The organism is Roseicyclus mahoneyensis (assembly GCF_003148775.1).
Taxonomy (GTDB): domain Bacteria; phylum Pseudomonadota; class Alphaproteobacteria; order Rhodobacterales; family Rhodobacteraceae; genus Roseicyclus; species Roseicyclus mahoneyensis.
In genome coordinates, this window is record NZ_QGGW01000007.1 from 55519 (window position 1) to 217247 (window position 161729).

Here is a 161729-nt window from a genome sequence, read left to right on the forward strand (position 1 = left end):
TGTCAGGTCTGGCCTGGCTGGTCTGGCCGGGTGGTGCTGTCGCGGCGCCCCTATGGTCGGTCGCGGCCATGGCGCTGGCGGCCGTCGGATGGGGCGTCTATTCGCTCATCGGTCGCGGGTCGGCTGACCCCTTGGGGGACACGGCGGCTGCCTTTGTCTGGGCGACGGTCGCGGGATTCGTGGCGGTCGTGATCCAGACCGGGGGCAGCACGGTGAACACCGCGAGCCTGCCCGGTCTGGCGTTGGCCGTCACCTCGGGGGCGGTCACATCCGGCCTTGGTTACGCGCTGTGGTATGGGGTCTTGCCGCGCATCGGGGCCTCTGTCGCGGGGCTGGTGCAACTGTCTGTGCCGGTGATCGCGGCGCTGGGCGGCGTGGTGTTTCTCGCCGAGGCACCCAGCCTGCGCATGCTGGGCGCGGCCGCGCTGGTGCTGGGCGGCATCGCGTGGGGTCTGTGGCCTCAGCGGACCAGAGGTTCAAGCGCGTCATAGTGAATGATATCCGACCACGCGACATCGGGCAGGCTGTCGGGCTTGTAGCGGTGCCGGTGCATGTCGGCGCGCGCGATCAGGTGGCGCTCGGTCACGATGCCTTCGGGGTCGGTCCAGGGGGCCAGCGGGTCGCCCGCCAGCAGCGTGACACGGAAATAGACGTCGACCTGGTGGAAATCATGCCCCGGCGCGTGAAACTCGTTCACCAGACAGGGCGCGCCCACGGCCACGGTCAGGCCGGTTTCCTCGTGGAATTCCCGGATCAGGTTGTCGGGCAGCGAACTGTGCATCTCGACCCCGCCACCGGGCGCGCACAAAAGGTCGCTTTTCCCGCCGCCCCAGGCGTTGACCAGCAAGAGCCGGTCGTCGATCAGCAACAGGCCGCGCACGGCCAGACGGGGGCGATTGGGTGACATGGGCAAAGAGTGGCCCGCCCCGCATCCGCGCGCAAGTGCCCCCTCGCCGCGCTGCCGCAAGATCCCTATGTAACCCCCCATGCGCCGCTTTCTTGCCCCGATCCTGATGTTGCTTGCCCTTGCGAGCCCCGTACGCGCCGGGGATTGCGTGATCTTGCTGCACGGGCTGGCGCGGAGCGAAACCTCGCTTTTCTTGATGCAAGAGGCGCTGGAGGCCGAAGGCTACCGCGTCGTCAATCAAGGCTACCCTTCGACCCGTGCCTCGATCTCGGAACTGGCGGCGGTCACGCTTGCCCCCGCGATCGAAGCCTGCGGGACAGAGCAGGTTCATTTCGTCACCCATTCGATGGGCGGCATCTTGCTGCGCTACTGGCTGGCGCGCCGGGCGCGGCCCGATGATCTGGGGCGGGTGGTCATGCTGGCCCCGCCCAATGCCGGATCGGAACTGGTCGATGTGCTGGGCCAGCTGGAGCCCTTCGAGTGGATCAACGGCCCCGCCGGTCTGCAGCTGGGCACGGGCGTCGGTGACATCCCCAACCGCCTGCCGGCGGTCGATTTCGAGCTGGGGGTGATTGCCGGAAACCAGTCGCTCAACCCGATCTATTCCGCGCTGATCCCCGGCGAGGATGACGGCAAGGTGGCCGTCGACAGCACAAGGGTGGAGGGCATGGCCGATCACATCGTGCTGCCGGTGACCCATACCTTCATGATGAACAACCCGCTGGTGATCGCGCAGACGCTGGCCTTTCTGCGTCAAGGTGCCTTTGTGGCGGACCTCAACTATCTCGGGGCGATCGAAACGATCATGGAGTGAGGGGGCGGTCGACCTCGGGCGGCCCTGCGGGCGCCGTCGGTCGACCGCATTGCCATGGACGGGCGCTGGGGTGTTTCCCTGCCCGGGTGTTGCATGGGCCCTGCGCGGCGGATTGTGCATATTTGGGGAAAGATGAAGGAGAGGTGTGGCGCTCAGGCCGGGCCGGTCACGCGGTTGACATGGCCCATCTTGCGGCCCGACCGCGCCTCGGCCTTGCCGTAGAGATGGACCTGTACGCCGGGTTCCGCCGCGAGGGCCGCAGCGCGCGCAATGTCGTCGCCGATCAGGTTTTCCATCACCACATTGGCGTGGCGCGCGCCATTGCCCAGCGGCCAGCCCGCGATGGCGCGGATATGCTGTTCGAACTGGTCGACGGCGCAGCCCGCCTGCGTCCAATGGCCGGAATTGTGCACGCGCGGGGCGATCTCGTTGACGATCAGGCCCTCGGGGGTGACGAACAGCTCGACCCCCATGACGCCGACATAATCGAGCGCGGTCAGGATGCGCGAGGCGATCAGCACCGCATCGGTGCGCAGTTTCAGCGGCAGCGCCGTGGGAACGGACGTGGTGGCGAGGATGCCATCTTGGTGGACGTTCTCGCCGGGGTCATAGGCGGCCACACGGCCATCGCGTCCACGCGCGGCGATGACGCTGATCTCGCGCGAGAAGCGCACGAAGCCCTCGGCTATGGCGGGGGCGCCTTTCAGGCTGGCAAGGGCTGCAGGTGCGCCCTCGGGGTCCATCACACGGGCCTGGCCCTTTCCGTCATAGCCGAAGCGGCGCGTCTTGAAGATCGCCGGCGTGCCCGTTGCCGTCAGCGCCGTCGCCAGATCGGCGGCTGTGTCGATGGGCGCGAAGGAGGCCGTGGCAAGGCCCAGACCGGCGAGGAAGGTCTTTTCGACCAGCCGGTCCTGGCTGGTTTCCAGCGCGCGGCGGTCGGGGAAAAGCGGCGTGGTCCTGGACAGAACGTCGAGGGCCGGGGCGGGGATGTTCTCGAACTCGAAGGTGATGAGATCGCAGCCTTGCGCAAAGCGGCGCAGCGCGTCGAGATCGTCATAGGGGGCCTGCGTCCAGCCATGGGACACATCGGCGGCAGGGGCCGCGCCGGGCTCGAAGATGTGGCAACGGTAGCCCAGCCGTGCGGCGGCCATCGCCAGCATCCGGCCCAGTTGCCCGCCGCCGAGGATGCCGATGGTGGCGCCGGGCGCGAGCGGGTCAGTCATCGGCGGGTGTCTCGGGGATCGATGCCGACAGGGCCGCGCGCCAGGCGTCAAGCCGGGCGGCCAGCGCGGCATCCGACAGGCTGAGGATGGCGGCCGCCATCAGGCCTGCGTTCGCGGCCCCGGCAGCACCTATGGCCATGGTGGCGACCGGGTAGCCTTTGGGCATCTGGACGATGGAGTAGAGCGAATCGACCCCCGACAGCGCCTTGGTCTGCACCGGCACACCGATCACCGGCACGCGTGTCTTGGAGGCCATCATGCCGGGCAGATGCGCGGCCCCGCCGGCACCCGCGATGATGACCTTGAGGCCGCGCTCGGCGGCGCTGCGGCCATAATCCCACAACCGGTCGGGGGTGCGGTGGGCCGACACGATCCGCGCCTCATGGGTCACCCCAAGTTCGTCGAGGATGCTGGCCGCCTCACGCATCGTGGGCCAGTCGGACTGGCTGCCCATGATGATTCCGACCTCGATCTTCGACATGCCTCGCACCCTCGCGGCCCCAGTTTGAGCGCCGCACTATAGCTGCGCTTGGCCGGGGCGCAATGAGGCCTCGCGCGGCCCTCAGGCGATGATGTCGGGGGTCAGTTCATCCTCGATCCGGGCGATCTTGTCCTTGAGCAAAAGCTTCTGCTTTTTCAGGCGCTTGAGGGCCAATTGATCCGGGTTCACGGCCCCGTGCAGCGCCTCGATCGCAAGGTCGAGATCGCGGTGTTCGCGCTTGAGCACCTCCAGCCGGATGCGCAGCACATCCTCGTGCGTCATTTCGCTGGGGCCTTTGGGGGCGTTCATGGCCGGGCGTGTCCGATCGCTGGGTCAGGCTGTTGCGGGCATTGCACTCTAGCGCGCCGCCTGACGCGCGCCAAGCCTTGCACGCGCGGCGGTGCGTCTCCATATCCTGATGGTGTGCGCGTTGCCGGAACCGGGATGCGCCGCGGATTGTGCAGATCGCTTAATCGCAAGGATGTGCCCCGGATGACGAAACTGACGCTTGGCTCGCACCCGTTCCTGTTGGGGTTCGATCAACTGGAACGGCTGGTGGAACGCACGGCGAAAGCCGGAAATGATGGCTACCCGCCCTACAACATCGAAAAAAAGGGCGACAACGCCTACCGCATCACGCTGGCCGTGGCGGGCTTTGCCGAAACCGATCTGACGATCACGCTCGAGGATCGGCAATTGGTGATCCGGGGTCGTCAGGGCGAGGATGGGGCCGACCGCGTGTTCCTGCACCGGGGGATCGCGGCGCGCCAGTTCCAGCGCAGCTTCGTGCTGGCCGACGGGGTCGAGGTGGCGGGGGCGTCGATGGCGCATGGCCTGCTGCACATCGACCTGAGGCGCAGCCTGCCCGACACTATCGTGCGCACGATCAAGATCACGCCCGCTGCGGCAGGGTGAGGGAAAGGGGACCACGATGACAAATAAGCATGATGCTGCGACCGTACGCGACCGGCCAATCGTCTATGTCCTGCCTGTGCCGGTCGCCGACCTGCCCGACGATATCCGCGAGCAGGCCCGCGGGCTCGACACGATTTACGCCATCCGCAGCGAAACGGGCGAGCGGCTGGCACTGGTGCGCGACCGCAAGCTTGCCTTTGTCGTCGCCCGCCAGCACGACATGACGCCGGTGAGCGTGCACTGAGGCGCGCGCGCCTCGCGATGAGGGCGCCCTTGGGCGCCCTTTTTCATTGGGGTGCGTCCTTTGTTGCCGCAAGGATGGGGCGCTCACCCAGCGCAGGGACATACCTTCGCGTTTCGCCCTAATTGAAGCCCGGCCCGTCGGGTGGGGTCATCACCATGCCTGCATCCGCGGCGCGGCGCACGAGTTCCCATGTGATCCAGCCGGTCCCGCGGTGAAGATCGATCCGCCGTATGTCCCGCGGTGGGGGCGAAACACTGCCCCGGCTCATCCTCACCCTCTCCAGCTTGCAGAAGGGACATGAAGGTGCGGTCGCGTGCGTGGAGCCGGACATGGGTGCACAGGGACACGCCATGATCGTCGACCCGCACGATCACCCGCTGCGAGGGACAGCCGCAGATCAAGACAGCCGTCGCACCGAGGACCAGCGCGGCCAGCAGGTAGACCGCGCTATCCGATCCGCTCAGAACGCCGCCACCTTGCTTGGGCCGGGCCGGCCGGAACAGACAGGCCAGCGAGAGCCAGAAAAAGACGTAAGCCCCGCGTTCATCGTTGCGCCCACGCCCCGGCCCGAAGATGCGGGGGTTGCCGGTGGGCGGGTAGGACAACGGCGTGTCCCGCAAAAGGGCGGTGCCGCCATAGGGGACCATAACGGGCGTGTCACACTACGCTCATGGCTTGCCCGCAGCGTGATAATCCGGCGGGTTTCGGGCTGAATGCGGTCAGGTCCCGCTTTCGTCGCGCCAGCGGTTCACGATCGGGTAACGCCGGTCGAGCCAGAAGGCGCGTTCGGTGAGCCGTGCGCCGGGCGCGGACTGGAAGCGCTTGTATTCGCTGATGTAGATCAGGCTTTCTATCTTCTTCACCGTGGCGCGGTCATGGCCCATGGCGACCAGATCGGCGACCGAGGCCTCCTTGTCGATCAGCATCTCGAGGATCTCGTCCAGCACCGGATAGGGCGGCAGGCTGTCCTCGTCCTTTTGGTTATCGCGCAACTCCGCCGTGGGCGGCTTGTCGATCACGGCGGGTGGGATCACCTCGCCGCCCGGGCCTTGCATCCAGTCGAAATGATGCGCGTTCCGCCAGCGGCAGGTCTGAAACACGCGCGTCTTGTAGAGATCCTTGATCGGGTTGTAGCCGCCCGCCATGTCGCCATAGATCGTGGCATAGCCAACCGCGACCTCGGATTTGTTGCCGGTGGTCAGCAGCATCTCGCCGAACTTGTTGCTGAGCGCCATCAACATCACGCCGCGTAGGCGGGATTGGATGTTCTCCTCGGTAAGGTCGGGGTTCGAGCCCTCGAACAGCGGCGCAAGCGTCTCCAGCACCGCCTCATGCGCCGCCCCGATCAGCACGGTATCGAGCCGCACACCCAACCGCTCCGCCACATCCGCCGCATCATCCAGCGAGGCCTGAGAGGTAAAGCGCGAGGGCAGCATGACGCAGCGCACGTTGCCTGCCCCCAGCGCATCCACCGCGATGGCGGCCACGATGGCCGAATCCACGCCGCCCGACAGGCCCAGCAGCACGCGTGAAAATCCCGCCTTGGCGACGTAATCGCGCAGGCCCGTGACCATCACGCGGTAATCTGCCTCCCACGCATCGGGCAGGGTGGCTTTGTCGCCCGGCACGGCCTGCCAGCCATCATCCCCACGCGCGAAATCCACGTGGTAGAGCCCCGTGTCAAACGCGGGCATCTGGCAGGCCAGCACCCCATGCGGGTTCAGCACGAAACTTGCGCCGTCGAACACCTGATCGTCCTGACCGCCAACAAGGTTCACATAGGCCAGCGGCAGCCCGGTCTCGATCACGCGGGACACCATGATCGCTTGCCGCGTGTCCATCTTGCCCCGGTGATAGGGCGAGCCGTTGGGCACCAGCAAGATCTCGGCGCCCGTCTCGGCCAGCGTCTCGGTCACGTCCTCGAACCACGCATCCTCGCAGATCGGGATGCCGATGCGCAGCGGGCCGACGCGGACCGGCCCCGCCGGATCGCCGGCGTGGTAATAACGCTTTTCGTCGAAGACCTTGTAATTCGGGAGGTGGTGCTTGAGCACCTGCGCCGCCACCTTGCCGCCCTGCAGCACGAAATAGGCGTTGAAGGGCTTGTCCCCTCCCGGAAGCGGTCCGCCGATGCCGATGGCGGGGCCGTCGGCGCAATCGGCCGCTAGGTCCGCCAATACCCGCTGCACATCCGCTGCAAAGGCCGGTTTGCGCACCAGATCCTGCAACTGGTAGCCGGTCAGGAACATCTCGGGGAACGCCACCATATCGGCGCCCGCGTCCTTGGCCTGCGACCATGCGGCGCGCGCCAACGCGGCATTGCCGCGCAGGTCGCCCACCGTGGGGTTCAGTTGTGCAAGGCTGAGGCGGAACCTGTCGGCCATGGCGAGCCCTTTCGCGGTCATGTCGCGGCAGATGTAACAGAAACAACCCCGAGGCCAAGGGCGCGCATCCTCCGTCCGAGCGTGCCAAACCCGTTGCGCAGCCGCGCTCGACCCCCTAGCTTGAGCGGCGCAGACTGACCGACAGGCCCCGGACAACAGGGGGGCAACAGAGGGGCGACAGCCGTGTCCAGCAAGACCCAGACCATGGCGATGCTCGCCATGCTTCTTTCCTCGACCGCCGTCATGGCGCAAGATGCAGCAGCGCCCGCCGATGCCGTGCCCCAAGCGCAGGCCGAGGTCGAGGCCGTGCCGCTGGTCACCGACATCCAGCAATACGACAACGGCGGCATCTACGAGGGCGAGTTTCGCAACGGCGTGCAGCACGGACAAGGCACCTACCGCCTGCCCAACGGCTACCAATACACGGGCGAATGGGTCGATGGCGAGATTCGCGGCCATGGTCGCGCGACCTTTCCCGACGGCTCGATCTATGAGGGCGCCTTTGTCGCGGGCCGACCCGAGGGGACTGGCCGCATCACCTTTTCCGATGGCTCCACCTACGAGGGCGACTGGGCAGAGGGACGCATCCACGGCAGCGGCACCGCCTCCTATTCCAACGGCGTCGCCTACACGGGCGAATTCCGCAACGCGCTGCACCACGGGCAGGGTGTCATGACCGGCCCGGGTGGCTACCGCTACGAAGGTCAGTGGCAAGACGGCATCAAGCAGGGGCAGGGCACGATCACCTATCCCGACGGCGCGACCTATGCGGGTGGTTTCGTCGCGGGCCAACGCTCCGGCACCGGCCGGCTGGTGATGCCCGATGGCGTCACCTTCGATGGCGAATGGGCCGAAGGGCAGATCAACGGCACGGGTGTGCTGACCCAGCCCAATGGCGATGTCTACGAGGGTACGCTGGCGGCTGGCCAGCGTCAGGGCACCGGCACCGTGCGCTACGCAAATGGCGACATATACGAGGGTGAGTTTGCCGACGACCAACGCCATGGCACCGGCACCTTCACCGCGACCGACGGCTACAGCTACACCGGGCAATGGGCCGAGGGTCGCATAGAGGGCCAGGGCCGCGTGACCTATCCCGACGGGGCGGTCTATGAGGGCGCCTTTGCGGGTGACCTCGCGCATGGCACGGGCACCATCACCTATCCAGATGGCTCAAGCTACACCGGCGACTGGGTCGAGGGCGTAATCCAGGGCACAGGCACCGCAACCTACGCCAATGGCCTGACCTATGTCGGCCAGTTCCTGAACGCGCGCCAGCACGGTCAGGGCGTGATGAGCCATCCCGACGGCTACCGCTACGAAGGCCAGTGGGAAGACGGGCTGCGCCACGGGCAGGGCCGCGCGACCTATACCGACGGGTCGCTCTATGACGGAACCTTCGTGCGGGGCGACCGTTCGGGGCAGGGGCGGCTCACCATGCCCGAGCCCAACGCCTTTTCCTATGTCGGCGAATGGGCGGACGGCGAAATCAACGCCTTCGGCATTGCCACGTATTCCAATGGCGATGTCTACGAGGGCCGCTTCGTCGATGGCCGCCGCGAGGGCGAAGGCACGATGCGCTACGCCACCGGCGAGGTGCTCCGCGGCACATGGGAGGGCGGGTTGCCCACCGAAGGCGCGGCGGTAGATGGCCCTGCACCCGCGGCGGACCCCGACACCACCGAGGCGACGACAGCCCCTGAGGCACCCGCGCAATAAGGGCCGGAGCCTGCGCTCCGACCCGTCCGTCATCAACCGCGCAACAGATCCGCATTGGCGGCGAGCCATGCCGAAAGCCGCTGCGGGGCACGACCCGACAGGCGCTCCACATGGCCGGTGACAGTGGCCATCCGCCCCTCGCGCGCGGCGCGGTCCGCGCCCACCAGCAGGGCCGCCAAGGGTGCGGGCACGCCTGCGCCGGTCAGCGTCGCCTCCAGTGCGGCATCCTCCATCGGCACGACAGCGATGTCGGTTCCCAGCGCTGCATTGATCGCGGCGAATTGCTCGGGCACGGTTTGCGCCTCGGGGCCGGACAGCTCGTAGGTGGCACTGTCTTTCTCTTCCAGCAGGGCTCCGGCGGCGGCGGAGGCGAAATCGGCGCGCGCGCCATGGGCGATGCGCCCCTCGGCCGCCGAGGTCAGATGCGCGCTATGGACCAGCGCCGAGGGCAGGCTGAGGGAAAGGTTCTCGAAATACCAATTGTTGCGCAGGATCGTGTAGCCCAAGCCGCTGGCCTTGATCGCCTGCTCCGTGGCCAGATGGTCGGGCGCGAAAAAGATCGGATGGTCGGCCGCAGGCGCTGGCATCGAGGTATAGACCACATGGCCCACGCCCGCGCGGGCGGCAGCGGCCACGGCGGCCAGATGCTGGCGCTGCCGCGTGCCCGCGCCGTCCAGCGCGTCCGTTGAGATGATCAACAGCCGCTCGACCCCGGCAAATGCGGCATCGAGGCTGGCGGGATCTTCGAAATCGACGCGAACGGGCGTCGCGCCGGCGATGGCCAGCGCTGCCGGACTGCGGCTGCCCGCGCGCAGGTCGGTCGCGCCGCGCGCCATCAGTTCGGCCAGCACGAGCCGGCCAAGCGCCCCGCCCGCGCCGGTGACGAGGATCGGGGAAGTGAGGTGGTCCGTCATCGTGGTCTCCGGTCTTGTTTTGGTTTCTGGTCTCAGTTAGAGACTGCAAGCGGAGACCGCCAGAAGGCACGTTCACCTGCCAAGGTAACATCGAAGGAACCGCCCATGACGACCAAGACATCGGCGGCCGTCTGCATCGACGGCTGGTCGGGCGATCTTGACACCTGCCCGGTCCGGCAGGTGCTCGATCGCATTGGGGATCGCTGGTCGCTCCTGCTTTTGCTGACGCTCAAGGACGCGCCGCATCGGTTCAACGCGCTGGGCCGTGCCATCCCCGACATTTCGCGCCGGATGCTGGCGGGGACGCTCAAGACGCTGGAGGCCGACGGGCTGATATGGCGGTCGGTCGAGGCGACGACGCCGCCATCGGTGACCTATGGCCTGACCGCGCGTGGTCTGTCACTGATCATGGCCCTCGGTCCGCTGGTCGAATGGGCTTTTGCGCAGGCACCTGCGATCCTTGCGGACCGCAGGCGTGCGGGCGGTGCGGTCAGTGGCGTAGCTATCGCACCCTAGCGTGACGACGATCCCTGCGCGGAGCGATTCGTCGACGGCCGGGGCCCGCCGCCGATCCCTCCGCACCGACAAAAGTGTCGGGTCCGATGCGGTTGCAACACTGGCCCAGCCGCGTGTTTCACGGCTGCGCCAGTCCTGCCGCTCAGTTCAGGCGGTCGACCACCGCTTGCGCGAAGGCGTCGACCAGCAGGTGATAGGTCACGCTGTCGTCGGCGTTCAGCATCATGGTCTGCCCGGCTGGGACCACCACGTTGGCGGTTTCCAGCGACACGCTCAACTCGTAGCCGTCGGCGTTGCTGTTGTCGGCGAGGTCCACGATATTCACCTGTCCGACCAGGACCGCATCCCCGAGGTTCAGAGCCCGCCCGAAAGAGTTGGTCAGCTCGACCTCGCGGATGTCGACGAGGATGGTCGATCCGTCCTTTGGCTCGGAGTTATTGGCGCTGGTGATGTTTTGCGTCGCCGCACGCTCCTCTTCGGTCATCAGGCCGCTGACCCGCGCAGCGATCGCGGCTTCGAGATCGGCCTCCAGGTTGCCCCAGTACAGGGCGGCCGCTTCGTTCTGGATCGCGGAGACGTCGGCCGTCACGTCGATTTCCCGGATCTGGTCGACAGCGGCAAAGGCCGCCGTGGACAGCAGGAGGGCAAGCGCGGAGGCGCCGAATTTCATGTGGGTTTTCATGTCATGTTCCATCGTAAGCGCGCGCGGACATGCTCGCCTTACGTGATCCAACCCGCCCGAACGCCGAAACGTTCCCCACCGCGTCGGGCTTTACGCAAAAGGGCGACCCGCAGGCCGCCCTTCGTGCAATCCGGGAAACGCGCGCGTCAGGCCGCGATCAGGCCCATCGATTCGAGCTTCAGCAGCACCTGCTGGGCGCAGTAATCCACGTCCATTCCCTCGGTATCGACCACCAGTTCGGCCGCTGTCGGCGCCTCGTAGGGGTCGGAGATCCCGGTAAACTCCTTGATCTTGCCTTCACGCGCCAGCTTGTAGAGTCCCTTGCGGTCGCGGCGTTCGCATTCCTCGAGACTGGTGGCCACATGCACTTCGATGAAGGCACCGAAGGCCTCGATCATCTCGCGCACGGCGCGGCGCGTGGCGGTATAGGGTGCGATCGGTGCGCAGATGGCGATGCCGCCGTTCTTGGTGATCTCGGAGGCGACATAACCGATGCGGCGGATGTTGATGTCGCGGTGTTCCTTGCTGAACCCCAACTCGCTCGACAGATGCTTGCGCACCACATCGCCATCGAGCAGCGTCACGGGGCGGCCGCCTTGTTCCATCAGCTTGACCATCATCGCGTTGGCGATGGTCGATTTGCCCGACCCGGACAGGCCGGTGAAGAACACCGTGAACCCTTGCTGGCTGCGCGGTGGTGAGGTGCGGCGCAGTTCCTTGACCACCTCGGGGAAGGAGAACCACTCGGGAATATCCAACCCCTCGCGCAGGCGGCGGCGCAACTCGGTGCCGGAAATGTCGAGGATCGTATCGCCCTCGGGCACCTCGTTGGCAGGGTAATATTGCGCCTTTTCCTGTACGTAGACCATGTGCTTGAAGTCGACCATCTCAAGCCCGATCTCGGCCTCGTGGGTCTTGAACAGCACTTGCGCGTCATAAGGGCCGTAAAAATCGACGCCTTGGCTGTTCTTGCCGGGGCCGGCATGGTCGCGGCCGACGATGAAATGGGTGCAGCCGTGGTTCTTGCGGATCAGGCCGTGCCAGACCGCCTCGCGCGGGCCGGCCATCCGCATGGCAAGGTTCAAAAGGCTCATCGTGGTGGTGGCCGAAGGATACTTGTCCAGCACCGCCTCGTAGCAGCGGACGCGGGTGAAATGGTCCACGTCACCCGGCTTGGTCATCCCCACGACGGGGTGGATCAACAGGTTCGCCTGCGCTTCCTTGGCGGCGCGGAAGGTCAGTTCCTGATGCGCGCGGTGCAGCGGGTTGCGGGTCTGGAAGGCCACGATCTTGCGCCAGCCCAGCTTGCGGAAATAGGCGCGCAACTCGTTGGGCGTGTCGCGGCGGGCGCGGAAATCGTAGTGCACCGGCTGCTGGATGCCGGTGATGGCGCCGCCCAGATAGACCGGGCCCGCGACATGGTGCAGGTAGTTGACGGCCGGATGCGCCACATCATCGGCGCCATAGACCATCAGCGCCTCGCGCGCCTTGTTGGGGATGTATTTGTCGCTGATCGACAGGATGGCAAGGATCACACCCTCGGCGTCGCGCAGCGCGATGTCCTGTCCCGGTTCGACCTTTCCTGCGAAATCCTCGGACACGTCCAGCGTGATCGGCATCGGCCAGAGTGCGCCATCGGCCAGCCGCATGGTTTCCACGACGCTTTCGTAGTCGTCTTTCCCGAGGAAGCCCTTGAGCGGGTTGAACCCGCCGTTCATCAGCAATTCCAGATCGCAGGTCTGGCGCGGCGTCAGGTCCCACGACACGAGGTCTGCCGCCTCGCGCTTGAGCTTTTGCGCGCTGTCGGCGGAGACATAGAGTTCCGGGATCGGGGCAAGGTGGTTCTGCATCATCAGGGTCCTGGTCTTGAGGGAAGGAAGGCCGCTGCCCGTGCCGGTCAGTTCGGCGTGAAGGGCATCGTATTCGGCTAGCTTTCGGGCAAGGAAACGGTCGGTCAGGCGCGCCTTTTCTGCGGCCCCGCGCGCGGTCAGTGCATAGGCCACGCGCGACCGGCGGTCGGCACTGTCGCGGTCGGAAAGACGCACCAGCCCGGCGTCGGTCACCGCGCGCAACAGCGCGTTGAGCCGCCCGAGGCTGATATCGAGCGCCTGTGCTGTCGCGCGCTGCGACGCCTCCGGCGCCAGATCGAGCTGGCGCAGGAGACGGAAGAGCAGGTCTTCCTCGGGCAGGGTGGTCGCGGCGGCGGGCATGGGGTGCTCAGAGTTTGTTCATGATTGAACATACATGCGAGGCGCAGCTATGAAAAGGGGTATGTTCAAACTTGAACAGATTGTTGCCGAATCCGCACGAAACGCTCTTGATCGCGCTGCTCAGCCCAGCCCATGCGCTGCGATCGCCGCCCAGATCCGGTCCATCACCGGATCGTCGCTGCGCGCGGTTGCGCCGCGTTTGACCTTTGGCAGGTCCAGCGGCGTGCCATTCCGGTCCAGCCGCCCGGTGCCCATATGGATATGCCCACCGGCTGCCAGCAGCAGCCAGCGCCCGCCGCACCGTGCCGCGGGGTGCGTCAGCTCCAGCAGGGCGCGCCGCATCGCAAGGCTCTGCGCCCCGGGCCAGAGAATGCGAAACGTGTCGGGGTGTGGAATGGGCGCGCTGTCGGCAAGGCCTGCGGCCCCGGTTCCTCGATCAGCCGCCGAAGGACCAGCCCTGCAAGATGGCCAAGCCGCGCGTGCCACCTTTGGCGGGGTGTCGTCCTCAGGCCCGGCACCTCCCGGAAGACATGATCGGGCGGCCTGCAGTCGATATTGACGGCCAGGCCCTTCAGCGCCACATCCGCTGCCGCGCCATCGAAGATCGGGGCGGTGCCGCGGCTGTCGGACAGCGGGCTTTCCAGCGCAAAAAGCACGGTGTGGAGCGCGCGGGGGATTTCACCGGGATTTCGCGCAAGGTGCGGGCCCCAGAGCGGCGCGAGCAGGCGCGCGCGGTCAAGGCCCGACAAATCGTCGACATGTGCCCGGATGGACGCCGGGTCGATATTGTCGCGAAGCGGGTCTGCGGTGACGCTGCGCAGCCACGCAACGGCCGCAGACGAAGGGAAGGGTTGTGGCGTCTCTGTCCTGTCGCGCACTCCTCCCGTTGCAGACGCGGATTATTCCGCAGCGGCGGCGGTCTGATCCGCCTCGTGCTCGGCCAGCCATTTCTCGGCATCGAGTGCCGCCATGCAGCCCATACCGGCACTCGTCACCGCCTGCCGGTAGACATGATCGGTCAGATCGCCCGCCGCGAAGACACCGGGGATCGAGGTGCGGGTCGTGCCCGGTTCCACCTTCACATAGCCGCCATTGTGCAATTCCAGCTGATCCTTGACCAGTTCCGTCGCGGGCGCGTGGCCGATGGCGACGAAAAAGCCCTTGCAAGGCACTTCGGTGATCTCGCCCGTCTCGACATGTTTCGCGCGCACGCCCTCGACGCCGCGCGGATTGTCGCCGCCGATCACCGCGTCGATCTCGTGGTTCCACAAGACCGCGACCTTGGGGTTCTTGAACAGGCGGTCTTGCATGATCTTTTCGGCCCGCAGGCTGTCGCGGCGGTGGATCAGCGTGACCTTGGAGGCGAAATTGGTCAGGAACAGCGCCTCCTCGACGGCCGTGTTGCCGCCGCCGACCACCACGATCTCCTGCCCGCGGTAGAAGAACCCGTCGCAGGTCGCGCAGGCCGACACGCCGAAGCCCTTGAAATGCTCCTCGGACGGCAGTCCGAGCCATTTCGCCTGTGCCCCCGTCGCCAGGATCACCGCATCCGCCGTATAGGTGGTGCCGCTGTCGCCCACGGCCCGGAACGGCCGCACCGACAGGTCAAGCGACATGATGTGGTCGGAAATGATCTCGGTCCCCATTTCCTTGGCGTGATGTTCCATGCGCACCATCAGGTCGGGGCCCATCACCGATGCGTCACCGGGCCAGTTTTCCACATCAGTGGTGATGGTCAACTGCCCGCCCGGCTGGATACCCTGCACGAGGATCGGGTTCAGCATCGCGCGGGATGCGTAGACGCCGGCGGTATAGCCCGCGGGCCCTGAGCCGATAATCAACAGGCGGGTGTGGCGGATGGCGTCGGTCATCTGTGGCTCCTCGGGCGGCACGGGGTCTGGTGCTTGGTCTGACTCGGATATATTTCCGTCCCGCGCCGGGCGAAAGCCCTGCGTCAGAGGGTTGCACGCCGGGCCGATATGCTCCATTTGTTGCGCGGGTGTGAAATAAAGTTGCGCGAGTGGCGATTTCTGCGTTCAGAATCGAAAATCGCTCGAGGGGACCGGACAAGATGCCACAGACCAAGCTCGACCCGATCGACCGGAAAATCCTGTCCGAACTGCAGGACGATGGCCGCATGACCAATGTCGAACTGGCCAAGCGTGTGGGCATTTCCGCCCCGCCCTGCCTGCGCCGCGTCCGCACTCTGGAAGAGGCTGGCTTCATCCGCGGTTATCACGCCGATGTCGATCCTCGCATGTTGGGATTCGAGGTGCAGGTCTTTGCCATGGTTGGTCTGCACAGCCAGGCCGAGGCCGATCTGATCGCCTTCGAGAACCGCTGCCGCGACTGGCCGCTGGTCCGCGAATGCCACATGCTGAACGGCGAGATCGATTTCATCCTGAAATGCGTTGCCCCGGACCTCTCCACCTTCCAGAGCTTTTTGACCGGTCAACTGACCGCTGCGCCCAATGTGGCCAGCGTCCGCACCTCGCTGGTGATCCGCGGCGCCAAGGATGCGCCGGGCGTGCCCTTCGATGTGCTGGAAGACCGTCTGGGCCAGACGGCATGAGCGCAAGCCAGACCCCGGTTCAGGCCCAACAGATACAGGCAGCCTATCAGCAGGCCGTGCGGTTGCAAAACGCAGGCCAGATCCAGCAGGCCGCCCAGATCTACACCGCCATCCTCAAGCAACGCGAACTGGCCGAGCCCTGTTTCCAGATGGGCCGCATCGCCGCCCGCGCGGGCCGCAAACCCGAGGCCGCGACCTGGTTCCGCCGGGCGCTCAAGCTCAAGCCGAGACAGATCGAGATCTGGGCCGCCCTGATCGAGGTCCTGACCGGGCGCGACAAGGCCGAAGCCGTGGCCGAGGCGCGGCGGCTGGGCGTGATCTTGTCCGAAAAGACGACCACGACGATCCAGAAAGCGTTGGCCGAGGTCAGGGCGGGCTGCGGGGCAAAGGCGGAAAAGCTCTTCTTGCAAGCGATCAAGGACGCCGCCGATCCCGTAGCGGTCTGGGAAGCCTGGTCGCGCGGTCTCTACGAAAGCCATCACGTCGACGCGGCGCTGGCCGTGATCGGGAAGGGGCTGGCTGCCCAGCCCGGCGAAGCAAGGCTGCTGGTCATGCGCGCCTCCATGCTTGAGACCTCGGGCAGGCTGGACGCGGCCGAGGCCGATCTGCGCGCCGTGCTCGACACCAAACCCTACCATCCGCGGGCTTGGCTTGCGCTGATGCGCCTGCGCAGGCAAGCCCCCGGCGCGCCCGAGGTGGACACACTGGAACGGCGGGTGGCCGAGGCCGGATCGGACCCCGAGGCGGTGCGCCACATGTCCTTTGCGCTGGCCAAGGCGTTGGAGGATCAGGGGCGCGACGACGAGGTGTTCCGCCACCTCGACCGGGCCAACAGCATGACGCGCAAGAGATTTCCCTGGGGGTTCGACGAAGACCACGGTTTCTTGCGCGACGCCATCGCGGCCTGGACCCCGCGCGAGGACGGCCATGCCGGGTCGGCGCCGATCTTCGTGACAGGTCTGCCGCGGTCGGGCACGACCTTGGTCGAGACGATCCTCGCCGCCCATCCGCAGATTGCGGCAGGTGGTGAGGCGGGCCTACTGTCGCCGATCCTGCATCCGGCCGTCCGCGACTGGTTCACCGCCAGAACGCCTTTCGACGCGGCGGCCATCGGGCGCACCTATGTCGAGGGCATGACCGCCAAGCTGGGTGATGACGCGCAGGGCAGACGCATCACGGACAAGTCGATCTCGACCTATGCGGCGCTGGGCTACACCCGAGACGTGTTGCCGGATGCCAAATTTGTCGTGCTGGAACGCGACCGGCGCGACGTGGGCCTGTCGATCTACAAGAACCTTTTCCGCGACGGCACGCATCGCTACGCCAATGACCTGACCGACATCGCGCGCCAGATCCGCCTGTTCGACGCCGCCATCGCCGCATGGCGCGCGCGGATGCCCGAGGCGATCCATGTCCTTGATTATGACGCACTGACCGCCGACCCTGAACCGCATGTCCGCGCCCTGCTGGAGTTCTGTGGCCTCTCGTGGGACCCGGCCTGCCTTGCGCCCGAGCGGACGGATCGCAAGGTCATGACGCTCAGTTCCGTACAGGTGCGCCAGCCGATCAATCGCGGGTCGGTGGGGGCATGGCGGCGCTTCGAAGGGTCGCTCACGCCTCTGATCGAGGCGTTGGAGACGACAAGGTACAGCTTCGGATAGGAAAAGGGCGGCCGTTCTGGCCGCCCTCTTGCAAGCATCCGCGCCGGGTTCGCGCGGGTTCCGGTCCGCCTTATCCGGCGGCCTTGACCTGGACGGGCTTCGCCGCCCGCCGCTTGGCACGCTTGGCGCGCGCCCAGGGCATTTCGATCTGCTCTTTCTGGGCCTGGGCCAGAACCGATTTCATCCAGCGCTGCGTTTTCATCTGCCTCGTCCTTTGCGTTCTTCGTGACCTTGCCCGTGGCCGGGCTTGAGACGAAACTGCACCGGGTTTCAGGCAGGGATAGGGCGAAAGCTTCAACGTGCGGTAAATTCTCGGGGCGATTTTGTGGCGAAGAGGGGTCGCATTCCGGCCTTGTTTTCTTGGATTTTCCGAGAACTTTACGGATCATCCGCGGCGCATTGCGGCAAGCGCAGGGCCTTTGCCGTCACGAAGCCGCCCAGATTGGCGACGGAGGGGGAACAATCGGGTTGGTGCGACCCGCTTTGCCGTCCTTCAAAGCCGAATCACAGAGATCAACCGCCCGTAATCGGCCTCGCCGCGATGGGTTGCGCGGCGATAGGAATAGAATCGCTCAGGGTCGGCATAGGTGCAATGGCGTGTCCATTCGGCGGCCGCCACGCCAGCCTCGCGTAGCCGTCCCAGACCATAGCCCGGCAGGTCGAACAGATATTTGCCATCCGCGCCATTGACGAAGAAGCGGGCGTTCGCCCGGTCGTCATCGATGAAGCGCTCGAAAAACTCCTGCCCGACCTCATAGGCGCGCTGGCTGATCGAGGGACCGATGACGGCATGGATGGCGCTGCGCCGGGCGCCCATGCCGACCATCGTGTCGATCGTGACCTCGAGCACGCCATCCTGCGCGCCGCGCCACCCGGCATGGGCCGCGCCGATCACGCCCGCCTCGCGGTCGGCAAAGAGCACCGGTTGGCAATCGGCGGTCAGCACTGCGATGGCAAGCCCCGGCGTCGCGGTCACGATCGCATCGGCGCGCGGCCGGTCGACGGGGGGGGCATCCAACGTCACGGCTTGCGCGGAATGGACCTGATGCACGGTGATCAGCCGGTCGGGCGAGACCCCCATCGCATCAGCCACCCGGTCGCGGTTCATCGCCACGATTTCCGATTGGTCCGACGATCCGCCGCCACAGTTCAACCCCTCGAATATCCCCGATGACGCCCCCCCGCGCCGGGCGAAAAACCCGTGCCGCACGCCATCCAGAAGCGGTGAGGTCAGGATGTCGAGGGTCACTGTCAGGGGCATGTGGGGCCGGGATCGAGGGCAAGGGGCAGCGGCGCGGTGGCAGACGTCAAGGCGAGCGCCCGGAAAAGGTGTCCCATCTCCGACGGGTGCGTCAACCGCCTGTGTGCGGCGACGTGGCTTTCGAGGCCTGCCCCGCGCAAGTTTCGGGCAAGTGCCTGCGCGCGCGCCGTGATGCCCAGCCGTTCCAGCATCACGCCCTGTGGCGTCAACCCGCTGGCGCGCGCCGGGTGTGCTGCCCGCGCAATGGGGCCAAAGGCGACATGGGCGGTCAGATCGGCCGTGCCGGGGCTGTCCAGCGGATCGACGGGGGCATGCGCTGCGAGCGCCTGAAACGTGTCGCCGATGCTGTCCCACCCGCCATAGTCGATGATGAGGGCTGCGCCGCCATGGCTCGCGACGCGCCGCCCGATCTCGCCCGCGATGGCCTCGGCCGGGGCGCAGGTCTCGACGATCTGGCCCTCGGTGACGGTCGCGGCCCGCCCAGACAGCGCGGCATGCGGGGCGGCAGGGGCCAGCCCCCAGATCAGGCGGTCACCTTCGGCGCCGATCATCCGCTCGTGCCATAGGGCGCCTTTGGCCTTGAGGAACTGGCGGATCGGCAGGGCGTCGAAGAACTCGTTGGCGATCAAAAGGAACGGCCCCTCAGGCAGGTCGGCGATACTGTCGTGGAACTGCGGAGCGTGACTCGCAAGCGTCGAGGCCTGAACGGCGCGAAGGGTGGGCGAGGCCTCGACCAGATGCAGGCGGGCCGCGTAAAGAAACCCCGGCACCGACCGCGCGGCCCGCAGGGCATCGGCCATCAGCGTACCGCGCCCCGGCCCAAGCTCGGCCAGCACGAAGGGGTCAGGCGCGCCCTGATCCAGCCAGACCTGCGCCAGCCACAGGCCGATCAATTCTCCGAACATCTGGCTGATTTCGGGCGCGGTGGTGAAATCACCCGCCACCCCGAGCGGATCGCGGGTGGCGTAATAGCCATGCTCGGGGTGGAGCAGACACTCGGCCATGTAATCGGCCACCGTGATCGGTCCGGTCCGCGCGATCCGCGCGATCAGCTTGTGTTTCAGCCCCGTCATGCGCCCCGCCGCGACCGCGCCACCAGCCACAGACCGGCCGCGATCATCGGCAAAGACAGGATCTGCCCCATGGTCAGCCCGACCGAGGGCGACAGGGCCAGCGCGAATCCGACGGGATTGTCGGGCGTCATGAATTGCGCGTCGGGCTGGCGGACGAATTCCACTGCAAAGCGCGCCACGCCGTAGATCGCAAAGAACATCCCCGTCAGCGCACCCGGCGTCCTCAGCCAGCCGCGTGACCACGCAAGCCACAACAAGACCGCGCCCATCACCAGTCCCTCGAGGCCCGCCTGATAGAGCTGCGAGGGGTGACGCGCGCACATCTCGCCCAATTCGGTCGCCACGATGCCCACCGGACCGCGGCAGGCTTGCGCAGCCTCGCCCGGAAAGATCACACCCCATGCCACATCGGTCGGGCGCCCCCAGAGCTCTGCGTTGATGAAATTGGCCAGCCGCCCGAGGCCCAGCCCGATGGCCACGACCATCGCCATCGCATCGGCCACCTGCAGCGGCGGTACCTTGTTAATCTTGCAAAAAAGATATCCCGCCAGCGCCACGCCGATCAACCCGCCGTGAAACGACATGCCGCCCTGCCAGACCTGCAGGATCTGGCCGGGGTTCTGCAGGTAGTAGCCGGGTTGGTAGAAGACCACAAAACCGATCCGCCCCCCAAGGATCACGCCCAGCACCACCGCCGTCAGCAATCCCTCGACCCGGTCGGGGCGCATCGGGGCCGTGTCGCCGGGCCACAGCGCGGGGCGTTTCACCGCCTGCACGATCAGCCACCAACCGGCCACAAGCCCCACGATATAGGCCAGCGCATACCAGCGCAGCGCAAACTGGAAACTGCCGATGGAGATCGTGAACAGATCGGGCGACAGGTCGGGAAAGGGGATGGCGAAGGGCATTGGGGGGATCACGCTCCAGTGTCTGGGTCGGCGCCATGGGTGGTCGGGGGCTGCGGCGAAGTCAACCTTGATCCGGGACGCGCGCGGGGCCATATCCGCATCGAAAGCCAAGGAGCGTGCGCATGCAGACCCGCAACAAGATCATGGAAGACATCAGCCAGCTGATGACCAACGCCATGGGCGTGGCCCAGGGCGCCAAGGAAGAGGCCGAGACGGCGATGAAGTCGCTGATCGACCGCTGGCTGGCCGACCGTGATTTCGTCACCCGCGACGAATTCGAAGCGGTGCGCGCCATGGCGCAGAAGGCGCGCGAAGAGAACGAGGCGCTGAAGGCCCGGATCGCGGCGCTTGAAGCGAAGGGTTAGTCTTCCCTGCGCCCCATCATTCGTCCTGATCTCTCCGCAACTCGACCACAGTTTTGGCGCAACAAACGTCGAACCTGCCGTCGTGTTTCCATGAGACGGGTCCGATGATAGAATTCTTCTTTCAATTCAATACGATCATGATCTTCGTCATGATCGGTCTATTTATTGCGCTGAGCGCGCTCATGAGCGGGCTCAAGGCACAACGCGACATGGCGCGGCGCGAGTGCGAACGTCTGTCGCAAGAACTGAGTAAAGCGAAGTCGGCCGGTGGCGAACTGGCACAGAAGGTCGGTTGGAGAAAGAAGCGCCTGATGAACAAGCCGGAATTCGCGCTGTATCGTGAATTGCACGGCCTTGTCGGTCAAAGCGGGGCCGGGCACCGCCTGTTTGCACAGGTCGCATTCGGTGCTTTCCTTGAAGCGACGGCGCGCGCCGATCTTGAAGAGATCAAATCTGCAGCTTTCTACGCCGTTCAGCGCAAAGTTGCAGACTTTCTGATCATTGATCGTTACGGGCAGCCTGTCGCCGTCATCGAATATCAAGGTAGCGGTCACTTTCTTGGCAACGCTCATGATAGGGATCACGCCAAGCGCATTGTTTGCAAGTTCTCTGGCCTCCCCTACATCGAAGTCCCTGCCAGCGGCCTCACCCACGGTCAGCGAGGCGATCTTCACCGCCTCCTCGGCATCCCCACACAGTTAGCGGCAGAATAACCCACACCCCGCAATATCTTGTGGATACCCCTGCCCATGGGGGAACTCTCCCTGTCCGTCACAAAAATACTGCTTTACAGACTGCCTCAACCGCCGCACCATATTTCGTAGGTGATGGGCAATCAGCCCCCACCGGTATGAAAGGCACCCAGCCATTAGCGGGCGTCTTGGACAGGAACCCAAGGCCTGCTCGGCTGCCACAACACGAGGCCTGGGCAATGTCGCATTCCGAGCAGTATCTGGACATCGAAGACCTGCATCCCATTGATATCGTGGAGACGCTGGCAAGCCATCACGAGTGGGATTTCGACCGCATCACCGATGACCAGATCGCCATGGCGATCGAAGGCCAGTGGCGCACCTATTCCGTGACGCTCGCCTGGTCGGCCTATGACGAGACGCTGCGCATGATCTGCACCTTCGAGATGGAACCGCCCGAGGATACGCTGCCCGCGCTCTACGAGACGCTGAACCTGACCAATGACCGGTGCTGGGCAGGCGCCTTTACCTACTGGGCCGGGCAAAAGCTGATGGTGTATCGCTACGGCCTTGTTCTGGCGGGCGAACAGCTGGCCTCGGCCGACCAGATCGCCTGCATGGTGGAAACTGCCGTCATGGCGTCGGAACGCTATTATCCGGCCTTCCAGCTTGCCTGCTGGGGCAATCGCACGCCCGAACAGGCGATGCAGGTCGCCATTGCGGAGACCTACGGCCGCGCCTAACCTCTGCCCCCGAACAAGACGGGGTACGGGATGGATTTCGCAGATATTTCAAGCCGCGGGCTGGTCATGCTGGGCTGCGGCAAGATGGGCTCGGCCATGTTGGAGGGCTGGCTGAACCGGGGGCTTCCGCAAGCTTCGGTGCATGTGATCGACCCGCACCCGTCCGACTGGCTGCGCGCGCAGGGCGTGAAGGTCAACGCGGACCTGCCTGCCGACCCGGCTGTGCTGATGGTGGCGGTCAAGCCGCAGATGATGGGCGATGCCCTGCCGCTGGTGGCCCGTTTTGGGGGCGGGGCCACGCTGGTTCTTTCGGTCGCGGCGGGAACATCCATCGCAGCCTATGAGTCCGCCTTCGGTCCCGCCACCCGCGTGATCCGCTCCATGCCCAACACGCCTGCCGCTGTGGGCAAAGGGATCACTGCCATCATCGGCAACACCGCCACAACGCCCGCCGATCTCGATCTGGCCGAGGCGCTGCTCAGCGCCATCGGGCAGGTCGTGCGGCTGGACCATGAGGACCAGATCGATGCGGTCACCGGCGTCTCGGGCTCCGGTCCTGCCTACATCTTCTACATGATCGACGCACTGGCCGCGGCGGGCGAGGCCGAGGGGTTGCCGCGCGATCTGGCCATGCAACTGGCCAAGGCCACCGTCGCGGGCGCGGGCGCTTTGGCCGAGGCCGCCGCCGAGACGCCCGAACAGCTGCGCATCAACGTGACCTCGCCCAATGGCACGACGCAGGCGGGGCTTGGCGTGTTGATGGACGCGGGCACGGGCCTGATGCCGCTGATGCGCGCCACTGTCGCCGCCGCAACCTATCGCAGCCGGGAGCTGAAGGGATGAGCGACACGATCACCTTCGACGATTTCCTCAAGGTCGACATCCGCGTGGGCACCGTGACCCGCGCGGAACCCTTCCCAGAGGCCAAGAAGCCCGCGATCAAGCTTTGGGTCGATTACGGGCCGGGGATCGGCGAGCGGAAAAGCTCCGCCCAGATCACAGCCCATTACACGCCCGAGGCGCTGATCGGGCGGCAGGTGCTGGGCGTGGTGAACTTTCCCCCGCGCCAGATCGGCCCCTTCATGTCCGAGGCGCTGGTGCTGGGCCTGCATGACGCGGCGGGCAATGTTGTCTTGATCGGCCCCGATCACGCCGTGCCGAACGGAGAAAAGATGTGCTGAAATTGCTGATCTCCCGCCGCCTTCCCGAAAGCGTCATGGCCGATGCGGCGGCGCGCTTCGACGTGACCTGCCGCCCCGTGACCACGCCGATGGATCATGCCGAATGTGTCGCCGCACTGCGGGATTACGACCTGATCCTGCCGACGCTGGGCGATGCCTTTCGCGCCGCGGCCTTTGCCGAGGTGCCCGCGCCCCGCGCCAAGCTGCTGGCCAATTTCGGCGTCGGCTACAACCACATCGACGTGCCCGCCGCTCGCGCCGCTGGCCTTGCCGTGACCAACACACCGGGCGCCGTGACGGAGGCCACCGCAGACATCGCCCTGACGCTGATCTTGTCGACCGCACGCCGCGCGGGGGAGGGCGAGCGGATGCTGCGGGCGGGCCAATGGACCGGCTGGCACCCGACCCAGATGCTGGGCATGCATGTCTCGGGCCGCACGGTCTGCGTCATCGGCATGGGGCGCATCGGGCAGGCCATCGCGCGGCGGTGTCATTTCGGGTTTGGCTGCAAGATCGTCCATGCCAACCGGTCGCCCAAAACGGTCGAGTTTCCGGCCACGCAGATGGCGCTTCCCGACGCGCTGGCTCGCGCCGATATCGTCGTCCTTGCCACGCCGGGCGGGGCCGCGACTCATCACCTGATGGGCGCGCCGGAATTCGCGGCGATGCAGCCCCACGCGATCTTCGTCAACATCTCGCGCGGCGACGTGGTGGACGAGGCGGCGCTTGTCGCGGCCCTTAAGGCGGGGACCATCGCGGGGGCGGGCCTTGACGTCTACGAATTTGAACCCGCCGTTCCGCCCGAACTGATGGCGATGGAGAATGTCACCCTCCTGCCGCATCTTGGCACCGCCGCGCTGGATGTGCGCGAGGATATGGGGCGGATGGCGCTCGACAACTGCATCGCCTTCGCCGAAGCGCGCGCGCTGCCCAATCCGGTCTAGCGATCCGGGCAGGTCGTGCCCGGACCGCTGGCATAGGTCCATGCGGCCATGCAGCCCTGCGCGTCAAAGCCGATATAGGCGGCGTTCTCGCCCTCGCTGGAAAACGGCAGCGGGGGCGAGATATCGACATGCAGCCAGCCCGACAGGCCCGCCGGTCGGATGCACCACGGGAAATCCTGTTGCGGGCCACGATACCAGCCGCGCGCCTCGGCGGCGGCGATCACCGCCTCGGGGCGCACGCAGCCCTCGTAGGCGAGATCGACGAAGAACGCGTTGCGTGCCGCCATATGGGCGTCGCTGGAGAGATCCCACCAACCGGACATGCTTTGGCTCAGGGTATGGTATCCCATCGCCAAAAGGCCCAACCAGGGCAGCGCGATCAGCGCCCACCTAAACCCGCGGCGCATCGCCCGTCGCCTCGCGGAAGTGACGGCGGCACAGCGAGATATAGCGGTCGTTGCCGCCGACCTCGACCTGCGCGCCTTCGGTCAGGGCGTTTCCGTCCGCGTCGACGCGGATCACCATCGTGGCCTTGCGTCCGCAATGGCAGATGGTGCGAACCTCGCGCATCTCGTCGGCCAAGGCCAGCAGGGCGGCGGAGCCGGGGAACAACTCGCCGCGGAAATCGACGCGGAGGCCGTAGCACATCACCGGCACGTCGAGGTCGTCGACAGCGCGGGCAAGTTGCCAGACCTGCGCGCGGGTCAGCCATTGCGCCTCGTCGATCAGGACGCAGGCGCAGGGGCCGGCGGCGAGACGGGTGGCGATCATGGCGAAAAGATCGCTCGACGTGGAATAGGTGTCGGCCGCGGCCTCGATCCCGATGCGGCTGCCTATCTTGCCGGTGCCGGCACGGTCATCGAAATTCGCGGTCATCAGGTAGGTCCGCATGCCGCGTTCGATGTAGTTGTAGGAGGCCTGCAACAGCAGGGTCGATTTCCCTGCGTTCATCGTCGAATAGTGGAAATAAAGCTTGGCCATGCCGGGTCTTCTGCCCCAAGGCGACGGGGCGGGCAAGATTGACCGCGGGGGCCAAGCGGGTTTCGTGGCCTGATGTCTGGGGCCGTGGACGAGGGCACAATGGGCGACAAGGCAAAGACCTATCTCAAGCGGCACACGGAACGCCTGATCAAGGACGTGGGGTTTGCGGCGGCCTGCGACCTGACGGGACGGTCAAAGGCCACGCTGGGGCGCTATTTCTCGGAGGCCGAGGAACATGCCGACCGCTTTATTCCGGTCGATGCGGTCGCGGCCCTTGAGGCGGCGGCGAGCTTTCCGCATGTGACGGCAGCCTTGGCGGAGCTGAACGGCGGGCAGATCGCCTATGGCTCGGCTCGGCGCAATTCGGTGCGGGCACCGGGTGAGCCGGGCGTCAACAGCCATGTGATCGCGCTGAGCCAGCGCTTTGCGATCTTGATGGCGGAATACCACCTGTCGATCGAGGACGGAGTGATTTCCGTCAACGAGGCCCGGAGGCTCTTGGAGGAGACGCTGGAATTGCAGCGGGTGCTGGTGGACATGAAGCTGCGGCTGGAGGCCGACAGCCGGGGGTGAGGGCCGGTTTCGCCGCCTTTGGCTGCGATCCGCCTTGGAGCTCTGCCCCGGTCGCCATTGTCGCTCGGACCGATGGCGCGTCAAAGGCGACCCACCGGGATAGTCTTGACACACAGAAGAGGGGCGATCAGAGCTTGCGAGCGACGATCACCGATCCCACCGAATAGCCCGCCCCGAAGGAACAGATCAGCCCCATCTGGCCATCGGACATGTCTGCCGAATGCTTGGCGAAGGCGATGATCGAGCCCGCCGAGGAGGTGTTGGCGTAATCTTGCAAGATATTGGGCTGTTCGCCGGGCAAAGGGTCGCGGCCCAGCACCTTTTTGCCGATATAGTCGTTCATTGTCTTGTTGGCCTGATGCAGCCACAGGCGCGACAGGTCAGCGGCGGTGATGCCGTCCGCGGCCATGTGGTCCGCGATATGGGCGGAGACCATGGGCAGCACTTCCTTGAAGACCTTGCGGCCGTTTTGCATGAACTGCATGTCGCGCCGGTCGTCCATGTGGCCCTTGCGGGTTCGGCGCAGAAAGCCGTTGTTGTTGCGGATGTTGTTGGAGAATTCGGTCGCACAGCGGGTGGAGCGGATGGTGAAGCGCGGGCCGCGCGCGTCTGCGTCGCGCTCGATCAGCACCGCGGTGGCGACGTCGCCGAAGATGAAATGGCAATCGCGGTCGCGCCATTCGAGATGGGCCGAACAGATCTCGGGCGAGATGACAAGGGCGCGGTTCGCGGAGCCCGACCGGATCATGTCTGCGGCGGCCTGTATGCCGAAGGTGGCGGAAGAACAGGCGACGTTCATGTCGAAGGCAAAGCCACCCGCCCCCAGAAGCGCCTGGATTTCCACGGCAATCGCCGGGTAGGCGCGTTCATGGTTGGAGGCGGCGCACAAGATCAGGTCTACCGCGCTTGCCTCTACACCCGCCATGGCGAGCGCGTCCTTTGCTGCGGCCAGTCCCATTTCGGCCATCACGCCTGGTTCCTCGTCGGCGCGTTCGCGCAGCCAGGGATGCATCACCTCCGGATCCAGCACGCCCGTCTTGTCGAGGACGAAGCGCTGTTCGATGCCCGAGGCGGCGAGGATGAACTCGGAGGAGGAATGGGCCTTGGCCTCCATCGTGCCCGCCGCGATGGCCTGCGCATTCTCGAGGTTCCAGCGGTCGGCATAGGCGTTGAAGGTCGCGACAAGTTCGTCGTTGGTGATGACGTGGCTTGGCGTGAAGACGCCGGTTCCGGTGATGGCGGGCTGGTGCATGGTGTCTCTCTGTACTCCCGGGCATCAAGGCGGCGAAAGGCGGCGGGGTCAAGACGCGCCGCAGCGGCACGGGTGGGGCAGCGCTTGACAGGGCGGCGAAAGACGGCAGGTTGCGCGGCAACCAGAAGGAGCGCCCCTTGCCCCAGACGCCACCGCCCTTTGCGCGTTTCGAGATGATGATCGCCTGGCGCTACCTGCGCGCCCGCCGCGCCGAGGGCGGCGTGAGCACGATGACGGTGATCAGCTTTCTGGGCGTCACGCTGGCCGTGGCGGCGCTGATCGCCACGCTCGCCGTGCGCACCGGGTTCCGGCACGAATTCGTCGGCACGATCCTAGGCGCGAACCCGCATATCAGCCTCTACGATCAGGTCGAGCTGGACCCCGACGGCCGTCAGAACCGCGTGTTCGAGGACTATGCCGAGGCGGCGGCTGCCGTGGCCGCCGTGCCGGGTGTCAGCCATGCGGCGGCCGTCATCCGGGGGCAGGTGTTGGCCGCGCATGACGGGCGCAACGCGGGCGTCGAGGTCACGGGGATCGCGGCGGCGGATCTGGCCACCGTGCCGCTGGTGGCCGAGCCGGAGCTGGCCATGGGCGATCTGGCGCGGTTCGGCGAGGGTCAGGGGGTGGCCATCGGCATCGGCGTCGCGCGCGAACTCGGGTTGCGGGTCGGCGACCGGGTGCGGCTTATCTCACCCGACGGGGCGCGCACGCCCTTTGGTACCAGCCCCCGCGTGTCGGCCTATGAGGTGGTCTACATCTTTCAGGTCGGGCGCTGGGACATCGACCGGGTCAGGGTCTACATGCCCTTTGCCGAGGCGCAGAGCTATTTCAACCGCGACGGCGTGGCGGACGAGATCGAGGTCTATCTGGACGACCCCGAGAATGTCGGCGCGATGATCCTGCCGGTGCTGCAGGCGGCGGGCGAGGTCTCTGTCTGGACATGGCGGGACAGTTCGGGGGCCTTCCTGCAAGCCTTGCAGATGGAAGACAACATCATGTTCATCATCCTCTCGATCCTTGTGCTGATCGCCACGATGAACATCGTCTCGGGCCTGATCATGCTGGTGAAGAACAAGTCGCGCGACATCGGCATCTTGCGCACCATGGGCCTGTCTGAAGGATCAGTGCTGCGGGTGTTCTTCTTGTGCGGCTCGGCCATCGGGGTGGCGGGGACGCTGGCGGGGGTGGCCTTGGGCTGCGCCTTCGCGATCTGGATCGACCCGATCTTCGATTTCGTGAACTGGGTCGCGGGGGGTGGCGTCTGGGACCCATCGGTGCGGATGATCTCGAGCCTGCCGGCAAGGCTGGAATGGGAGGATGTCGCCTCGGCCATGGCGCTGTCGCTGGGTCTGTCCTTTGTCGTTACGATCTTTCCGGCGCGCCGTGCCGCGCGGATGAACCCGGTCGAGGCGCTGCGCTATGAGTGACGCGGTCATGCGCCAAGACACGCAGGGTGCGATCCTCCGGCTCGACGGGATCGAGAAGGGCTACAACCTCGGTCGCCCGAACGAGGTGCGGGTGTTGCGCGGTGCAAGCGTTGAGATCACGCCGGGCGAGGTGGTAGCGCTGGTCGCGCCGTCGGGGGCGGGCAAGTCGACCCTGCTGCATATCGCAGGTCTGCTGGACAGCCCGGATGCCGGTGCCGTCGTGATCGGCGGGCAGGACCTGTCGCGGGCCGGTGACCGTTCGCGGACGGCGGCGCGGCGTGGCCTGGTGGGGTTCGTCTACCAGTTCCACCACCTGCTGCCGGAGTTCACGGCGCTTGAAAACATCGTACTGCCGCAGCTGGCCAATGCTGTGGCGAAACCGGAGGCGGAGGCGCGGGCGCGCGATCTTCTGTCCGCGGTCGGTCTGGCCGCAAGGCTCCATCACCGGCCCGCGGCGTTGTCGGGGGGCGAACAGCAGCGGGTGGCATTTTGCCGGGCGCTGGCCAATCAGCCGCGCCTGCTGCTGGCCGATGAGCCGACCGGCAACCTTGATCCGGCGACCTCGGATACGGTGTTCGACACGCTTATGGGGCTGGTGCGCGATACGGGCATGGGGGCGCTGATCGCAACGCATAACCCGGGCCTTGCCGCGCGCATGGATCGCACGCTCAGGCTTGAGGGCGGCGTTTTGCGTCCCGCCTAGGCGTGGGCGTCGAACAGCTCGACAATCGCCGCAAGGGTCATGGCGCGCTTTGCCGGTGCCTCCATCAAGACCTCATGCTCTGCCCCGTCGATGACACTGAACCGCCCCTTGGGCCAGCTGCGCATGCGGCGTTCTATGGCCTGCGGCTCGACGATCTTTTCGCGGCTGCCGACCACCGCGATGCAGGGCAGATCGGGGGCCGGCATGTCCATCAGCGCGGCGCTTTCCGTCAGCGCGGCCTTGAGCCAGCGGTTCGAAGGGCCCCCAAGCGCCAGATCGGGGTGTGTGGCTGTCTGGCGCGCCATATAGTCGAACTGGTTCCGATCGGTGGTCAGCTGGTTGTCCTCGAAAACCATCGGCTTGTAGGGGCCGGTGGTCAGAGCGAAGGATTTCTCGTAGCCCAAGGGTCCGGACAGTCCCAACACAAGGCCGCGTATCGCCTTGAGATGGGGTTTCATCTGGATGCCCCACATTGGCGCAGTGAAGGCGGCAGCGCGGACCGACAAGCCGTCATGCAGCGCCCGCAGGCCGATGGCCCCGCCCATGGAATGCCCGATCAGGAACCATGGCTTTGGCACCCCCAGCGCCTCAAGCGCGCCGTGAAAGGCTGCCACATCCTGCCGGTATTCGTCGAAATGGACGACATGGCCCATGTCGCGGCGGTGCTGCGGACGGTCGGCCAGACCCTGTCCGCGCCAGTCGAACGACGCCATGCCATAGCCAGCCGCGGCCAGATCGGCCGCGACGCGCCCATACTTCTCGCAATATTCCGTCCGGCCCGGAAACATCAAGACGCTGCCCTTTTGCCCTTTGGGCCAGACGGCCATGCGCAGGCGCGTGCCGTCGGCGCTGTTCACCCACCACGCGCCGACGCCGGTGGGCCCTTCGGCCACATCGGCAAGGAACGGGGCGGGGGGCAGGCCCATCGGGGACGCGCCGGTCAACATCAAGACAGCGCCGAGCCGAGCTTCATGGCCGTGCCCATGTCGCCGTCGAGCTTGAGCTTGCCCGACATGAAGGCCATCGTCGGGTTGAGGTTGCCCGCGAGAATGTCCTGAAACGTGTCGGCATTTGCCGTCATGGTCACATCGGCCTCTTCGCCGTCGAGGGCTGCACGCACGCCAGCGCCATCCACGATCACGGCGCCTTCCCCCTCGATGACGAATTTCGCAGACCCGTCAAAGCCGCCCCCAAGTTTTGCATCCAGCTGGCTCACCGCCTCGTCGATCACGCTCATCTCTTCCGGTCCTTTCGTCCATGTCCCGTGCGCTCGCACGGGATTGATATGGACCCCCCGCGCAAACATGCTAGCTTTTGATCATGCGAATGAAGCGCGCTTTTCACAATATTGCCCTTGCGGCACTCCTGTGCGGGGTTCCCTTACTTGCGGCCGCGCAAGACGGGAATCGCGTCGATACGCTGCTCGACCGGCTGGCGCAGCCAGACCTGCGCAACTGGTCGGTGATCGAGGAAGAAATCTACATGCTCTGGTTGCGGTCGGGCTCTGCCTCGGCCGATTATCTTCTGTCGCAGGGGCGCGCGGCGCTGGCAGCTGGGGATATGGAGGCGGCCTACAACCACCTGACCGCCCTGACCGACCATGCCCCCGAGTTCGCCGAGGGCTGGAACGCGCGGGCCACGATGTTCTTCGAGGCGAATCGCTACGGCCCTTCCATCGCCGACATCCAGCGCGTGCTGGCGTTGGAGCCGCGCCATTTCGGGGCACTGACGGGCCTTGGTTTCATGCTTGAGGACATGGGTCAGCTTGAGGATGCGCTGCGCGCTTTCCGCGCGGCGCAGGCTATACATCCCCACCGCGACGAAATAAACGAGGCGGTGAACCGGGTCGAACGCGCGCTTGGGGGTCAGACCCTCTGATCCGCCCCGCCCGCCGTCGGGGGCGCGAGGAAAGTCAGCCAGAATGATGGACGGCAGCACGACGGGCACCGGGCGGGATCGCGGCCGCATTGTCGCGGTTCTGGGCCCGACCAACACCGGCAAGACCCATTACGCCATCGAACGGATGCTGGCGCACAGGACCGGCGTGATCGGCCTGCCGCTACGGCTTCTCGCGCGCGAGGTCTATGACAAGATCGTGGGCCTGCGCGGCCCCTCGGTCGTGGCGCTGGTGACGGGCGAGGAACGGATCGTGCCCGACCGCGCGCAATACTGGGTCTGCACGGTCGAGGCGATGCCAGTGGGTCTTGGTCCCGAGTTTCTGGCCGTGGACGAGATCCAGCTTTGCGCCGACCCCGAGCGCGGCCATGTCTTCACCGACAGGCTGTTGCATGCCCGCGGCCATCACGAGACGCTGTTTCTGGGCGCTGCCACGATGCGCGGGGCGATCGCCGCTCTGGTGCCGCGCGCGCAGTTCGTGGGGCGCGAGCGGTTTTCACAGCTTGTGTATACGGGTTCGAAAAAGATAAGCCGGATGCCCACGCGCAGTGCCATCGTCGGGTTTTCGGTTGAAAACCTCTATGCCACAGCCGAGCTGCTGCGCCGGCAAAAGGGGGGCGCGGCGGTGGTCATGGGCGCGCTTTCCCCGCGCACGCGCAATGCGCAAGTGGAGCTGTATCAAAACGGTGACGTGGATTTCCTTGTGGCGACCGATGCCATCGGGATGGGCCTGAACCTCGACATCGGGCATGTCGCCTTTTCCGGCCTGCGCAAGTTCGATGGCCGGCGCATGCGCGACCTGATGCCTAACGAGCTCTCGCAGATCGCGGGACGCGCGGGGCGCTACACGCAAGACGGCACCTTCGGCGTCACTGGCGAGGCGCCACCGCTCGACGATGATCTGGCCGAGGCGATTCAGGACCACCGCTTTGCCCCGATCCGCAAGCTCTCCTGGCGGAACTCAAATCTGGAATTCGGATCGGTCGGTCGCCTGATCGGCTCGCTCGAGGAACATACCAGCGATGAATGGCTGACGCGCGCGCGGGAAGCCGACGACCTGATGGCGCTCAAGGCAATTGCCGAGCGCCCCGATCTGCAGCCCCGCCTGTGCGACGCGCGCGACGTGCGACTGCTCTGGGATGTCTGCCGTATCCCCGATTTCCGCGGGATCAGCCATACCGAGCACGCCGAGTTGCTGGGTCGCATCTTCGAGTTCCTGCACAGTCTGGGCCGCGTCCCCGACGATTGGCTGGCCGCGCAGGTCAAGCGCATCGACCGCACCGAAGGCGATATCGACACCTTGTCGAAACGCCTCGCGTTCATCCGCACATGGACTTATGTGGCGCAGCGGGATGGGTGGGTGGACGATGTTGCCCATTGGCGCGACGCCACGCGTGCCGTAGAAGACCGACTGTCCGACGCGCTGCACGGCGCGCTGACGCAAAGATTTGTCGACCGGCGGACGAGCGTGCTGCTCCGCCGGTTGAAACAGAAGGAGAGCCTTGTGGCCGATGTGAACGACAAGGGTGAAGTGACGATCGAGGGCCAGGTTCTGGGTCGGATCGAAGGGTTCCGCTTCCGGCAGGACCAAACCGCCAGCCCCGACGAGGCAAAGACCCTGCGTCAGGCTGCCATGGCCACGCTGCGCCCCGAGTTCCATCTGCGTGCCGACCGGTTCTACAACACGCCCGACACGGAATTCGACGTCACCGAACAGGGCGGGCTGATGTGGGGCGATCAGGCCATCGGCAAGCTGGTGAAAGGCGATGATCCGCTGAAACCCACCGCCGAGGCTTTTGTCGACGATGAAGCCGGGCCCGAGGTCATCACCAAGGTCCAGCGGCGGCTGCAGCACTTCATCGACCGCCGCATCGCCGCCCAGTTCGAGCCGCTGCTTGCGCTGTCGCGCGACGAGACGGTGACGGGTCTGGCGCGCGGCGTGGCGTTTCGGATGATGGAGGGGTTCGGGATCATCCCGCGCTCCGACATTGCTGATGACATCAAGTCGCTCGATCAAGATGCCCGCGGCATGTTGCGCAAGCATGGCGTGCGCTTTGGTCAGTTCACGATCTTTCAGCCATTGTTGCTGAAACCAGCGCCGACGCGGCTGCGCCTTGTGCTCTGGGGGCTGTGGCAGGGGCTGGATGTGTTCCCCGAAAGCCCGCCGCCGGGTCTGGTCACGATCCTGCACGACACCCAGCAGCCGCAAGGCTATTTCGCGATGTCGGGCTATCGTCCGGCGGGGGCGCGCGCGATCCGGATCGACATGCTGGAACGGCTGGCCGACATGCTGCGCGGACAGGATACGCGGGGCGGGTTCGAGGCCAAGCCAGACATGCTGTCGATCAGCGGCCTGACGCTGGAGCAATTCGCCGACCTGATGGGCGGCTTGGGCTACCGGGCCGAGCGGGGCGAGCGGGCCAAGGTCAAGGCGGCGCCTGCCGTTGCGTCTGCCCCCGAACCGGCGGCCACGGATGCGCCCGAGACCATCGACGAGACGGTTCTGGATGTGGCGCCACCGACCGGGCTGGAGGGTGCCGAAGCGCCCGCCGCAGCGGCCCCTGCGCCCGAAGCCGAGCGCGAGGCCACGGCGCAGGCTGCGCCGCAGGCCGAGGGTGCTGAAGATGGCGCCGCAGCGGCACAGGACGATGGCCCCGTGGAGGTTGTGACCGCGCCGGCCGAGATGGAGGTGTTCTACACCTTCACTTGGTCCCCGCGTCGACAGGCGGGCGGGCCGAAAGGTCCCCGCCGGTCGGAGGGTGGGCGTCAGACTGCCGAGGGTGGCCCGCGCGCCCCCCGCGAGGGCGGCGGCCGGTCAGAAGGCGGCAAGCCGCGCGGCGATGCGGGCCGACCCGAGGGGGGAAAGCCCCCCCGTGGCAAGGGTGGCAAGCCCCAGCGCGGCAAGGGCGGCAAGCCCCCGCGTGAGGATGATGGGCCCAAGACCTTCACCGCCCGCCCCGAGCGCAAGGCCGACCGGATCGACCCCGACAATCCCTTTGCGCAGGCACTGGCTGGCTTGAGGACCAAGACCTGAACGACCCCCGACCGACTGGCCGCATCGACAAGTGGCTGTGGCAAGCGCGGTTCTTCAAGACCCGTGGCCTTGCCACGCGGCTGGTGGGGGATGGCCATGTGCGGGTGAATGGCGCACGGGTGGTCAAGCCCGCCAGCGCCATAGGTGCGGGCGATGTGCTGACTTTCGTGCAGGGCGACCGCATTCGGGTGATCCGCGTGACCGCTCTGGGGATCCGTCGCGGTCCCGCGCCTGAGGCGCAAACCCTCTACGAGGACCTGACACCGCCCGAGACCGAGGCGGCGCCGGTGACGCGGACAGGGCCGCGCCCGACCAAGAAGGATCGCCGCGCGCTGGACGATCTGCGCGGCGAGGGCGGGGTCCATGACCCGGAGTGACCGCGCGCGAAATACCGCTTGAAACCTGTCAACTCAAGTTTACAGTCCTGCGACAGAAGCGCCGTCGCCGTGGTCTTGCAATGGTCAGACCCGTGGCGTAGCAGACGAACCAGCAGACCAGCCGAGGATGATCGATGACCTATGTCGTGACGGAAAATTGCATAGCCTGCAAATACACCGATTGCGTGGAGGTCTGCCCCGTGGATTGTTTCTACGAGGGCGAGAACATGCTGGTCATCCACCCCGACGAATGCATCGACTGCGGCGTGTGCGAGCCCGAATGCCCCGCCGATGCGATCCGGCCCGACACCGAGCCGGACATGGAGAAATGGGTAGAGTTCAACCGCAAGTATTCCGAGGCTTGGCCGGTCATCATCACCAAGAAGGACCCGCTGCCTGACGCCGAGGCGATGGACGGCAAGCCGGGCAAGATGGACTTGTTGTCTGAGGCTCCCGGCGAAGGGGGCTGAGGAACCGATTCGCTCCGATCACTCGGGGGCACCGGCCGCGCTTGGGCCGAAGACCGCCTGCATTAACAGGCGTTGGGCGTGGTATGCTGGCAGATATCTGGAAATGCGCTGCAAGATGTGTTATGTGTTGCGCAGGTAATCACCGTCTGTCCGTAACGCATCAGCAGGTCTGCCAACCTGCCCGGTTTTCATCGTGACATAAAACGACTTGTGGAAAACTCTCGTTTTCCTCGGGTCTTTTTGTCGCCTGTCGTCCGGGAAATTGGAAAAGGAATCACGAATGATCAAGACCCGGAAGTCGCAAGAGTTCAGCCCCAACGACTATGTCGTGTATCCCGCCCACGGGGTCGGCAAGATCGTGTCGATCGAAGAGCAGGAAATCGCTGGTCTGCGGCTGGAGCTTTTCGTGGTCTCCTTCGAGAAGGATAAGATGACGCTGCGCGTGCCCACCGCCAAGGCGGTCGAGGTCGGCATGCGGTCGCTGTCCTCGCCCGATGTCGTGTCCAAGGCCATGGACACGCTCAAGGGCAAGGCGCGGGTCAAACGCGCGATGTGGTCGCGTCGGGCGCAGGAATACGAGCAAAAGATCAACTCGGGCGATTTGATTTCGATCGCCGAAGTGGTGCGCGACCTGCACCGCGGCGACGACCAGCGCGAACAGTCTTATTCCGAGCGTCAGCTTTACGAGGCCGCGCTGGAGCGTCTGACCCGTGAACTTGCCGCCGTGAAGGGTGTGGACGAGGCCGGCGCACAGAAACAGGTCGATGACGTCCTGACCGCGCGCGCAGCGTAAACCCGCCGGATTTCCTTACCTTAAGGCCGTCGCACCTTTGGTGCGGCGGCCTTTGTGCTATATGATGCATGGGGACCTGTTCATTACAGGCGGCCGTACGCCGTCAAAGACGAAGGAAAGACCATGAAACTCAAGATTTCGGCAGCCGTGCTCTCCGCTGCCATTGCCGTGTCGGCCTGCCAGCCGACGCCGCAGAACCAAGCCGCCGTTGGCGCTGTCTTTGGCGGTGCCGCCGGGTTCGCGCTTTCGGAACTGGTCGATGCCAATCCGCAGTGGACGGCTGTCGCCGTTCTGGGCGGCGCAGCCGCCGGTGCCGTGGTCGCGCAGAATCAGGCCACCCGCGAATGCGCCTATGCCGACGGGCGTGGCGGCTACTACGTCGCGCGCTGCTGATCGCGCCTCTGCCCACGGTCCGGCGGCACATGCCGTCCGGGCCGATGGGGCGGGGCGTCTGACCCCTTGAGCTTGCCGCGACTTTCGGCCCAGATGCGGCGCAGTCTGGCACGGAAGGGCAGGTGGATGAAACGCTCCGAGATCAACGAGATCATGGCCGAAGCCGATGGCTTCATGCGCCGCTTCGGCTTTACCCTGCCGCCCTTCGCCTATTGGACCCCGGATGAGATGCGCGCCCGCAAGGATCAGGCCGCCGCCGTCATCGAGGGCCGGATGGGCTGGGACATCACCGATTACGGACAGGGCCGTTACGACGAAATGGGGCTGTTCCTGTTCACGCTGAGGAACGGAAGGCTGGCCGACCTGCAGCGCGGCGGCGGCATGTGCTACGCCGAGAAGCTTTTGATTTCAAAGCACGATCAGCTGTCGCCGATGCATAGCCATTACCTGAAGGCCGAGGATATCATCAACCGCGGCGGGGCGACGCTGGCCGTCGAGCTGTTCGGCTCGGCGCCCGACGGGTCCTTCGACGGCAAGGCCGGTGGCCGCGTGATGTGCGACGGCATTGCCCGCGATTTTGCCCCGGGCGAGGTGCTGATGCTGGCGCCGGGAGAAAGCGTGACGCTGATGCCCGGCGATTGGCACGCCTTCTGGGGCGAGGGGGGGGATGTTCTGATCGGCGAGGTTTCGACCGTCAACGATGACGAGACCGACAACTGGTTCCGCGAGCCGATCGGGCGCTTCGCCGAGATCGACGAAGATGTGGCGCCGACGCATCTGCTGGTGTCTGATTACGGCCGGTGGTTGGCGTGACGAGTCTGGGGTGGTGCGCCTGACGGCGCACTGCTCCCCTCACAACGCCCGCCACCCGATATCGCGGCGATGCACGCCCTCGGGCCAATCGATCCCCTTGATCATCCCATAGGCCCGGTCGCGTGCTTCTTGCAGGGTCGCACCGCGCGCGGTGACGTTGAGGACCCGACCACCGTTCGCGCGCCACAGCCCCTCGGCCCGCGCTGTGCCGGCGTGAAAGACCATGTGGTGCGAATCCTCCGGCAGGGCGTCGAGCCCACCGACAACGCTGCCCTTGCCGTAATCACCCGGATAGCCCGCGGCGGCCATCACCACCGTCAGCGCGTGATCCTCGGCCCAAGTCACCTGCATGTCGGCCAGTCGCCCCTCGGCGCAGGCCAGCATCAGGTCGAGCGCCTGCCCGCCCAGCCGCATCATCAGAACCTGACATTCCGGGTCCCCGAAGCGGACGTTGTATTCGACCAGCCGCGGCGCGCCGTTCTCGATCATCAGGCCGACATAAAGCACACCGCGGTAAGGCGTGCCGCGGCGCGCCATCTCGGCCACTGTGGGGCGCACGATCCGGTCGAGGGCTGCCTCGGTCACCGCCGCCGTCATCACCGGCGCGGGGCTGTAGGCCCCCATGCCGCCGGTGTTGGGGCCGGTGTCGCCCTCGCCGATGCGCTTGTGATCTTGTGCGGTCCCGATGGGCAGCACCGTTTCGCCGTCCGAGAGCACGAAGAACGATGCCTCCTCGCCCGCCATGAATTCCTCGATCACCACCTCGGCCCCTGCCGCGCCAAACGCCCCGCCGAACATCTCGTCGATGGCGGCGTGGGCTTGCGCGATGGTCTCGGCCACCACCACGCCCTTGCCGGCCGCCAGCCCGTCGGCCTTGACCACGATCGGCGCGCCCTGCGCGCTGACATGGGCGCGCGCCGCGGCCGCATCGGTAAAGCGCGCCCAGGCGGCCGTGGGCGCGCCGCAGGCATCGCAGACCTCCTTTGTGAAGGCCTTGGAGGCCTCGAGCCGGGCCGCCGCCGCAGAGGGCCCGAAGGCCGCGATGCCCGACGCCGCCAAGGCATCGGCCACGCCGGCGGCCAGCGGCGCCTCGGGGCCGATGATGACGAAATCGATCGACTCCTCCCCCGCGAAAACCACCACCGCTTCGGGGTCGGTCACATCCAGATCGGCGCAATCGGCGATCATGGCGATGCCGGCATTGCCCGGTGCCACGATCAACCGGTCGCATTTGGGGTTCTGCAGCACGGCCCACGCAAGGCTGTGTTCGCGCCCGCCGCTCCCAAGGATCAAGATGTTCACCTTTGCCGCCCCTCTTGCTAGTCTTGCCCTGCATTACAAAGCGTCGGGGGCGTGCACAACATGGCTGAGGGGAATTTCCGGTCGCGCGCCGTGCGCCTTGCCCGGTCCGAGGCGGGATCGGCGCGAATCTCGGCGGCACTCTTTGCCATCGCGCTGGTCTGCACCGGGGCCGTGGCTTTGCTGGGGGCGTTGGGCCTCATGCAGCCGCCGCCGCTGGTCTATCTCGTGTTCGCGGTGATTTTGCTGGCGGCGGGTTGGGACCTGTGGCGTGAGTGGCGCAAGGACGGGGGGCGTTAGGGTATGGACGACCTGATCGAGGATGCGGGCCCCGGCCCCGGTCCGGGCAACGCGCCGGAATTCACTGTCTCCGAGCTTTCGGGCGCGGTCAAACGCGCCATCGAGGGCGGGTTTTCCCATGTCCGCGTCCGGGGTGAGGTCGGGCGGCTGTCCTTGCCACGCTCGGGCCATGTCTACCTCGACCTCAAGGATGACCGCAGCGTTTTGGCCTCGGTGATCTGGAAGGGGACGGCCGCGCGCCTTGCCCATCCGCCCGAGGAAGGGATGGAGGTGATCGCCACCGGGCGGCTGACGACCTTCCCCGGCCAGTCGAAATACCAGCTGGTGATCGAGGATCTGCGCCCCGCAGGGGCGGGCGCGCTGATGGCGATGCTGGAAAAGCGCCGCGCGATTCTGGCGGCCGAAGGGCTCTTCGACGAGGGGCGCAAGCAGCCGCTGCCGTTTTTGCCCGAGGTGATTGGGGTCGTCACTTCGCCCTCCGGCGCGGTGATCCGCGATATCCTGCACCGGCTGCGCGACCGCTTTCCGCGCCATGTGCTGATCTGGCCGGTCGCGGTGCAAGGCGCCAATTGCGCGCCCGAGGTGGCGCGTGCGATCCGCGGGTTCAACGCCCTGCCCGAGGGCGGTAAGATCCCGCGACCCGATCTGATCATCGTGGCGCGGGGCGGCGGGTCGCTGGAAGACCTGTGGGGCTTCAACGAGGAAATCGTGGTCCGCGCGGCCGCCGAAAGTGTAATCCCGCTGATCTCGGCGGTGGGGCACGAGACCGACACGACGCTGATCGATTTTGCCTCGGACTACCGCGCGCCCACGCCCACGGCGGCAGCCGAACGCGCGGTGCCGGTGCGGATGGACCTGCTGGGCTGGTTGCGCACGCAAGACGGTATCCTGACTCGCGGCGTGACGCAGGCGCTCGCCCGTCGCAGCCAGCGGCTGGCCGACCTGTCCCGCGCGCTGCCCCGCCCCGACAGTCTGCTCGATGCGGCCCGCCAGCGGCTCGACCTGGCGGCGGCGGGCCTTGCGCCTGCGCTGCGCCACCGCGCGACGCTGGCCCGCGGTCGGCTGGACGGGGCCGGTGCCCGGCTGTCACCCGCGCTGGACCGGGCGGTCGCGCGCAAACGGCTGACGCTTGGCCAGACCGCCGCGCGTCTCAGCCCCGTGACGCTGCAGGGCCTGATCCGGCAGGGCCGCCGCGATCTGGCGGCCCTTGACCGCCGGCTCGATCCCGCGCGGCAAGCGCGCAGCCTGTCAGAGGCACACGACAGGCTCGACACCCTCTCGGCGCGTTTCGCGCGGGTGGCACAGACCGGGCTGGCCACGCGGCGCGACCGGCTTGCGGCGCTCGACCGGCTGCACCAGACGCTGGGTTATACCGAGACGCTCCGGCGCGGTTATGCGGTGGTGCGGGCGGGCGAGACGCTGGTGACCCGCAAGGGGCAGGCCGAGGGGCATGCGGCGCTGGAGGTGGAATTCGCCGATGGCAAGCTCGCGGTGACGCCCCTGGGCGCCACGACGAAACCGGCACCAAGGACAGTTCCACCGGGCAAACCGGGTCAGGGCAGTCTTTTCTGACGTCTTCTCTGTTTTCCAAATATCCCGGGGGTTCGGGGGCTGGCCCCCGAGCCGAATTTTCGTACGAAAATTCGCACCCCCTCAGACCACGAACCGCATACGCCGATTGAACGGCAGGTCGCGGATGCGCTCGCCCCTCAGATCATAGATCGCATTGCCAAGCGCTGGCGCGGCCGGGGGCGTCGACGGCTCGCCCACGCCGCCGATATGGCCGGACGTCTCGAGGAGTCGCACCTCGACCTGCGGCATCTGGCTGATCCGGAGCGCGTCGTAGTCGGTGTAGTTGCCCTGCTGCACCTCGCCACCTGCAAAACTGATCTCCTCCATCATCGCCGCCGACAGGCCGTAGACAAGGCCGCCCACCATCTGCGCCTCGATGATCGCGGGGTCGAGCGCCGTGCCCACGTCGCAGGCGATCCACGCGCGGGTGAGCGCAATGGCGCCGCCCCGGTCCGCGACCTCCACCACCACGGCCACCGGCGTGTGGAAGGAATGGGTCATGGCCACGCCCTTGCCCGTCCCTTCGGGGCGGGGCGCGGCCCAGGCCGACATCTCGGCCACGGCGCGCAGCACGCCCGCCGAAGGGGCGTGTTCCCGTTCCGCCAGATCCAGACGGAACGCCAGCGGGTCGCGGCCTGCCGCATGCGCCATCTCGTCCATGAAGCTTTCCATGAAGAAGCCGTTGAAGGAATTGCCGACCGACCGCCAGAAACCGATGGGCACATCAAGATCGGCCAGATGCCCGGTCACGCGGTAGTTGGGGATGGCATAGGGTTGGTTGAACATGCCCTCCACATGGCCCTTGTCGGGGCCGGGGGGCGCGGTGCCGGTCATGCGCAGCATGGATTGGCGAGTGACAGAGGGGGCGGCCACGCGTCCGTCAAGCGATTGCGCAAAGCCCGCGCGCAACACACCGCGCATCCGGGCCACGGCGGCGGGGCGGTAGAAATCATGGCGCATGTCCTCTTCGCGCGACCAGGTAACCTGCACGGGCGTGCCCTGCATGGCCTGCGCGATGCGGGCGGCCAGCACGACGAAATCGGTTTCGCCCCGTCGCCCGAACCCGCCGCCCATAAAGGTGACGTGGCAGGTGACCTGCGCGGGATCGAGGCCCACCGCCTCGGCCGCCGCCCGCTCGGCAAAACCCGGCGCCTGACTGCCTGCCCAGACCTCGAGCCGGTCGCCCATGTGATGCGCCGCGGCGCTCATCGGTTCCATTGTGGCATGCGCGAGCCAAGGCACAGTATACTCGGCCTCGATCACCCGGTCGGTGGGGTCGGCGGCGTTGTCCACATCGCCGTCGTCGCGCAGGCTGGAGTCCGCAGGCCCGTCCAGCGCGGCTCGGATGATGTCCAGCATCGTGTCGGATGTCTCGGGGTAGGGGGCGGGGCCCCAGGATATCTCCACCGCTTCGGCGGCCTGCATCGCGGCCCATGTGGTGTTGGCCACCACCGCGATGCCGGTGCCCAGATCGATCACCCGGTCCACGCCCGGCATCGCCTCGGCCGCGCCCGCGTCATAGGACAGCATCGCGCCGCCCAGACGCGGGGTCATCCGCACTGTCGCGAAACGCATGCCGGGCAGGCGGATATCGGTGGCAAAACTCGCTGTTCCCGTGGCCTTCGCCACCATGTCGAGACGCGGCATCGACCGGCCAAGGTATTTCCATTGCGACGCGGGGCGCAGATCAACGCGGCGGGGCGGGTCGATGGCTGCGGCCTCCTCGGCCAGATCCTGATAGCTCAGTTCGATGCCGTCCGGCGCGATCACGCGACCATCGCGGGTCAGCAGGCTGGACGTCGTCAGGCCAAGGCGAACGCTCGCGGCCTGCTTGAGGGTCTCGCGCGCCGTTGCACCCGCCATGCGCAACCGGTCATAGGCATCGAGCGTGGAGGTGGAGCCGCCGGTGACCTGGAGCCCGATCATCTTGGGAATGACGGACATCGCCTCCACCATCATCTCTTGCCAGGCGGTCCGGTCATAGTCGGTCGACGGCAGCGCGTGGCTCATCAGACCGGCGTTGTAATAGGCCTGCGCGGCGGGGCCGTGGATCACCCGGATCTGGTCCCAGGCGACATCCAGTTCCTCGGCGACCAGCGCGGGCAGCGTGGTGTAGACGCCTTGCCCCATCTCGGCGCGGGCAGCTACGAGCGTGACGCCTTGCTGGTCGATGATGATCCAAGGATTCAGCGTCACCTCACCCTCGCCCGGTCGCAGCGGGTTGGGCAGCTCGCGGCGGTATTGCCAGACGCCGAAGGCCACGCCGCCTGCCATGGCGGCCGAGCCGATCAGGAAGCTGCGACGCGCGATCTTGCCCCAGTCGGCCATGGCTTACGCCCCCCGCAAGGTTGCTGCGGCGGTGTGGATCGCGCTTCGGATCCGGGGATAGGTGCCGCAGCGGCACAGGTTGCCCGCCATGGCGTCGTCGATGTCGGCATCGGTCGGCGCAGGTGTCCGGTTCAACAGGTCGGCGGCCTGCATGATCTGGCCAGACTGGCAGTAGCCGCATTGCGCAACCTGATGCGCGACCCATGCCATCTGCACCGCGTGCAGCGTCTCGGGCTGGCCCAACCCCTCGATCGTCGTGACCGGCCCCCAGACATCGGCCAGCGCGACCTGGCACGACCGCACCGCCTCACCGTCTATATGCACGGTGCAGGCCCCGCAGGCCGCGACGCCGCAGCCGTATTTCGTACCGGTAAGGTTCAGTGCGTCGCGCAGCACCCACAGCAGCGGCACGTCGTCCGGCAGGTCGACGCTGTGGACAGTTCCGTTCACGGTGAGGGGGGTGGGCATGGCCTGCGCTCCTGCTTTGGTCACTTTGACACTTTCAGACGATTCTGTCAGAGATGTCAATTGACATTTTTGATGATTTTTGTCATTTCGTCCTATATGACTGTCGAGCCTTCACACTCCCTGACCGAGCGCCTTCTGACACTTGCCCCCGAACGCTCGCGGGGCGTTTTGGTTGCCGCCTACGAGACCTTCTTGCAATTCGGCGTGCGTCGCGCCTCGATGCAGGACATTGCAAAGCAGGCGGGCATCAGCCGCGCCGCGCTCTACCTGCACTACCGCAACAAGACCGACATCTTCCGGGCCTTGATGGCGCATTATTTCACCGCCTCCAGCGGGTTGGTGGCTGAGGCGTTGGAGGAGGGCGGCAGCGCGACGGAGGCCTTGCGCCGCGCCTTCGCCGTGCAGACCGGCGAGGCGGCGGCCGTGATGATGGCCTCGCCCCATGCCGAGGAACTGCTGTCGCTCAAGCAATCCGTTGCCCGTGACATCATCGCCGAGGGAACGCAAAGCCTTGCCCGGGTCTATGGCGCATGGCTGCGCAAGGGGGTAGCCGAGGGGTGGATTTCGAAGGTGGGGGCAGGCACCGACCCGGAAGCTACTGCGCAGGCCATGCTGGCGGCGCTTGACGGGTTGAAGCACGCGGGATTACCGCCCGCGGGGCATGTAGCTGCGCGCGACCGGTTGGCGGAATTGTTCGGGCGCGCCTTGACGCCGTGACGCTCAGTGCGCCGCCCCGGACCACAGGTTGAGCACCAGCACGCCTGCCACGATCAGGCCGATCCCGAGTATGGCGGGGCCGTCGAGGCGCTGCCCGTAGATCAGCCAGCCGATGATCGTGACGGCGGCGACACCTGCGCCCGACCAGATCGCATAGGTGATGCCCAATGGTATGGTGCGCAGGACCTGCGCCAGCAGGTAGAAGGCGATGGCGTAGCCCAGAACCACAAGCAGGCTGGGACCGAGGCGGGTGAATCCGTCAGAGGCCTTGAGCGCGGTTGTGCCGATGACTTCGCCCACGATGGCGAGGGTGAGGTAGAGCCAGGGCATGAGGCGCGCCTTTGTGGTGAGGGGGAAACCGCAGTTTTCCCGGACGAAAAACTGCAGTCTTTAGGGCCGGAAACCGCGCGGTTCCGGTGCCGTCTATCGCCCCCGGATGCGCGGGTCGAGCGCGTCGCGCAGGCCATCGCCGATGTAGTTGACCGACAGCACGGTGAGCGAGATGGCCAGCCCTGGCCAGATCACCCGTTCGGGGTTCTGCGTCAGCCAGTCGGTCGCGTCGAACAACAGCCGCCCCCAGGTCGGGAAGTCTGACGGGAAGCCCAGACCGAGGAAGGACAGCGCGGATTCCGTGATGATCGCATTGGCGATGCCCAGCGTGGCCGAAACCATGATCGGCGACATCACATTGGGCAAAAGGTGGCGCGTGATCATCCGGTGTGGCGGGGTGCCGATGGATCTCGCGGCCAGAACGAACTCCCGCTCCTTGATTGCCAGCACGTCGCCGCGCACCACGCGGGCTGTCTGCATCCACGAGGTTGCGCCGATCACGACGACGATCAGCACGAAGATGCCACCCTCGGGGCCAAAGGCTGCACGCAGGTTGTCGCGGTAGAGCATGATGATGACGAGCAGCAAGGGCAGCAGCGGCAGGGCGAGGAAGAGGTCGGTGGTGCGCATCAACAGGCCGTCGATCTTGCGGAAATAGCCCGCCAGAACACCGATCAGCGTGCCCAGAAACAGCGCCAGCAACATCGCCGTCAGCCCCACCGCAATGGATGTCTGGCCACCCGCCATCATGCGGGCAAGCGTGTCGCGGCCCAGCTGGTCGGTGCCCAGCGGATGCGCGAGGCTCGAGCCGGCATTGCGGGCGCGGATGTCGATGAACTGCGGGTCCATCGTCCAGATCAGCGGCCCGACGAAGACGAAGAGCAGCATGAAGATGAAGAAGCCCAATCCAAAGAGCGCCCCCTTGTGCGTCTTGAACTGGTCCCACACGTCCCACCACTGGTTGCGGGCGGCGCGGTAGGTTTGGAACTCCATCACCGGGGCTGAGGCCTTCTGGTCGGTGGTGTCAGTCATAGCGGATCCTCGGGTCGAGCACGCCGTAAAGCACATCGGCAAGAAGGTTGAAGAGCACGATCAGCACCGCGAAGATGAAGCTGACCGTCTGCACCACCGGAACGTCGCCACCCTGGATCGCGATGATCAGTAGCTGGCCGATGCCGTTCACCTTGAACACCTGTTCGGTGATGATGGCGCCGCCGAAGACGGCGGGAATGTTCAGCGCGATGACGGTGACGACCGGGATCATCGAGTTTCGCAGCACATGAACCAGCACCACGACCTTTTCGTTAAGCCCCTTCGCGCGCGCGGTCCGCACATAGTCCTGATTGAGGTTGTCGAGCATGGAGGCGCGCATGTAGCGGCTGATCTGGCTTGCGTTGTACAGACCCAGCACCATTACGGGCATGATGATCTGCTTGAGCTGGACCACGAAACTGTCCCAATCGGTCACCACATGCGTGGTGTTGTAGACGCTCGGGAACCAGCCGAGGTTCACGGCGAAGATCACGATGAAAAGCACGCCGGTGAAGAAGGTGGGCACCGAAAACCCGACCATCGAAATGAAGGTGCCGACCTGGTCGAAGATCGAGTACTGCTTGTAGGCCGAGATGATGCCCAGCGGCAACGCGATCAGGATGCCGACGATATAGGAGGTTCCGACGACCCACAGCGTCTGAGGCATGCGCTGAATGATGAGGTCCATCACCGGGCTGCGGGTCTGGTAGGAGATGATGCGCGCGCCCCCCTCGGGAGCAACGTTCCAGCCGGTCCAGCCCTCGATCAGATGCAGGGGCTCGTCCCACATCATCAGTTTGAGCCATTTGAAATACTGGATCAGGATCGGATCGTTCACGCCGAGGCTCTGGCGGATCTGTTCGCGGACCTCGGGCGGGATGGTCAGCGGAAGGCCCGCCGTCGGGTCGGATGGCGACAGCTTGACGATCAGGAAGATGATGAAACTGATGAACAGAAGCGTCGGGATCGCAAGGATCAGTCTGCGGATCGTGTAGGTCAGCATTGCCAACGCCTCGGGTCAGAAGTTTGGGTCCGTGAAATGGCCCGCGCCACGGGGGCGGCGCGGGCCGGTCTTTCAGGGCAACGGCTTATTCAGCGCGGCGCCAGTCCATGATGTTCCACAGTTCCGAATCCCAGTCGGACATGCGGATGCCCTCGAGGGTTGTGGCATGCGCGGAGACGCCGCCACGGTGCACCAGCGGGATGATCGAGTAGCGCACGAGCATGTCGTTCATCTCGCGCGCGAGGCGGCCACGCTCGTCCAGATCTGCGGTGCCGGCCATCTCGGCCACCAGCGCGTCATAGGCAGGATCGCAGAAGCGCTGGATGTTGGAACCCTGCCACTGGCTATCGGGGCTGGGCATGTCATCGCAGAGCCAGCTGGCCATGTAGGCCTGCGGGTCTACACCAGCGAAGTTGTTGGTGTACATCTCGATGTCGGCATAGAACTTCTGGAACGTGTCCGGGGATGCCGGATCGCCGCCGAAGAAGACCGAAGCGTCGATGTTGCGCAGTTCGGCGTCCACACCGATTTCCGCCCACCACTGCTTGATCAGCGCCTGTGCGTCCTGACGGACGGCGTTGGTCGAGGTCTGGAACAGCACGCGCATCGGGATGCCGTTGTATTCCCGGATGCCGTCGCCATCACTGTCGACGATGCCCGCCCCGTCCAGCAGCGCGATGGCGCCGGGGATGTCTTGGACAAGGCAGCCGTCATTGGCGGTGGAGGCATAAAGCTCGGGCGCGGGCAGCACGTTGCAAGTGGCCTGACCACCGGCACCATAGCCGATATCCACCAGCAGTTGGCGGTCGATCGACATGGACAAGGCCTGTCCCACGATCGGATCGGTCAGGAACGGGTGCGGACCGCCCGCGACGGTCGAACGCACGTCGCCCAGTGCCGGATCGGGGTTGGTCTGGTTCAGGTGCAGACGCTCGACCGAGGTGCCGAAGGCCACGACGACCTCGCAGTTGCCCTGCGCTTCCATGCCCGCAAGGATCGTCGGGTCGATCTGCAGGTTCCAGGCGTAGTCGAATTCGCCGGTCTCGCAGACGGAGCGCGCCGCCGCCGTTGCATCGCCGCCGCCCTTGAAGGTCACGGTCGCGAAATACGGCCGGTCGGGGAAGCGGAAGTTGGGGTTGGCCGAGAGTTCGATCACGTCGTTGGGCCGGAATTCATCGACCACGAAGGGGCCGGTACCGATCGGGCCGAAATTCGCACTGGTGCATTCGGGCGCGCGCGCACCGAGGCATTCGGCGAATTGCGCGGCCTGCAGCACCGGAGATTCCGAGCCGACGAAGGCGGTGTAGGGGAAGGGCGTGGAGTTTGCGAAGTTCACCCGCACGGTGCGATCATCCACGGCCTCGACCGAGCTCACGCCGTCGAAGAAACTGGCCTGCGCGCAGCCGCCTTCGGGATGGGTGCAGTATTCCCAGGTGAAGATGAAGTCGGCAGGCGTCAGCGCGCTGCCATCCGACCAGGTGACACCTTCAGCGATGGTCCAGGTGATCGAGGTCAGGTCCTCGGACACGCCGCCGTTCTCGACCGTGGGGATCGATTCAGCCAGCCACGGCACCATGGTGCCAGAGTCATCGAAACGCGCCATCGATTCGAGGATGAGCGAGGCGGATTCGACTTCCTTGGTGCCGCCCGAAAGGTACGGGTTCAGCGTCGAAGGCGCTTGCCAGTAGATGATGTTGAGATGGCCCGACGAGCCGCGTTCGGCCAGTGCCGCCGCGGGGGCAAGCACCAGCGCGGTCGCGCCGAGCAGAAGGGAAGTCCGTGTCATGTCTGTCTCTCTCTCCTTGTTGGATGCTCAGGCCCCAACGGTTTGTGCCGCGTTGGCCGCGGTCTGGCTTGTTGTCTCGGAATACAGATGGCAGGCGACGAAGCGGCCCGGCTTGACCTCGGCCACTTCGGGGTCGAGGCGGCGGCAGATGTCCATCGCCACCGGGCAGCGGGTCGAGAAGTTGCAACCCTTGGGCGGGTTCGCGGGGCTGGGGACGTCGCCTTGCAAGATCGTGCGGTTGGCATTGTCATGGCTGACGGGATCGGGTTCGGGAACGGCCGACAACAGGGCCTTGGTATAGGGGTGCAGCGGGTCCTCATACAGCCCGTCGCGCGGCCCGATCTCGGCCACCTTGCCCAGATACATCACCACCACGCGGTCCGCGATGTGGCGGACCATGGAAAGATCGTGGGAGATGAAGAGGTAGGTAAGCCCCAGCCGGTCCTGCAGGTCCTCAAGCAGGTTCACCACTTGCGCCTGAATCGACACGTCGAGCGCTGCGATGGGTTCGTCGCAGACGATGAACTTTGGGTTGAGCGCCAGCGCCCGGGCGATCCCGATGCGCTGCCGCTGGCCGCCGGAAAACTCATGCGGGTAGCGATTGGCGAAATCGCGGTTCAGGCCGACGGCATCCATCAGTTCGTAGATGCGTTCGGTGCGTTCCTTGGCGGACATCTTGCTGTGTTCCATCAAGGGCTCGCCGATGATGCCCGCGACCGTCATGCGCGGGTTGAGGCTGGCCTGCGGGTCCTGGAACACCATCTGCATCTTTGGACGCAGACGACGCAGCTTGTCGAACGGGGCATGGGCGATTTCCTCGCCGTCGAGCTTGATCGACCCACTTGTGGGCTCATACAGCCGCAAGACGGCGCGCCCGCAGGTGGATTTGCCGCAACCGCTTTCACCCACGAGGCCCAGCGTCTCACCCTCGTAGATGTCGAAGCTGACGTCATCGACGGCTTTCACCGCGCCGGTGACGCGGCGCAAGAGGCCCGAACGGATCGGGAAATGCATCTTGAGGTTCTTGACCTCGACCAGCTTCTTGGCACCGCGAATGTCAAACATGGCGCGGCGCCCCTGTCTTGAAGTCCCAGAAACAGGCCGCGTCGTGCGACGGGCCGACATCGAAGCGGGCGGGGTTCTGCGACGCGCAGCGGTCGAAGGCCTGCGGACAGCGGGCGCGGAAGGGGCAGCTTTCGGGCGCTTTCGACAGCATCGGCGGCTGGCCCTCGATCACGCGCAGCTTTTCGCTGCGCTCGCCGGTGATGCGGGGCACGGTTTCGAGCAGCATTCTTGTATAAGGATGCTGGGGGTTAGCGAACAATTCGCGCACCGGGGCCTGTTCCACCACCTGCCCGCCATACATCACCATCACCCGGTCGGCGATGCCCGCGATCACGCCAAGGTCATGGGTGATCCAGACGATGGCCATGCCGAGTTTCTGCCGCAGGTCCTTGATCAGCTCGAGGATCTGCGCCTGAATCGTCACGTCAAGCGCAGTGGTGGGCTCGTCCGCGATCAGCACCTTGGGGTCGCAGGCAAGGGCTATGGCGATCATCACGCGCTGGCGCATCCCGCCCGAGAACTGGTGCGGGTAGTCGTCCAGACGTCGGCGGGCGTCGTTGATGCCCACCAATTCCATCAGTTCGACCGCGCGGTTTGCGGCCTGCGCCTTGTTCAGGCCCATGTGGGTGCGCAGCGGCTCCATGATCTGGTAGCCGACGGTGAAGACCGGGTTGAGCGAGGTCATCGGGTCCTGGAACACCATGCCGATGCGGGCGCCGCGGATGGCGCGCATCGTGTCCTCGGGAACCTTTGCAAGATCCTGACCCTCGAACATCACGCTGCCGCCGCGGATTTCGGCGGGCGGCATCGGCAGCAAGCGGATCAGAGACATCATCGTCACCGACTTGCCCGAGCCGGATTCCCCCACCACACCCAGCAACTCGCCGGGCTTCAGCGTGAAACTCACGTCGTTTACGGCATGAACCTCGCCGCCGCGGGTGCGGAAAACGGTCTTCAGGTCCTTGACATCAAGGACAAAGGGCGTGGCCCCATCGGGCATCGGCAGATGCTCCCCAACCTGTTGGTGCGCCGCCTCTTGTCGAGACTTGGGCGGCTGAAAATCAGTGTGACGCTACCATGAAAATCGGGCCCCACAAGCGGCAATCGACCCCGCCCTGCGCGGGGTTTCGGCAAACGCCCAAGTGTTGGGCACCTTTGCGCGCCCGGGCTTGACGACCCGGCGGTGCTGGCACAGGGTCAGGTCGCAACCATCCGGAGCATATCATGACCGATGTCTTGAGCCCGCGGGCTCTGCTCGACAGGCTCGTGTCCTTTCCCACCGTCAGCCGCGACAGCAATCTGGCGCTGGTCGATTGGGTCGAGGACTACCTTGCAACCCATGGCATCGCCTGCCACCGCGATTATGACGAGACCGGCACCAAGGCGAGCCTTTACGCCCATGCTGGCCCCGAGGTGGCGGGCGGCGTGATCTTGTCGGGCCACACCGATGTCGTGCCGGTCGACGGGCAGGCCTGGGTCACGGACCCGTTCACCGTCGTCGAAAAGGACGGAAAGCTGTTCGGGCGCGGCACCTGCGACATGAAGGGCTTTGACGCGCTGGCGATCTGGGCTTTGGTCGAGGCTCACAAACGCGGCGTCAAGCGCCCGCTGCAACTGTGCCTGAGCCGTGACGAGGAAATCGGCTGCACCGGTGCGCCGCCGATGATCCAGGCGATGCAGGCCCACATGCCGCGCGCGGCGCTGGCCATCATCGGCGAGCCGACCGAATGGGGCATCGTGAACGGCCACAAGGGCGGCGTGGGGTTCGATCTGCATTTCCACGGTTTCGAGGTGCATTCCTCGATCGCCTACAAGGGCGTCTCCGCCATCATGGAGGGCGCGCGCCTGATCGATTGGGCCAACCGCGTGAACGCTGAGAATGCCGCCAAGGCCGATCCGTCCAACGATTACGACCCGCCCTATACCACGCTGCATGTCGGCATGATCCAAGGCGGCACGGCGCATAACATCACCGCCAAGGATTGCACCTTCGTGCTGTCGGCGCGCACGGTTCCGGCCGAGCCCAACGCCGAATGGGCCGAGCGCATTCTGGCCGAGGTGCGCCGGATCGAAGACGGCATGAAGGCGGTGCGGCCCGAGACCGGGATCACCGCCCTGCCACGCTGGGACGTGCCGGGGCTGAAGGCCGAAGAGGATGGTCAGGCCGAGGCGCTGATCCGACGGCTGACCGGCGAGAACGGAACGGGCGTGGTCAGCTACGGCACCGAGGCAGGCCAGTTTCAGGCGGCGGGCTATTCCGCCATCGTCTGCGGGCCGGGCAACATCGCGCAGGCCCACCAGCCCAACGAATACATGTACGTCGAGCAACTGACCAAGGGCCAAGGCTTCATGGAGCGGCTGCTGGGCGTGTTGAACGAAGGATAACGCCTATGCCCGTCAAGAACCGCCTCGCCGACCTGCATGCCGAGATCACCGAATGGCGGCGTGACCTGCATGAGAACCCGGAGATCCTCTATGACCTGCCGCGCACCTCGGCGCTGGTGGCGGAAAAGCTGAGGGCCTTTGGCTGCGACGAGGTCGTGCCGGGGATCGGGCGCTCGGGCGTGGTGGGCGTGATCCGGGGCAAGACGGACTCGCGCGGGGCCTGCGTGGGCTTGCGCGCCGACATGGACGCGCTGCCGATGAGCGAAAAGACAGGGCTGCCCCATGCCTCCAAGGTCGCGGACAAGATGCATGCCTGCGGCCATGACGGGCATACGGCGATGCTGCTGGGGGCGGCCAAATACCTCGCCGAGACGCGGAATTTCGACGGCACGGTGGTGCTGATCTTCCAGCCCGCCGAGGAAGGGGGCGCAGGGGCCGCCGCGATGATCGAGGATGGTTTGATGGAGCGTTGGGGCATCCGCGAGGTCTACGGGATGCACAACGAGCCGGGCCTGCCGGTGGGCGAGTTCGGCGTGGCGCCGGGACCCATCATGGCGGCGGCGGATGAGTTGCGCGTGGTGATCCGGGGGCGTGGCGGCCATGCGGCCCAGCCCCACAACGTGATCGACCCGGTGCCGGCGGCCTGCGCCACGGTCATGGCGCTGCAGACGGTGGCCAGCCGCAATGTCGACCCGATCCACTCGGTCGTGGTGTCGATCTGCGTGATGCAGACGGAATCTGCCGCGACCAATGTGATCGACGACACGGTGACGCTGGCGGGCACGGTGCGCACACTCGACGAGAAGGTGCGCGATCTGGCCGAGGTGCGGATCATCGAGATCGTGCAGGCGACCGCCACGGCCTATGGCTGCACCGCCGAGATCACCTACGAGCGCGGCTATCCGGTGACGGTGAACCACGAGGATAACGCCCGTCTCGCCGCAGATGTGGCCGAGGCCGTGGCCGGGCAGGGCAAGGTGCGCTACGGCCGCCCGCCGCGCATGGGGGCCGAGGATTTCAGCTACATGCTGCAAGCCCGCCCCGGCGCCTTCGTCAACATCGGGAACGGCGACACGAAAAAGGTGCATCACCCCGAATATGACTTCAACGACGCGGCGATCCCCTATGGCTGTTCCTTTTTTGCCGAGCTGATCGAACGCCGGATGCCTGCCGCCTGAAGGGACCCCAATGCCGATCAAGAACCGCTTCGCCGAGATGCTGCCGGAAATCACCGGCTGGCGGCACCACCTGCACCAGATGCCCGAACTGCTTTACGAGGTGCATGAGACGGCGGCCTTCGTCGCCGACCGCCTGCGCGAGTTTGGCGTGGACGAGGTGGTGACGGGCGTGGGGCGGACCGGCGTCGTCGGCATCATCCGGGGGCGGGGCGCCTCGGGTCGCGCCATCGGGCTCCGCGCCGACATGGATGCGCTGCCGATCGAGGAGGCGACGGGGTTGGAGTACGCCTCGAAGGTGCCGGGCAAGATGCATGCCTGCGGGCATGACGGGCACACCTCCATGCTGCTGGGGGCCGCGAAATACCTGTCGGAGACGCGGAATTTCGACGGCACGGTCGTCTTGATCTTTCAGCCCGCCGAGGAAGGGGGCGCAGGGGCCAAGGCGATGATCGACGATGGCTTGTTCGACCGCTTTCCGGTCGATGAGATTTACGGCATTCACAATGCGCCGGGCGTGCCCGTGGGGGTTTTTGCGACACGGCCCGGGCCCTTGCAGGCCAGTTCGGACGAATTCGAGATCATCGTGCAGGGCAAGGGCGGTCATGCCGCCGAACCGCACCGCGCCATCGACACCACGCTGGTTGCCGCCCATATCCTGATCGCGCTGCATTCCATCGTGTCGCGCAATGTCGATCCGCTGAAACGGGTGGTGCTGACGGTCGGCACGTTCGGAACGGATTCGGGTGCATCGAACATCATCCCCGACGAGGCGCGGATGGAGGGCACGGTGCGCACGCTTGACCCCGAATACCGCGCCATCGCCGAGGGTCGCATCCGCGATGTCGCCACCCATACGGCGGCGGCCTTTGGCGCCAGCGCGCAGGTGATCTGGCACCCCGGTTATCCCGTCACCGTCAACGACCCCGAAGGCGCCGCGCGCGCCGCCGATGCCGCCCGCGCGGTGGGGCGGGGTGTGATCGACAACGCCGACCCGATCATGCCGTCCGAGGATTTCAGCTACATGCTGGAAAAGGTGCCGGGCGCCTATGTCTTTCTCGGCAATGGCGACAGTGCCATGTGCCACCACCCGAAATATGTGTTCGACGACGAGGCCATCCCCTTTGGATGCAGCTTTTTCGCCGAACTGGTCGAGCGACGCCTGCCCGTCGCGTGAACCCCCAAGAAGGAGAGCCAAGATGCCCGTCAAGAACCGTTTCGCCGAACTGATGCCCGAGATTACCGAGTGGCGGCGCGACCTGCACGAACACCCCGAAATCCTGTTCGAGACGCATCGCACCAGCGCGATGGTCGCCGACAAGCTGCGCGCCTTTGGCTGCGACGAGGTGGCGACGGGCATCGGGCGCACGGGTGTGGTGGGGATCATCAAGGGCAAATCCAATACCTCGGGCCGCACCATCGGATTGCGCGCCGATATGGATGCGCTGCCGATCCTCGAGGATACCGGGCTGCCCTATGCGTCGAAAACGCCCGGCGCGATGCATGCCTGCGGGCATGACGGGCACACGGCGATGCTGCTTGGCGCCGCCAAATACCTGTCGGAGACGCGGAATTTCGACGGCACCGTCGCGGTCATCTTCCAGCCTGCCGAAGAGGGCGGCGGCGGTGGCAAGGAAATGGTCGATGACGGCATGATGGAGCGCTGGAAGATCGAAGAGGTCTACGGGATGCACAACTGGCCCGGTGTGCCGACAGGCAAGTTCGCCATCCGCTCGGGCCCGTTCTTTGCTGCCGCTGACCAGTTCGACATCTACGTCACCGGCAAGGGTGGCCATGCCGCCAAGCCGCAGGAGACGATCGACACCACGGTGGTCGCGTCCCAGATCGTGCTGGCGCTGCAGACCATCGCCAGCCGCAACGCTGACCCGGTGAAACAGGTGGTGGTCTCGGTGACGTCCTTCGAGACTGCGTCCAAGGCCTACAACGTCATCCCTGAAACCGTGCATCTCAAGGGCACGGTGCGCACGCTCGACCCCGCTATTCAGGACATGGCCGAGCAGCGGCTCAAGGAAATCGCCGAAGGGGCTGCGGCGATGATGGGTGGTGCGGCGCGCGTCGACTATCGGCGCGGCTATCCGGTGATGGTGAATTCCGACGCGCAGACGGAATTCGCGGCCGATGTCGCGCGCGCCGTCGCGGGCGATTGCGCCGAGGCACCGCTGGTCATGGGCGGCGAGGATTTCGCCTTCATGTCCAACGCCCGGCCCGGCGCTTATATTCTTGTGGGCAACGGCGATACGGCCAATGTCCACCACCCGAAATACAACTTCAACGACGAGGCGATCCCGGCGGGCTGTTCGTGGTGGGCCGAGATTGTCGAGCGGCGGTTGCCTGCCGCCTGACCCATGGCGCGCCCCATTGGCTAGGCACATCCGTCCATCCCCGCTATGCTGACGCCCGAATGCAGCACAGCGGGGAATACCATGCGCCTGCCGGTCAGCCTTGTCGCCGTTCTCGTCACCCTTGCGGGCGGACTTGGCGCGCAGGCGCAGGGTTGCCAGACCCTGTCGGGCAGCGTGACCTATCTTGATCGGATGGCCCTCCCCCCCGAGGCGGTGCTGCTTGTCGAGGTGACCGACCATGACCTGAGGATCGAGGCCGAGGCGCGCATCGTGACCGAGGGGCGGCAGGTGCCTGTTCCCTTCACCATCGAGATCCCCGAGGGTTCCGAGGGCACCTTGCGCGCCGGGATCGCCACAGGCGGCAGGGTCGTCTGGCTGGCAGCGCCCGTCGCCATTGATCTGGGCGATGACCTTGATCTGGGCGAGATCGTTCTGGCCCGCCATCAGCCGATGGGCTTTGTCGCAACCTATCGGTGCGGGGACATGCCGGTCCGGGTCGGCTTCACCGAAACGGCAGAGGCGGTGATGGATGTGGGCGACCAGCGTCACCTTCTTGCACCCGTGCCCGCCGCCTCCGGCGCGCGCTACGAGGCGGCGGTGGACCCCACCACCTTTTTCTGGTCACAAGGCGAGACCGCGCTGGTGTCCGTCGCGGGGGCCGAACGGCCCGAATGCCGGCTTGCCTTGCCGCTGGAGGACATGTCGTGGCACGCGGGCGGAAACGAGCCCTTCTGGTCGGTGACGGTCGAGGCTGGCATGTTGACGTTGACCCGCCTTGGCATGGAGGATCTTGTCCTTGCCTTGCAAGATCCGCTGATGACCGAGGCGGGCGAGATCCTTGTCCTCGCCGACCATGCCGATATGCCGCTGCGCGCGGTCATGCTTCGGCGGCCGGCGATGTGCCGCGACACCATGACGGGTCTGCCCCATCCCGAAACCGTGGAGCTGAGCATGGGCGACCAGACGATCTTCGGCTGTGGCGGCGCGCCGCTGTCGCTTCTGACCGGCCGCAACTGGGTGGTCGAGGATATCGCGGGAAGCGGGGTGATCGATACCTCCGAGGTGACGCTGAGCTTCGGCACGCACGGCAGGGTCGCAGGCTCGGGCGGCTGCAACCGCTGGTTCGCAAGTTACGAACTGACCGGCGAGGGGCTGTCGATCGGGCAGGCGGGATCGACGATGATGGCCTGCACCGAGGCGCTGATGACGCAGGAACGCGGGTTTTTCGCGGCCTTGGAACAGGTGACCGGTTTCGACATCGACGCGACCGGCAGGCTGGTCTTGCTTGGAGACGGCCCAACTGCGATCACGGCGCGCGCCGACATCGATGGCTGAGCCTCGATCGGGACTGTCGTGAAATCATGACCTTTCTGTCGCGCGCCGGTCTTCTGTCGCGCTTATCCGGTCGCCATGAAACACCTGAGCGTCAGCCCGAGACCGCAGTTTTCCATTCGCAGATGGAGGACGGGTTTCGATGTGGTGCCGGTCTGCCCGTCCTCAGCACGGCTGGCTCGCATCTACATGCGTTGGTTCGACCACGAGATCTTGCGCCATGTCTGGACCAATCAGGCCGAGATCGCGCCGGGTGTGTTTCGCTCGAACCAGCCCACCTTTGCCCGGCTCGAACAGCTTCAGCGCAAGGGGCTTGTCTCTGTGCTGTGCCTGCGGGCAGCGACGGCCGCGCCTTATGCGTGCATGAAGGCGCATTGCGACAGGCTGGGCCTTGGATTGAACGTCATTCCCTTGTCGGCCCGCCGTGCACCCGATCGCGACAGCCTGCTGGCCTTGATCGCCTATTTCCGCGCGGCGCAGCACCCGTTTTTGATGCATTGCAAATCGGGTGCTGACCGCGCCGGCCTTGCCTCTGCAGTCTATCTGTTGACGGCCGGAGGGCAGGATCTTGCCTCGGCAAAGCGCATGCTGAGCCTGCGGTACCTTCACCAGAGCTGGTCACGGGCTGGGGTGCTTGACCGCTTCCTCGAAGCCTATGGCAAAGACGGGGCCGGGCGCAGCTTCGAGGACTGGGTGCGCGGCGCCTACGACCCTGTGCGCCTCGGCTGACGCGCGAGCAACCGGTCGACCCCGAGAAACATCCCAAGCCCCACGATCAGAAGGGCAGGGGTCAGGACGGGGCGCCACAGCAGTTCAACCATGGGTTCCCACCAGCGCCATGTCGTCCCGAAATTCGACCGATACGCCGAGGCGATCCCGACAAGACCCCAAAGGTATTGCACGGCCCAGAGCGTCGCAGCAGCCCGCAGCCGGGCCGGACCCATCGGCAGCAGCGCGCCCAGCAGCCCGAGCGCCAGCCCCGCCCCGATGGATTTGGCCGCAAGCCCGGTCAGGACAGCCGCCATCTGTGGGCACAGCGACGGGGGGCAATTCGCCAGTCCGATGATGCCATATCCATGGATCCCGAAAACACTAATCTCATGGGCGGCGAAGGCGACGAAAAGCGACGTGGCCCCGGCCACCGTCAAGTTCACCGCCGAGCCGAAGCGTGCCCGCCCGTTCCCCAACCGCGTCAGCCGCCCGTATGGCTCATGTGGCGGGTCATCTGCCCGTCCACCGCCTGTCGGGAATAGTCGAAATCATGGCCCTTGGGCTTGCGCGCGATGGCGTGGCGGATCGCCTGATCCAGCACCGTGTCATCGCCCGAGGCGCGCAGCGGCGTGCGCAGGTCGGCCATATCCTCCTGCCCGAGGCACATGTAGAGCTCGCCCGTGCAGGTCAGCCGCACCCGGTTGCACGATTCGCAGAAGTTATGCGTCAGCGGGGTGATCAGCCCGATCTTTTGCCCCGTTTCCTCCAGCCGGATGTAGCGCGCTGGCCCGCCGCTGCGCTCGGTCAGATCGGTGAGCGTGAAGCGTTCGGCCAGCCGCGCGCGCAGGTCCTTGAGCGACCAGTACTGGTCCAGCCGGTCCTCGTTGCCCAGATCGCCCATCGGCATGACCTCGATAAAGGTCAGCTCCATGTCGCGGGACGCGCACCACGCCTGAAGGTCGAACAACTCGACCTCGTTGAAGCCCTTGAGCGCCACTGCATTGATCTTGACCCGCAAACCCGCCGCCTGCGCGGCATCGATCCCGTCAAGCACCTGCGCCAGCCGCCCCCAGCGGGTGATCGCCGCGAATTTGTCAGCATCGAGCGTGTCGAGCGAGACATTGACCCGTCGCACGCCTGCATCGAACAGATCGCGCGCGAATTTCGCCAGCTGACTGCCGTTGGTGGTCAGCGTCAGCTCCTTCAGCGCGCCACTGTCCAGATGTCGCGTCATGGCGCGGAAGAAGGTCATGATGTCCCGTCGGACCAGCGGTTCGCCCCCGGTGATGCGCAGCTTCGACACGCCCAAGCGGACAAAAGCTGAACACATCCTGTCCAGTTCCTCGAGGGTTAGCAGTTCCTTCTTGGGCAAGAAGGTCATGTTTTCGGACATGCAGTAGACGCAGCGGAAATCGCAGCGGTCGGTGACCGAGACGCGCAGGTAGCTGATCGCGCGCTGGAAAGGGTCGACAAGGGGTGCGGTCGTGTCCATGACGCGACACTAGGGGCGACGCGCCGCTCAGGCAAGGGATAGCCCGTCGTGCCGGTTGAAGCGGACGAAGTTTGATCCTAGGGTGCGCTGCATGAAACACGCGATTGCTTTCCTTTCCGTTCTTGCTCTGGGTGCCTGCGCCACAGCGCCCGAAGATCCCGCGCCGCAGATCACGGCGCTTGACCCCACCGAAACGGTCGAGGGCGGCACCGGCGCGGGCCTGCCCGATGGGGAGGGGCGGTTCATGGGCTTTACCGTGGCCAGCCTCGGCGATGCGGCCACCCCCGGCCTGTGGATCGAGACGCCGCTGGTGACGAGCGAACAGCCCGGCCGCGTGGTCTCGGAAAACGGAATGCAACTGTTCCTGACGCTGCGCCCCTCGGGCGGGGCGCGCAATTCCGGCTCGCGCCTGTCCTTGCAGGCGTTTCAGGAACTTGGCATCCCCCTGACCGCACTGCCGACCGTCACCGTCATCAGCGATGCCTGACACGGCCTCGCGCCGGCTGCTCGGGCGGATCACCGACTGGGACAGCCTGCGGGCGGGCTTTCGCTGGGATATCCCGGCGCGTATGAACATCGCCCATCTGTGCTGCGACAGCTGGGCGGCAGCCGAGCCTGACCGCACTGCCATCATCCACATCCCTGCCGATGGGGCGCGCGAGATCTGGACCTATAGCCAGCTCAAACGCGCTTCGGACGGGCTGGCCGTTGCGCTGGCCGCGTCCGGCGTCACGCGGGGCGACCGCGTGGCCGTGCTCTTGCCGCAGACACCAGCCGCCCTGATCACGCATGTCGCCGCGATGAAACTGGGGGCGGTGTCGCTGCCGCTTTTCACGCTCTTCGGGGCGGATGCGCTGCGCTACCGCTTGCAAGACGCAGGCGCACGCGCGGTCGTGACAGACCCCGCCACGCTCGACCGGGTGATGGCGCTGGCTACCGATCTGCCCGATCTCCGCACCATCATCACCACCGGCGAGGCGCGCGCGCCCGTCCTTGCCTTCGACGCGCTGATCGCAACCCCGGCCAGCGGCTTCACCCCCGCAGATACCACGGCCGAGGATCCGGCGGTGATGATCTATACCTCCGGCACCACGGGCGATCCCAAGGGCGTCTTGCACGCGCACCGCTTCTTGTTCGGGCATCTGCCGTGCCTTGAACTGGCGCTGGGCGATTTCCCCCAGCCGGGCGACACTGGCTGGACGCCCGCCGACTGGGCCTGGATCGGCGGGCTGATGGATATGGCGCTACCCTGTCTGTACTACGGCGTCCCGCTGGTCGCGCACCGCTTCGCCAAGTTCGACCCTGACGCGGCCTTTCGCCTGATGACCGCCGAGTGCGTGACCCGCGCCTTCATCCCGCCGACGGCCCTGCGCCTGATGCGTCAGGCCCCGACACCCAAAGGCCTTGGCCTGCGCGCCATCGGATCGGGCGGCGAGGCGCTGGGGGCGGATCTGCTTGACTGGGGACGAGAGGTGATGGGCTGTCCGATCAATGAATTTTACGGTCAGACCGAGGCCAATCTGGTCCTTGCCGCCTGCACCGGCCCGATGGCCCGTGTGCCCGGCGCGATGGGCCTGCCCGTGCCGGGCCATGACGTCAGTTTGCGCGATGCACGGGGCGAGGTCGGAACGGGGCAGGTGGGCGAGGTCTGCGTGCGCGCGCCTGACCCGGTGATGATGCTGCGCTACTGGAACAAGCCCGAGGCGACGGCGAAGAAGATCACCGATGGCTGGCTGCGCACCGGCGATCTGGCCACCCAAGGCGCCACGGGCCAGATCACCTTTCACGCCCGCGACGACGATGTCATCACTTCGGCCGGATACCGCATCGGCCCGGTCGAGATCGAACAGGCGCTGGCCACCCACCCCGATGTGGTGATGGCGGCTGTGGTGGGTGAACCTGACCCCGTCCGCACCGAGATCGTGGTGGCCCATATCGTCTTGCGCGACGGGGCCGATTGGTCGGGGATGGAGGAATCGCTGAAAACCCTCGTCCGCGACCGCGTCTCGGCTCATTGCGTGCCGCGAAGAATCATCCGCGCCGACAGTCTGCCGATGACGGCCACCGGCAAGATCCTGCGCCGCGCCCTGCGGACTTGAACCTGACCCCTTCTGTGTTTCAAAAATATCCTCGGGGGTCGCCGTTGGAACGCCATTGGTCCGAGTGACAATGGCGACCGATGGGGCAGACAGCCCCCTCGCACGGGTCGACCGCGTCAGCGGGCGAAACCGCTCACTTCTCCATCGACTGCCGGATCCTGCGGACCATCAACCAGACCGCACCCACCACCGGCACCACGGCCAGCGCCGTCAGCAGCGTCTTGGACACCCCCAGCGGATCGGCCAGCGGGCTGATCATGTAGACCACGAGGCTGACCGCGTAATAGCTGATCGCCACCACCGACAGCCCCTCCACCGTCTTTTGCAGCCGCAGCTGCATGTCGGCGCGCCGGTCCATGCTGGCCAGAAGGTCCTGATTCTGCGCTGAACGGTTCACATCCACTTGCGTGCGCAACAGATCGCCCGCCCGGATCGCGCGTTCCGACATCGACAACAGCCGCCGCTCGGTCGCCTTGATCGTGCGCATCGCCGGGTCGTAGCGGCGCATCATGAATTCGCCGAAGGTCTGCCGCCCGAGGAACCGCTCCTCGCGCAAGACCTCGATCCGCTGGTTGACCAGCGCCTCATAGGCCCCGGTCGCGCCGAAACGAAAGACGCTTTGCGTCTGCAGCTTTTCAAGTTCCGCCGAGATCGCCAGAAGCTGGCTCAGCGTCTCGTCGGGTTTCGCCAGATGGCCGGTCATGGCATTGACCAGTTCCGCAAGGCTTTCGTCCATCTCGCCCATGCGGGTCGAGATCTCGCGCGACATCGGCAAGCCCAGCATGGACATCGACTTGTAGGTCTCAATCTCGCAGATGCGCTGCACGATCCGGCCGACGCGGCGGCTGTCGGTCCCGGGCTGGCAGAACATGGCGAACCGCATATGGCCATGGCTGTCGATCCGGAAATCACCGGCAATCACGGCGGTTGCGTCCAGCACATGGCTGACCGCAAGGCTTTCGGGCACCATCCATTCTGCCAGCTTTTCGGCGATGTCTTCCTTGTCCTCGGGCGCGGTCTCGATCCGCAGCTGGGCCGAGGTGATACGCACGCCCGGTGCCTTGGCCAGCCAATCCTCGGGAAAGACCTCCCATGCGGCGGGGTCGAAGGGGCGCGCGTCATTGGCGGGCAGAAAAGCCGTGTAAGTCACGAATTCGGTGTGCTGTTCCCACTTGAGACGGAATTTGCCCAGATCGCCGAAGAAATGCGTGGCGTCAGGTGCCGGATGATCCGCCCCGAACCGGTCGAGCAGCGCCAGCAGATGCGCCCGGTCAAGGCCCCGGTCGCGCTTGGCGGCATCCTTGGGCTGCTTGATCGCCAGAAAGATCGCCTGCGCGGGCGAGGACACATTGGGAAAGGGGCGCGCATGAAGCTCGTTGGCGAGACGGTAGCGCAGCGGGTGGTCTTCGATGGGCATCACGCAGGGTCCTGAAGGTTTGCGTCAGCAGATAAGCACTTGGCCGCCAGAGTAAACCGAAAAAAAGCAACAAAATTGGGGGCTTGCCGGGATGCCACGGCATACGGGCCGCCAAGGTCCGGACAAGTCAGGGTTTTTTGCTGCGCTGCGGCATTGTGCGTTGCCCTTATGCCACCTGACCGCCCGCGATCTGGATCGACTGTCCGTTCACACTGCGCGCAGCATTGGAGCACAGCCACATCACCGCGCCCGTGACTTCATCGGTTTCAAGCAGGGTCTTGTGGCGATTGCCGCGCGCCAAATAGTCCCGCGCCTCGGCTTCCGATATGCCCTGCCGCTTTGCGATCTCGGTGGCGTTGCGGGTGACGATGGGGGTGTCCACATAGCCGGGGCAGACCGCGTTGAAGGTGACGGGGCCGCCGATGTATTCCTCGCTCAGGGCATGGACCAGTCCGATCACGCCGTGTTTGGAGGCCGTGTAGGCGCTGCCGCCTTTCAAGCCCCGCACACCCGCGATCGAGGAGATGGCGATCATCCGGCCCCAGTCGTCCGGGGCCAGTGTCGCCAGCGCGGCTTGCAGCGTCAGGAAAACGCCATCGAGGTTCGTGGTCATGATCTGGCGCCAATGCGCCAGCGTTTCCTTGGGAAACGGCATGGCTTCGGCGATGCCTGCGTTGGCGATGCAGATCGCTATGGGCCCGCGTTCCGCTGCGGCGGCCGAAATGCCACCCCGGACCGAGGCCTCGTCGTCGACGTTCATGTGCAGCGGATAGAGGCGCGGGGTCTCGTTTGCCACCGCTTCCAGCCGCGCCAGATCGCGCCCCGTGATCGTCACCTCGGCCCCGCTGGCGGCCAGCGCCCGCGCGATATCCAGCCCGATGCCGGTGCCGCCGCCCGTGACCAGCGCGTGCCGTCCTGCGTGTTCCATGTCCTGCCCTCCGGCCCTTGCCGGGTCAGCCTAACCTACGCAGGGCGCGGCGCAAGCCGACCTTGGGTCACGTAGGGGCATTGCCGAAAGTTTCACAAACTGTATGCCGTGGCATGCGCAATAAACTGTCGCGCCTTGCCCAGTTGTGGACGGCGGCTTGTGTTGCTATGGGGCTTCGGGACACGGCCATGTCGAAGAGGGGATGACAGTGAAAATAGGCGCTCCGAAGGAGATAGAGGCGGGCGAGGCACGGGTGGCGATGACCCCCGACAGCGCGCTGCAGCTGCAGAAGCTTGGATATGACTGCGTGATCGAGACTGGCGCCGGTCAGGCCGCGGGTTTCACCGATGCCGCCTACGAGGCCGCGGGCGTCGAAGTGGTCAAGACCGCCGCCGCCCTGTGGAAAGACGCCGACATCGTCGCCAAGGTGCGCCCGCCGACCACGGCCGAGGCCAAGAAATTCCGCGAGGGCCAGCTGGTCATCTCGTTCTTCTATCCGGGCCAGAACGAAAAGCTGATGGAAACGGCCAAGGCGGCCGGGACCAACATCATCGCCATGGACATGGTGCCGCGGATTTCACGCGCTCAGAAAATGGACGCGCTGTCGTCCATGGCCAATATCGCGGGCTACCGCGCGGTGATCGAGGCGGGCAACAATTTCGGCCGTTTCTTCACCGGTCAGGTGACCGCTGCCGGCAAGGTTCCGCCCGCCAAGGTGCTGGTCGTGGGCGCGGGCGTCGCGGGTCTGGCCGCCATCGGCACGGCCACCAGCCTCGGTGCCATCACCTATGCCTTCGACGTGCGGCCAGAAGTGGCCGAGCAGATCGAATCGATGGGCGCGGAATTCGTGTTCCTCGAGTTCTCGGCCGACGAACTGCCCGACGGGGCGGCGACGGGCGGCTATGCGCCGCCGCAAAGCCCGGAGTTCCAGGCCAAGCAGCTGGCCAAGTTCCGCGAGATCGCGCCGGAGATGGACATCGTCATCACCACCGCGCTGATACCCGGACGGCCCGCGCCCAAGCTTTGGACCAAGGACATGGTCGAGGCGATGAAGCCCGGTTCGGTCATCATCGACCTTGCGGCCGAGCGCGGCGGCAACTGCGAGTTGACCAAGGCGGATGAGCGGATCGTCACCGACAACGGCGTGGTGATCATCGGCTACACCGATTTCCCCAGCAAGATGGCGGCGCAATCCTCGACGCTCTATTCCACCAACATCCGCCACATGATGACCGACCTGACGCCCGGCAAGGACGGAACGGTCGTGCACAACATGGAAGATGACGTGATCCGTGGCGCAACGGCCGTTTTCGCGGGCGCGATCACCTTCCCGCCGCCGCCGCCCAAGGTCGCGGCTATCGCGGTGCAAAAGCGCGAGAAGCCCAAGGAGCTGACGCCCGAGGAAAAGCGCGCGGCCGAAGTGGCGGCCTTCAAGGCGCAGACCAAGAACCAGATCACGCTTCTGGCTGTGGGTGGCGCGTTGCTTTTGGGTGTGGGCCTGATCGCGCCCGCCTCTTTCATGCAGCATTTCATCGTCTTCGTGCTGTCGGTCTTCATCGGCTTCCAGGTGATCTGGAATGTCGCCCATTCGCTGCACACGCCGCTGATGGCGGTCACGAACGCGATTTCCTCGATCATCATCCTTGGTGCGTTGATGCAGGTGGGATCAAGCTCGGTGCTGATCACGGTGCTGGCGGCGCTGGGCATCTTCATGGCTTCCGTCAACATCTTTGGCGGCTTCCTCGTGACACGGCGCATGCTCGCCATGTTCCAGAAATCTTGAGCGGGCAGGGGTAGGACACATGGATTTCGGATTCACCATTGCGGCCTATGCGGTCGCGGGCGTGCTCTTCATCCTGTCGCTGGGCGGCCTCTCGGGGCAGGAAAGCGCAAAGCGTGCCGTGTGGTACGGTATCGCGGGCATGGCCATTGCCGTCGTGGCGACGCTGGTCGGGCCGGGCTCGGGCCTGTGGCTGATGTCGCTGATCCTGATCGCGGGCGGTGCGGCCGTCGGTTACCAGCTGGCGACCAAGGTGCAGATGACCCAGATGCCCGAGCTTGTGGCGATCATGCACAGCCTCGTGGGTCTGGCCGCCGTCTTCGTCGGCCTGAACGCCCATATCGAGATCGGCAATGTCGCCGCCGTCTTCGGCGAGACGGGGCTGCCCTTTCCGCAGCCGCAGGGGCCGCTGTCGACCGAGGCCTACGCCCTTCTGGGCACGCTGTCGAATTTCGCCGAACTGATCGGCAAGAAGACGGCGGTGGAAATCGGCATCCTGCGCGTCGAACTGGTGCTGGGCGTCTGGATCGGTGCCGTGACCTTCACCGGGTCGGTTGTCGCCTATGGCAAACTGTCGGGCGCATCGAGCATGCTGCCGTTCAAGATCGACACGGCTGCCAAGCAACTGCCCGGCGGTCACATGCTGAACGCCGCCGCTGCGGCCGGGTCTGCCTTGCTTTTGGTGCTCTACCTCACCGGAGCGGGCGGCTGGGCGCTGGTGCTGCTGGCGATCCTGGGCCTGTTCATCGGCTATCACCTGATCATGGGGATCGGCGGCGCGGACATGCCCGTGGTCGTCTCGATGCTGAACAGCTACTCGGGCTGGGCGGCGGCGGCGATCGGCTTCAGCCTAGGCAATGACCTGCTGATCGTGGTCGGCGCGCTGGTGGGCTCGTCGGGCGCGATCTTGTCCTACATCATGTGCAAAGCGATGAACCGCAGCTTTGTCTCCGTCATCCTCGGCGGGTTCGGCGGCGCGGCCAAGGGCGACCAGCTGGCGATCGAGGGTGAACAGATCGCCATCGACGCCGATGGTGTCGCAAGCGCGCTGAACGAGGCCGACAGCGTGGTGATCGTGCCGGGCTACGGCATGGCCGTGGCGCAGGCGCAGCAATCGGTCAGCGAACTGACCCGCAAGCTGCGGGCGCAGGGCAAGACCGTGCGCTTTGCCATCCACCCCGTCGCGGGCCGTCTGCCGGGGCACATGAACGTGCTTCTGGCCGAGGCCAAGGTGCCCTATGACATCGTGCTCGAGATGGACGAGATCAACGAAGATTTCCCCTCGACCGACGTGGTGATCGTCATCGGCTCGAACGACATCGTGAACCCCGCCGCACAAGACGACCCCAACAGCCCCATCGCCGGCATGCCGGTTCTGGAAGTGTGGAAAGCCAAGCAGGTCTTCGTGTCCAAGCGCGGGCAGGGCACCGGTTATTCGGGCATCGAGAACCCTTTGTTCTTCAAGGAGAACACGCGGATGTTCTACGGCGACGCCAAGAAATCGCTGGACGAGCTGCTGCCCAAGATCGGGTGAGCCAACCGGCTGCCGCAAATGCACAGGGCCCCCGTGGGGGCCCTGTTCCGTTTTTGCGGAGTGCCATGGTCTGTCAGGCGATCGTCGTCGCCGCTTCGCGGTTAAAGACATAGACCGACACCGCGGTGTTCTGTGTCATCTCGCGCAGCTTGAAGACATCTTGAATGCCCGCCAGCACCCGGCTTTGTTCCTGGGTGAAGCGGTTCATGTCCTCGAGGCTGTCGAAGCGCACGACCATCGTGACCTTGCCTTCCTTGTGCAGAAGGATGTTGAGGCTGGCGATATTGGCCTGCGCTATGGCCCCGCCGATTTCCGTCGACAGGTGCCCGACACCGATCTTGGCCGCGTCGAGGGACTGGAAGCAGAATGTGAAGATCCGCGAATACATTGTCAGCCCTCCGCCTCGGTGATCATGTCGAACATGGCATCCAGCATGTCCGTATCCCTCAGTGGGGAGGTTCTGGTCTTGTATTCGGCAGGGCCAAGTCCATGCCCGGTCTTGAGCGTGTTGCCCGCCGCACTCAGCAACAGTTGCCCATCGGATCTGGTGGCAAGGCCAGTGGCCAGCAGTTGGGCCTCCTGCTCCGGTGTGACCGGAAGCTCGCGACACAGGCTGAAGAAGCCGCGCGCCGCCGTCAGCCCCTGAACTCCTGCGCCCTGAAGCGATGCCAGCACCGCGTCGCATGCGCCCGCCACCCGTTCCTGATGGTCGGTCTGCAGTTGGATCGACAGGGTCAGATCGGCTGCGACACCGGTCAGCAGATCAAGCTGTTCGGCCGTCAGGTCACGGGCCACGAAATCCACCGCGCATATCGTGCCGAGGATGTAGCCCTCCTGCGTCACCAGCGGGAAACCGGCCCAGAACACCCAATGCGGGTCGGATGTGACCAGCGGATGCGCCTCGAAAGTGGGATGAAGGCGCATGTCGGGCACGACGAAGGGTTTTGTATCCAGCAGCGCATGCTGGCAAACGGTGTTTTCTCGCGCCACTTCGGTCGCGCCGGTCAGGCATCCGGTGAAATTCTCGGACAGGAAATACTGCCGCGCCTCGTCGAGAAGCCCGGTGTAGGAAACGGGCACGCCAGCGATGTGTCTGAAAAGCCGGGTGTAGATCTCAAAGCGCGCCAGCGCCTGACTGCCCATGAGGCCGGTACGCCGCACGGCGGACAGGCGGCTGTCCTCGTTCGTCGGCAAACGGGCTGGTTTGAAGTCTGGACGTTCCACAAAGGTCTCCTGTGATGCTCCGCCCGTTGAACGGTGCGAAACGAGAAGCCTTTAGCGCCTGCGTCGGAATGGCCCGGCCTTGTGGCGGGGTAGACATACCCCGCCACAAGGTCGTGCTATTTGGTCAAGATCAGTTTGCCCGCCCGCGTGATGCGCAGCTGGTAGGCCTTGTCGTCAAGCACGATGGTCGCGGTGCCGTCGCCGTCGGTCAGGCGGCGGGCGTCGTAGACCGGCAAGGTGCGTGCGGGGGCCGCCGTGCGATGGGCGTCGGCGGGGTCGGTGATCTGTCCGTGAAAGCTCATAGCGGGGCTCCGGGTTGCTGTTGCGCGGGGTGGTCTTACCCAGAAAGGTGACAAAAAGAATCGGATATGTCAATTCCAGAGTCTTTCACTCAGGAATAATGCCCCGCGCCGCGGGTCGTTGGGCGAGTAGTGCGAGGCGGTCCGCGACCTCGGTCCGGAGCTGCCCCGGACGGCGCGCGTCACGCAGCGTGGTGAACCAGTGCTCGGGTGGGATGCGCCCGGCCTGCGGCGGCCTTTCCCAGCGCAAGGATCGCAGCACGCCTTCGGCCGTGTCCGGCAGGCGATCTGGGATCTCGTGACCGTTCAGCGTGGCCCAGACCCCGGTCCAGAGGCGCCCGACCGACCACGGGTTGTAGCCGCCGCCGCCCAGCACCAGCAACCTCGGGCAGCCAAGCGCCATCAGCCCGCGCACCACGTCCCAATGCGCGTTGTTGGACAGCGTCAGCCGCGACAGCGGGTCCTCGGTCACGGCATCGGCGCCGCATTGCAAGACGATGGCGTCGGGGGCGAAGGCGGCAAGTGCAGGCAGGATCAGCCGGTCGCGGATCGCTGCCATTTCGGTATCGTTGAGCCCGCGCGGCACCGGCAGGTTCAGACAATTGCCGCCGCCGTCATCGTCGAGCGTGCCAGTGAAGGGCCAACGCTTTTCCTCATGCACCGAGATCAGCAGCGACTGCGGATCGCCCGCCAGCCCGTGCTGCACGCCGTCCATGTGATGCGCGTCGATGTCGACATAGGCGATGCGCGCGGCTCCCGCACGGCGCAGCGACAAGATCGCCAACACCGGATCGTTGAGGTAGCAAAACCCGCCCGCCCGGTCGGGAAAACCGTGATGCGTGCCCCCGCCGGGATGGTAGATCATGCCGCCCTGTGCCAGCAACTCCCCCGCCAGCAGCGAGGCGCCCGCGGCGGTGGCGGGGCGGCGGAACATCTCTGTGTAGATCGGATTGGCAACTGTTCCAAGGCCATGTCGCGCGCGCACGGCCTCGCTGACGGCCTGATCGGCCTCGGCCCGTTCCAGTGCCGCGACATAGTCGGGCGTGTGCCAGATCGTCAGGGCCTGCGGCTTGGCACGTGGGCTGGTCAGGTATTGCGCCGCCGGAAGCCAGCCCATGGCGCGGGCCAGATCCATCACGGTCGACACGCGCGGCACACGCAGAGGATGCCAGTCGCCATAGCTTGACCCGCGGTAGATCTCGGATCCGAGGAAGAGGGGCAGGCTCACGCGCCCAGCCGCGCCTCGATCTCGCGGCGGATGGTGCGGCTGTTGGGCCGGGTGTTCGACCCATATGTGCCCACCACGCGCCCGTCGCCGTCCAGCAGCACCTTGTTGAAATTCCAAGCGGGCGCAAAACCATGCGCCTCGCGCAGCCAGCGATAAAAGGGATGGGCATTCGTGCCGCGCACCGGCGTGATCGTGGTCATCGGCAGTGTGAGGTTGAAATTCACCTCGCAGAACTCTGCAACCGCGGCATCGCTGGCCAGTTCCTGCCGGAAGTCGTCGGACGGCACGGCCAGTACCACCAACCCGCGCGGCCCGTATTCTTCGTGCAGGGCCTGCAACTCGTCATATTGGGGCTTGTAGCCGCACAGCGACGCGGTGTTGACCACCAGAACCGGCCGCCCGCGCCACGCCGCCATGTCGTAGCGCCCGCCGTCAATCGAGTCGAAGCTGAAGGTTGTCTGCGCCATGGATGGTCGGGCAAGCATCGTCAGGGGCAGAGCGGCAAGGGCGGCGAACAGGCAGCGGCGGTGCATCGGACAGGCTCCATCGGTCGGGTGCCGCACAGGTATGGCCCGGGCACGCCCCGTCAAGCCGGGCTTGGCAAGGCAGGGTGCGGCATGGCATACCGCCACGTCATGGCCCGCAAACCCATCCTTCAGGCACCCCTGCGCATTCCCGCCGCAGCCAAGCGCGAGACGCGGACGCAATTCGCCGTGCTGCCGTTCCGTGTGAAGAAGAAGGGTGATGTCGAGATCTTGCTGATTTCCTCGCTCGACACCGGGCGCTGGATCATCCCCAAGGGCTGGCCGATGGACGGCCTGCGCCCGGCCGAGGCCGCGGCACAAGAGGCCTGGGAAGAGGCGGGGTTGCGCGGACGGGTGCATGACACGGTGCTGGGCCTCTATTCCTATTCCAAATGGCTGGACGAGGAATTGTCGATCCCCTGCGTGGTTCTGGTCTTTGCCATGGAAATCTCGCAGATCGACGAGGTGTTTCCCGAGGCGGGCCAACGCCGGACCAAGTGGATGAGCCGCAGGAAGGCCGCGCAGCGCGTCGATGAGGTGGAACTGAAACAGATGATCGAGACCTTCGATCCCGAACGCCTGCGATGACGGCACCGCTTGAACCCGGCCCGCGACCGCATAGTTTGGCACGACGATGATCCGTTACGCCCTCAGATGTTCGCAAGACCACAGCTTCGACAGCTGGTTCCAGTCTGCCGCCGCCTATGACGCGCTGGCGGCAAAGGGCCTTGTGTCCTGCGCCATCTGCGGCGGGAGCGAGGTGACCAAGGCGCTGATGGCGCCGCGCGTGGCGGGCACGGATGCGCCCGAGGCGCCGCTACCGGCCCGACCGCTGTCCGAGCCCGCCCATCCGGCCGAGCAGATGCTGCGGGTGCTGAAGGAGCATCTGGCGAAAAACTCCACCTATGTGGGCGGGCGCTTTGCCTCCGAGGCCCGCGCAATGCATCTGGGCGAGGCCGATGCCCGCCCGATCCACGGCGAGGCCGCCCCCGAGGAGGCGCGCGCCCTGATCGAGGAGGGCATTGCCATCGCCCCCTTGCCGATCCTGCCGCCCGACAAGACGAACTAGAAACCGTTTGCGGGCGTCACGCCCATGGCGCGCAGTTGTGCCGCCTCGCGGGCGTCGCGCTCGGCCTCCAGTGCCGCCACGCGGGCCGCGATCTGGCGGGCGATGACCGCGTCGGGCAGGCCGCGCGCGCGCATCTGGGCCACCAGCGCCTTGCCTGCCGGCGCGAGCGGCTGCACGAACAAGACGTCGTCAAGCGCGGATATCGGCGTGTCGGCGGCGCGGGCGAGTTGGTCCATCCGCGCTGCAAAGCCGGGGGTGGCGCGCAACTGGCCAAGCCGCGCGGCGTGCCAGTCGCGGCTGGCCTCGTGCAGACGGTTGAGGGTGTCGTCGGTCAGCCAGTCCGCGACCAGCGCCGCAACCCGCGCAGACCACGTGGACAGGCCCGGCAAGGCCACCTCGTTGCGGTCAAAGACGGCGAAATAGGTCGCGTCATACTTGTCTTGCTTGAGGTTCACGTTGCCCCGGTCGCCGCGCAAGAGGTACGCCTCGCGGCTTTGCACCGCGAAATGGGCGATTTCTGCTAGGGCATAGCCCACTGTCGCCGCAGACCCGCGCCAGCCATCCGCCATGAAACTGGGTGGCATCGGCTGGCCCGACCCGTTGACCCACGCCTGTGCCATGAACCCGGCCAGCCGCTCGGGGTTCTCCTTACCGCCCTTCACGCCGGGACGGTGAATGCCCAGTTTCACATGGCGGTAGGGCCGGAACAGCGTCTTGACCCCCCAGCCACGACGAAAATCCTCGGGTGCTGCGCGGGTGAACTGCGGCAAGACCGGGTCGGGGGACCACGACCCGATCCCGTTCGACCCCATCATGCGCCAATTGATCGCCACGCCCTCGGTTCCATTCGGGCAAGCGTCCAGCAAGGCGGCCAGCGTCTCGTCGCCGGTCTTCACATGCAAGAACTCGTCCGCGTCGCTCACCAAAAGCCAGTCTGTGTCGAACAGCGCCCGGTTCTTCTCGGCAAGGCTCAGCGCGTGTGGCTGAGGCTTCTTGCCCGGCGGCACGACGTTGCGCAGGTGCCGGCAGAGGCCAAGGGCGTCGAGCCGGTCGAGAATCGCATCGCTGCCGTCACGGCAATCGTTGGTGTAGACCCAGACCGCATCGAACCCGATCAGCCGATGGTAGGCCAGCCATTCCAGCAGGCGCGGCCCCTCGTCCTTCATCATCGACAAGATCGTGGCGCGGGCCATCAGTAATTGATGTAATGGCTCTGGATCACCGGTTTCGGCGGCCCGTCACGGTGTTTCTTCTGCACGACGTAAAACAGGAACTGCGGCACCTCGAAGCGTTTTTCGGCGCCCCGGCGCCGCTCGGTCGGGTCGGGCACGCGCGATGGCCGCTCCGTCCCCTTGCGCGAGAGTGTCCAGCAGCCCAGCACCTCATAGCCGAGCGAGGCATGCCAGTAGCGCCACGGGATATCGGGGCCGACCTGATAGAAGCCATGGCCATACCAGCCGTCCGTGCCGACGCAGGAGACGAAGATGCCGCCCTCTTTCAGCATCGCATCGACGTTGCGGAAACTTTGCGCGATGTCGAAGACATGTTCGGTCGTGCCGCCGTCATAGATCAGCTCGAAACGGTCCTTGAGGTCGTCGCCCACGGGGTCGGAGAGGTCATGGACATGTTCCGCCCCCTCGATCGCCGAGAAATCTAGGCTTTCGAGTTTCGGCCAGCCGATGGTCTTGAGATAGGCCTCGCAGAACCCGTCTTCCTGAAACAGGTCCTGGGGTGTTGCCTCTATCCCCAGCCGCGACAGTTTCTTGATCAGCCGGTCGGTCCAGCCGGGCGGGTTGAAATGCATCTTCTGGCGGCCCAGCATGATGCCGTTCCTGCACTCCTTCACCAGCGGTGCGATATAGGCCAGTTGCAGCGCGATGTTGATGCTGATGCCCATGGGTTGGTCCTCTCGAAGCTCAGAGCAGACCGGCGAAGCGGTCGGGCACCATCACCGGAAAGCCGCGGTCGGTCGCGGCGGGGTGACGTGGCGGTTTGGGGCGGGCGGCAGGGCGGCCCTGCTTGTCGACGGGAAATTCGGCCAGTGCAATGTCGCGCGCCGCGTCGAAGGGCAGGGCGGTCGCAGGGTCGATCTCGCCGATCATGCGCAAGCGGCCGAACTGGTGCTTGCGCATGGAGCGGTGCTGGTCGCGCCCGCCGCGCGCCATGATCCGGTCCTCGGCGACTTGCGTGTCCGCCAGCGCGAGGTGGAACAAGATGAAATTGCCCGTCATCTTGACCGGCAGGTTCAGCAGCCGATGTCCGCCATTGGCCCAGTTGGCGTGGCGCGAGATGACGAAAGGCTTGGAATAGGGCGGCGTCACATAGCCGTGCCGCCGCTGCGACAGGATCGGGGCGGTGCGGTCGATGGGAGAGCTTTCGTCCCCCGACTGGATCATGTCGACGCCCGTGGCAAAGAGGTATCCGGCCTCATCCACTTCGGCGAGCGCTGCTTGCCAATCCAGCCCCGTCGCGGGATCGACCACGACATATTCGTCGACATCCATCCGCATCACGTAGCGATACCGCTCGCGCAAAAGGTCATTGGCGCGGCTCGACATCTTGCGGGCCATGAAACTGTCGTTGTCGGCCCGTTCGCGTGGCGCGTCCGTCAGAACCTCGGTCTGTATGCCGGTCAGGTCAACGGACGGCTGCCAATCCTCGCCATCGATGACCACGAAGAGGTTCTCGCGTCCGACGATCGCGCCGTAATGGGCGATCCACTTTTCCAAAAAGAACCCCTCGTGCCGGACATGCGTCATGGCGGCGACGAGGGATTTGCCCATCGCGCTCATCCTTGGGTCGTATCGGTGGCAGCAATGCCGTCGGGCGGGGGCACGTCGAAGATGCGGCGGATGCGCTTGACGCCGACTTGCGCCTTCAGCCCGTCATAGCCGTCATTGGCCAGCCCCGCCTCTTCCAGCACCTCCCATTTGCGGTAGTGAACGGCGGTGATGGCCCGGTCGCGCGGAAAGGGTTTGCCGCGCAATCGCCCGCCGAGAATGTAGTGGTCGTTCTCTTCCAGTTCGTTCCACGCCATCCCCGCGCGCCGGATCGCCACCGGCAGGCTCATCTGGTCGAGGTAGGGGCGGCGGTGGGGTACGAGCTTTTCGACACGGTCGAGGCTCTGTGCCGTGTCCATCCAGACCCCGGCAAACCCGCTATCCTCTGGGAAAAGCACGAAACCAGAGGAAAAATAGGGCACCACCTGACGGCGGCGGTCGCGCATCAGGGTGATCCGCTCTTCCGGTACGGGCAGACCGAAATTGCCGTAGACGGTTTCCCAAAGATCGGCGGGCGCCCACAGGATCGAGGCGGCGGGCGAGCAGGTGACATGGCCGGGCTTGAGCAGGCGGGTGATGTCATGGGCGGCCATAACAAGGATATCGCTGTCCATGAACCCGGACCATTGGGTGTCGCGGGGCTGAAGGCAGGCGATGATCTTGTTGCCGTGCGGATAGGCCGGGTCGAACACGCCTTCGGTCACCATCGGCCGCACCTCGCAGCGCATCCGGCGCAGCGTTTCGGTGACGGCGGGGTCCAGCTCCTCCATCCGGTGGGCAGGGCAGTAGCCGACGAGTTGGACCTCAGCGTCGAGATGCTGACGGATCGAGGCGGCAAGGTAGCACGCGATATACTGGTAGGTCGGCGGTTCCACCACGAAGAAAAGCGTGAGCGAGGGCGTCATGATCCGCCCCCTCAGTCTTCCAGCGCGAGGCCGGGGTCGATGCCGACCTCCTGGCACATGCGCCACGCGTAGGAGTTTTCCAGCGGCACGTTGCGCCGCCACCAGGGCTTGGTGCCGTTCGTGTAGAGATGGACGGAGGTGGTGGCCTCCGTGAACCAACCCTCCACCCGGCCATGGGGGTCGTAGAAGATGTCATTGAGCTGGAAGGGCACGGGGTAGAGCACGTCAGGCGTCATCGCGCGCTCGTAGTCGCCGGTCTGCTGGGCGAAATAGGTAAAGGCCTGCGGGCCGAAGGCGGTGCGCTCGGTGCGGTAGATCTTGACCGCGTGGGGCGCATCCTTTTGCTTTTCAAGCTTCTTGCGCTGCTGCTTGTTCCACCATGGCGGGGCGTCGGGCAGATTGTCGTAATAGTCGAGCAGGCGGTCCATCAGTTCGCAGTGTTGCGGCAGGCCCACGACCCCGCAGTTCAGTGCGCCGCGCATACCGTGACCGGCAAAGATCCATTCCCATTCATCGGGGAAGGGCCTGTGGCAAAAAGCGTCGCAGTCGATCCAGATCGCACCGGTGGCACGGATCATCTTGTAGCGAAAGACGTTGGACAGGAAGCTGGCCGAGGTCTCCTCGACGATGTCCATGGGGATGTCCATGATCTCGGAGGCGGGGCGGACCACGACGCCCTCGGGCGCGTTCTGGACATTGTCGGTGCAATAAAGCGTCACCGGATGGCCGTGGCGCAGGTGGGATTTCAGGCAAAGCTGGTTGAGATACTGCAGCTTTTCCCCGATCCAGAGAGAGGCCACGGGTCGACGGTTCAGTTCCACTGGCATGCCCTTTTCCTGCTCGAAACAGCGCGGGTTGGTCCGCATCTTTCGTTGATCCGTTGTCGCCTGTTTCGAAGATCAAGGCAAAGGATTTCCGGGAACAGGCAAAGGGGGGTGTTGCGGGGGTGCACGGGTGTCAGCGGCGGATGCTTCGGGGGTGCGGGGTGTCGCGACCGGGCGCACGGCTGCATGCCGCAAAGGCCTGTGGCTGAGGTGTCTCCAAACCCTTGGCGTCCCCCCTCTGACCGTCATGGATGTGTCATGATGCCTTGATAGGCGACCCGGAGTGTTCAACCCGGGAGACACCGACACATGCGCAGACTTCACTTCACCGCAGCACCTCTTGCCGTCGCGGCCGTCCTTTTCGCTGGTGCAGCCACTGCGCAATCCGTGGCCGACGCTTGCCCTGCCACCCTGCGGATGGCGGATACCGGCATCGAGGGCATGGGTGATCTGACCGAAGCCTTCGGCCCTTTCGCCGAAACCTTCGAAGAGCTGACCGGCGTCGAGCTTGCGCTCTTCTCGCTGTCCAACCGGACCGCCGCAGGCACCGCCCTGCAGTTCGACGAGGTCGATTTCGTCTTTGCAGGCCCCTCTGAATTCGTGCTGTTCCAGCAACTGACCGAGATGGACATCTTGTTCTCCATCGTGCGTCCGCATTACGGCTCCAGCTTTGTCGTGCGGGCCGACAGTGACATCCAGACGCTGGCCGATCTGGCCGGTCGCCGCGTGGCGCTCAAGGATGTGGGCTCCACCTCGGGGCATATCTTCCCGATGATGCTGATGGCCGAAGCAGGGCTCGATCCGGAAAACGACGTCGAGATCATCATGGCAGGCGACGCGCGCGTCCAGGTGCTGATCAATGGCGATGTCGATGCGATGGGCGGCGGCAATTCTGACTGGGATGCCGTGCGCGAGCAAGATCCCGATACCGAATACCGCCTGCTGGCGCAGACCGACACCCTGCCGGGTGATCCGGTGGTGATGCGCGCCACCCTGCCGCAAGATTGCCGTGACGCCCTGCGCGCCACGCTGTCCGAAAACGCGGATGCGCTGTGGAACAGCCTGACCTCGACCGAGCGCAACGCCGACAAGTTCATCGAACGCGACGCCTACATGTCCTTCGACACCGACCCGGCCATCTACGACGTCGTGCGCAGAGCCTACGAGGTTGCAGGCATCGCGCTGGACGATTGATCCTCACCGATCCGTCACAGGCGGGCGGCCATCCATTGGGACAGGCCGCCCGTTTCCTATTTGCACCGGACGTTCACGCAAGGAGCCGACGATGAGTTCAGCCATTACCTGTGAGGACGTGCGGGTCAGCTACGGCGACCTGCAGGTCCTGCGCGGCGTGTCCTTCGATATCCCCGCCGGTCAAGGTGTGGTGTTGCTCGGGGCAAATGGCTGCGGGAAATCAACCCTTATGCGCAGCCTGAACGGGCTCGAGAAACTGCAGTCGGGCCGCATCCGCATCCATGGCGACAGCCTGGCGGATGCCTCGAGGGTCGATCTGCGCCGCATCCGGCGCTGCATGGGCTATGTGTTTCAGCAATTCAATCTGGTGCCGCAACTCAGCGCATTTCAAAACGTCCTTCTTGGGGCGATGGGGCGGCATCGTCTTGGGCTCCTGTCTTGCCTCGGATTGACGGCATCGACCGAGGAGCGCGCGCGCGCGATGGCCTGTCTCGAACGGGTCGGCATGGCCGACCGCGCGCAGCACCGCCCATCCCAGCTTTCGGGCGGCCAGCAGCAGCGCGTCGCCATCGCGCGCATGCTGATGCAGGCCCCCAAGGTCGTGATCGCCGACGAACCCATCGCAAGCCTTGATCCCAAGGCCGGGCGCGAGGTGCTGGACCTGTTGTGGCGGATCGTGCGCGAGGAAGGGTTGAGCATGCTTTGCACGTTGCACCAGCTTGATCTGGCGCGGGAATATGCGGACCGCATCATCGGAATGAAGGCCGGACGGGTCGAGATCGACGCCGCCATCGCCGACATCGATCCCCTGCACCTGAACACACTTTACGTCGGCATGACCCGCGTCGATGCCCAGCCACAGGAAGACGCCGCATGAGCGAGAGCAGCCGCATCCCCCCGCGTTTTCGCGCGCCCTCGGCGCTGGCTTGGGTGCTGGTCGTGGGCTTCGCGGCCTTTTTCATCCAGGGTCTCATCGCCTCGGAAATCTCGCTTGACCGGCTGGTGCGCGGGGCCAGCAACCTTGTGCGCTTCATCGGACAGGCTGTGCCGCCGGATTTCTCGCGCGCGCCCAACATCGCCGATGCCATGCTCGAGACGCTCAACATCGCCATCGTGGGCGTCACCTTCGGCTGCCTTTTTTCAATCCCTCTGGCGCTGCTATCGGCGCGCAACACCGCGCCGAACGCGGTCGTGCGCGTCCTTGCGCGGTTCGTCATCTCGGTCTCGCGGACCATTCCCGATCTGATCTGGGCGCTGATCTTCGTGGTGACCGTCGGGCTGGGGCCGCTTGCGGGGATTCTCGCCATCATCATGGACACGATCGGTTTTGCCGCGCGCTTTTATTCCGAACGCTTCGAAGAGGTTCAAAAGGGCCCGTCCGAGGCGCTGACCTCGACGGGGGCGGGCCGGTTATCGGTCATCTTCGGCGCCATCTTGCCCGAAAGCTTCGCCTCGATGACCGCGACATCGCTGTTCAGCGTGGAAAAGGCGATCCGCTCGGCGGTCACGCTCGGGCTGGTGGGCGCGGGCGGGATCGGGGTGGAACTGTCCACCGCGATGCGCTTGTTCCGCTACGATCAGGCCGCAGCGATCATCCTTGTCATACTGGTCGTGGTCATCGTGTTCGAACAGATCTCCTCGAGCATCCGCAAGCGGATCATCTGACACCCGCAAGGGGCGGGCAGGGGCGTCGCGCACCGTCGATCAAGGCGCACGGCCCCGGCCCGGCTTGCCCGCCGACCCGGCGCAAAAGGCTGTCATCAAACCGTCATCCCGTCCGGGTAACCGCAGGTCTGCAAGGGACGGGGACAGCCGTGAGACAGGACACACCATCGGCAGGCGAGGCGCAGCACGCCATCGCCACACGCGCCCTGTCGCTGAGCTACGGTCAGACACACGTGCTGCGCGGGATCGACCTCGGCTTGAACAGGGGTCAGACGCTGGCCCTTCTGGGTCCGTCCGGTTGCGGCAAGACGACCCTTTTGCGTCTGGTGGCCGGACTGCTCGCCCCGACCAGGGGCGACATATTCATCGACGGGCGGCAGGTGGCGGGGCAAGGCGTTCTTGTTCCGCCCGAGCGGCGCGGTCTGGGCATGGTGTTTCAGGATTACGCGCTCTGGCCGCATCTGAGTGTTGCGGGCAATGTCGCCTTCCCGCTCGAAATGGCGGGGGTGGGCCGCGCCGAGCGTGACCGCCGCGTCATGGCGGCGTTGAGCCGGGTGGGTCTGGCCGAGATGTCCGCACGCCGCCCCTCTGCGCTGTCGGGCGGCCAGCAGCAGCGGGTGGCGATCGCACGGGCCATCGTCGGCGAGCCGCGGATCGTGCTGTTCGACGAACCCCTGTCCAACCTCGACCGCGAGTTGCGGGAAACCATGGTGGCCGAACTGGGCGCCCTGATCCGCGATCTGGGGCTGACGGCGATCTATGTGACCCATGACCAGTCCGAGGCGCTGACGCTGGCCGACCGGGTCGCGGTGATGGACGCGGGCGAGATTGCCCAACTGGCGGCCCCCGAGGATCTTGTCGAGCATCCGGCCTCTCCGAAGGTTGCGGAATTCCTGCGGCTCGGGGCGGTGCTGACGCTGCGGCGCGTGGCCGAGGACTGGCATCTGGGCCAGCATCCGCTGGGCCTCACGGGGGGGCCCGCCTCCGCGATGGCGCATGTGCTTGTCACGCCCCGTGCCCTTGTGGTGGCGGATGCCGCGGGTGCCACCCTGACCGGCGATGTTATCGCCATTCAGTACCGCGACACCGCCTATGCGATCACCGTCAGGCTGGCCGATACCGCCCCGGTCCAGACTGTCCAGATCGCCAGCAATACCCGCATGCGGATCGGAGACCGCATCGGGTTGACCCTCCTCTCCGACCGGCTGCGTTGGTTTCCCGCGCAGTCCCCACACCCCTTGAAAGAGACAAGATCATGTTGAAGACCACGCTTCGTGCCAGCGTCGCCACCGTCAGCCTTCTGGCTGCCACCAGCGCTTTCGCTGATGTCACCGTCTACACCGCCGGCCCCGCCGGGCTGATCGAACAACTCGCGGCTGGCTTCACCGAAGAAACCGGCATCGCAATCGAGTTCTTCCAGGCCACCACCGGCAACATCATGGCCCGCATCGAGGCCGAGGCCGCCAACCCGGTGGTCGATGTGCTGATCTCCGCTTCGTGGGACACCGCGACCGACTTCGCGGAGCGTGGCTGGCTCGCGCCCTACACCAGCCCGAATGCGGCCACCGTGCCTGATTTCTTGCAGACCGACACCGCCGTCGCGCAGGGCGTGGCGGCACTGGCCATCGCCTGGAACCCGACCTCGGGCACGCCGCGTCCGACCGAATGGTCCGATCTGACCGCGCCCGAGTTTCAGGGTCTCGTGAACCTTCCCGATCCGGCGCAGTCGGGCTCGGCGTTCGAACTGGTCGCGGCGCTCATGGCCACCAGCGGCATCGAGCTGTTCGACAGCCTCGCCGCCAATGGCGCCATCGTCGCGGGTGCCAATGCCGAGGCGCTGAACCCCGTGCTTCAGGGGGCCAAGGCCGCCGTGTTCGGCGCGGTCGACTATATCGCGCTCAACAACATGGCTGCCGGTGAATCGATCGAGGTGATCTTTCCGGAAAGCGGCACGGTCATCGCGCCGCGCCCGATGATGATCCTGAACTGGTCCGACAACCAGACCGACGCGCAGGCCTTCATCGACTATGTGCTGTCGGATGCCGGTCAGGCCATCGTCGCCGCGCAGAACCTGATGCCTGCCCGCGCCGACGTGGCGGCGGATCGCGCGCTGATCGCTGACCTTACGATCCTGCCGATCGACGCCGAGGCCGTCTATGGCGCGCGCGCCGAGACGCTGGACGCCTTCGCCGGCGCCTTCGCGCAGTAAGGCGCCCCGCATGGCCAAAAGCCGTGCCGCGATCAGCCCCACCGTCGCGCTTGCGGCGGTGGGGCTTTCCATCGTCGTGGCTGTCCCGTTCCTTGCGATCGTGCTGCAGGCGATCTTTCCGACGCTTGGGCGCGGCTCCTTCGCCGCGCCGTTCTCGGCCTTTGCGGGCGCGCTCGGGGATGCGGCGCTGATCGGCATGGCGGGCAACACGCTGCTGCTGGGGTTTTGCGTGGTGGTGCTGTCGGCCGTGGTCTCCGTGCCGCTGGCCATCGCCCGCGCCCTGTTCCGTGTGCCCGGTGCGGCGATCTGGGACGTGATGTTCCTGATCCCCTTCATGATCCCACCCTATATCGCCGTGTTGGGCTGGATCATGACGCTGCAGCCGCGCGGCTATCTGTTCCAGCTTGCAGGTTTCGACCTTGGTTCGTTCCTGTTCTCGCTGCCCGGCATCGTCTTCGTGATGACGCTCAACACCTTTCCGGTGGTCTATTTCGCGGTCTCGCGCACGGTGGAAACCGTAGGCTCCCGCTATGCGGACGTCGCGCGCCTGTTCGGCGCCACCCCCGCCCGCGCGTTCTGGCGCGTGACCCTGCCGCTGTCGACGCCGGGCCTTGCCGCCAGCCTGCTGCTCGTCTTCGCCATGGCGATCGAGGAATACGGCACCCCCGCAGCCCTTGGCCGCCGCGCGGGCTTTGACGTTCTGGTGACCGCCATCGACCTGCGCGTGTCCGACTGGCCCATCGACCTGCCCGGTGCCGCCATCCTGTCGCTGATCCTCGTGATCTTGTCCTTCTGTGCGTTCCTGTTGCAACGCTGGGTTCTCAACCGTCGCTCCTACGAGGCGACGACGGGCAAGCCGCAAGACACGTCCAAGCGCGAGCTTGGCGTCTGGACCTTTCCCGTCCTCGCCCTGTTTGCTCTGGTGGCCTTCGTCGCGACGATCCTGCCGCTGCTGGCGATCCTTGCAACCGCCCTGTCGCGGACCATTTCCGGCGGGCTGGCGTGGTCGAACCTGAGCTTTCGGCATTTCGCCGCGATCCTCGGCGATACGACCGGGGCGCTCAAGGCGTTGAGCACCAGCCTGTCGCTCGGCGTCGGCGCGGCGCTCATCACCGGCCTTTTGGGGGCGCTGTCGGCCTATGCGGTGGTGAAATCGCGCGCGCGGGGTCGCGGGGTGCTCGATGTTCTGACGATCCTGCCCAACTCTCTGCCGGGCATCGTGGTCGCGGTCGGGCTGATCCTTGCGTGGAACCAGCCGTGGCTGCCGATCACGCCCTACAACACGTCGCTGATCTTGCTGCTGGCCTATTGCTGCATCCTTCTGCCCCAGCCGGTGCGCTATGCCACCGCCGCCTTCCACCAGATCGGCGACAACCTCGAGGCGGCGGCGCGCGTCTCGGGCGCGTCTTCGCTGACCGCCTTCCGGCGCATCTTGCTGCCGCTGATCGCGCCAAGCCTGCTGGCGGCGATGCTGCTGGTCTTTGCCGTGGCAACGCGGGAACTGGTCGCCTCGGTCGTGATCGCGCCGGTCGGGGTTTCCACCATCTCGACCTATATCTGGCGGCAGTTCGAACAGGGATCGGTGGGACTGGGCATGGCGATGGCCTTTGTGACCATCCTGATCACCACGGCGCTGCCGCTGATCGTGTTGAGCCTGATGGGGCGGCGGGGGTCCTTGCTATGAGCCTGATCGTCCAGATCACAGATCCCCATCTGCGCAGCGACGGGGCCGATCCGTGCCACGACCCGGCGCAGGCGATGCAGCGGGCCTTTGCGGCGATTTCCGCCATGGATATCCGCCCTGACGCCATCGTTCTGTCCGGCGACATCATCGACCGCAGCGCACGCGATTACGCCCATGCGCTGCCGCTGCTGCGTCAGGCCCCGGTCCGGCTTTTGCCGATGCCCGGCAATCATGACCGTATGGTGGAATTCCGGGCGGCCTTTGGCGGATGGGCGCCTTATGTGCCCGATCACCTCAGCTTTGTGGAACCAGTGGGCGAGGTGCTGCTGATCGGGCTGGACAGCAACTTGCCGGGTGGGGGCGGCGGCGTGGATGAGGCACGGCTCGACTGGTTGTCCGCGGTGCTGGCGGAGGCCCGCGCACCGGTGCTGCTGGCTCTCCACCATCCGCCCTTTCCGACGCATGCCCCGCATCTCGACGCCTCGGGCTTTGCCGGCGCCGACGCGCTCGCGTCCTGCCTGTCGGGCAGCCGCGTGTGCAAGATCATCGCCGGCCACAGCCACCGCGGGATGCAGACACTCTGGGCCGGCCTTCCCGCCAGCACATGCACGGCCATCGGCCATGGGCTCAGCCTGTCGCTGTCCGGCAAGACGCCGCATCGGCCTGTCGGCACGGGACCGGGCTACGAGCTTCACCAGCTGCGGTCAGGGGCGCTTGTGAGTCATCAGGTTGCCTTGGGATGATCCGGTGTCCCCTTGCGGCAAGGCACAGCTGAACGGCACAAGGGGCGAGGCAGACGCCGATCCGCAGCCGGGAACCGCGTCGGATGACGCTCGCGCTTGGCCTTGAGCCGAAGGGCCCCGGACGTGGCGCAACCGGTCGGCAGCGGGTCGGCGCCCTACAGGATCAGCCCATCGGACCCATGCGGCAGGTGCAAGACGCGTGAAACCTCCACGACGCCCGGGGAGGCTGCGGACGCCCGAGGGGCCAAGGCCACATCGTGGGCCACCGATGCCGCATCCAAGACGCGCGGCGACATGGCCGTCATCACGAGTGTGAGCGCTGCAATTCTCGTGAAGATCTTCCCCTGCCGTCTCTTTCTCGCGTGCCGCCCCATCAAGGGATGGCATCGCGACTGGCTCAAAATTGCCTTGCACCACGGAGCCAAGTCCAGCGCATCCGCCGATCATGAACCGGGCGCGGCGCGCCGTTCACCTGCCGTTCAAGGACGCGGCAGGACCGGCTCGGACAGAGGGGCAAATCTTGGGGTCATCGCAACCCGAACCCAAGATTGGTCCACAAATGAAATACTTCAAGCGGATCCAGACCGACATCCCGACCGCATTCCTGTTGGACGAAATCGCCCCAGCCAGCGACGCCTGGGCGCAGATAGCGGGCCGTCACGACAAGATCGCGATGCAGCGCGAGGCGCTGGAGCTACTGCTGCGCGGGCTGCGCAAGTCGATGATGCACGGGCGAAAGGACCGCGACAGACATGAAATCCGCTGGATGACCGTCTCCGAGGCCTTTTTGCGGGCGCGCGCCTTCATCATCGATGCGGCGGCGCGGTTCCCATCTTTCGGTCGGGTCTGCCCGGCCTGATCTCGGATGCCTGGATCCTTGGGTCTGACTTTGGCCAGGGGATACCTGCCCATGCATCGGGCAGGCCCCGGCAGGTCATCGCAGGGCCGGGCACAGGAACTGTTGGCGATGTGTCCGGATACGAGTCCGCAATCGCGGCGGGCGTGCCAGACGTCACCGATGCGGGCACGGGGTCCATCCAACGGCAATCGCCCGACCAGATCGGGCTTGCGCGGGAGCGTTTGGGCCGTCTGCACGGTCATCTGGCCTCGACCGGGGCGGCTGTGATCATGATTGCCTTGGATGCCAAGGCAATCTTGCGGCTGCGTCCATCCCTGATGGTGCAGATGATACATCCTGTTCCGGACAAACCTTGGTGCGACCTGTGACAAGCCGATCGGAGATGGTGCGCGCCGGTCGGGCGCGGTCTCGCCGGCGGCACATCCGACAGGCGGCGGTCACCGGTCGGATGGCAGCATTGAAAGTCGTCTTTATGAAACTGTTCCACGTTCCGGCGCATCGAGTGCCACACCACCGACACCCGCGAATCAACAGCTTTCCCACATGCCCGACCCGTGCCCTCACGGCACGGCGGCGGTGGGCTGATGGTCGGGTCAGGATGGTCTTGTGGCGTCGCAGGCGTGGTGGCGTCCGTCCCCCGTCAGAAGCTGCCGAATGCGATCCCCAAGGCCATGATCAGCGCGCAAGCCAGCGTCGGCCCTAGCACCGCTACCATGAAGATATCGGCATAGGCTTGTCGGTGGGTCATGCCGCAAATGCCCAGCAGCGTGATGACCGCCCCGTTATGGGGCAGTGTGTCGAGCCCGCCCGTCGCCACTGCAACGACCCGGTGCAACAGCGCGGGATCGACCGCTTGCGCCGTCGCCTGCGCCACCAGCGACGGCCCCAGCACGTCGAGCGCGATCGACATGCCGCCCGAAGCGGATCCGGTGATCCCCGCGAGCGCCCCAGAGGACAACGCCGCAGCGACGACGACATTGCCGCCCGACAGCCCATCGAGGCTGGCGCGGAGCATCTCGAACCCCGGCAAGGACGCGATGACCGCGCCGAACCCCACGAGGCTGGCGGTGTTGAAAAGCGGCAGCAGGGCGGATTCGGCGCCTTCGTTCAATACCGCCATCAGCCGGGGCGGACGGCTGAGCGCAAGGGCAAGGGCCAGCGCGACGCCCAGTGCCGCGATCACCGACCACAGGCCGCCCACGCGCGACAGGTCGGTCGCGCCGTAAAGGGGCAGGGCGAGGTATCCGGTCTCCAGCGCGGGCAGCACCAGCACCCCCATCGCCAGCGTGCCGATCCCCACCGACGCGATCGGCACCAGCGCCACCCAAAGCGGCAGGGGCCGGTCGCGCGGCGGGCCGTCGGGCGCCTCGGGCGGTGCCTCGCCGGCAAGGGCGCGCGCGCGGTATCGTAGCCAGCCCAATCCCAGCGCCAGCATCACCGCCCCGGCGATCACCCCCAGCCCCGGCGCGGCAAAGGGTGTGGTGCCGAAGGTGGCCATCGGGATGGCGTTCTGGATCGAGGGCGTTCCGGGCAGCGCGGTCATCGTGAAGGTGAAGGCGCCGAGCGCGATGGTCGCCGGGATCAGCCGCGCGGGCAATCCGGTCTGTGCAAACAGCGCGCGGGCCAGCGGCCATGCTGCAAAGGCGACCACGAAAAGCGACACCCCGCCATAGGTCAGCACCGCGCAGGCCAGCACCACCGCCAGCATGGCATTGGCGGGCCCAACCGCCGCCGCGATGGCCTGCGCCAGCCGCTCGGCCGCGCCCGAGGCCTCCATCACCTTCCCGAACAGCGCGCCCAGCAAAAACAGCGGGAAGAAGGCCACGACAAAGCCCCCCGCCGCCGCCATGAAGACCTGCGTGTAGCCCGCCAGCACCGGCATTCCCGAGGCAAATGCCGCGAGCGCCGCCAACAGGGGCGCAAGAACCAGCACCGACAGCCCGGCCCAGGCCCCTGCGATCAGCAGGACAAGCGCAATCAGGATCAGGATGACGGACATGGGGCCTCTCGTGCTGCGGCGCAGCATAAGCCCATGTCGCCGGGGTTCCAAGTCTACCTCCGCGCCTGCGGCGAATGGCCGGTCAGTCCTGTCGGGCCAGTTCCGCCATCACATGCGCACGGAGCGCCGTCTCGGGCGTCTCTGTGGCTTGCGCGACCATGCGGCGCAGCCGGTCAAGTCGTGGGGCCATCACCGGCGGATCGCCCGGACCCGGCGCATGGGCAAGGCTCAGAAGGTCCGGCCGGCCGGCCGTCTCGGCCACGATCCGGGCCAATGCGCCAAGGCTGCGGGGCTGGCCCGATCCGATGTCGCAAGGCCCTGACAGGGGGCTGTCCATGAGTGCAACCAGCAGGCGGGCGACATGCGGGGTGGAGGCGACATCGCGGATCAGCTCGGCCGCGCGCACCTCGGCCGGGCGTCCCGCGCGGCAGGCGGCGATCAGACCGGGGATCAGGCGGCGCGGGTCCTCGTTCGGGCCGTAAAGATGGAACAGCCGCGCCCAGACAAGCGCATCGCCACAGATCGCGGCAAGTTCGGCATGAAGCGCGGCCTTGGCCTGCCCGTAGGGGGTCGCGGGCGCGATGGCGCGTGCCTCGTCCCATGTGCCGGGGACCGCGGCGTCATATTCCGCGCAGGTGCCAAGTGCCACCACGCGCACCCCGCTCGCCGCCATGAAACGGCCCACCAGATCGGCGGAGGCCTCCCGCCAGAGCGCATTGGCCGGCGCCGTCCAGAAGGCGCCATGTTCCACCTCCCAGGCGCAATGGATCAGGCGCGGCGCAAGGCCCGCCACTTCGGCACGATCCTCCGCGACCAGCAGATCGGCGCGGTGCCATGTGACGCCGGGCATCGGCGCGCCGGGGCGGCGGCTGACGGCATGGACGGGGATACGGGCCGCGCAAAGTGCGGCCAGAAGCTGTCGCCCGACAAACCCCGTCGCCCCGGTCAGAAGGACGGCGTCAGGCATGGGGCAGGTCCGGCCGGTTTCGGTCACGCTTTGAGATGGCGGCGGGGCGCGCGGGCCGACCGGTGTCGAGCGCGGACCCATCCCGGCACGCGTGCCGCCAGAGCCTGTGCCTGCAGCGAAAAGCGAGGCTTTCTGCGCGCAGGTCCACTGTCACGTCCCATATCGCGCCCGCAACACAGCGCAGTGGCTTGGCCCCGCGATGCGGTTCGGCCCGCCGGTGGAGGAGCCCGCGCAGGTTGGTCGAAAGGCTGGCCTGAGCCGAGGGGAAATCGAGCCCGATGGCGACAAGACCTTCGGCCCAACAGCCGTGGCGCGTGCCGCCCCTCGCGTCGATCTGCGCCAGACCTTCGACCTCCAAGACGCCGGGGATGTGGGTGTGGGCCAGCTGCATCCATGCCGCTCCATGCGGGACACCGCCGTCCGGGGTCCACCGGTCAAGATTCTCGCGACGCCCGAAGGCTCGATCCCGAGGCATGGGATGCCGGCCTTGCCGAAATTTCCAAGCAGGTGGCCGTCGTTCGAGGCCACCACGATCACGCGCGAACCCGGCCCGGGCGACGGACAGGCGTTCGGCACCGGGTGCAGTCCCGGATCGCGCAAGCCCGCTGTCCACGGCGAGCTTCGGCGCCGCGGGCAGCAGCGTCTTGGCGGGGGCCTCGGCACGCAGTGCGCGGCCTGTGACCTCCTGCGAGAGGCGCAGGAGGTCACAGATCGACATCTTAGCTCCGACCGGGCCACGTTTGAGAGCTTCTTGGGTCAGTCCGGTGAGCCGATCGTCGACAGGGATCGGGTGGTCCACGCCCGCGTCCAGCGCATGCTGGAACGCACGGGTCGCGCCCGGGTTGCGCAGGGCCGGCGACAGGCCAGCCGTCCCGGGGCGGCCCGGTCCGGGCGCGCGGTAAACCTTGTCGGAGGCGACGGTTAACGCCGCCGCGCACGGGCAGCGCAGGGCTTGCAAGACGGTCTTGGTGCGGGTGGGGTTGCTCGAACATCCGCGGACCGGGTCGCAGACCCCCTCGGACAAGGTTGCTTGGGCGGCCACGCGCAAGACAATGGCGTCACCGCTGGGGTCCACCCATACCTTCGCATCCGGGTGGGCAAGACCTGCGCGCAGGTCGGGCGAAAGCTCGCGTCCCGCGCACAACAGGTCATGGACGCCCTGTCCCGGCTTGTGGGCGAGCGGCTTGCCCGTCACCCGCGCCCTTTGTTCGACCAGCCGCCGCCCGGCCCAGGCTCCGTTGAACCCGGTGGTTCCGGTCAGAGGCCCGGCCCGGAAGGTACGCAGGGGACGGATCACCAGATCTTCCACGGTGCCTGCCCCCCGTCCCACAGCGCCTGGAGCGTATCGCGGTCACGCAGCGTGTCCATAGGTTGCCAAAAGCCGCGATGCTCCCACGACATCAACTGCCCGTCGCGGGCGAGCCCGCGCAGGGTGTCTTGTTCCAGCACGGTCGCATCCCCGGCGATCCGGTCCAGCACGGACGGCGACAGCACGAAGAACCCCCCGTTGATCAACCCTCCATCGCCGGCAGGTTTCTCGACGAAGGCTGTGACTTCATGGCCGTCTCGTTTCAGCGCGCCGAAGCGGCCGGGCGGCACCACGGCCGTCACCGTGGCCTCGCGGCCATGGGCGCGATGAAACGCGATGCTGCCGGCAATATCCACATCGCCCAGCCCGTCGCCATAGGTCAGGCAAAACGCCTCTTCGCGCTGCAACAGGTGGCCCACGCGCACCAGCCGGCCGCCGGTCTGCGTATCGTCTCCGGTGTCGATCAGGGCCACGCGCCAAGGTTCGGCGGCGGGGCGCAGCACTTCGAACGTACTGGTGGCCACATCGACCACGATGTCGGACGACAGCCTCGCGTAGTTGAGAAAGAATTCCTTGATCTGCCAGCCGCGATAGCCAAGACAGATCACGAAATCGGTGATCCCGTGGGCCTGATAGAGCTTGAGGATATGCCACAAGATCGGCCGCCCGCCGATCTCGACCATGGGTTTGGGGCGCAGACCCGTTTCCTCGGACAGCCGTGTGCCGCGCCCGCCTGCAAGGATCACCGCTTTCACTCGGACGCCACCTTTCGTGCCAGACCGTAGAAATGCCGGGCGAAGCGGTCGGGCTGGCCCAGCGGGTTTGCCGCGATCTGCGCGCGCAACCCGTGGCGCAGCTGCAGTCGCCGGGCCGGATCAGCGGCAAGGTCCGCGGCGGCGGCAACGTAGTCCTCGGGGGTCGATGCAGCCAGATCACCCAAACCTGCATTCGTCAGGTTCGAGTAGGACAGCCGCTCGGGGAAACCGGGGCCCACGAGGGTGATGGTGGGCACGCCCATCCAAAGCGCCTCGCAGGTCGTGGTGCCGCCGACATGGGGCGCGGTATCCAGCGCGATGTCGATCTCGTTGTAGTGGCGCATGTGATCGCCGCGCACGCCGATATAGTCCAGCCGGTCCGGGTCGACGTCGCGCCGCGCGAAGGCGGTGCGGGTGTTGGCGACAAAGCTCGGCGCACCCGCCTCGGGGCGCAGGAACACGAAGCGCGACCCCGGCACCGCGCGCAGAACCATGGCCCACAGGTCAAGACAGAACGGCGTATACTTGTAGGGATTGTTGGCGGTGCCGAAGGTGAGATGGCCCTTGCGCGCCTCGGGTGTGGCGTCGGTGATGGGGGTGGGCGCGAACATGCGCGACAGCGCCACCCAGGTTTCGGGCATCGCGAAGGGCCGTTCGATCAGCAGGCGCGGATCGGCAGGGTGCAGCCAAGGGTCGGTCAAGATGAGATCGATCCGCGACAGACCTGCCGAATGCGGATAGCCCAGCCAGCTCGCCCCGAGGCGCGCGGGACGATAGGCCATCACCTCGAGCTTGTTCATCGCCGTTGATCCGCCCAGTTCGAACAGGATATCGAGCCCGTCCGCCGCGATGCCTTCGGCCACCTGTGGCGTGGGCCGGCCCGGCCAATGGCGAAAGGCGGTGACCTTGCTTGCGAGATGGGTCTGCACCTTGTCGGCGGGTTTCTCGCTGAAGGAATAGCAAAACACCTCGACCGCGTCGGGGTCGTAGCCTTCCAGCAGCGGCAGGGCGAAATAGGTCACCGGATGGTGGCGCAGGTCCGAGGACATGAAGCCAACGCGCAGCTTGCGCGCGCCATGGAGCGCCGGGGTCACAGGCGGCAGCGGCGTGATCGCCGCCTCGACCTTGCGTCCCCAGTCGCGGTGCCAGTCCACCAGTGCGATCCGGTCCTCGAGCGTGGTCACCTGCCCCAACTCGTAATGCACCGAGGAATGGCGCCCCTCGGCCAGCCAATGTGGCAGAAGGTCGGACAGATCGCCGGTGGCGGCCATCCGGTCCTCGTCCATTACCCGCATCAGCACCGTGCGCAGGGTCCGGGCGGCTGGAGGCAGCCGGTCGGGGAAACGCGCCATCATCTCGCAAGACAGGGTATAGGCCTGTTCGATATGGGCGGTCTCGTCGTCGTAGCGGCTGCGCACAAGGCTGTCGATCCGGCGGTCGAGCAACTCGAAGGAGGTCGGATCGCCCTCGGTGGCGCGTGCAAGTGCCGCATTCGCGCCCCGTCGATCCCCGTCGCCCAAGATATGCGCCAGAAGGAAATTCGCGTCGACATGGGTGCGGTTGCGCGCGATCACCCGCTCCAGCAAGGCCAGCGCGCGGGCGCGGTTGCCCCGGCGTGAGGCATGGCGGGCGACGGTGACGGTCAGGGCGTCATCGCCGGGGGCAGCCGCCAGCGCCGTTTCGAGGGTGTCATCAAGCTCGGCCGGGCGGCCCGCGCCATGCAATGCCTGCACCAAAAGCGCCAGCGCGCGGCGATCGGAGGGTGTGATCCGCAAGGCGGTGCGCAGGCTGCGCTCGGCCTCATTCCAACGCTGCAGGGCCAGTTCCTCGGCCCCGAGCAGGCGCCAAAGCTCGGCAGATTTCGGCGCGATCCGCAGCGCCCCGCGATAGGTTTCGGCGGCGCGTGCATGATCGCCCATCTGCGCCAGCACATTGCCCAGATTGTGCCACGGCGAGATGTCGGAGGGGCGCATCCGGCGCGCCTTTTCCAGCACCTCGGCCGACTTGGTCAGCCGCCCGGCCCGCTTGAGCAGCACACCCATCAGGTTCCAGACCGCGACATCCTTGCGGTTGCGTTCGAACCATGGGCGGTAGACGGCCACGGCTTCCTCCGCGCGGCCCAGTTCGGACAGCGCCAGCGCATGGCCCTGCGCCGTCAGTTTGGGCGATGCACCCGCCGCGCGCGCCCGCTCGAAGGCCGCGAGGGCGCGCGCGGCGTCGCCATCGCGTTGGGCGGCGGCCGCAGCGGCAAGCGCGAGGTCCGCTTCGGTCAGGCCGGGTCGAGTCATCGCCGGCTCAAGACTCAGGCCAAAGTGCGATGGGTCCGACCCGCTGTCCTTGCCTGTCTGCGCCACCTCGCCGTGCCATCGCCTCAGTCCCTTTTTGCGGTTTCTCGAAGAACATACGGTCCTCTACCAGCCCTGCATCCGCGCACGCAGCATTTTTTTCCCGATGGGCAGGATGCAGGCCCGTGTCGGCACCGTATGCAAAAAGCAGACAAAAAGGCCCTGACCCATGGCACTGACCGACCTTCCCCGTCACCCGGCAGCGGGCGACCCGGCACCCAGTTTCATCCAGCGCACACCGGTGACACCGCGATTTTCCTTTGACAGCGCTGCGGGGCGCTATCTGGTGCTGTGCTTTCTCGGCAGCGGCTCGGACCCGCGCGCGCAGACCGTGTTCGAGACCGCCTTGGCCCGCCGGGACCTCTTCGACGACGAAAGGGCCTGCTTCTTTGCTGTCACGCAAGACCCGCAGGACGAAACGCTGGGCGTGATCGGCAACCGTCCCCCGGGCGTCCGGGTGTTTTGGGATTTCGACCTGTCGGTCGCCCGGCGCTATGGGGCCATCGACGCGGAGGCGGGGCCCTTCGGGGGCTGGCAGGCGGTTGCCCGATGCTGGGTCGTGATCGACCCAACGATGCGGGTGATCGACCGCATCGCGTTTCGGGACGACGGGTCGGACACAGCCGAGGTGATGGCCCTACTGGAAGCGCTCCCACCGCCCGACATGCACGCGGGCTTTGCCGTTCCGGCCCCCGTTCTGGTGCTGCCGCGGGTCTTCGAGCCGGAGCTTTGCCGACATCTGATCGCGCTTTATGACGCGCAAGGGGGCGTGGAGAGCGGCTTCATGCGGCAGATCGACGGGCGGACCGTGGGCGTGATGGACGCGGGCTTCAAGGTGCGCCGGGACATCACCTTGTCCGATGCGAGCCTGATTGCGGCGATCCAGACGCGGTTCATCCGCCGCGTGGTGCCCGAAATCGCAAAGGTCCACCAGTTCCACGTCACCAGAATGGAACGCTACATCGTGTCGTGCTATGCGGCCGAGGACGGTGGACATTTCTCGGCCCATCGTGACAACACCACGGCGGGCACGGCACATCGCCGCTTTGCCGTTTCGGTCAACCTGAACGCGGATTTCGAGGGCGGCGAGGTGAGTTTCCCCGAATACGGTCCCCGCGGCTTCAAGGCGCCACCCGGCGGGGCGGTGGTCTTTTCGTGCTCGCTGCTGCACCGGGTCAGCCGCGTGACGCAAGGGCGACGCTACGCCTTTTTGCCCTTTCTCTACGATGACGCCGCTGCCCGCATCCGGGAACGCAACGCGGGCCTTGTGGACGCGAGCGGTGCGACGGCTGCGTTCGATGCCCGGCAGAGCCCGGCCGGGGCGGACGCGAAATGAGCGGTGCTGCGCGGCTCGACGTGACCGCGCATCTGGAGGCACTGCGCCGCTATGCCCGCGTGCTGACGCGCAATGGCAGCGAAGCTGACGATCTGGTGCAAGGCGCCCTTTTGCGGGCGTTGGAAAAGCGGGCGAGTTTTCGGGACGGCGCGGATCTGCGGGTCTGGCTGATGTCGATCTTGCATAACCACCATATCGACCGCCTGCGCAGCACCAGCGCGGCAACCGCGCGCGAGACCGCATGGGCCGACCTTGCGCCGGGTTTCGCGCCTCCCGCGGGCGAGCATGCGGTAAGGCTGGAGCAATTGCGCGCCGCCGTCCTGACCCTGCCCGAGGATCAGCGCGAGGCGCTGCATCTGGTCGCCATCGAGGGGCTTTCGGTGGCCGAGGCGGCGGATGTCCTGTCGGTGCCCCCGGGCACCGTCATGTCGCGCGTGGGACGGGCAAGGGCCGCGCTACGGCGTTGGGAAGATGGCGGTACAGCGCGGCTTTCGAGCATCAGACTTGTGGGAGGTGCGGATGACGCGACCTGAAGACGGCATCACCGAAACCGAACTCGATGCCTTCCTGACCGGCCAGCTCGAGGCCGGGCGGCGTTTTGCCGTCGCCGACCATCTGGCGCGCCACCCCGATCTGGCAGCGCGCGCGATGTCGGACCTGCGCCTGCGCGAAGGTCTGCATCTGGTGCTTTCACAAGTGGATGGGCCGCCACCGCCCGCTTTGCGGCAGGCCGCCGACACCTTGGCGCGCGGGCTCGTGCGGCCGCCCCGATGGCCTTTGCGTGCTGCCGCCGCTGCCGCGCTGATCGCGTTGGGCTGGGCGAGTGAGGCGCTGTGGTCGGGCTTTCAGGAAATGCGCACTATGGCGGAACTGCGTCCCTTGGCCGAGACGGCGCTCGATGCACGCGACGCCGTGGAACTGCGCCGGTCGTTGGCCTTGACCACGGTGCAGGTCGACGCCGCGCAGATTGCCGAGCGGCTGGGGCTAGATCTGCCGACGCTGCCCACCGAGTGGCAGGTGCGCGATGTTCAGGTGGTGGCGACCCCACAGGCGCCGGGCCTTGCCCTGGTGATCGACACCCCTGACATGGGCGAGGTCATGCTGCTCAGCTTTCTTCAAAACGATGGCGGAAGGATCAGCCCGCTCAGGGCCTTCGATCACCGGGGAAGCGCTGTTGCCGTCTTCGAACATGGTCCCACGGCCTTCGTCTTGCTGGATGCCAGTGCAGGTGTCCGCGCCGAGGTCTCGCGTGAGGCCGAGCGCTTGCTCAGTCGCATGAACTGACGGCCGCAACGACGCGGCTTGCGGCCTTTCGGGCAAGGTGGTCACGACGGGGCGAGCCGAGCGAGGCGGGCTTGCAGGAACATTGCCTCGGCCGGGGTCGCAGCGCGCGCGATGGCCTCGCGGTAGGCTGCCGCGGCCGCCTCTGGCGCCCCCGTCGCGGCCAGCAGGGCCGCGCGGGCGGCGTGCCAGGGCTGGTAGTCCCACAGACTGTCGCCAAGCGTCTCCACAATGGCCAGACCTTGCGCCTGCTCGCCCGCCTCTGCGAGGGCGACGGCGGCATTCAGCCGGATCACAGGCGTCGGCTCGTGGCGCAGGAGCGCACCGTAAAGCGCGGCGATCTGTGGCCAGTCGGGACCGGGGTCGGCCATCTGGCAATCGGCGATGGCGGCCTTGATCTGGAACGGTCCGGGGCGGCGGCGTTCCATCGCGCGGGCAAGAACCGCGCGCCCCTCGGCGATGCGGGCCGCGTCCCACAAGCGGCGGTCCTGGTCGCCCGGCGGCAGGCTCGCCCCATCCGGCCCGATCCGCGCGGCGCGCCGGGCACCCGTCAGCAGCATCATCGCCAACGCCCCCTCGATCTCGGCCTCACCGGGGCGCAGTCGGTCGACAAGACGGATCAGGTATTCGGCCTCGAGGCAGAGATCGCGCGGCTCTTGCGGACCCGCGACATAGCCGGTGGTGAAGATCAGGTAGATCGTGGTCAGCACGGTCTCCAGACGCTCGGGCCAATGCTCGGGCTCGGGCACGGCAAAGGGGATGCCGGCGGCGGCGATCTTGGCCTTGGCGCGGCTGATGCGCTGGCCCATCGTGGCCTCGGCATCGAGAAAGGCGCGCGCGATCTCGGGCGTGGTGAGCCCGCAAACGGTCCGCAAGGTCAGCGCCACGCGCGATTTCGGCTCCAGCGCGGGATGGCAGCAGGCAAAGATCAGGCGCAGACGTTCGTCGGGGATATCCCGGGCGTCCGGCGCTGCCTCGTCTGCGGTCAGCGCGGCCAGAGCCTGCGCCTTGCGGCCATCGCGCCCCGCCGCGCGCAGCCGGTCGATGGCCTTGCGCCGGGCGACCTGCAGCAGCCAAGCCTGAGGGGATGCGGGCAGCCCCGACCGGCCCCAATGCGCGAGCGCCGAGATCGCTGCGTCGTGCAACACCTCTTCGGCCAGTCCAAGGTCGCGCAAACCTGCTGCGAGGATGGCAAGCAACCGCCCCCGGTCTGCCCGCATCACGCGGTCAAGCTCTCTTGACACGGCGATGGCGCTGGACGGGCCGGGGGCGGTCATGGCGTCAACTGGCCGGGTTGTAATCCATCAGCGGCCTGACCTCGATCGTGCCGAAATGGGCCGAAGGGATCAGCGCCGCATAGGTCAAGGCCGCATCCAGATCGGGCACGTCGACGATGTAGTAGCCGCCCAGATGCTCGCGCGTTTCGGCGAAGGGGCCGTCCATCGTCTCGACCTTGCCCCCCTTGATGCGGAACGAGGTCGCGGTCTCCACGCCTTGCAACCCTTCGCCGCCGCGCAAGACGCCATCGGCCTTCATGCGCGCGCTCGCGGCGAAATAGCCGCCCATCATCTCTGTGAACGCGGGCGTGCCGTAGGCCGGTTCAAGGGACGGATCATTGTAGATCAGAAGCATGTATTGCATCGATTGGTCCCCTTCACTGTCCCAGGATCTGCAAGACGATGGCGGCCATCGCGGCAAGGGCCGCAATGAGGTTCGTGCCATTGCCGACATAGCGCAGCGGATGGCCCGCGTTGCCCGCGACCAGACCGAAGGGATGCGCGATGCGCCCCACCACCAGCAGCCCGCCCGAGACATGCAGCCACAGCGCGGGCGCGCCCATGCCTTCGGCCAGCATCATCAAGATCAGCACGAAGCCCGCCCATTCGGCGCAATTGCCGTGCTGGCGGATGCGGCACAGCAAGTCGGCATTGCCGCCGTCGCCGAAGGAGACGCCCGCCGCCGAGCGGACGGAGGACACCCTGAACCACAAGACCAGATAGATCGCCGCCACCGGCAGCGCATAGAGGGGTGTTACCGCGAAAACCATGTGTACTCCTTACCATTTGAGGTTTCGATACCCCAGTGACGCGGGAGGTTTGCAGATTTCGACATCGGGCCGAAGAAAATTTTCACAGACGCGGAGTTTGCCCGATCACGCAAGGCCGGGGCCCCTTTGGGGGACCCCGGTGCCGCAGGGTCTGTGGCGCGCGATCAGCCGCGCCAGCGGGCGACGTAGGTGGTGACGGTCAGGCAGCCCATGCCGGCTGCGACGCTGGCGGGGTTCATGCCCCCCGGTGCGTTCAGGTTGAAGGCGAAACGGCTTTCGCCGCGGATCACCGTTGGGCTGACCAGCCGTGCAGTAAAAGTCACGCGGGCGAAGGCGCCGTCGATTTCCTCGTCCACAACGATGCCACGCCAGGACAGATCGCCGGTGCGCGACCAGGCCACCATGCCTTGGGTTTCGGGAAAGATCCGCTCGGGGTGGAACCGCCCGCCCCAGCTGACGGACACCGTGTGGCTTTCCAGCCCGCCCATGGCCGCCATGCCGACCATCGGGCATTGCGAGGCGTCGGTGGCAACATCGGTGATGAACCAGCGGCCATCGCGCGGCGTGATCTCCTCGAACAGCTGCAGGGGGCAGCTGCCTTGCCCGCCGTAAAGCAGATCGAGGTTATCGGGGGACATGTCGGTCCAGAACAGGTTGCCGTCCGGGTCGCGCAGGAAGGTCTGGTTTTCGGCATCGTCGGGCACCTCCATGTTCGCGGTGGCGGCAATCTCGCCCACGGTCAGATCGGTGACGCGGCAGGTGCAGCCGGAGCTGGTGCAATCGGCCATCTGCACCCGCGGCCCGGTCTGGGCGAGGGCAGCGAGCGTGGACATGAGCAGGGCGGTGGCAGAGGCAAGGATGAGGCGCATCTTGAATTACTCCGTTCAATTCGGCGGAAAGAGAAGGTCGATGACCTCGTCGGCATCCCGACCGCCAAGGTCGATCGGGATGAACCGAGGCTCGCTGGTGGCAGGTGCACCGGCCGGTGCGGCGTTGGCGAAAAAGCCGGTCGTGGCGCGCAGCATCCCGGTATTGTCGATCACGCGGATCTCGTGCGGGCCGGGGTTCGGGGGAACCGGCAGGACGTAATCCTGCGCCGACAGCATCTGTGCGGCGTCCATACTGAACACCACGCCGCCGCTCGGATCATGCAGCGAGATCATGCCTGCAAAGCCCGGGGGGGCCGCGATGTCGATGGGAAAGAACCCGCCCGACCCGGCGGTGATGTCGGCCTCGAAAAGGCTCACGGTCACGGAACCCTCGACCGCCATGGAAGAAGGTGCGGGGGCGGTCATCGTGAGGCTGGATGCGATCATGGCGGCGGCGGTGATGGCGGGGGGCGGCGCGTCCGCGAACCAGCAGAGCGCGCCTGCCTGCGTGCTCAGGCAAGGGCCATTGGAGGTCAGCCATTGATGCGGGTTCAGTTGCAACAGCTCGCCCATGGCGGGGCCATAGAAGCTCGCCATCGGCCAGTCCGAGGGGATGGCATGGCCCACGGCGCGGAAAAACAGCGGTTCGGTCATCGCCCAGCCCTCGGGCAGGATCAGGGACACGGTGCCGATGGTGACCGCGCAGCCGCCGGGCGTATCGCAGCGAGCCACGATCTCTGCGTCGACCGGGATGTTGCCCTGCGGGACGACACTGCCCTGACGCTCGGGCGGGGGCGTGCCTTCGGGCAGAAGCGCGATGGGAAAGACGCCGGTGCGCGCGATCAACTGCCCCTCGAACCCCGCGCCGCCCAAGGGCTGCATCAGCGCAAGACGCAGGGTTTCGGGGCCGGCCCCAAGGGGCAGAACCATGATGATTTCCAGCAACCCGTCATTGTCGATCGTCACGCTTTGCAGATCGCCCGACTGCACGCCCCCCATGGCGGCGGTGGTCTGGAAGCTGCCGGTGTAATCCATGCCCTCTGCCGTGGGGCGCAGGCTGATGCGGGCAAAGTTCATCGGCGCATCGGCGATGCCTTCGGGCGGCAGCGCCCAGAGCGTCCAGTCGCCCGTCAGCGCGCCGTCGACCTGCATGCTCTCCATTTCGACGGTGAAATCGTTGGGCTGGCCGGGGAAGATTTCGACCTCGGCGGACAGGATCGTGTCGGCCATGCCTTCGGCGATGATGCGCCAGCGGCCGGGTTGCAGGGTCGCGGTCACCACGGGGCCGGTGCCGTCGATCCGCACCCGCTCGGGCGGCAGGTCGGGGTCAAGCGGCTCGGCCCGCCAGTTCGCGCTGTCGAAGGGCAGACCGGGCGGCAGGCGGAAGGTGGCGGTGACCAGCGCCAGATCGTCTTGCGACGCGTCGCCTTGCATTGCGGCAGCGGCGCGGGCGGCAAGTTCGGCGCTGGTGGTCAGGTCGCTGTCGGAAAAGGGGATGCCGACACCGAAGCGACGCGAGAACATGACCTCGGTGCGCTCGCGGTTCAGATAGCGCAGCTCGTATTCGCCGGGCACGTCCGGAACCCTGAGGGTGACCGTGCCGTTGCGGCTGAGTGAAAAGGCCCAGGAATGGCGCTGATGCTCGTTCACGGGCTGGTCGAGATCGGCGATCACGATCCGCTCCTCCCCGCGTTCGGGGGCGCGGAAGGTGAAGCGCACACGGCTGCCGGGTTCGACCGACCCGATGGGATCGAAGCCCATGCTGGGGGGCACGACCTCGATCTCCTGCCGCGCGATCACCTCGCCCGAGGTGCTGCGGATGATCAGGTCATACAGGCCGGGCGTCGCCGGTGCCGTGCGCGTGACCGGATTGCGCGCCACGCCCGGCCCGGAGGTGTTGATCGTCCCGAAGGAGGACGAGGCGGGCGCGCGGGTCTCGCCCTGCGGGACAAAGCCCAACTGGTCGGTCGGACCTGCCGTGCCGTTCCATGTGATGGTGTAGGTGAACCCCGCCTCGGCCCGGTCGCCGATGTCGAAGGCGGCCGTGGGGGGCGCGGGTTCCGGCGGTGCCTCGGGAGCGGGCACAACCGCGCTGACCTGTTGCAACGCCTGCGCCAGTTCGGCGCCCGAATTGGTCTGAAACAGCATGCCGCCCGTCTGGTCGGTGATGCACGACAACGCCGCGACCTCGGCGGCACTCAGGCCAAAGCCCACGACATGGGCGCGGATGTCGATGCCTTCGTTGGCAAGGCTCGCGGCCAGCGCGCAGGGGTCGCCCCCGCAGGTTTCAAGGCCATCGGTGACAAGGATGATGTCAGCGCCCTCGGCGGCGGGCGGGATCTGGTCGCGCGCGAGCGCAAGGCTGTCGGTCAAGGGCGTCATGCCCCGCGGCATCAGCCCGCGCAGGCGCGTCTCAAGCGTGCCGGGCGCGGTCTGGCCCATGGGCGCCACCACCTCGATATCGCGGCAATCGCCGCGCCGGTTGTGGCCATAGGCGATGACCGACAAGGGCACGGCCCCGTCCCGGCTGGCGAAATAATCGCCCATCACGTCGCGCGCGACCTCGATCCGGGTCAGGTCACCCTCGACCCGGTTCCACATCGAGCCCGAGGCGTCGAAGACCAGAACCGAGACGCGGTCTGCCATCGCGGGGGCGGTCGAGAGGAGAAGCGCGGCAAGGGTTGGGTAAAGACGGGGCATGCAAAATCTCCGGAAAGCAATGAAGGGGGGCTGTGCATCCTTGGGGTCTGGGCGGTGGGTCACGGGGGGCGGGACCTGCGGGTTTGACCGCAAACGCCTCCTCGATACTCCGGACACAGCTTGATACATGCAGGCACCCTAACGGAGGACGCCGGCGATGGGATGTAGGGAATACCTTATCTTGTCATAGTTTTAGCCGTGAGATCCGCTGTCGCCCTCCGGTGCCGCCCGGCCTTGTGGCAGGGCGCGCGTGCCTTGGGGCAGGGGCGTTGAGGGTGGGCTGTCGGAGCGGCGCGGAGAGGGCCGCGCCGGGGGCACCGGGCGTACACAAGCTGTACACAGGGCGTACACCGGCGGGGCGCGGGGCAGGGCGGCTCAGACCCCGTCGATCAGCATGTCGAGGGCGCGCGTGAGCGCGTCGCGCTGGGGGGCAGCGTGCCGATGGGGTTGAGCAGCGCCGCCTCGGGCACGGAGCCGATCTGGGGGATGACGACGACCCGGCGGGTTTCGGCGAAGAGGACGCGCGGCATGAGGGCGGGCATCTGCGGCAGCTCGGCCACGGGCAGCATGGGCGCGACAAGGCGGGTGCCGATGGCCGCGATCAGGTCGGTTTGCAGGTCGCAGACAGGTTGGCCCCCGGCCAGACGGGAGATGTCGACCTGCGTCGCGGGTCAGAAGGTTCGGTATGTCTCGAGCAGGAGGCCGTGTTCGGCCACATGGCGGTTATGGGCCTCGATCCCGTCGCGGTTGTCCGCGGTCCAGCGGCGGTTGCGCTCGGCCTTGGCGGCGGCGGCCAGCGCCTCCTCGGTCCTGCGGGAGAGGGTGAGGCCAGCGTCCTTGGCGGCGGCGAGGACGGTTTTGGCGGTGGAGAGGGTGACGCGGGTGGGCGTGGGTGCGTTCGGGGTGGGGGTGTTGGGTTCAGCAGATAGGATACTTGCGTCGTCTTTGGTCCCGTCGTTTACGAAGGCCGTGGTGTAGCTGTGGAGAGCATTGCAAATTCGCCTCACAGTAACAGTTTGTTAAGGAATGTTCTGTCAGCGTGTGGACAGTATGGGCACCCCTTCTAATATCGGTGCAACACGGAGGTGTGCAAATGGCAGAGAGCATGAAGACCGAAGAGCAAATCTTTACAATAGGTTACGAGAAGTCATCGATTGGCGATTTTGTTAGCCGGTTAGCTGACGCCGAGATTGAAATGCTCGTGGACGTGCGGGAACTTCCACTGTCGCGCAAGAAGGGCTTTTCGAAGAAGGGGCTGAACGCGGCGGTCACTGAGGCCGGTATTGACTATCTGCATGTCAAGGCTCTTGGGGATCCTAAGCCGGGGCGGGACGCTGCACGCGCTGGTAACCATGATCTGTTTGTTTCCATCTTTACTCGACATATGGAAAGTGACATAGCCCAATCTGCCCTTTCTGAACTTGCTGACATTGTACGTGGCAAGCGGGTTTGCCTCACTTGCTTTGAGCGCCACCACGAAGGGTGCCATCGGAAAATCGTTGCAGAGCGACTATCTGCTCTGCTCGGCACTCCAGTTGAACATATCGCAGTGAACTGAACTTGAGCGCTTGGCAGGAACCCGTTGAGGTTTGTGTGATCGTCAAGGCCGCGCCGGAGTCTGGACAGACGCATGGCGAGACTGTGTGTGTTGCTGGAATCGACCTTTACGGAAATTGGCACCGGCTCTATCCGATGCCGTTTAAACTGCTCCAGCCCGATCAGAGGTTCAATCGTTGGGATATCATTCGCACCAGATGGCGAAGCGCTGCGCCAAAGGACTCGCGGCCAGAGAGCAAAAGAATAGATCACGAATCAATTATCAAGGTGCGCGAAGTAAAGAAATCAGAGCGCCACGAGTTTGCACGACGTGCTATCGTAAAGAGTTTGTCGGAAGAAAAAGCAAAAGGGCGTTCTTTTGCGCTTATCCGCCCAGAAAATCCCGAGTTTATTATTCGACCTCTCAGTGAAGAGGCAAGATCAAAAAATCAAAAAAGGCGAAATGTTATTTTAAATCAATTAGATATTTTTTCAGGTGATAACACGGTTTTAGCCAAGGAGGTTGCTCCATATTCTTTCCACTATCGCTTCACCCATGAGGGAAAAATTCTAACGCACACCTGTATTGATTGGGAGACTGAGCAAACCTTTTTCAAGTGGCGCGGGTTGTACGGCGAGGCAGAAACTCTTCGAATGATGCGCCACAGATGGGGGCAAGAAATGCCTGAGCGCGGTATTGCTTTTGCTATGGGAACACATCGCGTCACTAAATTTAATAAATGGCTGCTCTCTGGGGTGGTCCGAGTAGATCATTCATCACAAGCCAATTTTTTGTAGTTGAGATTTAAGAAGCCCATAGCAGCGATTATGCGACGGTACTTTACGGTTCTGCAATCCCCCCCCCTCACACCACCTGCCCCCGCAAATCCACCCCCTCGGCCACACCCGTCACCTCCACGATCCCGAGGCCGAGCCTCAAGCGCCAGACGCCGCCGCCCAACTCCTGCACCTCAGGCGCCCCCGGCCAGCCGGACAGGTCATAGACCGCGCGCGCGTCCCAGCCCTCGATCACGCAGACGCCGCCCCAGCGGATGCGGTAGCGCTTGGCGCCGGGGGCGGCCTCGATCCGCGTGACGCCCGTGCCGACGAAGATCTCGTGGTCGCCCTCGGCCAGCCGGACCAGATTGCGGCCCGGGCCGGGGTCGATGGTGGAGGCGCCGGTCCCATCCTCGATCACGTCATTGCCGTGGCCGCCCCAGATGCGGTTGCTGTTGGTGTGGCCGAAGATCACGTCATCGCCCGTGCCGCCGTCGAGCGTGTCGCGCCCCGGGCCGCCATGGAGCGTGTCGTTGCCCGCCTCGCCATAGAAGGCGTGGCGGCGGTTGGCCTGTTTGGCTTTCGCGATCAGCAGGTCGTTGCCCGCGCCGCCGTAGAAGGTGGCCGCCCCGTGTTTGGGGCCGATCATCACGTCGTCGCCGTCACTGCCCCGCAGGTCGATCTCGACCCGTTCGGAGGTCTCGAACTCGATCGGGCTGTCGGGGTGGGCGACGATGCGGATCACCTTGCCGGTCTGGCCATCGGCCTCGGCCCGGCTGACGACGGTGGCGATGCGGATCTTTTCGACATTGGCGGGGAGGTGCAGGACGTAATCGTCGGGCCCGGCCATGTACCACAGCGTGTCGGTGCCGCCGTCACGCTCCTCGACGATCTTTTCGGCGTCGGCGCCGTAGGCCCAGTAGTCGGTGTCTCCGCGCCCGCCCGCAAGGATGACGGAGCCGTCGACGGCCATCATGGCGTTGACGCCATCGGCGGGGTTCTCATGCCCGCGCAGGTCGAGGCCGAGGTTGAGCGCGCCCTTGACGAGGTCCGCGCGGAGCTGGGCAAGGGGGGCGGTGGCGGCGATGTTCGTGGTCTCGCCGGGGTCGTTGGCGAGGTCGTAGACGTGTTCCTCGCCATTGGGGTAGCGGAAGTAGCGGTAGTGGGTGAGGCCCTCGGTCGAGGGGCGGACGGACAGCGTGCCGAAGACGCAGGTGACCGGCGACCATTGGCGGTCGTAGGTGCCGAAGGAGGGGTCGATCAGCGGCAGCAGCGATTGGCCCGAGGTCCAGTCGGGGCGGGGCGGCAGGCCCGCGATATCCATGATCGTCTTGGGGATGTTGTGGAGCGAGACGGGGAGGGGGATTTCCTGTTCGGCGGTCATGGACGGGTGGCGGATGCCCAAGGGGATATGGGCGGCGCTGTCCCATTGCGACATCTTGTGGAAGCTGTCGTGGGTGCCGAGGTTGAAGCCGTTGTCGGAGAAGAAGATGGTCGTGGTGTCAGGTCCGAGCGGCGAGGCGTCGAGCGCGGCGAGGAAGCGGCCAAGCTCGTGATCCATGTGCGAGATGGCGGCGAAATAGGCGCGCACGACCTGTCGCCATGCCTCGTCGCCCGCTTTCTCGGGGGTCCATTGGCCGTTGGCGATATAGGCGGCCTCGTAGACGGCGAAACCGGGTTGGGGGCCGTGGTAGTCGTCGGCATGCGCGATGGAGGGCCAGCGGATCTGGGCCGGGTCGTATTGGGCGTAGAAGCGGTCGGGCGTGATCAGGTTGTAATGCGGGTGCTTGAAGCCAAGCTGGATCAGGTGGCGGCGGTTCGGGTCGGCGCGCGTGACGAAGTCGATGGCGTTCTGGGCGACGCGGTGGTCGTAGAAGCGGTCGTCTTGCGACCCGTCGTCATCGGGGTGGTTGACGCCTTTGATGCCGGGGCCGTGGGCGAGATAGGTTTTCACGCCGGCGCGCTTGCCGATGTCATCGGCGGCCGGTTCCTCATGGAAGAGGATGCGGCGGTAGGCTTCGGGCATGGGCTGGTAGTTGCTGTCGACCTTGCCGGTGGTGAAGGTGTGCCAGCCCGCGCGGCGGAGGTCGTATTGCCACGCTTTTTCTGGCCGGTAGACGTCGCGCCAGAAGCGGTTGAGATCGACCAGACCCGAGCGGAAGGGGCTGATGCCGGTCGCCACCTCGGCGCGGCAGGGCGCGCAGAGCGGCACGGTGGCATAGGCGTTGGTGAAGCGGGCGGCCTGCCCCATGAAGCGGTCGAGGTTCGGGGTCTGGATCGGCAAGCCAAAGGCGTCGCGCCACGTGTAGACGTCGATCAGGTCGTCGACCCAGATCACCACGATATGGCCGCCGCCGAGGCTGTCCCGGGTGAAGGTCATCCCGCGTCGTCCGACCAGAGCACGAAACGGCGCAGTGCCATCAGGGCGGCGCGGTCGGCGGGGGCATCCGACATCAGCAGCGCGCGGCCGGGCCAGAGCCAGACATCGGCGATGAGCGCGCCGCCCAGCGTCTTGGTCAGGCCTGCACGCTGGTTGCGGCAGCCGATGAAGAGGTTGGCAGGACCGAAGAGGACAGGGGCGGAGGCTTGGGCCTCGGCCTTTGCCTCGCCCACCACCTCGATCGCCAGCCGGTCGCCCGAGAGCGATACGAGGATGACGCGGGGCAGGTCCGCATCGGGCGCGGGAAAGGTCAGGTCGACAAGGCCCTTGTCGTCCTTGACCGTGACGACGCCCGCGGTCTCCGACAGGAACAGGCAGTTTTCGAACTCTGATCGCTTGGCGACGCCGCCGCTGTTGAAGGCCATGACGGTTTTGGCGTCCTCGCCCCAGGGCGGCAGGTAGCGCGCGGCAAGGGTGGCGCTGGTGGCGTCTTTGGTCACTTTGCCGGCCATCAGCCCGCAATGCAGCCCGTCGCGGCATTGCAGGCCCACAAGGTCCCCGGCCGCCCCGGTCAATCCGTTGCCGGTACTGGGGCCGGTCGGGCGCGCCAGCGTGCCGCCGAGGCGGTCGGCCCAGCCCGTCACGGCGCCGGTGGCATCCGTGCTCAGGTCCGCACCCGCCCACCAATGTGCGCCCATGCCTGCAAGCGTCTCGGCCAGCAGGTCCGCGCCCCCATCGCAGAGCGCGCCGGGGGGAAGGTGGTCGGGCAACTCAAGCATGGCGGCCCTCATGAACCGGGAGGATCGCGGGCAGTGCCCAGCGGTGCAGCGGCGTGCCGGTGCGGCTGTCAAGGCTCCAGCCGTCGCGGAGCGCGCCGGGGATGCCTGCGGCATAGGTCAGGCGCAGGCCCTCGGCGCGCTGGCTCACGCGGACCAGCAGCGCCTGAGGGTCATCGGCGGCCAGCGTGACGGCCTCTACCACGATCCCCTCCGCCCCCGTGACGGCAAAGCCCGCCGTGCCGCCGCCGTCGATCACCAAAGGGCCATCGGCCTGCGCGGTGACGCGGATGACCGGCGCGCCCGGTTCCCATTCGGCCAGGAACAAGGTGGGGCAGCGCCAGCCCGCGCCGTCCGACAGGGCGGCGGCCGTCAACTCGGCCATGCGGCGGCGGGCGTCGTCAGACGGGCGGTCATAGGCGTCGCGGGCAAAAGGGTAGGAGGGGCTTGAGAAGATCAGCCGGTGATCGCCATGGTTCCACGCCAGTTCCCATTGGCCCTGCAAGACGGCCCCGGCGCTGGCCGGGTCGAGCCCGGCCTCGAACCGGGCGACAAAGAGCGGGCGGTCAAAGCCGAGCGCCCCAAGGCCCTGTTCCACGGCGCGCAGGGTGGCGAGCATCCCGTCGCGGTAGGCCACGGCATCGCCGGTGACATGTTCCAGCGCGTAATCGAGGCAGATGGCGAGGATCTTGGCGCGCTTGCCCATGCGGGCGGCGGCAGACTTGAGGTTGCCCGCCGCAATCAGCAGGTTCGTCACCGCGAGGCCCCGCGCCAGATCAGTGGCGCTGGCCGAGGCGTCGGTTTCCACGCGGGTGACGATCAGGGGCAGGGGGGCGAATTTCTCGATCTGCCAATGCAGGATCGTTTCGGCCACCAGCGCCTCATGCGTCGCCTCGCGCAAGCCTTCCAGCCGATCGGTCACGGGGGCGGGTTCGATCCCCGCCATGCCGACGGCGCCGATGTCATCCTCGGGTGCTGTGATGTGGTGGGGAAAGGCCGGGGCGCCGGGGGTTGCGAGCGCGGCGCGCGGGCCGCCGAGGCCGAGGATGCCCAGGACCGCGCCCGGCCCGTCGCCAAGCGTCGCGCCGCCGTCGATGTGGCGGCGAAAGCCACGCACGCCCTGCGCGCCGGGCAGGCGGGCGGTGAAGCGGAGCCAGTCGCCGTCTTGGGTGATGCCCCATGCGTCGATGCCGTCGAGCAGGTGGTCGATGTCGGTGGCGGGTTTTGGGGTGGCGGCTGCGGGGGGCGTCTGGCCGGGGGGCTGGCCGAGGCGCAGCGCGATGTCGGCGATGACCTTGTCAGACAGGCGCATGACGAGGCCGGTGGGGTCGTAGCGGATCACATCGCCATTCTGCGCGCGCACGATGACACCATGGCCCGCGATCGGCTGTTCGTCGTCCTGCGTGCTCACATGCTCCTCCGGCTTTTGCGTGCCACGTTAGGCGAGGCTGCGCCCAAGGTCACGCCCGGTCACGCCCCTGCGCGGTCGTATTGCAGGCTGCCGCCGCCCGCGCGCTCGACGTTCTCAGAGAAGCCCATGGCCGCCAGCACCCGGCCGTAGCCTTCGCGGAGTTTGCCCGCCTCTTCTTCGGTGACGAAGGGGACAAGGACGCGCCGCACGGTGCCGAGATCCTGGCCCGCCAGAACCTCGGGCGCGACATCGGCGGGGCGGTTGAGGCGCAGGGCTGCGGGGCGGAAATCGCGCAGGTAGGCGGCGAGGCCACTGGCCTGCGCGCCGCTGTCGGAGGGGAAGCGCAGCGGTCCGTCGGTCCATTTCAGCCGGGCCGAATTCTCCACGCCCGCGCGGCGCGCGACCTCTTGCCCAAGCGCCACCAGTTCCGGGCGGCTGTCTTGTGCCATGACCACGACGCCCTGCGAGATCTGCACCACACGGATGGGCAAGAAGCCCACGCCGGTCCCGATCTCCAGCACGCGGGCGCAGCCGTCGAGGTAGGCGGGGATGTTGCGGGCGTGGCGCCGCTCGAACCGGCCCGCGACGATGGCGCTGAGCGCCTCGGGGCGGAAGACGCGGGCATCCGCAGGCAGCGGGATCTCGTGGTTGGGGATCCAGTCGCAGGGGATGTCCAAGCTCAGGTCGATGGGGGCGGGCATATGGGGATCGCCCCCTTCGACGGCCCAGCCCGCGATGGTTTCGGTGCGCCGCTCATCCTTGGGGCGGGCTTGGGATTTCTGTTCCACCTCGCTCATCAGGGCGGCGATCTTGGCGGGGTCGCGGGCCTTGGGCGGTTTGGCCTCCACGTTCGTGATCGGCACCTTGGAGGCTTCGATCAGGCTGTTGCGAAGCTCCTGATAGGCGGGGGTCTTGCGGTAGTCTTCGAGCCGCGCCTCCACCCGTTCGAGGGCGGCATGGTGCAGCTTGTTCAGGACCGGGTCCTTGAGCAGTTCGGCCATGATCCGGGCGCGTTCGGGCGCGTGGCGCAAGATGGCGCGATCCTCGACCTCGTTGCGGTCCTGCAGCGACCAGTAGTCGGCGTTATATTTGTCGGCCTTGTTGTTCACGTTGCCGCGGAATTTGCGCACGGCGTAGCTGTCCACCGATTTCACCGCGTAATGGTTCATCTGCGCCCAGTTGTAGCCGATGGTGCGCCGGATCGACCGCCAGCCGCGGAACTTGAAGTAATCCTCCATCGGCAGGCCCGAGCCGTTGAGCCAGTGGACGGTGTCGGGAAAGCCGTCCTCGAGGTGCTTGTTCTTGATCGTCGGGCGGTGGATGCCGAGTTTCCAGTATTCGGGGTCGAACTTGAACAGCGTCTTGACGCCCCAGCCCTTGTTCCAGAGCGGGGGTGCCGCGCGGGTGTATTGCTCGGTCACGGGCGCGCGTGACCAGTCCACCACGCCGCCCGAGCCGAAGATGCGCCATGTTATGACGACGCCGGTGCCGCCGAGGGCCACGGTGTCATCGAGCATCCCCTCGAGATTGCCGGAGGGGTGATTGACGGACAGAAACTCGTCGGCGTCGAAGACCAGTACCCAGTCGGCGGCGCCCACCAGTGGCTCGTTCTGCGCGTGGTTCAGGGCGGAGGGCTGCGGCTTGATGCCTTCGGGGATCACATTGGGGCGGTGGTAGCCCAAGCCCAGTTCCTCGAGCCGCATCAGCATCGTGTCGGTGCCGTCGGAACAGTCGTTGGTGTAGACGAGGATGTCGGTGAAGCCCACGGCTAGATGGTGGGCGAACCATTCCAGAAGGAAGGGCGCCTCGTCCTTCATCATCGACACGGCCATGACTTTGCCGTGTTTCGACATGGGTTTGAGATGCTTCATGCCTGATCCCCGGGCCTTCTGACGGGCGTTGCAGCACGATCTATCACGGGCGCGGTCGGGTGGTCTACAGGGCCGCATTCCCAGAAATGACCGAAACGCTGCCGTGCGGGGGCCGCAATCTCCCCGCAGATCTGCACGCGACGGCGACAAGACCGACCCGAGGCACGGACCCAGAGATGAGCAACTTTACCTACGCATCCTACACCTCCTACCGCGAAGATCCCTTCTTTGGCGGCTTCATGCGGTTTCAATACAACGGCGCGGGCGGGACGATCACCGACCCGACGAACGGCAGCGCGTTGCGACCCGAGATGCGCAATGACGACACGTTTCAGGTCACCGAAAGCTTCACGCTTTATCCTGACCCCGACGATCCCTCCATCGAGGTCGCGCTGACCTATGTCGGCACAATCGAGGTGAACGGCGAGCTGATGCCGGTCTTCGAAAGCATCTTCTTCGGCGACCTCTACCTTTTCTCGCAAACCGCTGCCCCCTTGCCGCAGGCGCTGGATGTGACCACGATCAACGAGGGTGAGGAATTCAGCTTTGCCATGTGTTTCGCGGAAGGCACGCGGATCGCCACGCCTTCGGGCGAGATGGCGGTCGAGACGCTGGCGCCCGGGGATATGGTGCTGACGGCGGATGGCCGTGCGGTGCCTGTGCTGTGGGTGGGGATCCAGACGCTGCGGCGCGGCTTTGCCCATGAGGACCGCAGCCCGATCAAGATCGCGGCCGGTGCGCTGGGCGGGGGACTGCCGCTGCGCGATCTGGTGGTGACGGCCGATCACGGAATGATCTTGGACGGTGTGATCGTGACCGCCGGTGCGTTGGTCAATGGCGACACGATCCGCCCCGTCGCGCGTGAGGCCCTGCCGCCGCGCTACCGCGTCTGGCATATCGAGACAGAGGCGCATGAGGTTTTGCTGGCCGAAGGCGCGCCGACGGAAAGCTTCGTGTGTTACACAGGCCGCGCCGGGTATGACAATTTCGACGGCTATATGGCGTTGTTCGGGGTGGAACGGATGATCCCCGAGATGCGCTTGCCCCGGATCGCGGCCGCCCGGATGCTGCCGCCCGCCTTGCGTGCGCGGTTGTCTGGCTGTGTGGCGCAGATGGAAAACCGCGCGGCCTGAGGGGCCGCGCGGACGTTTTCTCAGGATCAGGCGGGTCAGGCGGTGCGCAGCGCGCCGCTTTGAGTGGCCCGGAAGTGGCGGCGGTGCAGGAAGATCACCAGCGCCACCGCGACGGCCTGAAGGGCAAGGGCCACGGCGGTCAGTGCCCAGTAGGCCACCCCGAATTTCTCGATCAGTCCGGCGGCCACCAGACCGTTGTTGACCCAGAATTGCGTCAGGACCGACATCGCCACGGGCGGGCAGACCAGTGCGTAGTTGCCGGGGCTGATCACCTCGCCGGTGAGAAAGCGGCGGGCGTAGCCGGTGGCGGCCAGAACCGTCAGGCCAAAGGCGGCGAAGAGAACCTCGACCGACAACAGGCGCGTCAGCATCATCATCCGGTCGGCGGCGGCCATTTCGGCCTCGAAGCTGACGCCAAGGCCATGGGCCTGACGCAGCATCAAGATGCCGAGGATCGTGGTGATCGGGACGACCATCATCAGCGTGGGCGCCTGTTCGGCGGCGACGCCGTTCTCCATGATCGAGCGCAACCCGAGGATCAGCCCGACGACGGTGATGAGGACGGCGGCGATGAAGAAGAAGCTCGAGAGGATCAGGGCGATGCCGGCGACGGTGACGTTCGCGCTCATGGCGGCGGGGGCGGACAGGCCGACGCCGGTCATGGCGAGCGCGAAGGCGGGCAGCATCTGGGCGAAGGAGTTGTTCTTGGCGCAGTCGAAGCCACCCGAGGCGGTGACCCGCGCGATGAACTGACCGAGTTGCTTGAAGGCGAGCCAGCCCACGGCGAGGAAGGCGACCATGGCCAGCGGAAAGAGGTATTCGACGACCGACCACAGGCCGGGGACAAAGACCATGCCGAGGATGAAGCCGCCATTGATCGACATGGCAAGCGCCAGCGGCAAGGCCATCATCTGGGTCTGGGCGTTGGAATTGGCCAGCGCCCGGCCTTTCTCGGAGGCGGCAAAGCCGCGCATCTTGCGCAGGTTCCAGATCAGGAGCGACAGGTTCAGCGCGCCGAAGATGGCGATGCCGGCCAGTGCGATTGCGATGGCCACTGTCAGCGCCGGGTTGCCCGAGGCGAGGGCGGCGGTGATGTCTTCGAACACGGCGACGGTTTTGCCAGGGTGCGGCACCCAGTGCATGAGATACATGTAGAAGGTGACGCTCAGGCCGCCTGCGCCGACGGAGGCGAGGAAGTAGAGCGGCGACCATTGGTCTGCGGGGCGTTTGAGGGTGTTGGGCATGGCATTTGTCTCCTTGATTGGAGACAGGGTTACGCCCTGCGGGTCGGTGGTGTCGGTGACTTTGTTACCAGCGTCAAACGAATTGAGGGGGGGAAACGCGCGTTTTCCGGCTGCCCCCCCGGTTACAGCAGCCCGTCGGGCATCTTCTGTTCGGCGGCGGTGTTGGCGCGGCGGAAGACCAGCGTGACCAGCGTGGAGACGATCACGATGAAGAGCGAGTAGAGCGCAGGCACCGCCATGTAGCTTTGCGCCTCGTCGCCCGAAAAGGTGAAGGCGATGATGGCGATGGCAAGCGGGCCGTTCTGGATGCCGGTCTCCAGCGCCACGGTGCGGGCATTGCGCGGATGCAATTTCAGCGCGCGTGCAAAGCCATAGCCGATGGCGATGCCCACAAGGCCCAGCGCGATGGCCGCTACATAGGTGGCGGGGGTGGTGGACAGCAGGAATTGCCAGTTCTGCGGCACCCATGTCACCATGATGAAGACGATGAAGAAGAGCGCGAGGATGGACCCGCCGAACTCGATCACCGCGCCGACATTGGCGTTGAGCTTGCGCAGCCCCATGCCGATGGCGACGGGCACGAGCAGGACGATCAGCACGCGGATGATGTCCTCGCGCGGGATCTCGAGGCCCAGGACATTGGCGTAAAGCACAAGGATGATCGGGATCAAGATCACGCCCGTCACGGTCGAGGTGACGGTCATCAGGACCGACAGCGCCAGATTGCCCTTGGAGAAGTAGGTGAAGATGTTCGAGGTCGTCCCCCCCGGCATGCAGGCCATGATCAAGACACCCACGGCGATGGCATCGGGCAGGGGCAGGAAGGTCACGAGCAAGAAGCCCAGAAACGGCATGATCCCGTATTGCGAGACCACGCCGATCATCAGGCCATAGGGGCGTTTGAGCGCAAGGTAGAAGTCGCGCGGCGTGAGCGAGGCACCCATGCCAAGCATGATGACGGCGACCATGATGCCCAGCAGGGTCTGGGTAAATTCATCGACCATCTACGTCACTCCGCCGCCACTTGCGTCAAGACCTCGGCGCGCAGGTCTTTTCTCAGGATCTTGCCGACGTTGGATTTCGGCAGCTCGTCGCGAAATTCCACGCGCTTGGGCACCTTGTAGGCGGTCAGGTGTTCCTTGGCATAGGCGCGCAGGGTTTCCGCCGTGATGCCGGGATCGGACTTCACGACATAGGCCGCGACGGCCTCGCCGGTGCCGGCATCGGGCACGCCGATCACGGCCACCTCCAGCACGCCGGGATGGGCGGCCAGCACATCCTCGACCTCGTTGGGATAGACGTTGAAGCCCGAGACCACGACCATGTCCTTTTTCCGATCGACGATGCGGATGTAGCCATCCGCGTCGATCACCCCGATGTCACCGGTCAGGAACCAGTCGCCGCGCATGGTCTTGGCGGTTTCCTCGGGCTTGCGCCAGTAGCCCTTCATGATCTGCGGCCCGCGCGCCGCGATCTCGCCCGGCTCGCCTTGCGGCACGGGTTGTCCGTCCTCGTCCATGCAGACGATCTCGGTCCCCGGCACGGGCACGCCGATGGACCCCGGACGCGCCTTGCCCAGAGGCTCGAAGGTCAGGACGGGCGAGGTCTCGGTCAGCCCGTAGCCCTGGATTACGGGCGCGCCGGTGATGCGTTGCCATTTTTCCGCGACCGAGGATTGCAGCGCCATGCCGCCCGCAGAGGCGAATTTCAGGTGGCGCGGCGGGGCGTCGGTGAACCAGATCTCGTTCGTCAGCCCGTTGAACAGCGTGTTCACCCCGCTCATCCAGGTGATCTTGTAATTCTCGAAGGCGCGCTTGAGCGACGTCAGCGGTCGCGGGTTCGGGATCAAGATGTTGCGCGCGCCCAACCACCAGAAGCCCAAGAGGTTCACGTTGAAGGCAAAGATGTGATACATCGGCAAGGCGGTCAGCGCGACCTCGCGCCCCTTGGCCAGATGGCCCGTCAGCAGCTCCATCACCTGCTCCATGTTCACGAGCAGGTTGGCATGCGTCAGCATCGCGCCCTTGGACACCCCCGTCGTACCGCCGGTATATTGCAGCACGGCCACGTCATCGCCGGTGACGGACTGGTGATAGGCATCGACCTCGATCCGCGCCTGTGCCGCCTTGGCGCGCCCGGCGGCCAGCGCCTCGGGCAGGCGGGTATGAGCGATGTCGATGGGTTTGACGGACTGGTCCCAGTATTTCTGCACCAGCCCCACAATGCCGCGCGGCAAGACGGGCAGAAATTCGGCCACGCGGGTGACGATGATGTTGGGGATCGGGTGGCCCAGTGTTGCCGCCGGGATCTTGTCGGCGAACATGTCGACGATGATCAGCGCATGCGGCTCGGCGTCGGCGAACTGCTTGGCCATTTCATCCGCGGTGTAAAGCGGGTTGACGTTGACCAGCACGCAGCCCGCCTTGAGCACGCCGAAGGCCGCCACCGGAAAGGACAAGCCGTTGGGCAATTGCACCGCCACCCGGTCGCCCTGTTTCAGCCCCGCCACCTCGCGCAGGTAGACGGCAAGCGCATCCGACATCTCGTCGACCTGCGCGAAGCTGAGCGTGCCGTTCATGCCGTTGGGCAGGCAGCAGGTGAAGGCGGGGTTGCTGCCATAGGTTTCGGCCACGGCACGGATCATGTCGGCGAGGTTGCGATAGGCGGTCGCCGCGATCTCGGCGCGCGCGCCCGCGGGGTAGAAGGCCGTCCACGGCCTGTCCGGATGTTGCATGAGCCTCCCCTCTCACCGCGTTCCTGACCGGGGACGCTAGCCTATGTTCCCGCCCCCGGGAAACGAATTCCGCAGGGACGTCACGTCAGGGGGGCCGCGCTGAGCCGGGCGCGCGTCAGCTGCCGCGATAGGTCGAATAACCATAGGGCGATAGCAGCAACGGCACATGGTAGTGATCCTCAAGCGCCATGCCGAAGCGGATCGGCACCTCGTCGAGAAACAGCGGCTCCACCCCCGACTGCCCGCTGGCGCGCAGGTAGTCGCCGGCAAAAAAGACCAGCTCGTACTGGCCTGTCCGGAACTGGTCATGGGGCAGGATCGGCGTGTCGGTGCGCCCGTCGCCATTGGTCACCATCTCGGCGATCTTGCGGTGCGATGTGCCCGCGACACGGTACAGCACGATGCGCACCCCCTCGGCTGGGCAACCGCGCGCCGTGTCGAGGACATGGGTCGTGAGAAATCCGGGCATCTGACACCTCCTGTGCACGGCGCGACAGTTCCGCAAGGCCATGCCCCTTGCAACCCCCCCTTGCAACATCCGGTGCGCTTGGCCAAAGCTGAGCCGCCAACACCGGAGACCCCATCCATGCAGCGATACCCCCGCGACCTGACCGGCCATGGTGCCACGCCCCCCGATCCGCAATGGCCGGGCGGGGCGAAGATCGCGGTCCAGATCGTGATGAATTACGAGGAAGGCGGCGAGAACAACATCTTGCACGGCGATGCCGCCTCCGAAGGCTTCCTGTCCGAGATCACCGGCGCGCAAGCATGGCCGGGGCAGCGGCACTGGAACATGGAATCGATCTACGAATACGGCGCGCGGGCGGGGTTCTGGCGGCTGCACCGGATGCTGGGGCACCTGCCGGTGACCGTCTATGGTGTCACCAGCGCGCTGGCCCGCGCCCCCGGACAGGTCGCCGCGATGCATGAGGCAGGCTGGGAAATCGCCTCTCACGGGCTGAAATGGGTCGAACACAAGGACATGTCCGAGGATCAGGAGCGCGCCCTGATGCACGAGGCGATCCGGCTCCACACCGAGGTCACGGGCAGCCCCCCGCGGGGCTGGTACACCGGACGCTGTTCGATGAACACCGTGCGGCTGGCGGCGGAAACCGGGCTGTTTGCCTATATTTCCGACGATTACGCCGATGACCTGCCCTATTGGCGGCGCTTCGGCGACCGCGACCAGCTGATGGTGCCCTATACGCTGGATGTGAACGACATGCGCTTTGCCATTCAGGCGGGCTATGCCGAGGGTGCGCAATTCGAACGCTACATCACCGACAGTTTCGACTGCCTCTTTGCCGAAGGGGCTGCGGGGCGTCCCGCCATGATGTCGATCGGCCTGCATTGCCGCCTTGCCGGGCGCCCCGGCCGGGCGCAGGGCCTCAAGCGCGCCATCGCCCATATGGCGGGCCACGCGGGCGTGTGGTTCGCCACCCGCCTCCAGATCGCGGAGCATTGGGCAAAGGTCCATCCGCCGGTTGCCCGCACCCGCCCCTCCGAGATGGACCGCGCCAGCTTTGTCGCGGAATTCGGGGCCATCTACGAGCATTCCCCCTGGATCGCCGAGCGCGCCCACGGGCTGGAACTGGGCCCGACACATGATACAGCCGCAGGCGTCCATTCCGCGCTGGCGCGGGTGTTTCGCAGCGCCTCGCCCGAGGAACAGCTGGCCGTTCTGAACGCCCATCCCGATCTGGCTGGCAAGCTGGCGGCGGCCAAGCGGCTGACGGCCGAAAGCACGGCCGAACAGGCGAGCGCGGGGCTGGATGCGCTGACCGACGCCGAGCGTGCCGAATTCACCGCCCTCAATACCGCCTACATGGAAAAATTCGGCTTCCCCTTCATCATCGCGGTGCGCGACAACACCAAGGCCTCGATCCTCGACGCCTTTCGCCGCCGCACCCTTCAGGACCGCGACACCGAATTCGCCGAGGCCTGCCGACAGGTCGAACGCATCGCAGAACTCCGCCTGAAGGAGAAGTTGGGATGAGCACCGATATTGTGATCGAACCGCTTACCGCCCGTGCCTTCGCGCCCTTCGGCGAGGTGCTGGAAACCGAAGGCGCACCCGACAAGATCATCAACGCGGGCCTCTGCGGCCGCTGGCACGACCGGGCGACCCTCGACATTCTCGACGGACAGCCGGGGATCAGCCTGTTTCGCTCGGAATCCCGCGCGCTGCCCTACCGGCTCGAGATGGTGGAGCGTCACCTGTTGGGCAGCCAGGCTTTCGTGCCGATGTCGCATGATCCGTTCCTCGTGATCGTCGCGCCCGACGCGGGCGGCAGCCCGGGCACCCCGCGCGCCTTCCGCACCGAACCGGGTCAGGCGATCAACATCGCGCGCAACACGTGGCACGGTGTCCTGACGCCACTTCACGCCCCCGGACTTTTCGCGGTGATCGACCGGATCGGCGAGGGTGCCAACCTCGAGGAATACTGGTTCGACCAGCCCTGGATGGTGCGGAACGCCTGAGCGGCCAGGCGCCCCCCGACTTCTCTGTTTCAAAAATATCCCCGCCGGAGGCTCCCGCAGTCGACGCCCCGCGCAGGCGTCGGATGTGGCGCGCGACCGCACCCGCGCCGTGGCGCGGGTGCAGGGCCCAAGTGGTGAGGCAGATCGCGCAGCGATGGCCAAACCCGCGGGAGCGCGCCTTCCTATGCTCAGAGCGGAACGAGCGTAGCCATGCCGCGTGCGACGGCCTCGGTCACGATGGCGTCGGCCACGGCCAGATCCTGCAAGCCCACGCCGGTGCCATCAAAAAGCGTGATCTCGTCGTCGGACGTCCGTCCCGGATGCGCGCCATTGATGACGGCGCCGATGGGCGTGACGGCCTCGGCCCCGATCAGTCCCGCCGCGACCGCGTGCTGCGCCTCGCCGATGGTGACGCTTTGCGCCACCTCGTCGCAAAACACCGTCGCGAGGGCCAGCAGGGCCGCCTCGACCTCCTGCTTGCCCTTGGTGTCGGTTCCCATGCAAGCCAGATGCGTGCCGGGGCTGACATGTGCGGCCATGAGCGAGGGGGCGAAGCTCGAGGTGATCGTGATGATCACATCCGCCTCGCGCAGGCCCGGCAGGTCGACCGCCTGAAACGGCACGCCCATTTCCTCGGCTACCGCACCAAGACCCGGAAGCATGTCGGGGTGGTAGTTCCAGCCGATGACCTTTTCGAAGGCGTGCGTTTCCAGCGCCGCGCGGAGCTGGAACTTTGCCTGATGGCCTGCGCCCACCATGCCCAGCACCTTTGCGTCTTTCCGCGCCAGATGCTTGATCGACACCGAGGACGCGGCCGCCGTGCGCAGCGCCGTCAACAGATTGCCGCCGACCATCGCCTTTACGCGACCACTGTCGGGGTCGAAGAGGAAGACGCTCGACTGGTGGTTGATCAGCCCGCGCCGCTCAAGGTTATGGGGCCAGTAGCCCCCCGCCTTGAGGCCCAGAACGCCACCCACAGCGTCGAAGCCGCCCTTGAAGCCGTAAAGCGCATCCTCGTGTCCCAAGGCTTCGCGCACCACGGGAAAGTTCACCGCATCGCCGGAGGCCATGGCGGCAAAGACCTTTTCCACCGCGTCGAAGGACGCCTTGCGGGTCAGCAGATCGGCGATCATCCCCTCGGGGACGATCGCCAGTTCATGGGCGGGGGATTTTCCGCCGTCCATCCTCAGTAGGCCTTGCCGCGGGCCGACACGGGCCAGACCACCTCGACCTTGCCGTTCCGCACGCCGACATACCAGTCGTGCACGTTGCAGGTCGGGTCGCAGTGGCCGGGGACAAGGCGCAGCTTGTCGTTGACCTTGAGCACGCCCTCGGGGTCGGCAACGACGCCGTGCTCATCCGAGCATTTGACATACTTCACGTCGTCGCGGCCGAAGATGACCGGCAGGCCAGAGTCGACCGATTGTGCCTTGAGGCCGGCATCGACGATGGCCTTGTCGGCCTTGGCGTGGGACATGACGCTGGTCAGGATGAACAGCGCGTTTTCCCATTCGCCGCGGTCGATGCGGTTGCCATCCTTGTCGAGGATGCGGCCGTAATCGGCATCCATGAAGGCGTAGCTGCCGCACTGAAGCTCGTTGTAGACGCCGGAATTTGACTCGAAGTAGTAGCTGCCGGTGCCGCCGCCGCCGACGATGTCGCACTCCAGCCCCTCGGCCTTCAGGCCTTCGACCGCATCGCGCACCATGTTGATGGCGATGGTGGTCTTGGCCATCCGCTCGTCATAGCTGTCGAGGTGCTGCATCGCGCCTTGATAGGCCTGGATGCCGGAAAACTTCAGACCCGGCGCCGCGTCGATCGCCTTGGCGATCTCGATCACGGCGGGCGTGGTGGTCACGCCACAGCGGCCCGCGCCGCAGTCGATTTCCACCAGACACTCGATGGTTGTGCCATGCTTGACGGCGGCAGCCGACAGGTCGGCCACGTTGGCGAGGTCGTCGACGCAGCAGATCGCGCGCGCGCCGAGCTTGGGGATGCGGGCAAGGCGGTCGATCTTGGCCGGGTCGCGCACCTGGTTGGAGACCAGAACATCCTTGATGCCGCCGCGGGCGAAGACCTCGGCCTCTGACACTTTCTGACAGCAGACGCCGACCGCGCCGCCAAGGCTTTCTTGCAGCTTGGCCACATCGACGGACTTGTGCATCTTGCCATGCACGCGGTGGCGCATGCCGTGCGAGGCCGCGTAATCGCCCATCTTCTTGATGTTGCGCTCCAGCGCATCGAGGTCGAGGATCAGGCAGGGCGTCTGGATATCCGCCTCGTCCATGCCGGGCAGGGCGGGGATGTCGTAGCCGACTTCCAGGGTTTCGATGTCGATGACGTCTTTCATGGGTTCTCTCCCGGTTTGCGTTTCCGGCCCGGTCAAGGTGGGCGGATCGCCCACCCTACGGGCGGTGTAGGGTGGGCGATCCGCCCACCGATGATGGTCTTGCCCTTACATCCAGGGCAGCTTGTCGAGGTCCACGTTGCCCCCCGTGACGATGACGCCGACGCGCTTGCCGCGGAAGACGTCGGGGTTCTTGATGATCGTGGCCAGCGGCACCGCGCAGGACGGTTCCATCACGATCTTCATCCGTTCCCAGGTCAGCTTCATCGCGTCGATGATTTCTTGCTCGCTTGCGGTCAGGATGTCGGTGACGTGGTGCGACACGAAATGCCAGGTGTTTTCCTTGAGCGGCACCTTGAGGCCATCGGCGATGGTGTTGGGCGCGTCATCCGCGATGATGTGACCGGCCTTGAAGGAGCGGTAGGCGTCATCGGCCTGTTCGGGCTCTGCGGCGTAGATCTTGACGTGCGGCGCGATGTTGGACAGCGTCAGGCAGCAGCCCGACACCATGCCGCCGCCGCCGATGGGGGCGATGACCGCCTCCAGACCCTCGACCTGTTCCATCAGCTCGCGCGAACAGGTGGCTTGTCCCGCGATCACGCGGGGGTCGTTGTAGGGATGCACGAAATCGGCACCCGTGCGAGCGTGAACCTCGGCAAATACCGCCTCGCGCGAGGTGGTCGAGGGCTCGCATTCGGTGATGATGCCGCCATAGCCGCGCACGGCGGCCTTTTTCGCCTCGGGTGCGGTGCGGGGCATCACGACATGGCAGGGGATGCCACGCCGGCCCGCCGCATAGGACAGGGACAGCGCATGGTTGCCCGAAGAATGGGTGGCCACCCCTTTGGCCGCCACATCGTCGGACAGGCCGAAGACCGCGTTGCACGCCCCGCGCACCTTGAAGGCACCGGCTTTTTGGAAGTTCTCGCATTTGAAGAACAGGTCCGCGCCGGTCAGCTCGTTCATGAATTGCGAGGTCAGGACCGGCGTGCGGTGGATGTAGGGCGCGATCCGCGCGTGGGCGGCCAGCACGTCGTCATAGGTCGGGATATGGGTCTCGATGGCGTCTTTCATGGCGTTCCCCTCACTCAGCGGCCAGCGCGACGGGCGCGGCGGTCCTGCGATACACCTCTTGCGCGGCGGCGACGCCGGAGCCGAGGCGGATGTCGAGGCCAAGATCGGCCATGGCCATTTCCGCCGTGGCCAGACCCGAGAGCATCAGCACATCGGTCAGGCTGCCCAGATGCCCGATGCGGAACACCTTGCCTGCGACCTGACCCAGACCCGCGCCGAAGGCCACTCCATACCGCTTGCTCGCGTGGCTGACGATGCGGCCGGCGTCGAAGCCCTCGGGCGTGCGGATCGCGCTGACCGTGTCGGAGTAAAGATCGGGGCGGATCGCACAAAGCTGCAGACCCCAGGCCTGCACTGCGGCGCGCACGCCGGTTGCGATGCGGGTATGGCGGGCGAAGACATTGTCGAGCCCTTCTTCCATAAGCATCTCCGACGCGGTCTTGAGTCCGTTCAGCAGGCCGACGGCGGGGGTGTAGGGGTAGCCATTGATGGCATAGCCCTTCACCATGTCGCGGATGTCGAAATAGGTGCGCGGCAGGCCGCCGGTTTCCACCGCCGCCATCGCCTTGGGCGAAAACGCCGCGATGCCGAGACCTGCGGGCAGCATGAAGCCCTTTTGCGACCCGGTGACGGCCACGTCGATCTTCCAGCCGTCGAATTCGAAGGGCATGGAGCCGATGGAGCTGACCCCGTCGACAAACAGAAGCGCGGGGTGCTTGGCCGCATCCATCGCGCGGCGGACGCCCGCAATGTCAGAGCGCACGCCGGTCGCAGTCTCGTTATGGGTGGCCAGAACCGCCTTGATCTTGTGCGCTGTGTCGGCGGTCAGGATCTCTTCGAACCGGGCGGTTGGAATGCCCTCGCCCCAAGGCGTTTCGATGATCTCGACCGTCAGGCCGTGACGTTGGCACATGTCGATCCACTTCTGGGAGAACATGCCGTTGCGCGCCGCCAGAACCGTGTCTCCGGGGGTGAGCGTGTTGGTGATGGCCGTTTCCCAGCCGCCCGTGCCGGTGGAGGGGAACACGAACACTTCGGCCACGGCCGATTTCAGCACGCGCTTCACGCCGTCACGGGCAGGGTGCAGGATATCCTTGAACAGGTCGGATCGGTGGTCGATCGTAGGCATGTCGCAGGCCCGGCGCAGGCTTTCGGGCATGTTCGTCGGGCCGGGAATGAAAACCGGGTTCTGCAGGCTCATCAGGGTCTCTCCTCATCTCTCGTCTCCACATTAGTCTTTGCGGCCGCCGCGCACAATTTTTTTGAAAAGGTTTTTCAGAAATGCTAGTATGCGTCGAAGTTGTTTAATATCAAACGCTTGTATTTTTTCACAGGGTGAAAGTGTTTTTCACTGCACTGCAGCGAGGCCAAAATGCGTGACGATCCAGAGGTCGAATCCCCCCGTCCCGGGGCGTCGCGCGCCCGGGGACGCCCCAAGGCTTGGGACGACAAGACCGACCAGAACACGATCAAATCACTCGACCGGGCGATGGCGGTATTCGAGCATCTGTCGACCATGCCGGGCGCCACCCTGTCGGAACTGGCCGCCGACACCGACCAATCGCCCGCCACGACCTACCGCATCCTGACGACGTTGGAATCGCGCGGGCTGGTGGAATTCGACGCGGGCGCGCAACTGTGGCACATCGGGCCGCGCGCCTTTCTGATCGGGGCGCGGTATCTGCGCCGCACCTCGGTCGTGGACCGGGCCCGGCCGATCCTGCGTCGGCTGATGGAGGCGACGGGGGAAACCGCCAACCTCGGCATCGCGCGCGAGGCGCATGTGCTGTTCGTCAGCCAGGTGGAAAGCCACGCCTCGATCCGGGCGTTCTTTCCGCCGGGCTCGCTGTCGCCCATGCATGCCTCGGGCATCGGCAAGGCGCTGCTGGCCCAGATGACCGACGACCGTCTTTCGCGCTACATTGCCACGGCACCGCTTGACCGTTTCACCGTGCGCACGCTGACAGATCCCGTCGATCTGCGCGCAAACCTGCAAGAAACCCGCGCGCGCGGCTATGCCATCGACGACGAGGAGAAGAACGAGGGGATGCGCTGCATCGCGGCCCCTGTCTTCGACCACCATGGCGAGGCGGTGGCGGGCCTGTCGGTGTCGGGTCCGGTCAGCCGCGTCTCGGTGCGCGAGACGCCCCGTCTGGCCGAGGCTGTCGCGCGGGCGGCCGCGGATCTTTCGGCGGCCTTGGGGGCCGAGGCGCGGGGATGATGCGCGGTCGGATGGCGGCGGGTGACCGACCCGCTGACGGTTTCCCGGATCACCGGCGGGCGTGACCCCACGCCTGCAAGCATGAGGTCTGTCCCGCGTGACTTGCCTCACCCCAAACGGCAGCTTATCAACCCGAAGCGATGTTCAGGTGGACACGCGATCCACGAGCGCCACGGCACAGGCTCACTGGCCATGGTCCGGGCGAGCCGAACGAGCATCAGCTGTCGGACTTTTTCCGGCTGCAGGGACGGCTGGTTCCTTCGCAAAGATGAGGCGAGAGCATGACGAAACGCGCGCTGATCACCGGGATAACCGGCCAGGACGGCTCCTACCTCGCGGAGCTGCTGCTCGGGAAGGGCTATGAGGTCCATGGCATCAAGCGCCGGGCGTCGATGTTCAACACGCAGCGGATCGATCACATCTATGAGGATCCGCATCAGACCGACCCCAAGCTGCGGCTGCATTACGGTGATCTGACCGATACGTCGAACCTGACCCGCCTCCTGGCCGAGGTGAGCCCGGACGAGGTCTACAACCTGGGCGCCCAGTCTCACGTCGCGGTCAGTTTCGAAGCGCCGGAATACACCACCGATGTCGATGCCATGGGCACCTTGCGGCTGCTGGAAGCCATTCGGTTTCTCGGCCTCGACAAGACGACGCGTTTCTATCAGGCGTCCACCTCCGAACTCTACGGTCTCGTTCGGGAAACCCCTCAGACCGAGACGACGCCCTTCCACCCGCGTTCGCCCTATGCCGTGGCCAAGATGTATGCGCACTGGATCACGGTGAACTACCGCGAGGCCTATGGGATGTATGCCTGCAACGGCATCTTGTTCAATCACGAGAGCCCGCGCAGGGGCGAGACCTTCGTCACCCGCAAGATCAGCCGGGGGCTGGCCAATATCGCCCAAGGGCTGGAACAGTGTCTTTACATGGGCAACATCGACGCATTGCGCGATTGGGGTCATGCGAAGGACTATGTCCGCATGCAGTGGATGATGCTGCAGCAAGATGCGGCCGAGGATTTCGTGATTGCCACCGGCGAACAGCATTCGGTGCGTGATTTCATTACTTGGGCGGCGGCCGATCTGGGCATTGCGCTGTCCTTCGAGGGTCACGGCGTTGACGAGGTGGCCCGGGTGAGCGCCGTGGCGGGGGACAATGCCCCCGCGGTTCGTCCGGGTGACGTCCTTTTGCGCATCGACCCCAAGTACTTCCGCCCTGCCGAGGTCCAGACGCTACTTGGCGATCCGTCCAAGGCCAAGGCCAAGCTCGGCTGGAAGCCCGAGATCACCGCCCGCGAGATGTGCAGCGAGATGGTGGCCGAGGACTTGAAGACGGCGAAACGCCATGCCTTTCTCAAGTCGCATGGCTACAATTTGCCGGTGGCCCTTGAAGGGTGAGGCCGCCTCATGACCAGGATTTTCGTAGCAGGGCATCGCGGCATGGTCGGCTCGGCCATCCTGCGTCGGTTGACGGCGCGACGGGCGGAAGGCGAGAAGATCGACCTTGTCACGCGGACGCATGCAGAGCTTGACCTGACCGACCAGGCCGCCGTGAGAAGGTTCATGCAATCCGAACGTCCGGATGTCGTGATCCTCGCCGCGGCGAAAGTGGGCGGCATCCATGCCAACAACAGCTATCCCGCCGATTTCATCTACGAGAACCTGATGATCGAGTGCAATGTGATCCATCAGGCTTTTGCCGCCGGGGTCAGACGCCTGCTGCAGCTGGGGTCGAGCTGCATCTATCCGCGCATGGCACCCCAGCCCATGGCCGAGGCGGCGCTCCTGACCGGGACGCTCGAGCCTACGAACGAGCCCTACGCCATCGCCAAGATCGCGGGCATCAAGCTGTGCGAGAGCTACAACCGTCAGCATGGCACCGACTACCGAAGTGTCATGCCGACCAACCTCTACGGGCCGGGCGACAATTTCCACCCCGACAACAGCCATGTTCTGCCCGCGCTCATCCGCCGATTCCACGAGGCGGTCCGCGATGGGCTGGGCGAGGTGGTGATCTGGGGCACCGGCACCCCGCGACGTGAATTCCTGCATGTCGACGACATGGCCGAGGCGTCGCTTTTCGTGCTGGATCTGGACCGAACCATCTATGACGCGAACACCGAGCCCATGCTGAGCCATATCAACGTAGGCTCAGGTTCGGATGTCAGCATCGGCGACCTTGCGGCCATGGTGGCGCAAGTGACGGGGTTTCAGGGCGAGATCCGCTGTGACACGACCAAGCCCGACGGCACCCCGCGAAAGCTCATGGATGTGAGCCGGCTTTCCGCGATGGGCTGGCGGGCGCGCATAGAGCTGCGCGACGGAATAGGCGGCACATATCGCTGGTTCCTTGAGAACGCTGCCGAAGCGCGCATGTGATGCCGTCCGCACTTTCCCGGCGTTTATGAAGTCCGGGGAAATCGGTGGCAAAGGTCCGCTTCAGGGCGTTACCCCGGGATCTTGATCCAGCTTGTCGGCCAGATGTCCGGGTTCTCGAATTCGGGATTGGCGAACCATCGCTCCGGCGCGGCGACGATCTTTTCCGGGTTCGGGTTCAGCCACGCCCCCCACCACGAGAACGAGGAATTGGCGATGATGTGATGGCGGCACGAACTCATGAGCCGGAGGTCCTCGTAGTTCCGGTCCGGCCCATTGTGCCCGACGACCCTGATCTCGGCTGGCAGGACAAGGTTTTCGCTGACCCAGGCGGGATCATCGGAAAAGGCAAAGACGACCGGCTCTTCGCCCATCTGCGCCGCGACATGATCGAGAGCGGCCGTGTAGTATGCCGGTGTGCAGGTGCCGTGGAGAGCTGCGAATTTCGCGTTTTGCACGTAATCGCCACGTCGCACGTGCAGGGAAACGGCCCGCGGCTCGTCCTTGATCCGGGAGAGCCAGCGGGCATTCTCGGGGTCCGGCGGCATCTTGACCGTCAACTCGTCCCGGATGACCGAGCGGTGCTTTGCGAAATACCGTTCAGACTGGAAATACCCCTCCAGCCAGACCGGCCCTGTGACTTGCGCCACGCGTGGGTCATAGCCGGGACCGGCTTCGCGCAGCCGCGCGGGTCCTCGTCGGGCCAGTCTCCAGAGCATGTGCGCAAGGGGGCGCTCGCGTGGGAATGGGGGCATCTCTGCATCCGGCACGGGCCGATCAGCAAGCTCGAACACATCCATCGCATAGCCGTGTTCGCGCGCGCGGCGATAATGACGGCGGTCGAGGACAAGATCCTGTCCCGTTGTGAGCGCCAAGGAGCGTCCGGCGGCATATTGGAACATCTGGTTTCCAAGGCCGCCAATCAGCGTCATCATGATCATTCGCGTTGCCCCTCTGAACGGCTGACGTCAACGGAGTGGCGAAAGCGCCGATGGCAAGCAGCGTCCCGACACCGATGCGATGGTGTTCCGGCTCGCTTGTCCCGTGTCACCGGTGGCCGACTGGTCGAGAGCGTGTTCACGGGGCGCGTTGAACCTGCATGGTCCTTGACAGTTTCGGGCAGGCGGCCGGCACCGGGCTTTCCGTTTACGCGGCGATTGCCTCTTGCTAAGACCGTCCTTCTAGGCGGGGTTGAACTGGTGATCAAGCAAATCGAAACCTATAGTTTCAGCCCCGCGCTTCTGGCGCCGGCCGAACGCTTGCCGGGCGTTTCGGCCTTCATGCGGATCCGCAACGGGGCCGATTTCCTCGAGGCGACGATCCGCAGCCATATCGACGCCTATGACGAGATCGTCGCGGTCTACAACCAGTGCACCGATGCCACGCCCGACATCCTTGACCGGCTGGCCGGCGAATACGGGCCGCGGCTCAGGGTTGTCCACTACCTGCCCCGCGTGCACCCCGCCGGCAGCGAGGGCCATGCGAGCACGCCGCCGTCCTCGCCGCAATCGCTTGTGACCTATTACAATTGCGCTTTGGCGATGACACGTCACCAATGGGCCGTGAAACTTGACGACGATCACCTCGCCATTCCCGAGGCGCTGGGCGGCATGGTCCGCCGCATTCGCACCGGCGAGGCCGATGATCGGCGTCTGCACTGTTTTTCGGGTCCGAACCTGATCCGTGACCGGGCAGGGCGGCTGGGCATCGCCTCGGCTGATCCGGTGTCGGGCGGCGGGGACATCGGGTATTTCCGGGTCCGGACCGACACCTATTTCACCCATGATCCGCGATTCGAACGCTTTGCCCGCGGGCCTCTCACCCGGGAGTTCGCGGGCTGGTTCTACTGGCATCTGAAGTTTCTCAAGCAGGGCGGTGGCTTTGCCAATTACGAACTTGATGCCAATCCCGGCTCTCGCTACGCGCGCAAACGCGACAAGATGGCGGGAGCTGGCATCTGGGACATGTCGCAGATGCGGCAGGCCCGCGCGCCGGGCCTGATCCGGCGGCTGCGCGCGCAGATCGATGGCAAGGAACGGCTGTCGGCGGCGCGCGACATGGCCCTTTCCCGGGCCTTTCCGCAAACGAGCGTCGAACAGGCGCTGGATGACAGCACACCGGGCTGGCGAGACTGGCTGGAGCGCGCAACATGAACGACTGGCCCATCTACGTGATCAACATGGCGGCCAACACGACCCGCATGACCCGCGTCACGGATGAGTTGGCGCGCCGGGGCCTGTCCTTTGACCGTTTCGAGGCGGTGGACGGGCGCGCCCTGACCGAGGCCGAGCGCGCCCGCGTCTACGACCCGCAGGCCAATGCCCGCCGCGCTCGGCACCCCATGATCGGCCCCGAACTGGGCTGCTACCTGAGCCATGTCGCCCTGTGGGAAAAGATCGCCCAAGGGCCTGCCGGTGGCGCGGTGATCCTCGAGGATGATTTCGCCGCGCAAGATGACCTGCCGCAGGTGATAAAGGCCCTTGCAGCGGATGGCGGCGATTGGGACATAGCCAAGCTTTTTTCGCTGAAACAGGCGCAAGGCGTTATGGCGCGCCGCCCCCTCAGCGCCGGGCGCGAGATCGTGACACCCTACAAGGTGCCGACCACGACCCTTGGCTATGCGATCCGCCGCAAGGCCGCCGCGCGGCTCGCGGCCCGCGCCCTGCCGGTGTCGCGCCCGATCGACGAGGATCACAAGCATTTCTGGGAACTGGACCTGCGTGTGGCCCTTGTCATGCCGCCGCCGCTGCGCTTTGGGGATGAAACGGCGGAAACCGGCTCGATCCAGAGCGCCCGACGCCGCGCCCGGGGCTTGCAGGGATGGGCCGCCTTGGCGCAGGGCTGGCGCAGCCTGCGCTACCGTCTGCGCTATGTCGCCGGGCTGCATTGGCACCGGCTTGTGCGGCGGGTGCGGTGAGCGGGCGCTAGCGCCGCGTCATCCGGCTGGCGATCCGCCTGAGCGGGATCAGCGTGGCCGCGACCGGAAAGGCCGCGATCAGGGCGGCCTGCTCGATGGGGGAGGACAGGGTCAGATAATCTGGCAGTTGCGTGCGTCTGAAGCGCATGCGGGTTGTTTCCGTCATCGCGGCGCTGGCCTGATGGTGCCGTTTGTAGATGTACGGGCCCTTGACCGAGACGAGCTCCGTTTGGCGCAGAAGGTGGTAGAGCGTCAGCATGTCGGCCCCCCGCCCGCCGCGCCGGAACGGCGCAAGCGCGTCGTCGGTCAAGAGATCGCGGGGAAAGATGCTGTAGAACGGGTTGGCTTTGCCCATGAAGGCGGGTTGCACGAAATAGCGCAACCGCCGCAAGGCGGCAGGCCCGGTAAAGGACAGGTTGCGCCCGTTGACCGCATGTGCGCGCGGCTGGCCATCGACCTCGGTCATCTGGACGCGTCCGAAGGCCATGCAGCGGCGCGATTGCGCGACGGGCAACAAGGTCTCGACCCAATCGGGCGACCATGTATCATCGGCGGCAGCCCACATGAAATGAGCGGCCTGCGCCGCGTTCAGCACGGCGATGAAGTTGCCGATTGCACCGAGGTTCTTGCTCTGGCGAATGACGCGCAGTCGGGGGTCTCGGGCCGCGTGCTCCGCGATGATCCGGGGCGTCTCGTCGGTCGAGGCGTTGTCGGACACGATCAGTTCGAAATCACCACGTGTCTGCGTCCGCAGGCTCGTCAAGGCCGCGTCAATATAGGCCGCTCCGTTGAAGACGGGCAGTCCGATCGAGAGGCTGTGTTGGCTCACAAGGCCACCGCAGCGTGGTCCAGCAATCGTTCTACGTCGACGACCCTGTACCCCTTGGGGAAGTGTCCCGGGCGCATTGCTTCCATGATCACCCTGAGTTCCGACACGGCCCAAGGAAAGGCCACTTCGAGGACTGGAACACTTCGCGCCACGTCGTTTCGGAAGTTCGCCTCGCGTCTTTGCGACAGTGGAACAGCACGCCTGATCCAGCTGCGAACGAGGCCCCAGCGCTTAAGAAAGGGGAAACCAGCGATCACTTTTCCTTTGGCCCTCCCCACACAGACGGCTGCGAGGACACCATCGTTTTCCAGCCCTTGCGACTGTATGGCCTGACGCATGAACTCTGTTCGAAAGAGCGAATACACAATGTTGCACTTGTGCGAAAAATGCAGCGCGAGGAAATGCAGCAGCCGTGCGCGGCTGTCACGGGACTCGACAAACGCAAATATCCCGGGGTCGTACTCATCAAGGAACCCAAAGATCTGATCCTTGATCGCAAAACTGGGAAAGGCGAAGCCGATCTCGGGCTCTGCATCCAGCGCCGCGACGGCACGTTCCAGCCAGAAGGGGCGCCACAGGTCGTCATGGGCAGCCCATTGAAAGAAGTCCCCGCGCGCTTCGCCCAAGACATAGGCGAAGTTTCCCGCCGCGCCGATATTGCGAGGCTGTCGCACGTAGCGGATGCGGGGATCGCGCGCGGCATAGCGTCGGGCGATGTCGCCCGTGCGGTCGGTCGAGGCATTGTCCGAAATGATCAGTTCGAAATCGGCAAACCCCTGCGCCAGAAACGAGTCGATGGCCCCCGGCAGATGTTTCGCGGCATTGTAGACCGGCATCCCGATGGACACCCGGGGCGTCGCACCTGCCGCGATATCCACCGACCCCGGCACGTCCCGCCCTCAGCCCTTGCGCCGCAGGTAGCCATCGGGCGCGACGGAGACCAGCAGTTTGGCATCCATGCTGCGGTCGATCTCGAAATCGGGGTTCCCGGGCAGCCAGTGATGCACGGCCGTCTTGGGATTGTCGCCCGGCCCCCAAGGGCGATCACCCGCCATCTCTGCCGGCAGATCCTCGACCACGGTGTCGAAAACGATGCAATAGCAACCCGGGGTGACAAGCTCGGCATAGGCCTCAAGCTCGGCCAGAACGTGATCATGGGTATGATTGCTGTCGAGGCAGACCATCACCCGCCCGGCGCCTTCGGCGCGCGCGCGGACCTGCGCCACGATGTCGGGCGCTATGGCGGAGCCTTCGATCATCTCGATGCGGCTTGCCATGGGATGTGCCTCGATCGCGGCGCGGTTATGGGGCCGGATGTCGATGTCGATGCCCAGAACCTTGCGGCGCGGCTGGCGCGGGTCGATCACCCCGCCTGCCTCGGCGGCATCGCAGTAGTCCAGCATCGCCAGAAGCGAGGCCGACAAGATCAGCGATCCACCATGGGCGATGCCCGTTTCGATGATCAGGTCGGGGCGCGTGGCCCAGACGATTTCCTGCAACGCGACCATGTCTTGCGGATACTGGATGATCGGCCGTCCAGCCCAAAAGAAGTTGTAGGAATACTGCGCCGGGATCGTCGCCTCGGCAAAGGCCTGACCGGCCGCGCGCAGGCCCTTGTCGGTCTGGGCCGCGGCAAGGCGGTCGGCCACCTCTTTTTCGAAAGGTGTCATGCGCTCACTCCCACATAGGTAAAGGCGTTGCCCGTCATCTGGCGGATCTCGTCGAGATAATTGGGGTTCATCACAAGGATCGTCGCCCCGGGTTCGATACCGCGCAGCCCCTCGTCGGGGGACAGCACGCGCAGGCCCGTCGCGGGCAGGTAGCGCCCCTGTTTGGCCGGGTTGATGTCGATCACCCTGCCCACGGGACGGCCCGCGCGTTCCCGCAAAAGCGAAAAGATCACGCCTTTGGAGGCGCCGCCCCAGACGATATCGTCAGGGCCACCCGTCTCGGTCTGGGCCTTCAGGCGTGCGGTGATGTCGTCGGGGAAGCGGACCGTGTCGCCGGCGTCGCGGCGTGGTGTGCGCAGGGTCGACAGATCGGCGACCACCCGAAGGTATTGCCCACCAAAGGCCCGGTCGGCATGCACCACACGCGCGAAGATCCGGTTGAAGTCCGTCAGCCGGAAGTAGTTCACATGCTCGAAGAAGATGTCGAACCAGGATTTGTGGGTGCAGATCCAGTCGAGGCAGGGCACCTCGATATAGATGAGGCCGCGTCCACCGTTCGCCTCGGCCAATTTGCGCAGGAACGCAACAGGGTCGGGGATGTGTTCCAGCACATGTCGCAAGATCAGCCCCTCGCCGCGCAGCCCGAGGCCGGGACTGAAATAGGCGCGCTTCACCAGCGGGCTGTCGCCCTCGTAGGTAGGATCGAAGCCGGTCACCTTTGCGCCCCGGTCCGATAGCAGTTCCAGAAAGGTGCCCTTGCCGCAGCCAACCTCGATCAGCCCGGTGCGTCCCATCTTGTCTTCGACCAGATCGGCCACGGCGTCCATATGTGCCCTGAACTGCGGCGAGCCGGCCTGTTCGTTTTGGTAGGCGGCGTCGTAATCGACAAACTCCGGGTTGAAGGCCGCGTTGTGCACCAGCCCCGTTTCCAGATCCTCGACCAACCGCATGTCGCCCTTGGGGCAATCGCGCCCCTCGGCTGCGCTGTCATACATCCGGTTCTGGAAAACGGGCAGCGCGTCCTGTGCATACAACAGACGGGTCTGAGGTGTCATGTTCTCTCCTCATCGGCGGGCAGGCAGGCGGGTATGCCCAGCTCGTGACCGGTCGCCACCAAAGTGTCGCCCCGCACCCCGAACCGCCACATGTCGCGCCGCGCGTATCCCTGCGCGATCCGTTTCGCAAGCTGGCGCGTGGCGATCAAGACGCCCGTGCGGACATTCGCCACGCCTTGGTCCGGCCTGATCATGCCCGTCCGGCAGTCACTGCTGCGGGGCGAGGTCAGACAGGCGCCGGGGCGCGCGCGCCATGTGCCATGGATCACCTTGGCGATACCGGTGCAGGCCGCCTGCCGCCTGCCCATGCCTTCGGTCAGCGCATCGGGCCTATGCCGAGCCAGGCATATCGCCCGACCATGACGGGCGGGATCGGCCAGAACCGGCCTCACGACGAAACCTGTCACCGCGGTCGGAAAGACCCGGTCCGTCATCTCACTCGCAACTCCGGCACTGCGGTCACGAAGCGCGTGCCTGAGGCGCGCAGCGGATCAAGCTGGGCCATCACCTCCTCGGCGATGTTCCAAGGCAAGATCAAGACGTAATCCGGCGCGGCCGCGCTCAACGCGGCGGGCGCAAGGATCGGGATACGCGAGCCGGGCAGGAACTTGCCCTGCTTGGCCGTTGCCGCATCGCACACGAAGTTGAGCAGGTCGGGTCGCACGCCGGCGAAATTCAAAAGCGTGTTGCCCTTGGCCGCCGCGCCGTAGCCCGCCACCGTCTTGCCGTCGGCGCGTGCCTTGAGCAAGAACCGCAACAGGTCGTCCTTGATCGTCTCGGCCCTGGTCTGGAACCCGCGGTAGAAGTCATCCCCCGCCATGCCGCGGGCGCGTTCCTCGGCCAAAAGCGCGGCCACTGCCCCACGTTCGACATGTGGCGCGCCGTCGAGACAGCCCCAGACGCGCAGGCTTCCGCCATGTGTCGGGATCTGCTCGACATCGAAAATTCGCAGACCGGCCTTGGCAAGGATGCGCGCGACGCTGAGCAGCGAGAGATAGGAAAAATGCTCGTGATAGACGGTGTCGAACTGACCGTGTTCCACCAGTTCCATCAGATGCGGAAATTCCAGCGTGACAACGCCTTCGGGCTTCAGCAGTGCCGCGATCCCCGCCGTGAAATCATTGATGTCGGGGACATGGGCAAAGACATTGTTGCCTGCGATCAGGTCGGCCTGCCGCCCCTCGGCGGCCAGTCGCGCGCCCACGGCCTCACCGAAGAATTCCTGCAGCACGGGGATGCCGAGCGCCTCGGCCGCCACGGCGGTGCTGTTGGTCGGTTCAATCCCCAGACAGGGGATGCCCGCTTCGACGAAATTGCGCAGAAGATAACCATCATTGCTCGCCAGTTCGACGACATGCGAGGCGGGCCCAAGCGCCAGCCGGTCGATCACCATCGCGGCATAGCGCGCGGCATGGGCGAGCCAGCCCTTGGAGGTCGAGGAAAAATAGGCGTAATCATCGCTGAACAGAGCGTCCGCCGTTGTGAAATCCTCTGTCTGGACCAGTCGGCAGGTGCCGCAAACGAACAGCCGCAAGGGATAATGCACCTCGGGCGCGCGCAATGCGTCGCGCGTCATGTAGGCGTTGGAGGGTGGGGCCGCACCCAGATCCAGAAAGACGTCTCTGAGCGGAGCCTGACAATGGCGGCAGTTCATGTTGCAAGAGGCTCCAGGTCGTGCAGCCGGGGCAGGGCAGCGTCCCGGGGCGAAAGATTTGCGACGGGCAAGGCCCAGTCGATGCCGAGTTCGGGATCGTCATGGGCGACGCCGCCTTCGTGAGCAGGGCTGTAGGCCGCCCCATGCAGGTACAACAACTCCGTATCGGGCAACAGTGTCTGGAACCCGTGAGCAAACCCCGGCGGCACATAGACCATGTCGCGGTTTTCTGCGGTCAGGTCCACAGCTTCCCATTGACCGAATTGCGGCGAGCGGGCGCGAAGGTCGACGATCACGTCCCGGATCGCGCCGCGCAGACACCGCACCACCTTGCTGTCCGCGGCCGGTGGCCGCTGGAAATGAAGCCCCCGCACCGTCCCCGCCGCGCGGCTGAAGGAGGTGTTGATCTGTGCGATTTCGGGCAGAAGCCCCTGCGCACGGAACTCCTCGGTGCAAAAGAACCGTGCAAAGAACCCGCGCGTGTCCTCCCTCGGGTTCAGCGCGATGCGGAACGCGCCATGCAGCTTGAGCGGGTGAAAGATCATCTGTCCGACGCCTCGAAGGCTGTGATCTGGGCATCGGTCAGCGCCACAGGGTCGGCGCCTTCATGAAGGCCGCGATACCATTCGATGCTGCGGGCCACCGCATCCTCGAGACCCCAGCGCGGGGCCCAGCCCAGCGTGGCGCGGGCCAGTTCGATCGACAGGGCCAGTTGCCCGGCCTCGTGCGGGGCGTCAGGGTCGGAGGCGTCGTGCCATGTGCCGGGCCAATGCCGAAGCGCGATCTCGACCAGTCGCCGGACGGGCGCCAGATCGGTCAATGCAGGGCCGAAATTGACGGCGTCAGGCACGGGGGTATCGGCCAGCATGCGTTCGGCCATGGTCATGTAGCCTGCCAGCGGGTCCAGCACATGCTGCCACGGCCGGATCGCGGCCGGGTTGCGCAGCGCCAGCGGCCGACCTGCGGCAAGCGCGCGCGCCAGATCGGGAAGAATGCGGTTTTCCGCCCAGTCGCCGCCTCCGATCACATTGCCTGCCCGGGCCGTGGCCAGCCGCACTGGCCCACCGCGCAAAAACGCGCGGGCATGGCTTGCCACCAAAAGTTCGGTTGCGGCCTTGCTGGCGGAATAGGGATCATGGCCTCCGAGGCGGTCTGGTTCCCGGTAGGGGTGGGGCCATTCGCGGTTCTCATAGACCTTGTCGGTTGTGATCACGACCAGCGCGCAAGGGCGCAACAGCCCACGCGCCGCCTCGAGCACATTGAGCGTGCCCATGACATTCGTGCTCCAGGTCTCGACCGGATCTGCGTAGGACCGAAGGACAAGCGGCTGAGCGGCGAGGTGAAAGATCGCATCGGGCTGCACTTCGGCGACGCGCTCGGCCACCAAGCCCGGCGTGCGGATATCGCCGATCCGGTGGTCCAGCCGGCCGGCAAGCCCAAGCTGGTCGAACAGCGCCGGCGTCGTGTCAGGCGAAAGCGACAGGCCGAACACCTCGGCCCCCCGGCGCAACAGCCAATGCGACAGCCAAGATCCCTTGAACCCGGTATGTCCCGTGATCACGACGCGCCGACCGTGCCAGTCTGCCGTCATCCCCAGACCCGCCACGGCGCCTTGTCCGATGCCCAGAGGGATTCGAGAAAATTCTTGTCACGCAGCGTGTCCATTGCCGCCCAGAACCCGGGATGACGGTACACGGCAAGCGCGCCGTCGGCGGCGAGACCTTCCAACGGGCCGCGCTCCCAGATTGTGTCATCGCCCTCGATCCGGTCGAAAACCGACGGTTCGCACACAAAGAACCCGCCCGAGATCCAGCGCCCGTCGCCTTGCGGCTTCTCGAGAAAACTGCGCACCCGCTCGCCCTGCAGCTCCAACGCGCCGAACCGGCCGGCGGGCTGGATCGCCGTGACGGTGGCCTGCGCGCCCTCGGCTCGGTGATGGGCCAGCAGCGTTGGGATGTGGACGTCGCTGACGCCGTCGCCATAGGTCAGGCAAAATGTGCCGTCGATATAGGGCCGCACACGCGCCAGACGACCACCGGTCTGGGTCTGTTCACCGGTATCGACCAGCGTCACCTTCCACGGCTCCGCGGAGCGGTGATGCACCTCCATTCGGTTCTCCGACATGTCGAAGGTCACATCGGACATGTGCAGGAAATAATTGGCGAAATATTCCTTGATCACGTACCCTTTGTAGCCACAGCAAATCACGAATTCCGTGATCCCGTGATATCCGTATAGCTTCATGATGTGCCATAAGATCGGCTTGCCCCCGATCTCGATCATCGGCTTGGGTCTCAGATGGCTTTCTTCGCTGATCCGAGTTCCCAGACCACCGGACAAGATAACGGCCTTCATGCAAGTCCTATTCTCGAACGATCAATCAGCTTTGCGAGTTCGCTGTCGCGTATAAAGGTCGAGAATGAAGCTGTCCATGGCTCCGCCGCACCAAACCCGGGAGGGACCGATGCGGGATTCATCTTGTGAGTCCAGCGTGGTAGCCGGCTTGCACGCGAAGACCTGCCCCCTGTTCCGCAGGTCGGGCAGCCGGGAGGTCCACACCCAAGCGCGGTCGCGCCGCGCTCGCCGATCCATGGGATCGACCTCGAGATGAGCAAGGATATACCGTGCCGAAAAGGGGGCGCTGTCGCCAGCAGATCTGCAGCGATGCCGCCATCCGGATATGAACTTCAGGGCAAGCACTGTGCGCAAGAGCCCTCAGGCCGACGGCCGTCCTCGTCGTGACGCTGTCGCGACAACCAGGTGCACGGCGCATCCGCGACCTTCAGGGGAAAGCGTGCTCACCGTCGTGCCAACGATGCTCCATCTCACCAAAGAGTTGGAGCCTTTCGCAAACTTCGCATGGGTCAGCCTGCCGGGCCGAAGGTATCTTGATGCACTTGGCTTAGCGGAACGCCCGAAGACACGAGACAGCGCTGAATGCCGGATTGAACGGCCACCGGGCCACACAGTAGGTAGCGCGCGTTTGGACCGGCCCCTAGGGCAAGAAGGAAACCTGCGTAAAGACGGCCCTGAAGGTCATCGTCTATGTCCGGTCGGTGGCCTTGGGCTGGCTGTAGAATACACGTTTGCGCAGCTTCGGGTTGGCTTGCACAAGGCCGTTCACCTCATCGCGGAGAGCGTGGGTCGCACCGTTTCGTGTGCCGTTGAAAAACCAGATATCCCGGTTTTTCTGGCCGACATTGGCCCAGAGCGCGGAAATCACGGGCGTGAGACCGACACCTGCGCTGACCAACACCAGCTGGCAGTCCCAGCCCGGCGCGACGAAGTCGCCCGCGCGCCCGCGCGCTGCGATAGCATCGCCCTCGTGGCTATCGTCATGCAGGAACCGCGATACCAGCCCCTTGTCTTTACGCTTTACGCTGATCCGATAGAAGCGGCGGTCCTGCGGCGGCCCGGACAGGGAATAGGAGCGCTTGGAGGTGCCGTGCTGGCGAGGACCCTGCACTTCGATCAGAAGATGCTGTCTGACCCTGAACGGGTCTGGCGGGCGGTCATCGACGGGGACCAAGTAGACGGACGTGATGTCCTGTCTCTCGTGCAGCTTCCCCGCAATCCTCAGCTGCCGCGACAGGTGATCTATCCGGAAGTGGCGGCAGATCTGCTTAAGGTCGACCGGATCTTGAACCTGGTCGAGGAGGGCATCGACGTCGCCCTGCGGATCGGTGATTTGCCGCCCTCGGACATGATGGCGGTGCGTGACGGCGAAACTGCGCTGCTTTCTCGACTTTGCCCGCGACAGGTTACGGGACTTGCCTGTTCTGCAGGATTGGCCGGTTTGGTCGGCCTCCCGACAGGGGGGAGCCGACCATTTTGTGTGAAGACCACGGAAGGTTTGCCACCGTGACCGCGATTACTTCCGAAAGAAGGTCATCCCGGCATGCTGCAGCACGTCGGGTTCGACGAATTCACCGTCGGCGGTAAAGCCGCTGTCGTCCCAGTAGTCGATATGCGTGCCAGTGATCTCGTAGCGGCCTTCGTAGGCGCGTTCCTGATTGCCGCGGGCCTCGACATAGCGGCCGTTGGGAAGCAGTTCGTGCCGGATGCGGTTGTCGGCGGTGACCCACAGCCCGGAATAGGGGTGCGGGTCGTCACGCCGGGCGAATTCCGCGACGGTGGCCAGAAGGGCGGCGGTAAGCATGGTCGATTTCTCCATTGTAAGCCTCAATTTGCGGATGCGGTGGGGCGGATGGTGATTTCGGTCGTGTCGACGGACGCGGGGGCGTCGATCAGCTGGCCGATGGCACGCGCGACATCGGCGGGTTTCAGCGCGATGGCGCGGTAACCGCCCATAAGCGCCTGCGTCTCCTCATGGGTGATGGAGGAGGCAAGCTCGCTTTCCACCACGCCGGGATTGACGCAGGTGACGCGTATGGCGCTGCTTTCCTGGCGCAACCCGTCCGAGATCGCGCGCACCGCGAATTTGGTGCCGCAATAGACCGCCGCCGTCGGCGAGGCCTGCAGGGCACCGATGGAGCCGATGTTGATGATCTGGCCTTCGCCCTGCCGCTCCATGATAGGCAGAACGGCGCCGATCCCCCACAGGACCCCTTTGATGTTCACGTCCACCATCCGCTCCCATTCGTCGAATTTGAGGGCGGACATGGGCGACAGGGGCATGACACCGGCATTGTTCACCAGCACGTCGATGCGGCCCCACAGGTTGAGGGCGGTCTGCGCGAAGTCCTGCATGGAAGCGATGTCGGTCACATCGAGTTGCCATGTGGCGACATCGGCGCCGTTCCAGCGCAACTCTTCGGCGATGGTCTCCAGCCGGTCCGAGCGGCGTGCGCCCATGAGGATCTTCGCGCCGCGGGCCGCAAGCTCGCGGGCGATGCCTTCGCCGATGCCGCTCGACGCTCCGGTGATCAGAATGACCTTGTCCATGACGTTCTCCTTTTCAGATTGATCGCACGGAGGAACATGGACCAAGGCGGCTGTAGAGAGTATTGAGCCAGTGCTGGACTGGATGGTTAGCGCTGCGCGACAACGGAGGTGTTGGATGGACCTGAACCTGCTGCCGCTCTTGCTCGCCGTCGCGGAGGAGCGGAACTTCCGCGCCGCCGCCGACCGGCTTGGCGTCACGCGGTCCGCTGTCAGCCAGGGGATACGCCGGCTCGAGGATACGGTTGGGGTGCAGCTGGTGATGCGGACGACCCGCGCCGTTCGCCTGACCGAGGCAGGGGAGCGTTTGGTCGAGAGCCTACGCGCGCCCATGGGGGCGGTTCACGACGCGCTGGAGGTGAACAGCGATGCCCCGAGCGGTCGGCTGCGGCTTGCGGTCACCTCCATCGCCGAGGAGTTCCTGTCCGGCCCCCTGCTGGCCCGTTTTGCAGAGGCGTATCCCAAGATCATTGTCGATGTGACGGTGACCGATGAAGAGCTGGATATCGTCGAGCATGGCTATGATGCAGGTGTTCGCCTGGGCGAAGTGATCGAGCAGGATATGATCGCCGTGCCCGTCAGCGGTCCGCAAAGGGAGGTCGCGGCGGCCTCCCCCGGCTATGTTGCGAAACATGGAGCGCCGGAGCATCCGGGCGATCTTCTGCATCATCGCTGCATCGGCTGGCGGCCCGGTCCCAACACGGCGCCCTGGCGATGGGAATTCGAGCGAGATGGCCAGCCCTTCGACGTGATGGTCGATCCGCAGCTCACGACCAATGACCTCCGGCTGATGCTGCGGGTTGCGCTGGCGGGGGGCGGCATCACCTTTGCCCCGCGGGATTGCATGAGGGAGCATTTCGACAGCGGCGCGCTTGTGCCGCTGCTGACGGACTACCTTCCGCCCTTCGCGGGGTTCTACCTGTATTTCCCGCAGCGCAAGCACATGGCGCCCAAACTGCGGGCGCTGGTCGATCACGTACGCCGCTGGCGGCTTGCGGATTGAGCGGCGCGGAGACTCTCGGCGCTTGCAGGCGCGGACAGGTCGGCGTAGCCGCCTGACGCTCGCTGTGTCTGGCCGGAACGCCCGCAGTCGAACAGACGCCGCTTCAGGCGTCACATCCAAATGTCCCGCACCCGATCCGCAAAGCTCCGGAAGGGGGTTGGGGGCTGCCCGCTCAGGTGTTCGACGTGATCCGTTGTGCGAGCTTCCGCGCCCGACCTGATGGCACTGTCCAGGTTCGTCAGAGCCTCGGCATAGTCCAGCGGGAGGCCCTGTGCCAAAAAGCGGGCCGTCAATTCGGCAGGCTCTAGCGGGATGTGCCGGACCGTCTGGCCGGTCACCGCAGAGAGGATCGCCGCAGTGTCGTCGTAGCCGAGGGATTCCGGTCCTGTCAGGACGAAATCACGGTTGAGGGGCGTTTGGGTCGTCAGGGCCGCAACGGCAGTGGCGGCGATGTCTTCGGCATCGATGAAGCCGACGCGGCCGGTGCCCGTGGCGCTGTAGAGGGCGCCTTCCTCCCGGATCGTCGATGCGTGTGGCCCTTCCGAGAAATTTTGCATGAACCACGAGGGGCGGAGGACCGTCCAATCGTTGGAATTGGTCGCCAACCAGGCGTGAACCTCCCCCATCATGGGGCCACCGGGGTGCAAAAGCGACGAACTGAGCAACACGAAACGCCGCACGCCCCGCGTCATCGCCGACTCGAGCATGGGTTGCATCACCGCCAGATGATCGGTCCGGTCGGTGGGGGCCACAACGTAAGCCGCCTTGCAGCCGTCGAAGGCCGTAGCGGTGGTGAGGTCCGACCAATCGAACCGCTTGTCCTGTGCGGAAGCGGGCGCACGGGTGCCGATGACCGTCTCGATCCCTGCCGCTGACAGCCGCGCCGCAATGCGACGGCCCGTCTTGCCCTTGCCCCCGATGACGAGAATTTTCCCGATCATGCCGGCACCTCTTCCGCATAAGCAGCGGCGGCCGCTTCTCGTCCGCCGAGTGCCGTCAGGACCACCGTTGGGTTCCAGTAATCGCGGTATCGCATGATGCGCCCGTCGCGCAGGGTCACGACCGAAATGTAGTCCTGATCGTAGGGGGCACCGGTCCGGACGCCTTTCCCGGTGCAGGAAAACTCAAAAATGATCGTGTCGCCCGCGGCGTGAACGGTGCCCAGAACCATAGGGCCGAAATCGATCAGCGGGCCAAGCTTCTGCAGATGGGCGTCCAGCGCCCCGACCCCGTCGAGGCGTTTGGGAAGGCCCTCCGGCGCATAGGGGAATTCGAAGACGACATCCTCGTCAAACATGCCCAGCAGGCTGTCCGAAGGCGCGAGCTTTTCGCCAAGCGCGGCACGAAGCAGGTCGGAAAAACTGTCGAACTTGTGGTCCATGGCGGAACCTCATATGGATGGAACGTTAGCGTATCGACCATATGGGGAGAATTTCGTTGGAACGCAACCGTTCCGTTGAAAAGAGCCGCCGGAAACCCTCCGGCGCGGCCGTGATGAGCGCCGACCTTACCATCGCGCTCTACCGCGCGTTCTTCGAGGAATGGGCCGAGCGCGGACTGGCCGCAGTCAGCCTGGAACGGGTTGCGGCGAAAGCCGGTGCCGGTAAGGCCGCGATCTATCGGCGGTTTTCGTCGCGCCAGGAGTTTGCGGCGGCGGCCCTGTCGGAGCTTGGCCTGACCCTTGCCATGCCCGAGGATCACGGCAGCCTGAACGCCGATGTTCTGGCCTTTCTGATCCGCCTACGGGCCGTGCTGCGCCACCCGGTGATCCGGCGCATCCTGCCCGATCTGCATGCCGAGGCGGCGCGATCCGCCGAGATGCGGGCCCTGAATGCGCAAGTGGCCGAAGCGCGGCGGGGACAGGGGCAGGTCATTCTCGACCGTGCGATTGCGCGGGGTGAACTGGACGGGGCCGTGGATCGCGACCTTGCGCTCGATCTGCTTCCGGCGCCGCTCTACTGGCGCATGGTGGTCTTGGGCCAGACGCCAACGCGCCGCCAGCTTGCGGTGGAAGCGGCCGCGATCACGGCCGGTTTGCAGGCCCTTGGCGACGGCCGTTGACGCTGGGTGAGGTCTCGGGGCAGCGCGCCCTGAAAGGCAGTAGTGCCGCAGCAAAAACCAGATTTTTATCCTGAAGATCCCGGCTGGACCTTACTGGGGGCATCCGAAGGGCACGAATGTGCTGGCCATGCCTTCGTTCATCGTCATCAACGTCAGGATGTCGACAAGCCGATATTCCTGCGCCGAGGTGGGACAGATCCGAAGGTATTCGGTGCAGCCGCCCGCGACGAAGGCCTCGTTCTGCGCAAGAAACGCGGCGCTCAGACCTTTGGCATCGACCTTTCCGACCGCATCGTCGAAGGCGCGGTCATAGAAGGCGCATTTCTGTTCTGTCCAGGTCATCCCCTCGAGATCAGCCCCCTGGGCGAGACCTTGGACCGGCAGCAGGGCAGCTGCGGCACAGGGAAGTAGCATGCGCCTAGTCATGGCTTGTCGCCTCCATCGGTTCTTGGATGTTGTCCGTCGCGATGCGGGCAAGCTCTGCGAAATAGCGATCCTGTGCGCCCGGGGCGCGTGGTGAACGCCCGAAATAAACGGCCATAAGCAGTGGTGTGCGATCCGGTGGAAAGATCGCGGCAAGTGCAGAGGTTTCGCCGTAAGCCCCCTGACCCGTCACGTCGGCCACAATCCACCCCTCGGGCGACCCCGCCCGCAGCCTGGACGCGCCGGTGGTGTTGGAGGTCTTCCAGTCCAGAAGTCGCGCCTTGCCATCTGCGGTCAGGCCATCGCCCAAAAGAAGCCGCTCGAGGTTCCGGAGCATCTGGCAGGGCGTCGTCGTGCCCCGGATGCTGCCTGGCGTGGCATCGTCGCCTTGCGCTGCGGTTGCGGCGACCTCAGTCTCCACATCGCCGATGTCCCGCAGGAAACTGGTGAGCCCATCCGATCCGCCGACGACACCCAGCACAAGGCTGGCCGCCGTGCTGTCGCCGCGGGTCATCATCGCGGCACAAAGGGCGTCCACGGTCATCTTCTGTCCGATCAGCCCTTCCGCTGCGGGAACGTCTCGGTCCAGAACATCGCGACCTTCGGCGACACGGCGAAGGACTGCGGCGGCCAGCAAGAGGCTGACCGTCCCGTCGAGGTTAATCCGCGCCGTGTCGTTCCATTGGACGCTGCGGGCGCTTGCCGTATCCAGAAGGGCGACGGAAATGTCGGTTCCCGCCGATATCTCGATCAGCTCGAGGGAAAAGTTCGGGATGATCCCGTCGTCGTAAGTGCGGGGATACAGGTCCCGAACCGCGTGACCCGATGGTTGTGCAGCAGCGCCCCGCGACAGGGCCGCGGCCATCAGGGCCAGAAAGATCCGTCTTTTCATATCCCTTCACCTCGGCGTTCGATGCTTGGTCACGATGCGCGCCCCAAGCGTCGTTTCCTTGCGTACGGGGCGGCCTTACCGGCTCGTCACGACCTGCATGACGGCGTCGGAGAGGGCGATCACGGCGGCGTTGCGGGTGTCGAAGTCGGCCTGCGCGTCCGAGAGGAAGATCGCGATGAAATAGGGCGCCCGATCCGGCGGTGTGACCATCGCCACGATGTTGCGGTTGAAATTGCCGCTGCCCGACCTGTCGGCGACATGCCAGCCCTCGGGCGTGCTCGCGCGGATCAGGGCGCCCGTGACGCCGCCTGCGCTCATCCAGTCGACCAGTTGCGCGCGCGATTGCGGGGACAGGGCGTCGCCCGCGAGCAAGACTTCCATGGTCGAGGCCATCGCCGCGGGCGTGGTCGTGTCGCGCGGATCGTCCGGGGCGAAGGTGTTCACCTCGGGCTCGCGGCGGTCCAGCCGGCTTACCGGATCGCCGATCTCGCGCAGGAAGGCGGTGACGCTCTGCGTGCCGCCGATCCGGTCGATCAGGAGGTTTGTCGCCGTATTGTCGCTCATGTCGAGCGCGGCGTGACACAGGGCGCCCACGCTCATCGTGTTTCCGACCATCGTTTCGGTGACAGGCGCATAGTCGAGGATATCCGCTGTCTCGATCGCGATCCGTTCCTCAAGGTCTATGTCGCCTGCGTCGACGCGATGCAGGACGGCGCCGCACAGCATCGTCTTGAACGTGCTGGTCATCAGGAAACGTTCGTCGGCCCGGTAGGTGGCGGACCAATCCGACCCGCTGTCGCGGATCAGAAGCCCAACGCGCGCATCGAGGTCCTGTTCGATGCGGTCGATGGTTGCGGCAAGGGTCTGCTCGGGGTCCTGCGCAAAGGCAGGGGTGCCAGCCAGCAATCCGAGGGCAAGGCCGGCGGCCAGCAGGAGCAGCTTGGCGGAATGGGTCAACATGGGGTCATCCTTGTCGGCATCGATGGCGCACGGCTCCGCTCCGCCGCCTGCACGAGGCGGGGAATGACGCGCGGCCATGATGGGTTGGAACATGCAAGACATCAGGTGATGTCACGCCGCACCCCTTAGCCTGCCGCTTTACGGCCATCAAACGACAAAGTATCACCATCAACATTAGCTGGAGTAATGCCTATGGATCGCCCGGACCTTCCCCTGAATGGGTTGCGCGTGTTCGAAGCGGCCTACCGGCAAGGCAGTTTCACGCGTGCCGCCATAGAGTTGCGCGTGACCCAGGCCGCGGTCAGCCATCAGATTGCGCGGCTTGAAGATCGGCTGGGCGTCGCGCTGTTCGTGCGTGCCTCCGGCGGATTGGTGCCGACGGATGAGGGGAGGGCGCTTTACCCAGTCCTCGAACATGGCTTCGACGCCATGGCGCGGACCCTCGACCGGATCACGGGGCATCGCAATATCGAGACGTTGAAGATCGGTGTCGTCACGACCTTTGCCGTCGCCTGGCTCTTGCCGCGCTTGCCCGCGTTCCGGCGGGACCATCCGTCGATCGACCTGCGCATCTCGACCAACAACAACCGCGTCGAGATCCTGCGCGAAGGGCTCGACATGGCGATCCGCTACGGTGCCGGTTCCTGGCCCGGGCTTGAGTCCGAGGTGCTGCTCGAGGCTCCGCTGGCACCGCTGTGTGCGCCGGAGGTTGCCGAATATCTGACGAAGCCCGAAAACCTCGGCCGTGAGGTCCTGCTGCGGAGCTATCGCAGCGATGAATGGCCTCGCTGGTTCGCAGAGGCGGGCGTACCCTGTCCACCGCTGACCGGTCCGATCTTCGACTCGTCGCTGGCCATGGCCGAGATCGCGGCGGAGGGCGGGGGCGTGGCGCTGCTTCCCGTCGACATGTTCACGCGCCACACCGCGGATGGGCGGCTGGTTCAGCCGTTTTCGACGGTGGTGACGGTTGGCAGCTACGCCCTCACATGGCCCGCGGACCGGCCGCCCACACCCGCGATGGTGGACTTCCGAAGATGGTTGCGGGCGGCATCAACAGGGCTGACGGCCAGCAGCGCTGGCTAGCGGCTGTATCGGTCAGGACGTCGGGCCGCCCGGTCTGACGGTCGCGCACCACACACTCATGTCCATGCCTTGGCTGTGCATCTTGTCGGGGCATCACAGGCGGAAAGGCTGGCTGTCCTCTTGCATCGTCTGTCACTAAGTGACATCTAACATGTGTGTCACTTAGTGACTCGATTGGTTGATGGGTCGATATCCCCCAAGAACCTGACGAACAGGACCCAGCACTGGTATCACCGTGCGTGAACGGAGGTCACAGAGTGTCAGACGGATCGAGACTGGAGGATGCGCGGCTCGACGTCTCCCGACATGCCGCAAGGCTGTTCTGGGAGAAGGGCTTCGATGCGACCAGCGGTGACGACATAGCCGCCGCGGCGGGCCTTTCGACGCGAACGGTCTGGCGATACTTCCGGTCCAAGGAAGCCTGCGTCGAGCCGGTGCTGAAAGTCAGCGAGCTGCGCTTTGCCGCTCTGCTTGGGCGATGGCCGAAGACGGATAGCATCGACGAGTTCCTGGCCCGGTCCATGACGGCCTTCGCTCTTGACGATGCCTTTATCCGGGACGGCATCGCCGCCGTCCGGATCCTAGCAGTTCTGGATCGCGAACCAGCCCTGCGCTCGGCCTGGCTCATGGCGTGCCACGCCGCCGAGATGGAGCTGCGCGGCGTCGTCGCCGACCGTGCGGCGCGGAGTGCGGAGGATCTTGAGGTCAAGCTCTGCGCAGCTGCAATCACGGCGGCCATGCGCCTCGTCGACGAAGAGATCAGCGCGGCCGTCATCAACGACGGCGTGAAGGTGAGTTCGGAGGAGGCGACCGCCCGCATCGTCGCGGCGATCCGGACGGCTGCGACACTCCCGATCTGCGACGCCGTCGCCTGACAGCGGCGGCCGACCCGGGACAGCGCTGGATGGCGCGCCCGAAAAAGAAGGAAACAACACCATGGCAGGACGAAAAAGCCGGCTCACCGGGCGCATATCCATCCGCCCATCGCGCCGAAAGATGACCGAACGACAGGGCCCGCTCTCGATGGCGATGCACCTTTCCGGCGCTGCCGCAACAGCGCTGCTCATGTCGATCGCCCCGGCAGTGGCACAGGAGACCCCGCCGATGACCTACCCGGAAACACGTCAGACCGATATCGAGGAGACGCATTTCGGCGTCACGGTCGCCGACCCGTTCCGCTGGCTGGAGAACGACCCGCGCCAGGACGCCGAGGTTGCGGAATGGATCGAGGCGCAGAATGCGGTTTCGGCGCCTTACCTCGAGGGTCTGGCTGGCCGGGATGTCTTCCAGCGCCGCCTGACGGCGATGTTCGACCACGAAACCCTGACCCCACCGTTCGAGCGCGGCGGTCTCTACTTCTTCACCCGCAGCGGCGGTCTCGACAACCAGGCGCAGCTTCTGGTGCGGGAAGGGGCAGATGGCGCGAACCGTGTCCTGATCGACCCGAACACCTGGTCGGAGGATGGCACTGTCGCCCTGGCCGAATGGGCCGTCTCTGGCGATGGCGCCTTCGTGGCCTTTGCCGTGCAGGACGGCGGGTCGGACTGGCGCACCATCCGGGTGATCGACGTGGCCACCGGCGAGATGCGGGAGGACAGCGTCGAATGGGCACGGTTCACCACAATCGCGTGGCATCCCGATGGTTCGGGCTTCTACTATTCCCGGTTCCCCGAGCCCGAAACGGGTGCCGCCTTCAGCGCCAGTGTCGAAGGCCACGCTGTCTATTTGCATCGACTGGGCACGAACCAGTCGGAAGATCGGCTGATCCATGCGCCGACGCCGGGTCAAGCGCTGTTGCACAATGTCGAGGTCACGCCGGATGGCCGCTATCTGATCGTCTATACCTCCGCGCTGACGGGGGGTGTTGCGGTCACGGTGACGGATCTGAGGGCAGCCGATCCCGCGCCAAGCGCCATCGTGGAAAGCCATGATGATCGATGGATCTTGTTGGGCAACGTCGGCACGCAGCTTGTCTTTGCGACGCAGATGGATGCTCCACGGGGTCGGGTCGTGACGATAGACTTGGCGGAGCAGGAGCCGGAGTTTTCCGAACTGATCCCGGAACGGCCCGATGCCGTTCTCCGCGAAGGCGGGTCTTTGTTGGTGGGCAACCGGATCCTGTTGTCCTACACCGTGGATGTCCAGTCGCATGCCGAGCTCTACCGGCTGGATGGAACCTTAGACGGCCCTGTCGCTTTGCCGGGGCCGGGCAGCACCGGGATCGTCCGCGGCCGCCCCGGCGAGAACGAGGCCTTTTTCGCCTTCACCAGCTATGACGCGCCGCTGACTGTGCTGCGCCTCGACGTCGCCGCACATGACACGACTGTCTGGGCGGATCCCGAGATCGCGGTCGATCTCGACACGATCCGTGTCGAGCCACATTTCTACATGTCCGAGGATGGCACGCGCGTGCCCTTGTTCGTCGTCCGGCGCACGGATGTCGACGGCCCGGCACCGACGATGCTCAATGCCTATGGCGGTTTCGGGATCAGCATGGTGCCGCATTTCTCGCCCGCCGCACTGGCCTGGGTCGAGCAGGGCGGCGTCTATGCCGTGGCGAACATTCGGGGCGGTGGCGAATACGGCCAAGCTTGGCACCGTGCCGGCAGACGCGCCAACAAGCAAAACGTCTTCGACGACTTTAATGCTGCCGGTGAATATCTGATCGAGCAAGGCATCACGCCCTCCGACGGGCTCGCGATCCACGGGGAGTCCAACGGCGGACTGTTGATCGGGGCCGTCGTCAACCAAAGGCCGGACCTGTTCGCGGCAGCCTTGCCGGGGGTAGGGGTGCTCGACATGCTGCGGTTCGACCGCTTTACCGGCGGCGCGACCTGGGTCCAGGAATTCGGCAGCCCCTCCGTTGAGGAAGAGTTTCACACGCTGCTGTCCTATTCGCCCTTGCACAGGATCCAGGACGGGGTGCGATACCCGGCTGTCCTCGTCACCACGGCGGATACCGACAACAGGGTCGTGCCGGCCCATTCGTTCAAATACGCGGCTGCATTGCAGGCGGCGGACATCGGGAACCGCCCGCATCTCTTGCGCGTAGAAGCCCGCGCCGGTCACGGGGCAGGCAAGCCGACCGCGATGGTCATCGACGAGTTCTCCGACATGTGGGCCTTTGCCGCCCATTGGACCGGGCTCGAGGTGACGGAAACCGAATGAGACGATCGGACCGGAAGGATGCCGCTGGCCGGGGCGGCGGAACATTTTGATTGACGTATAGGATCGATCGGACTTTCCCGAAGGATCACCAGGTCGACCAAGAGAAGAGGAGTGAGCCCGATATGGAAAGATCGGAAGAGATTATGCGCATGAATGGCGTAAGGCTCGCCGAGCGCGTCGTTCCGGTGCCGAAATCCATCAGCCATTCCGCACAATTGATGCTGCATGGATCGGTCAGCAAGGACGGGATCCCGATCAACGCTTCTTACGAGATGCCGATGCCGGACGATCATGATGCTTGGCGCCGCCTGAGGTCGGCGACAGACGCACATTACGCATCCATGCTGAAGGCACACCGCTCCGACGTTGCCGCACGGGCGACGGCCGCTCAGATCGGGTCCGCCACGGTTCATATTGCGACCCCCTCCGACCTGCGAAACAGCGAAATCGTCTATATCGACTTGCACGGTGGAGCCTTTGTGTTCGGTGGTGGGAACGCATGCCGGGAAAATGCGCGCAGTATTGCCGACCTTCACGGCATAAGGTGCTATGGGATCGACTACCGGATGCCCCCCGATCACCCCTTTCCGGCAGCGCTGGACGATTGTCTGAGTGTCTATCGGTACGCCGTTCAGAAATACGGTGCTGATCACGTCATCATTGGCGGTCGGTCTGCTGGTGGCAACCTTGCCCTCGCAACCGCGTTGCGCGCGCAGGACGAAGGCCTGACGCTGCCCGCCTGCCTCATCCTGCTCTCGCCCGAAATCGACCTGACGGAATCGGGCGACAGTTTTTCTGCGAACAGGACGCTGGATGTAAACCTACCGAACCCGCTGATATCAGCGAACCAGCTTTACGCGAATGGCGCGGACCTTGCGCATCCGTACCTGTCGCCTCTGTTTGGAACCTTCACTGCGACGTTTCCGCCGACCTTCATCCAGAGCGGCACCCGGGATCTGTTCTTGTCGAATGCTGTTCGCCTGCATCGGAAACTGTGCAAGGCGGCAGTTGTCACGGAATTGCATGTCTTCGAGGCAATGCCGCATGGCGGGTTCGGCGGAACGGAGGAGGATGAAGAAATCGCACAGGAAGTTGGCCGGTTCCTGCGAGCCAATGTTCGCGGCATGCCGGACAGTTCAGTTCGGTGATGCGGATATGGAACCGATACGTCCGGCGGAGGGTCGTGGGATCACGCACAGCACACGTACCCGGCGAAGCGAGCGACTGGTTTTCGCCAATTACCGATGAGAGGACACCACAATGACCGAGATCCATCCAGCCCATGGTTCCGAGGATGAAGTACGAGGACGCATCTTGGCGCTTCTCGATCACCATTCCAAGGCGGCCGGGAAATCATTCAGGTCTGAGATGGTGTTCCTCGAGGCGCGTGAAGGCGATCTTTACCTCGGTGGTCTTGCCGCCCGGTTTTCGCTGGATCTGAAATGGGTGTTCGTCGAGCTGTTGGCGGTGGCCGAGGAGGGGCGCGGCAAGGGGATCGGCGGCCAGCTGATGGCGCGCCTCGAGGAGGAAGCACGCTTGAGGGGGATGGGCGGGATATGGCTCGACACATTCTCGTTTCAGGCGCCCGGGTTCTACAGGCGTCTGGGCTACAGCGAATTTGGTCGGATCGACGATTATCCGGAGACCGAGGCGAGACTGTTTTTCGTCAAGCGGCTCTGAGGTTTCGTGGATCGGTTCTTGATACGTGGTGGGCGGACGCACCCGCGGAATTCTCTCCAAGTGTCATGGTGGGACGAATGAAAGAGAAAACGCGCCGGAAAGGCGAAAGCTGGCTCCTGGAACCGGACGATGATCTATGCCTACCTCGGGTTCCTGCCGACCGTGAATACCATCGCGCCTATGTCGGCGAAGACCGGAAGATTGTCCGAGGCGTCGCCGCGATTGTCCTGCTCTTTGCAGGTCTCATTGTCTTTGCGCAATTGTGCCTCGCTGTGGCCGCGACGATCGACACCCGGCTTCTTGGGCGGACAGGCTTCACGCCTTTGACGCACGCGGCAGGTGTCTTTTCCCTCGTTCTGCTCATTCCCTACAGCATGCTGCTGCAGCGCTGGCTTTATGGCCTTCCCGCCCGCTCCCTGCATTCGGTTGCCGGACGCTTCCGGTTCGGTGTGTTTGGCCGTGCATTGCTGGCCTTCGGCCCCTTCGTCCTCATCGTCATGTCGGTCGGATTTCTTCTGACGCCCGGTGACCCGGTCCCATGGAGCACGGCCGATCTGGTCGCGGTCTTCATCATCGGCATGACGCTCACCCCGCTGGCCGCCGCCGGGGAGGAATACGGGTTTCGCGGCCTGATGTTCCGAATTGTTGGCAGCTGGACTCGTGAATCCCTGTCCGGCGCAATGCTCGGTATCGGCGTCACGACCGTCCTCTTCTCGCTTTTTCACGGCACGATCGATCCTTACATCCTCGGCTCGTATCTCGTGCTGTTCGGCGCAATGGGCATCATCACATGGAGGGCCGGGGGGCTTGAGGTCGCCGTCGTGTTGCATGGGGCATACAACGTGAGCGCCCTTGTCCTTGCGACGACGCTCCACCTCGACCTGGGAGGCGACCTGAGCAGCCGTGGCGAGATCGCCGGAACGCCTGCCAACCTTGTGCCGAGCGCCGGGCTTTTGGTCATCACCGCGATTGTCTGGTGGACAACGCGAAAGTCTGGCCCCGCGCGGACGCCGAAGACATCGGGCACATGATTTGTATCAGGTGTTTTTCGATGCATCTGGCGATCAGAGATGTCCAATGATCGAGGCGAACCCGTTTTCGGGGACCCGCATCGTCCTGTCGTCAGATCACACGTCAAGAATGCACTTGCCCGCGCCAAATGACACGCTGGGCTTGGGTCTATTGCTGCTTGATGCCTTCAACGAAGTCCGTAACCGCATCGAGGACAGAGGGCGCAATCGGAATGTTCGGGTCGGCATAGGTCGCGAGGTTCGCCAAGGGGTCTTCAGATGCCACGGTCTTGAGGACGTGATTGACGTCTGGAAGCAAGGCGAGGGTGGCGTCGGGCGCCGCATCCGCCAGCATCCGTGCGTCCGCCACGCTGACTTGCAGGTCGCGCGTGCCTTGAACCACGAGCATGGGACGCTCGACCTGGGCCGCAAGCTCGGTCGGATCGTAGGACATGGCGTCGATCAGGAAGCCCTGAACCTCCTCGCCAAAAAGGGGCCGCAGGGCGGGGCTGATGGTGCCCGCATCGACACGCTCGCCGCGCCGCAGCGTGGCAAGGGCGGCCTCGGCCTCCTGCAGGAAAGGTGCATTCGCGGGGTTGGCGCGCAGCTGTTCGCGGATCACCTCGTCAAGGGGGCGGCCGATGCTGGCGATCAGGATCAACCCGCAAGCTTCGGGCATGCGCGCCATGGCGGCCAAGGCGACCAGTCCGCCCTCGCTGTGGCCAATGGGGATGATGCATCGCGTGCCGTCTTCCGCCGGCAGCCGGTCCCGGATGGCGGCGGTCCAGGTGAGAAGGTCGTCGCCATAGAGCGCGATCGTCACATCGTTCGGGTCCGAGGCGGCACCTGCGGAGCCGAACATGCCGCGCTTGTCGATGCGGACCGAAGGGTAGCCCCGTTCGGCTAGTGCCTCAGCCAGCAGCCTATAGGGCGCGGCCGTGATGCCGAGGGGCGAATTGCCGTCGCGGTCCGTGGGCCCGGAACCGGGCACGATGAGGAATACCGGCACCTCCGGCGGTAGCGCTGCACGCGCGTTCGGCAGGGTCAGTGTCCCCGCGAGCGGACCTGTGGGGCCCGACGCGGTGATGTCTTCCTCGATCAGCATGCTGTCTCCTGTCTCCAGATTACCGCCTGTTTGGGCGCTTGCGAGCGACGTCATGGTGAAGCCAAGGGACATCGCGATCAGATGGGCGATGATGATGCGCTTAGGTTGCATGGGGATGATGCTCCATCGAGTCTTTGGGTGGGAACAGGGCCAAGCGCGCCGCGGTCTGACCACGGGCCCGGATCGCTCAGCTGTGTGCCGCCGCCAGTTCGACGCCCGGCGCGTGCAGGCCTTGGGCCGAAAGCGTGAAGATCTCGAATCCGTCCGCGGTTACGCCGATCGAATGTTCGAACTGGGCCGACAAGGACCTGTCCCGCGTCACGGCGGTCCAGTTGTCGGTGAGCATCTTCACCTCGGGCCGACCGAGGTTGATCATCGGTTCCACGGTAAAGATCATCCCTTCGCGAAGCTCCGGTCCCGTGTTTCGCGTGCCGACATTCAGGATGTTCGGAGAGTCGTGAAAGACCTGCCCGATGCCGTGACCGCAGAAGTCGCGGACGACGGAGCACCGCTGGGACGTAGCATAACTCTGGATGGCATGTCCGATGTCGCCCAGCCGCGCGCCGGGACGGACAGCCCGGATGCCGCGCATCATCGCCTCATGCGCGATGCGGATCAGCCGCGCGGCGGCGATCTTGGGTTTGCCTACGGCGTACATCCGGCTGGCGTCGCCATACCAGCCGTCCAGGACAAGCGTCACATCCACGTTCACGATATCGCCCTCGCGCAGCTTTCGTGAGGTAGGGGCACCATGGCACACCACGTGATTGACCGACGTGCAGCAGGCGTATGCGTAGCCCTTGTAGCCCAAGGTGGCTGGTCTGGCGTCATGTGTTGCGGCGAAGTCGAGCACGAAGGTGTTGATCTCGGACAAGGGCGTGCCGTCCCTCACGAGGGCGGCGATCTCGTCGAGGCATCGGGCGGTCAGGGCCCCCGCGCGGCGCATCCCCGCGAAGGCGTCCGGTCCGTAGAGCTTGATGCGTTCCGTCCTTCGGGCGCTCGGGGCGGGTGGAGCGACAGGGACGTTGATATAGGTGGCCACCTGGTGCCCCTCTCTGGTTGGGATTTCCTCTTGCCGGTGACGCCCGATTGAAGGACGATCACATTGAATATGCGTTTCGTATATGATTCGTATAGCGACGAAAAGGAGAGATCCCGATGGGCATCGTGAAGATCGCCGAGGACCTGCATGAGGAGCTGCGCAAGTCGAGCGCCGTCATGTGCCGCTCGATAAACGCTCAGGCCGAGTTCTGGATGAAGGTCGGTATGCTGGCCGAGGCGAACCCTGGCCTGTCCTTCACCGAACTCATGGCCGAGCAACGCAAGCTTGCCGATGTGAGGGTGCCCGAGATCGACGCCGCCTGAGGGGCCTATTTTTCCGCCATGGTTGCCAGGTCCGAGGCGGCACCGCTCAAGGCCATTCGACCCTTCTCCCACGTGTCTGCGTCGATGCCGAAACGTCTCGACAGCCAGGCGAGCGTCAGACGCCGCGTCGCCTCGAGCGCGTCGGGGCTTTCCGCTTCCGTCTCCTTTGCATCCAGACCGGCGACACCGCCAAGTCCGTGGCCCACGCCTGCGATGGTCAGAAGGGCGTTTGCCCCCGGCGCATCGGTGAAGGCATCGGCATGCCATTCAGGACCGCGCTGCGTGAAATGGGGATTATCATCGGCCCCGCAAACCACGAGGATTGGCGTTCGGATCGCGGTGTAATCCACGTCGAAGAAGGGAAACCGCGCGGCGCTGTCCGGGGTCAGGTCGTCCCCACCGCGACCGGGCGCGGCCAACAGGATACCTGCGCCGATCCGCGGGTCCGAGAAATCCTCCCCCTGCAGCCGCGCGCCAAGCAATAGCGCCGAGGTGTGGCCGCCAAAGGAATGCCCGGCGACCGCGATCCGGTCATGGTCCAGACGGCCCGCCACGGCCGGGGCCTGACGTTCCACCTGCGCAAGCTGGTCGAGGATCGCGCGCATCTCGGCAACCCTCTCGCGCCAGTAGAAGGGTGCCCCCGGCCGATCGGGTCCCAACCCGCCGAGGCGGGAACTCGCGTGGGTCGGCTGGATGACGGCAAGGCCGCGTTCCGCCCAGAACTGGACAAGGGGGGCGTATCCGTCCTTGGAGGGAATGTAGTTTGACGGCCCGTGCCCGTGCGAGAAGAGCACGATGGGCAGGTCACGGCCCGCGACCGGCGCGGTCAGCCGTAGCTCGAGGGCAGGGCGGTCGGGCAAGGGCAACCGGATCGGTGTGTAGGCCACGGTTGGGGCGGGGTCGGGCGTCGGCAGATGCCGGGCGAGGTCGATCAGTCGGTTCATTCCTGAGGTCTCCATGAGGGATCTGGGCAGGGTGCTCCGGTCAAGGTGATGCAACGCGCTCGTCAGGCTGCGGAACGCGCCGTGTCCCGGAACATGGCCTCGGCATCGGCCCCCGCGGGCAGCATCATCGGGGCGTCGGGATCGGTGACGGCGCGCCAGACGGCCTGCGCCACGTTCAGGGCCGAGGTTTTCGCAGTCACGTTCCGCAGCGACTGGACATAGGCTTGGACAAAGGGGCCATAGGCTTCGGGCGTATCCATGCCCATGCGGGCCACGGCGTTCTTGCCGAACGATGTTTCCGGCGCGCTGCCGGGCAGGACGAGGCGGGCGCGCACGCCGAATCCGGCGGCCTCAAGCGCGAAGCTTTCCGTGAAGGCGTTCACCGCCGCCTTGCTGGCGGAATAGATCGACAATGCGGGCAAGGGGCGCAGCGTGACGCTGGAACTGATGTTGACGATCACACCGGCGCGCCGCTGGCGCATCGCCGGCAGCACGGCCCGCGTCATCGACATGGTGCCGAGCACGTTGACGTCGAAAAGCTCGCGCACCTTGTCGATCTCGGCACCTTCGAGGACGTTCAGCATCCCGACACCGGCATTGTTGACGAGGGCGTCGATCGGCCCGGCCTCATGCAGCGCCGCCGCGATGCTCTGCGGCTGAGTGACGTCGAGCGGGAGGATCCGGAGGCGGTCGGAGGCAGGCAAGCCCTCGGTGGCGGGCCTGCGCATTGTCGCGATCACCTCCCAGCCCTCGTCGAGGAAGCGTGCGGCGATGGCTTGTCCGAAGCCCGAGGAACAGCCGGTGATGAGGCTACGGGGCATAGGGTCTCTCGTTGTCTGAATGACCGGGAGATAGACACGGGTGGCCGGACTAAACATATTTTAAGTTCCTAGATGATATATCAAAAGTCCGGAAACATGCCCGACCTTGCACCAGACCCGCTGTCCAGCGTTGTCGCCCTTCTCAAACCCCGCCCGGACATCGCGAAGATGGTCGTGGCCCGGGGGCGCTGGCAGGTCGAACGGAGCGAGGTGGCGAGCCCGTTCTATGCCGCCATCATCGAGGGGCGCGCACGTCTGGTGGTGAAGGGGCAAGAACCGGTGCTGTTGGAAGCGGGGGATTTCGTGATGGTCCCGGCGATGGACAGTTTCACGATGACAAGCGAGGTCCCGCCGCCATCCGGCACGGCGCGGCTGCCGCTGGAGACCGGACCGGGCGTTTTCCGCCTTGGACCGGCTGACGGCCCGGTCGAGATGCGGGCCCTTGTCGGGCACTGCCGGTTCGGCGCACCCGACCGGGCTCTTCTGCTGTCGCTGCTGCCACGGATGATCCATATCTCCGGGCAAGATCGGCTGATGTCCCTCGTCACCATGATCCACGACGAGACAGGTGCAGACCGGCCCGCCCGCTCCATGATCCTCGAACGCTTGCTCGAAGTCCTGATGATCGAGGCGTTGCGCTCAAGCACCGGTCACGCGCTTCCGCCGGGCCTTTTGTGCGGATTGTCGGACCCGAGGCTCGCCGCTGCCCTGCATCGGATTCATGACGCCCCGGACAGCGCCCTGTCCGTGACAGGGCTGGCCCGCGACGCGGGCCTGTCCCGCTCGGCATTTTTCGACCGGTTCCGGTCTGCGCTCGGCTGCACGCCGATGGATTATGCGAGGATGTGGCGCATGGCGGTCGCGCGGGGCCTTCTGATGCGTGGTGGTCTGAGCAATGCCGAGATTGCGCATCGGGTCGGCTATGGCTCGGCCAGCGCCTTCGCCATGGCTTTCGTCCGCCAGGAAGGGATGTCGCCGGGTGTTTTTTCCGACCGCCAAGGCAAGGCGCAACGCGATCAGGATGCCTGATCCGACGCCATCACCACGGGCCGGCCCAGGGAACCCCAAGGGCTGACCGCACGCCCGGCGGGCCGACCACACCCACCTGACCAACCGTTGACGCGAGGTGAGCTTGGCGATGGCTGCCATTTTCCCAACCGCGCCATGTTCCCGCAATCTTCACCGGCATCTTGCGCGGCGACGGCGGTTCGCAGCGATGCGGACAGCCGCCGCAATCAGCCACACAGAACTCCGAAAGGAAACCAAGATGCGAGTTTATCCCTTGTCACACTGCCCTCAAGCGGCACGCTTTTGCTTCATGGCCGTAGCCGCCGCCCTGGTGGCCGGGTGCGTGTCGGAAAACAGCGCTGCCCTCGAAAGGGCCCAACGGCAGAACCTGACCAGCGAGACCGCGCTCAATGCCCAGATCATGTACGATCGGGGGCGCGAGCAGCGCTGCAGCCGCGACCCGAGCCGGTGGGAATGCTGACGCGGTCCGGTTCTTGGACGCAATCCGACAGGTTTGCCGCTCGACCGGCGACGACTGAGCATCCGGATGTCGCCGGGGCCAGCGTCGAGCGCCTCGGACTCACCCGGGACCACATGCGTGGAACGGGCAAGGCCAAATCGAGCCTTGTGGTTTGCCCGTTCCTCAAACCCCACCCAAGTCAACGCGAAAGACGGTGCCGCCCCCGGGCGCATCGCGGATCTCGACCTTGCCACCATGTTGGTCCATGACCTCCCGCACGAGGTTGAGGCCAAGGCCGGTTCCTGTGGCGCGTGGCCGAAGGCGGTGAAAGGGCTCGAACACGCGTTCACGTTCATGGGGCGGGATGCCCGGGCCGTCGTCCTCGACCTCGAAGGCCGTGCCAAGGACACGGACGACAATATTGGTCCCGCCGTGGTCCATCGCGTTTTGAACCAGGTTCATGAGCACCCGCTCCAACGCTGCCGCGTCGCCGGTGCAGGTTTCGCTGTCCACGACGTCAAGCGAGATGGACCCTCCGCTGGCGATGACGAGCGGCGCCAGATCCGCGACAACCCGCCGTCCGACGGCGGCAAGCTCGAAGGCCATTTCCTGGCGGTTGTTTTCGAGGCGGTGCAGGTCGAGCAGTTGTTCGGTCATGGTCGCCAGCCGCTGCACATCGAGCGCCAAGGCCCGGACGGCCCTGCTTTCGGCCGTATCAACCTTGCTCGCCAGAACGGCGATGGGCGTGCGCAGCTCGTGCGAGGCCGAGGCGATGAACCGCCTTTGGCGCTCATATCCGTCGTCAAGGCGGCTGAGGGCGTCGTTCACCGCCCGCACCAGTGGCGCGATCTCTTGCGGGACATAGGTTTCGCTCAGACGGCGCCCGCGGCTGTCCGCGTCGATCTCCTCCGCCTCCCGCGCGATGCGCGACACGCCTGCGAGCGATCGCCTGACGATCCAGGGTGTGACGAGGAGGGAGGTCAGCGTCAGAAGCGCGAAGATCGGAAGGATGATCGTGTTGGTCGCGAACACCACCATGAAGCCCAGTTCCGACAGCGCGCCATGGCCGAGGATGGTCAGGGTGCCGATCTCCGTGGTCTCCCTCCGGATCACGGCTGCCAGCTCGTAGGGCGCGACGCGGCCCCGCAGCTGTGCATAGGACAGGTCGCTCAGGCGGCCCAGCAGCGAGGCGTAGTGTTCGGGAACCGTGCCGAAGACCACCCTTTCCCCTTGGTCGTCCTCGGCCACGAACCAGAGGTCGGGCGCCTCGGTGCGCAGATCGGCCAAGTCCCACGTCATCACCACGGAAAGGCCGCCGGCGGCGTCGCGTTCCACCGCGTCTGCGATGATCGGGATGATCCGTTCATCCGTGTAGGGCCCGCCACTGTCGATGCGGAGTGCGACCGCGATCAGGATCGAGAAGGACACCAGAAGCGTGACGAAATGAAAGACCAGCGGATAGACGATCAGGGGTCGTTTCAGTGACGGCGACCGTGTCATGGGGCTTCGCGCAGCAGGTAGCCGACCCCCCGGATGGGGTGGATCTCGATCCTTGCCCCGGCGGCGGTCAATCTTCGCCGCAGACGGGAGATATGGCTGTCGAGCGTGTTGGACTGGATTTCGTCATCGAAGCCAAACACCGCGTTCTCCAGCGTCTCGCGCTGCACGGTTCGCCCGCGACGCCGGATCAGCGCCGCAAGGACCCGCAGCTCCCGCCGCGGCAGGTCGATCCGCGCGCCATCCACCTCCACGTCCTCGTGCGCGAGGTCGAAAACGAGCGATCCGGCCCGGATCGTCGCGCCGGCCAGTTCGACAGGACGGCGACGGACTGCCCGGATGCGTGCGAGCATCTCGTCGATGGAAAAAGGTTTGGTGAGATAGTCGTCCGCCCCGCAATCAAGCCCCGCGACACGGTCATCTACCCCGTTGCGGGCACTCAGCACGATGACATGGACCCCGGGGCTGCCAGCCCGCAGGGCGGGAAGCAGCGACAGGCCTTCGCCGTCGGGCAAAGACCGGTCGAGCAGGACGAGATCAAACGATCCGAGCCTGCTGGCGTCCCGGGCGGCCTCGACCCCGTCGGCGTGATCCACGACGAACCGTTCCCGTTCGAGGACCTTTCGCAACGAGTCTGCAAGCCGAAGCTCGTCTTCGACCAGAAGGATCCTCATGGCGCTGCCTCAAACTGTTCGGATTTTTTGAGTAGGGGGCATTTCCCCTGCTTTTTCGGGGGCGACCTAGGCCAAGTCGCCCAAGACCTGCAAGCGGCAACCGGCCAAGATCGAAAACACGCGGATTTTCTCCGATGGGTGGTTGCGGAGCTGGCTCTGCGCAGGGGCCGTGGTGCCGTCAGGTGGCTCGGTCAGCTTTCGTGGGCAGATGCGGCGCGCCGCCGCTCGACCTTGAGCAGGAAGATGAGGGATGCCGTCAGCAGGAGCGCCGCGTTGAAGGGGTGAAGGGCAAGGGCGCCCGGGCCGAACGATGCGAGCGCGAGTTGAAGCGCATAGAGAAGCCCGATCACACCGGCCCACCATCCGAAGCCCCGAAGACGCCGCATGGCTAGGGAATAGCCGAGGAGCGTGAAGACCGGGATCGCGATGAGGCCGCCAAGCGCGCCGTGCAGGTCCCAGGGCAGCCCGGCGAAGAGCGACTGTCCGGCGAGAAGGAACTGACAGGCGAGCAGCGCGGGCAGGGCGAACGCCGCGGCGGTGAACGGGGCGGGCGTGCCGAGGTCAAGATCGGCCAGCGTGTCGTGGGTCGCTTTTGTCATGGTTCAGGCCGCCGTCTGATCGAGAATGGTTGTTGCCGCGATGAAGTCCGTCAGGGCGCGGAGGTAGCTCTCTTGGGCCGCAGCCAGTTGCGCCGGCTCCAGCCTGTCGGCCCGGAACACCAGATGCGGCGGATGCCACGGCAGGCCGCAGCGTAGGGCTGTCGCCTTGAGCGGCGCCATGAGTTCCTCCATCGTGAAGTGGTTGGCGCCACCGGGGCCGTAGGCATCAGGTGTATTGCCCGCCGTCGCGGCGATCATGAGCGGCGTTCCGGCCAGCCTGTCACCCTCTGTCGCGGCGTGGATGTAGTACATCCGCGTCAGCACGACATCCTGCCATGCCTTAAGCAGAGCGGGGGTCGAATACCACTGGATCGGAAACTGGAGAACGATCCGGTCGGCTTCCAGAAGCGCGCGCGCCTCGGCTTCGCCATCGGCGTGCATGTCGACACGGCCGCCGGGATATCGGGCGTGCATGTCCACCACTTGCACACCGGCAACTGTCCGGGCGGCGGCTTGCAATGCGGCATTCGTCTTCGATTTCGCGAGGTCGGGGTGAAAGAGCAAGATGAGGGTCTGGGTCATTGGAGCCTCCTTAGGCTTGGAAATGCTCCGAAGATGGTCTCGTCAAAAAATTCTTCCAATGGATATAAAAGATATTATATTATTCTTTGGATGAATTTACGCAGCATCGACATGAACCTTCTCGTCGTCCTCGACGCGCTGCTCGACGAGGCGCATGTCAGCCGTGCCGCGCATCGGCTGAACATGTCTCAGCCGGCCGTCTCGAGCGCCCTGCAGAGGTGTCGGGACCTGTTCGGGGATCCCTTGCTCGAGCGCGGACGCGGCGGCATGACCCGCACGCTGTTGGCCGAGAGGCTGCGCGCGCCGCTCAGGTCGATCCTGTCGGAGGTGGAGGCGCTGCTCGATCGCGGGGACGTGCCGTTGGACCGGATCGAACGCGTTGTGCGCATCACGACAGCGGACGATCCCGCCGCGATGCTGGCCTGCCCCTTGATCGAGGAGATCTCAAGGACTGCACCGGGCATCACCATCGTGTTCAAGCCGTGGCAGGGCCAAGATGCCGTGATACGGGAAATTCTGGACGGGGCGACGGACCTTGCCATCGCTGTCCTGGATCGGGAGATCGAGAACGTCGAGATTCGGAAATTGCTCGACGTCGACTATGTGGTTGCCATGCGCCGGAATCATCCGGCTGCTGCCGACTTCACTCTCGATGCCTGGCTGGCCTGGCCGCATGTCGTCGTGTCCGGTCGCGGCGATCTTCGAACGCCCCTCGATGCGCAATTGGCGGCATCCGGACGACGGCGACGCGTCGGTCTTTCGGTTGCGTCATTCCAGCTTGTGCCGAAGGTTTTGGCCGAGACCGACCTGATCGCCATGCTTCCACAGCACAGCTTGGCGGCCCAGTCCGAATTCGATCTGGTCCTTCACCGACCGCCGGTCCCGGTCGAGGGCTTCCCGTTGCACATGGCCTGGCACGCCCGTCAGACGCGCGACACAGCCGTGCAACATGTGGCAAATGTCATCCGCGCCGTGTTTCAGCGGGCAGGCGGATGATCTTCAGCCAATCGCTAGGCTTGGACCGCTACCGTCACCGATGAGCGGGGTCAGCGCTGGATGGGGCCTGACGAGTGCCGGGGCGGCTGACCATTGAAGCGCTCGGGGAGCTTGCTTCCCTTGAACGCTGCATCGATCCAGTCGATGAACGCGCGCGTCTTGGCCGGGAGAAAGCTGCGAGAGGCGTAGTAGACCGAAATCCCGCCATCATCGGCATACCAGTCCGGCAGAAGGCGGATCAGTCGCCCCTCTTCGAGATCCGACAACACCTCGGCCACGGCCAGAAGGGCTACTCCGAGCCCAAGCTTAGCGGCCTCGCGGATTGCGATGGGCTCGCTCAGGACGATGGTCTCGTTGAGCGCGGGCACCATCTCGCGGCCGGCTGCGTCGCGCAGGGTGAAGTGCCGGATGCGTCCCGTCCGCAGCACGCGCATCGCAATCCCGTCAAGATCGGCAAGTTCCGCCGGATTGGTCGGACTGCGCCTGCCCGTCATGTAGGCAGGCGACGCGACGGCTATGATGTGGAGCGGCGCAAGCGTGCGGGCGACCGTACCCGGCGCACGCTCGATGGCCCCGCCGATGGCGGCATCATAGCCTTCGGCGACCAGATCGACGACGCGGTTTTCGAAATGCCACTCGGCCCGGATCAGCGGATAGCGCGCGAGAAACCCGGGCAGAAGCGGCAGCACATGCGCCGCACCGAAGGAAGGTGGCATGCTGAGCTTGAGCGTGCCTGCTGGCGCCGGTCCATCGGCGCCGACGGTGGCGATGGCGCCCTGCAGTTGGTCAAGCGGGCCGCCGATCGAGGCCAGAAAATTCTCTCCCGCCTCGGTCAGCCGCAACTTGCGGGTCGAGCGGTGGAACAGCCGGACGCCCAGATTACGCTCCAACATGGCGACGCTGCGGCTGACCGCGGCGGGTGTCAGGGCAAGCCTGCGGGCGGCAGCGGAAAAACTGCCCGCCTCGGCGCTGCGCACGAAGGCTTCAAGGTTCGAGAGCGTTTCCATCCCCAGACTTTCAACCATCCATTGAAAGAAAAGCAAGCCGCCTTGGACTAACGCGAATAGCCAACGCCGCAGATATTCCGGTCAATCGCGGCCTGCTGTGCCGCGGGACCGGACCCTGCCCGACAGGGGGGCAGGCGCGCTTTGCCAGTGTTCCACCTGTCGCCTGTCGTCGCGCCGTCCCGTCAAACGCCAATGGAGCAAGATCGTGCCTGACACACCCAAACCGAGCTTTCCGCTCAGCCGCCGCACCGCCCTCATCGCGACCTCGGCGCTCGCGGCCAGCGCCGGCCTTCCACTGAAGACCGCCCATGCCACCGAATTGACCACAACCGACCTTTCCCAAGGAGGAAAATCAATGGGTTATGTGACCACCGACGATCACGTTCAGATCTTCTACAAGGACTGGGGCCCGCGAGACGCCCAGCCCGTCGTCTTCCACCACGGCTGGCCGCTCAGCTCGGACGACTGGGATGCGCAGATGCTCTTCTTCCTCGCCCACGGGTATCGCGTCGTCGCGCATGACCGGCGGGGGCACGGACGCTCCGGTCAGGTGACCGAGGGCCATGATATCGACCACTACGCCGCCGATGCCTTTGCTGTTGCACAGGCGCTGGACCTGACCAACGCCGTCCATATCGGCCATTCCACCGGTGGCGGAGAGGTGGCGCGCTACGTGGCGCGGTATGGTGCCCCGGCGGGGCGGGTCGCGAAGGCCGTTCTGGTCGCCGCCATCCCGCCGCTGATGCTGCGGACCGAGGCCAATCCCGAGGGCACGCCGATGGAGGTCTTCGACGGGTTCCGCGCAGCGCTTTCCGGCAATCGCGCGCAATTCTTCCGCGACGTTCCCGCAGGGCCCTTCTACGGCTTCAACCGGGAAGGCGTTGAGGCGCAGGAGGGCGTGATTCAGAACTGGTGGCGTCAGGGCATGATGGGAAGTGCGAAGGCGCATTACGACGGCATCAAGGCCTTTTCCGAGACCGATCAGACCGAGGATCTGAGGGCGATGACGGTGCCCACCCTCGTGCTGCATGGCGAGGACGATCAGGTGGTGCCGATCGCCGCATCGGCCCTGAGGGCCGTCGATCTTTTGCCCGATGGCACGCTCAAGACCTATCCCGGGTTCTCGCACGGCATGCTGACGGTGAATGCCGATGTGCTGAACGCCGATCTGCTCGCCTTCATCACCGGTTAGGCGACCAACGGCGCGGCGTCGGCGCCGCGCCGTCCCCAACTTTGCCACCGCCAACAATCTTCCTCATCAAGGGATACGATCCATGTCCAAGCGAGAAGCTATCTTCCCCGCAAACCGGCACGCGCTTTACGAGGCGCATGGCTACTCCGCGGCAGTTCGCTCCGGCGATCTCCTCTTCATCTCCGGGCAGGTCGGCAGCCGCACTGACGGCTCTCCAGAGCCTGATTTCGCCAAGCAGGTCGAGTTGGCGTTCCAGAATCTCGACGCCGTGCTCACGGCGGCTGGATCGAGCTTCGACGACATCATCGACGTGACCACCTTCCACACCGACCCCGAAACGCAGTTCGGGACGATCATGCCGGTGAAGGATCGGTATTTTCCGGCGGCGCCACATCCGACATGGACGGCGGTCGGGGTGAACTGGCTTGCCGGTTTTGATTTCGAGATCAAGGTCGTGGCCCGCGTGCCTGAAGCTCATTGAAGCGGAACTGAGCCCCGCATCTTCCTCCAGTTTGAGGTAGAATCCGCTCCAAACGAGGAGACGGACAATGAAGCGATCGAGGTTCAGCGAGGAGCAGATCATCGCGATGCTGAAAGAGCAGGAGGCCGGAATGCTCACGGCTGATGTCTGCCGCAAGCACGGGGTGAGTTCTGCGACGTGAGCTACCCCCCGAAAATTGGACAGTGACGGAAGCTACGATCTGAGGTCTGCTGATCCCCAAGACGAGGAGATCAGAATATGTCGAAACGCAGG

General features: G+C 65.7%; 170 protein-coding genes and 1 pseudogene (1 of these 171 running past the window's edge). 77 read left to right on the forward strand and 94 right to left on the reverse strand.

Going from position 1 to position 161729, the window contains the following annotated elements; translation table 11 throughout:
* Positions 1-491, forward strand: the 3' portion of a protein-coding gene (locus tag C7455_RS14070) for a DMT family transporter (protein WP_109669277.1). Its footprint begins 376 nt before the window's first position; 491 of the gene's 867 nt are visible here — the last part of the coding sequence; the start codon falls outside the window, past its left edge; it ends in the stop codon at positions 489-491.
* Here the strand turns inward: C7455_RS14070 and C7455_RS14075 are convergent.
* A complete protein-coding gene (locus C7455_RS14075) occupies positions 461-907 on the reverse strand; it encodes an NUDIX domain-containing protein (RefSeq protein WP_109669278.1) in 447 nt (148 codons plus the stop codon). The genes C7455_RS14070 and C7455_RS14075 overlap by 31 nt on opposite strands.
* A 79-nt stretch (positions 908-986) precedes the next feature.
* On the opposite strand from C7455_RS14075, the gene C7455_RS14080 reads away from it, so the two are divergent.
* Positions 987-1721, forward strand: a complete 735-nt coding sequence (locus tag C7455_RS14080; protein WP_109669280.1) for an alpha/beta hydrolase — start codon at positions 987-989, stop codon at positions 1719-1721.
* Between the two features lie 152 nt (positions 1722-1873).
* On the opposite strand, the gene C7455_RS14085 is transcribed toward C7455_RS14080, so the two are convergent.
* The 3 genes from C7455_RS14085 to C7455_RS14095 all read right to left on the reverse strand — a co-directional run bounded on the left by C7455_RS14085 (position 1874) and on the right by C7455_RS14095 (position 3707).
* Positions 1874-2944 (reverse strand): 5-(carboxyamino)imidazole ribonucleotide synthase, encoded by a 1071-nt coding sequence (locus C7455_RS14085; RefSeq protein ID WP_109669281.1) that lies wholly within the window; start codon positions 2942-2944, stop codon positions 1874-1876.
* Complete coding sequence (purE, locus tag C7455_RS14090) at positions 2937-3425, reverse strand: 5-(carboxyamino)imidazole ribonucleotide mutase (protein WP_109669283.1); 489 nt, start codon at positions 3423-3425, stop codon at positions 2937-2939. The genes C7455_RS14085 and purE overlap by 8 nt, the downstream gene beginning before the upstream one ends.
* Before the next feature lie 81 nt (positions 3426-3506).
* Positions 3507-3707: a YdcH family protein gene (locus C7455_RS14095; protein ID WP_425450647.1), complete on the reverse strand. Its 201-nt coding sequence runs from the start codon at positions 3705-3707 to the stop codon at positions 3507-3509.
* Between the two features lie 210 nt (positions 3708-3917).
* On the opposite strand from C7455_RS14095, the gene C7455_RS14100 reads away from it, so the two are divergent.
* Both C7455_RS14100 and C7455_RS14105 read left to right on the forward strand, forming a co-directional pair.
* The gene (locus C7455_RS14100; protein ID WP_109669287.1) at positions 3918-4340 is read left to right on the forward strand and encodes an Hsp20 family protein; all 423 of its coding nucleotides are present in this window, start codon (positions 3918-3920) and stop codon (positions 4338-4340) included.
* Between the two features lie 16 nt (positions 4341-4356).
* Positions 4357-4584 carry a DUF1150 family protein gene (locus C7455_RS14105; RefSeq protein ID WP_109669289.1) on the forward strand — a complete coding sequence of 76 codons (228 nt, stop codon included), beginning with the start codon at positions 4357-4359 and terminating at the stop codon, positions 4582-4584.
* A 719-nt stretch (positions 4585-5303) separates the two neighbouring features.
* Here the strand turns inward: C7455_RS14105 and C7455_RS14110 are convergent.
* Positions 5304-6968 carry an NAD+ synthase gene (locus C7455_RS14110; RefSeq protein WP_109669518.1) on the reverse strand — a complete coding sequence of 555 codons (1665 nt, stop codon included), beginning with the start codon at positions 6966-6968 and terminating at the stop codon, positions 5304-5306.
* A 210-nt stretch (positions 6969-7178) separates the two neighbouring features.
* Between C7455_RS14110 and C7455_RS14115 the strand changes: the two genes are divergently transcribed.
* Positions 7179-8687, forward strand: coding sequence for an MORN repeat-containing protein (locus tag C7455_RS14115; protein WP_109669290.1), 1509 nt, complete (start codon positions 7179-7181; stop codon positions 8685-8687).
* 32 nt (positions 8688-8719) lie between these two features.
* Here the strand turns inward: C7455_RS14115 and C7455_RS14120 are convergent, their stop codons facing one another.
* Positions 8720-9601: an NAD(P)H-binding protein gene (locus C7455_RS14120; RefSeq protein ID WP_109669292.1), complete on the reverse strand. Its 882-nt coding sequence runs from the start codon at positions 9599-9601 to the stop codon at positions 8720-8722.
* Positions 9602-9706: 105 nt separating this feature from the next.
* Here C7455_RS14120 and C7455_RS14125 point away from each other — a divergent pair, with 105 nt between their 5' ends.
* A complete protein-coding gene (locus tag C7455_RS14125) occupies positions 9707-10117 on the forward strand; it encodes a winged helix-turn-helix transcriptional regulator (protein WP_109669294.1) in 411 nt (136 codons plus the stop codon).
* Between the two features lie 142 nt (positions 10118-10259).
* On the opposite strand, the gene C7455_RS14130 is transcribed toward C7455_RS14125, so the two are convergent.
* The 5 genes from C7455_RS14130 to trxB all read right to left on the reverse strand — a co-directional run bounded on the left by C7455_RS14130 (position 10260) and on the right by trxB (position 14880).
* Positions 10260-10799, reverse strand: a complete 540-nt coding sequence (locus tag C7455_RS14130) for a hypothetical protein (RefSeq protein WP_146200004.1) — start codon at positions 10797-10799, stop codon at positions 10260-10262.
* A 146-nt stretch (positions 10800-10945) separates the two neighbouring features.
* Positions 10946-13009: a bifunctional sulfate adenylyltransferase/adenylylsulfate kinase gene (locus C7455_RS14135; protein WP_109669297.1), complete on the reverse strand. Its 2064-nt coding sequence runs from the start codon at positions 13007-13009 to the stop codon at positions 10946-10948.
* A 120-nt stretch (positions 13010-13129) separates the two neighbouring features.
* The gene (locus C7455_RS14140; protein WP_109669299.1) at positions 13130-13351 is read right to left on the reverse strand and encodes a hypothetical protein; all 222 of its coding nucleotides are present in this window, start codon (positions 13349-13351) and stop codon (positions 13130-13132) included.
* Positions 13327-13887 (reverse strand): hypothetical protein, encoded by a 561-nt coding sequence (locus C7455_RS14145; protein ID WP_109669301.1) that lies wholly within the window; start codon positions 13885-13887, stop codon positions 13327-13329. The genes C7455_RS14140 and C7455_RS14145 overlap by 25 nt, the downstream gene beginning before the upstream one ends.
* A gap of 21 nt (positions 13888-13908) precedes the next feature.
* Positions 13909-14880 (reverse strand): thioredoxin-disulfide reductase, encoded by a 972-nt coding sequence (gene trxB / locus C7455_RS14150; protein ID WP_109669520.1) that lies wholly within the window; start codon positions 14878-14880, stop codon positions 13909-13911.
* A gap of 200 nt (positions 14881-15080) precedes the next feature.
* Between trxB and C7455_RS14155 the strand changes: the two genes are divergently transcribed.
* Together C7455_RS14155 and C7455_RS14160 are read left to right on the forward strand one after the other, a co-directional pair.
* A complete protein-coding gene (locus C7455_RS14155; RefSeq protein WP_109669302.1) occupies positions 15081-15581 on the forward strand; it encodes an Lrp/AsnC family transcriptional regulator in 501 nt (166 codons plus the stop codon).
* Positions 15578-17242: a tetratricopeptide repeat-containing sulfotransferase family protein gene (locus tag C7455_RS14160; RefSeq protein WP_109669304.1), complete on the forward strand. Its 1665-nt coding sequence runs from the start codon at positions 15578-15580 to the stop codon at positions 17240-17242. The genes C7455_RS14155 and C7455_RS14160 overlap by 4 nt, the downstream gene beginning before the upstream one ends.
* 70 nt (positions 17243-17312) lie before the next feature.
* On the opposite strand, the gene C7455_RS20615 is transcribed toward C7455_RS14160, so the two are convergent.
* The 4 genes from C7455_RS20615 to lgt form a co-directional block, all read right to left on the reverse strand.
* A complete protein-coding gene (locus C7455_RS20615; protein ID WP_281269416.1) occupies positions 17313-17444 on the reverse strand; it encodes a hypothetical protein in 132 nt (43 codons plus the stop codon).
* Between the two features lie 291 nt (positions 17445-17735).
* Positions 17736-18491 carry a peptidoglycan editing factor PgeF gene (pgeF, locus tag C7455_RS14165; RefSeq protein ID WP_109669522.1) on the reverse strand — a complete coding sequence of 252 codons (756 nt, stop codon included), beginning with the start codon at positions 18489-18491 and terminating at the stop codon, positions 17736-17738.
* Between the two features lie 2 nt (positions 18492-18493).
* Positions 18494-19576, reverse strand: coding sequence for a class I SAM-dependent methyltransferase (locus tag C7455_RS14170; RefSeq protein WP_109669524.1), 1083 nt, complete (start codon positions 19574-19576; stop codon positions 18494-18496).
* A complete protein-coding gene (gene lgt, locus C7455_RS14175) occupies positions 19573-20484 on the reverse strand; it encodes a prolipoprotein diacylglyceryl transferase (protein WP_109669306.1) in 912 nt (303 codons plus the stop codon). Before lgt ends, C7455_RS14170 begins: the two co-directional genes overlap by 4 nt.
* 122 nt (positions 20485-20606) lie before the next feature.
* Between lgt and C7455_RS14180 the strand changes: the two genes are divergently transcribed.
* From C7455_RS14180 to C7455_RS14205, 6 genes are all read left to right on the forward strand, one after another.
* Positions 20607-20849 (forward strand): accessory factor UbiK family protein, encoded by a 243-nt coding sequence (locus tag C7455_RS14180; RefSeq protein ID WP_109669308.1) that lies wholly within the window; start codon positions 20607-20609, stop codon positions 20847-20849.
* 104 nt (positions 20850-20953) lie between these two features.
* Positions 20954-21562, forward strand: coding sequence for a DUF2726 domain-containing protein (locus C7455_RS14185; RefSeq protein WP_109669310.1), 609 nt, complete (start codon positions 20954-20956; stop codon positions 21560-21562).
* Between the two features lie 218 nt (positions 21563-21780).
* On the forward strand, positions 21781-22284 hold the full coding sequence (locus C7455_RS14190; RefSeq protein WP_109669311.1) for a type III secretion system chaperone family protein: 504 nt from the start codon (positions 21781-21783) through the stop codon (positions 22282-22284).
* Between the two features lie 30 nt (positions 22285-22314).
* Positions 22315-23127 carry a pyrroline-5-carboxylate reductase gene (gene proC, locus C7455_RS14195; RefSeq protein WP_109669313.1) on the forward strand — a complete coding sequence of 271 codons (813 nt, stop codon included), beginning with the start codon at positions 22315-22317 and terminating at the stop codon, positions 23125-23127.
* Entirely contained in the window at positions 23124-23465 is a 342-nt protein-coding gene (locus C7455_RS14200) for a tRNA-binding protein (RefSeq protein ID WP_109669315.1), read from the forward strand. The genes proC and C7455_RS14200 overlap by 4 nt, the downstream gene beginning before the upstream one ends.
* On the forward strand, positions 23462-24409 hold the full coding sequence (locus C7455_RS14205; RefSeq protein ID WP_245904355.1) for a 2-hydroxyacid dehydrogenase: 948 nt from the start codon (positions 23462-23464) through the stop codon (positions 24407-24409). The genes C7455_RS14200 and C7455_RS14205 overlap by 4 nt, the downstream gene beginning before the upstream one ends.
* Here C7455_RS14205 and C7455_RS14210 read toward each other — a convergent pair.
* Together C7455_RS14210 and C7455_RS14215 are read right to left on the reverse strand one after the other, a co-directional pair.
* Complete coding sequence (locus tag C7455_RS14210) at positions 24406-24816, reverse strand: hypothetical protein (RefSeq protein WP_109669316.1); 411 nt, start codon at positions 24814-24816, stop codon at positions 24406-24408. The genes C7455_RS14205 and C7455_RS14210 overlap by 4 nt on opposite strands.
* Entirely contained in the window at positions 24800-25390 is a 591-nt protein-coding gene (locus C7455_RS14215; protein ID WP_109669318.1) for a thymidine kinase, read from the reverse strand. Before C7455_RS14215 ends, C7455_RS14210 begins: the two co-directional genes overlap by 17 nt.
* Positions 25391-25462: 72 nt before the next feature.
* Between C7455_RS14215 and C7455_RS14220 the strand changes: the two genes are divergently transcribed.
* Positions 25463-25963 (forward strand): hypothetical protein, encoded by a 501-nt coding sequence (locus tag C7455_RS14220; RefSeq protein ID WP_245904340.1) that lies wholly within the window; start codon positions 25463-25465, stop codon positions 25961-25963.
* A 127-nt stretch (positions 25964-26090) separates the two neighbouring features.
* On the opposite strand, the gene C7455_RS14225 is transcribed toward C7455_RS14220, so the two are convergent.
* Positions 26091-27215, reverse strand: coding sequence for a beta-ketoacyl-ACP synthase III (locus tag C7455_RS14225; RefSeq protein ID WP_109669322.1), 1125 nt, complete (start codon positions 27213-27215; stop codon positions 26091-26093).
* Between the two features lie 137 nt (positions 27216-27352).
* Between C7455_RS14225 and C7455_RS14230 the strand changes: the two genes are divergently transcribed.
* The gene (locus C7455_RS14230; RefSeq protein ID WP_109669528.1) at positions 27353-28642 is read left to right on the forward strand and encodes a lipoprotein-releasing ABC transporter permease subunit; all 1290 of its coding nucleotides are present in this window, start codon (positions 27353-27355) and stop codon (positions 28640-28642) included.
* A complete protein-coding gene (locus C7455_RS14235) occupies positions 28635-29345 on the forward strand; it encodes an ABC transporter ATP-binding protein (RefSeq protein ID WP_245904341.1) in 711 nt (236 codons plus the stop codon). Before C7455_RS14230 ends, C7455_RS14235 begins: the two co-directional genes overlap by 8 nt.
* On the opposite strand, the gene C7455_RS14240 is transcribed toward C7455_RS14235, so the two are convergent.
* Entirely contained in the window at positions 29342-30271 is a 930-nt protein-coding gene (locus tag C7455_RS14240; protein ID WP_109669531.1) for an alpha/beta fold hydrolase, read from the reverse strand. The genes C7455_RS14235 and C7455_RS14240 overlap by 4 nt on opposite strands.
* A 20-nt stretch (positions 30272-30291) precedes the next feature.
* Positions 30292-30582, reverse strand: coding sequence for an SCP2 sterol-binding domain-containing protein (locus C7455_RS14245; protein WP_109669324.1), 291 nt, complete (start codon positions 30580-30582; stop codon positions 30292-30294).
* A gap of 89 nt (positions 30583-30671) precedes the next feature.
* Between C7455_RS14245 and C7455_RS14250 the strand changes: the two genes are divergently transcribed.
* The 7 genes from C7455_RS14250 (at position 30672) to C7455_RS14280 (ending at position 37121) form a co-directional block, all read left to right on the forward strand.
* The gene (locus tag C7455_RS14250) at positions 30672-31223 is read left to right on the forward strand and encodes a tetratricopeptide repeat protein (protein ID WP_342767638.1); all 552 of its coding nucleotides are present in this window, start codon (positions 30672-30674) and stop codon (positions 31221-31223) included.
* Positions 31224-31266: 43 nt separating this feature from the next.
* The gene (locus tag C7455_RS14255) at positions 31267-34275 is read left to right on the forward strand and encodes a helicase-related protein (RefSeq protein ID WP_425450648.1); all 3009 of its coding nucleotides are present in this window, start codon (positions 31267-31269) and stop codon (positions 34273-34275) included.
* On the forward strand, positions 34272-34652 hold the full coding sequence (locus C7455_RS14260; RefSeq protein ID WP_109669328.1) for an RNA-binding S4 domain-containing protein: 381 nt from the start codon (positions 34272-34274) through the stop codon (positions 34650-34652). Before C7455_RS14255 ends, C7455_RS14260 begins: the two co-directional genes overlap by 4 nt.
* A 134-nt stretch (positions 34653-34786) precedes the next feature.
* Positions 34787-35122 carry a ferredoxin FdxA gene (gene fdxA, locus C7455_RS14265; protein ID WP_109669330.1) on the forward strand — a complete coding sequence of 112 codons (336 nt, stop codon included), beginning with the start codon at positions 34787-34789 and terminating at the stop codon, positions 35120-35122.
* A gap of 280 nt (positions 35123-35402) precedes the next feature.
* Complete coding sequence (locus C7455_RS14270; protein WP_109669332.1) at positions 35403-35915, forward strand: CarD family transcriptional regulator; 513 nt, start codon at positions 35403-35405, stop codon at positions 35913-35915.
* A 123-nt stretch (positions 35916-36038) separates the two neighbouring features.
* Positions 36039-36308: a glucose-6-phosphate isomerase gene (locus C7455_RS14275; RefSeq protein WP_109669334.1), complete on the forward strand. Its 270-nt coding sequence runs from the start codon at positions 36039-36041 to the stop codon at positions 36306-36308.
* Between the two features lie 126 nt (positions 36309-36434).
* Positions 36435-37121, forward strand: a complete 687-nt coding sequence (locus tag C7455_RS14280) for a D-lyxose/D-mannose family sugar isomerase (RefSeq protein ID WP_109669535.1) — start codon at positions 36435-36437, stop codon at positions 37119-37121.
* Between the two features lie 39 nt (positions 37122-37160).
* Here C7455_RS14280 and purD read toward each other — a convergent pair whose 3' ends face one another.
* Positions 37161-38423 (reverse strand): phosphoribosylamine--glycine ligase, encoded by a 1263-nt coding sequence (purD, locus tag C7455_RS14285; RefSeq protein ID WP_109669335.1) that lies wholly within the window; start codon positions 38421-38423, stop codon positions 37161-37163.
* Positions 38424-38483: 60 nt separating this feature from the next.
* On the opposite strand from purD, the gene C7455_RS14290 reads away from it, so the two are divergent.
* Positions 38484-38720, forward strand: a complete 237-nt coding sequence (locus C7455_RS14290) for a hypothetical protein (RefSeq protein ID WP_109669337.1) — start codon at positions 38484-38486, stop codon at positions 38718-38720.
* Positions 38721-38723: 3 nt separating this feature from the next.
* The gene (gene xseA / locus C7455_RS14295) at positions 38724-40292 is read left to right on the forward strand and encodes an exodeoxyribonuclease VII large subunit (protein ID WP_109669339.1); all 1569 of its coding nucleotides are present in this window, start codon (positions 38724-38726) and stop codon (positions 40290-40292) included.
* A gap of 81 nt (positions 40293-40373) precedes the next feature.
* Here xseA and C7455_RS14300 read toward each other — a convergent pair whose 3' ends face one another.
* Together C7455_RS14300 and C7455_RS14305 are read right to left on the reverse strand one after the other, a co-directional pair.
* Positions 40374-42620 (reverse strand): xanthine dehydrogenase family protein molybdopterin-binding subunit, encoded by a 2247-nt coding sequence (locus C7455_RS14300; RefSeq protein WP_109669341.1) that lies wholly within the window; start codon positions 42618-42620, stop codon positions 40374-40376.
* A gap of 3 nt (positions 42621-42623) precedes the next feature.
* Entirely contained in the window at positions 42624-43088 is a 465-nt protein-coding gene (locus tag C7455_RS14305; RefSeq protein WP_109669537.1) for a (2Fe-2S)-binding protein, read from the reverse strand.
* A 96-nt stretch (positions 43089-43184) separates the two neighbouring features.
* Here C7455_RS14305 and C7455_RS14310 point away from each other — a divergent pair, with 96 nt between their 5' ends.
* A complete protein-coding gene (locus C7455_RS14310; protein ID WP_170119088.1) occupies positions 43185-43805 on the forward strand; it encodes a TetR/AcrR family transcriptional regulator in 621 nt (206 codons plus the stop codon).
* Positions 43806-43808: 3 nt separating this feature from the next.
* On the opposite strand, the gene C7455_RS14315 is transcribed toward C7455_RS14310, so the two are convergent.
* From C7455_RS14315 to C7455_RS14340, 6 genes are all read right to left on the reverse strand, one after another.
* A complete protein-coding gene (locus tag C7455_RS14315; RefSeq protein ID WP_109669344.1) occupies positions 43809-44135 on the reverse strand; it encodes a DMT family transporter in 327 nt (108 codons plus the stop codon).
* 93 nt (positions 44136-44228) lie between these two features.
* A complete protein-coding gene (locus tag C7455_RS14320; RefSeq protein WP_245904356.1) occupies positions 44229-45128 on the reverse strand; it encodes an ABC transporter permease in 900 nt (299 codons plus the stop codon).
* Positions 45129-45159: 31 nt separating this feature from the next.
* Positions 45160-46170, reverse strand: coding sequence for an ABC transporter permease (locus tag C7455_RS14325; protein WP_109669348.1), 1011 nt, complete (start codon positions 46168-46170; stop codon positions 45160-45162).
* Between the two features lie 85 nt (positions 46171-46255).
* The gene (locus C7455_RS14330; RefSeq protein WP_109669350.1) at positions 46256-47956 is read right to left on the reverse strand and encodes a peptide ABC transporter substrate-binding protein; all 1701 of its coding nucleotides are present in this window, start codon (positions 47954-47956) and stop codon (positions 46256-46258) included.
* A gap of 27 nt (positions 47957-47983) precedes the next feature.
* The gene (locus C7455_RS14335; protein ID WP_109669351.1) at positions 47984-49021 is read right to left on the reverse strand and encodes an ABC transporter ATP-binding protein; all 1038 of its coding nucleotides are present in this window, start codon (positions 49019-49021) and stop codon (positions 47984-47986) included.
* A complete protein-coding gene (locus C7455_RS14340) occupies positions 49014-50021 on the reverse strand; it encodes an ABC transporter ATP-binding protein (protein ID WP_109669353.1) in 1008 nt (335 codons plus the stop codon). Before C7455_RS14340 ends, C7455_RS14335 begins: the two co-directional genes overlap by 8 nt.
* Positions 50022-50245: 224 nt before the next feature.
* Here C7455_RS14340 and argE point away from each other — a divergent pair, with 224 nt between their 5' ends.
* From argE to C7455_RS14370, 6 genes are all read left to right on the forward strand, one after another.
* Positions 50246-51406, forward strand: coding sequence for an acetylornithine deacetylase (argE, locus tag C7455_RS14345; protein WP_109669355.1), 1161 nt, complete (start codon positions 50246-50248; stop codon positions 51404-51406).
* Positions 51407-51411: 5 nt separating this feature from the next.
* A complete protein-coding gene (locus C7455_RS14350) occupies positions 51412-52584 on the forward strand; it encodes a M20 aminoacylase family protein (RefSeq protein WP_109669356.1) in 1173 nt (390 codons plus the stop codon).
* A 10-nt stretch (positions 52585-52594) separates the two neighbouring features.
* The gene (locus tag C7455_RS14355) at positions 52595-53758 is read left to right on the forward strand and encodes a M20 aminoacylase family protein (protein WP_109669358.1); all 1164 of its coding nucleotides are present in this window, start codon (positions 52595-52597) and stop codon (positions 53756-53758) included.
* A 22-nt stretch (positions 53759-53780) separates the two neighbouring features.
* A complete protein-coding gene (locus tag C7455_RS14360; protein ID WP_109669359.1) occupies positions 53781-54944 on the forward strand; it encodes a M20 aminoacylase family protein in 1164 nt (387 codons plus the stop codon).
* A gap of 81 nt (positions 54945-55025) precedes the next feature.
* A complete protein-coding gene (locus C7455_RS14365) occupies positions 55026-56279 on the forward strand; it encodes an META domain-containing protein (RefSeq protein ID WP_170119089.1) in 1254 nt (417 codons plus the stop codon).
* Between the two features lie 186 nt (positions 56280-56465).
* Positions 56466-57005, forward strand: coding sequence for a phosphatase domain-containing protein (locus C7455_RS14370; RefSeq protein ID WP_170119090.1), 540 nt, complete (start codon positions 56466-56468; stop codon positions 57003-57005).
* Here C7455_RS14370 and C7455_RS14375 read toward each other — a convergent pair.
* Complete coding sequence (locus tag C7455_RS14375) at positions 56981-57430, reverse strand: hypothetical protein (RefSeq protein ID WP_211315493.1); 450 nt, start codon at positions 57428-57430, stop codon at positions 56981-56983. The two genes, C7455_RS14370 and C7455_RS14375, sit on opposite strands and share 25 nt — an antisense overlap.
* 38 nt (positions 57431-57468) lie before the next feature.
* Positions 57469-58479 (reverse strand): GTP 3',8-cyclase MoaA, encoded by a 1011-nt coding sequence (gene moaA / locus C7455_RS14380; protein WP_109669366.1) that lies wholly within the window; start codon positions 58477-58479, stop codon positions 57469-57471.
* A 91-nt stretch (positions 58480-58570) separates the two neighbouring features.
* Here moaA and C7455_RS14385 point away from each other — a divergent pair, with 91 nt between their 5' ends.
* Positions 58571-58966 (forward strand): D-galactarate dehydratase, encoded by a 396-nt coding sequence (locus C7455_RS14385; RefSeq protein WP_109669368.1) that lies wholly within the window; start codon positions 58571-58573, stop codon positions 58964-58966.
* The gene (locus tag C7455_RS14390) at positions 58959-60578 is read left to right on the forward strand and encodes an AMP-binding protein (RefSeq protein ID WP_170119092.1); all 1620 of its coding nucleotides are present in this window, start codon (positions 58959-58961) and stop codon (positions 60576-60578) included. The genes C7455_RS14385 and C7455_RS14390 overlap by 8 nt, the downstream gene beginning before the upstream one ends.
* Before the next feature lie 133 nt (positions 60579-60711).
* On the opposite strand, the gene C7455_RS14395 is transcribed toward C7455_RS14390, so the two are convergent.
* Complete coding sequence (locus C7455_RS14395) at positions 60712-61998, reverse strand: DUF3422 family protein (RefSeq protein ID WP_109669370.1); 1287 nt, start codon at positions 61996-61998, stop codon at positions 60712-60714.
* 163 nt (positions 61999-62161) lie between these two features.
* Positions 62162-62923, reverse strand: coding sequence for an SDR family NAD(P)-dependent oxidoreductase (locus C7455_RS14400; RefSeq protein ID WP_109669372.1), 762 nt, complete (start codon positions 62921-62923; stop codon positions 62162-62164).
* A 208-nt stretch (positions 62924-63131) separates the two neighbouring features.
* Between C7455_RS14400 and C7455_RS14405 the strand changes: the two genes are divergently transcribed.
* On the forward strand, positions 63132-64706 hold the full coding sequence (locus tag C7455_RS14405) for a Re/Si-specific NAD(P)(+) transhydrogenase subunit alpha (protein WP_109669540.1): 1575 nt from the start codon (positions 63132-63134) through the stop codon (positions 64704-64706).
* Positions 64707-64725: 19 nt separating this feature from the next.
* Entirely contained in the window at positions 64726-66237 is a 1512-nt protein-coding gene (locus C7455_RS14410; protein WP_109669373.1) for an NAD(P)(+) transhydrogenase (Re/Si-specific) subunit beta, read from the forward strand.
* Between the two features lie 73 nt (positions 66238-66310).
* On the opposite strand, the gene C7455_RS14415 is transcribed toward C7455_RS14410, so the two are convergent.
* The 5 genes from C7455_RS14415 to C7455_RS14435 all read right to left on the reverse strand — a co-directional run bounded on the left by C7455_RS14415 (position 66311) and on the right by C7455_RS14435 (position 69455).
* Positions 66311-66625 (reverse strand): hypothetical protein, encoded by a 315-nt coding sequence (locus tag C7455_RS14415; RefSeq protein ID WP_109669375.1) that lies wholly within the window; start codon positions 66623-66625, stop codon positions 66311-66313.
* A 2-nt stretch (positions 66626-66627) separates the two neighbouring features.
* Complete coding sequence (locus C7455_RS14420; RefSeq protein ID WP_146200006.1) at positions 66628-67461, reverse strand: GAF domain-containing protein; 834 nt, start codon at positions 67459-67461, stop codon at positions 66628-66630.
* A gap of 116 nt (positions 67462-67577) precedes the next feature.
* Positions 67578-67763, reverse strand: a complete 186-nt coding sequence (gene hemP, locus C7455_RS14425; RefSeq protein WP_109669378.1) for a hemin uptake protein HemP — start codon at positions 67761-67763, stop codon at positions 67578-67580.
* An 85-nt stretch (positions 67764-67848) separates the two neighbouring features.
* Positions 67849-68988 (reverse strand): acetoin utilization protein AcuC, encoded by a 1140-nt coding sequence (locus C7455_RS14430; protein WP_109669380.1) that lies wholly within the window; start codon positions 68986-68988, stop codon positions 67849-67851.
* Positions 68985-69455, reverse strand: coding sequence for a glutathione peroxidase (locus tag C7455_RS14435; protein ID WP_342767639.1), 471 nt, complete (start codon positions 69453-69455; stop codon positions 68985-68987). Before C7455_RS14435 ends, C7455_RS14430 begins: the two co-directional genes overlap by 4 nt.
* A 150-nt stretch (positions 69456-69605) precedes the next feature.
* Between C7455_RS14435 and C7455_RS14440 the strand changes: the two genes are divergently transcribed.
* Together C7455_RS14440 and C7455_RS14445 are read left to right on the forward strand one after the other, a co-directional pair.
* Positions 69606-70100: an NUDIX hydrolase gene (locus C7455_RS14440; RefSeq protein ID WP_245904342.1), complete on the forward strand. Its 495-nt coding sequence runs from the start codon at positions 69606-69608 to the stop codon at positions 70098-70100.
* Between the two features lie 46 nt (positions 70101-70146).
* Positions 70147-70581: a DUF1178 family protein gene (locus C7455_RS14445; RefSeq protein WP_109669384.1), complete on the forward strand. Its 435-nt coding sequence runs from the start codon at positions 70147-70149 to the stop codon at positions 70579-70581.
* Here the strand turns inward: C7455_RS14445 and C7455_RS14450 are convergent.
* From C7455_RS14450 to C7455_RS14470, 5 genes are read right to left on the reverse strand one after another with little or no spacing between them, the layout of a single operon-like run.
* Positions 70578-71774: a glycosyltransferase family 2 protein gene (locus C7455_RS14450; protein ID WP_109669386.1), complete on the reverse strand. Its 1197-nt coding sequence runs from the start codon at positions 71772-71774 to the stop codon at positions 70578-70580. The two genes, C7455_RS14445 and C7455_RS14450, sit on opposite strands and share 4 nt — an antisense overlap.
* The gene (locus C7455_RS14455) at positions 71774-72478 is read right to left on the reverse strand and encodes a class I SAM-dependent methyltransferase (RefSeq protein WP_109669388.1); all 705 of its coding nucleotides are present in this window, start codon (positions 72476-72478) and stop codon (positions 71774-71776) included. Before C7455_RS14455 ends, C7455_RS14450 begins: the two co-directional genes overlap by 1 nt.
* A 19-nt stretch (positions 72479-72497) precedes the next feature.
* A complete protein-coding gene (locus tag C7455_RS14460; RefSeq protein ID WP_146200007.1) occupies positions 72498-73364 on the reverse strand; it encodes a glycosyltransferase family 2 protein in 867 nt (288 codons plus the stop codon).
* Between the two features lie 5 nt (positions 73365-73369).
* The gene (locus tag C7455_RS14465; protein ID WP_245904343.1) at positions 73370-74266 is read right to left on the reverse strand and encodes a hypothetical protein; all 897 of its coding nucleotides are present in this window, start codon (positions 74264-74266) and stop codon (positions 73370-73372) included.
* A gap of 11 nt (positions 74267-74277) precedes the next feature.
* Positions 74278-75132, reverse strand: coding sequence for a hypothetical protein (locus C7455_RS14470; RefSeq protein ID WP_245904344.1), 855 nt, complete (start codon positions 75130-75132; stop codon positions 74278-74280).
* A 267-nt stretch (positions 75133-75399) separates the two neighbouring features.
* Here C7455_RS14470 and C7455_RS14475 point away from each other — a divergent pair, with 267 nt between their 5' ends.
* The 9 genes from C7455_RS14475 (at position 75400) to C7455_RS14515 (ending at position 83812) form a co-directional block, all read left to right on the forward strand.
* Positions 75400-76284, forward strand: coding sequence for a phosphate/phosphite/phosphonate ABC transporter substrate-binding protein (locus tag C7455_RS14475; RefSeq protein ID WP_109669391.1), 885 nt, complete (start codon positions 75400-75402; stop codon positions 76282-76284).
* Between the two features lie 91 nt (positions 76285-76375).
* The gene (locus C7455_RS14480; RefSeq protein ID WP_109669392.1) at positions 76376-77161 is read left to right on the forward strand and encodes a phosphonate ABC transporter ATP-binding protein; all 786 of its coding nucleotides are present in this window, start codon (positions 76376-76378) and stop codon (positions 77159-77161) included.
* Positions 77158-77949: a phosphonate ABC transporter, permease protein PhnE gene (gene phnE, locus C7455_RS14485; protein WP_109669394.1), complete on the forward strand. Its 792-nt coding sequence runs from the start codon at positions 77158-77160 to the stop codon at positions 77947-77949. The genes C7455_RS14480 and phnE overlap by 4 nt, the downstream gene beginning before the upstream one ends.
* A 149-nt stretch (positions 77950-78098) precedes the next feature.
* Positions 78099-79211 (forward strand): ABC transporter ATP-binding protein, encoded by a 1113-nt coding sequence (locus C7455_RS14490; RefSeq protein WP_211315494.1) that lies wholly within the window; start codon positions 78099-78101, stop codon positions 79209-79211.
* Complete coding sequence (locus C7455_RS14495; protein WP_109669396.1) at positions 79205-80158, forward strand: ABC transporter substrate-binding protein; 954 nt, start codon at positions 79205-79207, stop codon at positions 80156-80158. Before C7455_RS14490 ends, C7455_RS14495 begins: the two co-directional genes overlap by 7 nt.
* Positions 80159-80168: 10 nt before the next feature.
* Positions 80169-81842 (forward strand): ABC transporter permease, encoded by a 1674-nt coding sequence (locus C7455_RS14500; RefSeq protein WP_109669397.1) that lies wholly within the window; start codon positions 80169-80171, stop codon positions 81840-81842.
* On the forward strand, positions 81839-82585 hold the full coding sequence (locus C7455_RS14505) for a metallophosphoesterase (protein WP_109669399.1): 747 nt from the start codon (positions 81839-81841) through the stop codon (positions 82583-82585). Before C7455_RS14500 ends, C7455_RS14505 begins: the two co-directional genes overlap by 4 nt.
* Before the next feature lie 559 nt (positions 82586-83144).
* Positions 83145-83444, forward strand: a complete 300-nt coding sequence (locus tag C7455_RS14510; protein ID WP_109669400.1) for a hypothetical protein — start codon at positions 83145-83147, stop codon at positions 83442-83444.
* A 110-nt stretch (positions 83445-83554) separates the two neighbouring features.
* Positions 83555-83812 (forward strand): hypothetical protein, encoded by a 258-nt coding sequence (locus C7455_RS14515; RefSeq protein WP_109669402.1) that lies wholly within the window; start codon positions 83555-83557, stop codon positions 83810-83812.
* 272 nt (positions 83813-84084) lie between these two features.
* On the opposite strand, the gene C7455_RS14520 is transcribed toward C7455_RS14515, so the two are convergent.
* From C7455_RS14520 to C7455_RS14540, 5 genes are all read right to left on the reverse strand, one after another.
* Complete coding sequence (locus C7455_RS14520; RefSeq protein WP_109669403.1) at positions 84085-85443, reverse strand: GntP family permease; 1359 nt, start codon at positions 85441-85443, stop codon at positions 84085-84087.
* Positions 85444-85525: 82 nt separating this feature from the next.
* The gene (locus tag C7455_RS14525) at positions 85526-86410 is read right to left on the reverse strand and encodes an NAD-dependent epimerase/dehydratase family protein (RefSeq protein WP_109669405.1); all 885 of its coding nucleotides are present in this window, start codon (positions 86408-86410) and stop codon (positions 85526-85528) included.
* A complete protein-coding gene (locus C7455_RS14530; protein WP_146200008.1) occupies positions 86403-87707 on the reverse strand; it encodes a dTDP-4-dehydrorhamnose 3,5-epimerase family protein in 1305 nt (434 codons plus the stop codon). Before C7455_RS14530 ends, C7455_RS14525 begins: the two co-directional genes overlap by 8 nt.
* Positions 87704-88474, reverse strand: a complete 771-nt coding sequence (gene rfbF, locus C7455_RS14535) for a glucose-1-phosphate cytidylyltransferase (RefSeq protein ID WP_109669408.1) — start codon at positions 88472-88474, stop codon at positions 87704-87706. Before rfbF (C7455_RS14535) ends, C7455_RS14530 begins: the two co-directional genes overlap by 4 nt.
* Positions 88471-90762, reverse strand: a complete 2292-nt coding sequence (locus tag C7455_RS14540; RefSeq protein WP_146200009.1) for an O-linked N-acetylglucosamine transferase, SPINDLY family protein — start codon at positions 90760-90762, stop codon at positions 88471-88473. Before C7455_RS14540 ends, rfbF (C7455_RS14535) begins: the two co-directional genes overlap by 4 nt.
* Before the next feature lie 226 nt (positions 90763-90988).
* Between C7455_RS14540 and C7455_RS14545 the strand changes: the two genes are divergently transcribed.
* From C7455_RS14545 to C7455_RS14555, 3 genes are read left to right on the forward strand one after another with little or no spacing between them, the layout of a single operon-like run.
* Positions 90989-92155, forward strand: a complete 1167-nt coding sequence (locus C7455_RS14545; RefSeq protein WP_109669411.1) for a 2OG-Fe(II) oxygenase family protein — start codon at positions 90989-90991, stop codon at positions 92153-92155.
* A complete protein-coding gene (locus C7455_RS14550) occupies positions 92152-92688 on the forward strand; it encodes a sigma-70 family RNA polymerase sigma factor (RefSeq protein ID WP_109669413.1) in 537 nt (178 codons plus the stop codon). Before C7455_RS14545 ends, C7455_RS14550 begins: the two co-directional genes overlap by 4 nt.
* Positions 92675-93439: an anti-sigma factor family protein gene (locus tag C7455_RS14555; protein WP_109669415.1), complete on the forward strand. Its 765-nt coding sequence runs from the start codon at positions 92675-92677 to the stop codon at positions 93437-93439. The genes C7455_RS14550 and C7455_RS14555 overlap by 14 nt, the downstream gene beginning before the upstream one ends.
* Positions 93440-93480: 41 nt before the next feature.
* Here C7455_RS14555 and C7455_RS14560 read toward each other — a convergent pair whose 3' ends face one another.
* The 7 genes from C7455_RS14560 to C7455_RS14590 form a co-directional block, all read right to left on the reverse strand.
* Positions 93481-94713: an RNA polymerase sigma factor gene (locus C7455_RS14560; RefSeq protein WP_109669417.1), complete on the reverse strand. Its 1233-nt coding sequence runs from the start codon at positions 94711-94713 to the stop codon at positions 93481-93483.
* A 4-nt stretch (positions 94714-94717) separates the two neighbouring features.
* Positions 94718-95077 carry a YciI family protein gene (locus tag C7455_RS14565; RefSeq protein ID WP_109669418.1) on the reverse strand — a complete coding sequence of 120 codons (360 nt, stop codon included), beginning with the start codon at positions 95075-95077 and terminating at the stop codon, positions 94718-94720.
* Positions 95078-95090: 13 nt separating this feature from the next.
* Positions 95091-95483 carry an MAPEG family protein gene (locus C7455_RS14570; protein WP_109669420.1) on the reverse strand — a complete coding sequence of 131 codons (393 nt, stop codon included), beginning with the start codon at positions 95481-95483 and terminating at the stop codon, positions 95091-95093.
* A gap of 164 nt (positions 95484-95647) precedes the next feature.
* Complete coding sequence (locus C7455_RS14575) at positions 95648-96352, reverse strand: hypothetical protein (RefSeq protein WP_109669421.1); 705 nt, start codon at positions 96350-96352, stop codon at positions 95648-95650.
* A gap of 15 nt (positions 96353-96367) precedes the next feature.
* Positions 96368-99052, reverse strand: a complete 2685-nt coding sequence (locus tag C7455_RS19940) for a vWA domain-containing protein (RefSeq protein ID WP_146200010.1) — start codon at positions 99050-99052, stop codon at positions 96368-96370.
* Between the two features lie 389 nt (positions 99053-99441).
* On the reverse strand, positions 99442-99705 hold the full coding sequence (locus C7455_RS14585) for a CcdB family protein (RefSeq protein ID WP_109669423.1): 264 nt from the start codon (positions 99703-99705) through the stop codon (positions 99442-99444).
* Positions 99706-99723: 18 nt separating this feature from the next.
* Positions 99724-100059, reverse strand: coding sequence for a type II toxin-antitoxin system CcdA family antitoxin (locus tag C7455_RS14590; RefSeq protein WP_245904346.1), 336 nt, complete (start codon positions 100057-100059; stop codon positions 99724-99726).
* Between the two features lie 86 nt (positions 100060-100145).
* Here C7455_RS14590 and C7455_RS14595 point away from each other — a divergent pair, with 86 nt between their 5' ends.
* Together C7455_RS14595 and C7455_RS19945 are read left to right on the forward strand one after the other, a co-directional pair.
* Positions 100146-100610, forward strand: a complete 465-nt coding sequence (locus C7455_RS14595) for a DUF488 domain-containing protein (protein ID WP_109669424.1) — start codon at positions 100146-100148, stop codon at positions 100608-100610.
* A 35-nt stretch (positions 100611-100645) separates the two neighbouring features.
* Positions 100646-101386 (forward strand): hypothetical protein, encoded by a 741-nt coding sequence (locus C7455_RS19945; protein ID WP_211315495.1) that lies wholly within the window; start codon positions 100646-100648, stop codon positions 101384-101386.
* A gap of 67 nt (positions 101387-101453) precedes the next feature.
* On the opposite strand, the gene C7455_RS14600 is transcribed toward C7455_RS19945, so the two are convergent.
* From C7455_RS14600 to C7455_RS14615, 4 genes are read right to left on the reverse strand one after another with little or no spacing between them, the layout of a single operon-like run.
* The gene (locus tag C7455_RS14600; protein ID WP_109669426.1) at positions 101454-103745 is read right to left on the reverse strand and encodes a sulfatase-like hydrolase/transferase; all 2292 of its coding nucleotides are present in this window, start codon (positions 103743-103745) and stop codon (positions 101454-101456) included.
* On the reverse strand, positions 103742-104524 hold the full coding sequence (locus C7455_RS14605; RefSeq protein ID WP_109669427.1) for a hypothetical protein: 783 nt from the start codon (positions 104522-104524) through the stop codon (positions 103742-103744). The genes C7455_RS14600 and C7455_RS14605 overlap by 4 nt, the downstream gene beginning before the upstream one ends.
* The gene (locus tag C7455_RS14610) at positions 104517-105932 is read right to left on the reverse strand and encodes a hypothetical protein (RefSeq protein ID WP_109669429.1); all 1416 of its coding nucleotides are present in this window, start codon (positions 105930-105932) and stop codon (positions 104517-104519) included. Before C7455_RS14610 ends, C7455_RS14605 begins: the two co-directional genes overlap by 8 nt.
* 59 nt (positions 105933-105991) lie before the next feature.
* Positions 105992-107803 (reverse strand): glycosyltransferase family 2 protein, encoded by a 1812-nt coding sequence (locus tag C7455_RS14615; RefSeq protein WP_245904347.1) that lies wholly within the window; start codon positions 107801-107803, stop codon positions 105992-105994.
* A gap of 176 nt (positions 107804-107979) precedes the next feature.
* Here C7455_RS14615 and C7455_RS14620 point away from each other — a divergent pair, with 176 nt between their 5' ends.
* On the forward strand, positions 107980-108936 hold the full coding sequence (locus C7455_RS14620; protein WP_170119093.1) for a Hint domain-containing protein: 957 nt from the start codon (positions 107980-107982) through the stop codon (positions 108934-108936).
* A 35-nt stretch (positions 108937-108971) separates the two neighbouring features.
* On the opposite strand, the gene C7455_RS14625 is transcribed toward C7455_RS14620, so the two are convergent.
* The 4 genes from C7455_RS14625 to uraH all read right to left on the reverse strand — a co-directional run bounded on the left by C7455_RS14625 (position 108972) and on the right by uraH (position 113383).
* Positions 108972-110180, reverse strand: coding sequence for a TsoY family (seleno)protein (locus C7455_RS14625; RefSeq protein WP_109669432.1), 1209 nt, complete (start codon positions 110178-110180; stop codon positions 108972-108974).
* Positions 110181-110302: 122 nt separating this feature from the next.
* The gene (locus tag C7455_RS14630) at positions 110303-111184 is read right to left on the reverse strand and encodes a bile acid:sodium symporter family protein (RefSeq protein ID WP_109669434.1); all 882 of its coding nucleotides are present in this window, start codon (positions 111182-111184) and stop codon (positions 110303-110305) included.
* A gap of 5 nt (positions 111185-111189) precedes the next feature.
* Positions 111190-112914 (reverse strand): AMP-binding protein, encoded by a 1725-nt coding sequence (locus C7455_RS14635; RefSeq protein ID WP_109669435.1) that lies wholly within the window; start codon positions 112912-112914, stop codon positions 111190-111192.
* A 115-nt stretch (positions 112915-113029) separates the two neighbouring features.
* Complete coding sequence (uraH, locus tag C7455_RS14640) at positions 113030-113383, reverse strand: hydroxyisourate hydrolase (protein ID WP_109669437.1); 354 nt, start codon at positions 113381-113383, stop codon at positions 113030-113032.
* 117 nt (positions 113384-113500) lie between these two features.
* On the opposite strand from uraH, the gene puuE reads away from it, so the two are divergent.
* On the forward strand, positions 113501-114910 hold the full coding sequence (puuE, locus tag C7455_RS14645; protein ID WP_109669439.1) for an allantoinase PuuE: 1410 nt from the start codon (positions 113501-113503) through the stop codon (positions 114908-114910).
* Positions 114907-115395, forward strand: a complete 489-nt coding sequence (locus tag C7455_RS14650; RefSeq protein ID WP_109669440.1) for an ureidoglycolate lyase — start codon at positions 114907-114909, stop codon at positions 115393-115395. Before puuE ends, C7455_RS14650 begins: the two co-directional genes overlap by 4 nt.
* A gap of 188 nt (positions 115396-115583) precedes the next feature.
* On the opposite strand, the gene bhcD is transcribed toward C7455_RS14650, so the two are convergent.
* The 4 genes from bhcD to bhcA form a co-directional block, all read right to left on the reverse strand.
* The gene (bhcD, locus tag C7455_RS14655) at positions 115584-116549 is read right to left on the reverse strand and encodes an iminosuccinate reductase BhcD (RefSeq protein WP_109669552.1); all 966 of its coding nucleotides are present in this window, start codon (positions 116547-116549) and stop codon (positions 115584-115586) included.
* Positions 116550-116581: 32 nt separating this feature from the next.
* Positions 116582-117745: a 3-hydroxy-D-aspartate aldolase BhcC gene (bhcC, locus tag C7455_RS14660; protein ID WP_109669442.1), complete on the reverse strand. Its 1164-nt coding sequence runs from the start codon at positions 117743-117745 to the stop codon at positions 116582-116584.
* 105 nt (positions 117746-117850) lie between these two features.
* Positions 117851-118816: a beta-hydroxyaspartate dehydratase BhcB gene (gene bhcB / locus C7455_RS14665; RefSeq protein WP_109669443.1), complete on the reverse strand. Its 966-nt coding sequence runs from the start codon at positions 118814-118816 to the stop codon at positions 117851-117853.
* A 10-nt stretch (positions 118817-118826) separates the two neighbouring features.
* On the reverse strand, positions 118827-120017 hold the full coding sequence (bhcA, locus tag C7455_RS14670) for an L-aspartate--glyoxylate aminotransferase BhcA (protein WP_109669445.1): 1191 nt from the start codon (positions 120015-120017) through the stop codon (positions 118827-118829).
* Positions 120018-120188: 171 nt separating this feature from the next.
* On the opposite strand from bhcA, the gene bhcR reads away from it, so the two are divergent.
* The 3 genes from bhcR to fcl all read left to right on the forward strand — a co-directional run bounded on the left by bhcR (position 120189) and on the right by fcl (position 123421).
* On the forward strand, positions 120189-121037 hold the full coding sequence (gene bhcR, locus C7455_RS14675) for an HTH-type transcriptional regulator BhcR (RefSeq protein ID WP_109669447.1): 849 nt from the start codon (positions 120189-120191) through the stop codon (positions 121035-121037).
* Positions 121038-121318: 281 nt separating this feature from the next.
* A complete protein-coding gene (gene gmd, locus C7455_RS14680; RefSeq protein WP_109669449.1) occupies positions 121319-122440 on the forward strand; it encodes a GDP-mannose 4,6-dehydratase in 1122 nt (373 codons plus the stop codon).
* Positions 122441-122449: 9 nt separating this feature from the next.
* On the forward strand, positions 122450-123421 hold the full coding sequence (gene fcl / locus C7455_RS14685) for a GDP-L-fucose synthase (RefSeq protein WP_109669450.1): 972 nt from the start codon (positions 122450-122452) through the stop codon (positions 123419-123421).
* Between the two features lie 68 nt (positions 123422-123489).
* Here fcl and C7455_RS14690 read toward each other — a convergent pair whose 3' ends face one another.
* A complete protein-coding gene (locus tag C7455_RS14690) occupies positions 123490-124353 on the reverse strand; it encodes an alpha-1,2-fucosyltransferase (protein WP_170119094.1) in 864 nt (287 codons plus the stop codon).
* 264 nt (positions 124354-124617) lie between these two features.
* Here C7455_RS14690 and C7455_RS14695 point away from each other — a divergent pair, with 264 nt between their 5' ends.
* A complete protein-coding gene (locus C7455_RS14695) occupies positions 124618-125571 on the forward strand; it encodes a glycosyltransferase family 2 protein (protein ID WP_170119095.1) in 954 nt (317 codons plus the stop codon).
* Positions 125568-126335, forward strand: coding sequence for a glycosyltransferase family 25 protein (locus C7455_RS14700; RefSeq protein ID WP_109669454.1), 768 nt, complete (start codon positions 125568-125570; stop codon positions 126333-126335). Before C7455_RS14695 ends, C7455_RS14700 begins: the two co-directional genes overlap by 4 nt.
* 7 nt (positions 126336-126342) lie before the next feature.
* On the opposite strand, the gene C7455_RS14705 is transcribed toward C7455_RS14700, so the two are convergent.
* From C7455_RS14705 to C7455_RS14750, 10 genes are all read right to left on the reverse strand, one after another.
* Positions 126343-127164 (reverse strand): glycosyltransferase family 2 protein, encoded by an 822-nt coding sequence (locus tag C7455_RS14705; protein WP_170119096.1) that lies wholly within the window; start codon positions 127162-127164, stop codon positions 126343-126345.
* The gene (locus C7455_RS14710; RefSeq protein WP_211315496.1) at positions 127161-128042 is read right to left on the reverse strand and encodes a glycosyltransferase family 2 protein; all 882 of its coding nucleotides are present in this window, start codon (positions 128040-128042) and stop codon (positions 127161-127163) included. Before C7455_RS14710 ends, C7455_RS14705 begins: the two co-directional genes overlap by 4 nt.
* 21 nt (positions 128043-128063) lie before the next feature.
* Positions 128064-128834, reverse strand: a complete 771-nt coding sequence (locus C7455_RS14715; RefSeq protein ID WP_109669457.1) for a cephalosporin hydroxylase family protein — start codon at positions 128832-128834, stop codon at positions 128064-128066.
* Entirely contained in the window at positions 128831-129889 is a 1059-nt protein-coding gene (locus C7455_RS14720; RefSeq protein ID WP_109669459.1) for a class I SAM-dependent methyltransferase, read from the reverse strand. The genes C7455_RS14715 and C7455_RS14720 overlap by 4 nt, the downstream gene beginning before the upstream one ends.
* A complete protein-coding gene (locus C7455_RS14725) occupies positions 129886-130323 on the reverse strand; it encodes a hypothetical protein (RefSeq protein WP_109669460.1) in 438 nt (145 codons plus the stop codon). The genes C7455_RS14720 and C7455_RS14725 overlap by 4 nt, the downstream gene beginning before the upstream one ends.
* Positions 130320-131543, reverse strand: a complete 1224-nt coding sequence (locus C7455_RS14730) for a class I SAM-dependent methyltransferase (protein WP_109669462.1) — start codon at positions 131541-131543, stop codon at positions 130320-130322. Before C7455_RS14730 ends, C7455_RS14725 begins: the two co-directional genes overlap by 4 nt.
* Entirely contained in the window at positions 131540-132088 is a 549-nt protein-coding gene (locus C7455_RS14735) for a dTDP-4-dehydrorhamnose 3,5-epimerase family protein (RefSeq protein ID WP_109669463.1), read from the reverse strand. Before C7455_RS14735 ends, C7455_RS14730 begins: the two co-directional genes overlap by 4 nt.
* Positions 132085-133134 carry a CDP-glucose 4,6-dehydratase gene (gene rfbG, locus C7455_RS14740; RefSeq protein WP_109669557.1) on the reverse strand — a complete coding sequence of 350 codons (1050 nt, stop codon included), beginning with the start codon at positions 133132-133134 and terminating at the stop codon, positions 132085-132087. Before rfbG ends, C7455_RS14735 begins: the two co-directional genes overlap by 4 nt.
* Positions 133131-133898 carry a glucose-1-phosphate cytidylyltransferase gene (gene rfbF, locus C7455_RS14745; protein WP_109669465.1) on the reverse strand — a complete coding sequence of 256 codons (768 nt, stop codon included), beginning with the start codon at positions 133896-133898 and terminating at the stop codon, positions 133131-133133. The genes rfbG and rfbF (C7455_RS14745) overlap by 4 nt, the downstream gene beginning before the upstream one ends.
* Before the next feature lie 688 nt (positions 133899-134586).
* On the reverse strand, positions 134587-135009 hold the full coding sequence (locus tag C7455_RS14750) for a ferredoxin reductase domain-containing protein (protein ID WP_146200014.1): 423 nt from the start codon (positions 135007-135009) through the stop codon (positions 134587-134589).
* Between the two features lie 12 nt (positions 135010-135021).
* Between C7455_RS14750 and C7455_RS19950 the strand changes: the two genes are divergently transcribed.
* Positions 135022-135408 carry a type 2 periplasmic-binding domain-containing protein gene (locus tag C7455_RS19950; RefSeq protein ID WP_146200015.1) on the forward strand — a complete coding sequence of 129 codons (387 nt, stop codon included), beginning with the start codon at positions 135022-135024 and terminating at the stop codon, positions 135406-135408.
* Positions 135409-135414: 6 nt separating this feature from the next.
* On the opposite strand, the gene C7455_RS14755 is transcribed toward C7455_RS19950, so the two are convergent.
* The gene (locus C7455_RS14755; RefSeq protein ID WP_245904348.1) at positions 135415-135702 is read right to left on the reverse strand and encodes an Atu4866 domain-containing protein; all 288 of its coding nucleotides are present in this window, start codon (positions 135700-135702) and stop codon (positions 135415-135417) included.
* A 23-nt stretch (positions 135703-135725) separates the two neighbouring features.
* Positions 135726-136448, reverse strand: a complete 723-nt coding sequence (locus C7455_RS14760; RefSeq protein ID WP_109669470.1) for an SDR family oxidoreductase — start codon at positions 136446-136448, stop codon at positions 135726-135728.
* Between the two features lie 115 nt (positions 136449-136563).
* Between C7455_RS14760 and C7455_RS14765 the strand changes: the two genes are divergently transcribed.
* Positions 136564-137448, forward strand: a complete 885-nt coding sequence (locus C7455_RS14765; protein WP_109669471.1) for a LysR family transcriptional regulator — start codon at positions 136564-136566, stop codon at positions 137446-137448.
* A 110-nt stretch (positions 137449-137558) separates the two neighbouring features.
* Here the strand turns inward: C7455_RS14765 and C7455_RS14770 are convergent, their stop codons facing one another.
* Both C7455_RS14770 and C7455_RS14775 read right to left on the reverse strand, forming a co-directional pair.
* Positions 137559-138389 (reverse strand): ergot alkaloid biosynthesis protein, encoded by an 831-nt coding sequence (locus C7455_RS14770; RefSeq protein ID WP_109669473.1) that lies wholly within the window; start codon positions 138387-138389, stop codon positions 137559-137561.
* Complete coding sequence (locus tag C7455_RS14775; protein ID WP_109669474.1) at positions 138386-138829, reverse strand: nuclear transport factor 2 family protein; 444 nt, start codon at positions 138827-138829, stop codon at positions 138386-138388. The genes C7455_RS14770 and C7455_RS14775 overlap by 4 nt, the downstream gene beginning before the upstream one ends.
* Before the next feature lie 113 nt (positions 138830-138942).
* Here C7455_RS14775 and C7455_RS14780 point away from each other — a divergent pair, with 113 nt between their 5' ends.
* Complete coding sequence (locus C7455_RS14780; protein ID WP_245904349.1) at positions 138943-139509, forward strand: TetR-like C-terminal domain-containing protein; 567 nt, start codon at positions 138943-138945, stop codon at positions 139507-139509.
* 90 nt (positions 139510-139599) lie between these two features.
* On the opposite strand, the gene C7455_RS14785 is transcribed toward C7455_RS14780, so the two are convergent.
* The 3 genes from C7455_RS14785 to bla all read right to left on the reverse strand — a co-directional run bounded on the left by C7455_RS14785 (position 139600) and on the right by bla (position 141784).
* On the reverse strand, positions 139600-139923 hold the full coding sequence (locus tag C7455_RS14785; protein ID WP_109669477.1) for a hypothetical protein: 324 nt from the start codon (positions 139921-139923) through the stop codon (positions 139600-139602).
* Positions 139924-139927: 4 nt separating this feature from the next.
* On the reverse strand, positions 139928-140824 hold the full coding sequence (locus C7455_RS14790) for a serine hydrolase (RefSeq protein WP_109669479.1): 897 nt from the start codon (positions 140822-140824) through the stop codon (positions 139928-139930).
* Positions 140825-140899: 75 nt separating this feature from the next.
* The gene (gene bla / locus C7455_RS14795) at positions 140900-141784 is read right to left on the reverse strand and encodes a class A beta-lactamase (RefSeq protein ID WP_109669559.1); all 885 of its coding nucleotides are present in this window, start codon (positions 141782-141784) and stop codon (positions 140900-140902) included.
* A 186-nt stretch (positions 141785-141970) separates the two neighbouring features.
* Here bla and C7455_RS14800 point away from each other — a divergent pair, with 186 nt between their 5' ends.
* The 6 genes from C7455_RS14800 to C7455_RS14825 all read left to right on the forward strand — a co-directional run bounded on the left by C7455_RS14800 (position 141971) and on the right by C7455_RS14825 (position 148746).
* Complete coding sequence (locus C7455_RS14800; protein ID WP_109669480.1) at positions 141971-142867, forward strand: LysR family transcriptional regulator; 897 nt, start codon at positions 141971-141973, stop codon at positions 142865-142867.
* A gap of 257 nt (positions 142868-143124) precedes the next feature.
* Positions 143125-143742 (forward strand): TetR family transcriptional regulator, encoded by a 618-nt coding sequence (locus C7455_RS14805; RefSeq protein WP_109669482.1) that lies wholly within the window; start codon positions 143125-143127, stop codon positions 143740-143742.
* 121 nt (positions 143743-143863) lie between these two features.
* On the forward strand, positions 143864-146035 hold the full coding sequence (locus C7455_RS14810) for a prolyl oligopeptidase family serine peptidase (protein ID WP_109669483.1): 2172 nt from the start codon (positions 143864-143866) through the stop codon (positions 146033-146035).
* A gap of 122 nt (positions 146036-146157) precedes the next feature.
* The gene (locus C7455_RS14815) at positions 146158-147183 is read left to right on the forward strand and encodes an alpha/beta hydrolase (RefSeq protein WP_211315498.1); all 1026 of its coding nucleotides are present in this window, start codon (positions 146158-146160) and stop codon (positions 147181-147183) included.
* A 112-nt stretch (positions 147184-147295) separates the two neighbouring features.
* Entirely contained in the window at positions 147296-147715 is a 420-nt protein-coding gene (locus tag C7455_RS14820) for a GNAT family N-acetyltransferase (protein WP_109669485.1), read from the forward strand.
* 77 nt (positions 147716-147792) lie between these two features.
* Positions 147793-148746: a CPBP family intramembrane glutamic endopeptidase gene (locus tag C7455_RS14825; protein ID WP_109669487.1), complete on the forward strand. Its 954-nt coding sequence runs from the start codon at positions 147793-147795 to the stop codon at positions 148744-148746.
* Positions 148747-148894: 148 nt separating this feature from the next.
* Here the strand turns inward: C7455_RS14825 and C7455_RS14830 are convergent, their stop codons facing one another.
* Positions 148895-149941 (reverse strand): alpha/beta hydrolase, encoded by a 1047-nt coding sequence (locus tag C7455_RS14830; RefSeq protein ID WP_245904350.1) that lies wholly within the window; start codon positions 149939-149941, stop codon positions 148895-148897.
* 76 nt (positions 149942-150017) lie between these two features.
* Positions 150018-150872: a type I methionyl aminopeptidase gene (map, locus tag C7455_RS14835; RefSeq protein ID WP_211315499.1), complete on the reverse strand. Its 855-nt coding sequence runs from the start codon at positions 150870-150872 to the stop codon at positions 150018-150020.
* 116 nt (positions 150873-150988) lie between these two features.
* Between map and C7455_RS14840 the strand changes: the two genes are divergently transcribed.
* Positions 150989-151195 (forward strand): ParD-like family protein, encoded by a 207-nt coding sequence (locus C7455_RS14840; RefSeq protein WP_109669488.1) that lies wholly within the window; start codon positions 150989-150991, stop codon positions 151193-151195.
* A gap of 5 nt (positions 151196-151200) precedes the next feature.
* On the opposite strand, the gene C7455_RS14845 is transcribed toward C7455_RS14840, so the two are convergent.
* Both C7455_RS14845 and C7455_RS14850 read right to left on the reverse strand, forming a co-directional pair.
* The gene (locus C7455_RS14845; protein WP_109669565.1) at positions 151201-152139 is read right to left on the reverse strand and encodes an alpha/beta hydrolase family protein; all 939 of its coding nucleotides are present in this window, start codon (positions 152137-152139) and stop codon (positions 151201-151203) included.
* 62 nt (positions 152140-152201) lie between these two features.
* Positions 152202-152960 (reverse strand): SDR family oxidoreductase, encoded by a 759-nt coding sequence (locus C7455_RS14850; protein ID WP_109669490.1) that lies wholly within the window; start codon positions 152958-152960, stop codon positions 152202-152204.
* A gap of 96 nt (positions 152961-153056) precedes the next feature.
* Between C7455_RS14850 and C7455_RS14855 the strand changes: the two genes are divergently transcribed.
* Positions 153057-153989, forward strand: coding sequence for an AraC family transcriptional regulator (locus tag C7455_RS14855; protein ID WP_109669491.1), 933 nt, complete (start codon positions 153057-153059; stop codon positions 153987-153989).
* A gap of 289 nt (positions 153990-154278) precedes the next feature.
* Positions 154279-154449 (forward strand): hypothetical protein, encoded by a 171-nt coding sequence (locus C7455_RS20175; protein WP_170119097.1) that lies wholly within the window; start codon positions 154279-154281, stop codon positions 154447-154449.
* A 162-nt stretch (positions 154450-154611) separates the two neighbouring features.
* Here the strand turns inward: C7455_RS20175 and C7455_RS14860 are convergent, their stop codons facing one another.
* The 4 genes from C7455_RS14860 to C7455_RS14875 form a co-directional block, all read right to left on the reverse strand.
* A complete protein-coding gene (locus tag C7455_RS14860; RefSeq protein WP_109669493.1) occupies positions 154612-155928 on the reverse strand; it encodes a sensor histidine kinase in 1317 nt (438 codons plus the stop codon).
* Positions 155925-156599, reverse strand: coding sequence for a response regulator transcription factor (locus tag C7455_RS14865; RefSeq protein WP_109669494.1), 675 nt, complete (start codon positions 156597-156599; stop codon positions 155925-155927). The genes C7455_RS14860 and C7455_RS14865 overlap by 4 nt, the downstream gene beginning before the upstream one ends.
* 191 nt (positions 156600-156790) lie before the next feature.
* Positions 156791-157198, reverse strand: a complete 408-nt coding sequence (locus C7455_RS14870; protein ID WP_109669496.1) for a DUF6220 domain-containing protein — start codon at positions 157196-157198, stop codon at positions 156791-156793.
* A 3-nt stretch (positions 157199-157201) separates the two neighbouring features.
* Positions 157202-157780, reverse strand: coding sequence for an NAD(P)H-dependent oxidoreductase (locus C7455_RS14875; protein WP_109669498.1), 579 nt, complete (start codon positions 157778-157780; stop codon positions 157202-157204).
* Between the two features lie 111 nt (positions 157781-157891).
* Here C7455_RS14875 and C7455_RS14880 point away from each other — a divergent pair, with 111 nt between their 5' ends.
* Positions 157892-158776, forward strand: coding sequence for a LysR family transcriptional regulator (locus C7455_RS14880; protein WP_245904351.1), 885 nt, complete (start codon positions 157892-157894; stop codon positions 158774-158776).
* A gap of 50 nt (positions 158777-158826) precedes the next feature.
* Here the strand turns inward: C7455_RS14880 and C7455_RS14885 are convergent, their stop codons facing one another.
* Positions 158827-159801, reverse strand: coding sequence for a LysR family transcriptional regulator (locus C7455_RS14885; protein WP_245904352.1), 975 nt, complete (start codon positions 159799-159801; stop codon positions 158827-158829).
* A gap of 187 nt (positions 159802-159988) precedes the next feature.
* Here C7455_RS14885 and C7455_RS14890 point away from each other — a divergent pair, with 187 nt between their 5' ends.
* From C7455_RS14890 to C7455_RS14900, 3 genes and pseudogenes are all read left to right on the forward strand, one after another.
* Positions 159989-160975 (forward strand): alpha/beta fold hydrolase, encoded by a 987-nt coding sequence (locus tag C7455_RS14890; protein ID WP_245904353.1) that lies wholly within the window; start codon positions 159989-159991, stop codon positions 160973-160975.
* Between the two features lie 82 nt (positions 160976-161057).
* Positions 161058-161456: a RidA family protein gene (locus tag C7455_RS14895; protein ID WP_109669502.1), complete on the forward strand. Its 399-nt coding sequence runs from the start codon at positions 161058-161060 to the stop codon at positions 161454-161456.
* A gap of 67 nt (positions 161457-161523) precedes the next feature.
* Positions 161524-161634, forward strand: a pseudogene (locus C7455_RS14900) (transposase); the annotation flags it as partial.
* Positions 161635-161729: the final 95 nt, after the last annotated feature.

Coding starts and splice junctions, on each gene's coding strand:
- C7455_RS14075 (WP_109669278.1), bottom strand. CDS start 907: ATGTCACCCAATCGCCCCCGTCTGGCCGTGCGCGGCCTGTTGCTGATC.
- C7455_RS14080 (WP_109669280.1), top strand. CDS start 987: ATGCGCCGCTTTCTTGCCCCGATCCTGATGTTGCTTGCCCTTGCGAGC.
- C7455_RS14085 (WP_109669281.1), bottom strand. CDS start 2,944: ATGACTGACCCGCTCGCGCCCGGCGCCACCATCGGCATCCTCGGCGGC.
- purE (WP_109669283.1), bottom strand. CDS start 3,425: ATGTCGAAGATCGAGGTCGGAATCATCATGGGCAGCCAGTCCGACTGG.
- C7455_RS14095 (WP_425450647.1), bottom strand. CDS start 3,707: ATGACGCACGAGGATGTGCTGCGCATCCGGCTGGAGGTGCTCAAGCGC.
- C7455_RS14100 (WP_109669287.1), top strand. CDS start 3,918: ATGACGAAACTGACGCTTGGCTCGCACCCGTTCCTGTTGGGGTTCGAT.
- C7455_RS14105 (WP_109669289.1), top strand. CDS start 4,357: ATGACAAATAAGCATGATGCTGCGACCGTACGCGACCGGCCAATCGTC.
- C7455_RS14110 (WP_109669518.1), bottom strand. CDS start 6,968: ATGGCCGACAGGTTCCGCCTCAGCCTTGCACAACTGAACCCCACGGTG.
- C7455_RS14115 (WP_109669290.1), top strand. CDS start 7,179: ATGCTCGCCATGCTTCTTTCCTCGACCGCCGTCATGGCGCAAGATGCA.
- C7455_RS14120 (WP_109669292.1), bottom strand. CDS start 9,601: ATGACGGACCACCTCACTTCCCCGATCCTCGTCACCGGCGCGGGCGGG.
- C7455_RS14125 (WP_109669294.1), top strand. CDS start 9,707: ATGACGACCAAGACATCGGCGGCCGTCTGCATCGACGGCTGGTCGGGC.
- C7455_RS14130 (WP_146200004.1), bottom strand. CDS start 10,799: ATGAAAACCCACATGAAATTCGGCGCCTCCGCGCTTGCCCTCCTGCTG.
- C7455_RS14135 (WP_109669297.1), bottom strand. CDS start 13,009: ATGCCCGCCGCCGCGACCACCCTGCCCGAGGAAGACCTGCTCTTCCGT.
- C7455_RS14140 (WP_109669299.1), bottom strand. CDS start 13,351: ATGCGGCGCGCCCTGCTGGAGCTGACGCACCCCGCGGCACGGTGCGGC.
- trxB (WP_109669520.1), bottom strand. CDS start 14,880: ATGACCGACGCCATCCGCCACACCCGCCTGTTGATTATCGGCTCAGGG.
- C7455_RS14155 (WP_109669302.1), top strand. CDS start 15,081: ATGCCACAGACCAAGCTCGACCCGATCGACCGGAAAATCCTGTCCGAA.
- C7455_RS14160 (WP_109669304.1), top strand. CDS start 15,578: ATGAGCGCAAGCCAGACCCCGGTTCAGGCCCAACAGATACAGGCAGCC.
- C7455_RS20615 (WP_281269416.1), bottom strand. CDS start 17,444: ATGAAAACGCAGCGCTGGATGAAATCGGTTCTGGCCCAGGCCCAGAAA.
- C7455_RS14170 (WP_109669524.1), bottom strand. CDS start 19,576: ATGACGGGGCTGAAACACAAGCTGATCGCGCGGATCGCGCGGACCGGA.
- lgt (WP_109669306.1), bottom strand. CDS start 20,484: ATGCCCTTCGCCATCCCCTTTCCCGACCTGTCGCCCGATCTGTTCACG.
- C7455_RS14180 (WP_109669308.1), top strand. CDS start 20,607: ATGCAGACCCGCAACAAGATCATGGAAGACATCAGCCAGCTGATGACC.
- C7455_RS14185 (WP_109669310.1), top strand. CDS start 20,954: ATGATAGAATTCTTCTTTCAATTCAATACGATCATGATCTTCGTCATG.
- C7455_RS14190 (WP_109669311.1), top strand. CDS start 21,781: ATGTCGCATTCCGAGCAGTATCTGGACATCGAAGACCTGCATCCCATT.
- proC (WP_109669313.1), top strand. CDS start 22,315: ATGGATTTCGCAGATATTTCAAGCCGCGGGCTGGTCATGCTGGGCTGC.
- C7455_RS14200 (WP_109669315.1), top strand. CDS start 23,124: ATGAGCGACACGATCACCTTCGACGATTTCCTCAAGGTCGACATCCGC.
- C7455_RS14210 (WP_109669316.1), bottom strand. CDS start 24,816: ATGCGCCGCGGGTTTAGGTGGGCGCTGATCGCGCTGCCCTGGTTGGGC.
- C7455_RS14215 (WP_109669318.1), bottom strand. CDS start 25,390: ATGGCCAAGCTTTATTTCCACTATTCGACGATGAACGCAGGGAAATCG.
- C7455_RS14220 (WP_245904340.1), top strand. CDS start 25,463: ATGTCTGGGGCCGTGGACGAGGGCACAATGGGCGACAAGGCAAAGACC.
- C7455_RS14225 (WP_109669322.1), bottom strand. CDS start 27,215: ATGCACCAGCCCGCCATCACCGGAACCGGCGTCTTCACGCCAAGCCAC.
- C7455_RS14235 (WP_245904341.1), top strand. CDS start 28,635: ATGAGTGACGCGGTCATGCGCCAAGACACGCAGGGTGCGATCCTCCGG.
- C7455_RS14240 (WP_109669531.1), bottom strand. CDS start 30,271: ATGGGCCTGCCCCCCGCCCCGTTCCTTGCCGATGTGGCCGAAGGGCCC.
- C7455_RS14245 (WP_109669324.1), bottom strand. CDS start 30,582: ATGAGCGTGATCGACGAGGCGGTGAGCCAGCTGGATGCAAAACTTGGG.
- C7455_RS14250 (WP_342767638.1), top strand. CDS start 30,672: ATGAAGCGCGCTTTTCACAATATTGCCCTTGCGGCACTCCTGTGCGGG.
- C7455_RS14255 (WP_425450648.1), top strand. CDS start 31,267: ATGATGGACGGCAGCACGACGGGCACCGGGCGGGATCGCGGCCGCATT.
- fdxA (WP_109669330.1), top strand. CDS start 34,787: ATGACCTATGTCGTGACGGAAAATTGCATAGCCTGCAAATACACCGAT.
- C7455_RS14270 (WP_109669332.1), top strand. CDS start 35,403: ATGATCAAGACCCGGAAGTCGCAAGAGTTCAGCCCCAACGACTATGTC.
- C7455_RS14275 (WP_109669334.1), top strand. CDS start 36,039: ATGAAACTCAAGATTTCGGCAGCCGTGCTCTCCGCTGCCATTGCCGTG.
- C7455_RS14280 (WP_109669535.1), top strand. CDS start 36,435: ATGAAACGCTCCGAGATCAACGAGATCATGGCCGAAGCCGATGGCTTC.
- C7455_RS14290 (WP_109669337.1), top strand. CDS start 38,484: ATGGCTGAGGGGAATTTCCGGTCGCGCGCCGTGCGCCTTGCCCGGTCC.
- xseA (WP_109669339.1), top strand. CDS start 38,724: ATGGACGACCTGATCGAGGATGCGGGCCCCGGCCCCGGTCCGGGCAAC.
- C7455_RS14300 (WP_109669341.1), bottom strand. CDS start 42,620: ATGGCCGACTGGGGCAAGATCGCGCGTCGCAGCTTCCTGATCGGCTCG.
- C7455_RS14305 (WP_109669537.1), bottom strand. CDS start 43,088: ATGCCCACCCCCCTCACCGTGAACGGAACTGTCCACAGCGTCGACCTG.
- C7455_RS14310 (WP_170119088.1), top strand. CDS start 43,185: ATGACTGTCGAGCCTTCACACTCCCTGACCGAGCGCCTTCTGACACTT.
- C7455_RS14315 (WP_109669344.1), bottom strand. CDS start 44,135: ATGCCCTGGCTCTACCTCACCCTCGCCATCGTGGGCGAAGTCATCGGC.
- C7455_RS14320 (WP_245904356.1), bottom strand. CDS start 45,128: ATGGAGTTCCAAACCTACCGCGCCGCCCGCAACCAGTGGTGGGACGTG.
- C7455_RS14325 (WP_109669348.1), bottom strand. CDS start 46,170: ATGCTGACCTACACGATCCGCAGACTGATCCTTGCGATCCCGACGCTT.
- C7455_RS14330 (WP_109669350.1), bottom strand. CDS start 47,956: ATGACACGGACTTCCCTTCTGCTCGGCGCGACCGCGCTGGTGCTTGCC.
- C7455_RS14335 (WP_109669351.1), bottom strand. CDS start 49,021: ATGTTTGACATTCGCGGTGCCAAGAAGCTGGTCGAGGTCAAGAACCTC.
- C7455_RS14340 (WP_109669353.1), bottom strand. CDS start 50,021: ATGCCCGATGGGGCCACGCCCTTTGTCCTTGATGTCAAGGACCTGAAG.
- argE (WP_109669355.1), top strand. CDS start 50,246: ATGACCGATGTCTTGAGCCCGCGGGCTCTGCTCGACAGGCTCGTGTCC.
- C7455_RS14350 (WP_109669356.1), top strand. CDS start 51,412: ATGCCCGTCAAGAACCGCCTCGCCGACCTGCATGCCGAGATCACCGAA.
- C7455_RS14355 (WP_109669358.1), top strand. CDS start 52,595: ATGCCGATCAAGAACCGCTTCGCCGAGATGCTGCCGGAAATCACCGGC.
- C7455_RS14360 (WP_109669359.1), top strand. CDS start 53,781: ATGCCCGTCAAGAACCGTTTCGCCGAACTGATGCCCGAGATTACCGAG.
- C7455_RS14365 (WP_170119089.1), top strand. CDS start 55,026: ATGCGCCTGCCGGTCAGCCTTGTCGCCGTTCTCGTCACCCTTGCGGGC.
- C7455_RS14370 (WP_170119090.1), top strand. CDS start 56,466: ATGCGTTGGTTCGACCACGAGATCTTGCGCCATGTCTGGACCAATCAG.
- moaA (WP_109669366.1), bottom strand. CDS start 58,479: ATGGACACGACCGCACCCCTTGTCGACCCTTTCCAGCGCGCGATCAGC.
- C7455_RS14385 (WP_109669368.1), top strand. CDS start 58,571: ATGAAACACGCGATTGCTTTCCTTTCCGTTCTTGCTCTGGGTGCCTGC.
- C7455_RS14390 (WP_170119092.1), top strand. CDS start 58,959: ATGCCTGACACGGCCTCGCGCCGGCTGCTCGGGCGGATCACCGACTGG.
- C7455_RS14400 (WP_109669372.1), bottom strand. CDS start 62,923: ATGGAACACGCAGGACGGCACGCGCTGGTCACGGGCGGCGGCACCGGC.
- C7455_RS14410 (WP_109669373.1), top strand. CDS start 64,726: ATGGATTTCGGATTCACCATTGCGGCCTATGCGGTCGCGGGCGTGCTC.
- C7455_RS14415 (WP_109669375.1), bottom strand. CDS start 66,625: ATGTATTCGCGGATCTTCACATTCTGCTTCCAGTCCCTCGACGCGGCC.
- hemP (WP_109669378.1), bottom strand. CDS start 67,763: ATGAGCTTTCACGGACAGATCACCGACCCCGCCGACGCCCATCGCACG.
- C7455_RS14435 (WP_342767639.1), bottom strand. CDS start 69,455: ATGGCGCAGACAACCTTCAGCTTCGACTCGATTGACGGCGGGCGCTAC.
- C7455_RS14440 (WP_245904342.1), top strand. CDS start 69,606: ATGGCATACCGCCACGTCATGGCCCGCAAACCCATCCTTCAGGCACCC.
- C7455_RS14445 (WP_109669384.1), top strand. CDS start 70,147: ATGATCCGTTACGCCCTCAGATGTTCGCAAGACCACAGCTTCGACAGC.
- C7455_RS14450 (WP_109669386.1), bottom strand. CDS start 71,774: ATGGCCCGCGCCACGATCTTGTCGATGATGAAGGACGAGGGGCCGCGC.
- C7455_RS14455 (WP_109669388.1), bottom strand. CDS start 72,478: ATGGGCATCAGCATCAACATCGCGCTGCAACTGGCCTATATCGCACCG.
- C7455_RS14460 (WP_146200007.1), bottom strand. CDS start 73,364: ATGGGCAAATCCCTCGTCGCCGCCATGACGCATGTCCGGCACGAGGGG.
- C7455_RS14465 (WP_245904343.1), bottom strand. CDS start 74,266: ATGACGCCCTCGCTCACGCTTTTCTTCGTGGTGGAACCGCCGACCTAC.
- C7455_RS14470 (WP_245904344.1), bottom strand. CDS start 75,132: ATGCGGACCAACCCGCGCTGTTTCGAGCAGGAAAAGGGCATGCCAGTG.
- C7455_RS14475 (WP_109669391.1), top strand. CDS start 75,400: ATGCGCAGACTTCACTTCACCGCAGCACCTCTTGCCGTCGCGGCCGTC.
- C7455_RS14480 (WP_109669392.1), top strand. CDS start 76,376: ATGAGTTCAGCCATTACCTGTGAGGACGTGCGGGTCAGCTACGGCGAC.
- phnE (WP_109669394.1), top strand. CDS start 77,158: ATGAGCGAGAGCAGCCGCATCCCCCCGCGTTTTCGCGCGCCCTCGGCG.
- C7455_RS14495 (WP_109669396.1), top strand. CDS start 79,205: ATGTTGAAGACCACGCTTCGTGCCAGCGTCGCCACCGTCAGCCTTCTG.
- C7455_RS14500 (WP_109669397.1), top strand. CDS start 80,169: ATGGCCAAAAGCCGTGCCGCGATCAGCCCCACCGTCGCGCTTGCGGCG.
- C7455_RS14505 (WP_109669399.1), top strand. CDS start 81,839: ATGAGCCTGATCGTCCAGATCACAGATCCCCATCTGCGCAGCGACGGG.
- C7455_RS14510 (WP_109669400.1), top strand. CDS start 83,145: ATGAAATACTTCAAGCGGATCCAGACCGACATCCCGACCGCATTCCTG.
- C7455_RS14520 (WP_109669403.1), bottom strand. CDS start 85,443: ATGTCCGTCATCCTGATCCTGATTGCGCTTGTCCTGCTGATCGCAGGG.
- C7455_RS14525 (WP_109669405.1), bottom strand. CDS start 86,410: ATGCCTGACGCCGTCCTTCTGACCGGGGCGACGGGGTTTGTCGGGCGA.
- C7455_RS14540 (WP_146200009.1), bottom strand. CDS start 90,762: ATGACTCGACCCGGCCTGACCGAAGCGGACCTCGCGCTTGCCGCTGCG.
- C7455_RS14545 (WP_109669411.1), top strand. CDS start 90,989: ATGGCACTGACCGACCTTCCCCGTCACCCGGCAGCGGGCGACCCGGCA.
- C7455_RS14550 (WP_109669413.1), top strand. CDS start 92,152: ATGAGCGGTGCTGCGCGGCTCGACGTGACCGCGCATCTGGAGGCACTG.
- C7455_RS14555 (WP_109669415.1), top strand. CDS start 92,675: ATGACGCGACCTGAAGACGGCATCACCGAAACCGAACTCGATGCCTTC.
- C7455_RS14560 (WP_109669417.1), bottom strand. CDS start 94,713: ATGACCGCCCCCGGCCCGTCCAGCGCCATCGCCGTGTCAAGAGAGCTT.
- C7455_RS14565 (WP_109669418.1), bottom strand. CDS start 95,077: ATGCAATACATGCTTCTGATCTACAATGATCCGTCCCTTGAACCGGCC.
- C7455_RS14570 (WP_109669420.1), bottom strand. CDS start 95,483: ATGGTTTTCGCGGTAACACCCCTCTATGCGCTGCCGGTGGCGGCGATC.
- C7455_RS14575 (WP_109669421.1), bottom strand. CDS start 96,352: ATGCGCCTCATCCTTGCCTCTGCCACCGCCCTGCTCATGTCCACGCTC.
- C7455_RS19940 (WP_146200010.1), bottom strand. CDS start 99,052: ATGCCCCGTCTTTACCCAACCCTTGCCGCGCTTCTCCTCTCGACCGCC.
- C7455_RS14595 (WP_109669424.1), top strand. CDS start 100,146: ATGGCAGAGAGCATGAAGACCGAAGAGCAAATCTTTACAATAGGTTAC.
- C7455_RS14600 (WP_109669426.1), bottom strand. CDS start 103,745: ATGACCTTCACCCGGGACAGCCTCGGCGGCGGCCATATCGTGGTGATC.
- C7455_RS14605 (WP_109669427.1), bottom strand. CDS start 104,524: ATGCTTGAGTTGCCCGACCACCTTCCCCCCGGCGCGCTCTGCGATGGG.
- C7455_RS14615 (WP_245904347.1), bottom strand. CDS start 107,803: ATGAAGCATCTCAAACCCATGTCGAAACACGGCAAAGTCATGGCCGTG.
- C7455_RS14620 (WP_170119093.1), top strand. CDS start 107,980: ATGAGCAACTTTACCTACGCATCCTACACCTCCTACCGCGAAGATCCC.
- C7455_RS14625 (WP_109669432.1), bottom strand. CDS start 110,180: ATGCCCAACACCCTCAAACGCCCCGCAGACCAATGGTCGCCGCTCTAC.
- C7455_RS14630 (WP_109669434.1), bottom strand. CDS start 111,184: ATGGTCGATGAATTTACCCAGACCCTGCTGGGCATCATGGTCGCCGTC.
- C7455_RS14635 (WP_109669435.1), bottom strand. CDS start 112,914: ATGCAACATCCGGACAGGCCGTGGACGGCCTTCTACCCCGCGGGCGCG.
- uraH (WP_109669437.1), bottom strand. CDS start 113,383: ATGCCCGGATTTCTCACGACCCATGTCCTCGACACGGCGCGCGGTTGC.
- puuE (WP_109669439.1), top strand. CDS start 113,501: ATGCAGCGATACCCCCGCGACCTGACCGGCCATGGTGCCACGCCCCCC.
- C7455_RS14650 (WP_109669440.1), top strand. CDS start 114,907: ATGAGCACCGATATTGTGATCGAACCGCTTACCGCCCGTGCCTTCGCG.
- bhcC (WP_109669442.1), bottom strand. CDS start 117,745: ATGAAAGACGTCATCGACATCGAAACCCTGGAAGTCGGCTACGACATC.
- bhcB (WP_109669443.1), bottom strand. CDS start 118,816: ATGAAAGACGCCATCGAGACCCATATCCCGACCTATGACGACGTGCTG.
- bhcA (WP_109669445.1), bottom strand. CDS start 120,017: ATGAGCCTGCAGAACCCGGTTTTCATTCCCGGCCCGACGAACATGCCC.
- bhcR (WP_109669447.1), top strand. CDS start 120,189: ATGCGTGACGATCCAGAGGTCGAATCCCCCCGTCCCGGGGCGTCGCGC.
- gmd (WP_109669449.1), top strand. CDS start 121,319: ATGACGAAACGCGCGCTGATCACCGGGATAACCGGCCAGGACGGCTCC.
- fcl (WP_109669450.1), top strand. CDS start 122,450: ATGACCAGGATTTTCGTAGCAGGGCATCGCGGCATGGTCGGCTCGGCC.
- C7455_RS14690 (WP_170119094.1), bottom strand. CDS start 124,353: ATGATGACGCTGATTGGCGGCCTTGGAAACCAGATGTTCCAATATGCC.
- C7455_RS14700 (WP_109669454.1), top strand. CDS start 125,568: ATGAACGACTGGCCCATCTACGTGATCAACATGGCGGCCAACACGACC.
- C7455_RS14715 (WP_109669457.1), bottom strand. CDS start 128,834: ATGACACCTTTCGAAAAAGAGGTGGCCGACCGCCTTGCCGCGGCCCAG.
- C7455_RS14720 (WP_109669459.1), bottom strand. CDS start 129,889: ATGACACCTCAGACCCGTCTGTTGTATGCACAGGACGCGCTGCCCGTT.
- C7455_RS14725 (WP_109669460.1), bottom strand. CDS start 130,323: ATGACGGACCGGGTCTTTCCGACCGCGGTGACAGGTTTCGTCGTGAGG.
- C7455_RS14730 (WP_109669462.1), bottom strand. CDS start 131,543: ATGAACTGCCGCCATTGTCAGGCTCCGCTCAGAGACGTCTTTCTGGAT.
- C7455_RS14735 (WP_109669463.1), bottom strand. CDS start 132,088: ATGATCTTTCACCCGCTCAAGCTGCATGGCGCGTTCCGCATCGCGCTG.
- rfbG (WP_109669557.1), bottom strand. CDS start 133,134: ATGACGGCAGACTGGCACGGTCGGCGCGTCGTGATCACGGGACATACC.
- rfbF (WP_109669465.1), bottom strand. CDS start 133,898: ATGAAGGCCGTTATCTTGTCCGGTGGTCTGGGAACTCGGATCAGCGAA.
- C7455_RS19950 (WP_146200015.1), top strand. CDS start 135,022: ATGCTGTCTGACCCTGAACGGGTCTGGCGGGCGGTCATCGACGGGGAC.
- C7455_RS14755 (WP_245904348.1), bottom strand. CDS start 135,702: ATGCTTACCGCCGCCCTTCTGGCCACCGTCGCGGAATTCGCCCGGCGT.
- C7455_RS14760 (WP_109669470.1), bottom strand. CDS start 136,448: ATGGACAAGGTCATTCTGATCACCGGAGCGTCGAGCGGCATCGGCGAA.
- C7455_RS14765 (WP_109669471.1), top strand. CDS start 136,564: ATGGACCTGAACCTGCTGCCGCTCTTGCTCGCCGTCGCGGAGGAGCGG.
- C7455_RS14770 (WP_109669473.1), bottom strand. CDS start 138,389: ATGATCGGGAAAATTCTCGTCATCGGGGGCAAGGGCAAGACGGGCCGT.
- C7455_RS14775 (WP_109669474.1), bottom strand. CDS start 138,829: ATGGACCACAAGTTCGACAGTTTTTCCGACCTGCTTCGTGCCGCGCTT.
- C7455_RS14780 (WP_245904349.1), top strand. CDS start 138,943: ATGAGCGCCGACCTTACCATCGCGCTCTACCGCGCGTTCTTCGAGGAA.
- C7455_RS14785 (WP_109669477.1), bottom strand. CDS start 139,923: ATGCTACTTCCCTGTGCCGCAGCTGCCCTGCTGCCGGTCCAAGGTCTC.
- C7455_RS14790 (WP_109669479.1), bottom strand. CDS start 140,824: ATGAAAAGACGGATCTTTCTGGCCCTGATGGCCGCGGCCCTGTCGCGG.
- bla (WP_109669559.1), bottom strand. CDS start 141,784: ATGTTGACCCATTCCGCCAAGCTGCTCCTGCTGGCCGCCGGCCTTGCC.
- C7455_RS14800 (WP_109669480.1), top strand. CDS start 141,971: ATGCCTATGGATCGCCCGGACCTTCCCCTGAATGGGTTGCGCGTGTTC.
- C7455_RS14810 (WP_109669483.1), top strand. CDS start 143,864: ATGACCGAACGACAGGGCCCGCTCTCGATGGCGATGCACCTTTCCGGC.
- C7455_RS14815 (WP_211315498.1), top strand. CDS start 146,158: ATGGAAAGATCGGAAGAGATTATGCGCATGAATGGCGTAAGGCTCGCC.
- C7455_RS14820 (WP_109669485.1), top strand. CDS start 147,296: ATGACCGAGATCCATCCAGCCCATGGTTCCGAGGATGAAGTACGAGGA.
- C7455_RS14825 (WP_109669487.1), top strand. CDS start 147,793: ATGAAAGAGAAAACGCGCCGGAAAGGCGAAAGCTGGCTCCTGGAACCG.
- C7455_RS14830 (WP_245904350.1), bottom strand. CDS start 149,941: ATGCAACCTAAGCGCATCATCATCGCCCATCTGATCGCGATGTCCCTT.
- C7455_RS14840 (WP_109669488.1), top strand. CDS start 150,989: ATGGGCATCGTGAAGATCGCCGAGGACCTGCATGAGGAGCTGCGCAAG.
- C7455_RS14845 (WP_109669565.1), bottom strand. CDS start 152,139: ATGAACCGACTGATCGACCTCGCCCGGCATCTGCCGACGCCCGACCCC.
- C7455_RS14850 (WP_109669490.1), bottom strand. CDS start 152,960: ATGCCCCGTAGCCTCATCACCGGCTGTTCCTCGGGCTTCGGACAAGCC.
- C7455_RS14855 (WP_109669491.1), top strand. CDS start 153,057: ATGCCCGACCTTGCACCAGACCCGCTGTCCAGCGTTGTCGCCCTTCTC.
- C7455_RS20175 (WP_170119097.1), top strand. CDS start 154,279: ATGGCCGTAGCCGCCGCCCTGGTGGCCGGGTGCGTGTCGGAAAACAGC.
- C7455_RS14860 (WP_109669493.1), bottom strand. CDS start 155,928: ATGACACGGTCGCCGTCACTGAAACGACCCCTGATCGTCTATCCGCTG.
- C7455_RS14865 (WP_109669494.1), bottom strand. CDS start 156,599: ATGAGGATCCTTCTGGTCGAAGACGAGCTTCGGCTTGCAGACTCGTTG.
- C7455_RS14870 (WP_109669496.1), bottom strand. CDS start 157,198: ATGACAAAAGCGACCCACGACACGCTGGCCGATCTTGACCTCGGCACG.
- C7455_RS14875 (WP_109669498.1), bottom strand. CDS start 157,780: ATGACCCAGACCCTCATCTTGCTCTTTCACCCCGACCTCGCGAAATCG.
- C7455_RS14880 (WP_245904351.1), top strand. CDS start 157,892: ATGAACCTTCTCGTCGTCCTCGACGCGCTGCTCGACGAGGCGCATGTC.
- C7455_RS14885 (WP_245904352.1), bottom strand. CDS start 159,801: ATGGTTGAAAGTCTGGGGATGGAAACGCTCTCGAACCTTGAAGCCTTC.
- C7455_RS14895 (WP_109669502.1), top strand. CDS start 161,058: ATGTCCAAGCGAGAAGCTATCTTCCCCGCAAACCGGCACGCGCTTTAC.